The following is a 230,686-nucleotide window of genomic DNA, read 5'->3' on the forward strand; positions in this document are numbered from 1 at the left end:
TCTGAAACATCCATACCTTTAAGCAATATGGACATGGCCTTGAGATTTCCTTCGCACCCGCCTGTAAAACTCAAATGCACAAGCTTATGATCTTCAACGGCAAACCGAATCATCTTGGCGCAAACGCCTTCTGGAACGTAGGTATTTGCATCGCCGGGAGCATTGCTTGCGTGGATGGAATCGAGAGGAGCCAAGGGTGTCAGTTCGATGAAAGTATTTTCCATGAGTCGGTCCAAGAGTGAATGGTTAATAAACTTTGCGCTTGGCGATTGACCCGCCGACAACGCTGAATGTATTTTCGACCACAAAAATCGCATTGGGGTCGACATCAAAAACCCGCTGCTCCAAACCTCGAAGTCGCAGATTGTCAGTTATAGAAAAAACCATGTCCACCTGTTCACCCGAATAGCCGCCTGTACCGGGAAAAACAGTAGCATGATGCATGCCGCGACCAGTGATGGCCTTGACCAGATCAGCCGAATGACGAGTGACGATACGCACGGCCTTTCGTTGGTTGAACAAAGAAAGGACATATTCGGTCACTACGGAACTGATAAACAACATGACTAGGGAAGCAATGATCTTGTCTGGCGAATACCAGCTCAAAGCAAATCCCATGACCAACGTATTGATCATAAAATAAAACACACCGAAACGTATGCCATACTTCTGGTTGAGGATGACAGCGATAACGTCCAGCCCTCCCCCGCCGCCATACGAACGGAGGATAATGCCGCATCCAGCGCCCATAAGCGCACCCGACGCAATGGCTGCATAAATCTCATTCTGTATTCCAAAGTCCATATGAACAACGAATGTCAGCAATGAAACTACACCCATTGAAAACATATTGAGAAAGAAAAACCGTCTGCTCACGCCTTTCCACGCCACAAGGAACAAAGGAATGTTGAGCAAAAGATACCACCACGAAAGCGACAACCGTGGTTCCATCTTCTGCACCACCACGGCAAAGCCGTACAATGTGCCAGGAATGAAATCATGATGAATAGCGACTCCATTGTATCCAACAATGTAGAGAAAAGAGCCGATCACAAGCAAAAGCACGTTCCACGCAAGTGAATCCGTAAGCAATCTCAAACGGTTAAACATGATTTTTTCTTCTCCTGCCTCCGAATTTTCGGGGTCACCATATAGAGCAAACAGAAGACCTGCAAGAACAATTACAACACGGACTGGAAAGAAGACACACGATTAAATTATTGGTGTAAACAGAAAAGAACTAACCACACAAAATATTTCTCTTTCAAGAGGGAAATACAAAACTTCCACAAGGCAACAAAAACATAAAAAATGCGCTATTTTCGCCGTAAAACCGATACAATTTTTTCCTTTTAATACGCATTCATTTGTGCTTTTTCGCACAGTCTTGAAAAGTGCGTGGTCTTTCCAAGGAGCATTTGATATGAGGGAGAACTCTGCGACGGGCACAGGTTTATACTGTCGTAAAGACGTATGAATAAAGCACCGGATACACCATGGAAAAGACAGAACACTTCGGATTAAATTTCAAGACCTTCGCCAGACTCATCGACAATCTGCACGATGAGGTCATCATCTATGACAACAACTATCGTATGTTGTACGTCAACAAGGCGTGTGAACGACATTACGGATTCACACAGGAAGAGATGGTCGGTCTGCCTTTTTGGGAAGTCATCCGCAAACATGCGGCCTGGAACCGGCCCGCACTTCCGGCCGTGTATGAATACAAGCGCCCGATCAAGCAGGAGCAAAAAACGTATCTCGGCCTCGATGTTCTGACTATTGCCAACCCCATCATGAATGAGGAAGGCGAAATAGAATACGTGGTGCTCAACGTTCGAGACAGTGTGCATAAAGGACAAATCCCCAGTCTGGACGAACTGGAAAACAGTTTGGAGATAGAAGAGGAACCGCACCCGGAAGATCTTATATACCATAGTACAGCTATGGAAAATGTGGTGCAATCGGCACGCAAGGTGGCGAGCCTGACGGCTCCATGCCTCCTGCTCGGCGAATCAGGTTGTGGAAAAAGCCTGCTGGCAAAATTCATCCATGCCAACAGCACTCGGCAACACAAACCATTCGTGGTCGTCAACTGTGCAGCCATCCCGGAACAATTGTTCGAATCCGAACTCTTCGGCCATGTGAAAGGCGCATTTTCCGGTGCCACAAATGCCCGGGGAGGACTCTTTGCCAAGGCGTCCGGCGGCACACTCTTTCTTGATGAAATTTCAGAACTCCCATTCCCCATGCAGGCAAAGCTGCTCCATGCAGTTCAGGAAATGGAATACCGACCAGTTGGAAGCTCACAAACCGTCCAAGCAAATGTCCGTATTCTGGCTGCATCCAACCGCAATCTCGAACGCATGGCCGCTGCTGGTGCATTTCGCCAGGACCTCTTCTTTCGGCTCAACGTCTTTGATATCACGATCCCCCCGCTGCGAGACCGAAGGGATGATATTGTCCCGCTTCTTTTCTACTTCCTCAACCACTATGGGAAGAAGCATAACGCCTCAAAACGGCTCTCCCCGGAAGCCCAATCTCTCCTATGCCAACACTCTTGGCCGGGCAACATTCGAGAACTGGCTCATCTCATGGAACGACTCGTGGTCACCACTGAAGGTGATGCCATCACTATTGACCACCTGCCCACCACCCTCTATCAAACCTCGCCAGCGCTGCCAGAGGGCATAGGGCACAACACTCTCGACGCAGTACTGGAATCCATAGAAAGAAAAATGATCCTCGACGCCCACGTCATGCACGGAAGCACACGCAAAGTTGCTACCGCATTGGGCATCAGTCAAAGCCGAGCCTCTCGCCTCATCCGTAAGCACACAGAAAATACCGAGTCGTAATCGACTCAGCGAGTCTGTTGTGACTCACCCATGATTAAAACACTCGTGCTGTCATTTTTGACATATTTGTGAGTCGCTTTTGACTCACTCCCCTTACTTACACTAATTGGACAATCAATCAGTCTATTTTCTTAACCAGCTGAAAAAACAGTGTTTAAATTACTTTTTTACTGTTGAACAAGTTGGCATATCCATTGCTTCTATGCAGATTATTAATAATGCACACAATGCTCTATTGATCATATTCTGTAAGGAGGGTCATTCAAAACGGATTGAGGGAAGGATAGCAACACATTCACCGAGTCCCACATAGCATTCCAATCGTCACTGTTCCGGCATGGGGGCATATCGGACCGAAGTCCGACGGATCAATGACTCGGACATGAGTGAATGAACAAACTTCGAGGAGAAACAATGTTTAAGAATCAAGTAGTCATCGGATCACTTTACGCTTTGCTGGCCACCGTCCTGTGGGCCGGTGCTTTCATTATCGCCCGCTTGGCAGTTGGCGAAATCTCACCCATGACCTTGGGCGCAACCCGCTGGGGCATGGCTCTGATTATTCTCAGCACTTTCATGTTGCCAAAAGTGAAAAAAGAATGGCCTGTCGCCAAAACATTTCTGCCGCAGATCATCGCTGCCGCCGCATTCGGTGTGGCCGCATACTCTCCGCTCAGCTATTTCGCAGCGCAGACCACCTCGGCCATCAACCTCTCTCTCATTTCCGTAACAACTCCCATCTTCATCGTTATCATTGCAGCCGGCATGGGCCAAAAGCAATCCTTCAACACATGGGCTGGCTGTCTCGTCGCCCTGATCGGTTCTTTCTATCTCGTCTCCGGTGGCGACATTAACCAGATCCTCGGCATGCATTTCGCCGCAGGTGACATCCTGATGCTCGGCGCCGCAGTCGGTTTCGCCATCTACAGCCTGATCCTCAAGAAGACACCCGACGGCCTGTCCGGCGGCACCATCATGTACCTCATGTCCTTCTTCGCAGTGCTCATGCTCATCCCCTGCGTCATCTGGGAATCCACTCAGCCAAGCATGGTCTTCAACATGAACGGCGTGGTCCTTTTCTCCATCACTTTCTCCGCCATCTGTTCCTCCATCATCGCGTGGTGGACTTGGAACATCGGCCTTGAAAAGGCCGGTCCAGAACTGTGCGGCATGATCTACTACTCCCTCCCCCTCTGGGGCGGCTTCTTCGCCTTCGTTTTCCTTGGCGAACAAATGACATCAGTCCACTACGTCTCCGGCGCGCTGATCATTGGCGGTATCATCTGGGCCAGCCGTGGCGCCAAAAAACCCGTTGAAGACAAAGCTTAACAACACCTGAACTCCATTAATGGGGTAGGCCTTCGGGCCTGCCCCGACAAATTTCCTCCTGCAGCAGCGCTGTGGGAAACGGGACAAGCGCGCCCGTAAAAAAAGGCTGCTTATCAACAACTCCGGCCGGATACAGGCCGACCGACAACGTTCGACAAAGGGAAGCATCATGAACGAACAACGAAAAAAACTCATCACATTGACAGTAAACGATGAAGTTCTGTCGATCCCGGTGGAGTCGCACTGGACCCTTTCCAAAGTCCTCCGCAACGACTGTGGCCACACCGGAGCCAAGGAAGCGTGCGGCGAAGGTGCGTGCGGTGCATGTACCGTCCTCATCGACGGCGTAGCCGTTCCCTCCTGCATGGTTCTGGCCGTGGAGCAGGAAGGTAAAGTCATCGAAACGGTTGAAGGATTGTCCAAGGACGGCAAGCTGCATCCCATTCAGGAAGCATGGCTTGAAGAATACGGCGCACAATGCGGTTTCTGCTCTCCCGGAATGATCATGACCACCAAGTATCTGCTGAGCAAAAATTCTGATCCCACTGACGACGAAATCAAGGAAGCCCTCGGCGGCAACCTCTGTATCTGCAACAACTACGAGCACATCATCAACGCCGTACGCAGTGCGGCCAAGAAGATGGCAAAGGAGCAGGTCTAATGGCTGAACTGACATCCATCGGCAAATCTGTCCGCCAAAAGGACGGGCGCGCCCGCGTCACAGGCGAAGCCAAGTATTACGCCGACTTCATCCTGCCAGGCATGTTGCAAACCCGCATCCTGCGTAGCCCTTACCCGGCAGCCGACATCATTTCCATCGACACGACCGAGGCCGAAGCCGTTCATGGTGTCCGTCTCGTCATGACCCATGAGAACTACCCCAAGGCATTCCGCAACACCCTCTACTACGTCGGAGATCTCGTAGCCGCCGTGGTGGCGGACGATGAAACCATCGCCGAAGAAGCCATGGGACTCATCAAGGTTGAATACGAAAAGAAAAAGTTCGTCGTCAGCCTTGAAGAGGCGATGAAAAAAGACTCTCCGCAAGTTTTCGAAGGCGTTGATAACTGTCAGGACTGGGCCTTCCATGCCCTGCTCAGTGATCGCGACCCGGAAACCGGTCTGTTCAAGACCAAGACCCCGGCCGAATACAATGGCTTCGGCGACATTGAAAAGGGCTTTGAAGAAGCGGACTACATTATCGATCAAAAAGCGCTCAAATACGCTTACTGCAAGGGACCTGCAATGGAACCTCGCGGCTGTACCGCTGACTTTGATGGCACCAAACTCCACATGTACACCCACTCTCAGGGCATGCACGACGAAAAGCTGTGTCTGGCTCAGGCACTCGGCATTCCGTCCAGCATGGTGAACTACGTGGCACCCTTTACCGGCTCCAGCTTCGGTGGCAAAAACGCCTTCCCTCTGGACCGCAACATTGCCTCTCATTACCTCATGGTAGCAAGCCTTGCCTGTCTCGATTTGAAAAAGCCAGTCCATTGCCCATATTCTCGTGAAGAGGAAATGGTCAGCGGTTGGTCTCGCGGTAGTCAGACCGATGTCAAAATCGGCTTCAAAAAAGATGGAACCCTGACCACCATGGACTTGGAACACTGGCAGGAAACAGGTTCCGGCGGCGACAAGTACCCCGCTAAGAACGCTATGCTCGCCACTGGTTCTGTTCTATACTCTCACAACTGCCAGAACCAGCGCGGCAAGATTCACTACGTGAACACCAACCGTCAGCCCGCGGCAGGTTGGCAGGGGTATGGCGCTCCCGAAGGCACCTTTGCCGTGGAAACAACCATGGACATCGCCTCCTACGAACTGGGCATCGATCCCGTGGAACTTCGCAAGATGAACTGCATGCGTGCAGGCGACATTGATTCCGGTTGGGACCCGCTGGTTTACAAATCTGCCCTCATTTCTTCCTCCGGCATTCGTGACTGCCTCGACGCAGGTGCGGAAGCTCTGGATTGGAAAAACACATGGCAGCACCCGGACAAAAAGACGGGCCGTATCCGTCACGGCATGGGCGTGGCCATCTTCGCCATGGGCGCAGGTCGCCCCGGCCCGGGCAACTCGTCCGAAGCCATGGTTAAAATCTACCCCGACGGTTCTGCCGCTCTGGTCTGCGCCGTGGCCGACATCGGTCAGGGACAGCACACTGTCCAGTGTCAGATCGTAGCCGAAGTTCTCGGCCTGCCTTACAAGAAAATCGGTCTTGTCTGTCACGACACCGACTCCACACCCTTTGCCACATTGGTCGCCAACAGCTGCGGCACATGGATTCAGGGTTGGGCCACATACGAAGCAGCCATTGATGCCAAGCATCAGGTTCTCAAACTCGCAGCAGGCGTCATGGGCGTTTCCGAAACAGAACTGGATATCAACGAAGACGGTGTCTTCATGACCAATGACACAAGCAAGGGGATAACCTTTGCCGAGGCATTCGGTACACGCGGCCACTACGGCGGCATCCATGAAATCACCGGTTACTACGTGAACAACTCTCCCCATCCCAACGGTCTCAAGGATGGCAAGAAAGATCAGGTCTACATCCCCAAGGAGAAGGGCGCACAGTTCATCTCTCTGGATATCGACACCGAAACCGGCATGATCGAAAACGCCCGCGTGACCATGGCGCAAAATGTAGGCAAAGCCCTCAACCCGAAAATCGTTGAAGGCCAGCTCTGCACCTCCCGCCACGGCGTTGATAACGCGATGCTCGGCAACGATTGCATCATCGACAAGCGCAATGGCTGGCTCATGACTCCCAACTGGGTTGATTATCGTCACACCACCACCATGGATTGCGACGTTGATCCCATCGTCATCGAAAAACCCGGTGATCCAACCCATCCGTTCGGAGCCACGGCCTGTGGAGAAGGCGCAGCCTGTCCCACATTGGCCGCATTCTCCAACGCCATTTACAACGCTATCGGCGTTCGTTTGACCGAAACGCCATACACCCCTGAAAGCATCCTCATTGGCCTGGGCAAAATCAAGGCCAGAGGGAGGAAGAAATAATGAAACGTTTCAATCATTTTGACGCCACCTCTGTTGAAGAGGCGGTTTCTCTCTTAAACGGTAGTGAAGGCCCGGCCTACGTCATGGGCGGAGGCAGCGACCTCATGGGTTGCCTCAAGGACAACCTCTGGATGGAGGCCCCCGAACGGATCATCAACCTCAAGACCATCCCCGGTCTCAAGGAAATCCGCGTAGAAGATGACGGCCTGCACATCGGTGCACTCGTCACCCTAACTGAAGTCGCTGAATCCGACATGGTCAAGGAACAGTGGCCCGGACTGGCCGAAGCGGCTCGCCGCACAGCATCTCCGCTGTTGCGCAACATGGGCACTATCGCCGGTAACATCTGTCAGGAAAACCGCTGCTGGTACTACCGTTACCCCGACAAAATTGGCGGTCGCATCGACTGCGTACGCAAAGGCGGCAAACGTTGTCTGGCCGTACCCGGCGACCACCGTTTCCACTCCATCTTCGGTGCAGTCAACAAATGCATCGCGGTGAATCCCAGCGACACGGCCCCTGCCTTCATCGCTCTGAACGCTACAGTCAAGACAACCAAACACGAAATCGCCATTGACGACTTCTTCTCCGCCGAAATGGGAGCACAGTCCACAATTCTGGATCGGGATGAAATAATCACTGAAATCGTGGTTCCGTTGCCGGAAGCCGGTCCGACCAGTGCTTTCCGCAAAATTGCCTACCGCAAATCCATCGACTTCGCCCTGGTCAACTGCGCTGCATCTGTCAGCGTGGTCGACGGCAAAGTCACCAGTGCTCGCATCTGCCTCAACGGAGTGCATAACAACCCGCGCCGTTGTGAAGCTTCGGAAGAACTGCTCATCGGCAAGGAGCTGACTGAAGAACTGGCTCAGGAAGCCGGCAAGGCCGCTGTTGCCGAAGCCAAGCCCCTGCTCCAGAACGGATTCAAGGTACAAATGGCACAGACCATCGTGGGTGATACCCTGATGGACTGCCTCAAGTAACCATTAATACAAGGATGTTTGGCATGCCCCACCAACTCGCCAACGTCTCCGGTGTCATTCTTGCCGCCGGCCAAGCCTCCCGAATGGGTAGGGACAAATTGTCCCTGCCCTTCCGGGGACTCCCCATATTGCAACATGTGGTGAACGCCGCACGCAACTCCACCCTGCGCGACGTGACCGTGGTTCTGCCCAAGGGGTCTGAACTGCGACGCACAGTGGACCTCTCTGGTTGCAACGTCGTCACCAGTGTTCATCGTGACATGGGCCAGGCCGAGTCTCTCAAGACCGGTCTGCGCTCAGTCATAGACACTGCCGACGGGTGTATGGCCCTCTTAGGAGATCAACCACTTATTACAGCCTCGGCCATCGACATGCTTGTGGGTGCATTCACCCAACAACCCGAGTGTTGGGTCGCTCCAGTGCAAGAAGGTATGCGCGGCAACCCCATCACCATACCGTCTACATGGTTCCCCAAAGTCTTTGAACTGGAAGGCGACACAGGTGCTCGTCCGCTGCTCGGCTCTCCGGGACTGACTTTGCGCCTGGTTCGAATCCACGAGGTCGGACCTTTCATTGATGTGGATACCGAAGAACAATATCAACGACTTCTTACCAACTACGGCCAAAAGACCGCTTAGGAGCACATTATGAGTGCCATTCAAACCCCAACAATCACCATTCGCGGCGCAGGCGACCTTGCTACAGGCGTTGCCTTGCGACTCTATCAGGCCGGGCTGACCCGACTCCTGCTTTTGGAAACGGCCAACCCCCTCGCCGTACGCCGAACCGTGGCTTTTTCCGAAGCCATATACCACGGTGAAATGACCGTTGAGGGGATCAAAGCCGCACGAATTTCTTCTCCTGATCTCACTGAAAAAGCATGGAGCAACGGCACAATTCCCGTTCTCGTTGACCCGGAAGCCTCCTCTCTGGGTCAGGTAAAACCTGACGTACTGGTGGATGCCATCCTTGCCAAACGCAACATCGGGACAACTATGGATCAAGCTCCGCTGGTCATCGGTCTCGGACCGGGATTCACGGCCGGTCAAGACGTACACAGAGTCGTTGAGACCAAGCGCGGTCATCACCTAGGACGCGTCATCACCGAAGGGCCTGCGGCCGCGAACACAGGTGTCCCCGGTGTGATTGACGGCTTTTCCATAGAGCGCGTTTATTGGGCCGAACACGAAGGTACTTTCACAACCCCCTATGACATCGGCCAACTGGTCAAAAAAGGCGATATCATCGGTTCTGTCGACGACACCCCGGTTGTTGCAGCCTTATCCGGCGTTATTCGAGGTCTGCTCAGAAACAACACTCCGGTCGTCAAACGCACCAAACTTGGAGACGTGGACCCCAGAGGAACCATCTCCTACTGCGGTGAAACATCGGACAAGGCTTTGTCCATCGGCGGCGGCGTTCTCGAAACCATCTGCGCACAACTTTTCCTCTAAGGCACGCATGAACGGGACCGTAACCCTAAGCGCTAGTGCCGCACTCACCTCGCCGGAACACCGGCTTATCACCGTCATTGGAGCGGGAGGGAAGACCTCTCTCCTCCACTGGATAGCCAAAAGCAGAATTTCTGCAGGGCAACGGGTGGTCATAACAACGACCACCAAAATCTTCCCGCTCCATGACGTAGATACCATCCTGATGACAGATGGCCCGGATTTTTTGAATCGACTGCGGCAAGCATTGATAAAAAGCCCTTGCGTAATCGCAGCCAAAAGATTTGACAAAAAAACCGGAAAAATCATCGGGTTAGACCCTGAAAGCGTTGATGCTCTTCACTATTCGGAAATTGCAGACGCCATCCTCGTTGAAGCCGACGGCGCAGCCAGAAAACCACTCAAGGCACCGGCAGATCACGAACCAGTCATCCCGGTTGCATCTGATATCTGTGTCGGTATCATGGGACTCGATGCTGTGGACCAGCCCTTTTCCGAAGACATTGTTCATCGATCCGATATTTTTGCTAAAATCACCGGAATTTCTTTTGGAGAAGCAATCACTCCGACCCACATGATAAAAGCAGCGACGGCAGCTAACGGACTGTTTAAAGGCTGTCCTCAAAACTGTGAACGCATCGTACTACTCAACAAAATGGATATTCCCAGCGGAAAAGCACAGGTTGCAGAATTTACTGCCAAATTAAACGGAAGTGCCACAGCGTCGACTCTTTCATGGTTTGCAGGCAGTTGTCGTCAACATTGCTTGCACCACATCAATTATCAAAGCGTGATGTCCTGCGCTAAAAATAACCATCTTGAATTTTCATCTCAGTTCTGAAAGGTTGGAGGGAACCATGTCCAAACAAAAAAGTCCGCATACCCCGCTTCCAATGTGTCCGCCTGACAAAGGTGGCGTCTGCACCATATGTTTCTTTGGCGCACTCTCCATTATTCTGGCCGCGTGCATCCCTCTTCTGATGTACCCCGAAGCCGGAGAAAAAATCATCAACACCATGTTTCAGTTCGTCACCGTGAAAATGGGATGGCTCTACATGCTGTTCGGAGCCGGTACTTTTACCCTGCTCATGTGGTTCGCCTTTGGCCCTTTCAGTCATAAACGACTCGGTGACAAAATTGAATATTCCACTTTTTCCTGGATAGGCATGCTTTTCTGTGCGGGCGTAGGCGCCGGCATCATGTTCGGTGGGTCCATTGACTGGGCCTACTATGCAGCCTACCCAATGCACGGCGAACCTGCCGGTTCACTCGAAGCCTACGAATGGGGCAGTGCGTACGGCATGTTTCACTGGGGACCAATCTGCTGGTCCATCTACGCGGTGTTAGCCGTGCCCATTGGCTATAGTTACTACGTCAAACGAGTTCCCATCCTGAACATTTCCCAGGCCTGTACAGGACTGCTCGGCGACAAGGTCAACGGCTGGCAAGGCAAAATCATCGACATCCTTTTCATGACCGGACTTGTAGCCGGCTCAGCCACAGCCCTTGGACTGGGTATTCCCATCGTGGCCGCAGCTATTGCCTCCGTTGCCGGTATTGAACATTCCTTCTGGTTGGAATTCGGCACCTTGCTTCTCGTCACTTCCATCTTCTGTGTATCAGCCAGCCTCGGCCTGAAAAAAGGACTGAGTAAACTTTCAGATTTCAACGTCATGATAGCCATGGCGCTTCTTCTGTTCGTTTTCATCGTCGGGCCCACGGTCTTTTTGACCGACATGGCCATCACATCGCTGGGCCTCATGTATTCAAAGCTCATCACCATGGCCACGTCGATGGACCCTATGGATTCCGTAGGATTTACCAAGGACTGGACCGTTTTCTATTACGCTTGGTTCGTGGCATACGCCCCGTTCATGTCCCTGTTCATTGCCAAAATCTCTCGTGGTCGCACAGTCCGCGAAGTAGTGCTTGGTCCGGTCCTCATTGCTTCATTGGGATGTGGCTGTTTTTATCTCGTCTTCGGCAACTTCGGTCTGTACCTCCAGCTTACCGGCCAACTTGATGTGGTGAGTATGGTTAAGACCGTCAAAGGCGCGACAGCCATCATGGCCATCGCGGACTTTATTCCCATGGCTTCACTCTATAAAATTGTCTTCGCCGGGGTCACCGCCATCTCCATGGCTACCACCTTTGACGCAGTTTCATTCGCTCTGGCCGCCACGACCACGCTCAAACTCACTCCCGATGAAGAACCTGCACGCTGGAACCGCCTGTTCTGGGCCATGTCTCTAGGCTTGGTCCCCACAGGGATTATGCTCATCGACGGGCCATTGTCCGTCCTGCAAACAGCTTCAATTGTAGTGGGGCTGCCCGTACTTGGCGTCGTCACCATCGGAGTTGTCGCATTCCTCAAGGAATACCGGCAAACCGGCTGGGTGGAATACGACGACGCTGTATGCGCTCCGCGCGATATATAATCAATCATTCGCATCATATCGAGGTTATCATGAAAACCATGCACGTTGAAAAAGCCGTGGGTACCGTCTTGTGTCAAGATATCACCCGCATCATCCCCGGCGGAGAAAAAGGCCCTGCATTCCGTCGCGGTCATGTGGTTACCGAAGCCGACATCCCGACATTGTTGGATATCGGCAAAGAACATCTTTATGTCTTCGATCCTCAGGACGGATACGTCCATGAAGATGACGCAGCACGGCGCATAGCCGAGGCCGCGGCTGGTCCGGGCATCGAACTGAGCACTCCGGTGGAAGGCAAAATCACTTTGCGCGCCACCCATGACGGCTTGCTCGACATCAACACCGACACCCTGTTCAAACTAAACTCGGTCAAGGATGTCATATTCGGCACCATCCATACCAATCAATTGGTACAGACAGGCCGCGCCATGGCCGGTACCCGTGTCATTCCACTGGTCGTTCCCGAAGCAATCGTTGCCGAGGCCGAAGCAGTACTCCGCGATAACGCCCCGCTCATTCAAGTCCGTCCGCTCAAATCATGCCGCATCGGCATCGTCACCACGGGCAGCGAGGTCTACAATGGCCGCATTGAAGATAAATTTGGTCCGGTCATCCGCAAAAAATTCAAAGGATATGGTTCAACCACCATCGGACAGAAGCTCGTTTCCGATGACCCGGAAATGACCAAGGGAGCCATTCTGGACTTTATCGAAAACGGAGCCGATTTCGTCGTCGTCACTGGCGGTATGTCCGTGGACCCGGACGACCAGACACCCACTTCCATCCGCATGACCGGGGCCGAAGTCGTCACCTACGGTGCACCGACATTTCCCGGAGCCATGTTCATGCTCGCCCGCCTCGGAGACGTCCCTGTCGTCGGTCTTCCCGGTTGCGTCATGTACTATCGCGCCAGCATTTTCGACCTGATCATACCACGCATTCTGGCAGGTAAGGACGTAACACGCGAAGACATCATCAACCTCGGCCACGGTGGATTCTGTGAAGGGTGTGAGACCTGCCGCTACCCCGTGTGCAGCTTCGGTAAAGGGGCATAAAAATGCAGAACGTCTTTGCATCCATCATGGAGGCCTTGGAAAAAGGCCAATCCGTTGTCAGGGTTTCTGTCATGAAAAGCAACGGGTCCACTCCACGCTCTGCCGGGGCAGTTATGGCCGTCTTCGAAGACGGTTCCACCGCCGGCACCATTGGCGGCGGATCTGTTGAAAATGCGAGCCACATGGCCGCGAAAAAGATGCAGCCCGGCACATCAACTATCCGCGAATTCGATCTGACAAACGCAGACGCCGCCAACCTCGGCATGGTCTGCGGCGGCAACATGACCGTCCTGTTGGACTCGCTGTTGCCTGATGACGCGAATATTACGCTTATCAAAAAGATGCTCGCCCATTGGCAAGCAGGCGAACATCGTCTGCTCGTGACTTCGCTGTCCACATCCGGCACAGTGACGAATCGTGAAATCTTCCCCTTGGGCGGGACTTTTCCCGATACAGTTCGTACACCGATGACCACGGAAACACCTGACTCAATCCAGTTCGTGGAGCCGGTTCACATCCCGGAAACAGTCCATTTTATCGGAGCGGGCCATGTGGCCAATGCCACGGCCAAACTGGCTGCTTTTGTCGGTTTTCGCGTTGTAGTGGTGGATGACCGTGAAGAATTCGCCAATGCTGTTCGATATCCCGAGGCCAGTGAAATTCGAGTCGAAAAGTCCCTGACAAAGTGCCTGCCGGAATCATTAGACAAAAATGATTTTATCGTCATCATGACACGCGGTCATATGCATGATCGCGATGTTCTGGCTCAAGCCTTGAGAACAAAAGCGGGCTATATCGGCATGATTGGCAGCAAAAAGAAAAAAGCGGCAGTGTATAAATCACTTCTCGAAAGCGGATACACGCAAACCGCTCTCGACGCGGTTCACTGCCCTATCGGTTTAACCATCGACGCAGACACACCGGAAGAAATAGCCATCAGCATCATGGGCGAACTCATTCAAAGCAGAAAACAAAGCTAATCACACACCACGCTTCCCAACTCCTTTTCCACGAATATTCCCTGCCAAAAACCAATATGGAATTTGGCAGGGAAATCCAGTACGCTCACACAGGTTTTTGTGAACGCATGACGATAGAATATCCGTGGAAAAGGAGTAAACGTGACTTTCCGAAAAATCATTTGTATTGCAGCGGCCTTCATGCTGGCCGCAACCACCCTATTCGGCGCTTGCACCAATTACACTCGTGAACGCGGTGTAGAAAACACATGGCGCAGCATCGACCTGTCACAAATCGTTCCCGGCACGACTACACAGATGGAAATCGTCAAGCAACTCGGCCCACCATCACAGATCATCGACCTCAAGGCCGGTCCGGCGTTCTATTATCTTGCTGAACAGACACAGGGCGGCGGCGTAATTCTAATCCTCTTCAATCACATGGATGAAAAAATCACCTACGATCGGGCCGTTTTCTTCTTTGATACGCAGGGGGTACTTCTCGACTATTCCTTAAGCAAGGAATCCATCTCACATGAGAAGAAATAAAGCCTTCAAAACTCTTACCGCCGTATTGATGATCCTTGCCATCCTTTTCGGGTGTACCATCATACGTTCCGAACCAGCCCATATTGAGAAGTTTGACACGACCCGATATGACTCCAACACGCACTACAGCGAAGTGCTGCGCGACATGGGACCACCGACCAAGATGTCACAACTCGGTACTGGTATGGTGTGGCTCTATGAAGATGTTACGCTCAAAGAAAACCAAATCGGCTTTGGCCCTATCAACGGCCCCCTCTCAATTTTCAAATTGAACTTTGCCGCAGGTGACGGTAAATATCAGGGAACCGTCCTAACCTTTGATCTGGATGGCCGATTGACCAGCACAGGAACCATGAATGAGGAGCTTAACCTCGGTGAAGGCATGGCCTTTCAATTCGCCTTTGTGGTTTCAAGTCTGGTAGACATCGGAGATATCCGCCAAACGCCAAACCAACATACATGGGGGAAATCCTTATTGCAGGATGTCCCTGCCGGATTAAATAGCCAACAAAACCTCGATACAGGTGCTCACGGCGTAGAACTCATGACCACTCCGCAATTCACCGGCCAGCAATCACTGGCGAATCCATAAATAAAAAAAGTCACTCATGCTTGAACTCATTACCGTCACCATATTCATGCTCCTTGCCGCGATGGCACCGGGTGCCGACTTCGCATTGGTGGTCCGCAACTCGCTGCTTTATTCCCGCCGTTCTGCCTGCTTCACCGCTATTGGCGTCGGAGCCGGGCAGTCTATCCATACGACATACAGCGTTCTCGGACTGACTGTACTCATATCCAAATCCCTGATGCTCTTCACCATCGTCAAATATGTTGGAGCCGCCTATCTTTGTTATCTCGGAATCCGCAGTCTCATGGCCGGAGGCGGCCCACACGCGACAGAAATCAAACCAGCCGAAAAGGATATTTCCGCCTTTGCGGCCTTCAAACAGGGACTCATCTGCAACACTCTAAACCCCAAGGCTCCCCTCATTTATATCGCATTTTACAGCGCGGTTCTGCCACCGGACATTTCTCAACTTGGTAAAATTCTCTACGGCCTCGAATTCATACTTATCGTTGGAGGCTGGTTCGTCTTCCTCGCCTGCATCATCACCCACCCCACTGTAAAAAACGTCCTTGGACGTGTGCAGCGGATACTGACCAAAGCCCTTGGCGGCATGATGCTTTATTTTGGTATTCGACTGGCTTTCATTGAACAATAATCACAAAAAAAGGGTATCCGCAGACACGAATACCCTTACAAAAAACCTTGCTTCAAGCCGTTCAGGAAGGAATTTCCTTATTCTCGACGGCCTCATATTCCTTGATAACTTTAATGACATATTCACCAAGATGCTGGGCAGAACTGATAAAACCAAGCACCTGAAAGAGACGTTGTGCACCGAAACGACTGGTCACGCCCTGTCGACGCAATTCAATAAACCGTATTTCGATATTGCTCACGGCATCCTCCAAACGTTTCGTATCATGAGGAACCCCCATCCCGATGGCACGTAATGCGGTCGTCGTGGATCGCGTCAATTCTGTCAGTTCCGGGGCAAGGATGATATCAAAGCCCACGCCTTCCACCTGGTTCAACAAGGTGAGCATGGCCTGCAACCGTTCGAGCACAGAACGAAAAACACTGACCTGTGTCGAAAGCAGGTTGACGTCATCCCTGAAAAATCGCCGTTCCATGGAAAAAACCTTGTGGAACATCTCCTTATTCTTCTCGGTCGTGCCCGCAAAATCATCAAACAAATCAGGATCAGTCTTTTGTTGCAGAGAAAGAAAATTATTCATGAGCAACGTATACCGGACTGCCAATTGCCCGTATTGATGTTCCAAACGCTCACGCAATGCGGCGCCAGCCCTTCTGGGCCATAATATCACGGAAACAAGAAAGGCACAGGACACACCAACGCCGATCTCTGCCACTCTGGACAGGGTAAACAGTATACGATGCTCGTCGGTAAGACTGGTCAGATATACAATAGCCACCGTGATGGCCGCCATGCGAAAACGCACATTATACCGCGTCAGGTAAGCACACACCCCGGTACCGACAAATATACCCATCAAAGTATACATGGGCGTTGCCGGGAAAATGAGGATAAGCAAAATACCCATCCCCGCACCAATGGCGGTTCCGGTAAAGCGATACAGACACATGTGAATGGAGTCCGCCACATGGACCTGCATGACGATAACCGTGGTAATGACGGCCCAGTAAGCATATGGCACGCCCACAAAGCCGGATACGACATATGCGAGAACACTCGCCACCCCGACCTTGATACCGTGCCGGATGTGACTGCTTGCGATGATTCTTTTGATGTAGGACATTTTTCTAGTCGGATTCGGGAATTATGGGCAGCGAAAATCGCCAACCGTTATGAACAACCGACGCACGGCTCTCACACATTGCGGTCAGAGGGTCAACCATTAAAGATCTTGCAATATACATTCTCCGCACAATTGACACACATAACAAAAAGGGCTTTGGGCTATTTAAAGCTCCCGGCGTTCACATCAAGCCGCTTGAGAATTTTCTGCAAAGCGACTCTGGACAGCCCACTCTGACGAGCGGCTTTGGAAACATTACCGCGTGTACCGGAGAGTAATTCTTCGACATATGTACGGGTGAAGTCATCCACCACTTTTTCCTTGGCATCCTTATAGGGCGTCAAACCCTGCGATTCATCGCCAGGAAGCCCTTCAAGACCTTCCACGAGACGAAGGTGAACCAGTTCCAAAGACTCACTGGAAGAAAAAACGGCCAATCGACGGATGAAATTCTGCAATTCCCGAACATTTCCGGGCCAATTTTTTGTGGTCAGATACGCCACGGCGTCTGGTGCCATGGCCTTTGGGTTCACCTTCATTTCTTCGCAGGAAATAGTCAAGAAATGGCGGGCGAGTATAGCAATGTCATCATTACGGTCACGAAGTGCTGGCACATTCAGATTAAGAACATTAAGACGATAATAGAGGTCTTCACGGAAGCTGCCGTCCTTAATCTTCTCCTCAAGAGGCTGGTTGGTGGAGGCAAGAATACGCACGTCCACCGGAACGGTCTTGCTGGAACCAACTGGACGGATCTCTCCTTCCTGCAATGCTCGAAGTAACTTGGTCTGAATACCCGGAGAAATGTCACCGATTTCATCAAGAAGCAGAGTACCTCCGTCCGCTGAAACAAAAATGCCTTTGTGATCCCGGTCTGCGCCGGTGAACGCCCCCTTGACGTGACCAAACAATTCACTTTCCAGCAATTGATCGGGAATAGCCGGACAATTGACCGTCAACAACGGCTTTCTGCTCCGTCCGCTCAACTGATGAATGGTTCGGGCCACCAACTCTTTACCTGTCCCGGATTCTCCACGAATCAAAACGGTATATTCGGACTCGGCCACGGCTGCCACGCCATCTTTGAGCCGACGTATAGCAGAACTCTCACCCACGAATTCATTGGGACCGATCTGCTTGGCGAGCAATTCCTGAAGACGGGCGTTTTCCCCAAGAAGACGACTGCGTTCAAGTCCCCGTTCAACAACCTGAAACAGGTCTTTAGGCTCCACCGGTTTTGTCAGGAAATCGTAGGCCCCGATTTTTAACGCATCCACTGCGGTCTCCACAGTCCCATAAGCAGTCAACATGACCACACTCATGTCAGGATGCATTTCTCTAGCCCGACGAAGTAATTCGACACCATCCATGCTCGGCATGTTCAAATCAGTCAGCATCAAGCCAAAGACATCGTTTTCCAATGCAGCTATGGCCTCTGGCCCGGAAAGCACGGCCATGATATGTTCATCTGGATACTGTCTGCCCAGCAAACGAGCGAGTCCGGTGGCAAAATCCTTTTCATCATCAACGATGAGTATGCCTATGGCGTTTGTCATTGTTCGCTCCGAGTGGAATCGCTGTTGACCGGAAGATGCACTGTAAAGACAGCACCATTATCATTTTCCATCTCAATGCTGCCGCCGATGTCCTGGGCCAATCCATAAACCACGGCCAACCCCAGCCCTGTCCCTTTACCCACTTCCTTGGTGGAAAAAAACGGATCGAACAACTTCAGCATGTCCCCTTCCGGGATACCTGGACCGTTATCTGCCACCCGAACATCAATGGTATCTGAATCAGATTTATAGTGTGCTGAAACAATAATATGCCCGACCTTTTTCGTCACCGCATCCAATGCATTTTTGAGCAAATTGGTAAGAATTTGCTCCACAGCCTGTTCATTGGTAATGATAGAAGGCAAACCGTCTTCGACTTCCGGCACGACTTCCACGCCCTTCTTCTCTGCTTGCACACGGAAGATGTTGATGGCATCAGCGACAACCCTGCCCACATTCAAATCAACCGGCTCCGATTTCTTGGGACGCGCAAAATTGAGCAAATCCTGCAGAACAGTCTCGGCCTGCGAAGCATGCTTGATGATAATCTCGGCGTCAGAAGATATTTCCTGTCGAGACTCAGCTCCCCGCAGCAACTCGGCATAGCACTTAATAACACCTAACGGATTATTAATTTCATGGGCCAACCCTGCGGCCAATTGACCAACAGTTGCCAACTTTTCACTCTGCTGCATAGTAGCAAGCATCCGCTTTTCCTGTGTCACATCACGCACATAAACAACACCATGTGCTTCTTTGGCAGCACCTTCCGCCACAGGAAAAACACTGATCGAAAAGGACCTGCCATCTGCGGTTTGCACCTCTCGGGCCATGGCCTCTCCATGTTCCAGCGAAGACTTCAGTGGACAATTCTCAAACACGCCGCCCTGCCTAAACAAAGTGGAACAGGCGGTGTCAGCCACGGCTCCCCCAAAGGACACGCACAAGGAGCGAGCGGCTTCATTAGCCAAAACCACACCGCAAGCGCCGTCCATAAGTAAAAGAGGATCACTGATGCCTTCGACAATCGCCTGGAGCATGTCTTTTTGACGAAGAAGATTGTGCAAGGCCGCCAGATTTTCCATGGCGATGCCAAGCTGCTGACCCAACGCCCGCAAAACGTTCCGGTCCTGATTCGTTATTATGGTTCCCTCATCCCAGATTAAACACAAAATTCCCTCGGAAGACGCATCACTGGCCCAGACCGGAATGTATGCCTTGCCCGGCTCATAATACGGCTCAACTTCAGTAATAATTTCTTTCCAGTTATGAGGAAGATCGGGCTTGGGCGTCTCTTCGGGCCACGTATAATATGTCTGGGAGGCGAGCATGCAGATAAAGCCGCCAAGACTGGCTCTGAACCGCTGCACAATAAGTGGCAAAGAGTGTTGCCACATCTGCCGTCGAGTATGACTTTTATTCAACCCATCAAGAAGCTGCACAAACAAACCGACATCCGAACGCCGTTCCTCGGCCTCAAGTTTCAATTCACCGGTACGGACCTCGACCATCTGCTCAAGATTCTCCGAGTGCTGACGCAACTGATAGTTCATCTCATGGACATGATCGCCAAGCTCTTCAAGCCCCTGAACAACCTCTTCTATTTCGTCAACATTTTCCAACTTTTCCATAAATCCGAGTTCCTCGTCTTCCTGAAAAAGCTTCCGGAACTTGTCAGTCAACCTATGTAAGTTGGTCATGATAAGACGATTGAAAAAGATCTGAACCAAAGCAAAGAAAAGCAGCATGCCACCGCCATAGAGAGCGGCATAGCCGATGGTGGCTTCACGAATCTTCCCGACCGCTCCGTCAATAGGAACGCCGACAACGACCAAACCAGCAATATCACCCAACGTATGACCGAATCCTCGCTCCGTTCCATACCGTTCAAGCAGGACAGGGGGAGAATCCTCCGGCACGCCGTGACACGTCATGCACGATTTTTTAAACTCCACAGGACGTGCCTTGACGAAAAACTCCTTACTATCAATCTTGCGGTACCCTTCCCAATATTCCTTACCCGGATTTTTCCTGAAATATGCCAGGAGTTCACGCTCACTGTCCTTGATTTCAAAGAGCGGATTACGCGCATTATCCGCTACCCGACGATAATAATACTCCGAATGACGCAAATTGAGCCGATCCATAATGGCTCGAGAAATATACGATGAAGACATGGCCTCGATAACAAACTCCCCTTCCGGCAAAGTCTGATACATTTTCGGCCTGAGTATTTCCCGCACATACCCCTGCACGCTGGACACCTGATTCAGCACAAGATCAGCCTTATCCTTGACCTGAGTATCCAGAAGTGAACTGAGATGAAAATACAAACTCGAAGCGAAAAACAAGCCCAGCAAAAAAACGATGGTTCCCAATCCAAGAAGGAACTTGGCCTGAAGGTTTTTTGGTCCGAAATTACCCATATATTTCTCCGGGCGTTACGCCCATTTCATTCAAAATCCCACCGTCCGCAATGGTGGCACGCCCCTGAATCGTAGCGCACTTTTTACTTTTTTAACAACTTGCCTTCCCCGCACGCGAAAAGTGCAAACTCCACGTTAAAAATTGCTAACTCAAGTTAGCACATCAAACCGCATTGCAAAAAATAAATCAAGTAAAATCAGTAGTATCTCTTTTGGCACGCACCTTGCCTTAGGGAAAGCCAGACCACACACAAAAAACCAAAGGAGAGGTTTGGTATGGCTCAAGCAACTGTCGGACGTCCCGACAACACACCCGTATGGATCATCAGTGGTATTCTACTGGCATACGGCGTTCTCGTTTCCTCGGGAGCACTGACTGGTCTTCTGACCACATTCAAAGTCCATAAGGCAATGGACCTGATGCAGACCATGGCTTTCGTGGGCGGCGGACTTGGTGTCGCTACTGCGATGCTCAGGCAAGCACGTTGGAATAAACCCCTCAACAACTTTGACACCTTTGTACTGGAAACCATTCCGGGCATTCTGTTCATTGTGGCCTTGGCCATGGGCATCCGCTGGTTTGCAGAGCCGATGGTCAAACTCGCAAGTTCAGCCATGGTTCCAGCCCTTGGCTTCAAGCTCTACAAGGTACTGAACCTGAACTATGTTGTCCTCGGTATTCTCGTCGGTATCATCATCACCAACAGCTGGGGTATCCCAAAATTCGCAGCATCAGGCGTCAAAACCGCCCGCTTCGTGTTGAAGATGGGTGTTATCCTGCTGGGTGCCCGTTACTCCTTTGCAGAACTGGCAAAGCTGGGCATGGTTTCAGTCTGGATGATCGGCTTCTTTGTTCTGGGTACCGTATTCTTCGTCCTGTTCCTGGGTAAAGTTTTCAAACAACCTAAGACCATGACTGGCGTCCTGTCCGCAGGCATGGGTGTTTGCGGCGTATCCGCAACTGTTGCCTGCGCCCCGGTCGTCAAGGCCAAATGCTCCGAGATGGCCTACACCATCGGCACCATCCTCGGCTTTGGTATCCTGTGCATGTTCGTCTTCCCCACCGTTGGTAAAATCGCAGGCATGAACGCTACCCAGTTCGGCGCATGGGCCGGCACCGGCATCCTGAACTCTGCTCAGGTCGCTGCCGCCTGTCTCGCATTCAACGCTGTTGACATTAAAACCCTGAAAGTCGGTGAAATCTTCAACATCACCCGCGTTCTGTTCCTGCCCGTCATCGTTCTGGTGCTCGCCACATGGTACGGCAAGCAGTCCGGTCAAAAGTTGAGCTTCAAGGAAGTTGTCATCGACAAGTTCCCCATCTTCATCATCGGCTTCCTTATCCTGTTCTTCATGTCCTCCCTGGGTCTGTTCTCACCAGCAGATCACTACAAGGGCAAATACCTCGACTTCAGCTACAACGAACGCACCGAAGTCACTCCTGAAGAACTGACCATACTGAAAGCTGCGGCTGTCGCAGGCATTCAAGGGCTTAACGTGCAGGAAACCGCATCGTTGGATAACCTTGTCAAACAGCACCAGATCGCCGGTAACTTCGACGATCGTGGCGACAAAACCAAGTTCGACACTGTGGCCCGTGAACGTATGGCCGGTCTGGAATCCATGATCGCCCGTGCAAAGGGTGGCGAAGTGACGATTTCCACAGACGTCAAATCAGCACTCTCACACGCGATCAAGCAGGTTCACAAAAAATCCAAGACTATTGTTACCCTGACCAACGCCATGATCTGGTTCTTTGCTTATGGTCTCATCGGCCTTGGCATGCAGATCACAGGCAAGTCCCTTGCTCAGGCAGGCGGCTGGCCGCTGGTCATGGGTGGTATCTCCGGCGTTGCCAAGGCGACCCTGTCCTTCATCGTCGTCATGTACTTCGTCAAGGACGTCGTCCTTCACTAAAAGGAGAATTGAAAAATGGCTGAAGATATCAAATGCAATGTCAACACTGAGGATCAGGCGGAAAACGAAGAGCGCGCACTGTCCGTCTTCGCTTCCGAAAAAAGTGAAGATCTGACCGCCCTTGTGCTCGTCATGATCGTGACCTTCCTGGTCCTGCTGTTCACCAAGTGGATGGCCTAGTAATCGATACGTAAACCTCGCCGTATACGGAGGGGGACGCATGTTCCCCTCCCATACGGAGATCAAAAAAAACGAAGACTGTCATGAAGCATATACTTCTCGCAACACACGGCACCCCCGGCGCACGCAAAGCTGAAAAGCTGGCCCGCCAATGGGCAGACCAGTACGGCGCAAAAGTCACCGTCCTTTCAATCATCAATGAAGCATGGGGCGATATGACCTGCGACGACTGGTTGAATACCTCCACCACGCGTAATGTCTTCGGTTCCTATGTAGCGAGTGAAATCGCCAAGGAAATCGATACGGTCTGGGACCGTCTGCGCACGGATTTTGATGGGGTGGAACTCGATTTTCTCAGCAAAGGCGGCAAGCTCGACAACGTGCTGGCCGAAGCCGCTGTCAAAATCGAGGCCGATGTAGCAATCATGGGTGCCTGGCAGAAAGAACAGGCCCCCGGCTTCAGAGACCGCTTTGAAAACAAGCGTCTGCACCCGCAGATGCCATGCCCACTGGTGGTGGCACCATGACATACGCATCCGAAACCATAAACCGTCGAGACCGCGCTCACGCGGACGTTGAAGAACTCCCCAGACCCGGCGTCTGGATGGAGACCAACCTTCCTTGGAACACAGCCTTCTGGAGCGACCTCAAAGGGAAAACCCTGATGAGACTCAACCCTCACTGGCATGTTGAAAAAGACAAAACCAGCGAAGGCTTCCCCGTGGAAGACGTTCTGGTGGAAGCCGAGTTCCGGGCAACCCCTGAACTAACAGCCACAGCGGACACCTTTCAGGCATCCTTCCCGGAAATCGGCCTGACCCTATCTGCCCGCAAATGCGAAGACGGTGCCAACACGGCCCTTTCCTTCACCATGGACGAGGTAGAGAACTGCCCCTTCACAGCTGAAGATGCCGGACGCACCATGCAATACTGGCTGCCCAGCCTGCGTGAATACTACCGACTGCACGAGTCCAACTCACTCAAACATCGCGCATGGCGTTTCTTCATGAACAAAGTCATGCTGACCATGAACCCCACCCAGCGCAGAATCAGTGGCTTCATGTTCAAACTCACCGTCCTCGAATGCCTGTTCATCGTCATCCTTGGCGTGGGCTGGTTCTACTACGGAGCCTAGGAGAAAATCATGCTTAAAAATTTCTTTCACCACTTTATTGTTGGCCTCGGCGCACTTGGATACCTGCTGGCAGTCCCGGTGTTGTTGTATCAATACCTCGGCCTCATGAACAACTGGCCGCACCTGTTCCTCAGCATCGTATATGATTCTGCCGGAGACTGGTGGCTGGATGTTAACTGGCAGGCTCCCGCTCTATGGATTGCCGTAGGCTTTATCGTCTTGGCCGCCGCGACCCACGCCTTCTTCCGACGCAACGACACGCTCGGATACAGAGAAGCTGAAGTTCCAAGCGCACACGGATTCTAATTTTTATGATGTTCGGAAGATTGCCTCCTCCTTCTTTTCGAACACCCAAAAAACCTCATTGCCTCTCGAGGTTGGCACTCCGAGAAAGTTGCGGTATTCTTCACCCCAAAGCCGCAACTTCCCGGAGTCCCTCTCGTCCGACCCATTTGATCCAGACTCCGCCCAGCCCAAGGACATCACATGTGGAGCGCACTGGAAAACGCTGCTCTTCGAGAGAGCCTCCCTTCTCCGCTCAAACCGGCGCAGTCCATTCACGACATCCTTATAGCCGGACAATTGGACCGGGGCAGATACAACCTGCATCACCTCGGCAGACGCCGCTCCAAACCATATCTTCTCAAACAATTCTACAGCATCGACACAAACGCTTTTCTACGCTGGCAGAATGAAGCCCGATTCATTCCTCTACTCCCGACAGAAGGATACGCATGGCCCTGTGAAGAATGGCGTGGTGGACTGATCACCCCATTTCCAGAGGGACTTCCGATTGATGAATGGCTTGCTCAGGGTGGACATCCTATGCAGACACGGCTTGAAGTCGCGGCCATGCTGGCCGGACAATTAGCACGCCTCCATGCTTCCGGCATCGCACATAGATGCCTCTCACCCGCATGTGTTCGTATCGACAAGAAAGGAATTGTCATCACGGATTTCGGCTCCGCCCGATGTGAACAGTGGGATGATTTCTGGACGGATTCAAGCATGAGTCCGAACGACGCGACCTGTGCTTCCCCGGAATCACTCAAGGGCGAAGAATGCGGTTATGATGAAGACATCCACGCGTTTGGCGCTATCCTTTATCTCCTGCTCGCTGGCAAAACAGCATTCAATTCCATCAAACTCATGCTGCGCCCGCTCTTTCCGGGACAGATCCCGCCAGACAAACTCTCCACAACGGCCGACGTTCCTGATCCGATTCGGGCTCTTGCTGCAGCCTGTCTGTCTCTCGCTCCATCAGACAGACCAAGCATGGATGAAGTCGCCAGACAAATGGCGCACACTTGTCCTCATTCCACTTTGGATAATAAAACAATTTCCATCCCAAGCGGCAATGCTTCGACCAAAGACAAAAAAAAGATTTTAGTCTTCGTGAGTGATGACAACCGATCCGTACCAATTTTCGACACAGCCTTGAAATTGGCCGAGGCCAAGCCATCCGTCTTTCTCTTTGTCGGCCTGATCCCCTACAACCTGCCAAGCGGCCACACCGAACGTTTCACAGGAAATCTTTTCAAGAAGATGAGCCAAGGGTTACTCCGGTGCAGGGGAGCCTCTCTCGCCTGGAGCTTGCGCGTACTCACAAGCGCTGACCCAGAAAAAACAGCAGTGGATTTTGTCAGGCAATACAGGCCTGATCTGATCCTCCTCGGCGAAAATGGAAAAAGAAACAAACGGACCATACGACGCGGCTTTCATACACATCTTGCCGCAGAGAATGTACGCATCCACTCCGTTCGATAATACTCTATGCGCTTCAAAGAAATGTCACAGAAGAACAATTGACTTTACCGGCACAACCTATTTGAATGTCCAACAAAAAAGGGAACTGCCATGTTTATTATTTCGTTGACCTATATTTGTGACCTCACTGAAATCGACCGTTTTCTGGACGAACACGTTGCCTATCTAAAAGAAGAATACGCACGCGGTCATTTCATCGCGTCCGGCCGCAAGGACCCCAGAACCGGCGGTATAATTCTCGCCAAAGCCAAATCCCGTACCGAACTCGATACGATTCTCGCAAAAGATCCATTCCACCGAGAACATCTTGCCAAATATGACATTCAGGAATTTATTCCGACCATGACAGCTCTAGGATTGGAAGCCCTACTTGACCTGCAGGCTGAGTAAAGCTCACAGCAACCACACGGAAGACTGTTTCGCAAAAAAATACACCCTCAACAAGTCAACTATTTCTTTTAATTGCAAACATCATGACTGCACTCTATGTTTAGAACCATTAATACAAGCAAAGGAGTCCATACATGTTTCGTAAAATACACTTATTCGCACTTATAATCCTAACGCTTCTGCTTCAGGCAACCCCTGCCGTTTCCTGCACACGTTTCATATATACGGCTGACGACAACCAGGTGTTAACCGGCCGCTCCATGGACTGGCTGGAGGACCTGCACAGTGATCTATGGGCGTTCTCTCGCGGCATGGAACGCGACGGTGGCGCGGGTAAAGGGTCCATTAAATGGACAGCAAAATATGGCAGTGTCATTGCCTCCGGGTACGACGCGGCCTCAGCAGACGGCATGAATGAAAAAGGTCTGGTTGCCAACCTGCTCTATCTGGCTGAATCGGAATACGGCTCACTCAACAACAAGCCGGGGCTGTCCGTGGCTGCATGGGTACAATATGTACTTGATAATTACGCCACAGTGAATGAAGCCGTGGACTCCATACGCAAAGAACCATTTCGTATCGTGGCTGCCAAACTCCCCAACGGCTCTGCTCCGACTCTGCATCTGGCCATTTCCGACCCGACCGGCGATTCCGCCATTTTCGAATACATCAAAGGCAAACTGACCATTCATCATGGCAAGCAGTTCAAAGTCATGACCAACTCTCCAATATACGACAGGCAACTTGCACTGGATGATTATTGGCAGGAAATCGGTGGTCTGACCATGCTCCCCGGCACCAACAGAGCCAGTGACCGATACGTCCGCGCCAGCTTTTATGTAGATGCCCTGCCCAAGTTCAAAGACAATCGCATGGCCGTATCCGCCGCATTCAGTGTCATCCGCAATGTCTCTGTTCCTATCGGCATCACCACCCCGGATCATCCGAACATCTCCACCACTATCTGGCGCTCCGTCTCAGACCAGAAGAACCTCATTTATTATTACGAATCCGCTATCTCTCCCAATATTTTCTGGATCGATTTGAAAAAAATCGATTTCAGCTCGACCCAAAAACCTCAAAAAATCAGCCTGCAAGGGCATCCGATCTTCGCTGGTGATGTGTCTGAACATTTTGTTCCGACAAAACCTTTCAAGTGGATGGCTCCTGAGAAATAAACGATTCAATTCCAATTAGGAGGCCCGAAAGAACAGTGTTCTTTCGGGCTTTTTCTTTTATTCATGTTCAACTTGAACAATTCAATTTAATCCAAGGAAGGCATCTTGACCTTTCTTTGTTTCATCAATTTTTTTGCCTGCTCAATGGTCCTAAATCGAGAAATTGACAAGGGACCACCATAAGACTCACTCTGAACGGGTCGAGGAGGATATTTAATAAAGCTAGCCATCACTTTTTCAAGTTCACTGGTCATGATGGGTGCGGCCCACGTTGTCTCAGTCTGAGAATTCATGAAGATATCAACTCGTTCCTGAGGGTCCATCATCAAATCGTAGACCTGCGGTACTGTTGCCACATATTTTTCTGCACCGACCCATCCAAGTTGTGGAGCAGAATGTGGCGCGCCCGGCATTGCACCATTATCACCACGCATATTAAAGACAAACTTTAGCCGTCCAACCCGAATAGCCCCTGGAGACAATTCTCGTTCAGTAAAATAAAACCAAGAATCCCGTTCAGATTTTCCCGACCCAAACAAAATTGGGGACATATCATAACTATCAAAAACAATCGGCTTGCCCTCACGGTCCTTCGTGGGCAATGAAATATCAGCCAATTGGGCAAATGTAGCCATGAAATCCAAGCCTCCGACTATATCATGCGACTCGCTTCCAGCTTTGATTTTTTTAGGCCACCACGCTATTGCGGGGACTCTGCTTCCGGCTTCTCGATCCGTACCTTTTGTGCCACGGAAGGGAGTATAACCGGCATCAGGAAGTACATCCTGCCATGCGCCATTATCCACAGTATAAAAAACTATCGTATTTTCCTGAATACCCAAATCTTTAACTTTTTTCAGAATTTGACCAATATGGTGGTCCAGCTCCATCACACTATCAGCATAATCCCACTTGCCGGGAGATTTCCCCTGAAATTGTTTGGAAGGTAAATTAGGCTGATGATTCTTACCAAAATTCACACTCATAAAAAAAGGAGCATCGCCCTTTGCATATTTTTCCATCGACTTAAGGACGGTCTTGGTCATTTCAACATCAAGTTCGGCAATATTTTCATCAGTAATCTTAGCATACTCACGAGCAGGCTTACCGGCCTCGCCTTCAAGCAAACCAGTCGTGTTCTTCTTAAAAAACTCTCTCAACTTCGGGTCCATAGTTTTATGCCAACTGTCCATCGCATATGTATATGCATTGAGATGATACAAAAAAGTATTCCTCATCTCATCATATCCATGGGCGATAGGGAGAGCATAATCGGATTCACCAAGATGCCATTTCCCGGCAAAAAAAGTTTTATATCCAGCTTTTTTAAGCACCGAAGCCAAAGTCCATTCAGCTTTGGGGAGTCCTCCACCTTGTCCCTGAAACGCAACCGTTGTCATTCCACTCCTGTTGGGGTAACGGCCAGTCTGCATGGCGGCACGCCCGGGCGTACAGCTTGGTTGGCCGTAAAAAGACCAAAATTGCATACCCTCGTTAGCCATCGTATCAAGATTTGGTGTCGGCATTCCGCGCCCAACACCTCCACCGTAAACGCCAAAATCTCCCCACCCTGTATCATCAGATACGAGAAGAATTATATTTGGTTTTTGAGCGGCGTCAGCCATTGGACTGCCTCCGAAGAAGAAAAAAAAGGACGCAAATAAAAAAACAATAAGAGAACAGACTCTTTTCATGCCACAGACCTCCGGTTTATGATATTGACATCCCAAAAAACTCCATCTTAATCAGTCAAACGCATTAACAAAATCTCATTCCAAAAACTGCAGATTCAAGCCTAAAAATACCTGCCATTTTTCTTGATGGTCTCCACGCCTTGCGGCCGATATTTGAGGTTCCACAAAAAAATTGTAGACGACAGACCCTTTCTTAATAACCTGACCGATTCCTATGCCCACCGGAATATTATAATCCCCGCTTTGCAGGTTATAATCGAAGATAGGCGCAGCCCGTAAATATGTTCCACCTCCCAACTGATAAAAACCGAAAGGCTGAAAGGCAGCCACATTCACATCAGCTCGATCATCTTTACCCGCAAAACTATGCTGCCAGCTCAATAGATAGCCATACTGAACCGTATGTGACTCTGCATTAAACAAGACATTGACCAACCCGGCAGACCATTTCTCACTTCCGAGTTCACTTTTTGAAGCGGTCGGCAAAGTGATTTGAGGCCCAATACCAAAACTGATTGCAGGGTCGCCGGTATCCAAGAGATAGGCTGCAAACATATTCAAATCACCCAACCCGTTTTCATTACTAAGACTAGATGAAGTTGGCATGGAGTTAACAGGCAACGACGCTCTCAAAAGCCATGGAGTCTCCGCGACTGAAAAAGGCTTGGCATACCGCAACCAAAACTGATTGGCGGAATCATCTGAGTTGGAAATATCGCCTATGAAATAATTTTGAATATTAAAAGCAGTCATCTTAGCCAAAGGATTATTGGCCTGGGCGGTAGCAGCAGCTTTCTCTTTTGTATCGCTAACAACGGTTCCGGTAGGCTGTTGCTCGTTGGCATGGACAAAGGGAACAACCAAAATAGAAACATACAACACAAAGGACACCAAACCAACTGCTGATGCTTTGCATTGAGAAAACCGTAGGTTCACAATCATATTGCCTCCACAAAAAGAATATTGATAACAACTCTTACATAAAAAAAGATTTAGATATAGCCTCATTCATTTTTATAACCTCCCCCCCCAATATTAAAATCAAAAATCATCAGCTTTTTAAGTCCATTGGGCTAAAGTTTCGCTAAGGACAAAATATTTGCCGCCTATCCAAAGACTCGATACAAACGGCCAAGCATCAGGAGGTTTATCGTGTTGGTTATCCTCGTCACGGAGATTTGGGGACGCACTCCACATGTCGATTTGATGGCTGAAACACTTGGTCTCATCTCGAATATGGTCAAAGTCGTTGATCCTTATGATGAAACCGACCAACAATTCACAAACGAAGAGGAAGCATACTCCTCTTTCATCACACGATGTGGGCATGACGAATATACCCGGCGAGTATCACATGCAGTTTCAAGAGCCACGGAACCTGTGCACCTTGTTGGGTTCAGCGCCGGAGCCGGGGCTGTGTGGGCGACCGTCTGCGAAGGGATAAAGGACACAGTTCACGACGCCCTGTGTTTCTACGGGTCATCAATCCGTACCATGCTCGACGCGGTTCCAACCGTGCCTGTCGAATTAATTTTCCCCGAGCATGAACCCCATTTCAACGTACAAGACGTGGTTCATACTTTGCGCGAAAAACCAATGACACAGTGCCACACCGTTCCTTACGGCCATGGCTTCATGAACCCATTATCCGCCAACTACGATAGTGAAGGATATAAACTCTGGTCTCAATGGATTCAAAATCATTTAATTTCATTCCCTTAAGGGAATACCGCACAATAAAAACGGACCTTGTCGAAGAGGAACGGGCAGTGTACATGAGCAATTGAATACACAATTCCCTGTAACTCACAGCTCGGAGGTCTCCATGAGAACTACCTGCTCTCGTCTTCTTCTCGTCCTGCTCATCATTACAGCACTTCCATCAGCATCCTGTTCCGGGGGAAAACAAACACCCCTGCCCTATTCAACCACTCCCAATTTCTCAACTGATCCTTTTTTCCTGGGGCAGGAAGGCGGAGACTTCGGTACAGGGTTGGCCCTCGCCGACATCAATGGCGACGGATTCAAGGACATGGTAGTTTCCAGCGGCAATGACAAAGCCTTGCAACATGTTACGGTATATTTGAATCGTCAGGACGGAACCTTTCCCGAAAGTCCGGACTGGATATCAGACGACACCGACCACCACGGAACCCTTGCCGTGGGAGACATTGACGGTGATGGATTCAACGACGTCGCTGTCTCGGTATTTCTCGGAAAAGGACTGGAATATGAAAAAGGTGGAATAAAGGTCTATTACAACCAACGCGGGACCTTGAATCATCAGCCATCATTTACAGACACGGGCTACCCGTCCTTTGGCTGCGCGCTGGGTGACATTGACGGCGACGGCGACCTTGATCTGGCTGTTGCCTGCGGAGAACCTATTCCCGAAGTGGAAAGCTTCGCCACACAAGAATGCTCAAGAAACACAAAAACAAAACATACAAATACAAAAGAAAGCAGCCGCACAGACAACCCACAGCCCCCGTTCAAAGTACAGAATCGTATCTACATCAACCAGAATGGCCGTTACTCCTCACAGTCCAGCTCAATGTGGCTGACAAAAGACTCATTTGTGTCCATGGCCGTTACTTTTGGCGATGTGAACACGGATGGACTCATGGACGTTATTTTTGATTCTGCCCCGGTCCGCCTGTACCTTGGCCGACTCGGAACCACCCCGGCCACAACACCGGGATGGACATCTGAAGACCAGAACTACTACGGCAACGGTATTGATTATGCGCCGTCCATTCACAAAGAGCCGGCTCAGCCTGACACCGTACCCACCATCGCCTCTTCTTCCAACTGCTACATGGGAAAAGGACGCGGCGGCTTCTCGCTCTATCGATTCCTGTCCCCGTTCGTAATCCAATATGAACCGCGCACCAGTTGGCCCACATGGACTTCAAAATTTGGAGGATGGGGTTCTGCCATTCGCATGGCCGACCTTAATCAGGACGGCAATCTCGATCTCATCACACACCGCTGGAACCCGCCGGGACGTAACGAACTTGCAGGCACCCTGCTGGTCTATCTTGGTAACGGATCAACCTATCCCGACACCTGGGACTGGAGTTCGTCAGACCAATACACTTCAATCATTGAAGCTATCGATCTGGCTGACCTCGATAAAAAAGCCCTCGCACAAGGTGTCTATGAGGCCAATGTTGACGACAGCAAATGGGGGGAAGAACAGGACGGCCAATCCGTCTTTTATGTTGGTCCACAGATCATCGAAGAATTCACCATGGTAAAACGCTGGAGCCAAGCCAGCGGATGGGTACAGCTCCAGGCTGGCAATGATTACACCTTTGTTCCCGGACGAAGTTGGATTTCTTTCACGGATCCCCTGCGAAGAGGAAACAAGGTACAAATTGTCTTTATGGCCTCGCCTGATTTGGACATCGTTTATACCAATTGGAACTGTGACAAGGGCAACTTCATCTACAATTACCAACCAAACACTACACGCTAAAATAGTAAAGGGCTTGGAAGCATTCCTTCCAAGCCCTTTATTTATTGGGAAACTATAAAAATCAGCCCCTTTAAAACAAAAGGCAGGCCAACTTGCAATCTTTCAACAAAGCATAGTAGTCATTCTATCGTAAAGATGAATTCCACTTTTTGCTCAATAAAACACTCTTCAGGAGGAATCTGCATGAAAAAAACAACCAGGTTCAGACAACTCATAAATGCTCCTGATATTCTCATGTTGCCAGTGGTCCACGACGGACTTTCTGCCATGGCCGTTGCTCAAGCGGGATTCAAGGCCACCAGTATCGCAGGGTACGGATCCGCCGGTAGCCTCTTGGGGCTGCCAGACTTCGGTTTACTGAGTTCCACCGAAATGCTTACCCATTATGCACATCTGATTGCCCGGGTCGACCTGCCCATCATGGTTGACATCGACACCGGATTTGGCGATGTCAACAATGTCATCCGTACGGTGCGTCAAGTAGAACAAATGGGTGCAGCCGCACTCTTTATAGAGGATCAAACCTACCCCAAACGTTGTGGGCATATGAGTGGCAAATCAGTTGTCGATGTAGATGAATACCTGCCCAAACTACGCGCTGCATTGTGGGCTCGCAAAGACCCTGACTTCGTTATAATGGCCCGAACTGACGCCCTTGCTGTATATGGACGAGACGAGGCCATACGCCGAGCCAAACTCTATGAAGAAGCGGGAGCTGACATGGTATTCGTTGAAGCGGTCACCTCGACCGAAGATATGCGCGAAGTCAATTCAGCGGTTTCGATACCCAGTGCGGCCAACATGATTGAGGGAGGCAAAACGCCTTTCATGACAGCCGATGAACTTCAAGAATTGGGATACGCGGTAGCCTGCTATCCATGCGGTTCAGTGTTCACAGCCGCCCGCGCCCTGCAAAAATGGGCTGAATACCTCAAGAGCAACCGCACCACGGCAGGCTTTTCCACACAGGAGAACATGATGAGCTTCGAGGAGTATTTCCGTTTCATCGGCGCCGAGGACATTCGAAAACAAGAGAAACAATTTTTCAACAAATAGCTACAACCTGTCCCCAACGATTAAAGAGGTTATCCGATACTTTGGATAACCTCTTTAATCTCACTCTTTAAAAAAGAATTAAAACAAAGAACGCTAAATTTCTTTCATATCCCTGTTGGCGTATTCAAAGAACTCGCCATCCTTAATGTCGAATTCATGATCAAAAAAAGCCGATGAGATAAGGAACTCAGCAGACGAACGATTGTTGGCTGTTGGAATATTGTACAAAACAGCCAAACGAAGCAACGCCTTCACATCCACATCATGCGGTTGAGGCTCCATGGGGTCCCAAAAGAAAATGAGAATATCAACTTTTCCGTCAGCGATCAGGGCGCCCATCTGTTGATCTCCGCCCAATGGTCCGGACTTCAACCGGGTAACCTTCTTGAGGTCGTGACTCTCTCCATCCTTCGAAATTCTTTCCTTGAACAGGATCTCCACCATCTTACCGGTTGTTCCAGTCGCAATCAGATTGTGCTGCATCATCATGTTGCGATTGCAATCAATGAAATCCAGAAGCTCACCTTTGCAATTATCATGGGCCACAACCGCTATATTTTTCACTTTATTCATATCAACTCCAGAGCGTAGCTCAATGTAGTAGTATCAATTGTCACGCCAGAGCCTAATCTGCACCTTTCATTGAGGCACCTCAAGAACCATTTTAGTACATCCAAAAGAAATCGCTCGAGTGTGTGCAAGACATTAAGAACGTCTCGGGAAAATACACAGAAAAAGCGATGACGCCAGGCGGGGCACGCCTGGCGTCATTCTTTTCATGCCCACTTTCCGAGGTGATGGGGGCAGTTACGGAGTGTGAGGCTAAGGGGGTGTTTCTATATTAACGAGCGGTCGCTGCAACCGTACCCGATTTTTTGTGTGCGAACTTAATGGATGTTTCCGGTGCCCAGATGTGACAGACGATGCCACCGATAATCAGGGTAGCGATACAAGCACCAAGGGCAGCGTAGATACCAAAGTGTTCATTGACGATGGGCAGCAGGAATGCTCCACCACCGGCACCGATACGGCTGACTGCGATGGTCAGGCCAACGCCGGAAGCACGCAATTCCGTAGGGAACAGTTCGGGCGGGTAAGCGAACTCAAGGACAATGGAGATGGCAAGTACGGTTGAGAAGGCTGCGAGCATAATCAGAGACAACATGCCAGGCATATCAGTCCACAAAGTCATGATAGTCAGGACCGCGCCTGCACCGTAAAATGTGAATAACAGGAACGCCCTGCGGGAGATTCTGTCAATAAGCCATGTGCCGATCAGTACGCCGACAATGGTGAAGACGTTGTACATAACGCCGGAGGCATACGGATTCTCAATGTGCATGTTCGAAAGAACGAGCGGCAGGAAAATGCTGATAGCAAAGAAAGGCAGCACCTGACACAGGAAGAAAACACATGAAACAAGCGTGTTGTAACGAAGTTCGGGGCTGAACAGACGAAACCAAGAAGCAGAAGGAGCTTCTTTGTCGGCAGCAGGCAGACCGTAATTTTTACCAAGATACCTGTGGATATTTTCCAAAGCCTTTGCAGCATGACCGTTCTGAGCCAACCAGCTGGGAGATTCTGGCACACCAAACCGAAGCAGCATGGTAATGGCTGCGGGAATGGCGGAGGTACAAAGCACCCAACGCCAGCCGTCGTCCCCAAGGCCGTCCATGAAGAAGCCAACGATGTAGGCGATAACATAACCGACTGTCCAAGATACGAGCAACCAGGCAAGGAAACCCGAACGTTTCTTGGTGGGGGTCCATTCGCTCAACAGGGCAATACCGACTGTATAATCAGCACCGATACACATGCCGAGCACAAAGCGCAAAACAGCCAACAGCAGCGGGTCGGAAACAACGAACTGGGCAAGGGACAAAGCGAAAGAAGCAAACATGACTGTGGCGAAAAGAGGCTTTCTGCCAATTCGATCAGCCATGGGGCCAGCAACAAAACTTCCAAGCAAAATTCCAAACAGGGACGCGGCTCCAAGGACGCCGAGCCAAAAACTAGTCAGTCCCAAAGGTCCTGTCGCGTAGCTGAGAGCAATACCAACAATACCGAGAATATACCCATCGGTAATCTGGCCCATGAATGCACCAGCGGCGATTTTGCGATGAATCGGGAAAGATGGAGCATCTTCAAAACTTACACCTTGGTGCTTTTGCGTACCCTTCATAATTGTCACCTTTTGTAAAATTGTCCTGATTACAAATTATTTTTCAAATCCACCAAAGATTCTCTTAATGAAAACGACTTTTCTTCTTTGGTGGTCGGCATGCGCAGCATCATTCTTTCAACAACATTGAAGACACTGTTATGCATGCAACCGAATAGTCGTATTAAAATCAGTATTGCCCTCCCCCTTCGTCACTCAAGATAAAATACACTGTATGTTTTCATCCTTTGCCATCCTATGAACTGCAAAATACCTAACGATTGTCTCTCCACCGTGCGCAAAGCGAATTATCAATGCGCAGTTGATCAAGAAGACGACCGGAAAAATGCTGCAACATGTCATCAATGGTCGTTTTGGAATCGTAATATGCAGGGCAAAACGGGGCGATGACAGCACCGGCCTCTGTCAAAGTCTGCATATTGCGGAGATGAATCATTGTCAGGGGCGTCTCTCTGGGGACGACTATCAACCTCTTGCGCTCCTTCAGCGTCACATCAGCCGCACGATGAATGAGATTGACTCCGGCACCGCTAGCAATGGAGGCCAGGGAACTCATGGAACACGGGCAAATAATCATGCCGTCATGCTGCCACGACCCGCTGGACGGACCGGCCATCATATCCTTGATGTCGTAGACCTTATGGGCATGTTTTTTGAGCGACAGATCACTGCCGCGAAATTCTGATTGCATGACCACTTCCGCGCCCGCCGACACGATAAGATGAACTTCCAGACCCTTGATTCCTGCGTAATGACGCAGAAGCTTTTCAGCCAATGGCATACCACTTGCCCCAGTCACACCAACAACAATACGATGCATAAACACTCCCCGTCTCAATCTCGGCACCCTGCCCCGGACACCGTGAAAATTCGATAAACCTTGCCCTCGACACACAACCTTTCGCCGTGCGGAGCAAGGGGCCAACAATGTCAGCCCCTCACCAGCAGACGTGTTTCGGTTTTATTCAACCACGCAAATAGCATCCATTTCGATCAGGCAGCCGCCAGCAATATTACTGACTTCTACGCAGACACGGGCCGGACGATGATCGCCCATGAAATTGGCGTACACTTCATTAAACGCCTCGAAGTCATCCCAATTTTCGATAAAAACAGTGGTTTTCGCGATATCGGTGATCTTTAAGCCAGCCTCTTCGAGTACGGCATTCAGGTTGGCAAGCGTCTGTGCAGCCTGCTCGGCCATGTTTGATCCGACAATCGTTCCACCAACGGGATGAAATGGAACCTGACCGGAAAGGTAGTAAGTATTTCCAGCCTTTACGGCATGTGAATATGGACCTACTGAGGCACAGGCTTTAGAAGCATGAACAAATTCCATGACACTCTCTCCTTGAGGGGGGGCTTGTGGCTGCCGTTACGCAAACAGCCACAAGCATTGTATATTTTAGATTTCGTCTTTGGCGTTGAATTCTTCCCAGGCAAGACGGACGCGTGCACCGGCGGTACGGAAAGGATCCGGCGGCAACCAGCTGGGCTTGGCAATGCGGCGCAAGAAGTTAAGTTCTTCGCTCTGAACACCGCTGATCCACTCTGCAATGTAGTGACCCATCATGCAGGTTTTCGCCACGCCGGCACCTTCACCACAGGCGGAAGCGAACAGGTTGGATGATTTCTGCATCATCAACGGACGGTAGTTCATGGTCATGTTAATCATGCCGCCGTAGACAAATTCAAAGTTCACATGGCGAAGATTGGGGAACCGGTTTTCAAACGCCTTGCGCAACTTGGGAATGGACTGCTGAATGCGCTGATGTGATGTGGTGAGCTGCGAGTTGAAGGCAAAACCGTTACGCACGTAGATGCGCTGGTCAGCGGTATAACGCACTGTGGTTCCAGCAGGATGACCAGCAGTACACCCCCAAGGCTCGACGCCTTCAAAATCCCTCAGTTCATTGTCAGTCAATTTACGGGAAAATGCGCCGTAGGAAAGCACGGGGCAAAACACGTTCTTGACGATACCAAACTGTTCAATGAAAGGACCGCCGGTGACGATGACATGTCCACCGGTGATGGTTCTGCCATTCTTGAGGACAACAGACATTGTGCTGCCTTCGTCAATGCGCAGAACAGGAGTCTCTTCAAAAATTTCAACATTGTCAGGCAGGGTGGTGCAAAGGCCGCGAAGTACGTCGGCGGGGTTCACCAGAGTGGAGCCTGCGGTATACAAAGCCTTGGTATAGTACTTGGTACCGAGACGACGGTTCAACTCTTCGCCTTCGAAAATCTTGTAATTAACGCCCATCTTTTCAAGATCATGCACTTCCGTGTCGATCATCTTGTAGCTACGGGGATGGCAGCAGCAGACATATTTGCCGCTGTCACGCCAATCCACATCAATACCACTATTGTTGATGGTGTCACGCATTCTACCGATGATGGCGGTGTTCAGCTTGAAGTACATCTTGTTGTCTTCAAAAGAGGAACTACCGGTGTCACCAAAATCGTGAGGAACATCGATAATAAAACCGGCGTTCTTGCCACTGTCGTTGTTGCCGATCTTGATGGCCTCGATCAAGGCAATCGACTTGTCAGGGTTCAACTCAGCAAGACGGCTGGCTGCCCCGTACCCACCGTAACCACCGCCAACAATAATGAAATCGTACTTGTCACTCATGTCAGCAGGAGACTTGAAAGTGTGGTCTTTGTAAGAAGACATTTCAAGCCAGCTCTGCCCGGTAGTCGTTGGAAATAATTTTACTTCATGCATAATGATGCTTCCCTTATTTAAAGTAACGCTGTCAAAAGGCAGCTGACAAAAAACCTGTCAGAAAACAACCCGTTTTCGAAGCGTCTCTCCCTTTCCTCACAGCTCCGATCTGGGCGGTGGCGCGAAGGCAAGAGCTGCAGCTCCTACCTCGCAACCAATCGGGAGTTTGGGCTTACGGCTACTAAGGCCTTATCGCCCGTCCCTCCGGCTAATCGTTGGGATGCAACACAATCCGAGCATCCGCCACGGCCAGCCCTTTTTCCCATGCGAACACGGGATTCAGATCAACTTCAGCGATCTCTCGTAACTCATTCACCATGTGCGAGATCACACATACCGTTTCCGCCAAGGCCTCTTTATCGCAAGGAGCAGAGCCTCGGGCTCCTTCCAGCAACTTGTGACCCTTGATTTCTTCCACCATCTGGCGACATGAAGGCATGTTCACCGGTGCGACGCGGAAAGAGATGTCTTTAAGAATTTCCACGAAGATTCCACCCAAGCCGAACATTACTGTGGGGCCAAACGTTGTATCGTGGCTGGCGCCGATGATGCATTCCACGCCACCGGGCAGCATGGGAGTCAGCATCACACCAAAGATGTCAGCGTCAGATTTATAGTTCAAACCGTTTGCCACGAGTCGTGCATAGGCTTCGCGAGCGGCTTGGGCCGAATCGATGCTCAATGCAACGCCTCCGGCGTCGGTCTTATGCAGGATATCCGGGGATACGATCTTCATGACGACCTTGCCGCCAAGAGTCTCATATTTCTCAGCCGCTTCATCTTCGCTGCTGGCAAGCAGGCATTCCGCAAGCGGCAAGCCGTAGGCACTCAGCACTTCACGGGCCTCAGTCTCCACCAGATTGATACGACCGCTCTCGCGCACTGCACCAAAAATCGCGTCAACCTTTTCCTTACGATCAGCAGGCAGAGCCGGAAGTTCGGCTTGAGCCTCTTCCTGCAGGGCATTACGATTCTCGCTGTAATCAACCAGTGCACCCATGGTGCGCATGGCAGCTTTGACGGAATCGAATACCGGCACACCCATATCACTGATATAAGCGAGGCATTCGGGACGCTGCGGAGCATAGATGGAGTGCATGACAACTGGTTTGTCAGAAGACTGCACACGAGTGATCATACTCTTGGCAACATCCATTTCCAGTTCCCGGAATTCTTCAGACAGGTCGGCATATCCGCCGTAAAGTCCAACGATCACAACGCCGTCGATCTCTGGGTCTTTCAAAAGCACATCAAGACAGCGATCAAATACCCACATGTCAGCTTCGGGCGTACCCGCAAGGTCGACAGGGTTTTTGATGGGGCAGTGAGGCATCAGAATCTCAGCCAGCTTTCCTTGTGTGGCCTCCGAAAGAACCGGAGCTTCCAGCTTAAAGCTTTCCGCGGAGTCCGTAGCCATAACGCCGTGACCGCCACCGTCTGTCAGGATAGCGATACGCTTGCCTTGAGCCGGTTTACACTTGGAAAAAGCCTCGGCAACATCCAACAATTCATTGGGGCTGTCTACACGGATGATACCGGCCTGCTTCAAGGCTGCATCAAAGATCTTTTCACTTCCGGCCAAAGAACCGGTATGAGATGCAGCGGCTCGAGCGCCGGCAGCACTGCGACCAATTTTAATTGCGGCGATGGGCTTCTTGGCAGCAACTTTACGAGCAGCTTCAAGGAATTTACGGCCATCTTCCTCGGATTCGACACGCAGACCTTCCATGTAGAGGAGAATGACCTTGGAGATATCATCTTCTTCAAGGTATTCCACGAAATCATGAAAACGCAGATCCATCTGGTTGCCAATGGTGGCCCAGCAGCTGTAACCGAGGTTACGTGCCTTGGCATTGAAGTTCAGGTCAATGCCGAAGTTTCCACTTTGCAGCACCAGGCTCATGGGGCCGGGGGCGAGATCAATAATACTTGCGTTCATGCTCACGGCTGCGCTGTAAGTTCCCATGCAGTTGGGACCCTGAATACGCATGCCACCTTTGCGGGCAATCTCGAGCATCTGCCGTTCGATTTCCTTGCCTTCGGCACCGGTTTCACCAAATCCGGTGGAAACCACGATGGCACTTTTCACGCCTTTTTCCACACACTGCTCCACAACGGGAACAATATATTTCGGTGCAATGGCGATGATAGCGAGATCGACATCCCCTTCCACGGACATAATATCCGGGTAGGTCGGGTGTCCCAGAATTTCTCCGCCAGAGCGAGAAATCAGGTAAATATCGCCTTCGTATTTATTATCAAACAGGCTTTTTGCCGTCCAATAGCCATACTTTTTCGTGTCGCGCGAAGCACCAATCAGTGCGACGCTACGAGGGCGGAACAGGGTCTTCAAATCAGACATTGTTTTCCTCTTGGCTCTACGGGTTAGTCCAACTCGACGACGCCGATGGCGACATCAGGACAGACGATGCGACACAGGCCGCACAGGACACAATCTTCAGGACGGACCTGTTCAACAACGTTATATCCTTGACCATTCAAGGTCTGACCGATGGCAAGGGTATCCTTGGGGCAAGCTTCAACGCACAAACCGCAAGACTTGCAGCGTTCGGCGCAAATAACGTGCTTTTTATTCTTGGCTTTCATAGTATTACTCCGCAGCGCTGACGTAGAGGGCGCGACCCTTTTCCAGGGCTTTCAAGTTCATTTCCAGCAGGGCAGGCTTCTTGACGCCCATAAGCTCCCGCAACACTTCTTCCACGGTCTCAAACGTCAGGACTTTCGTTGCTTCCAGCACAGCTCCGAGCATGACGATATTCGCGCAGCGCACGGAACCGAGTTCCACAGCGACATCAGAAGCCGGAATCAAAACCTGCTTCACACCTTCGCGTTCACGAATTTCCGTAATCAAAGAACTGTTTGTCAGCACAAGGCCACCAATGGCCGATCCGTCTATGCAACCATCATAAATGGTCGGACTGAGAGCAACACTCACATCAGCGTCGTTCTCCACAAGCGGATTGCCAATGCGGGAATCGGATACGACAACATATCCAGTGGAGTCTCCACCACGCTGCTCAATGCCGTAGGTCTGGGTCATCACGACCTGCAACGCCTGCTTCATGGCACCCTTGCAAATCAGCTTGGCGAGCAGCGCTGATCCCTGACCGCCGGAACCAGAAAATGTACACTTAGTTCTCATCATTCTGCTCCATCTCGTTTTTGAAAACTTGTGGCTTGAAGTATTCCACCATTTTTTCCTTGTTCCACTTGTAGGAGTCCGGCACGGAAAGCTTGAGGCCCGTGGGACAGGGGACAATGAATTCAACAAAGGAAAAACCAAGACCCTTCATCTGACAATCCAAGGCCTTGCGCACGCTGCTGGCAGCCTTGCGGATACTCTTGGCATCACACACGGATTCGCGAGCAACATATTTGGCTCCACGCATATCAGCCATCATTTCAGGGACACGCAGGGGGTAACCATGCTGATGCACATCACGGCCCTTGGGAGTGGTCGAAGTGACCTGTCCTTCAAGTGTGGCTGGCGACATCTGGCCGCCGGTCATGCCGAACAGGTTGTTGTTGATCATGAAACAGGTGACGGGAAGGCCACGGTTGGCTGTGTGCAACAGCTCTGCCAAGCCGATGGCACTGCAATCACCATCGCCCTGGTAGGTGTAGACGATGTTATCCGGGTTCGCGACCTTGTACCCAACGGCGACTGCCGGGGCGCGACCGTGCATAGCCTCAATGGCATCAATGTCCATATAGTGATGAGAGAAACCGCCACAGCCGATACCGACAACGCTGACTGTACGCTTACGGATGCCCAACGCTTCAATAGCTTCCGCAACGAGGCGCGTTACAATGCCGTGACCGCAGCCGGGGCAGTAACTGAACTTCTTATCCAGCAACAGTGTTTCGCCGTATATTTTTGCGAGTTCTTGCATATCGTCTATCCTTACAGCAACGTGTTGATTTTATCGGTCATTTCAGCAAGGGTGCACAGCGGCATGTCGCCACCGGTTTTACCAAGGAAATGCACAGGGACACTGCCGTTCACTGCCAGACGTACGTCGTCAACCATCTGACCGTGGTTCATTTCCACCACCACCATGGACTTCACGGACTCAGGCAGATTTTCGAAGGGTTTATTCGGGAAAGGCCACAGGGAAATCGGACGAATCAGGCCGACTTTCTTGCCTTCAGCGCGCATGTTTTCCACCAAATCCTGACCCATACGGCCATGGATGCCAAAAGCAACCAATACGACTTCGGCGTCGTCCACCTGAATCTCTTCCCAACGCTGTTCATTTTCCTGAATATTCTCGTACTTAGCGAGCAAGTGCCGGTTCAGCTCTTCACCCTGAGCATGGGTGTAACTACCGGTCAACAGATAACGCTTGGAATGATCACCCGTGCCTGTGTAGGCCCAAGAAGAAGTGTCGAATTCGGCAGCGTAATCGTGTGCATCCGGGAAAATGGCAGATTCTGTCATGGTGCAGGTTACACCGTCGATCACGAACAGCACGGGGGTGCGGTAGGTGTAGGCCAGCTTCACGGCATCAGGCATAATGTCCACGATCTCCTGACCGCTAGCCGGGGCGAGCACGATGACACGGTAATCACCATGCCCACCGCCACGCGTGGCCTGAAAATAGTTGCTCTGTGCACCAACGATATCACCGTCACCGGGACCGACGCGCATGGCATCAAGCATGATGCAAGGCAGCTCGCCGCCAGCCATAAAAGAAATGGTCTCCTGCATGAGGGACATTCCGGGACCGGATGTGGACGTTGCGCCCAACTTGCCGGTACAGGCACATCCTGCCAAAGCATTGGCAACTGCCAACTCGCTCTCCATCTGCACCATCCGTCCACCGTACTGGGGAAGAATAACAGCTGTATGCTTCATCACTTCCGTCGCAGGCGTAATGGGGTATGCAAAATGATAACGCACCCCGCACCGCACCATTGCCTCAGCAAATGTCTGCGCATTTTTCAGGAACAAAGTCTCTGATTTCATGTAACCCTCACTTGCAATTGTTTTGAGGTTCGACCGTAATTTTCATCTACGATCGTTTCCGTACTGTATTGTGTTATGCCGTACCATTAATAAAGCTGAAAAAAATCAGCAAAACTCGGTAACTACGACTGTCGTACCACATTGTGTTTCGCCGTTCCAGAAAAATCTATTCCTCTCCGCCTTTTTCGTCAAGGAGTTTCAAGAAAAAATACGCTCCGTTTTTCATAAATATTTCCATGAAACAAGTTCAATTAAACTTATTCATTAAAATGATTGGAAAAAACCAAAATTGTCCCAACCTCAAAAACAAGAAAAAGCTTTCATGCGACAACTCAATCGCATGAAAGCCCACTGTTCACTTATAATTCGGTAAGCAGAATTTGTTGAGTTTCACCTGACGAAAAATCAATAAAAAAAAGTAGCGATCTTTAAAGATCGCTACTTTTATATTTCAATTCCATACCAACTCAATCAAAACCATACCGCCAATGACATGACGAAAACATGGTCAGATAAATCACACTGAATGTAAAAAAAAAATTTTATGCCTGTTTCTCCGGCGGGTAACTGCTGGCACCTAAGCGTATTGAAAGCTGCTCAGCGGCCTTGAATAACTCCCGGCTCGCCATTTCTCGCACACCAGGAGAAAATCGAACACTCGGCACGGAGGTTCCGATGGCCGCGACAAACTCATCATTGCAATCAAACACAGGCACGGCCACACAGCACACGCCCTGATATATTTCCTCATTGTCATACGCAATGACGTTTTCCCGTGCTGCTTCAATTTCTTTTATAAAATAAGCCATCTCGGCGGGACCAATCGCTCCATCCGATTCTTTTCGAATATTTTCCAACAATGAACCGGACTTCATGGGGTCTAAAAAGGCAAGGCAAACCTTCCCGGAAGCCGATTGATAGATAGGGAATGAACGCCCAACAATCGAATCCTGCCGCAACACCTGCTTTGTCACAAGCCTGTCGACAACAACCATTTCCGTGCCGGAATACACACTGAGATTGATTGTTTCCCCGACGGCCTCAAGCAATCTTCTTCCGTATGGTCTGGCCATTTCCTGAATACTTGCATGCTCAGTAACCAGACTTCCCATTTTAAAAAGCTTGAATGTCAATGCATACGCACTTTCTTCTTCGCCCTGTGAAACATAACCAAGATCCTGCAAAGTCAACAAAAACCGATGAACCGTTGTTTTGGGGATACCAACTGCCCGACTCAAGTCTGCAAGTTCCCATTTATGCTGTTTCGTCATCTGCTCCAGAACAGAGAACACTTTTACCACAGATCCAATTGTATAATATGCGTCTTTCGCCATATCTTCTCCATTCATATTTTCTTACCATTCTCATGATTACGGAGCCACGAAAAACACCTCTAATCATGTTTGGTGACAGCCATAGCTTATCACTGCGGTAATATTTCAATTCATACGTTCACGAAGCAAACTGTAATCAAGCAATCATCCAAAGATATAAAATCATTGGTATTACAAAAAACCAAAGGACCATGTCCTTTAGGAACCAGCCCCAAAAGGCGGAGGCAGGTGTCATTGTGCGCCCAAATTTTGTGATAAATATTGGTATGAATCCAGTCTTTGAAACAAAATCACTGGATCGCTCTGATGAGGTCAGATGTAATATTGAACAAAAATCTTGAAATCAACAGCCAACTGATTGCCTGCCATTCTACACTGCAATTCTATAATTATTCCCAACGGACACTTTTTTATTTCAACATGCCACGTGTTCAAGAAAGAACCGGCACTGAATATAGCTTGCAAAACTATGTAGCTATGGTATCCGTTTTCATATGTCAAGATGACGTAACACCTTCTGGTACAAAAGGAAAGTCTATTTTTACACAATACCAAGCAAAGCCTTGCCAATATACTCCTACAACACGCTAAATTTAAACGGCTTGGAAGAAACACCTTCCAAGCCGTTACTTTTTCATAGAGGACTGTGGATGGATTCTCTTGAAAGCCATGCAAACGATCATCCAACATTCCTACTGTTCCGTTGCACTCCCGGAAATATCCTGTATGCTCAAAGAGAATTGAACTCTTTTCAATTATTCGACCACCCGTAAAAATGGGCTTCCGAGGGAGAAGGAGAGGATATGAAACGTCTCGCTTTAATCATCTTCTGTCTCATAACGATATTTACCGTCGTTCTGGTCACCTATTTCATATCCATGAATCAACAGATCAACACCGCGTGGCATAATTCCAAAATCCAACTTGAAACATCACAAAGTCTTTTTCTTGATAAAATAAACAAATATAAACATTTACCATTTACAGTATCCAAAAACAGGACGATTCTGAGACTTTTCGAAAACCGTGCAGACTACATCAAAACGGGAATATTGATCAAGGCTATTCAAGTCCGCTCAGGCGCAGCCGTCGTCTACATCATGGACAAACAAGGCAACACAATCGCGTCGAGCAATTATGATGAACCGGATAGTTTCGTCGGCAAAAACTATGAATTTCGGCCCTATTTTCAACGGGCTATGGATGGTCGGGAAGGGTCCATGTATGCCATCGGCGCTACGAGCGGCATCCCCGGCTACTATCTCTCCCATCCCATCATGCTGAACTCCGAAATCGTCGGCGTGGCAGTGGTAAAATTCGAACTCTCGGAACTTCAAAATACATGGAAGGCCACGAACAACATCGTCATGGCAAAAGATCCCAACGGCGTCATTGTCCTTTCAAGTCGAGAAGACTGGATCAACAAAACTCTTGCCCCTTTGCCGAAACGACTCCTAAAAGCAGCCCGCAAGGGACGTTTATACAAGGGTGCTCCACTTGCCCCGCTTGCTGTTTCCACCGGAAAAAGCTTGGGTACTCAGTGGATCGAAATCGACCAGACACGATACCTACTCAATGAACAACGGGTCCTCGGCAAACAATGGGAATTGCTTGTCCTTGTTCCATGGTCTGACATGGTAGACAACAGCATGCGAAAAAGTCTCATTGCCTTTTTGGCAAGCCTCGCGGCCGCGGCCGGCATACTCCTCATCCAGGCACACTTTCTTAAAAAACGCATGGAACGAAGGATCGAAAGGGCCAGACGGACCCGACGAATTGACTCGGAAAGAGAGGAATCGCTCAGGCAACTTGCAGACTCCATCGCCCACCAGATTCGCAACCCGCTCATTGGCATAGGAGGCAATGCCAACCTGCTGAAACGGAAAATCCCGGAGGACGAGAACATGATTGAACACCTTGGAACAATCATGAACTGTTGCCACGATCTGGAGCAACTGGTTGTCTCTGTCAGGGATTATATTGACATCATGCCAACGGAAGCCATTCCCTTCGATTTGGAAACATTGGTCGAGAAAGCCCATTTTAAAGTCATGGCTGACGTAAATCCGCCACTCGAAGCTGTCCATTGGCGCATCAGCATAGCCCCGGTTTCATTGCCCATGGACGAAATCCTCATCGGTAAAGCTCTCCATGAAATCCTTACCAATGCGTTGGAGGCAAGAAACTCCGACACCATTTCAATCGAAATTATCGGCGAATGGAAGACAACAAAAGAATGCGCTAGCAAATTCGATCTTCCCAGCGAGAAGTGCTATGTGCTCACGATCTACGACTCAGGCAGTGGCATTGATGCAGACATTTTCAATCATGTCATGGAACCTTTTTTCTCGACCAAACCGCACGGCTCAGGTCTCGGCCTCGCCAAAGCAAAACGCGTCGTACAGCTATTCAACGGCGAGTTCGCCATTGCTTCACCTGTTCCCGGACACACGGAATGGAGTACCATGGTACAATTGACCATGCCATTTCTGGTCGATCTGAAAATCGAACAATGACAATCAATTTGGATAAACTATTTTGCAACCGTAGCGAACAAAGCACGGGTCAACGTCGCAAGATCATATGGAGAAAGTTCGATATCCACTCCCCTGCGCCCGCCACTCACAAAGATGGTTTCGTACCCTTCTGCCGAAGCATCGACGACTGTCTTGAGCGACTTTTTCTGACCAAGGGGACTCACGCCGCCAACAACGTAACCGGTCACCCGCTCAACCATTCCGATGTCTGCCATCCCCACTTTCTTCACCCCGATGGCCTTGGCCAGCAGCTTCATGTCCAACTGTTTTGAAACAGGCAGGACAGCCACTGTCAAATCTTTCGTACTGCTCCCGACAACAAGGGTCTTAAAAACTCTTTCAGGAGCAATTTTTAATTTTTGAGCCGCTTCCATGCCATACGATTCAGCAGTTGAATCATGCTCATATTCGTGAACAAAAAAAGTAATACCGGCCTTCTTCGCCTTATCAATAGCTGGGGTCATTGTCTTTTCCTGTGATATCTTGATCGAAAGGACTCCATCCCCGACCATGCGTTCAATGAGTTTCGCCTACCACCGAACCATCCCTGACCACAAGCCGATCCATCCCATAAAAAAGGACAATATGATCTTCATAAAAGCCCACTTCAAACAAACAAAATGATTGGCTCCATTGAGAATGGAATTATTCAGGACTAAATGGTATCGGACAAGTAATATATACACCCGAAATGATACAGACTGACGCCCTAAAAAATCCAGTAACCTTCACCAAGGAAGGATCACATGTCTCATTCGCGCTTTAACGTCACCCTACTTTTGCTCATCGCCTTGCTGCTCGCATGTCCACACGGGGCGCAGGCCTGCACCGGAATGCGCGTCATTGCCCAGGACGGTTCCGTTGCCTTTGCCCGTTCACTCGAATTCGGTTTTCCTTCAAAGTCCGACATCATGGTTGTCCCACGCGGCATGCAATGGACCGCCTCCGCGCCTGACGGCAAAGACGGATTGCAATGGACCAACACATACGCCTTCGTCGGCCCCAATGCCTTTGGATTGAATCGCCCCCTTGAGGGCATGAACGAAAAAAGTCTCTATGTAGCCGGGTTCTGGATGACAACCGGAGAAACCAATTTCCCCAAAGTCAACCCAGCGGATTACCCCAAAGCGATCTCTCAATTAGACATGTGCGCCTGGGTTCTCAGCAATTTCGCGACCGTTGCAGAAGTAAAAAAAGGTCTTTCCAAACAAAAACTGACCGGAGTGACCCTCGAAGCCATGCACACAACACCCCTTGCCCATTGGTATGTGATGGACAAGACCGGCAAGGCAATCGTCATCGAATCCATAGACGGAAAAATCCAATTCTCAGACAACCCTGTTGGTGTCGTCACTAATGCCCCGTACTTCGGATGGCATCTCGACAATTTACGCAATTACATCAATTTACGCCCCGCAAATGTTGAACAATTCAAACTCGGCGAGTATACGGTACGTCCTCTGGGCGAAGGAACCGGCCTTCTTGGGTTGCCGGGAGACATGACTCCTCCCTCACGCTTTGTCAGAGCCGCTTTTTTTGCAAACATCGCCATCCAGCCTACCGACGCAGACAGCGCCGTCACCTTGGGTATGAACCTGATCGCCAACTTTTCTATCCCCAGAGGGATCACGTCATCCGTTGATTCAGAGGGAAAACGCGGCTACGACTATACACAGTGGACGACCGTTTATGATTTAAGCAGAAAGGCCTTGTACTACCGAACTTACATCAACCAAGACTATAAGGTCATACACTTCGACAAACTCCCGCTGAATGGGAAAAAACAACACACCATTCCCCTATGGGGCGTCAAACCTACCTACGAAGACGTCAGCCAAAAGACGCAATAACAAGAACACCGAAAAAAGAAGGCTTGAAAGGTATTCTTTTCAAGCCTTCTTGCATATCTCCAACAATTGACACCTGTCATCAGATCAGGCAGGGGGATTCCATAAGACTAAATCAAGGAGTGTTGATGATCATTTGTTTTATTGATCTTGTGTCTGAAGTTGCCAAAGAGCAAGGCAATCAAAAGGCTTAAACGGTTTTCACCCACATGCTATTGTGGCGTATGGTCAAATCTCGCAGGCCAATTTGATGTGTGTTTCTTCCGAAACCACTCCTTTGTTTTGCCCTCCCTTTTTTGCAACACATTCATCATTGGTTATACTTCCAAAACCTTTGCCCTTGCGCCATAGGTTTTATGACTATGAATCGCGGCTGGATTTTCAAGCCGCCACAATAAAATGGTGATGACACATGACAAATCATATCGAATTACAATCAAAAAAATTCTTTGACCCAACACGACTCGGCGAATTGGGATGGAATACATACTTTGACCTCCAATTGGCGGACATAGATGTGGCAAACAGCCACATTGCCCGTATCATAAGCATACAGCGCGGCCAATTTCTGGTGACAGACGGACACAACGAACAATTGTGTTCTGCAGCAGGCAGACTTCTGCATACAAAAGACCGGGATTACCCCATCACAGGAGACTGGGTGTTAATTGAGGGCACCATAATTACGGGCGTCATTCCCCGCAAAAACATCCTTTCCCGAGGAGAAGCCGGTTCACGCAGCAATCGAACAAGGACCGCAAAACGCGAACAACCGATTGCCGCGAATCTTGATACCGTATTCATTGTTTGCGGGCTGGACCGTGATTTCAATATCAGACGACTGGAACGTTATCTGACGCTGGTCCACAATTATGGCCTTCCTCCGGTCGTGGTGCTCACCAAGGCAGACCTCCATGAAAACCCGGAGTCATTCCAACAGGACGTTGAAAGCATTGCTTTCGGCGTATCCGTCGTGTTGACCTCCATGGAAGATGGAAGAGGCAAAGCCGAACTGGAAAGCTACCTTGAATACGGACAAACCGTAGCCATGATTGGTTCGTCAGGTGCAGGAAAGTCCACCCTGGCAAACATGCTGCACGGCAGCGACATTCAGGCCACCGGAGCGGTCAGTGACAGCGTCGGCAAAGGACGCCATACCACGACAGTGCGAGAAATCATCCGCATGCCGCAAGGCGGATTGCTCATGGACAACCCCGGCATCCGCGAAATTGCATTCCATGAAGAAGGCAGTGGCATTGAAAACACTTTCGCCGACATAGAGGAATTGGCTACAATGTGCCGCTTTGCCAACTGCTCGCACCAACAAGAACCGGATTGTGCAGTCCTGCATGCCGTAAAAACCAGCAAGCTCCCGCACGAACGACTGGCAAGTTTTCGCAAGATGCAAAGTGAAATGGACTATCTTTCGACACGCCGCACCAAAAGCGCAGATCGTGTCGAAAAAGAACGCTGGCGAGGAGTCTCCCAACGTATTAAAAACATGAAAAAAGGCAAAAATTAACGAACGCCCAAATGCACCCAAAAGGCTGAGAAGAAAAGTCTTCTCAGCCTTATTCTTTTGGATATACCCCCGATCAAACATAAAATTAACAAAGGGTAAAAGGATAAATTAACTGACTTTCAAATCGTCATCCTCTAAACAAGTCGGCAGCAGTCTTCAATTCCTGACAAAGCGGAGAATCTTCTCCACAATTGGCAAGGACAAATTCGGCTGTCACAAGAACTTTTTTCCAACGGGGCTTCTTGGGCAAAGTTTCTTCATCAAGGTACTTGTCCAAAGTCTGCGTTCTAAAATACCCATCTCTCTCCATGTAAACATTCCATAGACCGGATTGTTCGGCCATATCAGCCTTTGTGGAACCGATTGATTCGACCCAACAGTCAACAGCCAAATTCATGACCGTTACGGCCAAAGACCGCTTTTCATCAACCGTGCCCAACGACATTCGCGAACTCATCTCTTCAAGCAACAGATCAAGAGATTTTAAATCGTCCAGCGCTACCTGCTGATTTTTTACATCACCGGACTCGAGAGAAAGAATGGTTTCCTCCAGACTCACAAGTCGTTGACGATTTGAATCTAGCGCCTCATACAACTGCGTGGAAATGGACACGGCGTGTCCCATGTCCATGGGACCAACCGGTCGAACAATCATTAGGCACAAAGACTCTTCTTCAATCTCCATCTGCGTCACCCAAAAGGAGACCTTGAGTTCACGACCTTCACTGGCAAAGACTACGACATCATCTACCTAACTCGGCAAATCGAACGCCGCTGATTGAAGATGGACGGAATCAAGCAAAGCCGCACACTGCTGCGCCTCGACATTAACCAGCAATGACGCAAGAGGGCGGCCAAGCATGGTATCGGCAACATTTCCGGTGAGCACTTCAAAAGGATGGTTGCAAAAGGCAATCTCGTTACTCAAATTCACGCCGACAATGGCATCATCCAAAGAATCCAAAATCTTTGCCAACTTCGCCTGCATGAACCGAAGTCCGCTTTCCGTTTTCCGTCGAAGTTCAACTTCCCGCTTCAATGCCACATTCTCTTCCAACGCAGCATAGGCCTCTTTTAACTTAAGTTGTGTCGCAACGCGCGCTCCCAACTCCTCTCGTGAAAACGGTTTTGTAAGATAGTCATTCGCACCAGCGGCAAAGCCTTTGATAACATCTTCAATACGATTCTTTACGGTCAACAAAACTATAGGTAAAACCGAGGCCGGATATTCCTTTCGCAATTCACGACACACCGCATACCCGTCCATAGCCGGCATCATGACATCCAACAGTACCATATCCGGCTCTTTGCCGTTTTTAATCATCTGCAATGCCATAGATCCACTCTCAGCCGTTCGAAAAGAGATTCCGGCAAGATTCAGAATGGATGCAACCACCTGCAGATTAACAGGCTCATCATCCACCACCAGAACCTTATATTTCCCGTCTGAAGACAAAGCGTGACTCTGTAAGGATTCAACCGTCACGAGAGCTGACGAATTCATCCCTTCCATGGGAGAATCAACAAGAGGAAAGACCTCTGGCGTGGTGGACAGCGAAACTGTTGAATCGCCGGAAGAAAAGGCGTCTGCCAAAGGCAGGGAAAAAGAAAAGGAACTCCCGACACCCTCTTCAGAAATAACCGCAAGTATTCCGCCATGCAGTTCCACAAGATGACGGGTAATGGAAAGCCCAAGTCCTGCCCCACCCGAACGGGAAGTACTCCCCTGAGCATATGCATCGAAGATCCGCTCCTGATCCTCGGCTGAAATGCCCATTCCAGTGTCTGTAACAATGATTTTTGCGATGCCTTCATGAGATTCAGCTGAAACAATGATCTGGCCGGCCTCAGTAAACTTGAGACTGTTTCCAACCAGATTAAACAATATTTGTTCAAGACGATCAGGATCAGCTTTCACTGCGGGAAAATCCATTGGAATGGCATTAATCAACAAAGTATTGCCATCACGTTTCAATGCTTCGCCCAACGCGAGAACTCGTCGCACAGCGGCATATGGCTGAACAGACTCGACCCGTAACACAACATCACGATGCTTCAATCGAGAAAGATCGAGCACATCATTAATAAGCTTTGAAAGCCGTTTACCGCTATGCACGACAACCTTCAACTGTCTGGCTGTCGTACTGGATAAATCCGCCCCCCCCCTGGCAAGCAGAGAGTCAGCGATACCGACCATCCCGGCCAGTGGCGTTTTCAATTCATGCGTTGTGTTGGCGAGGAACTCATCCTTCAATCGGTCCAACTGCACCAGGCGAACGTTGGTCATTTCCAATTCTTCAGAAAGAGCCTCCGTCTGGGCAAATGCATTGGAAAAACGGAATGCGAGATAAAAGGCGTAAGAAAAAATGAAAACAAAAACCCCAAGAGGACGAAGTGAGGCTGAATTAATGATGTGCAAGTCAAAAAACAGGTCAACCAATTCCGTGAACACCAGGGCGAGGTAGCCGACAACAAGTATTCCGACCCCTCTTTCTCTGCGAAACAAGTCAACGGCAAAACAGCAAAACATATAAACCAACACGAGACTACTAACCCAAAAGTATAAAAACAACACGACATCATACGCATTGGGAGGCGTTATGAGAATATATGCGACATAGAGCAGACCGATGCCCCAATACACACGCTCCATGAGCCAACCATATTTTTTGGGAAACAACCGATGATAAAACATCAACATCAATGGAACGGTCACCCCATACGGCAACACGGAACAATTGATATACCATTCCCACGAAAGGGACGGGATCAATATGGTCGCCAAAAAGCCGGATGAAGGACTAAAAAGAATGGCAACACACCAAAACAAACAAAACAGTCCGAAATAAAAATATTCTTTCCCGGACTGACGCATACAAAAAAGAGCAATATACAATAAACTCAGGCAAAAAACGGCGCTTGCCATACACGCACCGAGAAGCCGAGGTAGAGTGTAAAAATCAAGAATTTGCTGAGAAGTACCGAGAAATATATCGCTATTCAAACCGCCTTGCGCGTTGTGATAATTGGAAACGCGAAGCTCGATTTCCATAAGCCGCCCTGATGTCGGGCACTCAGCTATCACGTAATGCCGCATGGGATTTTCGGATCCAAAACTCTTACCGAGAGTTCCGCTCGACGCTCTCTTTATCCCGTTAATCCAAGCCTCACAGACCGACATGCCACCCGTGACAAGAATGGCCATCTGCTCTGGATAATTTGAGGGCATATTGAAACGAAGACGATAAATCCCGTTGCCCTTCGGGCTCAACACACGCCCCTGGGCAGTCTGCCCCTCCCACAGTCCAGGCACATGAAAACGATCACTTCCTTCGAAGCCATTCGCTTGTGTCGAAAGAAAACCCTCGTCCTGCCCCCTCCACTGAAATCCCCACTCTCCGAAAAGACGCACAGGCCCGTCGCTGTCAAAATCCCATGACGAAAAATCGATGGCGCCACCGAAAGCCCGCGGGGCCTGCTCTTGCGGAGTGCATCCGAAAAAAGCCAACAACACAACTGCGATCAAAAGGATAAAACGAACCGAAGCCAAATGTGTTCCATTTCTACGCAGCGTCATGAGGAATTCCCGGAAGCAGTATGTTCTATGTGGTATGAGTCTTCATCATGTGACCCGCCCTCATCATTATGTCTAGTCTTTTCAAATCAAAAGGTTAAAAAAAATAGCACACACCAATTGTATGCTCTGTAATAAGCAAACACAGGATTCGGGCAAATCAAATAAGATGAAAACGACGCTAAAAAAAATAAGAACTACGGCCAAAATAGGAATCTTGGCCGTAGTTAAATAAACGTATTATGCTGTGAGGGTAATCTCGCCAGCGGTGCTGTCGACTGTCGCCTCACCCGCCTGACTGAGGATTTCCATGCCTGCTTCATTAACACAGACAACGGGCATTTCCTTTTTGTAAAACTCACGCATAACCAACGGACCAGTCAAAAGGACCGTGTTGGTGCGAAGATTCACCAAAGCCTTTGGCGCTTTGCCAACCCGTGCCAGTTCGAGCAAGACCAATCCAGCCCCGCTGGACCCCTTGCCAAAAGGGAAGACAAGGATTTTATCGGCCATTGACTGCCCGTATTGGTCGCTCAACGGATCTTGGATAATGCCCGTTTCAGGATCAACACCACCAATAAAACTCAATGGCTTGCGAGAAAACAAAACTTTACCGGCCACTTTCCCTTTGACAACACCTTTGCACTCAATTGTGGTTAATGCCATGATTTCGCGCTCCTTTGCATTGTGCCGGCAACAGCAGTTTCAACACAATCTTCAAGACTTCCATACACCGGTTTAATTCCGCTATACGAAAAACAATATGTGCTAAATTTGCCGGAGTTACTCATAATCCCAGTAAAATTCCATCGGTCAAACGGCGAAGACATGGGGCAGCCATCGGTGTAAATTTTCACACCGCAACGCCGCAAAGCCTCGTACATCCCATTTTTTTCCATGTGCTGTTTATTACAACGGTTGGTAAAAGCCCAAAACTCCATCGATGAGTGAACCGTTCGCCCTGCAAACGCTGTCAACAAGCTCTCACACTCGGCATGAGAAAGATGAGGGCAGCCAACAGTAACCATATTGATTTCCTTGGGAGAGGAGTTGCTCATGCGTTCTTCTGATTCACGAAGACGTTCAGGAGTGACGATCACCACATCCTTGGGCTTTTTACCGTGAAAAGCCATTTCAAGAGTCTGCGCTTCTGGAGTCAGTCCGATAAGATGGAACAACCCCACACCGCCGGAAGAGGCGGAAGTCGCCGAGAATCGCTTCAAGCCATCAATTTTACTATGAAGAGGCAGCCCTTCCATTGCGCCAATCCGGTCGCCGACGATTTCACCATGTACATACCCAAGCATGTCATAAATGGCGTCATCTAAAAAATCATCCTCTTTAAATCCTTCAAGTTTAATAAGGACTTCCGCTCTACGATTTTCAGGACAATGCAAACCTTGATAAGGAACTCGCCCTGTCAAACCAGCACAAAGATCAAGTAAGCCGGCATACCGCTCAGTACGGGCACCGATGATAGAATTCACATAGTTCGTCGCGTTTGATTCTGCCCAGGCAACTTGTTCACCAAAACGAGGCACAAACCCCGCAAAATAGGGAGCGCAAGTCCATGAAGCAGAAGCGCCAAGGGAAGTGTGCGCTTTTTCGATACGTTTATGGATTATGTATAATTCAGGATCAAATCGTTGCTCTTGCCACTTTTCCAAATCCATCAAACACGAATTCAACGAGGTCGGTACACAAAATTTTCCTCCCAGGTCGACGAGATGTTCCGCGAACTCCAAAGCGGCAAGTCCGCTATACCAAGCGCTGTCATCATGGACCATGGAAATGGAAATCATCTTTTCCGCCCCCATGGTTTCACCAAGGTCGGTGAGAATACTCATCCCGATCCGTGCGGCCTCACCGAAGTCTCCATTCAACAAAGACTTGTCATAATCGGTTAAATACATTCCTTATTTCTCCTTACATTATATACCATGAAACATCTGTTGGTGTTTCTGGATATGGCAGGCAGCGTCCCACCCGATTTCCAAACAACCTTCACCAAATACGGCGCCTTTCACGACACTGTTTCAAACAGACTATATTTTTTGCTCAAACCATCGTACCGGATTAAGACACATCGTTCCATTTATTGAATATATTAACGTCCTTCCACTTTTGTCAACCAAAATCAAAAAGCCCTATCGCAAGCAATACTCATTTAAAATCATATAGTTAAACATATTGTGGCGGCCTGTTTCTAACTCTTACTGTGCACAGGAGCACCATGACAATTCTCGGTTGATTCTTAATTTATTTTCTCTCTCCACTGCTCATTTCTTTTAAAAAAAAGGCCAATAGGATATCACCTCATTCCCTGCAGCACGCAAACGTTCTTTCAAATATTCCATGTAAAAAAACTTAAAAGTAAAATCTTCTAAGCCTTTACTTTCTTGTGGTGGAGCTGAGGAAAATCAAGCCCTCATCATCTTGAATAGCATTTTACACTCCATTATTGAGACGTTCCATCCTTTTTTGGCAGCATACACAGCATCATAAAACCATTATGAATGTCTGTCTGCAGCGCTCTAATCGTGTGCTTTCGGTTTTTCAACGAGTTTGATGTACACATAAAAAAACAACTTAAAACATCAGTAGTGACTCAAGGAAACGGATCTCATTTTTAATCATCCTGAAGCGCGGTTTTCATTGGCTCGACAGCATGCTACTTAAAACTCATGGATGACTCGAAAACACAGACCATAACACTGACCGAGCCTAGCGATGTTGTCGCAGTCTTGAATGACATCTTTCTCTATACGGACAATCATGGATTAGTGGTTAAGTCTAATGGTGCCAATTTTACATACCTTCCCAACACAGAAAAATGTGGACTTTTTTTCTGGGAAGCATTGCCTTTGAACACAGATTCTCTGGAAAGCACGTTAAATAAATACCCCCCTCTCGAAGTTCGGGAAATTTTTTGTGACAACCACAATAGCTTTCTGCTTAGGATCCTCCCATTACCTTCAATAGACTCCTCGCAAAACGGTTTTGTCATCGCGGCCACAGACAATCGCCCAGTTGAAGCTCTCTGTGAAAACTATGAAGAACGGCTTGAAAAAAAGACAATAGCGTGGTCGGATTCAATTACATTGTTCAACGCTTTCTTTGACACAGCGCTGGATGCAACGTTTCTTCTTGATGAAAATGGAGAAATCGTTGCAGCAAACAAGGCAGCACAAAAACAACACGTTAAGTCAGAGCAAGCTTTAACCGGTGAAAATTTCAAACGATTGGTGGGCAGACGTTTTTACGCAACCCTTCGCAACTCCATGCACACGCTTGATGCACAAGCAACGTGGACGGGAAATATTGTTGCCATTGATGGAGATGGGGAAGGATTTCCCGTAGCGGCCACTCTGCGCAAAATTGTTTTTTCCAACTATTCTCTCTTTCAACTTATTCTTCATGATCTGACTGCCCATGTGGAACTCAAAGAACATCTGCAAGAAAAACAGGCCGAAGTGAAAGAAAAGGATATCGCACTTAAACAAGTTATTAACTCGGTGGAAAAAGACCGCCAGGAAATGCGCGAACAATTAACCAGCCAAGTCAAGAAACAGATGCTTCCAGCCCTGGAACGTCTCACCTCTTCAGACACCCCGGAAGTGCGAGAAGGATACAAGGCTGTGATTGAGGACCAATTGGTAGATATTGCAAATGACTCATCCGGTGAATTTGATTCAGAGTTATTACGTCTATCACCTCGTGAAATGGAAATTTGCCAACTTGTTCAGCTTGGTAGAAGTGGAAAAGATATAGCACAGCTTCTCACGATGTCGTTTGAAACAGTTCAAACTCATCGAAAGAACATACGAAAAAAGCTTGGGTTACGAGGATCAAAAGTACCATTATTTACCTATCTTCGCCAAAAGCCCTCACTCTCATAATTCAGGTATTCCTGATTAGCTCAACCCCATCACATCCACTTGTTGGTCGTGTGTAGAGTCGTTTTCATAAGTAGTAAAAACACCTCGCATCACACCGAAACGTCATTTCTGAAGAGCCACTAAAGGCCGTAACACTCGCCCCTATCGGGTATACCCGAATACCTGAAACATACCCTATACCCCCCCCTTGATAGAAACTGTTCTGGAATATAAGATTAATGAATTGAAAATGCACCTTATTGGTTTATTTTCATATTCCCCAATATCTTATGTATATACCAAACCCAACATAACACCCTCGACTCTAACGAACGACAAAGGCCCCAGCTGCCTAGCGAGAATGAGTCGAATGTGCTGCTCGGCAATTCAGATGAAAGTTGAACAACCTTCATCCTTGGCGGGCGTGCAATATTGAACTATGGAGAATTAATGGAAAAAATTCGCGTTGAAAATCTTTATAAGATATTTGGCAATAAGCCTCAAAAAGCTCTAGACATGCTTAATGATAATCATGACAAACAGTCTGTCTTTGATGAAACCGGCATGACTGTAGGTGTGAACAATGCCTCATTTGCTATAGAAGCAGGAGAGATATTCGTCATCATGGGACTATCCGGTTCGGGCAAATCCACCATTGTCCGCATGCTCAACAGACTCATCGAACCGACCGCAGGCCGTGTTATTGTTGACGGACAAGATGTAACAGCCATGAACAATGAGGAATTGGTCAAATTTCGACTCCACAACATGAGCATGGTTTTCCAGTCGTTTGCACTTATGCCCCACCAAACGGTTCTTGATAACGCCGCATTCGGGTTAGAATTGGCCGGAGTAGAAAAAGAAAAACGTTACCAACGGGCTCGTGAAGCTCTGGCGCAAGTCGGACTCACAGGTTGGGAAGACCAATACCCAGATCAACTCAGTGGTGGTATGCAGCAGCGCGTTGGACTGGCTCGCGGTTTGGCTGTTGACCCGGACATACTGCTGATGGATGAAGCTTTTTCCGCTTTAGATCCACTCATTCGAACCGAAATGCAAGACGAATTGCTCAAGCTGCAGGAAGAACAGGAGCGCACTATTGTTTTTATCTCTCACGATCTCGACGAAGCCCTTCGTATTGGCGACCGAATAGCCATCATGGAAGGTGGCAATGTCGTGCAGGTGGGCACTCCTGATGAAATTTTACAAAACCCGGCAAATGATTACGTTCGGGCATTTTTCCGAGGCGTGGACCCTACCAATGTGATCAGTGCCGGGGATATCGTAAGCGATACGCACCCAACCATTGTCATTACCAAAGAAGGCAGCCTCCGCACGGCCCATGAGATCCTCAGCAGAAGTGAACGTGAGCATGGCTATGTTCTCGACACAAAGCATCGTTTACTTGGCGTCATCTCATCAGAAGAGATTAGGGAAACTTTGGAAAAAGGGATGCCGGACCAACCAATCAGCCAAGCGTATATCGATGATGCTGAACCGGTAAATTTTGATGAATCAATGCAGGATATCCTTCCGATGATCGCATCCAGCCCTTGGCCTGTCCCAGTAATAGATGCCGACGGCGTCTTTAAAGGAGTGGTTTCCAAAAACCGATTTCTGCGAACGCTGCACTATGCGGAAGAAACTATCCATAAGTCGGGAGCATAATAATGTTTGAAGAAGCGATAATTCCTCTTGATCAATGGGTTACCACCCTTGTCGACTGGCTTGTGGACGACTATAGGGAGGTTTTCCAGCTCCTTAAATGGCCTATTGAGCAAATGCTCAACGGATTTGAACACGGACTTACAAGTCTGCATCCGCTCATTGTTATTCTTATTATTGCGCTTGTGGCATTAAAATTCTCCGGGAAACGGCTAGCGGTTTTTAGCTACTTGGCAATGCTCATAATAGGATTTCTGGGACTTTGGGAAGACGCCATGGTGACTTTGGCCATGGTCTTGTCATCAGTAATTGTCTGCACAGTATTGGGTGTCCCCCTCGGAATCATGGCTGGTCGAAGCGACCATTTTGAAGCAGCACTCAGACCAGTATTGGATGCCATGCAAACCACGCCAGCGTTTGTTTATCTAGTTCCCATTGTCATGCTCTTTTCCGTGGGTAACGTGGCTGGTGTTCTTGCGACCATTATCTTTGCATTGCCCCCTATAATAAGACTGACTGGATTGGGAATACGACAAGTTCACCCGGAATTGGTCGAAGCTGCTCAAGCCTTTGGAGCCAGCCGTTGGCAAGTCCTGATTAAAGTACAAATCCCCCTTGCTTTGCCGACCATTTTGGCTGGCCTGAACCAAACTATAATGATGGCGCTTTCCATGGTGGTCATTGCTGCACTCATTGGCGCTGGCGGCCTTGGCTCCCCGGTTATTCTCGGTCTGAACACCTTGGATATAGGCCGTGCTGTGGTCGGTGGCGTCGGTATTGTGCTCATGGCAATCGTGCTGGATCGCATCACCCAATCAATTGCTCAAAAAAAGTAATACAAATAGAATCTGAGGAGGTTCCATGAAACTGTTGAAGATGACCCTCGCCGCAATTTGTGCGGTTCTGATCGTGTCCTCTGCCATGGCAATGGAAATGAAACCGGGTAAAGGGGTCACTCTGACGCCAGCCCGTGCTACCTGGAATACTGGTTTTTTCCAGGAAGCTCTGGCTCGCAAGGGCCTGGAAGAGTTGGGCTATAAGGTCAAAAAGACTAAAGATCTTTCCAACCCCATTGCCTACAAGTCCATCTATCTGGGAGACATCGACTACTGGTGCAACGGCAACTTTCCACTGCACAACGAACAACTTCCCAAGAATTTCGAAAAGAAAGCTGTGATCCTTGATCCGATCATTAAAGCTGGTGGAATGCAGGGCTACCTCGTCTCAAAGAAAGAAGTTGAAAAATACAACATCAAATCTCTTGATGATTTCAAACGCCCTGAAGTGAAGAAAGCATTCGATTTAAACGATGACGGCAAAGCCGACCTCATTGCATGCCCTCCGGGCTGGGGTTGTGAAAAAGTCATCGCCCAGCACATGAAAGCGTTTGACTTGGACGATCATATCAACCCCGTCAAGGCCGCCTATGAAGCTGGTATGGCATCCGCATTGGGTGCTTACAAAGCTGGCAAGCCCGTTTTCTTTTATACTTGGACACCCAACTGGACTGTCTTCAAGTTTAAGCCTGGCAAGGACGTAATGTGGATCAATGTTCCGGCCGAGGGTAATACAGCCGGAGAAGTCTCTGGCGTCGAAGGAGCCGTCTCTGATCCCCTGAGAAATGGCTTCATGGTCTACGACATTACCGTTGTGGCGAATAAAAAATTCCTTGAAGAAAACCCTGCTGCGGCATCCTTCCTGAGCAGTTTCAAACTGACCATTGGTGACGTGAGCGCCCAGAATACCCGCATGAACGAAGGCGAAAAGTCCGATAGGGATATCGCAAAACACGTGGATGAATGGATCTCCAGCAATCAGGCCAAATGGGACAGCTGGCTCGACAGCGCCCGCAAGGCCGCTCAATAAAGAGATTCTCCAAACGTCAATGCAGAGCCCTCCTCTCATGAGGCTCTCTGCGTGAGTTTCCAGCTCTTTAAAAGCCCCCCATGCCGAGAATTATTCGGCATAGGGGGCTTATTTTGTTGTAAAACAGAAAAGGAAAACCCCACAACTCAATTTCAATTCTTCACTTCTCCAAATCTAAAAGCTGCACCAGATACCCTCTCAAACTATCTGGTACAGCTTTTTTTCAGCAGACCGTCACCCCATACATTCCGGTCTGTGCCCCAGCCCTTCTCGAATTTTCATACACCACTTCAATACCGAGTAAGATAGACTTACGATTCCATGTTTTCAATTCACTGGATAATCGATTCTAACAGAGCATGCTTTGTATTCGGCCGTATCCGAAATCGGATCTGCAGCTGAATTAGTAAGCCAATTCGAATTATTCTTATAGAAATGAAACGCCATCCAAACCATTCCCTTAGGGACCTCATCCGTTACACGAGCTCGGACTGTGATGGTGCCACGCCTTGAGGTGAGTTGAATCATTTCACCAGTTTCAAAGCCCAACTGTTTGGCGTCAACAGGCGCGATATCGACTATTTCTTCGCTGAGCAAATCATTAAGTCCAATCGCGTTGGCTGTTTGCGAACTGCAATTGTAATGATAGAGTCTTCTGCCTGTACTCAAGATTAAAGGGTACTCCTTGTCAGGCGTCTCCGCAGATGGTGTCCAATCAACAGCTTGAAAATGAGCCTTCCCCTGTTTGAATTTTACGTCACGGAACAAATGCGGCGTATCCTTGAACAGATGCGGTGTACCGGGATGCAAAGAATGCGGAACCGGCCATTGCAACGATTCATTTTCCAATCGGTCATAGGTAATTCCATTCAGCATAGAGCATTGCGGCGCCATCTCATTGTCCCAGATGTCCTGAGCACTGGAGGATTCCCAAGTGTCTCCCATGCGCTTTGCCAGCTCACGGAAAATCCACCAATTGGGCCGAGCCTCTCCAGGGGGAGGAGACACCTTACGAACGCGGTTGACTCGACGTTCCGTATTAATGAATGTCCCGTCATCTTCGCTCCAGGCAGCGGATGGAAGAACTACGTCCGCATATTCGGTCGTTTTCGTAGGAAAGATGTCGTTACACACCATAAACTCGGCAGACGAGAGGCAACCGTGGACATGGTGCATGTCAGGTTCGGTTGTAGCCGGATCTTCACCGAAAACATAGAATCCACGAACCTTTTTTGTTTTCAAACCTTCGAGCATGGCGGGAAGCCGCAACCCCTCATAGCCGAGGAGGTTGCCAACATTCCACGCTTTTTGGAACTTCTTACGAGCAGCCGGGTTATGCACTTTCTCATAGCCGGGGAAAGAATCCGGCAGAGCACCTGCATCACATGCGCCCTGAACATTGTTTTGACCTCGCAATGGGTTTACGCCCCCACCGGGTATACCAATGTTTCCAAGCAATAATTGCAAATTTGCGCAGCTGAACACGTTATGAACACCAGAAGTATGTTCCGTTATACCAAGAGTATATATAAGCATTGCGGGTTTTGATTCAGCCAACAGTCGTGCGAGATCAACGACTTGTTCAGCGGGAACTCCTGTGACCTTTTCGGCCTCTTCAGGAGTGTACCTGAGTACGGTTTCCTCAAGCTCATCAAAACCATCAACCCACTGCTCTACGTAATCCTTGTCATACAGATTTTCCGTGATCAAAACATTCATTATGGAGTTGATCAACGCGACATCAGAGCCGACTTTCAGCCGCAAGTGCATATTCGCCCACTCTGTAAGCTTGGTTGCCCGAGGATCAACGACAACCAGTTTTGCACCTTTCTGAACGGCATTATGAACAAACGTCGCAACCACTGGATGGGCTACGGTCATGTTCGAGCCGATAACGAGTATTGTGCTCGCCTTTTCGATATCTTCAAAGTTATTAGACATTGCACCGGAACCAAGCATTGTCGTCAGACCGACGACCGATGGAGCGTGTCAGGTTCGTGCGCAATGATCGATGTTGTTGGTGCCTATGGTCGCCCTAAAGAGCTTCTGCATGTTATATGAATCTTCGGTAATACTTCGGGCGCAACTCAAACCTGCAATTGCATCTGGACCGTATTCGTCACGAATCTCCATAAATTTGGAAGCAACAAGATCGAGAGCCTCATCCCATGACGCTTCCCTGAATTTCCCATTTTCCTTGATAAGAGGCGCTGTGAGGCGATTTTTGGAATAGATAAAATCGTATCCAAAGCGTCCCTTCACACACAATCGCCCCTTGTTTGGCGCAATATTTTCATCGGCTGTGACTTTGATGATCTTTTCGTCCTTAACGTGAAGGATCAACTGACAGCCAGTCCCGCAATATGGACATGTCGTCTGGACTTTTTTGACTTTTTTTTTAGTTATCCCAAGTGCTTTCTTGTCAAAAAGGGCTCCAACAGGACACGCCTCAATACATTGACCGCAATGGGTGCACTTTTCCATATCGACAGTTGGATGCCATGTTCCATTAAAAGAATGACGGGAAATAGCGCTCTGGCCAATGTCCTGGCAGGTTGCGATGCATTGGCCGCATTTGATGCAACGACTATAATCTCGAGCAATAAACGGAGAGCGATTGTCAACAACCGGCGTCTCAATTTCTAAGGGAACATCCCTAACAGGCACCTTGTGCTTCCCTGCCATTTTCTGAAGGACACACGCCCCTTTTGCCGGGCATTCGTGATCGTGCCACTCCATGTCCCTGGCTTCAAGATGGCCGGGTGCGCATTTCCCTTCCGGTAGCTTGGCTGTAAAACAGTTGTGCGCCCCGGTAGAAAAAATAGACGTCAATTTAGTTTTTCGAGCCTCAAAGACTTTGGGAGACTCGGTTGTGATGTTCAACCCTTCCACGGCAAGCGTGGTCGATGTTGAAATCAACTCTCCCGTATCTATATTTTCAGCGATGCTGAGTTCACAACTATTGTCACAATAACATGTCTCGCTCTGGCACAAAGTCGGGATGCTGATACCTGCCTGAGAGGCAACGTCCAGAAGTGTCTGATTCTCTCGGAATTCTATCTTCTTATCGTTTATAATGACGTGTCGCATTGGTTATCCTTTGTATTATATAAATAAAATATGTTATTCTGGAACTTTTATGCGTGGTTAAGACGCATCCTTTTTGAAAACGGAAAAAAACATTTCCATACAATGCTTTGAACAAAAATCGAAACTTTCATCGATTCCACCTCCTGCGGGGACCTTGGTGAAACTATGCGATTCATCTTCTACAGCGTTGAAACGCATTCCACACTGATCACAAATTTTTATGTTGCTTGTAATAAAGGCACTGACGCAATTTTCGGAACACAACGGAATATCTCCCTGCGTTTCTCCATAAATACGTCTGCCACAAACATGACAAAACACCGCTTCATCTGGTGACAAATTCAAAGCCCCTCCGCACAAAGGGCAAAAATTTGAAGGTCGGGATTCCACTGTATGGTGGCAATGCGGACAACTTGAACGCAGAGCCGTTTTGCAGTGGGGGCAGGCGGAAGGTGCAACCGAATTTTCTGTCTCAATTGAAAATACGTTGAAATACGATTCTGGCTCATGTTTCGTATTCAAATGAGGACAGTGAGGGTTGGGACAATACATATAAATCGAGTGGTCTTTTTTCATGGCATAACTAATTTTGCTAATGAGTTGATAAAAAAAGGCTGGAGATTAATGAGGCGATTGACCTCCAGCCTTTTATAAAAGCCGATCGATACCTTTAGATGCAGCTAGATGCTGTTCATCCCGAAACTATTTTCTCCAAAAACTAAGGGTGTTTCAGATTGCTTTCGGGCGTACCAAGCATCTCTGCCGGAACCGCGGCTATATGACCAAAACCTTTGCTTGCGAACATAAACATCCAGGTAACGATGACAAACGGCCACGTGAGTGACGGCATGCCGATGGGAGCAAGAAGTACGCTTATAGATGCCTGAGCTATGGAACCGATGATCATGCAGAAAGTCGCATAGAGAAATGTTTTCCAATTGAGATAATAAAAAAGCCCGCCCAATGCGATGGCACAAAGCACCGAGTTATAACCATACAATCCAAGACGAAGCGGGGCTTCTGGAGACTGCATGACCAAAGCGGTGAGCAGGCCAATCAGGGAGCCGAAAACCGCAAAGAATGCAGATATTCTGGAATTGACGAGGATGGCTATGACAAAGATAATTCCAGTGACAACGCTATCTTCGAACATGACTTCACCAACGCCTTTGGTCACGCCATCCAGGAAAGTCATTGCTGAAATTTTGCCAACGGAAATCGTGGTGTGCGGATCAGGAATCGAAGTTGCCAGCAATGACCCAGCCTCCAGAATGCCGAACTTGGAAGCACAGAACATGAGAATCCAGGTGGCCAGCACAAAGGGTGCCGTTAAAGCAGGCATGCCCCATTTGCCCAAAAAATTCATGAGTGCACTCATGATAATGGTACTGAGTGCAGCGTTGATAACCACGTAAAGCAACAACTCGGGGCTATAGACGAAATAAAAAGGCAGTGCGATACCCGCGAGTGTGCCGTTAAATCCGAACAACCCGGCCTTGATAAGACCTTTGTCCGCACCAAGGGCTATGGCAACAAAGGTTGACGCGGCAGTCCCAAGAACAGCACAGAATCCCAATTCCCAGGAATTATAGAATATCCCTATAAAAAAAATAAAGCCGGTCACAGGGTTATTCTGAAACATGACCTGTCCGCATCCACGTAGGCATGCGTCTACAAATTGAAATAGCGAATTGTTTTTTGGCGCTTCCATGATCGTTATATCTCCTTGAATGATGGTGTGCAGGTGTTGTCTATACCGTTTGAGCTTCCAGTTCCTTTTTGAGCTTGTCGCGCTCCTGAGACTTGTGCATGGCGCTCATCATGTTTTTCATCCAGTGATCAGCATGGCGGTAGGATGTGAGAGAAATGTATCTGTGCGTATCGGCGGAGCCACAATGAACACAGGGAATTGTCTCATCGCTTGAGTGAGCGAGTGTTTCAAAATCGGTGTCGCAGCCGTTACAATGCAGTTCGTAGATTGGCATAGTCTTCTCCGTGAAAAGGTTGTGACCTCTCTATTGCGACAACTGTACCAACTTCTAGAGAACTGATAAATGCATGGTTATTATGGATAAATTAAAATAATCACGAGAGGATTCAAAGAGAAGGGTTACAACGAAGATTGTTGTTTTAAGAACTGAAGAGAATGGAGTGCGAACTGAAAGGGCTGAGCCCTTACAATGAAATCGGTGGCTACAACTTTTCTTGTAAGAGTTGGTTTGATACAATCAAAAATTTGCAAAAGAAAAACCAAAAAAACTTTGGATGGCAGAATGCGTCAGAGCAATTTATCTCCATAAGAGACAAATTGCTCTGACGCACACATTTAATAATGGAACTCTTGGCTTTTTTTCTATGAGGATAAATGTTTAATTATTTATTTTCTTGAGCTTAAGACTCAATGACTGTTGCGAAATACCAAGTATTCGTGCGGCGGCACTCTGATTTCCACCAGACCGTTCCATGGCTGTATTTATGAGTGTTGTAGATATTTTTGTAACGACTTCTTTAAGCGGGGGAAGGCTTTCAGGCGAAAAATTCACCGTATCCCACGAACTGGTTTCTTCAACATGAGGTATCACTCCCCCAAGTGAATCTTCGCTGTGGATATGATTCTTGAAACTGGCTGAAGACAACATGCGTGAACAATGCTGACTCACGGCATCACTGGCCATAGCTTTCAACTCTCGCACATTCCCAGGAAACGAGTATGTCCGTAAAAAGTTTATGAGTTCAGGATGGTATGCTGGCTTCTTCTTATCTTGTTCAGTTGCCTCACATTCCAAAAAATAATCCAAAAGCAGGGAGACATCATCAAGCCTTTCGCGCAATGGGGGGAGCGTAACCTGATGGCCGACAAGTCTATAATAGAGATCTTCCCTGAACTTCCCTTCTTGTTTCAAGGTGGACAAATTCTTCAATGTTGACGTCACGACGCGGACATTGGCTTTTTTAGGAAGGTCAGAACCGACCGGGAAATATTCTTGTTCCTGCAACAATCGCAAGAGTTTTACCTGCGAACTCAGGCTCAGGTCTCCAATTTCATCAAGAAACAGAGTACCTCCATTGGCCTGCTCGACCAACCCTTTGCGCGCCTTATCAGCACCTGTAAATGCTCCACGCACATGACCAAATAAAGAATCCGCAAAAACCGGATCATCAAATGCAGCCACATTCACTGCCACAAATTCACCACAGCGCATGCTCAGATGATGAATGGCCTGAGCAATCAACTCCTTGCCAGTTCCGGTCTCCCCTGTAATCAAAATGGGATTCTGACTACCAGCCACCGCTTCACAATATTTGAAGATAGAAAGCATTTTGGGATTTTGCGTAAGAATTTTTGAGAACATTTCCGGGTGTTTCAGTTTGGTCTCAAGGATTTGTTCACGCAGTCTAGCATTTTCCTGTTCCATGTCCTTAAATTCGAGCGTGCTCCTCACCCTTTTCGCCAATTCGGTCTTGTCTACGGGTTTAAACAAGTAATCTCTGGCTCCGTCCCTCATACATTGTATAACTGATTTCCCATCACTAATTGCTGAAACAATAATGATGGGAATCCATGGATATTTTTCTTTGATCATCTTAAGTAAAGCAGGCCCACTAATATGAGGCATCACTAAATCGAGTAAAACAAGACTGAATTGTTTTTTCTTCATCAAAGACATAACCGTTCTACTGTCATCACAAGTGATTACATTTGAGTAACCAGATGCATACAAGGCTATTTCGAAACTTTGCAACGCAGATTTCTCATCGTCGACAACAAGAATCGGATGTGAAGGACACAAATGATTTTCCATAACTCACCTCATTTACAATCTATTGTAATCAATTGGAGCCTGTGAAAGACAGGGTTACGCATGTTCCTTGTCCCTCTTCTGAATCGATAAAGATATCACCGCCATGCTCCTTGATAATTCCCGCTGAAACAGACAAACCAAGCCCAGTGCCGCCCCACTCTCTTTTCGTCGTATAGAATGGGTCCCTAACGTGCTTGAGGTCTTTCTTTGAAATACCAATTCCCTGATCTGTTATTTTAAAATAGACCTTTTCTTCTATTGCGTAGGTCTCAATGAGAATAGAATTCTCTCGTGATTTCAACGCTTGACAAGAATTTTGGATCAAATTGACAAGGACTTGTTCGATCCGACGCAAATCGCCTTTGAACAAAGGCAGACAGTCATTAATACTTATGACAAAGTTATCCGTGCTGTTCTTTATGAGATTGGTAAGCAGCATGTGGGCAGACCTGAAGGCCTTGTTGATATCCACATCTCCACCCATTTTGACCGGAGATTGTCTGGAATAATCTTTCAAATTTCGCACAATAGTTGAAACACGATCAGACCCCTCGTTAATACCGAGAAGCAATTTGGGCATGCTTTTCTGAACATAGCTCAAGGGCAAGTTTCCGATCCAGACTTCTTCACCCTCTTCATTCTGCTGTCTGAGATATTCCATCATGCCTTGCCATATCTCATCCATTGTTTGAGAATTCAGGCTGATGAGATTCAAAGGATTGTTGATCTCATGTGCCATGCCAGACACAAGAATTCCAAGAGATGCCATCTTGTCTGCCTGATGCAAGGATTTGTAGCTCTGTTCCAATTCTTTGGTCCGCTTCTGGATTTTTCCTTCAAGACTTTCGTTCAATTCCTTCAGTCGCTGCCTGTTTTCCTTCAACGCTTTATCGGCTTTCTTTTGTCGATTGATATCATTCAAAAGCCAGATAACACCCTGACTGGGGTTACCGGAATCAATGGCGCTGATGGAAAGTTTGCGCCACTCACTCTCAGTCTGATTCATTTTCAAAGGTATTTCGCAATTAAAGTGCCTTCCTTGTCTCAAGAAATTCTCAGAATCTCTTTCGATTCTTGAATATAAAGTCTTATCGAGGAAGAGATCTTTTGTTGCGATTGGTCTTTTGGTGCCCCTTGGAACGAAACAAATGTCAAGGAATCTATTGTTACACCACTTCAATTTAGAGTTAACTATAAATGCAATACCTATAGTGGCATTCTCCAAGATCATTTTTTGTTGTTTGCTTGTCTTATTTAGTTTTTCACTGATCCTTTTACGGGCATGAACTTCTTGCTCTAATTCATCAATTTGAATAGCAAGCTCTTCCTCAACTTCAATCCGACGTTCCTGGATCAAGGTAAACCACCAGACCCAGACAGCGATAATAAGAAGTGTAAAAATGTATATTGTTATGACGTACCATTTAAAATTGTGCCATATTTGATAATTTGTGTGTTCAGAAAGAAATACACTTGAAGAAAACACAACACCAAGAACAACAGATATGATGAGATAGTGTTGAAGAAATCTTTTCGTTTTCTTCATGAAAGCTTCTTTTGGAGAGGCCACATGCTTTCTTTGTTTTTTTAAATCTATATCTTCGCATTTTCCACCACAGATACTATCCAGAACACAGCACAATGAACAAATATGATTACCACGCATAGGGCAGTATACCATTTCACTCTGTCCGTATTGTTTTTCACAAATTGGACAGGTCATTAAAGTGTCACTCTGCAAAATGGTATTTTCTCGACGTATATAATACTTACCCTTTGTCAAAATAGCGACCAATGGTGCAACGGTAAATGCAACAGAAAATGCAATCAGTGTTGAAAAAGATTTTCCGTATATACCAAAGAGACCAAAATATGCAGGAATGGCTGTAGCGAGTGACACTAAAAGAGAAATAATACCAACAGGGTTTATATTATAAAGATATGCACGTTTGTATTCGATAGTTCTCGGAGCAATCTTGAGGGGCTTAATAACTGTTAAGTCAGCGACAATCGTACCGATCCATGACAATGCAAATATGGCATAGATGAAAAGCATGGAATGCATTGTCTTGAATACACCCAGTTGCGCAAAAAGAATTGACATGAGGATATTGAACAAAAGCCAAACAGCCCTGCCCGGATGGCTTCCTGTTATTCTTGAAAAGAAATTCGACCATGCGAGTGACCCGGCATAAGCGTTCGTCGCATTTATTTTGACCTGACATATAACAATATACAATGTCACAAGAAGCAATGCATACTGAGGGTTATCAATTACTGTGTCATACACGTTGAGATAAAGTTGAACAGTGTCAATACTTTCACTGCTCACGACATTCCCCGCCTCAATGAACAACACAACGAGAAAAGCGCCGCAAAGAATTTTCAATGCACCAATGATGATCCAACCGGGCCCGGCCGTCAGTACTGCCAGCCACCATTTAAATTTGTTCTCATCCGTTTTGTCAGGAAGAAAACGCAGATAATCAACCTGCTCTCCGATTTGTGGAATTAATGAAAATAAAACAGAGAGAGCGGAACCAAACAGAAAGGGATCAAATGAGCCTGTGCCCACATGGTTTTCGTATGAAATCCATCGAGTAACGCTTTCGGGATCTTTGAAAATGATAATGGCTATGGGAACAATCCAGAGAAACAGCCAAAGAAATTGCGTATAATTATGCAGCTTATTGATGACCGTTATTCCATAAAATGAAAAAGGAATGATCACCAACGAACAGAGCAGGTATCCAATAGGTAATGGAATCCCAAAACAAAGAAATACCGCTTGCGCCATGATCGTTGTTTCAATGGCAAAAAATATTATCGTAAAGAATGCATATATAAGTGAAGTAATTGTGGAGCCAATATATCCGAAACCTGCTCCACGAGTCAGCAAGTCGATATCAATATTTTCTTTTGATGCATGATAGGCAATTGGAATACCCGTAAGAAAGATCACTACGCCCAAGGACAAAATTGCCCAAAGTGAATTGGCAAATCCGTAGTTTATAATAAGTAATGCACCAATCGCTTCCAGAGCAAGAAATGAAATACCCCCGAGAGCTGTACTGGCAATCTGCCATTCTGGCCACCGTCTGAACGCTTTGCTTACACGTCGCAAGGAGAAATCTTCAATGGCCGTGTTAGTGACCAACAGGTTGTATGTTCTTTGCTGCCTGGATGTGTTCACAATCTTACCTCGATCTCACTGACGGCCCGACGGCTCCACAGAAAGACTCAAACTTCTTCATTCAATCTCGTACAATCACGAATCCACGTCTTTCATCCGTAAAATATTTCGTCATTTTGAAAACCATTTCATATAAAGACGCCTCTTGCTTTTCAATCTGACGATGTATCCGCATATGCAAAAGCCAGCCCAATGATCCCCATGATAGATTTAACGTCATAATTCACACACAATTTCATGGCATCGTGTGATAAAATGTATATTAAATCATTCTTTCTATACCAGAAGCACCTTAAATCATTGATGAAAAAAGACTGCTATTCTTAATGTGAATTTTACTTCTTTTCAAGCTCTTCACATAAAAAATGACTTTCATTTAACGCAGTAATCCAGAACCCCCACAAGTATCGTTGTAGCTACAATTGTCCTTGTAGCCAGAATGATCCCTTTGCTACGGGGATTTTTTGGGATCGCGCCAATGTACGCACCACGATATTTGTAGGTTGGAAGTCCCAAACAGCGTCAGCTTATTTAATATAGTCGAATATTTTCAATTAGTTATGTCGTTTCACCGGCAATGGCACGATAATGGCTCTAAGGCAATGAGCGCTCAAGAGTTTCTGTATTAAAGATTGCCAATATTCGCGATCTTCATAGCAATTCACTAATTAATTGGAGGTTTTAAATGGGAAGCATCGGCAGCATGAATCGTCCGACTGAAGGTATGCTCATGGGTTTGGTCCAATACCCTGTGCCCATTGTTAACTCGCGCCGCGACATCGAAGCAAACATCGACAGAATCTGTGAAGCCACAGTAAACACCAAGGCCGGCTATCCTGGCATGGATCTGATCGTATGGCCGGAATATAGCTCGCAGGGGCTGAACACAAAGAAGTGGGTCAGCGATGAATTCCTGCTTGATGTCGAAGGCCCTTTGTTCCAGCGTTATGCTCAGACCTGTAAGGAAAACGACATCTGGGGCCTGTTCTCTCTCATGGAGCGCAACCCCAACAAAGATCAAATGCCTTACAACACGGCTGTTATCTTCAACAACAAGGGCGAACTTGCCCTGAAATATCGCAAACTGAATCCGTGGGTTCCCATCGAGCCTTGGATGCCCGGCGATCTCGGCCAGCCCGTATGTGACGGCCCCGGTGGCAGTAGACTTTCCGTTTGCATTTGTCATGACGGCATGTTCCCCGAGCAGGCTCGTGAAGCTGCTTACAATGGCTGCAACGTTTACATTCGCATTTCTGGCTACAGCACCCAGGTCAACGACCAGTGGATGCTGACCAACCGTTCCAACGCTTGGCAGAACCTGATGTACACCGCTTCAGTTAACCTCGCCGGTTACGATGGCGTCTTCTATTACTTTGGTGAAGGTCAAGTCTGCAACTTCGACGGCACCACCATTCAGCAGGGTCATCGTAATCCTTGGGAAATCGTCACCGCCGAAGTTTTCCCGAAGATGGCAGATCAGGCACGCAAGGACTGGGGCCTGGAAAACAACATCTACAACCTCGGTACCCGCGGTTACGTAGCCGTTCCCGGTGGAGTAAAGGAATGCCCCTACACTTGGGTCAAAGATTTCGCTAAGGGTGAATACAAGTTGCCCTGGGAAGACGACATCAAGATCAAAGACGGTTCCATTTACGGATACCCGACAACCGGTGGACGCTTCGGCCTCTAGACCACACTGAGTCTCGTTTGTGGAATAAGGATGGAGATGATTACATTTTCTCACATCCTGACTGACAACAAACGAATGATGAATACGGCATAGCTACCAGGTGCATGCAGCATGACTGCATCTTGCACAAACGCCCGCGAATTGGTCTTCGCGGGCGTTTTTTTATGATTAAAACAGGTCAGAGGGAATGACTATCCCCTTACTCATTTTCAGGCCGATACGGTTCTTCACGCACAATATGGCTTACGAGCAACTTCAGATAAAGCAAAGGTAAAAACCATTCTAAATGAACCGGAGCCGAGAAAACATACAGCGACAGCAGAACACCCACGGAATAAAGCATCAAAGCCATAGTTCGCTGTAAATAAAGCGGAGTGCAAAGGACCAACGCACAAGCCAAAACCAAATAGCAACCGGCAGCGGCGATCCAAATAAAATCAAAATCCATAAAGAAGATGTTGATCAAAAATATCTGACTGAAATGAAGCAACACAAAACTCATATGGGACTTAAACCCTTGTCCTTCCCTATGAAACCAACGCTTTGCCGATGAAGTTGAGTTGGTAATAATGCCACCGGCAATATCGAAGGTTATCAAAAAAGCGACCACTTGTTGCCCTACACTCCAGTTAAACTGAGAACTATAGCTTTTCAGAATGACAACTATCCCCGCCAGCAACGGGATATAAAGCTGCAATTTCTTTTCAGCGGAGGTAGCCCTTGGCCCAATAAATTTATCTAAAACCCCATAAAAACCACTTCTCAATTCAGGCAACTCCCAAGTAATTTTCATTACGAACTCCCTTACCTAATAATCTTTTTGCTTTTCATCCTTTTTGCAAACGCATTTTTATCGACCACACGGACGAAATAACAATCTTGATTTTCCTTGTCAATCTAATATAGTCCATTCGGTCTAAAAAGAGGAGTAGATGTAATGCCTAAAATTGTTGACCATGACAAATACAAAAAAACGTTGACTGACAAAACTACAAAAATATTTAGAAAACACGGATACTCCGGCCTCGGAATGCGTAAAATCGCACAAGAACTCGGTATTTCCAAGAGTGCTCTATATCACTATTTCCCGAGCAAAGAGGCACTGTTCTCAGCGTGCACGAAATCGGTGACATCTTTTGAGAATCAAGACTTCCATGATTTGCCCATAAAAAAAATGAACCAACAAAAACGAATTAGTGCTTTGATTTCTATATTCAAAAAGATCGAAACTGAATTCAAAGGGGAATTATCTCTTTTGATTGATTATTTACGACCACTCACACCATCCCAAATCTCAACCGACAAAAATATGCAATTTGCAAATCAACAATACTTAACCATGGTCTCTGCACTTGTTGGAAAGCCGAACGCCCAATTCGTGCTGTGTTTAATGTATGGAGTTTTGTTGCAACGGCTCTTTGATGGTGGGAAATCCAGCTTTCAAGACATCGAAGAAAAACTCATTTCTTTTACTGAAATGAGGCATGACTTCGAAACATAAAAATATCAATTAAACTGCTTTCCCTCAAACCCATATCCTTCTGAAAAAGTTTTGCAAAGTGAAGCCATTATGAACAAACAATCACAGGACCCGCGCTTCAAACAAGCCAACAAGGAAGCCCTGCTCGCATTGGGCGTATACGCCATGTATTTTGTCTGGTGGTATGTCTGCGCTTACGGCATGGGCAGCGGAAATCCAGACGATTATTCATATGTTCTGGGTATGCCGGAATGGTTTTTCTATAGTTGTATCGTTGGGTACCCTCTCGTCACCATTCTCCTCTGGATCGTTGTTCGCTTTAATTTCAAAGACATGCCCCTCGACGCTGACGAATCTCCCACTGACATCACACACTCGGCCACAAACGCCAACTCGAGGAAAAACCGCTAAATGCCTACAAACTTCTCAACCATTATCCCTGTTGTCGCGTATCTGGTTCTTTCTTTTGCCGTGGCATTCTGGGCACGAAAAAAGACAGAATCCTCTGTTTCCTCGCAAGGATTCATTGAGGACTATTTCATTGGAGGACGCTCCTTGGGTGGCTTCGTACTGGCCATGACCATTATCGCGAGCTACACAAGTGCCAGTAGCTTTGTGGGTGGTCCCGGCGTGGCATACCGCCTCGGCCTAAGTTGGGTACTTCTGGCAATGATACAGGTTCCCACCACCTTCCTGACGCTCGGCATTCTCGGCAAACGCTTCGCCATCATGGCTCGCAAAACACAATCTGTGACCATTACAGATTACCTCCGCGCCCGCTACGACAGCGACGCCGTGGTCATACTCTGCTCCATCGCCCTCATTGTCTTTTTCATGGCCGCCATGCTTGCACAATTTATCGGAGGCGCACGACTTTTTCAGACGGTGACAGGCTATCCCTACATTGTAGGACTCGTACTCTTTGGCGTCAGTGTTGTGTTGTATACAGCAATAGGAGGCTTTCGGGCCGTGGTCCTGACTGATGCCATCCAGGGCATCGTTATGATTGTGGCCGTCATCGTCGTGCTACTGGCCGTCATCAAAGCTGGCGGAGGCATGGAGCAATGCATCTCCTCGCTCAAAGCCATCGACCCAGGCCTTATCACCCCAACAGGCCCAAAAAACGCTATCCCCCAACCCTTCACCCTGTCATTTTGGGTGCTGGTCGGCATCGGCATCCTCGGCCTTCCCCAGACAACACAACGATGCATGGCCTACAAGGATTCAAAAGCCATGCACAACGCCATGGTCATCGGCACACTGCTGATAGGCTTCATGATCCTCTGCGCTCACCTTGCAGGAACATTGGGACGTGCCGTCATTCCCGATCTTCCGGCAGGAGACTTGGCCATGCCGAGCCTCATCATGGAATTACTTTCACCGGTGTGGGCGGGTGTCTTCATAGCCGGTCCGCTCGCAGCCATCATGTCCACCGTAGACTCAATGCTTCTCTTGGTATCCGCCGCTATCATCAAGGACTTATACATCCATTACAGGCTCAAGGGCGATGCGTCGCGCATGACAATTGTCAGCCTCAAAAAAGCGAGCCTCATAAGTACTACCGTCATCGGACTCATGGTCTTTGTCGCCGCCATTGAACCGCCGGATCTTCTCGTTTGGATCAATCTGTTCGCCTTTGGCGGACTTGAAGCGGTTTTCCTTTGCCCCATGGTTTTGGGCCTTTACTGGGAAAAGGCAAACGCCACAGGAGCTATCGCCTCCATCATATTCGGCGTGTCCACCTTCATTATCCTGACCATCATAAAACCAGCCATGGGCGGCGTCCATGCTATCGTACCAACCACGTTGGCCTCATTGGCAGCCTTCGTCATAGGTTCATACGCGGGTCATCCAGTCCGACTTCGAAAACAACAGAATTAACAAATCATCATAACAACAAAAAAACCCAAGCCCAAAAACTTCGCACTTGGGCTTGGGCTTTTCAGCTCCTTCTCAACAGGGGGGTCACATAAAGGACTTCAAGTATACACTTGAAATCCTTTTTTCTTGCGATGGAGTTGGAGGGAATCGAACCCAAAATCTCTTGAATGGCATTCAAAATGAAGTCCAAATTAAATCATAAAACAACTTCTCAATAATAGAAACCTTTTCGCCACCAAATACCGTCACCCAATCGAGCATAACCTCTGTGCCCTTTTAGTCTCGGCTAAATATCTTCTAAAAAAACTCTTTTTTATGCCAAATTTCTTGCCTCAAAAACAGGAAAACATGGTGTATGTTCCAGAGGTAACAATAAGAAGAAGCAGAATATTTCCATACGCCCTCTGCGAAAGGAAACGAGATATGAAAAGTCCTGCGGCACCACCTATTAAAGCTCCGGGGCAGCCTGCGGCATAGTAAGTTAGCGTCTGGATGTTATGAATGCCTGCCAGCACCTGCCCGGCTAGTATCGTCACACCAGTCATAATGAAACACGCTGCAAGAACACCTTTTGCTTCCTCTTGTGACCAACCCAATTTGAAAACATACATGGCGAGCGGCGGACCGTTAAAGCCGAAAAGTGCACCGAGTGTCGTGGAAGCAAACCCGGCTAATACGCCCCAACCAGGTCCGAGTCCCGTGTGAACTTTTTTGGGTGCCAGCAACCAATACCCAGCATAGGCGACCATGAATATTCCCATGCCTAATTTGAGCGTGTTATTATCTGTAGTCTGCATGAGCTGGAGGCCAAAGACAGTCCCTGCAACCCCACCGACAAACAGATATCGTAACCGCTTCCATTTGATGTAATGACGATAGTTCCATCCCATCTGAAGATTCAAAGTCAGTACGATGAGCGTTGATGTCGGAACCGCTATTTCAAGGGGAACCAAAGCCGCAATAAAAGGCATGGCAACCATGGCTGCCCCGAAACCAGTTATGTTGTTAACGAAGCCTCCGAGAAACCATGCGAAGAAAAAAATCAGGGTGTTATGCATGGGATTCGACCAAGCAATTACCTTGCCAAATATTTATCGAAGGGTCCGCTTGCCCCACTGAGGACTTTGTGACAAAGTGCACTATTCTGTTGCAGCACCGCAACAAGCTGTCCTTCAACACACAGGGCTCACCTCTTCAAAAGTATGTTATTATGATTAACAAATATTGTTCGCAAATCATTGAAACAATGGAAGAAGCTGTTTCCATCAGTGACCCGGACGGGGTTATTCTCTATTTGAATAAACGGCATGAATTGATTACCGGCATTCCGTCTTTTGAACTGCTTGGCAAATCGGTACATGAATTAGTGCGCCGAGGACTGTTCGACGTTGTTTTGAATCCTGACATTATGCGCAACAAGCAATCCGAAACACGGGTGCAAGAACTCGGCAATGGACGTAAAGTGGTGCTTGATGGACACCCGGTATTTGACGAAAATGAAGAGGTTGCACTTGTTGTCACTTATCTTCGTGATATTACAAAACTAGCTGAAATGCGTGAACAAATGTCTTCTCAACAGGAACTTCTGGAGGCTTATCAAAAACTCCAGAGCTTTGACAGCGCCCTTGAAAAGGTGCCGCCAGTTGTTCAAAGCAAACCTATGAAGCGATTATACGGCCAGTTGGGAATTATTGCAGAAACAGATGCCACGGTCTTGCTTCTGGGGGAAACTGGCGTCGGCAAAGATGTTTTTGCACGTAAGCTGCACAGGCTGAGTGACCGAGCTGACAAAGCGTTTGTAAAGGCTGATTGCGGCAGTATGCCGGAGAATCTTATTGAAACGGAACTGTTCGGCTATGCTCCGGGCACATTTTCCGGTGGAAATAAAAATGGTAAAATTGGTCTCATCGAAACGGCTTCCGGCGGCACACTCTTTCTTGATGAAATAGGGGAATTGCCGCTGCTCATGCAGACGAAACTGCTCAGGCTTCTACAGGACAGGGAAATCGTTCGCGTTGGAGCAACCACACCTCAAGATGTAAACGTCCGCATTGTTGCTGCAACCAATAAATCACTGGAAAAAGAAGTTGAAGCCGGCCGGTTCCGCAGTGACTTGTACTATCGTCTAAAAGTCGCGGTTATCGACATCCCACCCTTGAGAAAGCGTAAGGCCGATATTTTGCCGATGGCGCGTCTTTTCTTGAAATCTTTTTGTCAAAAATATCAGCGGGACATAACGTTCACCCAGGAAACGGAAGACTCATTGCTCAATCATACATGGCCTGGCAATGTCCGAGAATTAGAGAATCTGATTCTTGGTTGCGTGGTGACGTCCAAAAAGAATATTATAGAGGTGGCGGACTTGCCGTTTTCCCCGACCACTGAGATACGTGTTTCCACCGGAGACGGATTGGACGGTATGAAAATATCCGGAAAATCCATGAAGAGTATTCTCGATGAAGTGGAAAAAACCATTATATTGAACGGAATGGAGCGTGTGGGCAATATCGCCAAGCTCGCCAAGGAGCTGAACCTTGACCGCACCACTGTGTTTCGCAAACTCAAGAAATATGGAGCGCGATAAGCACTTTCACACACTTTTTTAAACGTCGACGCGCCCCCTGTCTTTTTAGACTGGGGGCGCGTCTTCTTTCAGGGGAGGAGGTTTGGACCTTGCAACAGGGTCCTGTTATGCATTTCGAAATCTGTCGTTGGCCTCTTTCTCCAGCGGACGCAGTTTTCCCATAATTTCTGTGTCGAGGGCCTTGCCTTCGTAAGGGAATTCCATGCCGAGGTATGCGTATTTGGGCTGGCCCATGCGATGATAGGGAAGCAACTCGTATGAGATGTTCGAACGTACCGGAATAAAATCGATGATACTCTGAATTTCCTCGATGGTATCGTTGAACTCAGGAATTATCGGCGTGCGGACCAGGATGGGCAAATTCGGAAAATCGTCCACCAGACACTTAATATTGTCGAGAATACGTCGGTTGCTGACACCGGTACCCTTCTTGTGTTTCTCATCGTCGTGGGCTTTTATATCAATAATCAGTTCATCAAGAAATTCACAGACGGCCTTAAGGTCTTCATAGGAAGCGTAACCGCAGGTTTCCATGGCGGTCTTGATACGGCGTTTCTTTGCTTCCTTGAGCAATGCCAGCGCAAATTCTGGCTGGGACAAAGCTTCACCGCCGCTCAGGGTCATCCCTCCGCCTGACCGGGCGTAAAAGGCCGCTTCTTTTTCCACTTCATCTATCACCGCGCCAACAGTCATGGTTTTGCCATAAACACACAAGGCATCGGAAGCGCAATTGTCCGCGCAAGTATGACATTGAACACACTTTTCAGGATCAATGGCTATCAGCTTATCTTCGGTAGCAGAAATAGCGCCTTCAGGACACATTCGTATACATCGAGTACATTTGTCGGTGGTCAAACATTTGCCCGGGTTGTATCCCATCTGCGGCTTCATTTTCTGCGACTCGGGGTTGCTACACCAAGCACAGCGAAGCGGGCATCCTTTCATGAACACAATGGTTCGAATGCCAGCTCCATCATGCACGGAAAAATTCTGGATATTGAAGACAATGCCTTCGTTTAGTTTACTCATGACTGTTTCCTTTCTTGAGTATGAAATTCTTTAAGGCCGGGAAAAAGCGTGCAATGCGTAGTGGCAGCCCCGAAAGTTCAATAAAATGCGGGGAGCAGGCAAAGCCCACTCCCCGCGATATAGTCTATCAGTTACATTTGTACGTGTTCGGTACGATTGATGATGTCGTTCTGCAAATCGCGGGAAAGATCGCAGAAATATGCGGAGTAACCGGCGATACGAACGAGCAGGCTGCGGTACTTGTCAGGATTGGCCTGAGCTTCGAGCAGAGTCTTTTTGTTGATGATGTTGAACTGGAGATGCCAGAGGTGCAGGTCGCACCAGGTACGGATCAGGTCAACGAGCTTCTGAGTACCGGCTTCACCTTCGACAACTTTCGGAGAAAGCTTGACGTTCAGCAAACGAGATGCCCGATTTTTCATGCCACGGTTCTTGGAATGGTAATTGGACATCAGAACTGCGGTGGGGCCTTTTTGGTCTGCACCGTGGGATGCGGAGGCACCGTCGGACAGAGCGGTCCATGCTTCACGACCATTGGGGGTTGCGGAAACAACCTTACCGAAAGGTACGTGAGAAGTGATGGGCACGTAACGAACGTCGAGGTTCACGCCGCGTTCTTCGGAGTACTTATGAGCGTATTCCTGGCAAACGCAGTCAATTTTCTTGGCAATTGCGTCAGCGTAGGAATCATTGTTTCCGTAGCAAGGAGCGGAACGAAGGATCTCGCGAGTTTCTTCGTGCCCTTCGAAGTTCACCTTCAGGGCGTCTACGACTTCCTGCATCGTCAGCTTCTTGTCTTCGAAGACCAGCTTTTTGATAGCGGAAAGAGAGTCGACCACGGTGCCGTAACCAAGGAATTCAAAGTAGGAATACTCAAGGCCGCCCGGAATGGTCTGACTCTGCAAGTCCATGCCTTCTTTCATGCACAGGTCGTGCAGGACGGAAGCCAGGGGAGAAGCAAAGTGTTCGGGACGCAGACTATCAACGATGTACTGCTGACGGAAAGCTTTCACGAGCAGATTGTTGTGCTGCTTCAGGTAAGCTTCATAGAATTCGTCCCAGCTCTTGAACTCACCAGCCTCACCTGTTTCGAGACCGACAACTTCTTCACCGTACTTAAGCATGCGACCATTATGCATGGTCATTTCCATGGCAGTGGCGAAGTTGATGTAAACACAACCGGAAGTGTAGGTCTCGCAGTTGGGCATACGGGCTTCGGTGCAACCGGACACGGAATAGTCCATGGCCTGATCTAACGGTGCGCCCTTGGCGGTGTACAGCGGAATGATTTCTTCGTCGTTGATGAGTTTCGGGAAACCGGAACCATCCTTGATGGTCTCAGCAATCTCAGCGAGGAAACGCTCGGGAGAGTTGGAATGAATACGAGTTGCGAGGTCAGGGTAATTCAACGGGAACTCACGCTTGGACTCAAGGAACAAGTAAGTAAGTTCGTTGGTTGCATCATCACCGTCCGGGGTCTGTCCACCGATAGTGACAGCTTCCCAATGAGCATAACCTTCATTGAATTCGTTGCCTGTAGGGTTGATGTACAGATCAATGAACTGAGCCATTTCGACCCACATATTTTCCAGAAGTTCCTTGGCCTGTTCGGGAGTCAAAATGCCGGCCTTAATATCCTGCTCGTAGAAAGGAAGCAGGTACTGATCCATGCGACCGTTGGAGATGATGGCGGAAGCCTTCTGCTCAATACGGGAGAACATCTGAACGAACCATTGGGACTGAATAGCATCGCGGAAGTCTTTTGCAGGTTCGGCAGGCATGCGTTCACAACGGTCTGCCATTGCAAGCAGTTCGGCCTTGCGGATCTTATCGGTCTCAGCTTCTGCCTGCTCGCGGGCGAGGTCGGCGTGACGACGTGCCCAGAGGACAATAGCATCGCAGATGATAACCATGGCTTCATAGAAAGGACGTTTTTCCCAAGTCTGAACAGGACTTTCAGCGTCCAGCTCAGCCATTTTTTCAAGAGCTTCGCGTTTGATGTCGTTGAAGCCGCGCTTCAGGACCTTGTCGTAGTCATGTACCCACTGGAGAGCGGAACGGTAAGAAGACGTCTCGGAAACAACAAATTTGGACTTCAAGCCATGGTCGTCGTCGTAGGTGACACCGCGCAGGTCGTCAGGCATGGCGCCGTTCAGGTGCTCATGGTAGGTCTTGCCTTCCCAGTAAGGAGCGATCTCGTTGACAACGATGTCTACTTCTTCAGGGGTAATCTTGAAGGGACTCTTTTCGCGCTTGTCCAGATCCTTGAGGATGGAGTAAAAATCACCATCGATTTCAGGGTACAGGATGCCGTAACGACCCAGCTTACCGGAACGACCGGCGATGAGGGATTTAGGGGTGATGTATACGGACATCTTCTCAGCGCAGTTTTTCAACGCCTTGGCCCAACGCAAAACGAGGGGCTGACCTTCGGTCTTCTTCATGGATTCGGTAAAAAAGCGGGCGCGTTCGATATCAATAAACGGGGTGGTCATATGAAAGGAATCAAGCATTTCGTATACGCGTTCACGGCCCTCTCGGGTATCAACGCTATTCGCGATACGCTCTTCCTGTGGGGAAAGACAGCAGTCATAGTTCGTCATGATGGTTCTCCTGGTGAATGAAATTGTGTTAAACTCAATATTTTTTTGCCAATGTTGTGTTAAATCCATGCGCTCAAAACGCTATTCACCATGAGCAACTACAGTGCCAAACGCGTAACGTGTTGATTTTTAAAGATTATCTTCTATACCCTCATTATCTCCCCCCCCTTGAGAAAAAAAGCACTTGTGTTGTACCCATACAACAATCTGCTCAAATCAAGATAAATATCAATAGTTTATTAACACTGTTGCACTGTTGCACAGCGTGATGAATTGCAACCAAATGCGAAGATAAGTATGCGACCGAAAGACCTGAGGGAATTTTAATGAACAAAAAAAACGTCTGGTGCATATATTTTATGTAATGGGCTGGTAAATCGGGACGTGAATATTGTCACAGAAAGATAAAAGAGAGTCTGAACAGACAAGAAAGCAGCCGTGCATGGCATCACGCTTGCTATTTACGGAACAATCTCATGCACACAAATATAAGGAGAATACACCGTGCAAATAATTGATTTCCGTTTCCGTCCCAACACGCAGGCAACCATTGACGGCTTTACCAACAGCACCATGTTTAAAGGCATGTTTGCCAAGATCGATTTGACACATCTGGTGGCACAGGAAGTCCCGGAAGTTGTCGAAATGATCAAAAAGCACAACGTTGTAAAGGCCGTCATCACCGGCCGTGACTGCTCCATGACCTACGATGCTGCTGCTAACAACGAAGGCGTCATCTCTTTTGTAAAAGACTTCCCGGAAATTTTTCTTGGCTTCATGGGTGTTGACCCTCACAAAGGAATGAACGGCATTTATGAATTGACGCGCCAAATTACTGAAGAAGGAATGCACGGTGCAGCCATCGACCCGTATCTGGCAAAAATTTTTGTCAATGACGCCAAGTACTACCCAATTTACAGCAAATGCTGCGAGTTGGATATTCCCATTGTTGTTGCCACAGGACCGGGAACATTGGTTCCTGGTGCCGTTATGGAGCATTCTGCTCCGCGTTACATCGACTATGTCGCCCGTGACTTCCCGCAATTGAAGATCATCATCAGCCATGGCGGGTATCCTTGGGTTGAAGAGGCAATAATGGTCACGGAACGCAATGAAAATGTGTACATGGAACTCTCCGAGTATGAACGTCACCCTGGTGGAAAATCTTACATCAAAGCTGCCATAAACCTGATCGGTGACAAGCTTCTTTTTGCCAGCGCTCACCCCGGGGCGGACTTCCGTGATGCTATCGCCATGTACAAGGATTTTGGCCTTTCCGAAGAGATCATGGAGCAAATCATGTATAAAAATGCGGAAAAGGTTCTCGGACTCTAACCAAACAACTTTGTATTCCAATGAAAAGGAGGAGTTTCGGCTCCTCCTTTTTTTTGTTGAGTAATCTGATCAAGAATATTATCAGGTGACTGTTGCGCCTGCGCAACCGTTGCACACATGCAACATTTTTGTATTTTTACTTTAATTTAATACACTTACGGCTAAAATAGAATACCCTCTCATCCTTATGTTGTCGGATTGCCACACTACTGTGAAACTTTTCACAGCATTGGATTCGCGCTTCAAACAAAAGAAATTGCCAGTTTATTGATTCTCTTTTCCCACAATAATAAAAAGTATTTTTACGACTTAAGATTTCAGATTCTTACACGCTGAAATAATTGTACTTATTTTCACAACACAGCCTCCTAGTAATCATTTTCACATGCAAGGCACACCATTTGCAAATCGTGAAAAAACGCACACTGGTTTTTTCGACGAGAAAATTCTTTTTTCTCCTTCCCAAATGGTTGCGGCACCTTGGTGCCAAAGCAAACTGGAAAATAAAAAGCTAGATGCCACACTGACCACTAGGCATTGGGCCACAGGTTTGAACATTGCTAATTTTTAATGGTTTGGGAAGAAAATCACAGTCAAGTTGGCCTCAATTTTATGCTGTCCGAGGAGGGCAAGGGTGACAATTGATAATGCCGCTGAACAACAAAGTAATTCTGTGACTGATTTTAAATTTCTCTCTCAAAATTCGATTGCTGAAATCATATTTTTAACCCGTCAAACTGGAGTGTAAAATGAAAAAAGTACTGATTCCGCTTATAGCCGCAGTTCTGTTGGTATGCTCTACTTCTGCTTTTGCAGAAGATTACCAGAGAACCATGATCATGGCAGCTACAGCCAACCCTTCTGGAAGCCTTCATGCTGTTGCATTGGAAAAATTCAAGGAAATTGTTGAGCAAGAATCCGCTGGCAATGTCCAGGTCAATCTTTTCTTGGGCGGCTCCATGGGCTCAGAGCAAGCGAACGTAAAACAACTTCGTGGCTCTGAAATTCATGTAGCAGTTTTGGCGGCTGGTAACTTAACTCCTTTTGCTCCGTCTGCTACTATTTCGATCCTGCCTTACCTTTTTCCGAAAATCGAAGATGCATACACACTCCTGAGCAATGAAGAATTTGTCAAAGGACTTGGCGACTCGGTTGCTGCAGAGAGCAAAACCCGTCCCCTAGGTTGGCTTATCGGTGGTTACCGTGTGCTGACCAACTCCCAACATAGCATCACCAAGCTGGCAGACCTTCAGGGCCTCAAAATTCGTGTGCCCAAAGTCCGTATTCAGCTTGATTCTTTCCGTTCCTGGGGCGTAGAGCCACATCCTTTGGCTTGGTCTGAGACCTTCAATGCTCTCCAACAAGGCGTCGCTGATGGTCAGGAAAACCCTCATTCTATCAATCAGGATCAAAAATTCTGGGAAGTACAGAAATACATCACAGACCTGCATTACATGCTGTGGGTCGGCCCGCTGCTCGTTTCCGAGAAATGGTTCCAACGTCTGCCTGAAAACACTCAGATTCTTGTTCAAAAAGCTGCCACCGAGGCCTGCAAATACGAATGGGAATGGGTTGCAGCACAGAATAAGGTCGCCTTGGACAATTGCATCAAGCACGGCATGGAGCTGAATGAACTTACCGATGAAGCTGAATGGATGACAAAGGCCCGCGCCTTATGGCCTGAGTACTACGAAGCCATTGGCGGAAAGGACAAAGTCGACAACGCCCTGAACATCATGGGTCAGAACTAGGCGAGTCTTAAAAGGGCGGGCTACGGCCCGCCCATAACCTCCTACTGCACAATCAAAATATGACTATTATAAAAAAATTCTTTGCAAACTTTGAAGAAAGTGCCTGTATGGCCTTGATGGCGACTATGGTGTTCGCCCTCACACTCCAGGTGTTCATGCGCTTTGTTCTGAGTTCCTCTCTGGCTTGGACTGAAGAGTTGTCCCGATACAGCTTCATATGGTCCGTCTACATGGGGGGCGTCCTGGCCGTGAAACATAGCCAGCATGTGCGTATTACGGCCCAGTTTCTGGTTTTTCCTCCAAAGATCAGAGTCGGTATGACCATCTTCACAGACCTACTCTGGATCGCGGCAAACTTTTTTATCGCTTATCAGTCGGGCTTGGCCCTGCAAAGCGCGTTTGAATTTCCCGAAGTTTCCCCAACATTAGGTATCGTCAAAGGGTATGTTGAAGCCATGCTGCCAGCATGCTTCCTGCTGATGAACCTAAGGTTGATCATGAAATATTGGGAGCTGATCAAAAATCATGATCTGATGAGCCTCGCAAAAATTGGTGGAGGGGAAGCGTAATGTCTACTCTTGCTATTACCATCGTATCCCTGATCATCTGTTTTTTCATTGGCATGCCCATTTTCATGTCCCTGATTATTTCAGCGGTCATCGCCATCACGACGTGTGGCTACCTTCCGATGTCCATCATTCACAACTCACTGTTCGATGGTGTGAACCTGTTCCCGCTCCTTGCAATTCCTTGTTTCGTCATTGCTGGAACTCTGATGGAATACGGTAACATTACTAAACAGATCATTGATGTAGTGAAGCAGCTCGTCGGCCGTTTGCCTGGCGGACTCGGCATCACCACGATTCTGGCGTGTACCTTCTTCGCCGCTATCTCCGGCTCAGGTCCGGGAACTGTTGCTGCAATCGGTACCCTGATGATCCCATCCATGGTGCGTAACGGGTACACTCCGTCTTACGCTGCGGCATCAGCTTCGTCCGGTGGTACCATCGGCATCCTACTGCCGCCAAGTAACCCCATGATCATCTTTGCCATCCTGGCCAACGTATCTGTTACTGCCATGTTCACAGCAGGCATTCTGCCCGGCCTGATGGTCGCAGTGTGTATGACTTCCATGGCTATGCTCAAGGCAAAGTTGGAAGGTGTTAAACCCGACGTTGAACAGCCGCCATTTAACCTGAAAGTATTTTTGAAAAGCCTTTCCAAAGGCGGCTTCGCCCTTGCGACGCCTTTCATTATTCTGGGCTCCATTTACACTGGTATGGCAACGCCTGTTGAGGCTTCCGTCATCGCCATTGTCTGGGCTCTGTTTGTCGGTATCGTAATCAATAAGGCCCTGAGGTGGAAACACATCAAGTTGTCCCTACTGGAAGGAGCTATGCTCTGCGGTACGGTCCTCTTTATTGTCGGTGCATCCACGCTTTTCGGCAAGATACTGACCTATGAACAGGCTCCGCTGCGTTTGGCAAATATGGTTTTCGGCGTGTCAAAAGATCCTGAGATCGTCCTTTTGATGATTGTTGGTATTCTTTACTTCCTGGGCATGTTCATGGAGACCCTCTCCACAATGATCATCCTGGCCCCGGTGCTCCTGCCTATGGTTGTCGGTCTTGGTATCGACCCAATTCACTTCGGTGTTATCATGGTTATCACCAACGAAGTTGCTATGTTGACCCCTCCTTTGGGCGTCAACCTCTTCGTGGCTTCCCGTATTGCAAACCTGTCTGTGGAAAAAATATCCCTCGCAGTTTTGCCATACCTATTCGTCCTTACAATGTGCATTCTCATTGTAATCTACTGCCCATTCCTCAGCACGTGGCTTCCCTCTGTGCTCGGCGCGGGACAGTAGCTCAACCACCAACAAACCACATCCGGCCCCGTCAGTTTCTGGCGGGGCCGTTTCCGTAGGGGGAATCATGAAATATCTGACACTGCACACTGACAGCAAAATGCCTGCCCTCGGCCTCGGAACATGGCAGGCAGCAAAAGGAGAGGTCGGTCAAGCCGTCTCCAAGGCCCTCAGCATAGGCTATCGCCATATTGACTGCGCCCATGTTTACGGCAATGAAACGGAAATCGGAGAAGCCCTGACATCTACGCGCGTTCCCCGGCAAGAACTGTGGGTTACGTCCAAACTTTGGAATAATTCCCAGCGGCCTCAAGATGTACGGGCGGCTTTGGTCAATTCTCTCAAGAGGCTTTGCCTAGACTATCTCGATCTTTATCTCATTCATTGGCCAGTACAAATTTCACATATGGTTATGTCCCCACAGTCCGCCACCGACCTTATTCCATGGACGACGGAACACGCTCTTGAAACGTGGGGCGCACTTGAAGAATGCGTAAAGGAAGGACTGGTGCGTCACATCGGGACATCCAATTTCAGCACCAAGAAAATTCAGATTCTACTCGACAATGGCACAATTCGGCCGGCGGTAAGCCAAGTGGAAATGCACCCTTATCTTCAACAGAACAGGATGCGTAAATTCTGTGCTGATAACGGTATTATTGTGACTGGCTTTGCTCCTCTTGGCTCCAAACATCGCCCCGCGCACCAAATCAAAGAAGGCGAACCAAGTCTTCTTGATCATCCAGACATCATTGCCATTGCGGAAAAGTATGAAACAACACTCGCCACAATCCTGCTTGGTTGGGCCATGACACGCAACACTTCTGTCATTCCCAAATCCACCAATCCCATGCGGTTGCAGCAGAATCTAGCCGCCGCCGACATTGTGCTCGACGAAAAAGACATGACGGTGATCAAAGGGCTTGATGCCGGCTACCGTTTTCTCGACGGCTCTCACTGGATGATGGAAGGCTCGTCGTATACGTCGAAAAATTTGTGGGACGGCGAATAACTTTTTAAAGTTGTGCACCGGATTTATTTCTTGATTTCAGCAAAATGAGGAAAAATATGACCATAAGCGCAAAAAACAAAATAGTTCTGAGTGTGTTTCTTTTTTTCACGATCATCATTTTAACTATGACAGTGTTTTCCTATAGAAGTTTCAGCAACTCATCTTATGATAATCATATGAAGGAACTGGACACTGCTTCCCTGGCAGTCGGTAAGGCTGTCAAAGAAAAGACAAACACTTACTTCAGTGAACTGGAACTAATATCCAATCTCTATAACGGCGGAACCGCTTCAGATGAACAGGAACAGCTTGCCTACCGAGTGAATCTGCTTGGTCAACTCGCAAAACAGGCTGGCGTCAAGGATACATATTACTGCCTTAGTGATGGAAGCACTTTTTCAATTGGTGCCAAAGGCAAGGTCCCAAATTTTAACGCCAAGAAAGTGGGTCGAGAGTGGTTTAGACGTGTTTTCAACGGTGAAAAACGTATTGTCACCACGCCGTATGTTTCTTCCATCGGACAGACCGTTATGGCCGTGGCCGTCCCCATCACTGTTTCCGGGCGGACTGAAGGCGTTCTCTGCCTCAATCTGCCATTAACAACAATTACTGAAATAACGCAGAACACGCTTAACTTTAAGAACATATTTCTTTCACGCCCGGATGGATACATCATGGCAAGCGCGGACAAAGAACAGATCGGCAAAAGTCTTTGGGAAGAGGTTCCATCTCTCGCGAATTTTAAAGACTCCAACTCAACCGACAGAATCCGTTTTGTAATGAACGGTGTGGACTATGAGGGCAGTGTCTATGTTATTGACTCTCTCGGCTGGAAGGTCTGGACATATGAAAAAATAGAAATAATACAGACTGATTCCATCGACAATCTGATTTTTAACATTATCACGGCGATCATCGCCTTAATCTTGTCTGCCTTGATTCTCACATTTCTTGTGAAGACCGTTATTTTTAAACCGCTTGAGACGGTCGACAAAGGACTTAGCCGGATTGAACAAGGTGATTTAACCTATGTTGAAGAGGGAAAAATCCAGAACGACGAAATCGGAAAGTTGATGCAGTCCCTTAAGAACATGGGACAACAGCTTTTGTCAGTTGTCAGCGAAGTCCGTTCTACAATTTTATCGGTCAGTGGAGGAGCGGAAGAACTGTCTTCTACAGCACAAGTTTTGGCGCAGGGAGCAACGGAACAGGCTGCCAGTATCGAAGAAGTCTCAGCGTCCATGGAAGAAATGGTTTCAAACATCAGTCAAAATGCCAAAAATTCACGTGAAACCGAACGCATATCCCGTCAGTCTGCCATAGAGGCGGAAAAAGGCGGCAAGGCTGTTGCAAAAACTGTCGAAGCCATGCGGGAAATCGCAGACAAAATATCCGTTATTGAGGAAATCGCTCGTCAAACCAATCTTCTCGCTTTGAATGCCGCCATCGAGGCTGCCCGCGCCGGCGAACATGGCAAAGGGTTTGCCGTGGTTGCAGCCGAAGTGCGAAAATTGGCTGAACGTTCCGGCATGGCCGCTGCCGAGATCAGCGATTTGTCGGCATCCAGTGTCGCCGTGGCTGAAGAAGCTGGTGAAATGCTGAGCAAAATGGTCCCTGACATTAAGCATACTTCCGAATTGATTCAGGAGATCGCAGCGGCAAGTGATGAACAGAATGCTGGAGCCGAGACAGTAAACAGAGCTATTCATCAGCTTGATCAGGTTATCCAGCAGGCTGCAGCGGCCTCGGAGGAAATGTCGTCGACTTCGGAACAATTGAGTTCACAAGCTGCGCATCTCAGCGAAACAGTGGCCTTCTTCAATATCCGCCACGAAAATGGCGGTATTCGTTCGCAAACGACGACTCTTCTCAGAAGAAACAATTCGCCTGCCCAACTCCCTACGGGACGACAGGCCATTGATCGCGATGTATATGAACGATTTTAACAATCAAAACACGTAAAAAAACAAATAAGGCCCAAAAGTTTTAACTTTTGAGCCTTATTTTCATGTTTATATCTGAAAAAACAAAGCGTAAGGAAGCCTACAACTCCAAAACCTATTGCGTTGAGAGATGGCCTCAGAGAACTGGACTACTTGTTTAGGTGGACATATAGTAGCCTAAACTTGCCCCCATCTCTGGACCACGGGGAGTGAGAAAATTTGGACTTTTCAGCCTCTGGGCAGGCTAGCCTGCCCAGAGGCTGAAGCGAACTCAATCGGGGTTTGCTGGTCGATTGAGCTGTGCGGACGAACCTCATTATATTCCTTCCGCCATCCTTCACATTTAGACTTTGCATCTTTTTCGCTCAAAAACCAAGATGCATTCAAACATTCCTCTCTAAGTTTGCCGTTGAAGCTTTCGATAAAAGCATTGTCCGTTGGCTTGCCAGAACGCGAGAATCCAAGCGTCACGCCGTTCATATAGCCCCAAAGGTCAAGGTTTTTGCTGATGAACTCCGGCCCGTTGTCTACACTAATTTCTTTGGGCATACCGTATATTTTAGTCACTCGTTCAAGTGTGTCGACAACATCGGCGCCTTTGTAACTGCATCGCACATCAACAACAGGGCTGATCTTGGTAAAAACATCCACGACGGTCAGAACCCGTATCCTACGTCCATTAAAGAGTTGGTCCAACATGAAGTCCATGGCCCACACCTCATTGGGCTGGGTAGCTGTAACAGGAGCTTCTCGACGTTTGGCCGAAACCTTACGTTTGGGAGTCTTGTTCCGCAGTTGTAGCCCCTCTTCCTTGTAGATTCGGTAAACTCGCTTAGCATTGACCTGCTATCCTTCACGCTGGAGCAGCACATGAATACGCCGGTAGCCGTAGCGAATACGAGTCTCCTCAATTTCACGAATTCATTTTCTTAGTATTGCCTGCGCATTGCGGTGAGGTTTGTAGTAGAAAGTCGATCGGGCAGCCATGATTGTACGGCATGCATGTCTAACACTAATCTGCCAAACGATCTGAAGATACTCTACAACCTGCTTGCGATGTGTAGGCCTCATAGCTTTCGGCGGATCACATCCTGAAGCATCTCTTTATCCAAAGACAAATCGCCCACAATAGTCTTGAGACGCTTATTCTCTTCTTCAAGTTGCTTGAGGCGTTTCATTTCGGACGGCATCAGCCCTCCATACTTCTTGCGCCACGGTAGTAAGTCTGAACGGAGATGCCTGCCTTGCGGCAGACCTCCTCAACGGAAGTGCCTTCTTCAGCCTGGCGAAGTATGAAAGCAATTTGACTGTCGGTAAATTTGATTTTTTTCATCGGAAAATCCTCCTGATCGGTTATGTAAACCTATACGAGAATTTTCTCACTTTGTGTGGTCTAGTTTTTGGGAAGCAGGTCAGCTATATACACAGCCGTTATTAAAAGGATCTTGAATCGACAAAGTTCTTAGACTTATATCTACCGACTTGCCGCCTTACTCTTTGTGCCCATTCAGGGCACAAATATACACAATCAAAAATACTTGTGATTATTCAATCTTAATCAAACGAGGACTGAAATAGGAATAATCTTTAAAAAAATAATTATACCAATACCAAAATCGGCCCTCTTGGTGATAGTTGTCAATTTTGTAGCGATATTTGGTAAAGGCATCTCCTGTAACTTCAAAAGCAAACATTTGTTTTTTTACTTTTTCTGAGTGATATATGTTTTTTAAGTCGTTCAAAGAATAGTTGTATCCACGTCGTTTCCAGAAACCATTGGGCATCCATTCCCCTTTCCCATATGCTCTATAGAAACACAAGGCTACTGAATAGATATGTACGTGTCGGGGAGCCTTGTACCCATCTTCCAAAAGAGAGACAAAGCCGGATTCGGGAGACTCTATCGCCTGAAGAGAAGAAACAAGCATCTCCTTGAACAGGAGGGCGGCAGCCTTATGGGAGTATCCTTGATATAACAGGATGATAAAAGCGGTTAAAATAAAAGCCGCAACTCCATGAAAAGTTTTGGTCGCATGTCGTTTGAGAAGCTCTTCCGCAGAGATGGCAAAAAGAATAGCGAAGGGGACACAGGTTAATATGGCGTGACGGCCGCCGAAACTGCCGAATTGGAAGAAACGAAGAGGTCGTCCCACATAAACGTAGGCAAATATGGAAAAGAAAAATAATGTTATGAACGAAAGCAGAAAACGAACGATACGATTTGCATCATCGGAGCTTGAGGTCTGTCTTTTCCAGATCATCCAGCCTCCCAAAATGACCACACTTGCGGCTATGTAGCCAATTCCGGCGACAATGACGGAGTGAACGTCGAGAAGATTATAGTCATGAGTCTCGCCGTGAACCTCCACAAAAGAAGTGATGAGGAGATAATATACGGTCAGTGCGATGCTGTAGAGGAATCCATTTCGTGTAAGCCTACCGACGTTCTGTCTGGTGACGGTCATAATATATTCGACAGCTAAAATACCTATGGCAAACGAAAATAATGAATAGTAATTCAGTGAAAAAACAAACAGAATAAACGAGATAAGAGGACGTTTGTACCGAAGGTTGACTGCCCACATAAAAGTCCAAATAAACATGACGCTGATGGACATGCAGCTCGCCATGGTGACGTGCCACAATGGGAATGTCAGCACAATAAGTGCACCAAACCATGCGGCTACTTTGGACAATTCAAACTGTTTTTGTAGGTAAACGAAGGTCTCGTGAGCTAGGCCAACGATTGAACACGCCGTGATGATTGAAAAAAAGACTCTGGGGAATATACCCGTGAGTTGAAAGACCTTGCCTAAGACAAAGTATAAAGCGTAGGCGGTATACCATCCATGAGTTAATATTTCTTTCAAATATACGGTGTCCTGCGTGTAAAAATACATGGCAACCGTATCATTGTCCCACATTGAATGCGTGACAAGTAGGATGGGAACAAGGACAAGAACCGCAATTAAAATGGTAATTTGTTTGTAAATTGTCTGCATGTACTTCTCTTAGCTACTTTTCATTTAGATTTTGTGAGCTACCGTCAACATGTTCCCAACGGGAAAAGAAAGTTGTACATTTTCACATCTGACGGCTTTGAGCACTGAGAGTATCATGTCTTTAATTGACCGCGGCAGGGGAAGCAGACGAAGCCAATACCGAATTGGGTATCGATTGACTATCGGCTGAATACTAATGTTGGTAAAGCCGCATCGATTCATGGCGTAGGCCATAGTTTTCGGGCAGAATATTTGAAGATGCTCGATGTCGATGATAGGCGATCTCAGGCCGAGTATCCTATTGAGGGCTCCCTGATAATTATGTGTGGTAACAGCAACCATTCCACCTGGCTGTAACAGGTCATAAGCCTCTTCCAATATTGTCAGAGGTGATGTTACATGCTCCAGCGTGGCAAACGAGCAAAACAGGGAGAGCGGTTGCTCCGGGAGCATTTCAGGCGAGAACATACCCTCGACCAAATTGTCGCGTATTTCCTCCGGCGCGGTTTTGATAGCTTCCTTAGAAGGTTCAACTCCCACAACGTGTTTAAAGCCCATTGATTTCAGATGTGGCAACAAAGCGCCGTTTCCTGCTCCGACATCAACGGCCATTTTTTTGTGTGGCAGTTCTTCAACAAAAGGTTTTAATTCTACGGCATAACTTTCGGCGGCGCAGTAAGCCTCCATGGTGCTATCGTAACCCGCTTCATTGTACGCTTGTTCCAAAAAACTTCTTTCTGGTGGGCTAGGAGCGTAAACACAATCACAACAATCGCATTTAACCATCTTGAGCCGCATAAATTCTGGTGACTTACGAGAAGAGTAACTGTATTTGTTAAGTTTATTTTCATCAATTTTCTGTGTGGCAAACACGGTGCTAATTCTGTTTCCACAGATTGGACATGCCCGATAGGAGAAGGATTGTGATGTGCTCATAGGAATATATATTTTGTTTGTCATTAAACATGTTTGACGTGATACCGCATACATTAGTGCCGCATATAGAAAAGCAAAAAAAAGTTTTTTGGAAAATTAAAGTGTTACGGCTTAGCAAATGAGAGTATAGAAACAGCAATCACTATAAGCACATAGGCAAACATCATTGGTTTTGTAATGGTTTCGTCAAACAACCAAACTCCGACCCCCCCTGAAATGGCCAAACTCAATGCATTCATAGGAATGAGTCGAGAAAATTCAATTTTGCTGGCTGCTACAATCCAACCAACAAAGGCGAGCATCAGAAGGAAACCACCCAAGTACAAACGACTATCTTTAAATATGGACACAGGGGTCTCCATAGAAATAGCCGCAAGTTTGAGAAAAGCTTGAGCCATTGAAGCAAGAAAAATGCTGCCGAAAGCAACAATGAGATATTTCAACTTGTTCTCCTATTGTTGCTTAAGCACATCAATAATTTTGGTCATACTGTCTTCTTCGGCATACAAATCACCTGCATATATAATACTTTCTCTGATATAATGAGGGCGCTGTTTGGATTCTTCGAGTATCTTCCCGATGTAATCGCCCAAGACACTCAAGGAAACGAGCTGGACTGATCCAAGTATCAATACCAGCATGATGACCGTCATGAACCCTTTGGATTCTGGTGGGTTCACCATATAGTTAATAAAATAGTATATGCCCAAGAAGATTGAGACGCAAAACATACCGACTCCCATAGCCTGGATGTAATGCAACGGTTTTTGGCTGAACGAGAAAATTGCTTTTTTGGCCCACCAGATATTCTTGAAAAAGCTGTTTGTTGTTTCGCCAAACATCCGTTCGGGACGAACATACGGGATACCAGTTTGTTTGAATCCAACCCATGCTCTTATGCCGCGCAGAAACAGATCCTTTTCACCCATACGAAGAATTTCTTTGACGACCTTTTTATCGATGAGGGAAAAATCACCCGCATCCACGGGAATGGAAATGTCGGCCAAGCTCTTAAAAATACGATAAAACGATTTGTACGCCAACTGCATGTATGGTGGAGCTTCTCGTTTAACCCGCTCTCCATATACCACGTCATACCCTTCAAGCCATTTATGATAGAATTGAGCAATCATCTCAGGAGGGTCTTGCAGGTCGCCGTCAAGCAAAACCACGGCATCCCCTGATGCGATCCCCATTCCACTGAGAAAAGCGGATTGCGAGCCAAAATTCCGAGAGTGACTGATCCCGATGACATGCGTATCCCGTGCGGAGATATCTGTAATCACGTCCTTATCATTTGCGGGACTGCAATCGTTGACGAATATAATTTCATAATCAACCCCCAGTTCAAGGAACATTTTCGACAGCCGCTTGTGCATAATCGGAATCGCCTGATTATCTTTGTAGCAGGCGATAATTGCGGATATCTTTTTGGCCTTTTGATATGGGGTTGCGAAATCCAACAAATCCATAGAGGCTCTTTCCCAACGGGCGGTTTCTGCTAGTCCATCTTCAAAGGACACACGGGAAGTCCACCCCATAACCTCCTGAGCTTTCCCAGGAGCGCCATACCAGTCGGGAAGGTCCCACTTTCGATTTTTGTGTTCACCAAAATGGCATTCTTCCTCAATGTCAAAAAGACGTTTTGAAGTTTCTGCGACATCTCTAATAGTCGTTTTGATTCCCGAGGCAATATTGAAAGACGCTCCAGGGGTCTCTATACACGCAGTGGATGCGGCCAAGACCATAGCGCGAGTGCAGTCATCGACGTAAACGAAATCCCGTGAGATATCTGGATTGACGAAAGGAGGCAGTTGCCCTTTCAGCCCTTTTGAAACCACTGCAGGAATCAGTCGATCCCTTTCTTCCCATGGTCCGAATATGGAATATAATCGAAGGTTACAACATGGAACACCACATGTACGTCCATAAAAATCAATAAGATAACTCGCGCCGGCCTTGGACACCGAATAATGACTGTTGGGAACCAATGGTGCGTCTTCCAGAGGGGCTGAGCAGTTTTCTCCATATTCAGAGGAACTACCGGAATGAACAAAGGCATCACATCCAGCATCCGCAAGGACTGACAGTAAGTGAAGCACCCCGAGATAGTTGGTGTTATGAATCTTTTCATAATCCTGTTGACGGGCGTATGCGCCGTAAGCCGACAGGTTGAAAACCGTGCGAGGCTTGAGTCTGTGGACTAATTGCTCCACGGAGTTTCTGTTCATGATGTCAAGAGAGAGTAATTTATCCCGTGATGCTTTTTGTAAACGCCAACTTCCCTGTGGCAGTCGAGAGCATCCGTAAACATCATCACGCAAAGCGGAAAGCTGATAAAACAGATTTGTGCCAATGAAACCGGAAACCCCGACGATAATAATCGGGCCTTTCAGTCCTTTTGCGGCGGCAATGTCTGTCTTGTCCCAGAACGAAAAGGGGGATTTTTGTTGTGGTGAAGTCATGTCTGTCAATGGAATTCCCTAATTGTTGCAAGCAGACAAGGTTTTCTTGACAATGTCTTTTGTGGTCATTTTATTGATATCTTTCAACATGGCATAGTCAGCACAGACCTTTTTGGGAGTACCCGTGCTGCCTGCCCGTATCAATTTGCATCCAAGTCTATTCTCAGCAATGCCTTCTGCCACAAGTGAACCAAGGCCCCCATTGATAGAATGGTCCTCAAGCACGACACATGTTTTGATGCCGTTGAGTGCTTCAACCAAGGCTTTCTCGGGGGAAGGGCTTAAACTGTATGCACCATACACCGCAGCGTTTATCCCCTGTTCACGAAGAGCGTCAGCCGCTTCAATGGCCTCATTGCAACAACGCCCCAAGCCGATAATGGCAACGTTTTCACCTTTTCGGACACAATGCAATTCACCAGGAATCACCGAAATTTCGTTTTCATTAGGGAGATCGATTTGATCCTTGCTGATTCGGTAGTAAATCGGGCCGTCTGTTTTCCATGTGTTGGCAAGGAGCTTTTGTGCGTGGTTATTACTAAGGGGACAATATATGGATACTCCCTGCAATGCGCGCATGAGGGCTATATCTTCCAACCCATGATGCGTCGGACCAGCGTGACCATAATCGAATCCACCGCCAACACCTATAATCCGGACAGGCAGTTGATGCAGAGCCGCGCCGTTTCGAATAAATTCAAATGAGCGCATGGTCACAAAAGTCGTCATGGAATAAACAAATGGAATAAGACCGGAGGCTGTCATCCCTGCCGCTATGCCGAGCATGTTTTGTTCGGCAGCACCTACATTAAAATATCTATCAGGGAACTTATCGGAAAACTTTTCAAGAACGGTATATCCCAAATCAGCGGTCAGCAAAACAATCCGTTCATCAAGCGCCGCCTGTTCCACCAAAGCGTCTATGAAATCATTTCTCATCGACATGTGGACACCTCATTTATGGCAATTTCATATTTTTCATCATCCATGGACCAATAATGCCATTTGACTTGTTTTTCCATGTAGGAAACGCCCTTCCCGCATTCGGTGTGACACACGATGACAGTAGGCTTTTCAGAAGTTCCTGCATCCTTGATGGCTTGACAAATGGTGACAACATCATGGCCGTCAACTTCAATGACGTTCCAATTGAAAGCGCACAATTTGTCGGCAAAAGGCTCAAGGGTTAAAATGTCATCTGTAAAACCAAATGCCTGTTGTTTATTGTAATCGATGAGCGCACAGAGGTTGCCTAACGAATGATGACCGGCGGCAAGCAGGGCTTCCCATGTTGATCCTTCGTTGCATTCAGCGTCACTGAGTAGTGCGTATGTACGCCGAGGGTTATTAACGACCCTGTCTCCCAAAGCCATGCCAACGGCAAAAGACAAACCCTGCCCCAAGGAGCCGGTAGAGAATGGTATCTCGTTTATCGCGTGACTCGGATGGACACCAAGGCAACTTCCGTTGACGCAGTAACCGTTCAAGTCCTCTTTGGTGAGGAGGCCTTGGGTGTGAAGTGTCGCATACAGGGCTAGGGCTGCGTGCCCCTTGGAAAGAACCAGACGATCAGCACCTGTTTCGGTTTTGAAATTACGGGTATCAAAAAGTGATGCCAGCATATCGACGATGGAAAGGGCTGACCCAATGTGTCCCACGCCAGCTTTTTTGGCGTGTTCCAAAACGAGTAGTCGTATACTTTGAGCTAGTTGAGCTGTCATTATGATATGTCACCCTACATTATATTGTGTAATGAATGTTTTTGACATGTGTAGTTTGATTTATGCCAAATAGCAATATGCCAATTATGATAAACCATATGGTTAAAATGAATACTGAATGGCTAAGATTGATAAAGCCGTGTTTAGCCTTTTTTGACAGCTGTGACACTATAGCCCAAGCAGTCATCCCGAGAACCAATCGGTTTACGAAAGCCGATTTGGCCAATTACCAAGCAAAGCCCTGCGATAGGAGCTAACAGGCACCCACAAAATTTTTCGGGCCATGATCCAAGCAAAAGACGGTAAAAAACGGATACGACTTTATATCCGGCAACGGTTATATCATCGCCGCGTTCTTTGATTTCTATATTTTCAAAGCCGGCTTCTTCTAAAAGAAGCCGGAGGCTTGTTGGCGTAAAGCGCCAGTAATCATAAGGGATGTAGTGATACCTGGCTTGAAAAGGGACAGAAAAAAAGAGGTTCCCTCCATCGACCAGAACTTTATGGCACTGTCGTAAGAATTCATGTGGATCTTGAATGTGTTCCAATACTTCGGTATGAAAAAGGCTTTCAAAATAATTGGGAGGGAAAGGAAACTTATTACCGTCATAATATGTGACTTCTTCGACTTCATATCCAAAGGCTTTGGACGCACCGCTCCAATCGAGTCCCTGATACTTGCATCCGTCAGGGAGATACTGGCGATATGGCGCACCCCCGCAACCGACTTCCAAAACGCTTCCCGCTCGGTTGGCAAGCCACGGAGTCAAGGTTTTCATCAATGAAGCCATTTGCAGGTCAAAGAGGGGCCGAAGTCTAAAACGCAATCTGCCCCAAAAAGAATTTCCCGGTGTGTTGGGAGGAGTTTTAAATGACTCGGCCATTGTTCTATCCACGTCTACTTATAGTTTATAAAATATCAAAATAAAATCAAACCAAAATGTTTGCACACAAGGCCAAAAATTTCAACCGGACCGAGCAGCCTAGCAATTTGAATGTGAAAAATAAATGAGATCACATCTTCATAAATTGTTTCGTATATTATATTAGCAGCTTATACAAAAATTAGTCCCCTTGGAATATGGAGACATCACCACAATAAGAATTTACCTTAAGTGTATTGTTATCAGAACAGGCAAAATCATATCGTGGCTGTAATTTGTAAACCCCTGATGCGCAGATGATAATGAGAGCTAGTGCAAAAAACATCTGTATAAGTTGCGTTTTAAAACGAGCAATGGAGATTGCGTAAGGGACAACACAGAAAAGAAGAGCTACTGGAGCATGTAGGTAAAAAATAAACCATAAACTCTTAATCCTGTATATCGGTGGATGACTTGCTATCATCGCGAGAGTTATAAGGATTGGAAAAAGAATCAAGGTAATTAAAATCGAACTGTCTTGAATTGTACATTTTTTTGAAGAAAAATATTTGATGATTGAAAAAACAAAAACAAGCACAAATATAAGACCCGAAAACCCAACAACAACGTAATTTGCAAACAATATTTCGATTGCGTGAAATAGGTTGTCAAAAGAAAGCCGAAAAGCGTGATACAGTTGATGAGGATGCGATTTTGTTTGCAACCCCCCCGGCGTAAAATGTTCAAAAAGAATCTTACCCCAAATAAAATAGTAACTGAAAAACAAAATGTTTGCTATCCCAAAAGTTCCGGCGGCCAGGTTGAATTTTTTTTCTTTTTTGCTAATAAAAAACGCAGTTGCACTTAAGAGAAAAACAATAGCGGTTACTTGCTCGTCGATGGTTGCCAAGATGAAAAGGACAATGGCAATAGCCGTAGATTTGATGAAGGTATCACGCGTTGTTGTCTGAGATATCATGCGCAAAAAAAGACTTAGGCAAACCAAACAAGATGCTGTTGCCAAGAATTTTCCACCTCGCAAAACCATGAAGGAAGTATTTATATATATATCGTAATATAATAAACTTGCTCCGCCTAAAAGGCCAATTCCCCATTGATTGTTGGGGTCAAGGCTTTTCCAAAACCACACATATGCTGCGACGGTAGCCCCAATTGAGAATGCATAGCTTGGCAGTTTTATCCCGATCAGGTTGGCCTCTTGGTACAGCCTGAATGCAAGGTTGGTATCAAGGTACTGAATAAAAAAAGAGAGAGCTCGAGGCCTATAAAAACCGCTTTCCCCTAAATTCTGATTAAAAACATATTGGATGCAATTTGAAAACAAATCTTCACCGGATTTCAGCAGATAAAGAAGTGATCGCTCGGGAAACTCTGTATGAACCCAGGCGGGATGGAAAACCCAAAAACAAAAAAAATAGACGACGAAAAAGATGCCGAGTGCAAAAAAAATGAGGTTGAGAATCGTAGAATTATTTTCAATCCACAAATCGATTGCCTTCAGTTGACGACAACCTACATTAATGAGGGGAAGCATTTGTCTACTCCAAATGTCATTTGATAATTTATATTAACGGATGATAAAATGTCAGAACAATGCACTCAAAAAACGAAACAAGCTCGACGAATGAATCACTAAGCATATTCTTATAGTAAAATATAAAAAAGTATGCCGACTGTTTCTCCATTTAATAATTATTATAAATGTACATTTATCTTTCCATGTCCCAAAAGTCCATTGTAAAGATGTAGATGTTTGGATAGGCAGAGGTGAGAGGTGGTTGAACTACGCCTTACCCTATTTTTAGACCACGGAGTACCAAATTTTAAGTGGAACCCACATTCCCGTTGTTCCGTCCTTTTGTGCAGCTGTCGTGGAGCGTAGCCCGTCCCTGAAAGGGCAGCCCATAGGGCTGAGGGCGAAGCGGAGCGATAGCTGCAAGCTGTGTTAATGTAGCATCTGACTAGCAAAGAATACTTCGGCTGGCGTCTTCTTGTCCAGCGACGAATGTCCACGCTCCTCATTGTAATACCTAAAAAGTACCGGTCAAGGTTCGTGTATAGCTCTGAACCATCGGCATGTGCCTTCGGATAAATCTCCTCATATTTCAATGTCCACCACAGCTTTTCGATGAACACGTTGTCCAAGGCACGGCCGCGACCACCCATATTAATTGCAACGTCTTTGGCGAGCAAAACATTTGTGAAATCATTGCTGATAAATTGCGATCCTTGATCAGTATTGAAGATCTCAGGCGTCCCACAATCCAAAGCCGAGACACAAAACCAGCAGTCCATTGAATTGGATAATTCCCAAGCCAACACATAGCGGCTGTGCCAGTCAATTACCGCGGCCAAGTACATGAATCCTTAGTTCATCGGGATATATGTAATGTCTGCATTCCAGACCTGATTGACCCGATCATTTTCGACACTTCGCAGCAAATACGGATAGATATTATGACTTTTTGCTGGCTTACTCGTGCGTGGCCCCGGAGTTATGGCCTGCAAACCCATTTGTCGCATGAGCCTGGCAACTCGCTTGTGATTTACTTCATACCCCAGTCCTCGCAACCAATCCGTCATGCGCGGCGAACCATATTCAAAAAATCGCATGTACTTTTCATCAATCAGGCGTGTTAACGTCAGGTTCTCTTCCGATTCCGGCTTCGCTTCGTAGTAATAGCCAGCTTTGGCGTAATATAGTGATATGGGACAAGCCGACAGCCCGCCCCAGCAAGGGAGAATTCAAGAAACAATGCGAGTTCGTCCTCGTCGGCAGCAAAGGCAAACTGGCCCCGGCAACCGACCGATGCCTCCCCGGCGTCTTTCGTCATTCCATTGTCGCCGGAGTTAAACGGGTACACCTCACCGAAAAGCCGGTCCCGCTCCTCCGCGACCTGCTCCAGATCACCCCGGAAGGCGGCACCATCCTCGACACCTTCGCAGGCTCCGCCACCACGGCCCAAGCCTGCCTAGAAACTGGCCGTCACTTCATAGGCATGGAACTCTCCAACACCTACTTCGAAATAGCCTGCACCCGCCTCCAAAACCTAGCAGGCTGGACCATCTAACCCTCAACCCCAAACCACACCCACAGCACCCACCGTGCCAAACAAAAAAATGGGCCACCCAAATTTCTCAACTTAAGTGGCCCATTTTCTCAACTTAGGTGTCAGCTTACATCGGAAGCGGCGGACACATAGCGAACACAAAACCACTTTTCAGCCCAAAACAAAGAAAAAAAGGATCCCAAGTATACACTTGAAATCCTTATTTTTCTTGTGGTGGAGCTGGAGGGAATCGAACCTACGACCTCTTGAATGCCATTCAAGAATTCTTGTGAAAAAACGACAACGTTAACTATTAAAGAACAAAGAGCTTTCGCCCATTTATTCCGATTTGTGCAGCATGTGCACGGTGTGCAGGTGGTGCCTGATTTAACGGAGTTATGCATGGTGTCGCTGTGGATTGGGACACAAAAAGGACATCAAAGGTTCAGTGCCTGGCACAAGTATTTCGTGATCAAACCCAATGAGGATTAACTCACTATGTTGATATTCCAACCAACACAGCCAGCAATACTTATACCTCAACAAGAAAAATATAGTCCCCACAACAGAGGCTACAGGAATCATATACCCCGAATTCGTCATCTTGTTACTGAAATGCAGCAAGGTCAAATCGACGTCACGACATCTGCGCAATCAAAAGCTTAAAACTACAATTGCCTATCACACAAGTCTCGAGACCTAGCGTTGTTATGTCTATAAACGGACTTCGACTCTTTATGAAGAAGACATATGATTGAGTATCTTTGTTAACAGTTCTTTCAAATGTTCTTCCTCTGAGCCAGACAACGCTCCAAAAACGCGGTCATTGCTCTTATCCGCCTCTTCTCTTAAAAGAGGAAACAAATTCTGACCTTCCTCTGTCAACCCGAGTCGGTTGACTCTTCTGTCTGTGGCATCAGGCATACGCTTGACGAGACCTTTGTCCTCCAGCCTGTCGATCAACCGTGTCACGGCGGTCGCATCCAAACCCAACATTTTTGCTACGTCCGCCGCAGTCTCAACGTCTTTCCCATTCATTGCGGCCATAACGTTCCATTGGGATCGAGTAACGCCAAAAACTTTCAAACCACGATCAAAACCAAGCTGCATTGATGCTGTAACCCGTGACAGCAAGTACCCTGTACGTTGTGAAAGTTTTTTACTTTTACCTGTGCTGCTCATCAAAAACTCCTTTCAGGCTCTACTTTTGGACACCGCCAAGAACAATTCACACCGAGACAGCCTAGACAATGATCGTCACGCCACTAATGTCAAGAAAGAATTTTCTCCAAATTAAAATTTGTAGCCAAAATTTAAACGCTCATCTCATCATTTGCCGAACCAACATTTGGGATACGTGCAAACATGGCATGACATGCATATTCCTCCATCACCAAATGCTGCAAGGTCTGACCTAGTCACACTGAGTCCAGCCAGCATTCTGGGCAAAAGAATATCCATGCTTGTGCGACCGTGGAAAAGGGCACAAGCCGGGACACCAAGCGTTTGAACGCCATTTAATTCACCTACCAAAGTCATTGCACCCGGCAGGATGGGAGCGCCATACAGGACATTGTCCAAACCCGCATCCATCAATCCAAGGCGTGTTACATCATCGGGATCGACAGACAGTCCAGCAGTGGTAATGACAAGATCACATCCTTCTTTCACCAACTCACAAGCTGAAGCGGCTATCGTGTTCCTATCGTCCGGGCTGACGACGACCTTCTTCACCGTACTACCCAACGCGGTAAGTTTGGCGGTAATAATACCCTCAAACAGGTCTTGAATCAGCCCGTTAAAAACTTCATTACCCGTAATGAGCACTCCGACTTTGGCTTTACGCAGTGGATGCACATTGACGACAGGTTTTTCCAACAATCCTTGCGCCCTTTCGAAATCTGCACGGGGCAAATACAATGGAATAGCTCGTGTGCCAGCAACAGCCGTATCTTTTTTGACAAGGGACTGACCTTTCCGAGTAGCAGCCATCACGCCGGGTATATGGTTGAAAGCATCCAGACAATCCTTATCGATGGTCAACAAACCTGCGCAGGAAGAATACAGCTCCAATTTACCTTCCCTCGGTTCTCCCTTAACCACAACATTCTTACCGCAAAGAGCATGAGCAAAACCGTAGGCACAATCGTTTTCATGCACCCATTCGTCACTCACCTCGCCCTCTGTGACATATACATTATTCTTACCTATACGCTGGAGGACGCACAAATCGCCAACATTAAAGGTGTGTCCCTTGAGAAAAACAGGACCTTTGCTTTTCCCTGGCTCGATCTGCGTCATATCGTGGAGGGCGGTTTTGCCAACTGCGCCCTCTATAGCCTTGGTTTTAATGTTTTCAGGTAAAACAGGTGTAGCAGCTTTTATGACACCCACGTAGGGACTGTCCCCCTGACACCCTCTGCAAATCGAACCATGATCCACCGGGTAAGGTTCACCACAAACACGGCAATCACCAATGATTCCTTTGCTGCGCTTGTGCAGAATCCTGCCCTCCACAGAAACCTCTTCGACTTTACAGACGGAAGCTCCTGCATGCGCAATCTGTGCCTGCAACAACGGCGTGTCCTGTTCCTGTTTGGGCTTGAGCTTGTACAGCCATGTACGAAATTCACCATAGGGTTCAATAAGCTGCGGGCTGATGCTGACACGGACACCTTCACCGGAATACTTGCCGTAAAGTGTCACTGCGTAACGACCGAGATTGACTACCTTGAGCCACCCGTTACCAATGGTGCACGGGGTCAACATCTGTGCAGCGTCCGGTAGACACCAAGGCGTTTCAACCAGAACCTCATATAAAGAGCCCTCTGGCATATATTCTTTGGCGCACTCAACCATGTATCCGCCAAACATAAGGCCGGGTGCCGGATAATTATGGAACAAGATGGCCATGTCCTTGAATTCCTCATACGTATATTTACCAATAGGCTTTTTGATGCCCATCAAAAAATCCTTTGTCGTATTAAAGCTCATCAAAAAATTCCTGAAATCAATATGTTATAAACCAGCCCGGTTGCGAAAAGATGAGATCCCCCGCAGCAAGCCGCGAGGGATCTCTGTCAGCCGGAGACAGTCATGTCAGACCTTTCTGGACATTGTTAATATTACTTTTATTATTTACGATTCTTTTTCGAGAACCAAAATCTTTTCTGCAAAGAAGTAAAATGTAAAAAATACGCCACACCCCAAAAGCATAATCAGCCACTCTCCAGAGGCAGGCACATAGGCTTGAAAATCGGCCATACGATTAATCCCGGAACCGATAAAATCATCCCCACCAACGGGCACCTGACCCGCTATGATAAAATCATATTTGGTGAAAAAGAATCCTACAATATAAATAAAACCTGCAAGACCAAGCATCTTCATGCTTTGCGCTTTGGTTATTAAGACGAGGAAAAGAGGCAGGACAATGGCAAGAAGGATTTCTCCACCCCAGAAGTTCGTGCTCAGTGAGCCGGACAGTAACTCCCTGATTGCAGCATATCCACCGTCGGCAGCCGGAGTATAAACCGTTGCCAGAATTTTCCAAAGATAGAGAAAAATCATCACGCCGATACCGGTCGCCATGAGTTTCCCGAGTGAAGACATTGTCTTTGAAAGAGACGAGGGGACTCGACCCCAATAGACCAGATTATGAACAAACAGAAGCATTGCCGCACCAGCCGTGATGCCTGAAACGACGAAGAAGGTAGAAAAATAACTCCCATGAAAGAAAGGACGTGCGGTATTTGATCCAAAGACAAATCCCAAAGTTGCGGCAGCTAACACGCCAAAAATCATAGCGCAAAAGCCGACGACCGCACTGTTACGATGATCTTTTTCCGTCGGATTGGGTTTCAGGACCAGATACAATTCAAAAGCAAGAATCAATAGTTCTATAGAGTACAGAACTCCCATCCACGTAATCGGTGCAGAAAAATTGGGAGAAACAAGCATGTACCAAGCCAATCTGAGCGGATGCCCGAGTTCCATGCCGATCTGTGTAAATCCAGCGAGCAGGACAGCAAATGCCATCACCACAATTCTTCTGTTGATCTTAAGATACGCACTATTCCCAAAGGCATGTCCTATCCCACCGATAAAAGCCAAACCACTCGCCGTAAGGACAAAAAACGCATATGAGGCGATCAGAAGGCCCCAGGGAACCTCCGGGCTCAAATTAAACATGGTGTCATGTCCATTTATCAATGTCATAATCGCCGCAACAGCGCCGACAATAAGTGCCACCACCCCAAACAGGGCATAGGGCATGACTTTCACATCTTTGTTCCAAGTTATGACTGATGATAAAGATCGATCACTGCTATCATTGCTCATATCAAAAAAACTCCTCTATTTTACAATCGCATACCGTAAATAGATAGCGAATCTCAGTGTATTTCTGCTTTCACGGAAAATTACGAAAATTTTCCGGCATTCTCCCCTCTCCCCTCACTCATTTGTCAAAAGTGAGGGGAAAGGTTCGAACCTCTCCCGCTTTAAGCGGAAGGGAGAAGGTTTTTTCTCCTACCTCGCCAAGTAATATACAGAAGGCTTTGTTCCCTTATGGGAAAGCAACGTTCTGCCGCTCTTTTTGACAAGGATTTTGCTCACCTCACTTCCGGGATCGTCCAGGTCTCCGAAAATACGCGCTTGGGCGGGACATGTTCCCACACAAGCCGGAAGCAGATCTTCCTTCAGACGATCAGCACAGAAGTCACACTTCGAGACCACTCCTCTTGAAAACTCAGTATGTTGTACTTCTTCAAGTTCTGTGACCTCTTTGCCGGGGAAATAGGACTTTGGCTCCCCTCCCATGAATTTTCTTGCATCATACGCACAGGCTACCATGCATGACTTACAGCCGATGCACTTATCCTGATTGACATGAACAATCCCATTTTCATCTTTATAGGATGCGCCAGTCGGACACGCTTTCACACACGGCGCATCCTCACAATGCATACACAAAATCGGCGTGGGCACGACTCGGGCATTGGGGTATTCACCTTTTTCTTCCACGAGAACCTGGCTCCAGAATATATCTTTAGGCGTTCCATTGTGACTCTTGCAGGCGACTGTGCATGCGTTGCAGCCTATGCAGCGTGCAAGATCGATTATCATTCCATATCGCATTTATCTTACTCCTTCCTATGCCTTGGTTATCCTAATCAACGGACTGATTTCTATGGCACCGGTCACTGGATCAATTGTTTTCCAATTAATCGGGATCAACCTGTTCCATGACAACGGGGACGTATGATTCACGGGGTTCATTGAAAACGCCTTTCGGGAATGGCCACCCTCAACACCTGCAGCTTCGGGATGAATGATCTCCGAAGTCTTCACAGGAACGGGGCCGACTTTCACGCCGTACTGGTTTTCCACATACACCATGTCTCCATCATTGAAGCCCTTGCGACGAGCGGTTCTGGGATTCAAGACCAACTTCCCGTAAAACGGGCTTTTGCAAGCGACCTCCTGAAGAAGGGGATTTCCTGTGCTGTTATTAACATCATGAAGGAATTGCGGATTTCTCCACCCGACCAGATTCATATCAAAACCGTCCTTCCCGTGCGGGAATTCCGGTCCTTCGACCCAATGAGGAATCGGCTGATATATATTACGGATGGTCTCATTCCCAACAGGGTGTTCAGTACCAGCCTTTTTGCACATCTCAATCATCTCTTCTCCGGTTTTTTTCAGGAAGATATGATAGATAGGAAGACGGACCTGATTATCCGGTGCGTAGTAATACTGGTAGATTTTTTCTTTCGGAATGGGGGGAAGAGCAATCTGACCAACTTCGGCAGCCTTATCAAAGTTCCATTCAGCCCCATACTTGCCACTGATCCAGGCATCCCAGACATCTTTAAGATTGGTTGTCGTCGGGGATACTCCCTTTATCTTGTTCATTTTCGACATGATAATATTGGTCTTGGGGAGAATATTAAGCCGCTTTGCAAGCTGAATCAGGATGTCATCCGCTGCACGACCATCATACAAAGGCTTGACCAACGCCTTACGGGCACCCATGGGGCCTTGCTTATATTGCTGCTTGGAAGGACGTTCAAATACCCTTTCATAACAGAAATCCGTCTCAAAATGGTTCGCCTCAGGGAAAACGATATCCGCGAAATGGGTATGCTCGTCCATATTGATCGCTATGGCCGCGGCGAATTCAAACGATGCCAACCCCTCGGATATCTCTTCTTCGCTACCACCTTTGCTGAACAGGTTGCCGCCATAAAAGAAACCGACTTTCGGCTTATAATCCAACCAATGGCCTTCCAGATCTCTTGCAGAGTTTGTGAACATATAGCCCACATCATGCTGCATGGGGATGAGGTCTTTCATATCCAGCGTCTTGGGCGGGAATTTTACGTGGTGAGGAGGTCCCAGGTGAAAATGCACCGGATGCCCGTCCTCGTCCTTTTTGTAATGGTAATTGTTGAACCCCAGATTGCCGCCGGGGACATCAAAAGCACCCAGCAGGATATTGACAGTCATGACCGCATAGTATGCCAGATGTCCCGTCTGATGATTGGTAAGTCCTTTGTAAATACTCACACACACCGGTCTGTAGGGCATTGTGACCCCATTGACATCGATGGTGCTTCCGATGCGAGCCTCTTTGACCAACGTGGCTGCAAGTTCACGAACCTTGGCCGCAGGAATGGTTGTAATCTTTTCCTGCCATTCAGGCGTATAAGCCTTTGCCTTCTCCTTAATGAGCGCAAAGGATGGACGAGCAGTCATACCGTTTACCGTGTAGGAACCATCCAACGCGTAGTCTCCAATGGAGGCGTCATCAAATTCCTTGGCAGTTTGTGCGTCTGTATCCCAAACAAGAGGCTTGTTGCTTTGAGCATGACGCACGTAATCGCCGTAATCCCCAATAAGATACGTGGCATTAGTACGATTCTTGACAAACCACTCATCAAACACCTTGATTTCATGAAGAATGACGTGTTCAAGTGACAAAGCGAAAGCCAAACCACCCTGAGGACTGATAGGCACCCATTCACTGTTGCTGAACAAAGTGGAATTTCGAGCATCAACCTTGACTGTTCGCATTCCCTTATCAATGGAACACCTTACATCGGCCTGAACTTCTCCATCGGCACTCCCGACATTGGCGCCTCCTCTTCCAATCTCGATCCTGAATTTGCAATAATTCAGATCAGCCCCTTCCACAAAGGAACCATGCAGTATTTCAGAAGCTGAATGAACCGAGCAGAAACATCCCGGAGAATACATGACGTTTGGCGTTCCCACAGCTGCACTGAAAGGGCGCATATATAATGATGGATAGGCTCCGAAGCCTGACAGCATGACAAACTCACGGGGATCTTTTTCCATAACCGCCCCAATTTTCTTGGCAGTCGTAGTCAGGGCTTCTTCCCATGAGATCTCAACCCAGCCTGGATCTTCGTTAAGCCCCTTCTTCGGATTAGTCCGCTTCAAAGGCGTCTTGGCTCTCCAGGGGTCATAGAGGGTCATCACCTGCGCTTGCCCACGCCCACACATGTTCCCCTCATTGTAGAGACCGTCAGGATGCCCTTCAGAACTCATGAGAACACCATTTTTCACGGTATACTTGGACATGCATTTCTTATAGAGACAGCCATCACAAAACCCATTGATACTTTCAGTCTCTGCAGACTTACCCGCAGCAAGCACAGGGGACTGGAGCGGCAAGCCGCCGCCGAGAGCGGCAAGAGCCATAAGTCCTGCGGACCTCTTCAAAAAGCCCCTCCGGGACACGCCTTCTCTTTGATTTGCGTCTTTCTTACACATAATATTTACTACCCACTTTACTTTAATGAACACAGGTCGAGGACATGTCCTCTTCACCACGTGCCAGCATAGAAACGAAACCGGCCAGAGAAATCAGCAATCCCTGATAAAAACCCGAGTCCGAATATTTCTCCGCCTCTTTGCAAAAAAGCGGAAACCAGTTCTCCAAATGATTTGCAGCAAATCGACGACAAGACTCTCTGCATTCCTGTGCCTTGGTGAAATCTTTCTCTTTCAAGAAAGCGGCCTCCTGTTTCAGAAAAGAGTGCACAAAAGCCATCTCAACACCGACATAATCAGGCCGGTGCACACACATTGCATCCACCACCAAACCACTTGTCGAATATTCCTTTGTCAGTTCAAGAAATATCTTCAACTGTACTTCCTGATTGCCATCAGCAACATAAAAAGCTTCACAGGGAGGCAAGGGGCTATACCCGGGAGCAATCCCTCTAAAAATCCGGGTCCAACTAACAGCCAACTCTCTGGAAACTTCCAATACTGTTTTATCTTTTGTCGCTTCGACGTATTGAAACATCTGACAAATCCCTTCATCCAAAGGTCCCTTGCCGTTTGGCACTTCATGACGAGCTCGAAATTCGGCACCGTTTTTTCTCAACTGCTCGACAAATGCCTCTGTAGGTTTTTCGTTAAGAAGAACCGATAGGAACTCGCAGGTCTTTGCAGTCATATCGATATCTTCACTTCCAAAAGACCGATTCATGAATTCAAACCTCCACTTTTTTTCAAATTTCATGTGAGAGCTTTCTGCCTTGCCAATGTTCTCTATCGCCCTCTTCAAATGACACTTCGAGACAGGCTCAAATGGTGGCCCATTCTATTGTTGTCATAACGATGATAGTCACGACCATTATTGTCAAGCAAAAGGCCACTCCCAAATAGACTTTCCTATCTTAAAAAATAAACAACAAGCCGAAATTTATGTTTATCTTATACAAGGACAAGTCCGAAAAGCTGCACCCCACGTCCATACTTCAACATGTATTTCCCTTTCAAAGGGAGTGGATCGGCGAAACTCGATCCACTCCCAAGGAGGAGGGGTATGGCCTTTGGATTTGATTAATCCAATAATTCGTTCAAATCGAACGCGAATTTGTAGGTAAGCTGGAAACGAAGATCGTTCCTATCGTAGCCAGCACCGCCTGTGCTGTTGTCACCATCGACAATGGCGTAGCGAGCAGTTGCTCTCCACCCTTTCAGGGCTTCACTGAATTTATACCGCAACATGAAATCCCACTCTTTAATGTCGAAAGAAGCATTGGGGCCGGATTCGGTAGAATCGTAGTAGCCATAAGAGGTATTTCCCGTCAGTCCAGTAAGCCCCAGATAACCAAAATCATATTGCAATATTCCGGCATATACATTGTCCTCTGCGCGCTTACTGAAGGCTACCTGCTGAAGAAGCATCAACCGTCCACCACCAGGATTCTCGATATCATCATCACCTATATTCGCGTACACGAATTGCAGGTCCGCGCCATACGCCTTGATACCAACGCCGGCACCAAGCATATAGGAGTCTTCCTTGTTCAACAGGTTTTTACCTACAGTATTTTGGGCCAAATATCTCAGATCGACGTAGCCGGTGAACGTATCATTGAATGGATGATCATACTTCATGCGACCGTACATGTCGTTGTACATGTCCCAGAATTGATAATCATATGCTTCAAGCTGCAGGTTTTTGAGAGGCTTCCACACAGCACCCACCAGAGAAACACCCCGATCTTCGGTCACTGTACCCGTGCGATCAGTAAAATGTGAAAGGGATTGGAAATCGGTATCTGCCCAGCCCATAATATCCGTAAAATGCATGGCATGCAGGAGCAGATTGTCGAAGTATTTGCTCTCGACAGAGACACCTCGATACGTTTTCGGCATCAAACGAATATCGTGCCCATTCAAAAACGGGGTATTCACCTGCTGGGCACCAATCTTGATGGCGGTATCGGCCCACTCCCCCTTAATCCAGTATTCCTGTAACGCACCGTAACTAAAACGTTCGTTCTCGTCGTTCGTCGGCAACAACATATATGTAGAGTCTGTCTTGGAATTTCCCAGATCAAATCCAGTCCTGGCGGCAACACCTACGCTGATATTCTTCAACGGGTCGGTTTGATAATAGAAAAGTCCACCTAACGCCGTATCTTTACTGTTGCTCTTATTTTCCTGATCAAAATCAGAATCAAAAGAATAAAGACGCAATTCTCCACGAAAATGTCCCTGCATAACAGCCTCTGACACAGAGTCAGCGGCTCTTGCAGGCGTCCAAACAATACAAACCGCCAGTAACGCCCATAACAATTTCCTTAAACTCATCACTCATCCTCGAAGTTAGTTGTATTAAAATTCCAAGAGAGGATCTCCTTTTCCGGACTGTTGATCGCCCTTCCGCCATGCAACTCAACACCCCTATAAAGTCATCCGACACCATCCCGACCAAAACTTTTGCGCGGTGATAAAACCGAACATCCACAGCCTTGGCTAATATGGCGTTGACAATGATCGTCATGACTATTATTGTCAAGCAGAAATCACGGACGAACAAAAAGTCGAAGTGAACAAAAGCGGTAATCCGCAGATAATCTTTGTTTTCGCAAAATATCAAAAAAGGGCAGGCACAAAACACCCTGAAAAGCACTGTAAAACTGCCTCAAATCAGACTGTTAGCTCAATCTTTTTTGATTTCTTGTGATGCACCCCAATAGTCAAATCGTTGACTGTATAAACAGTAACTACTTCGGAGAACCAATGACACGAAGAATCAAATACAACTTAGAAAATTCAACGGGATCTTTGCTGAATCGAGCATCCCAACTATTGCGGTTGGGTTTGAATCGCAAAATTTCTGACGCGAGATGCTGTGCTACGGCGGAACAATGGAAAATTCTCACAAATCTCAGCCAAACTAATGGAATGACACAACAGGAACTCGCTGAGAAATCTTTCAAGAGCAAGGCTTCCATGACAAAAATGATTGACAGGTTGGAGTCTCGCAAACTCGTGACCCGTCAACCGGCTCCAGAGGATCGTCGATACAACAGAATACATTTGTCTTCAAAAGGGAGCATTGAATTAAAAGCCCTCATGCCTCTGGCTCAACTGAACCTGACACAGGCAGAACAAGGGCTTTCAAAAAAAGAACTCAACACATTCAAAATTGTATTGAAAAAAATCATTGTGAATATGGAGAACAACTATGGATACAAATAAAGAACGCGAAATAACGGTTGCCATACTGTCCGTTTCGCTCATCACTGTTATGGCAGGGGCAATCGTCGCTCCAGCCATGTCGAGTCTCTCTCACTTCTTTTCGGAACAGTCTCCCTCTGTAATCAAATTGATAGTGACACTTCCCGCACTACTCGTCATCCCCACCGCTATGGTCACGGGGAGGCTGGCCGATCGGTTCGGCCGACGCAATCTTCTGCTTCTCGGGCTGATTCTTTATCTTGTGGGAGGACTTGGAGGAGCTTTTTCCGCCAACTTCTATATATTGCTAGGCTTCCGAGCAATACTAGGATTGTCAGTCGGACTGGTCATGCCTATCTCGACAGGACTTGTTTCAGAATTCTTCCATGGAGAGAAAGCCCGACAAATGATGGGGTGGGTCAGTGCTGCCAACCACTTTGGTGGAATGGCTGCCCAAATTGTATCCGGGGCCTTGGCTATCATGTCTTGGCGATGCTCATTTGGCGTTTACGGCATTGCGTTAATCTCTCTTATAGTTGTCGCATTCTGGCTACCAGAACCGACTTCTCATGCTCAAAAAGGCCAGACAACCCCTTTACCACGAAAAACATACTTCAACTCAGTGTTCATGCTGCTGTTGATGGTAATTTTTTATACTGTTCCGCTCAATATCTCACTGTTTGTCGAAGGAACCGGCATGGGAAGCTCTACGACTTCCGGGATTGCTTGCGCACTGGTCACGGGTGCCCCATTCCTCGTAGGTATTTTTTTCCAAAAAATAACAACTCTTCTCGGAAAATCTGCCGTATTCGTCGCGATATGCACCATGGGATTAGGTATGTTCACCATTGGTGAAGCAAACAATATTACGACAGTGTTCGCCGGAGCACTCCTTACCGGGACTGGGGAAGGATTCCTTTTCCCCTATGTTATGAATGCAGTCAGAGCTACCGTGGCTCCCAAAGATAGTGTACGAGCGCTGGCTGTCATGAGCAGCATGCTCTATTTTGGTCAATTCATATCTCCCATAGTAATTGACGCCTTAAGTGGACTTTTCACCACGCCATCGAGCAACCAGCCTTTCATGATTGCCTGTGCGCTGTGCCTTGCTGGTGCAACAATTTCACTTGGATTCACCGTAAAGCAAAGGATCAATAAAAAATGCGAAAAAACTGCATGAAAACAAGAAGCAAAAATCGGCATAGCCACAAGCAGTGTCACAATAAGGAGCGACAATCCCATCAACTGACCAATCGGCTTCAAGGGGCTGCCATCTCTCCATCGCCAATTTCAAAAACAGAGTCGAGCGACACTCTTTCACAAATAACTATCGATACTGAGAGATGTATGATGTGCAAAAAATGTAAACGAGAATGCCCCTCAGGAGCCATCACCGTTACCGACGTCGCCCGCGTTGACAACACACGGTGCATCAGATGTGGATCATGCATCCAAGTATGTCCCAATCAGGCAATATCATTTCAATAAATTCATTCTAAATCCCATAGTTTGCCCGGGGAGAGTTCTCGTCAATTACCCCCCCCGTAATCTTCCCGTAATCTCCGGGCAAACAACTTTCGTCATCTTCAGATCACTCAAATCAACTGAAATGGAGGTTGTAACCATGAACAATCAAATCCCCCTCGTGGTCTTATCTTCTTTATACGTACATCATTCTATTTCATTACCACCCCCACTCCCCACGCTCCCCTTGCATTCCACAACCAACGCAAAAAAAGCATTTATCTTTTTTAAACACGACACGAACAGCACACTGAAAGAGCACCATGGAAAAAGCATCTCTTATCATAGCAATATTGCTCATCACACTGAGCATTCTTCTGAGCTACACGATGGCATCTTCCAAAAATCATCCCAAAAACAACATCATACAGTCCCCCAATTCAACAACTTCGCAGGCTGGAGTACCCTTTTCACACAACGAACATGTGGAAGAAGGGATCAGTTGTTTCACATGTCATCACACAGCTCAAAGCGAACAAGAAATCGAAGCCTGCCAATCCTGTCATGTTGACATCCGCCAAGAAGCCAAAAACACACCTGGCGGGTTCTACCAAGCTTGGCATGACAACACATCAAAACAAGCCTGTGTAGGCTGTCATCAAACCGTGAAAAAAAGGAAGGCCCCGACACTCTGCAAAGGCTGCCATTCCGACCGAGAGCATTCCAAAAAGCGAGTGAGACATGGCAAGCACAGGAATTGATATGTAAAGGATCCTATTTAATCAGGCAGTAACGCAATCAACAGCACTCTTGTATATTCCGACATTGGAACGCACTGAAAAGCTACAGGCCTGTCCTTCTGCTAGGGACGGCTTTATTAAAAAATACATAATTAAAATGGAGTCAATCATGAAAAGTCTCATCGCATCACATTTGAAACCCGAGTTTCATCCCGTTGCCCTGCTTCGCTCGGACAAACGACCGGAAAAGGCGCTTCAGCCCCGTCCCGGCAAATACTGCTGCATCATGTCCATGTTCGCTCAGGTAACGGCCAAGGGCAAAACAGCTGTTTTTGACCGGGAGACTTTCGGATGCCCCGGTGCCGTCGCCGGGTTGGGGATGGGGTTGGCCTACCCTTATGCCATGGGTGGTTCCGATACATTCGAAGCCTTTTTCTCGAAAGGCAAAGAGTCAGCCAAAAACCCCGTCGCCTATCAGGAAATCATCGACAACGCACCGGGACACATGCGCAACAAGCTGACCATTGGCGAACGTTTTCATTGTACACCTGAAAAAGCCCGCAAATGGTTCAGCGAAGACCTGCCGATTCACGACTTCAAGGAAAAATACCGTATCATGAAGCCGCTTTCCGAAGTGACAGAGCAGGAAACCCCTGAATCCATTGCCTTCGTCGTCAACCCTCTTCAACTGTCCGGTCTCATCACACTGGCTGGATCCATCCGTGAAGGCCTGCTGGATATCATGGCTCCCCAAGGCGGAGCCTGCCAGATGATCGGAACTTACGTATTCGCTCAGGCAAAGGCGGACAATCCGCGTCCGGTCCTCGGCTTCACTGATCTCGCCGCTCGCAAACACACCCGCATGACAATCCCGGATGGGCACCTGACTTTTGCCGTACCGTGGAAACTATTCCTACAACTGGAAAAAGAAGCTGAAGACGGCATTTTTGTTTCTCCGCTTTGGCAAGACCTTCAGTAGCAAAGAGGAAACGTAACGTACAGGAATCGCAAACAGCCCCTGCCGCCGATGATTAACTTCACACTCAAATCTGACCTAAACAGTTTTATCATCAAGATGCAAAATTGTTTTTTTTGAAGCATCTCGGCGACAGGGCAATTTATTACACCCCTGTAATAAACAGGTAAATTACAAGAAAGAATCCTTCAGCATACTTACCCCTATTCACAGTCAACCGAACTGGAGGCAAACGATGCGCACCAAAGGCTTTCGGATGAGAGCACTCATCTCAGTATTTACTTTTATTTCTTTCGTTATTCTGCTGCTCACGGGAGCAGAACTTTATGTGGCCCCACATGATCATGCCATCGACTGGCTGTGGTGGACCTTTTTGGGAATGGATCAGGACGTTTTCACGGAACTTCATATCATTTTCGGACTGCTGTTCCTTGTGACCTCGCTAATCCACATTGGCTACAACTTTAAGCCGTTATTGAACTATTTCAAAAAACCAGGAAGCGGCATGAACTTCTTCACTGAGGCTGTGGTCGCATCCATCCTTTCTTTCCTGATTGTGATAGGTACGCTGGCAGGACTCCCGGGACCAGCCAATATCCTTGAACTGGGTGAAAGAGTTCAGGAGTCATGGACCGTCAGCTATCCCGAAGCCCCCATCCCGAATACGGAAAGCCTGACCATCAGGCAGCTGGCTCTGTTTCTCGAAGTGGATGCCGCCACACTCATCGCCCGCTTGCATGAGCTTAATATCAACGACGCAAATGAACAGAGTATCATTAAAGTCATCGCTGAGGAGTACGACATCGCACCATATAAAATTTACATGGCCATTAAGTAGGTCATAGCTATGAAGATATTTAAAAAAGACACCCCACTGACCCTTTCTCGGGATGCTATTCGATTGTTTTTCGCCCTCAACTTCTATCTCTTCGTGAAAACACTTGGTATGGATTTCGAGCTTGAGACAGAATACGTTGTTATGGCATCAATTGTAATATTCGGACCGTTGTTTTGCGGATGGACGTGTCCGTTCGGAGCCGCCTCGTACTTCATGACCCGCATCGGGAATAAACTCTTTCCGAAACTCCAATTCAACATACCTCAACCTTACGACAAATGGCTCAGGCTTATCCGATATGTACTCTTGGCTTGCTTCCTCTATCTTTTCATCGCCAAAGGTGTGAGCTACTTCGGCGACCACATCGTCATGTACAAATCTACTATTTTTTCATGGAACTTCATCAAAATAAAGCACTGGGCCGTGTTGTTCATCCCTCTCTTTATCCCCCAGTTCTTCTGCAAATACATGTGCTTTCAAAAAGCTGGGTACAACATTATCAACAGGGCTCTCAAAATCACTCAAATTAAACGGGATACCGATGTCTGCATTAGTTGCAAAAAGTGCGATCGTCTTTGTCCAATGCAAGTTAACCCGTCCACAAAAAATGCCATCTCCGGGGAAGACTGCCTCAGTTGTTTTAACTGTCTGGACACGGACGCCTGTCCGAGCAAGGCTCAGGCGCTTTCACTCACCGTTCTCGGGTACAAGGTCAACCACGTCTACTTCGCGGTAGGGGCAATGAGCCTTTACATGATCTCGACGTACCTGATCCTCTTTGTCTTCAAATGGTAACATCAAGGCGTGCGGTCTCCATTGACCTCACGCCCTATCAACACCTTGCGCTCCCCCTTGCCCTCGCATAGATTGAATTGAAGGAGAAATGAATGCGCATACTGCTTGTAGAAGACGACCAGACCATTGCCGATTACATCGCCAAAGGCCTTCGTGAATCAGGCTTCACCGTGGATCATGCCGCCACAGGGAGCGACGGCAAGGATTTCGCTCTAAACGGCGAATATGACGCAGCCGTATTAGACCGCATGCTGCCCGGAATCGATGGCCTGACCATCATCGCGGAAATGCGGGGAAGAGGCATCGACACCCCTGTTCTTATCCTCAGTGCACGGCAGAGCGTGGATGACAAGGTCGCAGGCTTACAAGCTGGCGGTGATGACTACCTGACAAAACCCTTTTCCTTTGCCGAACTCCAAGCGCGGTTGCAGGCCCTTATCCGACGCGCCTCCAAAACGCCAACCAGTTCTACCCTCAAAGTCAACGGACTGAAACTTGATCGCTTCACGCGGGAGGTTTCCCACTCCGGACACCCCGTCTTCCTTCATGCCCGGGAGTACGCCCTGCTGGAGTACATGATGTCCAACGCGAAACGTATCATCACCAAGACCATGATCCTCGAACACATCTGGGACTACAGTTTCGACCCCCAAACCAACGTGGTCGAGGTGCTTGTTCACCGCCTCAGGGCAAAAGTGGATAAGCCCTTTGGCACAAACTTGATTCAAACCATTCGAGGGGTGGGCTATGTCCTCGGTGATACGCAAAGCTAAAAGCCACCTGCTCTCATTTCGCCTTGTGGCTGGATATTTTCTGCTGTTCTTTCTCAGTACCACTACGCTGTTTGGGCTGAGCGTCTTTCTGCTTGACCGATATGTTACCGACATGGAACGGCAACGCGTGATGGAAAAAGTAAACTTTTACCAATCCCTCCAAAGCGACAACGGTTTTGCCAAACTGGTTACCGAACTACGTAGACAGCATAAGACCAACAGGCTGGGCAATGTATACATCCACCTCACAGACCGCGATGGCAAAACCATCTGGCAAACCATTCCCGAACAACTTGACGAACTTCCTTCTTCCCTCTTTTCACTCCCTCTCACAATCAAGTCCGGCCAGTGGAAAAATGTAGACCTGCCGATATTCAACGACCTGGATATATACGCCTACACCTTGCCGGGAGGACAAATCCTGAACATAGGGAGAACTACTGAACGCCAGGAATTCCTCGTTGAAAGCATGCGCGACATGTTTGCCATTGTGCTGCTCGGAATCGTGCTATTCGGTATGGCAGGGGGCGCTTTTATGGCTCACCAGGTGCTCCGCCCCGTCCGGCAACTGACCAAAACCGTAAAAAAAGTTTCTTCCGGGGACATGACCAGCCGGGTTCCGATCCATAAACCAAAGGGGGAATTCGATGAACTGGCAGAACTCGTCAACGCCATGCTCCAACGGATCGAGACGCTCATGGTCGCCATGCGGGACGCCCTCGATAATGTCGGCCACGACCTGCGGACACCCCTTGCAAGGATGAAGGCGAGAATTGAACAGGCCGTCATTGAAGACACTTCACCCCAAAGACAACGAGAGACTCTTCTAGATTGCGCCGAGGAAATCGAACGCATCGACAAACTCATTTCCATGCTCATGGATATTGCCGAAGCCGAGACCGGTCAGATGCGGCTCAATGTGGAATCATTTCCGGTCGCCGATCTGCTCCATGACATAGCTGGGCTTTATGACCTGATCGCCGAAGAACGAGGGATAGAACTAATCGTTGAAAGCGAAGAGGTCATGCTTTCGGCTGACCGGCAGAGGATGGCACAGGCTATCGGTAATCTGACGGACAACGCGCTCAAATATACCCCTGAAGGAGGGGTGGTGACATTGAAAGCTTCAACATCCTCAGACACAATCGTACTGACCGTTCAGGACACGGGACCTGGAATTCCAGAAAAAGAGCGGAAACGTATCTTCGACAAACTCTATCGACTGGATAAAAGCCGATCCACAAAGGGGCTGGGGCTGGGACTGAGTCTCGTGCGGGCCGTAATCATTGCCCATGACGGCAAAATTGTTGTCACCGAAGCCCCTGAAGGCGGCAGCATCTTCAAGGTAAAACTTCCCTCCTTGTAATCAGCTTACACCTTTCACCCATGTAATTTTTCTGTAAGCCAAGCGTAAGCAACTACCCTCATGATGTCCTCAACAAACACGGAGGACACTATGAAAATCTTATCTACCCACAACCGTATAGGCGCTGGAATACTCGCTGTAGCGATAGCCCTTTCGCCAGTTACATTGATGGCAGAAGGCCATGGCAATCATGATGATAGTTACCGGGATGCAGCAGTTGTCACTCGCAGCCTGGAACAGCATCAGATAGCCCTACCCCAATTAATCCAAAAAGCTGAAGAAGTCGGAAAAGGCATCGCAATCGGCGTAGAGGTCGAAGATGACATTGCCTTACAGGGCATAGAGGTGATTTTGCTTCGCGACAGTGAAATCATTCGCGTCAACACGTCCCCCGTGACAGGAGATGTCCTCAAGATCGGCTCCCCCGAAATTATCCACAGTGCCATAGCTCGAATCAGCAAGCGATACGATTCACTGAAATACGCCAAAACCAGCCTTCGCGAAGCCGTGACCATTGCGGAAAAAACGGAAAATGGCATCGCCTATCAGGCTCATGTCGAAGATATTGATGACTGGGCCTGTTATGAAATCAACATCATGTCCAACGGAACTCAGATTCGAGTCATTGTTGATCCAGAAACCGGCCGCATCGTGGGTCGGGACACCCGATCTGACAAGCATCACGACGATCACTAATAGACTATTGCCATAAGCATGGGGGGAGACATTTCTCCCCTCCATGCGGCTGGAGATACATTGTGTCGATAAATCAACGAATTCTTATTCTGGTTGCAGCGGCAGTCATTTTGGTCGCCTATCCCTTGTGGATCATTTCCGAAGAAATGTATCAGGCGCAAATAACTAAAATTGTGGACAACTCAGCCAAAAACGCGATCAACCAAACGCTTTTGCTTATGAAACAGGCTCCGGAATCCGACAATTTCCTGACTTCAACCTCTATCCCAGGTAGACAAGCTTTCATCTTCGATTCCAAAGGAAACACTCTTGAAAGTGATGGATCGAACGACCTTTCCGCTGTGATTGCCCTTTTATTGAATCAACTGTCGAAACAACCAACAAAATCATCGATAATTTCTACCGAGATTACGCAAGAAGGTCCCAACCCCAAAGGGTGGGATTGTGTTGTTGGTTTTTCGAAAGAAAAAGATATCTTTGTCGCTGTTTGTTATGACAGAGACTACACATATGACGCCAGTACCAGTGTACAACTCACAGCTGGAATTCTTGCTTTGGCTGTATTCGTACTAGGGCTTCTCGGAGCAAAACTGATTTCGGCAAGAATCACCCTCCCCCTCAAACAACTTGCGAATTATGCACGACAGCTCCCTTCGCGAGAGATTGCTGATGCCGAAACTCAAAACACGCTTACCAAATTCAAATCAATAAAGGATAAAAACATTGTCGAATTAGTCCGCGCCTTGGCCCACATGGAACAGGAACTCACCCATTATATTCAAAATGAAAAGAATACCGCAGCCGAACGAGCGCGGATCAAAAGTGAACTTCATATCGCTGCCGAAATTCAGCAAGGCGCCTTGCCTGAAAAGCTGAACCTCCCCGGTCAAACAGCATCAATCAAGGCACACATGCTTCCTGCCCAAGAAATCGGTGGAGATCTTTACGACTACTTCATGGTGAACGAACACACACTGCTATTCTCTTTAGGTGATGTGTCCGGAAAAGGTGTGCCAGCAGCCCTGTTCATGTTCGCAACGCAACACATGCTCCGCTCACTGGCCATGCAGGGCATGCCCCTGAACGCCATCATGAAAAAGCTCAACAACACACTTGCGACGAACAACACTTCAGCCATGTACGTCACCATGGTCGTAGGCCGCTACGATCTTCGAACCGGAGACTTGGAATATATTTTGGCAGGCCACCAGCCACCGCTATTAAAACACGCAGACGGAACTCTCACGAATCTGGAAGGCGCAGCCAACTTTCCAGTAGGCAATATCAATAACATTAAATTTGAAAGCCAAATGGCAAAACTGAAAAGCGGAGACAGACTGGTCGTCTTCACCGATGGAGCGACTGAAGCATACGACGGTCAAAACAACCTTTACGGAATGAAACGCTTGGTGTCGCTGATACGTAAAGACAAAGGAAGCTGTTGTGAAGAATTGTTAGAGACCGTCTTCTCTTCGGTTACAAAATTCTCCGAAGACAAAAACATGCATGACGATATCACGGTGCTCTGTCTCCATCGTAAAGAGTAAAACACCAATAAATAAAGAACTATAGATTTCTTAACTCCTTCAAAAAATAATTAGCAGTCCATCATTCGTATAGCCCACGAAAAAAGGCTTAGAAGGTTTTCCTTCTAAGCCTTAACTTTCTTGTGGTGGAGCTGGAGGGAATCGAACCCACAACCTTTTGAATGCCATTCAAGAATTCCAACGAACACAACACCAACTTAACCAATTATAAAAACAGAGCTTTCGCCCGTTTATTCCGATTTGTGCAGCATGTTCACGGCGTGCGGGTGGTGCCTGATTTGGCGGGGTTACGCATGGTATCGCTGTGGATTGGGACACAAAAAGGACACAAAGCATATTTTAAGGGTTCATCCGGTTAAAGCGTACTTTGACTCATGAATGCCCATGATTCTGAGCTTGAAAAACTCCTTGTCCCGGTAGCCGTACGCCTGTCGTTTTAGCGTTTTGATCTTGTTGTTGGTTCCTTCAATTGGGCCTGACGAGATTGGAGGCTAGGGATGGTATTCGAGAAGATCGAGCTGCACCGCCCAGCAGGCCAAGTCAGAGGGGGAGATTAATTGCTAACGGCTAGGCGCACCAAGGGTTTCATGCATTTTACACTATCGGAAAACGATTAGTCAACAAGTGATGCTCTTGGGATGTGAAATTTTGCGAAAAACGCAGGAGATGTGAATATTTTTCTAAGAAAACTAAAAAAACTGTTAAAGACTTCTGAAAAACCGTTTTAATAGTAGTCTACTAAATTAAAAATACTAGCAGGGCCATACTCTCAACTGTTGCGCCAATCGCGTATGGATTCGGTTTCACAGAGCATAAAACGTGGTATGTGGGATGGCATATATATTTGCTAGGTTTGATTATGTGAATTTTGAAAATGAATTTGATTCACTCAAAACAGCAGAGAAATCAAGACGCCCTCTGGGGAGTAACTCCTTCGTTGAAAAGCTGAAGATGCTGCTTGGACGGAGCCTCAAGCCCAAAAAAGGCGGACGGAAGAAAAGGGAGTAAACTGCACGATGCCTATTAATTACAGAGTGTTAATTAGTAAGGTGCCCCCTTTTGGGAAAATCAGTGAGGGGCTCGGTTTTGATCGCACAATTTCCTGATAACGATTCAGCGAAGAAGTACCTTATTTTGAAAGAACAAATCACAGATTTTGTAAAAAGGCATCCTGTGTTTTTCATTTCATTGCCCATCTGAGTATTGATTTGGATGTTTTTCATTGCCCCCCTTCCTACGGCGGCTTTCTATGTAGTACTCCCAATGGGTGCCCTCATCATGGTTTTTTCATTATTCTTTTTGGATCAAACACATTCAGGCCCGTTGCCGTCTTCGTCTGGACTGGCCCAGTGGCTCTAGTGCTCATTGGCACTGTTGCAAGTGTACTAGGCGTGACCTTTGCTGCTACTGACACCTACTACATAGGAGTGGATGTAAACACTCCCTCTGGCCTTAAAAACTATAAAAGCATGATACAACTTAATGACACAAGCTTCGATATTTGGCCGTCTAATCCACACTCTCGTCAACCAAACGTCAAAGGAGAGGCCATCTACTGCGACCTGGGAGACGACAAAAACCTCGTGGTTCTTCTTGGTTTCCGTGGAGATCATTATGGATTAAATACACTTCGTATTTTACCATGGCGTACTGCGGGGCACCGAGTGAAGCATACTAAAAAGCATCAACCATTCATTTCAGGACGCTACGATCTAACTGGCGACCCCACTCCCCTATTAGTAACCTTTGCTAACAACGATGATCGAACCTCAATGGCGAAGGTCTCCCGAGATTTAATGGCACCCCTATACGGGGAAGGATTCTCAATTAATCGCATTTGGGTAGAGATGACGAACTCGCCATATAAGGACGGCGAGATACAGGATCGCCTTCCTTGGCTCCAGGACGGATTTGGTGGGGTGGAAGCTTATGACCCCTTCAAGGCTGTCGGACTTCACAACGTTGGAAATCCTTTCGTGAAAAATTTTTAATTGTAGTTATTGCCGACACATAGACAGGAAAGCAAAATGGCATATATCATTGACGTATTGAAAGCCATATTAAAAATGGGTTCACTTTATCGGACCACATTTCAAACCCACCAAGTCAAAAAAGATTGGTAAGAGGAAAAGGGCCTCAAGCTAATTCCCTTGAATATCAAGACTTGCGGCTGCGGGTATGATTGGTTAAAATTATTATAATTATATCAACTATTTAAAAGGGTTAATTGCCTACGAAACGTGTAATCTCAAAAAGGGTTGACTAGATAGTTAACCAAGTTTACTATGTTCGCATGGTTAGTCAGGAAAAAACACGAATGAACGTATATAGCCAATTGCGTCGGATCATTGAAAAACACACGCACATAGACGAGCAACCATTTACGCTGAACGAATCCATAGCTCTATCTCCGCGTGAGGTACGCACTATCGAGTTTTTAGGTCAGAGCGGAAATGTCAATGTGACCAATGTGGCCACTCATTTTAATTTTACCAAAAGTGCAGCCTCGCAGTTGGTTAACAGGTTGGTTAAACGAGGCTTTATCAGCAAGAATATTTCAAAGCACAGCGACAAAGAATTTCAACTGTCCTTGTCTCCTGAAGGTGAAAAAGCGTCTCAACTCATTAAGTCTATGACCAAACAGCGCTTGGAAATGTTCCTGAAGATGACTGAGCGCTTTTCTGCGCAGCAGATAGCCACTACCTCCGAGGTGCTTGAACAAGTTGAGAGCATGGTGGACGAACGACTCAAACGATTCAAATAATTTTTTTACAACAATAGTTAAGCAGATTAACCTTTGCAGAAACAACTTCTTCGACTCACGACATCGGACGCGAAACAGACAGAAATAATTTTTGATCAACCGGAAACCCTACGGCAAAAACACGCAGCGTTTTTTGGACCTCGGCCTGAAAAGACTCCGCTCACCACATAATGCTGACACCCTGAAGTTCACTGAAAAACATTCCACGGCACTGAGCATAAAAAATCGAAATGACTCTCATACGCATATGCATTGATAACGAATTTCATTTTCATAAAAGAACAATCATTAACACTTTGACCACACGGCAGAATTGCTGCCACCGAGGTGATCACCATGTATAGTCTTGGCATTGATATTGGATACGCATCAATCAAAGCAGCGGTACTGGATGCCAAAGGGACAATCGTTCATACGGAATACATGCTCCATAGGGGCCATGTAACCCAAGAACTCAAGCAACTGCTCCAGCGCCTTGTTCAATTACCGGAAGCAAAACACATAACCTATGGTGCCGTTACTGGCAGCGGCAGCGCAATCCTCACAAACTCTGGGGGGATGCTGGAAGTCAACGAGGTCGCCACTCTGGTTGAAGGGGCGTTGCGTTTGGATAACACCTGCACCTCCATTATCGAAATGGGGGGACAGACTGCCAAGTTCATTACCGGGTTCACCCCCGAGGACAAAACCGGGGTCAAAGTCTCCATGACCTCCAATTGTTCGTCGGGCACGGGATCATTTCTGGAAGAACAGGTTTCCCGTCTTGGACTGAGCATAGAAGAGTATTCTGCCTTAGCAGCCAAAGCCACCTTCGTACCCCGCATAGCCGGACGGTGCAGCGTATTCGCCAAAACAGACATCATCCACCACCAGCAGGAAGGAGTCGCGGCTACAGACATCCTGGCGGGATTGGCCCATGCAGTGGTCAAAAACTACCGTAATGCCGTCATGCGAGGACTCCCAAGACTCCCCCCCCTGCTGTTTGTGGGCGGCGTTTCTTTGAACAAAGCCATTAATGACGCAATATGTTCGGTACTCGGCCTGACTGCGGAAGCACTCCATGTCCACGAGCACTCAAGTGTGGCCGGAGCTATTGGAGCAGCCGTTCTTGCAGCCACGGAAAAACTCCCTGTGAATTTATTGTCCATAGCGGACTCCATACATCAGGCCGAGCCTTTCAATACATACATGCAGGAGGCCATGCACCTTGAACCGCTGTCCAAGTTCGGCGAGAACGACGCCTTTGACAAGCATCAGTGCCAAAGCCTGACGGACAACGATCAGACACCATGCTGGCTCGGTATAGACGTAGGGTCCACCAGCACCAACCTGGTCCTCACTGACGTTAAAAACAAAATCGTGGCATACCGCTACTTGAGAACAGCAGGCGATCCCATTCACGCTGTACGAACAGGCCTAACCGAGCTGGAAAAGGAAGTAGGCGATGCGATCCAAATCGCAGGTGTAGCCACCACCGGGTCAGGCCGTTACATGGCAGGCCGTCTGGTGGGAGCCGATGTCGTCCGCGATGAAATCACGGCTCAGGCCAGAGCAGCCACTGCTCTTGATCCGAGTGTGGACACCATTTTCGAAATCGGAGGACAGGATTCCAAATTTATCACTTTAAAAGACGGAGCTGTCACCAACTTCCAAATGAACAAGATATGCGCTGCCGGCACAGGTTCATTCATCGAAGAACAGGCCAAAAAATTGGGGATTCCCTTACATGAAATCGGCTCCAGCGCCCTTGCTTCCGAGTCTCCCATCAGCTTGGGAGAACGTTGCACAGTTTTCATGGAAAGCAGTATTGCCGCCCATCTGGCCCATGGTGCGAACACCGAGGATCTCTCGGCCGGACTTTGCTACTCCATCATCAAAAACTACATGAACCGTGTCGTATCACAAAAAAAAGTAGGAAAGAGAATATTCCTTCAAGGCGGAGTGGCCCACAATCAGGGCGTGGTGAACGCTTTCCGTGCCGTGACAGGCAAAGAAATCATCGTGCCACCGTTCTTCAGTGTCACAGGTGCATACGGAGCCGCTATCCTGGCCCGAGAAGAAATGGCTGCGGCAGAAAATTCAGAGACCAAATTCAAAGGATTCTCTCCTGATTCGAAACTGACGGAAACTTCTGCTTCTTCCAAGATCCAGACCGAGGCTTCCCGGTTTAACCGCCGGGTACAGGAATTCATTTTTGAAGGATATGAGACCACACTGGACCCGACAAAAAAGACTGTGGGGATTCCCCGCGCCTTGTTCACTTACGGCATGTTTCCACTGTTCTACCCCTTTTTCCGCGCTTTGGGTTGCAACGTATTGTTATCCGAACCCACCTCGGGAAAAACCATCCGTCTAGCGCAGGAATACTCTCTGGACGAAACATGCTATCCAGTTAAACTGATCAATGGACATGCCGCTGAATTAGTGGGAAAAGACATAGATTTCCTTTTCTTCCCGGACCTCTACACCGTTTCTCATCCCGGATCACAAGCCAGACAGAACTACGGTTGCGTGTACATGCAACTGGCCTTCAAAGTTATCAACAAGGCTATGGATTTGGAAAACAAAAATATTAAATTGCTGGCACCGACCATCGCCTTCAATCAGGGAAAAGACTTCATGAACAAGGTTTTCATGGACCTAGGGTGGGAAGTCGGTGCCAATCAGGAACAGGCTCAACAAGCCCTGCAAACGGCCATGCAATCCTTCAAGGCCTTTGAAGCCAAGGTTGATGCGCAGGGAAAAGCCCTCGCAGACCTTCCTTCGGATCGAAAGACTTTTGTGCTCATATCCAAAATATATGGCGTGGCCGACCCCGCCCTGAACCTGGGCATTGCGGACACGCTTGCACAAATGGGCCACCAGACTCTGCCCTTTTACGACCTGCCAGAAGTGGATATTTTCCACCAACATCCAAATATGTACTGGCCCTTTGGACAGCACATTCTTGCGGCAGCAGGATTGATAGCCAAACAGAAGAATCTTCACGCCATCTTCCTGACGCACCACGGTTGCGGACCAGACACGGTACTCGCCCACTACTTTAAGGAAATCATGGGGGATAAACCCTATCTGACCATCGAAGTGGATGAGCACTCCTCCGCCGTAGGCGTCATCACCCGAGTGGAGGCATTTGTAAATAGCCTGGGCAAAGGGGACAATCTACGGACCTCTCCCAAGAAAGAGCACCTGAAAGACCTCGAAAAACGCGTAGCCATCACGTCGGAATCCTCTCTCCCGGTGGCGGGTAAGATATTGTTACCCAACCTGTACCCCTATTCCCAGCTCATGTGCGAAACCATGCGCAAAGGCGGATATGATGCGACGCTGATCAAAGAAACCTGCGCTGCGTCCATTGATCTCGGACGGCAACACACGACGACCAATGAATACTTCTCCATGTCCACCTTACTGGGCGATCTGCTGTACACCTTAAACGATCCTGATATTGCAACAACAGATCAGCTCTCCGTCATGCTCCCACAGAATGAAGGTGCCGAAGTTGATGGCCAGTATGCTCGATTCATGCGCACGAAACTTGATGAAAGTGGGTTTGACAAAATCAATATTCTGGCACCGTTCATGGAAAACCTGTTGGATATGGAAGAAAATCAAGCACAAGCCCTGTTCCTGTGCCTCCTTGCGGGAGATCTGGTCCGACTCGCCCCAAGCGAGCACAGAGAATACCTCATCGAGACTCTTCAAGACATGGAACGCAAAGGAGAACTCAATCAACAATCCCTTGTCTCCATCGCCCACCATGTCCAAATCTGGCTTGAAAAACTCAAATACCGAAAACGCATTTTTGCTTTGGGTGAACCGTTGATCCTCTTCAATGATACCTTGAACGACAACACTTTCAAAAGGCTGGAATCCGACGGGCACCATGTCGTGTTTGCGCCGTTCAGTGAATACCTATGGAGCTTCTTGCGTGACACCCTGAAACACAGCCCCTACCCCAGAGCAGAACAGAGACGAAGCCTTCTGCGCGAATTCCAAAGACTCATCCGGATCATCAGCGAAGCGCTCGGCAAACAAAGTCACTTCGAATCCGACCTGGAAGCTCTAATGGTCAGGGCAAACCACAACCTCGGATACTATGCCGGCGCCTTTGGCCGCTATCGAAGCATGAAAGCCTTGGGCAATCTCCCACAAGTGGACGGAGTCATATCCGCTGCTTCCATGTACGAAAACACGGGAATCTCTCTCGACATTCTTCAGGATCACACCAATGGGGGGAAAAAAATGCCTTTATTGAACCTGACCTTTGACGGAAACCGAAACGAAAACGATCGAATCAAAACAGACTCGTTTATCTACTATTTATAAGGCATCAATCGTCCTCTCCAATACAGGCGGTTGTTGCCCGCACAAATAAATTTGGGCAATAACCGCCGCCTCAGGAGAACCCTCATCAACGGTGTAACCCAAGGAATAATTATGCCCCATGTACTCAACCTGTATTCTTCGCTCAACGGCCAGACCGAAAAGGTAAGCCGTGAAATCGAGCGAGCCTGCACAGACAAAGGATGCTCCGTGGACTCGGTCAATATTCGCAATAATGAAAGCATCCTCCCCCTGCTGGAGCCGGACATCACATTCATAGGATCAGGTGTTTACACATGGCTACCGAGCAAGAAGATGCTCAAATGGATCGAACGGCAATTGGACCACGCACGAACAGAAGGACTCATCCTCCCTGGCTCGCCACGTCTGTCAGACAAATTTGCCTGCGTTTACTGCACGTATGCCGGACCACACACAGGGGACGCAGAGGCTGTTCCTGCCCTGAAATACATGGGCCAGTTGTTCGATCATCTGGGGATCTCCGTCGCCGCCGAATGGAGCATCCCCGGCGCTTTCATTCCTGAAAAGATGCAGGGGATGAATGAATCCGGACGACTCGGCAACATAAATGGCCGCCCCAATGAGAACGATTTAAAGACAGTTTACGAAGGAACTGCAGGGCTGATCAACTCCCTTTTCCCGTTAACAACCTAGACAAACACTCCGGCTTTCCGGAGATTATACTTTGAGGAGAAAAACACGTTATGCCTGAAACACACGGGACACATTGTCGCGGAGAACGAACTAAAGCCAAGGGATATGGCCCGACCAGCCTATGGCTCCATGAACCGGAAGCATTGATCGACCAACTCAACCTTTCTCAGGGGATGGTCCTTCTGGATGCCGGATGCGGAGCTGGGGAATATTCTTTGCTGGCAGCGCCGCAAGTGGGGGACAAGGGGCAAATCATTGCCTTGGACACCATATCGCTTTCCATAGAAGAACTTGCCACGACTTCCAAAAAAGAAGGTTTGACCAACATCAGAGGCCATGTCTGCGATATCACCGGGCACCTCCCTTTAACCTCCCGGAGTGTGGACCTGATATTGCTGAGTACAGTGCTTCACATCCGTGCCGTGCGTGATCGAGCTTCGGACATGTTCCACGAATTTCGACGCGTGCTGCGCCCCGAGGGGAAAGTGGCCGTTATTGAATGCAAGAAAGAGGAAGCGGACTTTGGTCCTCCCTTGCACTCGCGGCTTGCTCCGAATGAAGTCGAAGCCATAGCGGCTTCAAGCGGTCTAAAAAAGACCTCCCTGGTATTCTTCGAACATACCTATATGCTCAATCTGGCATAGATTCGATCAACTCGAAATCGCAGACCTGCTTTCGATTCAATCGAACAAACAAACTTACGGTAACCACGAGATAATAAAAGAGGAAGACGGGGGGAGTCCTTTGCGACACTGACACCCCACTCGTCTTCCTCTTCTGCATCCAGAAACAAAATCAGGTACCGCCGTCTACCTCCTTGGGACCTTCTCCAAAGGACCCTCAACAACAACTTTTGCAAGAGCCTCCCGTTGCCCCCCTCTACGCGACAACCAAAGGGCTGTCTCCGCGATAATAAAGCCAGTAACCATTAGACCGGTGAGCAAGGTGTAGAGAAAGGGGAACCCGCTGACATCTCCCAATTTCCCCATCAACGGGGCAGCGACGAGAGGGACCAGAATGAACAGACTACTCAGCACAGCGAACCCCGTACCCGAGTTCCGTCCGACGCTGATACGCATCATCAGGGTGAAGCCCCATACATTGATGCCACCCATAAGGATATTATCAGCAGACAGGATGACACCAGCTTCCCAAAGGGTAACACCCCCGCCATGGGACAGATGCACAGCATAGATCGCAAGCAGGATGGTACCGACACAAAACAAACGAAGAAAGGAGCGGGGGCCGAAGCGGTTAAGAAACCATGCGGTGGCAACAGTTCCGACCACTCCCAAAGGAACAGCGTAGTGCATCATGAGTCTACCCAGAGTGGAAGAATCCAACCCAAGGTCTACAAACAACGGAGCACGCATCTGGATGCTGCTAAAGGCAAAGGCCGTCGGGGCAATAAGTACGGGTAACAGCCAGAGGACGTCCCGCCTGCGCAAAAAAGCCAGGACTCCGGCAGGCTGTTCCTTTCGATTCGCGTACTTGCGATAAACCGGCGGGATCTCCCTGTGGAACAGCACGGGAAGGCTGAGCAGGAAGACCACGGCAGACAGGACAATGCACAAGGCTTTCCAACCAAAAGAATGATGTAAGGTGAGCATCAATCCACCACCGAGAAACAATCCAACATACCTTGCTCCGGCCTGAATGGTATTGCCACACGAACGCTCGTGTTCTTCCAGTATGTCCAAGGCATAGCCGTCAACGGCGATATCATTCGTAGCCATCACTATATTCAACATCATCAACACCAGAAACATGGCGTTATAGGCCGTATCCGGAGGGGTCTGTGCCGCTACCAACAAGAGGACTGCGGCGACCCATTGCAAAGGGAATATCCACGACCGACGACGCCCCAGAAAGGGGATATAATGATGGTCCACCCAAGAAGCGTAAAGGAACTTGAAAGCCCATGGGAGATGCAGAATGAAAAGCCCGCCGATACGGACCAGAGACACGTTGTTTTCACGCATGATCACCGGCAGACTGCCAAAGATATACCCCAGGGGGATAGCTTGGCAGAAATACATGACAGCCAACAGAATCATCTTGTGGGCCGAATCAAACTTCGGCCCACGAAACAACTTACTCATATTGATTATATCCCGGTCAACGCCCGTTAAAAGGTATAATCCACCGAGACTCCAAAAGTCCGAGGCTTACCATCTTCTGCCAAGCCTGCCGTGGTATTTTCAAACGCCACATACTGACGATCAAGCAGGTTCTTGGCCCATAGGCTGCATTCCAATTGTTTCCACCGGGCACCCAAGCGCATATTCACCAGTTCATACGCTTCCTGTTTGACGGTATTGGCGTTGTCAAAATACTGAGGTCCGACGCCACTCACTCCGACACGTCCAAACAAATCCCAATCCACAGTGACCTGATCTCGATAATCCAACGCCAATTCGTAGGAGTATTCCGGGACACAAAAAACCTGTTTACCCGCATAATCCACGCCAAGAACCTCATCCTCGTACTCATCAAAACGCGCATCAATCCATGAAGCATTTCCGCTCAATGTCAACGATGAGGCCAGTTTGAAACGACTCTCCAATTCAAGCCCAGCCCGATGGGACTTACCAGCGTTCGCCAGATATCCCTGTTTGACCGAAACCTCAAATAATGGAAGTTGCTCGCTGTCGATGGTCGTATAAAATGCCGAAAGGTTGACCATCAAACGCTTATCAAGCGCAAATGACTTCACACCGACTTCATACAGCCAACTTTCTTCTTCGCCATACGCTTCGTCTCCAGCCGGAGCAGACGCATCGTTGAACCCGCCATTCTTGTGCGCCTTAGCCACAGCAGCATATGTCATGACATCTTCGGAGAAATGCCAGGCAAGAGACAACTTGGGGAGCAAAGCGGTATAATCTTCCTCCCGGTCAAAACCAGAAACCACCGTTGACGTTCCATCCGCCTGAACATTCGTCCGCGTAGAATCGCCTTCGGCATGCTCATATTCACCACGCAATCCTAAAGTCAGATCCAATTTGGAAAACAACGTATATGTCCCTTCTCCAAACAACGCGCATCCGGTATTCTGGCGATCCGTATCAAATTGCACCATCATTCCGGGACTTGGCGCGTCAGCGCCAAAGATATTGTCCACTCTAGTTTCGGAATCCAGATGGAAAAGATACAATCCGGCAATCCATTTCAATGGCCCGTTCCCGTCCGGTGACATCATGCGAAATTCTTGGGAAAAATCCTTGTCCACCTGACGGTAGCTCTTTCGCATGAAATCCAGTGGAGAAAAATCAGCATCAATCCATTCGGAACTGTCGTAGCCTCTGTATCCAGTGATTGACTGAACCGTGCCAAGGGCCGTTGTCCACTTCGAATCCAAGCCGGCACCCCAAAAATCGACATCCTGACTGCCTTCAAAATCGTGAGAATAGTGATATTCGTCATCAGCAGGGAAAATATTACCTTGGACATAGGCGTTGCGTTCGGTCCGTCGGCAAGGAAAAGCTCCGTCGTCACGATGCTGGGCATCTAAAGATAACGTCATGTCCCAATCCTCGGAGGCCAGATAACGTAATTTCACACGACCAGCCTTGCCTTCTTTGCTGCGGCCATCATCTCCGCCGGTATCGACATCATTTTCCATGAAGCCTTCTTCGACGTCACCCAACCCATAAAGTCCCAGAAAGAGCTTGTCTTCAATCAGAGGGCCGCTGACGTTGGCTCGCAACTCCTTGGCTCCAAAATTGCCAAACGTGGTTCCTATAGTGGACGTAAATTCATTGCCTGGCTGGGCTGTATAAATATTGATAACGCCACCGGTTGTATTTCGCCCGTACAAGGTCCCTTGCGCCCCTCTGAGCACCTCGATACGATCCACATCAAAAAGAGGAAAACCAAACATGTACGACTTCGAATAACTGACGCCATCTACATTGAATCCAGTGCCGGGGCCTTCTCCAGGCAGGCTCTTGATACCGCGCAAGAAAAGTAGTCCATGCCTGCTGCTCCCGAAATCATGAAATTCTAAATTGGGTACATGCTCGGCGAGATCACTCATATCGGCGATGCCCATTTCCCGAATATCATTCTGCTCCAAAACAGTAATACTGGCAGGCACATTCTGAGCTTCTTCGGACCGTTTTTCCGCTTTGACTACAACCGGCTCCAAAATCAGATCATTACTGACAGTTTTTTCATCTCCAGAAGCGGCCCACGCTTCTGGGCAAATCCCCATTATAAAAACAGAAAATACAAAACTCCATATAACTACACGCATTTCATCCACTCTCTTCTTTCAAAATCCACAGGCCGCTTCATAACGGCAGAACTCTTTAGCCACGTTGGGATAGCGACTAAGATTGTAGGAAAGCAGAGCTATGAATTTCTACTCGAAGAACAAGTTTTATTGCCCCAACAACAAAATAGATCCAACCAATGCGTAAAGACTTTAAACGAAGGACGGAATTCCCTGCTGCTAAAAAGTATGGAGATGTTCACGAAGAGATTTAAGATAGGCTTTCGGCAATACGCCAAAACGCTTTTTATACGCGGCGGAAAAATGACTCAAATTGGTGTATCCGATATCCCAAGCCACCTGACTGACATTCATATTTCCTTCGGCAAAAAACAACTTGGCTCTTTGCAGACGATACTCTTTGACAAAGGCAAAGACGGACATACCGAAAAGGGTCTTGAACCCAGCTTGTACGGTTGCAATGGGCATATGATATTGCGCTGAAATCTCGGAAAGAGTCGGTGGTGATGCGTAATTTTTCTCCAGCTCTTCGCGAACGGCATGCAAGACATCCCGCAACCGGGGACACACAGACGGCACCGCGCTCATGCCTGGTGAATCTGTAAGAGCAAGCGCCAGCAGTTCGAGGACCTTTCCCTCTATATACATCTTGATATCGGAACGTTTTTTAATGCTATAAAACAACTCATTGGCTACCGCTTGCACAAGAGCTGTCTGTCGACGGTGATGCACAAAAGCACTGTTTCTTTTATTTTCCAAGACCTTAAGCAAACAGGGTGAGACTCGCTCCAAATCCCATCCAAGCATCTCTCCAAGAGTGGAAGGCAACACATGCAAATGCATGACACGTGTTTTCCTCCGGGCAGGCAAATGAAACGAGCCATTCATTTCCGATACGTACCCTACGCCGTACTCCCCTGCTCGATTCTCGAATTCAACGGGACCTCGAGCCAACGAATTCACTGTGTTGACAAATGTTCCTTCCAAAAAAAAACCAAAATCAATCAAGGCATTGTCTTTGCCAAACTCCAATGAAAAATCATGAGACAACGATGCGTCAAAGACACTGACAAATAAACCTTCGCTCAATTGTTCTTCCTGCCACAAACGACCAAACCATGCCTTTTTATCTTCAATATTCAAGGTCGGAAAATTCCGCACCAACGTGGACGACGCAACGCTGGTTGAAGAACACGAACTGCTGGAAACCTGGTCAGCATTTGAAAACAAAAGAAAGGCTCCCGTTGTAAAGATTTTGATTTTCATTATCAATTAAGAGGTAAATAAAAAAACAGTCATTTTCTGTCAACCAGAAAGAGCTGTTCCCCTGTATGAACGCGTCCTCCTGATACAAGAAGGACGCGCTTGCCATTAAAAACTATAGCGAAATGAAGTGAATATATTGGTATTTTTTTCAAACTGACCAAAAAACGTGCTCTGAGACTCTCCCATAAATATATTCGCGCCCAAGCCTACCACAATTGCATCCGAGACCTTGTAACTCATGTTTGGTCGCAAATATGCGTCCTTATCGCTCGGCGAATAATAGGTGTCCAATGAAAGAGTAAAATTTTGATTCATCAGGAGCTGCGTCAATTGCAACGTCACTACATGCCGGAATTCATCCCGTGGATCACCAGAAGTCAGTTGTTCACGATACTCATCGTAATCGAGCATATGCTCTACATAATATTGAGCATTCGCATTGAAATCCTGCCACACTTCCTGTGCATACCCTACAAGATAGCGCATTTCTGAATTACGAACGGAAGCGTTCTTCCCTCCTCTGCTTTCCGGCGAATGGTAATAGACAAATTCCACATTACCGATCCCCGGTCCTACTGCACCTCGAATGCTCCCGCCATACGCGTTCAACTCCGGGAATATTGATTTACCATTGGAACTGACCCCATTGGGGCTTTTCCAGAACCCTCTATAGAGATAGAGAGCCAATTCATAGTTATCGATATTACGATAGATTCGCGCGGCAAATTCATCATCTTGAAACCACCGGTCCGGCGTGTCAGTCTTGAGTACATGATCGTTACCCACCAGAGCTTGGCGTGAAGCATCCCAGTACGATATGTACTCACCATTAATGTATCTGTCCGACTCAAATTTTGGAGTGTACACAAGATCAACATTGGCAATATCGCTAAACAATCCAACCTTCACAGAGGAAGTCGGAGCTTTGAGATATTCCGCATCCCTCCCAATAAAAAACGACTGCCAATCCTTGGGGAACAAATCATTGAGAAAAACCAACCCGCCCGTACCCCAAGTTAATATTTGCCTGCCGGCCTTAACATCCAAAAAATCATACGGTCTGGCAAAGGCCCATGCTTCCCTCGTCTCATAGGCCACACACTCCGCAACCAAGTCTCCCCGAATATCCCCCCTGTACTTGAAATCCATGTTTTCCGTGCTGGTAAACGCTTCCAGCTGTAGTCTGGTTTCACCAATGGAGATATCTTTCTCTTCCGGGTCATTTTGTGTGCGCGCGCCCATACGGGTTTCCCAAAACCCATACAATTCCAGTTGCTCCAACATCTCCCCCAAGGGAGAAAGTTCCTCTTCCGCCTGCACTGAGGCCGGTATGGCCAGGGCTGCAAACAGCCCCAGCCATACGGCTACCCAAAATCCTTTCATCGCATCACCTCTCTGGGCGGTCTCCTGAGGTAACGTTCTCCGAAGATATTTTCCTTGAGAGGGATATCATAACGAATATTGGTAAACGTCATGATTGTTGAACTTCCGGTTTCAAGATTTTTAAATCGAGATTCCGTGACGGTGGGGAACTCTTTTTCTCCGTCACCTGAAGGAATTTTTTCTACCTTGAGGACGTCCATCACGCGATATAACATGTCGCCCTTGAAGTACTCCAACTTCATGGGGATAAACGTTTCACGATCAATATACGCCATGTAATGGGAGAACTCGACACTCGATGGGACCTTGGGCGTATTCTTGATCACCAGATATCCATCCACATCATTCTGCCGTTCATGGATATCCTCGCTCATGTTGCGTCCGGAAATGTCCTCATAGAGAAAATCCGATCCGGCAAAACTGGTCCGTTTGTCACCGGCAGCGATTCTTTTCACCAGATCCAGTCCCGGCATATACAGCCAACGGGCATCGTCCTGCCCCGGTTCCACTGTTTTGTGCACAAGAAACGACATTTTGCGGACATCCGCCGGAGACCTGAAATAGGTCATATACCTCTGAGCCTGATCGCCTCCTGGCATATCCTTTCTCAAGATATTCAACTCTCTTTTGCGAACACGATCCTGACTATCAGTAATTGTCAGAGTAACCCTCCCTTTGCAGGTCTCTCCCAAATAAAGAGCCGCATGGTTGGCCTTCCTGACAATGGTGTCGGCATCCAGAGTATTCGTCGCAAAGGCAGCACTTGCCATCAAAAGCAGTGTCATGATCACCGCCACTCCAAATAAGACTTTTTTCATTTCCAATCTCTCTTTTTTATAAGGTATATTCATTGTTTCATGACTGTTGCCGTGCCGGCTCGTCAGGGAAAAACCATCGTGTTGCAATCGTTATTATGGCGGGCATGGCGACAAGGGTGAGTACGCCTGAAAGCAGCATGATGGCAGACAGAAGCATGCTTGTTGTTTGATAGGGAACAAGAGACGAAATCAACAAAGGCAGGAATCCAATGGCAATGACCAGTACATTTCGACTGATGGCTCTTGCCGGTGCGCCGAACATGCGGGGTAGTGTTTTCTCCCACGATCCAGTGCTTGAATGAATGGACCGGCATCTCTCCACGAAGTGAATTGCGAAATCCACGGACATGCCAAGTGTGAGTACACCAAGGACAGCCACGGGCATGTCATAATCCTTGCCGATTATACCGATGAATCCATAGATCAGAGAAATGGTCATGGTCAGCGGAATCATGCATAGCAGGCCCCATTTCACCGAACGGAACAGGAAGATGGTCATGAGCAGAACTATACCGAAGCTACCCACAAATGAACGCAACATGCCTTCCACCATTTGGTTCTGCCAGGCTACATTGATGTAGGTCAGCCCAGCCCATCGGTGAGACAATTCGACTGGCGGAGGATTGGCCTTGAAGTACTCGTCAACAAACGTCTCCACGGCCTCCATCACCTTATTGTCTCCACTTGCAAGCTGAAACATGGTGCAAGCACTGGAATAGTCAGGGGTCACGAAATGCCACAGATCATGGGGACGATGGCTCTGCTGATACTGCATGTAGCATTCGCCGACGCCCTGCAACTTCTCCGGGATACGATAATTGTTATTCTTGCCATCAATCATTTCCTGATTGATCTTGCTGACCACGTCCGCTGAAGAGACGCTTTTTCCAACCAGCCCCTGGCTCTGAAGTTGATCCTGCAGACGAACAATATAGTCGAGCACCTCCGGCTGCTTGAAAGGTTTTCTCTTTTCCTTCTCAAGGCTGAAGAAATTACGATATTCCTCAAAGGTGAAGTAATCGTTGTCAGACTCCGCGGTTTCTGCACGCTTTTCAGCAAGCGCTATGGCCGAATCCAAAAACGACTCGTCCTGTGCGTAAGACGTTTTCGCGTGCAGCAGTTTCAGCAACTGATCCGCCAACCGACCTGATTGACCGTCGCCCTCTACATTTCGAGAAAAAGTCGTAAACCGACGACTGATTTCATATTGTTCTTCATCGGTGACAGTCTGATTTTTTTCACCCTCCAATATGAGATAGGCGGGATAAGTCCCCTTGAAATGTTTATTCAAGGAGGTATCCGCCTTACGAATGGGGTGACTCTCAGCAAACCATTTTACAGGGTTGTCGTTTATCCTGATCTTGGTAATACCCCACACCGAAATTACCAGAAGAACTCCAAACAAAACGATAAGGGGCTTTGCCTGTCTGAAAGAAAACCGCCCAATACGAACGAGAAGCCGGGAAAGCGGAGAGGCCTTTTGTTCCTGTTTCACGACGAAACCGAAATTGGCAAAGGCTCTTTTGGGAAGAACCATGATAAATGCCGGCACGAACATTATGGTCAACAGCCACGCGACCATGATCCCCGCCCCCACAAACACACCGAAAACCTGTACGGGGGGGATAGGCGTCAGAGCCAGGGACATGAAACCAGCGGCCGAAGTCAGCGACGTGTAAAGCATGGGCATGAAAAGCGTTCCCAAAACCTCACGTATCGTTTTGTTGCGCCCCTTTTCAGCTGTGTAGGAATCGAAGAATTCCGAAAGGATATGGATGGAATCCACAACGGCGATTGACATGAGGAATACCGGTATCATGGAACTCATAATGTGAATCTTGAAACCGAGTCCGATCATAAAACCCATGGTTATGACCACCGAAAATGTGGCAATAATCATGGGCAGAACGGTCAACGATAGCTTTCTGAAAAAGAAATACAGAAGAAGGAAAATGGTAGCCATGGCCAGGGGGGAAGACACCATCATTTCAGTAAACATTTCAACGCCTATGGCGTCCTGAGCCACAGGTAAACCTGTGATGTGCACCTCATCTTCCATGCCCATTGTCGCAACTTTTTCATTCAGCGCGTTGTAGACTTTGTAACTCAGACGTTTGTCCGTCAGAGGCAAATACAGACAAAGGGCCTCCCCGTCTGCGGAAGCCAACCGCCCCGCAAGCATCGGGTTGGACATTATCCGATCACGTACGCGTAAAGCCTCATCCCTATTCCCGGGAGGATTTGGCATGAGCCAATCAAAAGAGACAGTACCAGGCCCGGACTGGCTTATGTGCTCCACCAAAGACGGGGCGATCATGTCAACACTGATGACACCTCCGCTTTTCCCCAAAGCCTCTTCAGACTTCCACCGTAGCGTCTTTGCATATCGAGCAAGCTCATGAATATGGCTCAGGGTCTTCGGATTAAAGACTCCGTCGGGGTTGTCTTCATTGACAATTCCGAGAACAACTATTTCGGAAAGATTAAAGGTTTCCTTGGCCTGGTTGTGAAACATTCTGGATGGTTCGTTTTCCGGAAGCATGTGCTCCGGGTCCGTGTCAATTTGAACTTGGGGGAAAAACGATCCCGCAATAATCGTCACCAGAAACGTCAACAAAATTGTTGCTTTGTAATGGCTGACCGCGAAGGCCACCATTGAATTCTTGATTCGTTTCATTTCTTTCCTCAACGAGGTTTAATAGATAGCCCGACTTGGCTTGACTGTCGGGACTGGCTGCAATGTAAAATAGTAAAGTGACTTAACCTTTGTCTGAAAAAAAATCTGGCATCGGGCTCCTCTGGCCAGCATTGATTTTCATTATCAACGTCAGCTACAGGTGAGGTATACGGATGCGTTTACCCGAAGTCAAGAAAAAAATCTTGCCCTTCCCCATGCATCAACGCCACCGTTTTACCTGTATAAACAGATTATTCGATCAGAAGCCCCCCCTATTGGAAGAAGAATTATCGTCGCATCGTGTATGGACGAATATCACACAGACCATTATAGAGGAGACATATGAAAACAATGAGCAAAAAACAGTTGGATATCATTCTAGCGGCAACCAGCGAATTTGAGATGCGTGGTTTTTCCGGAACAAGCATGGAAAAGATTGCAGCCGCAGCCGGAGTGTCCAAAAGGACACTGTACAAATATTACGGAAGCAAAGAGGTCGTTTTTTCGGCCATTATAAAACACCTTCAGCAAAGCACCAGCCTTGAACAATGTCCACAATACCTGTCAGAAAAGCCCCTCAGGGAGCAACTTGTGGAGGTTATTCACGCCATGCTTATGCACTTGAACGAAGAAGAACACATCAGACTTGCCCGAATTGTCATTTCGGAAGTGGTCAGAAAACCGGAATTAAGTGACATTCTTTCTGACACTGTCGATTTTACAAGCAATGCACCTTTTCAATGGATATGCTCGGCCATTAATGACGGCAGCCTGCGTCAGGTCGAACCGACAAAAGCGCTGACCCACCTGACCGGACTGGTAAAATCAATTGGCTTATGGTCAAGGCTCATCTTTTGCGCCCCTGCCCTGAACGAAGAAGAGATGCGCACATTCTCAGAAGAGTACGCTGACTTCTTTTTAAGTTACTATCAAATTTGACGCACTCAGAGCCTTTGCAAAGTTCCCCTTTCTAGGGCCACTTACGAGTAGAAATTCCCGGTCGTTTTTTTGAGGTTGCCCATAGGGCAGGGGGTCCCGGCCCTATGGGCAGCAAATTCAATTGGTATATGTTGCTATGCCAGCCTTGTATTCCTCGTTGGCCGATTGGCTCTACAGCTTGTGCTGGCTTATTCTCACTCAAGAGCTTTTGGGTGCATCCGATGTAAGGCATAACTGATCTCATCTAGTTGGATGGTAAAGGATGCCTTAATCAGATAGCCACAATCCAACTCAGATGAATTTCCTAGAATGATGAGGTGCGGTTAATCATTCAAATAGCTATGGTGTCACCTGAATTACGCTTAACCCCATACCGATCAAGCGCCAACAGCTTCAATCACATCCTCTTTGTTTAGCCCATACACAAAATGCCAAGCATTACCAGATAGCATTTTGTTATACTGCAAAACGTCATCGTTATCTGCTTGTATATTTTCTATATTCAAATATTTCGCTTTCTTCGTCAGCAACATAGCAAGCTTGGGATTTAGAGGGTAGTAAAGTTCTAACTCATCGTGATTTAGCGGCCTCTCCATGTTGTCACTAATATATGTATTAATCACTGGCTGATCTGATGTTACAAAACTCTTTTCACTCATATTGTTAACAAATACAATATCATACTCATCTTGAATCAATGATGCTCCAACTTTAAATGCGGCCCCATGAATAAAAAAAGAATAAAAAGATTCAGAATTGAATCTTTCGAAGAACTTCTCAAACAGCCCTCCCCCATGAGCAGACATCATCTTGTCGTTTACAGAAAGGATCCGATCTTTTTTTTTGTTCTAAACATTTGCGCGAGCAAAAAAGTCAAAAAATAACTTATAGAAAGAAAGCATTCATTACAAAATGAAAAATTATTTCTCATATACTTTTCCATATCACTACGTGACGTGGATAATCATTTTCTATATTTGATAATCTGGTTTTCTGAGAGTGAACACTTGGCAATCTCAAATATCAATTCACCAAACTTCGAAAGCAAAAAATTGGAAAGCTTTAGACTTCTAGCAGCATCATATCCCAACATCATATTATCTTTATACACATACAAGTCATTGAAAAAAGCGCTATTCTTAGCCAACAACAATTTATATATTTCAGAAAAATTACTTTCATAATACGTGAATAATTCTTCTTGATTTCGTGACAACATCACCTCATCAAGCTCGCTACCGATATGTTGCAAAAATGCATCTCTCACTGTCGATTCAATCCGAAGGAAATGGGATGGATCATTATTTAAAAAACCTACAATCTCATCAGCACCTTGTCGCCTTCTTCAGAAAACAGATTGCAATTCCCGAACATTGCCTTAAAAAGTCGAATGTCGTCACCAGAAATTCTCTGTTTTAATCTATAAATGTCATTTTTCTTTCCGGCATTGACAATCGGTATGGGGACTATTTTTGATTCATGAAAATTGTAACCAAATGTCATTTCTTTGGAATTTGAAAACGGCTCCAAATATTTACGCCAAACAAAGTGTGCCCCCCCCCTAGTTCCTTGAAAATGCACCAAATCTTTGCACCGCATCCAAGACCATAGCCGCCATGTTCCATGTTCCGCAGCCAGAAGATGTGGGAAGAATAACCATTACACAATGGGCCCAAGCATTGCATCAAGATTGGCAGCAAGCAGTTGAATTCATCACTTTTTTTCACATCTGGAAGTACAGGTAAACCTAAACCGGCAACCCATAGTTTCACTTCACATACACAGGAAGTAAAAGCTCTAGCCCGATTATTTCGAAGCAATAAACGTATTGTAAGCTTTGTCCCACGACACCATATTTATGGATTTCTCTTCTCCATTTTACTCCCAAAAGCCTTAGGAGTTGAAGTCAGGTGGGAGGCTCCATTGCCCACGCCAGGACTCATCAAACCTTTGAAAGATGACGACCTCATAATTGCTTTTCCGCTTCTGTGGAGAAAAATTGCCGAAATGAAAGTTCCATTCATAAAGGACATTAACGGGGTGACTTCCACTGGCCCTTGCCCTGCAGAAATTATTGACGAACTAAAAAGCAACGGCCTCAAGCTCATGTATGAAATTTACGGTTCATCGGAAACCGGAGATGTTGGTTTTCGTAATGATCACAAAAACGGTTATACCTTACTTCGCCACTGGGAAAAAACCGACCAAAATTCCCAACTGAAACGAAAAAACGCAACAGGTGAGCATATGGAATACTCCCTTCAAGATATCATTGATTGGCACGACGAAACTACATTTACACCCAAACGTAGGACGGACAATGCAATCCAGATTGCAGGTGTCAACGTTTATCCTTCGCGCGTAATGAAGATTCTTGCTACCCACCCAGATATTGTGGATTGTGCCGTCAGGATCATGCAACCGAATGAAGGAACCAGACTGAAAGCATTCATCGTTCCTGCCACAGGAAGAAAAAAAACATCCCAACTAGAATCTTCCATACGAAAATGGGCTAAAGAACGCCTCTCTCCAAACGAAATGCCAACATCTTGGACATTCGGTCACAAGGTCCCCGTCAATGAATTAGGCAAGCAAGCTGACTGGCGGGCATAAGGCCTACAAAACCTGTCTACTGAATAATTTAAAATTTCCCCCAAAGGGTAAATTTTAAATTTTCTCAACTTGTCCCCTCTTTGGACCACGGGCAGTGAGGAAACTTGAATTTTTTTGAGAGGCTCCCCGTTTTAAGGCCAAGGCGTTATGCGAGTTTCCGGCCTTTTTTGGGGTTCATCCATGCCGGGCAATTGCCCGGCATGGATGGCAAATTCAAACGACGTCAAATTGCCCAGAGACGTGTGAGGACGGCGTATATTATAGTCTTCACGCCACGTCTCAACCTTACCCCGTGCATCAGCCTGAGATAAGAGCCCGTTTATATTCAGGCATTCGTCTCTCAATCGACCATTAAAAGACTCAATATATCCGTTGTCTGTGGATTTCACAGACCTTGAAAACCTAAGATAACGTTGTGTTCATGGGCCCATTTGTCCAAGGCCTTTGACATAAATTCCAGACTGTTGTCACATTTGATTCGGCTTGGAAAGAATCAACTCTTTGCAATCTTGCTCAAGGTACCAGCAACCTCATCCCCGGTGAGAGCTGGGTGCAATTTTTTGGACAGGTTGTTAAGGTGGAGTTCTCCAACGAGAAGGATTTCAAACCATGTTTTAGAGAAGACGTTTTTCAGCAAAGTTCAAAGCCCGAGTTGCGCTTGATGCGCTTTCAGTGCGAATTGACGCTTTCGGAACTGCCCAGCAAGTACAAAATCAATCCCATCTCCCGGCTCGAACACATAATTTTTGATGACCAAAAACTTGAGGATGAGGCTCCCCGCTCTTACCGCTGGAGACTCTACATTTCATAAACCCGCGACCTCTCCCAAACTTCAGCCTAAACACGCTACTCCCCCCGTTACTGTATGTCTGACTCAGACATACAGTAACGTTTTTTGAGGGCATACAGTAACGCTTTTGAGTATTGACATGTAGAGCAAAAATCTTTTAAAATTTTTTGTAGCATCAATACCAATGGAGACATCATGGAAACGACTCAAGCTTTCAGAGAAAAGGACCTGCGAAAGATTCAAGTTCTGACTGGTGGCTCGTCTGCGAAAACCCAAAAGCAACCCACTCAACCTCGACTCTATGAATTTGACGAAGGAGACACACTCTCCTTTGACGAGGGGACACATGGCGTACTGGTTATTGGAGGAGTAGGCAGAGGCAAGACGGCGTCATTTATGTTGCCCATGGCATCTTCACTGATCGAGAACGGACTGCCTGGGCTCATCATCGACATCAAAAACAATTTCACGGATCAAATACGCAAGCTAGCCAAAGCCGCCGGACGTGAAGATGACATCATTGAAATCGGCACGCATCCTTCAGCCACTCCCATAAATATTCTGGCAGGGCTCAGTTTGGATGAAATGCACCAACTGTTTGAATCGCTTATCATCAGCGGCATGAAGAACAGCCGAAACATAGACTGGCTCCATAAAGGTACCCGGATACTCAGCGATGTCGCTATGTTGCTACATTACGTATCACAAAATAATTTACTATTTGTACCCAACTTCGTATTACTCGATAAATGCATTAATGATTATGAATTCGCACGCACTGTTTTTAAAATGTACTTAGACAGTGCATACGATGCCGAAGATTACTGCCAACGCGCTTTTGTCACGAGGGTCCAAACTTCAGCCTTCCATATCTTCACTCCGCAAGACCAAACGACATCGTCCAAGTATGAAGAACAGCTCGCCTTCCAGCTTTACACACCACGACTGGTCCTAGGAGCCATCACTTCAGATGATTCTCTGTGCGCCAACCTGTCGGGCATGGATTGCTCGCTCACTCTGGATTACCGAGAACTTCTGAAAAACAATAAGATCGTCCTGCTCCGCTTTAAACATACGCAGGGACATGCAGCCAAACTGCTGGCACGACTGCTCAAAGAAAAATACTACGCGGACATCTATCGTACTTTGGACCAGGATTACGAACGCCCTAAGCATTGCTTTTTCATGGCCGACGAATACCAAGACGTCATCAACGTCTCACCGGACAACACTTTCGATGACTTCTCTTGGTTTTCTAAGGCACGTGAATTTGGCTGCATCAACGTGGTGGCTTCACAGGCACTCTCAAGCCTGTATGCAAACAGTTCTCAGCGAGATCAAGTCAATGCTCTGGTCGCGAATTGCTCTACCAAGATCGTCCTGCAAAACGATGATCCGGCAGCCGATGCTTATTTCCGGCACTTCTGCGGCTTGGACAAAACACTCGCTCAACTGGGAGCAGCCGAAGCACTTGTCTCTCGCTTCGATTTGAAGAAACGCGAGCAAACAGTCAAAATGTTGCATTGCAGCCAGACCTTCAAACAAATACAGGCGCAATTAGTTCAGCTTAATGAGGTTACTCCTCCCACAAACATCTGCAAATCCCACATCAATTTACTACGAAATATTGATACCGTACTGCAACTTCACAAGCTACCACGGGCAATCAAAATACGACCTGACTATTTAGAACTGACCACAACCTTCAAAGACCTATTCGAGGACTTGGACGAAGTAAAAATCAGGTACAGAGAAGGACTCCATAGTGAAGTCATGGACGCATTGAAAACCCTGCACACAAACTACAGCGGTAAGTTTACTGTCAACGGAATCATTGAAGTCAACTATGGCATCATCTACCTCGACATTAATTCAGATTTCGATGTTGAAGATGAAATAGATGACTTCGTACGCGAACTAGTGGAGAAAGGACATGAAGAACAGAAAAACAGATAACTACTTTCAACGCGAACAGATGTTTAACCGCTATCTGATCAAAGCTGGCCATAATTTATTAACAGAAAAAGCAAACTACAGAGTTCCTGTAGGTTGGATCAATATCGTCGTAGAACTTTTTAAACGAGTCAGGCAATATCACCCAAACCTCAAAATTGAGAGCATGATTATCGTTGAACCCTCACACAGTTACGGCAGTAAATTCTTTTTTGCATACATAGCGCCCGACAAACAACGGTACGATGACCTCTTGCACAAACCTCGCTCCCTGCGCTGGATCGAACTACAGGCCCGCCGACAAGTCTATGCAACATGTTCCAGGTGCGGACGACCACTCAAAGGACCAAGCAAAAAGAACCGTTGTCTGGTATGTGCTCGTAAAGACGGCTTCAAGAGTTTCAACTAGTCAGCCATTGCCGCGCGTAACGTTGATTGCTACATAAGAAAAATGGAAAACGAAAAGGACGATCTCGACCTCATAGCAGACTTGGACTTGGGCCTGGATCTCAAAAAACATATCAGCGATAAGCCTCGCTTGATAGGCTATACCCGCTACGGCCCAACCGAAAAGAATAAAGCCAACTTCGAAGACGACATGGGGTATTTAATATCGGACGTGTCATTCCTAGACCAAGCCGGAAGCAAAACCACAGAGTATCGCCCCCAACTCGAAAAATGCATCAATCAACTCAGACAAGGCGATCGTCTTAATATTCCATCAATAGATCGACTAGCTAGAAACACCAAAGAATTGGTTGAGCTAATAAAACGAATCGCCGACAAAGGGGTCAGCATTGAATTTGAACGCGAAGGCATTAAGCTCGATCCTGTATTGCCAGACTTTGAAGAAAAATTGAATCTGATTGAAGGCATTTACAAAGCAGAGCAAGCTGTTGCTCTTGAGCGACGCAAAGAAGGACTCATCAAGGCAAAAAAGAAAGGCGTTCGTTTAGGCCGCCCCACGAAAGTGTCAGATGAAAAGCGTTCACAAATTCGCAGACGGCTGACTGACGGCGAAAAAGCTCCTTCGCTCGCCAAGGAATATGGAATTTCAGAAAGCCTCGTTTACACAATAGGCCGGGAAGACAAACGTTAGTTCTTCATCTCATGGCACACACCACAACGGCGACCACCTTTAAAATCAATCCCGAAACCAACCGGTAGTCGTACGGTATTTCCCAATCCACAACATGTGAAGGTACATCAGTACAACAAAGACTATCATCCCAACAATGACGTAGTCGGTCATCAGCCACGCACTGATGGAGTAGAGTATTGTCATTGACAGGATAATAATGGTTGAGAAGCTTCCAGCTGTCACTTGCTGCCCATGCACAGCCTGACAATTACCACAGACAGAAGCTCCCTTGGACACGAATTCTCCACAAAAAGGACATGCACCTTCTTCTGTTGTCGCCTGGTAATAAAAGCTATTATCCATTGCATTCTCCGATAGTTATACTAATATTTGCCCGCATTGTGATACTTATAGTCTGTAGACTTATAGAAGTCAAACTTCCATGCGAATATTTGGAGGAATATGCGCATGTCTGGAAATTACACGAAGCAGGAAAGAACATTTTTGAAGAGGCTTGGAAAGGCCATTAAAGAACGACGGACAAAGAAAGGCTTGTCGCAAGAAAGACTCGCAGAATTGACTGGACTACACAGAACTTATGTAGGCTCGGCTGAACGCGGAGAACGCAATATTAGCGCGCTAAACACCAAAGTACTAGCTGACGCTTTAGATTGTCGGGCTAGCGATCTATTTCGAAGTGCCGAATAAAAGGGTACGCAGCAAATTGCCGAATCAGCCCCTGACCAAATGAAGCCGTTTGATCCCCAAATGTATAAAAAGGTCAAAATACCCTTCTCCGGCTACTCCCCCCGTTACTGTATGCCAAGATCGACATACAGTAACGCTTTTTGCCACCCCAAAGTAACGCTTTGATGTATAAAGACCTACTGCCTGCCTAAACGTTTTTGTAGCCCCCCCCCCCTCCTCCATCCTTTCTTAAGACCTCAATCGACCTACATTATGTAGAGTTGAACAAAATAAATAATTGCAAACAGATACACCTTCAGCATGTTCTTGCATGAACAGCCAAGAGTTGGATCTGACACCATTCACTTACATATCATTCCTCATTGACTCATGCCTTACTTGTGACTATTATACTTGTTGTAATTAATTTTTATGGCAATTAAAATAGGCATAATAATGAAAAAGAAACTCCCAATATCTGTCCGTAGCGGATTAAAAAAACTCGGTGACTCCTTAAAGAAAGCCAGACTCCGGAGACGATTAAAAATGGTAACCATCGCTGATCGAGCTGGGATCAGTCGTGAGACTTTGGCCAAGATTCAAAAAGGTGATTCAGGTGTGAGCATAGGAAATTATGCAGCCGTCATTTTCGCTCTTGGCCTGGGTGTTGAGTGGATGGGCTTGGCTGACATCTCGGAAGACAAGGTAGGACAGGCCTTAGATGAAGAGCGCATTCCTCGTCGCGCCAGAGATATTAAGGCATAGGAATTCACCATGGCCAAAAAAATATATGTTTATGTTGATCTCCAAGAAGGGATTCATCCCGTAGGAACATTGTGGGTACATGCCAACAATGCAGGGGAAAGTGCGTCTTTTGAATATGCACCGGAGTGGAGGAACTCTCCGTCTAAATTTTCTCTTGAGCCAGCACTGGAAGTTGGTGAAGGAGCTTTTCACACAGATGCAGGCAAATCCTTGTTCGGCTCTATTGGAGACTCTGCGCCTGACAGGTGGGGGCGAGTGCTCATGAAACGCCGTGAAGCTCATGCCGCAAAAGTGGAGAAGCGTAATCCTCGACTTCTTCATGACTCTGACTACTTGCTAATGGTCAACGACTTCTCCAGACAAGGAGCTTTGCGCTTTGCCGAAACGAAAAACGGCCCTTTCATGGCTGCAGACACAAACGACAGCATTCCCCCAGTCGTTGACCTTAGACGACTTCTAAACGCGTCTGAAAGAATTCAGGCTCGCCAGGAACTGGATCAGGACATCAAAGACCTTGTTGATCCGGGTGCCTCCTTGGGCGGGGCACGACCAAAGGCCTCCGTCATTGATACAAATGGCGACCTGCTTATTGCGAAATTTCCTAGCCGAAATGATGATTGGGATGTTGAGCTATGGGAGTATCTCTCTTTCAAGATGGCAGAGCGTGCGGGCATTCCAACGCCTGCCACTCGATTAGAAAAGATTAACGATAAAAATGTGCTTCTTCTCAAGCGCTTTGGCCGCAGAAAAAAAGGAATTCGAATTCCTTTCCTGTCTGCCATGAGTATGCTGAGCTATTCTGATGGAACCCACGGTAGCTATATTGAATTAGCCGAAATTCTGGCCCGATATGGATCTGAAACGACATTGGACCAAAAGGACTTATGGCGTAGGATGGTGTTCAACATCATGATCTCGAATGTTGATGATCATCTTCGAAACCACGGTTTTCTCTACGACGGTTCCGCAGGATGGCGGCTTTCGCCACTCTACGATCTCGAACCAACGCCGACACACGACAAGCCGAGAGTGTTGCACACTTATATAGACATGTACAATGGTACAGCTTCTTTAGATCTTGCTTACAGTGTGGCAGACGAATTTGACCTCAATTTGAATGAAGCACGCAAAATCGCTAAAGAGGTGGCAGAAGCAACAAGAAATTGGGCCTATGAAGCTGGTCGCCTTGGAGCGGACAAAAATGATATTGAAACCATGAGTTCTGCATTTAACCATGACGACCTAAAGCTGGGGCTCAAGGCCAAGGTTGTTATCGGAAACTCCCGTGCCTGACGCAGAAACAGGGGGGGCATTCACCCCCAAGAATTTGAATTCAATGGGGATGGCCAACGCTTTACAAAACCATATAAGTGACTAATTTTAAAATACAGAATGAAGGATTGGGTAATTTATTGCCAAATCGAATCAGCCTCTATTTTCTTCTGAAGCCAATCCTCCACAATTTGCATAGGCCAACCGAGCCTTCTACCCAAATGGATAGGGCGAGGGATTGCATCAAAGTTACGCCGTTGCCAATGACTACGGATGGCTGCGCTAGTTGTTCCTAGCAATTCCGCAAACTCGTAGATATTCAAAACTTTTTGATTACTCATGATTTCTTCTCCTCTTCGAAATTCATCATGAGTTATCAATAAACTGACAATACAAAATGCGACTATCTACGATTTTCTTTTCACACAGCTGATTTTTTTTGGAAGCAAACGTATGTACCAAAGACAACAAGAACTAATGCTCATAGAGAGATACAAAGGACGTACTCCGGCTGACGTGACAAACTTGATCAGAAAAGACATCTCGCAACTCTTTCCTAAAAGCGTCCTCGCCAAATCATTGATTATCCTTCACAAATGCAACTCGTGGTCAAAATTGGGCAAAAAAATAAAATGGCTTTCTAGCGCTACCGAATACGGAGAACAAGAAGATTTTATTAACGACCTATACTCCGCATTCCTAATTATAAAAGCCAACTGGGATAAAAGATTTGCCCTAAAAAAAAGAACAAACAAATTTCTTGGGCACTTCACTACTTGTCCCCATTGTTGGCGCTTTGTTTTCAAGCGTTACAACAAAATCAAAAAAGCCCCTTATTGCTGCTTCCACGAATCCGGTTGTGCCGAATACCAAAGTCACCGACGGGCCCTTTTACGCCTCGCAAAAATCGGAAAAACATCGAGGCTACAGGAGCTTCGGAGCCTCTACCTAAAACATACTCAAAATGTACTTCACATTTGCCCCCCTAACTACATCAATTTAAAATCTAAAGGAATCCTTGCGCCTGAGGAATACGAGCCTGTCGAGCATGACCTCACAGAGATATGGCCCCATCTTCCTCTTACCAAAGAATTTATTTGCAAAACAGGAGGCGACATTCGCAATATCGAATCCGTAATATCGGCGCTTGATCCTGTCGATAGGATTGACCCTAATGATATGTGGGACAAAAACGATACCGAAGGTGCTGCATTTGTCCGCGAAAAACGACTCCTGCTCCACCAAATCATTATTCGTGACGCTAGTTTATACAAATGGGAATTTAGCCAAGCTGAAGCCTGGCTCAAACTCCAGCAGGAAGTACGTTCATCAAAAGGAGGCCCAAAACCAAACGCAGGAGGGCAACGTATAGGGGCTGGCAGACCGAAAAAACAATGACCATTTTCTTCTACATATTTGACGATGGGCCCCCTTCAACTTACCAATGAACATATGATTCTCTGTTTAAAACCAGATATTTATCCCAAAATCAAGACACACAGAACACAGAATTATTGTATCTACACAACCAACCGTATTCATCACGATGCATCACGATCAATCACAATGGTTGTAGTCGCTGAGCAACAACAGACTCCAACAAATGCTGTATGTCTTCGACCACAAATCGGACCTAGGGGACCTCATTCACTCTGAACTTCCCTGATTCATCACAATTCATCAAAAACAATCAAACCGTTGAATTTAAAGAATAACTTGAAGAAACTTACCAGCCTGTTATTATCCCTCCACCTTCCAGAATGAACAAGCGATACTGGCAGAAGCAGAAGCCTCAGAACTCAATGTGTCCTGGCGTACCATTGAGTATAATTAATGACCTTCTGCCCCCTATGGGCGGAACGCCACCTGACCGCATTACATAGGCAGGATGACCGCCACATCCTGCTGGTTGGTTCTTCATATTGAACCTCGGTTATGAGATGAACAGGAAAGCGAAACCGAACCGCGAACCGAAGAGTCATCCGGCCCAGAAACCGCCCTCTCACCAGGGTCTATATTCCTAACCAGCATTCGAACTGGGCGCTGTTCGGCAACCTTCATCATGGAGGCTGCTATGCAGTATCAAAATAACCAAGCACTCTTACCTAACCTCTTTACAATTCAAGACGCCGCAACCTTTCTGCGCGTCCACCGTTCCACCATTTCTCGCATCATTTCCACTGGCGATTTACCCTGCATCAGAGTAAGATCACGTAAGCTGATCCGAGAGCAGGATTTGCTAGCGTTCATTGACAGCCAAATCGGAATTGAAACGGGCGGAAGCTCGCAGGAGTACTAGCCCATGGCTACAGTAACCATTGCGAAATGCCCCAGAAAAAAGACCAAAGATGTATACCGTGTAGACTTCTACTGCCCGGAAACACAAATGAAAAAATATTACGGCACGTTCAAGAGAAAAAGCGATGCGAAAGCGGCAAAAGCCAAACTTGAAGTTACAATAGATGGCGGAGAATTAATTGAGATGCCAAGGGCCAACAGGTCCTTACGAAACAAGACCGTCAATCACTTCTGTGATCTCAAAAAAAAGAGTGGAAAAGACGCAAACAAGAAGGGAGTCTCAGCCCTGTCACAGCTTCAGGATATATAGGCCGTCTGAAACGAATCCGAAAAACGTTTGGAAGAAAGCTGATCGGGACGATTACCGAAGAACTCCTTCTCGACTTCCGAGCCAAAGAAGCTCATCGCAACTCCCCAGCCTCGGCGAATCGGTATCTGTTCGTTGTTCAACAAGTAATAAAGCTGGCATCGAAAGAAAAGGCGATCACTACTGATCCGTCTGCCTCAATCCCGAAATTAAGCGAAAAACAACATGAACGGAAAGTATTCCTCACCCCTAACGAGGTTGAGATATTACTCGAACAAGCTAGAAAACAAAAAACACGACACTACATGGTGCTGGCGATTCTGCTTGCCGTAGAGCATGGATGTGCTCGCCAAGAGATACTTGACCTCAAATGGTCCCAAATTGACCTGGGCTTTCAAGACACAGGAGTAATCAACTTCTACCGCACCAAAAATAAGAACGACAGGCTTCACTCAATTATGCCGAGAACGAGAGAAGCCTTGCTTGAGCGAAAGGCCCACCTTGAGAAGATGAGAAAACAGCGTGGAATCGAAGTGAAAAACGAGCATGTTGTCGGGAAACTCAATGGCTGTAGGTCCACCAACTTCAACAAGGCTTGGCGGACCATCCGTGACGCATGCGGCTTCAACAAGAAGCTCAACTTCCATGACCACCGCCACACTTATTGTACCAACATCGTGCTGGCGGGCGGGTCAACAAAACACGCAGCATCCATGATCGGCCATAATGATCCGCGTATGACCGAACGTTATACCAACCTCGAGAACCTCCTCCACAACCCGGTACAGGACAAGTTGGCCGCACACTACCAAAACACATAAAAATTCCATTTGGGACATATATGGGACACAGAACCGTTTTTCGGCCCCAAACCAAAGAAAAAAGACTTCGAGCAAATGCTTGAAGTCCTTAACTTTCTTGTGGTGGAGCTGGAGGGAATCGAACCCACGACCTCTTGAATGCCATTCAAGCGCTCTCCCAACTGAGCTACAGCCCCACGCTGTTGGGTGAAGGGGGAAATAGCCAAGGCGGGAAGCAATGTCAACTGAAAATCTCATTGTAGGGGGAGAGAGTTGTCCATTGATTCATGGCTCGTCTTGCAGTAAGAATAACGGACGGTTGGAATTATATGGAGAATAGATGGCACACGTTCTGAAACGGATACTTATCAAACTGCTGTGGGTGGGCGTGGTGTTTCTCGGCATCACGGTTATCAGCTTCTGGGTTATTCATCTGGCCCCCGGCTCGCCCACAGATCTTCAGACCACGTTGAACCCCGACGCCGGAATTGAAGCACGTCTCCAGCTCGAAAAGCTCTACGGTTTAGATAAGCCTCTGCATATTCAATACGCCAGCTGGCTGAAAAGATTGGTACAACTCGACTTTGGTCAATCCATGTCCGGCGACCATCGCCCGGTCTGGGACAAGATCAAGGAACGCCTACCTTTAACCTTTGGTATGAATGTGGCTTCCATGGTGCTGACTCTGCTCATCGCGGTTCCCATAGGGGTAACTGCGGCATGGTGGCGTGGTGGCGTTTTTGATAAACTGTCAACCGTGGTCGTATTCATAGGCTTTGCCATGCCCGGATTCTGGCTGGCCCTGCTGCTCATGCTCTGGCTCGGCATTTCCTGGCCCATCCTTCCCATCTCCGGCCTGACATCCATGGGATTCGACTCCATGTCGCCTATGGGTAAACTGTGGGATGTGACCAAGCACCTCATCCTGCCAATCTTCATCTATACCTCCGGCTCATGGGCAGGCATGTCCCGATTCATGCGTTCCTCCATGCTTGAAGTCCTGCGGCAGGACTACATCATGACTGCGCGCGCCAAGGGGTTGTCCAGTCGTGTCGTTCTGTTCAAACACGCCCTACGAAACGCACTCATGCCGGTTATCACCATCCTCGGCCTGTCGGTTCCAGCTCTGATCGGCGGCTCTGTCATCATTGAATCAATCTTCGCCCTGCCCGGCCTTGGGCAACTTTTCTATCAAGCGGTCATGTCACGAGATTACCCTCTCATCATGGGATCGTTAGTACTAGGTGCCATATTGACACTTATCGGGAATCTGCTGGCTGACATTGGCTACGGCCTTGCTGATCCACGTATCCGCGTGGGACAAGGGGGCAAATAATGAAACGCAAACCACTGAAACGAGTCTCCCCATGGGCACGGCACGCCCTGCTCATTCTGGGCGGTCTCATTGTAGGACTGATGTCTCTGGCCGCAGTCTTTGCTCCACTCCTTGCGCCATTCGATCCCAGTCTCATCAACGTGGATACGTTACTCTTGCCTCCGTCAACAACCCACCTCATGGGCACCGACGCTCTGGGCCGCGATGTCTTTTCACGCATTCTGTTTGGTGGCCGCGTCTCACTCTGGGTCGGTTTTGTTGCCGTGGGTATCGCCACTTCCATCGGGCTGGCCCTCGGCCTGACCGCTGGCTATTTTGGCCGTATTGTGGATGAAATCATCATGCGCGGCGTGGATGTCATGCTCTGCTTCCCTTCCTTTTTCCTCATTCTGGCGGTCATCGCATTTCTGGAACCAAGCCTGACAAATATCATGATTGTCATCGGTCTGACCGGCTGGATGGGGGTGGCTCGACTGGTCCGCGCCGAGACCCTGACAATCCGCGAGCGAGATTACGTACTGGCTGCACGAGCTGCCGGTGCTGGGCCCATCCGCATCATTTCCCGACACATCATGCCCAATGCCATCGGCCCGGTACTCGTTTCCGCCACCCTTGGCGTAGCTGGTGCCATCCTGACTGAATCTTCGCTGTCATTTCTGGGCCTCGGCGTACAGCCGCCAGATGCTTCCTGGGGCAATATGCTCATGGAAGGTAAAGAAGTCTTGGGAATCGCGTGGTGGTTATCTGTCTTTCCCGGCCTCGCCATTCTATTTACGGTGCTTGGGTACAACCTGCTCGGCGAATCCTTACGCGACCTACTCGACCCAAGGCTGAAGCAATGACCGGGTTCATTACCCGCCATCTATTTCTGTCACTTTTGGCCATCCTATTGGTCACTCCGGCTCTCGCAGGCACCAACCTGCCCGACACCATCGTACTCTCGCCAACCATTTTGTATCAAACAAAACGCCAAATTCTACAGCGAGATCCGGCCATTCGTCCGGCATATGAAAATTTCATCAACGAAGCCAAACAGGCCTTGGATGCTTCCATCGAATCCGTCACCTTGAAAAAAAAGGCTGGCCCAAGCAACGATCGCCATGATTACTGGTCGTTGTCGCCTGACTGGTGGCCGAACCCCGCGATCAAAAACGGCTTGCCCTATGTGCAACACCCCGGGGAAGCCAACCCCGAAGCTTCATCTGACATTTATGACCGCTCTCGACTGTCACGCATGGCAAGGCAGGCAACAACACTGGCTCTTGCATGGTATTTCACAGGCGACGAGCTATACGCCAGCAAAAGCACCGCGTTGATCATGGCGTGGTGTAGCGATTCCTCAACCCGAGTCAATCCGAACATGCTCTATGCCCACTCACGGCTAGGTGTCGCAGAAGGTCATCATACCGGCATCATTGAGACACGCGACCTCATCCGCGTGGTGGATGCGGCCCTCATACTTGAACCTTCCCACGCATGGTCCAAATCGACCAGTCGAAAAATCAAAAAGTGGTTCTCCGCATACGTTCAATGGCTGATGCACAGTGAATTCGGTCGCCGCGAAGCAGAATCCCGCGACGAGCACGGCACATGGTTTGACGCACAGGTTGCCGTATATGCCCTGTACGCAGAAGATATAGACCTAGCCCGAACCATCATACGTACGGCCGAACGACGGCGTATAGTACGCCAAATAATGCCTGACGGGTCCATGCCCTACGCGCTGAAACAGCCCCGATCACGCAACGCCACCTTTTCTACGCTTGAAGCATACGCAATTCTCTCCAGTGTGGGCGAACGCCTGGGGCTTGATCTCTGGAATTGGGCAGACCCCGTAGGGCCATCCATCCGGCAAGCCCTCGACTTTGCGGCCCCATATCTCAATCCCAAAAAAAAATGGCCGCATGGGACAACAGGGGTGTTCAATCCGTACCGCTACGTTCCTCTTTTCCGCAGGGCCGCACTGGTGTATAAGGACAATCGTTACCTTGATTATTTAAACGAGTTACCCAAGGCCCATGGCGCACGGGACAACTCGATACTTTTTTACTAGGCTGGAGCTTCATGCTTGAACTGTTACGGATCAAGAACCTTGCCCTCATAGAAGACGTTGAGCTGGAATTCTCTCCGGGGCTAAACACGCTCACAGGTGAAACTGGTGCGGGCAAATCCTTTATCATGCGAGCCGTGGATTTCCTCATGGGCGAACGCATGGACAAGAAACTGGTCCGCCCCGGCAGCAATAAGGCATCGGTGGAAGCATTATTTGTGCTGCCTGAAGGCGAAACAGTCATTCGCCGTGAACTTTCCGCCGAGACAGGCCGCAGTCGTGTCTACATCAACGACACGCTGTCATCTCAGCCGACAATTCGCGACATGCGCACGCGACTGATCATCCACACCAGCCAACATGGACAGCAAAAGCTGCTTTCTCCGGCCTTTCAGTCGGAAATCCTCGACTCCTTCATTCCTGACCAATCCATTCTGATTCAACGCAACGACAAACTCGCAGTGCTCAAGGATGTGCTGGAACGCAAACGTCATCTCAACGAAAAGTACGACGACATAGAAAAACAGCGCGATTTCTTTGAGTATCAAAAAAAGGAAATTGACGCTGTTGATCCGCAGCCGGATGAAGAAAACGAGCTTGAGGAACGCAAAAAAATTCTCAAGGACCGGGAACGTGCCGGAGAATGTCTACAAAATGCACTGGACATTCTGCACGGCGAAATCAGCATGCTCGACAACATGACATTGCTCACCCGCGAAATGGAAATTGTCGCTCGACTCTTTCCCGGATTCGACGAGGACCGCGAAGCCATAGAGGAATTACGCATTCGGTTGCATGATCTCGACTCACGACTCAGACGTGGACCGGGAAACCTGGAAGATGACGACCCCATGTCTCTTGACGATATCGAATCACGTCTTTTCGAATTGGCCAAGCTCAAACGAAAGCTTCGACGCAATCTGGATGACATCGTCACCATGAAAGTGGAAATAGATGAAAACCTTTCCTTCCTCGACGCCTGTGCTCTGGACATGAAGAACCTGTCCCGCGAAGAGTCCGCAGCCGCGTCAAATCTTCAGATAACACTCGGCGAAGTCAACAAGGCCCGGAAAAAAGCGGCAAAGGAACTTTCTATCCGCATCGTGGATGAATTGTTCGATCTCGGCTTTTCCGAACACATCAAAGTACATTTCGAATTTGAAGCACGCGAGTTGTATCCCGGTTGTGACGACATGCGTGGGCGCCTCATGTGGGTGCCCAACCCCGGCCAGCCAGCCCAGCCGCTCGACAAAATAGCCTCGGGCGGAGAGCTGTCACGATTCCTGCTCGCATTGGTCACCATGCGCGGTGACAACGCCAAGGAACACGATGCCCTGCCATCACTTATTTTTGATGAAGTAGACGCCGGAATTGGAGGCTTGACACTCAACTCGGTTGGCGGCAAACTCCGCGCCCTTGCAGACCGCCAGCAAATGTTGCTCATTACCCATTGGCCACAACTGGCAGGCAAGGCCGACCGTCATTTCTTCATCAAGAAAGAAGTTGTGGACGGGGAGACCTACACCCGCTGTAACCGGCTGGAAACCGATGCCATCATGGATGAATTATCCCGCATGGCAGGCGGCGGAGAACAAGGTCGAGCATTGGCTGAAAAACTCGTTAAGTAGAGATGTGACCGGTAAGCCTACCGGCGGTCTCTCCGAGGGCTCAAGAACCTTCTAAAAAAGGGGCTTGAGAATCTCCCAAACTTTTTGTGTGCGCTTCGCGCAGGGATGACCATCGTGACCAACCTCTTCATCTCCCTTTATATCAAATTATTTTTCCTGCTGACGCCATTTTTCGTTTTGTCAGTATTCCTGTCATTCATCGAAGACATGGACGTAATTGAACAACGAAAACTGGCAATTCGGGTAACCATTTCCGTCTTGGTTATTGTGCTGACACTCTACTTTGCCGGGAACCCTATCTTTTCGACGTTAGGCATTACGTTGGATGGATTCCGCGTTGGCGCAGGAAGCCTGCTGTTCCTGTCTGCCGTATCATTAGTATCCGGCAAACGCACCCGACCGGAACCAGAAGACGATACGGATGTGGCGGTGGTTCCATTGGCTATCCCCATCACTGTGGGCCCAGCCACCATCGGTACGTTGCTCATTCTTGGTGCAGAACTTGGTGGTGCGACAGAACGACTCATTGGCGCAGCGTCTCTGATTGCAGCCTGCCTGACCGTAGGATTGATGCTTTTTGTCGCTCCAGCTCTGAAACGGGTCATCGGCTCCATGGGGCTCGCAGTTCTGACCAAAATAACCGGCCTGATCCTGTCAGCCATGGCCGCTCAAATCGTGTTTACAGGCGTGGCCAACTTCCTGTCATAATCAATATCCATCCAAAAGACTCCACACGTCATACGATACAAAATTTCATCAAAGGGCTCTGTACGAGGTAACATTTTTCCGGTATTTTACCTTATATGAAATTTTTCGTATCATTATTGCTCACCATATTCATAGCTTGTCCTGCATTTGCTGGACAAGCACTGGTCTTGGCGATGGGAGAGGATGATACAACTGCTGCCACGGGCATATTGGCCATCCTCAAAACCGCCTATTCCAGAATTGGCATAGAAGTAAAAGGCAAGGTTCTTCCAGCAAACCGTGCCTTGGTCGACTCGAATACAGGCTACATCGACGGAGAACTCTGCCGAATCGCCGACATTGAATCAGAGCACCCAAATCTCATTCGTATTCCCGTAACAATCATGACTGTTGATATCATGGCCTACACCATTAAAAACAGCTTCCCCATCAAAGGCTGGAAAAGCCTCGAAGAACGACGAATCGGCATCAAGGCAGGCCTCAGATACGCGGAAATACGGACGCAGGGGATGCCAAACGTTCTCCGTACAACAAACCATGACACACTGTTCAAACTTCTCGCCGCAAACCGTCTTGATGTCGTTATTGCCACGCGAAGCATCCACCCTGCCCAAAGTGAAAAAGCATACGTCAAAAAATTCTATGCCCATGAGCCTCCACTTGCAAAATTGGAACTCTACCACTATCTCCATATAAAACATGCAGAATTGGTCCCGCTCATTACAGAGGTCCTTTCCCGCATGCACGAAAGCGGAGAAATGGACAAAATAAGAAACAGTGCCATGCAGACAAAAGAATAGAGCCCATGACATCACCCAATGACCTCACTCTTGAGCACCTGTACAACATACGCTCTTACGAACCCCGCACGGATGGTCATATATCAATCTCGTCCGTGTGTAATTATCTACAGGACATAGCCTCTCGCCATGCCGACTCACTCGGATTCGGGTTGCGCGATCTCCGCCAAAATGGTCATTTCTGGGTATTGGCTCGACTCCATGTCATGATGGATCGGATGCCTGAATTTGGAGAACAGGTCAGCGTAAGAACATGGCCCTCAGAAAACGAACGACTGGTAGCCCTTCGAGACTTCCTCATTCACGATACAGACACTCTCATAGGACGAGCCACCTCTTCCTGGGCCACCATTAATGTCGAGACACACCGCCCGGACAAACCTGACTCCGTGCTCAACAAACGATTCATCCCGAAACGTGACCACTCCATTGTCTTTCCATCCAAAGCCGTCACCCGCCTCAAACAAGGTGAGCATACCGTGGAAATCATGGCCCGCAAGGCCGATACAGACATCAATGGTCATGTGAACAACGTAAAATATATTGAATATTGTATGGAAGCCGTGCCACTAGAATGGGACAATGCGCACAGGTGCATGGGGCTGGACATTCAATTCAGAACCGAGTCCTTTGCTGGTGAAACGTATCAGGCGAGCTGCACTCTGGGTAAACCCGACAACAATATGGACACCTTCACGCATTCCCTGACACGCCTTTCAGACAACCGAGAAACAGTCCGCATGAAAACATGGTGGAAACCGGCATGAGCGATGATATAAAACTACGATTTGACACGACCGGCGTGGACTGGGCTGTGGCCGCCAATGTTTTGAAACGAGCACCTCTTAGCATTCGTGAACCGGACAAAATACAAGCAACTTTTGAAAACAGCAACCTCGTGTGCTTCGCATGGTTCAACAACGAACTCGTGGGGATGGCCCGTGCCCTGTCAGACGGAGTATACCAATCAGTTATCTATGACCTATGCATTTTACCGGAGCATCAGGGCAAACATTTGGGAAGTCGCATAATGAAAGCACTGACCAAACGTCTAAACACCCCCAGCGTGGTTTTATGGAGCGTCCCGGGCAAGGAAAAATTCTACGCACGGCTTGGCTTCAACCCCATGCTTACCGCCATGGCTCTTGTTAAAGATCCTGATTATGAGGGTCTCCCCGTTTTAGGGCTGGGCATTATGCGATTTTTTGGCTTTTTTCAGGTTCAGCCATGCCGGGCAATTGCCCGGCATGGCTAGCAAATTCGAACGGCGTCAAGTTGCCCAGAGATGTGTGAGGACGACTCACATTATAGTCTTCACGCCACGCCCCGATCTTACGCTGTGCATCGTCCAGAGACAAGAACCAGTTTACATTCAGGCATTCGTCTCTCAAACGTCCATTAAAAGACTCAATATATCCGTTGTCTGTAGGTTTTCCAGGTCTTGAAAAATCCAAAACAACGTTGTGTTCATAGGCCCATTTGTCCAAGGCCTTTGATGTAAACTCCGGTCCATTGTCGCATTTGATCCGGCTAGGAAATGATCGACCGACTGCAATGTATCCCAGAGTATCAGCGACTTGATCCCCAGTGATGCCTTGCCCCGTTTTGATGGCAAGGCATTCACGGGTGTAATTGTCTACCACAGTCAGCAATTTTAGCCGCCGACCATCAAACAGGGCGTCACTCATGAAATCAATTGACCAAACTTCATTAGGATTTTCAGCATTCTCAACATGCTGCCTATGAGCCGCGCTTACAATTCTTTTAGGACGTTTGCTGCGAAGGGTAAGCCCTTCCTCCCGATAGAGTCGGTAAACGCGTTTGTGATTGATTTGCCATCCTTCACGAAGCAATAAGATATGAATACGCTTGTAGCCATAACGAACTCGCGCAGCGGCTATTTCATGAATGCGCATGCGTAATTCTGCCTGATCATCGGTTTTGGGCTGGTAACCGTACAAAGATCGTGAAATCAATGCCACTCTGCAAGCATGACGGATGCTTACATCGTAATTGATTCTGAATTCATCGACCAGTTTGCGCCGACGAGCAGGCTTTAAAGCTTTTTTGACAGCACATCCTGCAACATGACTTTATCGAGGCTTAGATCTGCGACAAGCCTCTTTAATTTGCGGTTCTCTTCTTCAAGCATTTTCATCTTGCGGAGTTCACTGGTGCCCATTCCGCCATATAGCTTTTTCCAACGATAGAAGGTCTGTTCGCAAATGCCCATTTTACGAATGACTTCTTTGATGGGAGTGCCGTGTTCGGCCTGGCGTAGGGCAAAGGCAATTTGTTCTTCAGTGTACCTAGATTTTCTCATGGCGAAATCCTCCTGATTTGTAATAATCGATTTCGCCAAAAACTCACATTATCTTTGGGCCTATTTCACGGGAGAACGTCAAGCAGTTTGCAAAAAACGGATATATTCAACTTTAGGACCAGCATCCCGTGATTCGCCGCCCACACTTTCATTCACCCAGTATGCTTAATTTATCGATAGGCGTGCTCTTCCTGCTTCTGGCCGTGCCGACTCCTTCTGCTGCAAAACAAAAATTGATCGTAACACACGACTCAAACTACGAACCTTTGGTCTACATAAACGCACAGGGCCTTCCACAAGGATATTTAATCGATTTCTGGAAACACTTCGGCGAAGTCAACAACATTGATATCCGCTTCAAATTAGGTGACTGGCAAGAAACTCTGGACTGGGTGCGTACAGGTCAAGCAGATGTCCACGGAGGACTCTTCTATACCAAAAAAAGAAATGAATATCTTGACTTCGGAGAGCCGATCACCAATCTCTCGGCAGCCATCTATATTGCCAAAGGGTTGAATTGGGATGATATCAAACTATTCCCAGTGGGTATCGTGGCAGGTGGATACACTGAACATTTCATGCAGCATTCATGGCCAAACCACCCCATACGCCCGTTCCCGCAAGCCAGAGACATGATCAAGGCCGCCGTCGATGGAGACATCAAGGCCTTTGTCGCCGACCAACCCATCGCAGTCTTCTACTTACGAAAATTCAAAGCCCAAGGCCGATTCCTGAAAGAGAAAGACGCATATAGAAACACCCTAAGGGTAGCCGTAGCCGATGGGCGGAATGACCTGCGCACCTTAGTGCAAAATGGATGGAAACGGCTGGATGCGAAAAGACTCAACTACATTCGCAGCAAATGGTTTCTGGACGTGACACACGACAGGGGATGGGCTTTGACCGGCATACTCATGGTTGCAGTGGTTATGTTCATAGGCTTACTTTGTCGCATTCTTGGCCGACGATATACTCCACCCGAAGAATAATCTTTTTCGCCTATACCGACGCCTTAGCACCATTCATCCAGCCTCCTTCAGCCAAAGCTTCACCGAGAAGCTTAATCAAGGTCGGTTCGTACTTTCTCTTGTCCTTGATCAGGGCAATGGCTGCTTCGGCCACATCTTTGGACGATCGATAAGGACGAACGCCTATCATGGCGGAAAAGGAATCCGCCACAGCACAAAGTTTTCCGGCCATAGAAATATCCTTGCCAAAACGCCGGTCGGGATAGCCGGAGCCGTCATTGCGTTCATGATGTTGGCGCATACACTCCAACACAACGGGATCGGCAATCTTGAGGCGCTGCAACATCTTCAGCCCCGCGTCGATATGATTTTCAATGGATTCACGATCTCGCCGCACCAAGAAATGCTGTTTATCCCTGATGAAACGGGGCACCTGAGTCATGCCAAGATCATGCAGAAGTAATCCGAGAGCGACACGAGCCAAACCGTCCTTCTCTACAGCCCGTCCTGCGGCATGGACATGCAAGGTCAACCCGATAAACATCGAGTTGGTTGAGTGAACAGCCAGACTGTATTCCTTATCCAGAGTCTGAGTTAAAAACTCAACCCGGCTAGGATCTATCCAAAGGTATTCAGCCAATACGGAAATATCCTTAACCAACAATTCAAGCATACCTTTTTGCGGTTGCTCAAAAAACTGTTCCATACGATCTCGAAAGGCGAGAAAAAAGATTTCTGCCACTTCCACGGGACTAAAACCTTCCTCTACCAACAACATGCCAAGCCGCTTGCTCAAATGGCTGGCATAGATTCTGTAATCATCCCTGAGCAAAAACAGCCGACCTTCGGTGGCGATCATTGCGACTTCGGCCTGTCCGTCCGTGTCCAGACGAGCTTCGGCCTTATGAAATTTCTTTACCTGCCCCACAGCGGAATCAAATACATACAGATCCACAGGTGGACGAAATTTAGGAAAACTTTCCAAAATAGTTGCGCTGATTTGCAGATAGATCTCTTCAAAAAAATCCGTCATAAAAAACACGCACCTTCATTAATTCATCGATACCTGCAAAATAACCTGATTCAACAACAATTTTCAAGGCCAAGGTCCCCATACAAAAAATGGGACTCGTCACACAGACAAGTCCCATTCGGAATTTAGATATATTGAGTATAACAACAGCTACTTTTTGCCACCGCCATTACCGCCGCCATTACCACCACCGTTGCCGCCTCCGTTGCCGTTGTTACCGGAGTTACCCTTTCCGTTACTTCCAGAATTACCATTCCCGTTACTCCCGGAATTACCTCGCCCTCCCGAGGATGAAGAACTCTTGGAGGACTTGGAATCCTTGGCACCGGACTTGGCCTTGCTGGATGCCCGACTCAGACCGACAGCCTTGGACCCTTTGCCACCGGAAACACCAGGCGTCTTGGCAACGCCGGACTTAACGTTACGATTGGTCTTGTTGACCGTCTTGCCATACGCAGCGGCCACATGGACATTTGACGCAACCCCAACATTCTTTGTCTTTTGCTGATGCTGCTTTTTGTGCCCCAGTCCCAACGTGCTGGGATGTACACCCAGTTCATGGGCAATCTCACCCCATCCCATACCGGCAGTCCGCATGGACGCGATACTATCAACATCAATGGAGGCAGCACTGGCAATAGCCTTATCTGCAGCAACCTGCTTTTCAGTCAAAGCAGCCGTTGCAGCCTCTAACGCAGCCATGGCCTCTGCTTCTTCCGAAGAATCTTCTTCCGCAGCATCGACGGCTGCCTGAGCTTGAGCCACAGCAGCTTCAGCTTCGCTGACAGACTGCTCGGCATCGGCTACAGCCTGTGCTCCAACTTCAGCAACAGCTTCGGCCAAAGATTCGGCCTTGGCAGCTTGAGCCGGATTAGCAAAGGTTGATGTTTCATCGGCTGATTCATCGGCATCACCAGTATCACCGGTCTCTCCGGTATCTCCGGTATCCGTAGCGACATCCGTATCGCCGGTGCCTCCATCATCCGTTTGAGCAAATGCAACAGGGGCAGCCAACAACGCCATCAAAATAAAAACGACACACAACATATATATTTTATTCATCATTTTAAACATGATGTATCCTCCAACAGTTATTGAACTTCAGTAACAAATTTCACCGAGCGTTCAAGCGTAAAGGTTTTTTTACCGTAATCAATCGACTCGATGGTCCCAAACCAACTCAAAAGCAGCCTTGAAGGATCAATATCTGAATGTCCTCGTAAAATGGCATCTCGAACGGCCTTGGCATTAACCTTGGCCCGTTCCGCATCACCTTGTTGAAAGGAGACGATGTGCAATGACAGCTGTTCATTGGCAAGCATCATCGCGCTCAACACGTTCAGCGAAGCCCGACTATCGACATCCAAAGAAGTTGTTCCCGGTTTGAACGTCATGCTCTTAAGCGTAACATTACGTTTTCCAATGATAAAATTACGATAGAGAAAGTTTCCTTGCAGATTGAGTTGCACCGTAGCCTCCATGGCCAGGCTCCCATCAGGGTAATACTCAAGAAACTTCTTCCAAGCCGCAATTTCCTCCGAGGTCCGTCCCAATCCGCCCAGAGCAACAGCCCGATTATACAGGGCCTCGGGATTATATTTATCCAGTGCAACAACCTTGTCGTACTGGGCCAGAGCCTTAGTCCACTCTCCCCGATCAACATATCCGTGACCAAGGTAGAGATTCGCCGAAATATGTTCCGGGTTAAGGCGCAGAGTCTGTTTGTACGCGGCCTCTTCCCGTTCAAAATCAAGTGTTGCCCAGTAGCCTACACCGGTCCAAAAAACGTAGTCAGCGTTGTCCGGCTCCAAAGACACGGCCTTTTCTAAATAAGGAAGACCTTGCTCAGGCTTATCTAATGCCAAATAATATCGCCCGACATAGTAGGCTGAAGATGCGTCATCTGGATTTTCTTGAAGATGCTCTCCAAGAATTTCAATCCCATCTGCATATTTTTCCTGTTCAAGATAATACGGGCCGACGACTTTGGCACACCCCGCCATGCCCAACACAATCAAAACCAATATTAAAGCTATAGAACCTTTCACTCAAAAAACTCCCATGGAATTATCGCGATTAAAACCATTCCTACTAACAATATACCCAGACCCACTGGCTCAGGTCACAAAATACCGCAAAACTTCTGAAATTATTTCTTCCCAGTCATGCTGCGACTGGTAAAACCAAGACGAGCCGACACATCATTCACTGTCCCCATCTCGGATAGCACGCCAGACGAAACCTCACCGATGACGTTATCCGAAATACCGCGCTGCCTAGCTATAAGAACGACTCGCACAAGATACCGCCACTGCGGAGTCAAACCGCCAGAGGCAAAACCGGCTTTAAGCATGGAACGAGTCTGTTCTGGATCAAAGTCAATCTGACCAAGCAAAGAAATCATCTCTGCTCCGGTCAAAAAAATTTCTGGAGGTTGTCCATAGAATTTAGCCAGATACGCTTCGAAGTCATGTTCAGAAACACCTCTGGAAAGCCCCTCCCCCACAATAATCAGAACATCAGAAGCAACAGGTTCCAAATGTCGATTCAAGAGGCGACGAGCATTCTCATACGCGTTTAATTTCACCTGCAAAGCTAGACCGATACGTAAAGGCGCAACTTGCTTCGCCAAGCCTTCAGCCAATTTATCCTGTAATGGCGCAATTGGCAGTTTTTTTTCACATGCCGCAAACAATGGGGTAACAAGAGCTGTCCCTTCATCATCGGAAAAAGTCCCGGCTTTCACCAGTTCTCCGACCTCATTGAGGACTTCTGACGAAACTCCACACTCCACGGCGCGCTCTTTCATGCCAGCAAATGAATCGCTTTCGGCTCGGCTTGGTTGCACACCGAAAACAACCAATACGAAAAGCACACTCGCTAAAATTACTTTACAAAGCTTGTTCATTATTCTGCACCACAAACATAATGGAATTTCTGTTTCCAAAGCCATCATCACGCGTCAACGGCGCCAACGGATCTGGCACAAGATTCTTTCCATTCACCAAAAAAAGATATTCATGATCGCCAGGCGGCAACTCCGCCTCCAGCACCCATGCTCCAGCTTCAACGCTATACCACATAACAGAACGGTCTGATTTCCATCCATTGAAGGACCCTACTACCGAAACATTCTGAGCGGACATTCCCCCGTCATACATGACAAATTTAACTGTCGACAGTTGAAGACCGTCCGTACCCGGTGCCGGATTCATCTGAATAAAAGAAAAGGCCAACAGTGCAACGGCCAATGTGACCACAGGAATCACCTGAAACGGACGAATCGTCATGACCTGCGGTCGGACCAGCCATAAATATATTCGAGTCCAAACAGAAGGGGTCTTCGGGGAAAGCCCTTCCATGACACGCTCTGAAAATCCTTCAGGCACAGCCGTTTCCGGTGCACGCCGAATACTTTCAATGATAGCATCTTCCATCAGTATTTTCTTTTGTTCATCAGTCATTTGAACCCTCGTTGAATTGGTGTCGGACCATGTCCAACCCTCTGCTGAGACGCATTTTCGCCCCACTGACCGAAATCTCCAACGTTTCTGCTATTTCACGTACGGAAAAATCATATTTATATCTGAGAATCAAAGCTTCACGATATTTCACATCGAGCTTCTGCACGAGAATGAAGGCTTTGGCCCCATCCAATCGGGCGTGTATAGCCTGTTGTTCGTCAATCAAATCTTCATTTCTGACCATAACGGCGGCATCATCGACAAAGACATGCATGTCACGACCTCTTTTCCGAAGCCAATCCCGAGCCACGTTCAAAGAAACTGAATACAACCAAGGGAAAAAACGTTTCCTCACATTAAAGGTTCCGAGTTTTTCATAGGCACGAGTGAAGGCTTCCTGGGCAAGATCAGCTGCCATATCGGTATCGCCCAACATGCGCAGCATGAGATTATACACAGGCCCTTGGTACTCTCGCACCAGAAGTCCAAATGCCTGGGTATCCCCCAAAAGCACTTCACGTACTATTTCCGCTTCGCGTATATCTTTCATTCAAATCCTGATGGACCAAACATGAACTTCAACTCATCTGCACTTAATTATACGCCGCCCAAACCTCATTGGTCACAAAACTTGCCCGTCTCTCCGTCCTAAGCTAAATACATACACTCACCATGAAGGAGAACACAATTATGAACATACATGAGAATCCGATCCTTGATGCCATATTTTCTCGCCGGTCCATCCGTAAATACACGGAAGAGCCTGTTTCACGGCAAGACATCACGACTATCCTCGAAGCCGGTCAGTGGGCTCCCAGCGGACTGAATAATCAGCCTTGGCGTTTCTTGATCATCACCCGCGATGATCCACGTCATTCCAAACTGGCCAAATGCACCAAATACGCGCATATAGTCCGCGCTTCTGCAGCATGTATCTGCGTCGTGCTTGAAAAAGAAGCCATGTATAGTGAAATGAAAGATCATCAAGCGGTCGGAGCGTGCATTCAGAACATGATGTTGGCCGCTCATGCGCTCGGTATAGGCTCGGTCTGGCTCGGTCAAATCGTGAACGATCAGGCAACCTCTCTCGGTGCTCTTGAAATCAATCCCGAAACATACGAACTTCAGGCGGTCATCGCCCTCGGGCATCCCGATCAAAAGGGAAGCTCTAAGCGCAAAGACTTGTCTGAACTCATGCTGGAGGCATTTTAATGACCATAAAGACATTCAATCTTGGCCCACTTCAGACCAATTGCTACGTCCTGTCAGGCGAAAAAGAAGCTGTGGTCATCGATCCAGGCGGCAACCCCGCCGAGGTCGTGGAATATCTCAAGGCCAACAACCTCACCGTGACCCACATCCTAAACACCCATCTGCATTTTGACCACACCGCAGGCAACAGGGAACTTTCAGAAATTACGGGCGCCCCGATACTGTGCAGTGAAAAAGATGCCGACCTATTGGACACCTGGCTTGGGCGAGGCGGAGAAAACGGATTGCCACTTCTGGACTCTTACGAGTGGCAAAACATCGAGCCGGGAAAAACTCAATTTGCCGGCTTCGACTGCACCATCTTCCACACACCAGGTCACTCCACAGGCAGCCTGACCTTCTATTTCCCCGAAGCAGGAGCCGCCTTTGTAGGCGATTTGATTTTCTACCGCTCCATCGGACGCACTGACTTCCCCGGCGGAGATCTGGATGTGCTCAAACGGTCCGTGACCGAGCATATATTCACCCTGCCGCCTGCCACGAAATTGCTGTCCGGCCACGGCCCGGAAACCACTGTTTCCGACGAACAAAGCCATAACTCGTTCTTTTCGGAGTTTTAAATGAGTGAACCAATTCTCATAGATATCCGCGACAAATGTTGAGGCGTGGGCATGGAGATAGGTTGGTATCTCCGTTTCGCCAAGGCCGATGCCATCGAAGCCAAGGTTTCCCTCAAGGGAGCGGCTCAAGTGCGTCATGACGAAAACATCTTTCCGGACTGGAGCTTTGCATTTGAGGAGCATGAAGACCATGTGGTCGCACGATTAACCCGCAAAAACCCCCTTTTCAACAAAGAGGACACATGACCAAAAGCGTGATCTATGCATGCAGCCACCGACGGGGCGGCAACTCGGACCGGACGGCCACCCTGCTCGCTCAGGGCGTGGCCGAAGCCGGAGGAGAAGCAAACGTTCTCTACATTCGCAACCACTCTGTCATGGCCTGCCTTGCCTGTGACTATTGTGCAAAAGCAAAATTCAAACAGGGAATGGCGCGCTGTGTCCTCGGACAGCAGGATGACGCATATGAACTATTCGAACCAATGCTCACGGCCCGGACCGTATTCTTCACCTCACCTATCTATTTTTACCATCTCCCGTCCCTGTTCAAAACGTGGATCGATCGAAGTCAACAATTCTGGGCAGCCAAACAACTTGGAGAACCATGGGTTGCAGACCTTCCAAAACGTACGGCTCATGTGGTGCTTCATGCTGGTCGCCCTGCCGGTGACAAACTTTTTGAAGGAGCACAAGTCACTCTCAAATACTTCTTAAACAACTTCAATTTCACATTGGCTGAACCGCTGATATTCAGAGGTATCGACGAGCAAAATGATATGGAGGCGCACCCGGATTTCGAACAGCAGATTATCGAACTCGGTCGCACGGCGTGGGCTTCTGCCCAATGATACCTATGCCCGAATGGTTTCGCTGGTTCGCTCGCAAAACCCAATTGACAAGCAAACGCTGCCCGGTCTGCGGAGTGGTCATGCACGGTACAGATCTGATGTGTACATCTTGTAAAGAAGCAATTCCGATTCGTGTTGGCGGCTACTGCCCCACATGCGGTGCCATGTCCGGGCGTCCAGATGCACCGCCAAGCCAATGCCCTGAATGTCGACGCAACCCACCGCCATGGGACACCCTGTACTTTCATGGCCGATATGCCGACTTGCTGCGAGAGCTCATTATTTCGTATAAATTTTCTAACAACTTCGGAAGAAGCCATGTCCTCTCTGCGCTCGCTTGCACCACATTCAGAGCCAGAAAAATACGAATGCCAGACATCATTATTCCAGTGCCTCTACACAGCCGCAGACTGCTCTGGCGCGGCTTCAATCAAAGCTTGGAATTAGCAAAAGCATTGGGCAAAACATTTGAAAGACCAATTTTAAAGGAGGGGCTTGTTCGCACTCGCAACACTCCACCCCAGACGCAATTCGGACACAAAGAACGACAAAAAAATATCAAGAATGCATTCGCAGCAGATAAAAAAGGTATCGCAGGACAAACCGTACTGCTCGTCGATGATGTGTATACTACAGGCGCAACTTTGCGTGAATGTGCCCAAACAGTGAAGCGAGCCGGAGCCTTAGGCGTTGACATATTGGTTCTGGCCCGCACACAGCAGGGACCATGCAGACGCAGCTATATTGTATGAATTGGCCCAATCGATAAAAATCGACAAAAAAAACGCAAAAAAAACACATGAGGGCTTGACTTCCACCAAGGGTTGCGGATAGGTTGCCTCCTCTTACGAACTGGAGGTTTTTATTATGTTTGCTATCATCGAGACCGGCGGAAAACAGTACCGCGTTGAAGAAGGTCTTGAATTTAATGTAGATTTACTCAAGGCTGATGCCGGCAATAGCCTGAGCATCGATTCCGTTCTCCTGTTTGACAAGGACGGCGACACAAAGATTGGCGAACCCTACGTGAAGGGCGCGAAAGTCGAGTGCGAAGTCTTGGGCCATATCCGCGGTGAAAAAATCGTAGTCTTTCATAAGCTGTCCAAAAAGGACGCTCGCAAGACTCAGGGACACCGTCAGGATTACACTCAACTGAAAGTCAAATCCATCAACGCCTAGCGGCTTGAGGGGAGGATACAATGGCTCATAAAAAAGCTGGTGGTAGTTCCAGAAACGGTCGCGACAGCGCCGGACAAAGACGTGGCGTAAAGCGTTTCGGTGGTCAGGAAGTTCTGGCTGGCAACATTCTTGTTCGTCAGCTCGGCACCAAATTTCACCCTGGCGAAGGCGTTGGCATGGGCAGGGATTACACCCTGTTCGCTCTGGTCGACGGTCTCGTCAAGTTTGAGAAGTACACACGCAAAAAGGTCGTCAAGACCCGCGTGCACGTACTGCCCGCCGAGGCCTAGTTCTCGTTTAAAAAATGCATTTCTCGGGCAGGTGGCGTTGCAGAACGCTTCCTGCCCGTTTTGCTGTTTTCCCGCCGTCCATATGCGGCAGAGGTAATGTCTCATGCGATTTGTAGATGAAGCGACCATCAAGGTCACGTCCGGCAATGGCGGCAACGGTTGTGCCAGTTTACGGCGCGAAGCCAACATGCCCAAGGGCGGCCCTGACGGCGGAGACGGCGGCAAGGGCGGAGATCTTATTTTCCGTGGGTCTTCCCGCCTCATGACTCTGTACGATTTCCGTTTGAAACGCATGTATGGCGCAAAAAACGGTCAACAGGGCATGGGTCGAGACCGCTATGGTCGCGCTGCCGAGGACCTGATCGTTGATCTGCCTGTGGGCACTCTCATCTACGAACTCATTGAAAACGAGGACGGAACGATTGAAGAAAAGCTCATAGCCGATCTAGTAGAGGATCAAACTGAAGTGATCATCTGCAAAGGCGGTAAAGGGGGGCGGGGCAACCTGCATTTCAAAACGTCCACGAACCGCACACCTCGTTATGCCGAACCCGGCTTTTCAGGTGAGGAAAAGAAGATCCGCCTGGAACTGAAAATCCTGGCCGACGTCGGTTTGCTTGGTCTTCCCAGCGCAGGCAAGTCCACATTCATTTCCAAAATTTCCGCTGCCCGTCCAAAAATCGCGGCATACCCGTTCACCACGCTGGTCCCCAATCTCGGAGTCATCGAAGACGACGACTTCAACCGCATGGTCATCGCCGACATTCCAGGCCTCATTGAAGGGGCTTCCGAAGGACGAGGTCTTGGCATTACCTTCCTCAAACATGTTGAACGAAACCGCTTCCTCGTGCACATCCTCGCTGCCGAAGATGTCAACCGGGAAAACCCGATTGACGGTTACGACATGCTCAATCAGGAATTGTGTGAGTACAATGCCGAACTGGGCGACAAACCACAGATCAAAGTCATCAACAAAATCGACACGCTCACTGATGAAGAATTGGTCGACATAAAGACCAAGATCGAAGCCACTAGTGAAGAAGTCTTTTTCATCTCTGCACTCACTGGTGATGGTGTCGACAAACTTCTCGACAGAATGTGGAAACAACTCGCAGAACTCAGCGAATAATTTTTTCCAGTCCTTTTTTTTACTCCCGTATCCGAGGAGTCTTCAAGTCCGCCTTTGGCGGACTTTTTTTTAGACCGGACACAAAAACACATTTCACAATAAATAATTATTCCGTAGTCACTTCAACATGTGAGCACATATCATTCTCTTGTGTTTTTCTCCCGGCCAGGTAGTATTCAGATTCATACATCCAACAATTGACCCACGGAGGGACCACATGGGTAAGCTTATCAAAGAAAAAGGCGAAAAAGGCAGACTGCACATTGACACTCCCCTACTGGGTGAATCTCTGGTTGGCAAAGCTCTGCTCAGAAGCACTGAATCTGAAGAATACTTCCGTATGCAGCCGGAGGTAAATGTACTCAAGATCGGCGGCCAGTCCATCATGGATCGTGGTGCCAAAGCACTGTTCCCCATTCTTGAAGAATTGGTAAAAGCCAAAGAAAAACACAAAATTCTGCTCATGTGCGGCGGCGGTACCCGCGCAAGACATGTTTATAATATTGGCATTGACCTGGGAATGCCCACGGGTGTGCTGTCCAAACTAGGCGACAAGGTCTCTGCCCAGAATGCTGAAATGCTTTCTGTTCTCTTGGCAAAACATGGCGGGGCCATGATCGGTCATGGAGCCCACCTTGAACAGTTGCACATGTATTGCCAGCAAGGATACCTGCCCATCACCACTGGTATTCCGCCTTATGGATTCTTTGAACATCCAGCAGAAATCGGCTCAATCCCGCCCCACCGCACCGACTCGGGAGCCTGCCTGCTCGCCGAGAACATTGGCGCCAAGTCCCTCATCTACCTGAAGGACGAGAAAGGTATGTACGAGAACGATCCCAAAAAGGGCAATCGTGATACCATGAAGTTCTTCGACAAAATCCACGTGGATGAACTCATTGAAATGGACCTTGAAGATCTTATCGTGGAACGCCCGGTTCTGACCTTCCTCAAAAATGCCAAAACATTGAAGTCCTTTCAGATCATCGACGTCCTGCGCCATCCCGAGCACCTACACGCCGCATTGGAAGGCGAACACGTCGGCACTATTATTTACAAGGATTAAAAGCCCCTTTCTCCAACAAAAAAAGGCCGAAAGCTTATGCTTCCGGCCTTTTTCACGTCAGACGAACTATTTTTTTTCGCCTTCCGCCCCTTTGCCGTCACGGGTGAGATACACAACCTCAGCTCCAACGTGTTCAGCAATCTCGGTCAGTTCCACCTTGCGAATACGCTTGGCGTAAATTTTCAAATCCCCACCCTGAACTCCGACAACGCGGAAACGAGGCTTCTTTTCACCTTTGTCTGACCTGCGACGCTCTCTGACAAATATTTTCATAGCTTACTCCTTGGCATTGTGCCTTTGTGGATAATTGACTATACTAGATATATATCCTTAAAGCACATAGAGTCAAGAAGGACCTTGCAAAAATGTCAAAAAAAGTTGGTGGCGCCAAGCCACAAAGATACGTTCAGCCCTCCCTGCTCATGGCTTTGAGCAGCGGCCAGTCATACGGATATCAATTAATCCAATCTATTGGAGAATATGGTTTTCTACGCGGAGACGCCCCTCCGGGCATGATATACCGTCATTTGCGTCAGATGGATGAAGAAGGACTCGTCACTTCAGAATGGGACGCAGAAGGAGATGGCCCTGCCAAGCGGGTCTACGCCATCACGCCTGAAGGATTGGAAATCCTGGACGCATGGATTCATCACATGGAAAAACAGAGAGATCGACTCGACAGCTTTATTGCGCGGTACCGGCAAAAGTAGCAGGTATTTCCTTTTTCATGCCCGGCCCATGCTTTTTCTTACGTTTGCCATGAGCAGTTTCCCAAACACCGTGCTGCACGTTGCGTAATTGAAGCATGGGTTGTCCTGCCCAAAGCGAAGGACGAATCCAGTTGGCATCGATCACTACGTCTTCAGGTTGCGGGACCAATGGGTCTCGGTCGACCGACACGACACTGATTCCGGCGTCTGTCAGGTCGTGAACACGAAGGCGTGCAGGCAGATCGCGAAGCACTCCGTATTCGATGAATCGCCCACACCAGCCGTATTTGGTCAGCCCTACGGCAGCCAATGCGCCAATGATGCCATCGTTCGTGCCGCCCAATCCGTAGAGTTCAATATCTCCAGCCGTCCGCATGGCGTCCTTCTGGGTCACTTTCCGACTCGTGACCAGTTGGCTGTATGCAACAACGTCCGAAGTGACATCTGATTCTTGGACGAGGCACAGCCCCGGATCACTACCGGGTGCACAATGGATTTCAAGGTGTTCTATCGCCAAACGACGCAAAGTATCGAGCAAACCAGCATCAGCCATATCAACGATAGCGCAGGCTGAACTGTTATTAGATGTAAACGGGATATTCTCGAGACGTGGAAGTTGATGCCGAACGATGCCTCGCAAAGAGAAACCATCGGGAAGCTTATAGCCGAATTCCCGCACCAGACGCCCTGTTCCCATAGGCGCATCGTGATCATCCGTATCGTCGAAACCAAGATATATCCGCACAATCAGCCTCCATTTATGCTGTTGCGGGCACAATTCCACAACTCATAAGGGGAGGCAAGCGGTGTTTTCCTGCGTCGGAAATGACACTGATAAAAGATGTATCAGGCGAGAACTAAACGGTACAGAGCGCGTTCGTAACATCGCGTCACTCTTGATGCAGCACCATGTGCCACACCCAGTGTGCGCAATCTGCAATAGACATGCAGTGGATTGAAGGCATGTTGTAGCCGGGAACGTAATCCTGTCATGCTTTTCTTATCGACATATGCACAAAAATGATTAGGGGGAGGCTGTTATGCCTTAATATTTTTCACACCCAACAAAGCCAGCAGCAGAATAGCAAATGCGCACACCACTCCTCCGTAAAAAACAGCATCCATACCGAACAAGGCATAGATCATACCCATGAAAATCGGAGCGATAGTTTGTGCCAGCCGCAAAAGTAATCCATTGGCCGCCATGAACGCACCCCGCTGTTCCATGGGAGCGATGGAAGTCAACATTGTCATGATGGTCGGAATGTTCAGCCCTTGCGCCAAACCAAAAAAAATCACAGGCACAATGACATGCCACATACCGGGCGCATGAGGCATAAGCACCATGGACAGACCGTAAAAGACAGAAGCGGCAGCCAAAAGAGCGCGTTGTCCAAAACGTTCCGCAAGCTTTCCAAGCTGAAAGGAAGCTATGCCACTAAAGCCGGAAGCAACCAAAAAGATCATACCGATGGAGGCGGGAGAAGCCCCGTACCGAGTATCCAGCAACAAGGGAAGGTATGTCACAATAGGGCCGTAAAGAATGATGAACGTCAACAAGGTTGTCGCAAACAGCGAGAGGACCTGCCGCGTCTTCATCTGACGCAGTGCGTCAGCCATATAATCCTTGAGGCTGCCTGTACTTTTCGGTTCAGGAGCATCCATATTAAAAATAATAGCGACACCTAGGGGAATAGCCAACAAAGGAAGCAGAAATGGATAATTCCAGCCGAGCAAAGCCAAAACTCCACCCAAAGCAGGAAAGCCCGCCGTTCCCATGGCAAGAACGGACGCGTTGTACCCCATGGCCTGACCGCGCTCGCGTCCCTGATACATATCTCCGATCATGGTCCCGTAAATAACGCCTAGCGGCGCGGCTCCCATGCCCTGCAAAAACCGCAGAACGAGCAGTTGCTCAATATTCTGCGCAAAAAAACAGGCGCAGCCAAAACCGCCGAAGACAAAAAGAGAAGGGATCAAGATGGCCTTCCGCCCCACTCGATCCGCCATGATGCCGACCACTGGCGCAAAAAGTACGCCGGGTAAAGTAAAAACCGAAATAACCAGCCCGATCTTGGCCGGAGTGAACTGCAAACCAGTGATGAGATCCGGCAAAGCAGGGATAATACTTGAGACACCGAGTACCGCCATCAGCGTGACGCCGAAAACGAACTGCAAATTCTTGTCGAGATATATTTTTCGCATGAAATCCGGCTAAATAGCTGCGTCGAGCAACATGTTGTCCCGATGGACTGCCTCGTCAAAGGCAAGAGGACCGAGGATGGAGGCGAGTTCGTCCGTATGTTTTCCCTTGATGCGAATGAGTTCGTCAGCCGAGAAATTGGACTGTCCTACGCCAAGTTCCTCGCCTTCAAGCGTCTTGATGAAGACCAATGCTCCACGTTCAAAACACCCGTCCACCGCACTTATGCCGATGGGCAGCAGGGATTTCCCCTTGGTCAAAAGCGCGTTGGCAGCACCTCTATCAACCAGTATGGAACCAGCCGGATCATCATGATAGGCGAGCCAAAATTTCTTGCTGGAAACAACATGTTCACGAGGTAGAACAAGCGTTCCCTTGTTCTCGCTTTCAAGAGCTGCCACAATATCAAACTCGCCTTTGCCAGAGACAATGAAGGTAGGCACACCCAATTGGGCGGCACGGCGTGCGGCACGGAGCTTGGAGTACATGCCACCGGTTCCAACCAAAGTCTTGCCGTCACACATGGATTCCAAATCAAGAGCACAAATATTTTCGATGGTCGGCATGGACTGTGCGTCCGGATTATTTTCGGGGTTTTTGTCAAACACCCCGTCAGCCGATGTCAAATTGATAAACAGATCGGCACCGACCAATCCCAGACACATAGCGCCCAGGGTATCATTATCTCCAAACTCCAACTCACGGATGGACACAGTGTCATTTTCATTAACGATGGGAATCACGCCCCACTCAAGCAATCGCTCCATGGTGTTCCGTGCATTGAGAAACCGACGACGAAATTTGAGACCACTTCGTGTCAGCAGCATCTGCGCTGTAACTTTTCCATGAGCGGCAAAGGCTTCGTCATAGTCGTGCATCAGTCGCCCTTGACCAATGGCCGAAGCGGCCTGACGCGTTGCCATATCCTTATAATCCTTGCCATGTTTGCAAGCATTATCCGCGATACGCTGTCGACCGGCTGCGACTGCGCCGGACGTGACAAGCACCACGTCCATACCGCTGTCGCTCAATTCGGAAAGCTGCCTTGCAAGTCGTTCAATAGCATCAGGATTCAAGCCGTGTCCTGTCGTGACCACGGCAGAACCGACCTTGACCACCACACGCCGGGCTTTGCCAAGCAGGGAATGTCTGTTTACATCATTCTTCGTCATGGGGGGCACGGTACAGCAACATCATGGGTTTGAAAAGTGTTCGCTTTGAGTAGTAGCGGGCTTGAAGGATGAGGAAGAAAGTCTATTTTGGTGGGCGTTGCGTGCTTCGCAGTGAAAATGCAAACGGCATTGTTTCAAAGGTTTCGCCTTTACGGCGACCTGCTTTTTTTGAGGCGAAAAAAAGGAGGCAAAAAACGCCTTCTTCGGTGTGAGCCTGATAGCGGACCTAAGAGCCTGTACGCGGCTTTACTGCCCGACAGGATTGTCTGTGGTACAGACACTCGGTCGGGCCACGCTTCGCCGCGCGGGACAGGCTCTAAGGCCCGCTATCAATTGTTCGTCGATGTAAGGGGCTTCTCGTTGTAGGTGCTCATCTTTGATTCTAGGTTCTTCGATAACCATACTTAATTTTTGAATCTTACTTCATCCCCTTTTTTGACTCAGACTCTTCGACAACCATGAACAATTAACATTTCAATGCTATCTTTCCCTCAAAGGTTCTTTTTCCCAATCAAACACAAACTTAATCAGCTCTTCGCTCACCATAGAGGGCCTTGGGGTGCTCCAGCACCCCAACACCGCTCTCCCTCCGAAGACAATTTCTTCCTCCCAACCAGACGAAGACCGATCCCAGCCCTTGATCGACGGCTTAGAAGCTGACCAATCGAAGAAGGCGGCTCTTGTTAGGAGATCTGTTAATTTGTCTTAAACTGAAGGATAATGGGAGAGGCAGAGCTTATACTTTTAATAGGGTGGAGCCGACTCGATTGGATCAGATTCTTACCGCCGATCATGGGGGCGGCCAAGCTAGCGAGCCGAGTTTTTTGGTTCTTTTTGGGGCGGCTCAGCCAAAAAGATCCGCCGCCCGCGCAGGGCATGGAAAGCCTTGGGTGCTTCAGCACCCAACAATGACTCTCGCCAAAGGCGCATCTTTCAAATAAAAAGGCCGCTTCCAAAGCGGCCTTTTTATTTCCCATCGGGGTTTAAACCCCGACAACTTCAGACTCGCTGCTCGAAGCGACTCAATCATTACTCATTGACACTCACCAACAAATCTCTACAATCCGCGAACCAAACTCAAACCGAGGGAAGCAATATGTCTCAAAAATGCCCATGCGGCTCCGGCAAAGAAACCGCCCAATGCTGCACCCCCTATATTTCCGGTAAGGCCGACGCGCCCACAGCCGAAGCGCTCATGCGCGCAAGGTATTCCGCATACGTGCTCAACGAACTGGACTACCTGAAGGTAAGTCTCGCACCCGAGACCCTGAAAGGTCACGACGAAGAATCCGTTCGCGAATGGTCTGAAAAGGCTGAATGGCTTGGCCTGACCGTCCATGACACTTGGGCTGGCCTTGAAGATGATACCGACGGTATCGTGGAATTCTCTGCCAACTACGCCATCGATGGAGAGGAACTTTCTCACCGCGAACGCAGTCACTTCCGCAAGGATGACGGCAAATGGTATTATGTAGATGGCGATATGGTTTCCGGTCCGCCTGTCCGCAAAGAACCCAAGGTAGGCCGCAATGAGCCATGCCCATGCGGTTCCGGAAAAAAATTCAAGAAGTGCTGCGGCCGTTAACCTAAACGACCAAAGTCATTAGGCTGAACTAAAGGCCTTTTCCGACACCGGAACGGGCCAATCAGCTACTCTTGTCTATGATACCAACGCACATTTGCGCTGGCGAAATGGACGTTGAAACAATCCTCTGCCAACGAATTGCACCAGTCAGGATTATTCACATAAAGAACGCATAGCCCGCTTTATACCAGCTTTGTCGATGCCCAACATGGATCGCAATTCTTTTTGCGTACCGTGTTCAACAAACTCATCCGGTATACCAAGTTGACGGACCATCTTGTCTCGCAAAGCATCATGTCCGGCTAACAATTCAAGAACGGCAGAACCAAAACCTCCGGCCTCAGCATTTTCTTCCACCAATAAGATACGCTCAAACCGTTCCACCAACTCCAGCAGTTGTTTTTCAGGCAAAGGCTTGACGAACCGACTGTTGAAAACCGCCACATCCAATCCATCTTTTGCCAGCTCCATGGCCGCTTCCACGGCAGGATAAACCCGCGAACCGATGGTAATGATAATTGCATCCTTTCCATCGTGCATGAGCTCCCCTTTACCTATGGCAATTTTTCTGGGAGTCTTTGACACCTTGGCTCCGACACCGGTACCACGCGGGTATCGCATGGCGCACGGGCCGTCATACGCAAAAGCCGTAGCCATCATCTGGGCAAGCTCCGCTTCATCCTTGGGAGCCATAACCACAAGATTCGGGACCTGTCGCAAAAAGCTCATGTCGAACGCACCATGATGTGTGGCACCGTCTTCGCCAACAAGACCGCCACGATCAAGAAAGAAATTCACATTCAAATTCTGCAAACAAACATCGTGAATGATTTGATCATAGGCCCGTTGCAGGAAAGTGGAATAGATAGCTACTGCGGGCTTGAAGCCCTGTGTAGCCAATCCGGCTGCAAACGTGACCGCATGCTGTTCACAGATTCCAACGTCCACGAAACGCTCCGGGAACTGCTCATAAAAACATTCGGTACCAGTGCCTTCGGGCATGGCGGCGGTGATGGCCATGATGGACTCATCCTTCTCTGCCAAAGCGCACAGTGTGGACCCGAAAATGGACGTATAGGATGGCAGCCCGGAACCTGAAAATTTACGAGCCAAACCGGTTTCGGGAATAAATTTACCGACCCCGTGATAGTGGGAGGGATCAGACTCCGCCGGTTCATACCCCTTACCCTTCTTGGTCATGACGTGCACGAGCACAGGCTTGTCGAGCTTCTTGATCTCTTCAAAAACCTTAACCATCTTGGCCGTATCGTGCCCGTCAATAGGACCGACATAGGTAAAATGGAATGCCTCGAATAAAATACCGGGGGTAAAAAAAGATTTCACAGAATCGCCATAGCGCTTGGCGTATCCAGCCAGATCATCACCAATCTTGGGAATAGTTGCGAGCAGTCCTTCCACATCGCTCTTCAACCGCTGCAAAAATGGCGTGGTCATCTTGCGACTCAAAAACTGAGATAATGCACCCACGTTTTTGGAAATGGACATCTCGTTATCATTGAGAACCACAACCATCTTGCGACCAAGATCACCCGCCTGATTCAACCCCTCAAAAGCCAATCCGGCTGTGAGAGAACCATCCCCGATAACCGCGATAACTTCGTTATCATCACCCTTGAGGTCGCGCGCCATAGCCATGCCAAGCGCAGCGGAAATGGATGTGGAGGAATGGCCCACGCCAAAATGATCATACTTGGACTCGGCCATACGAGGAAACCCGCTGAGCCCACCCTTTTGACGCAGCGTCGAAAATTCCTTGAGCCGTCCAGTGAGTAATTTATGGGCGTATGCCTGATGCCCAACGTCCCAGACCAGTTTGTCCTTATCAAGGTCGTATGACTTGAACAAAGCAAGAGTCAGTTCAACAACACCAAGACAAGGCGCAAGGTGCCCACCGTGGTCGGACACCTGACTGATGATAATGTCACGCAATTCCTGGGCGAGAACATCAAGTTCGTCACCTTCCAGACCGTGAACATCATTAGGCTTATTTATTTTAGACAGGATTTCTGTCTTCATGGGGTCTTTTATCATAAGGGATAAACTTTATTCCAATCAGTAAACCCTGTCCACTATGTAGCGGGCGAGGTGTTCAAGAAATTCTTTTTCAGGTCCAGTACAATTCGAAAGGTGTTTCAAGGCAGCACCGATATGCTGTGATGCCAACTGCTTACTCTTCTCAAGGCCTATGAGTGACGGGTACGTCGACTTACCCATTTCCTCATCACTGCCGGCAGGTTTACCCAGTGTTTCCGTGTCGCTGACAACATCGAGTACGTCATCCACAATTTGGAACGCAACCCCAATGGACTTGCCGAATTCGCGGGCATTGTCGATATCCGATTCATCGGCACCGGACAGGATAGCCCCACACTCACAGGCCGCAGTGATAAGCGCACCGGTCTTCATGGCATGCATCTCGCGCAATTCTTCAAGCGGCACGTCATCCCGGCCCGTAAATTCCATATCGACAACCTGGCCACCGACCATACCGCCGGAACCAGCCGCAATGGCCAGCACATAAATGGCACGCAAAACCCGGTCGGCAGGCAATCCCTTGACGATAGAGGCCGCGCTCATCAACCCGAAGGCTTCGGTAAGCAGGCCGTCACCAGCCAAAATAGCTGTAGCTTCATCAAACTGTTTGTGATTGGAAGGCTTACCTCGACGCAGGTCATCATCATCCATGGCAGGTAAATCGTCGTGAATAAGCGAATAGGTATGGATACACTCAAGGGAAGCCGCAAACGGCATAACCTTGTCACCCATGTCCGCCTCATCTGGGGCCAACATTGTAGCCCATGACAGGACCAACACTGGCCGCAATCGCTTGCCACCAGCCAGCAGAGAGTATTCCATGGACTTGAGCAGACGAGGCGGAATGCCACGGTCCTTCATGCACCCGGAAAGAAACGACTCAACGGTTTCAGCACGCTGTGCCAACTGTTCCTTGACGGTCACGACGCTTCCTCCGCATCATCACCGAGTTCACTCAATGCGTCGAATTCCTTGATCAGCCCTTCGGACACGATCCTGACTTCGTTGCGAGCGTTCTCCAACTGGGAACCGCATCCTTTGACCAGTTCAAGACCTTCCTTGTACAAGGCCACACCTTCTTCCAAAGGCTGATCGCCACGTTCCAGCTTCTCGACGACAGTTTTGAGCCGTTCCAATTTCTTTTCAAACGTATCTTTTGCCATATTCAACTCCGTTCAGGTCACATGACACGCTGCCAATATCGCCGGGGATACCAGTAGCTCAAAGCGATCAAACCGGCCACGACCGGCCAGCCAAGGACAAGCCTTGCCGCCAAATAAATTTCTACGGACATGGAATTCATGATACCCCACGCCACCACGCCCTTAAGCACATACGCGCCGCCCCAAAAAAAACTCAGACGGAGCCAAAGCGAACGATAATATTTGCTCGTCCTGATCTCCTCGGGAAAAGCATCGATGCCAGCCATTTGTTCAGCCAATATCTGAATAAGCGGTTTACGCGCGCCCATGGACGCGAGAAAAACCCCACCCAACACCCAATCCGACACGATGGGAGACATCAAATACCAGTCCGGGTCACGCATGACCAGCACTCCGGCCAATTCCGAAAGCGCATAGGCTGCACCAATCCCGGAAAACCCGTCGGCCTCACCTGTCTTGACCCAAAACCAACCCAATACGCCTAAACCCCAAAGAGACGCAGCCACGGCTCCAACCAACGCCATATCGAATTTACGCCCGACATAATAAATGGCTATCGGGGCGACTGCGCCGAGCAGTATTCTATTGAGCGGTGTGTATGCCATCAATCCATCCCATCTGCGGCATTGTATCAACATTTATAGAAAACAATGGTTCAGGATCAACAACCTGCCCTTGAACAAAAGTTCCCAAATGGAGATGTGCCCCATTCACTCTGCCGGTGGCACCGGACAGGCCTATTTTCTGACCGGATGTCAACATGTCACCTTCATTGACCAACACTTTGGACATATGAGCGTACATGGAAACAAAACCATTTCCATGGTCTACATAAATACAATTACCAGCATAGTAAAAGTTCCCTTTCAAGACAACTCTTCCAGCAGCCATGGCATACAGTGGAGTGCCTTCCCAAGCACGAAAATCCAACCCTGTGTGACGACTCGCCGTGTCACCGTTGAAAATTCTGTATAGCCCGAAACGGCTGAGCATCTTGCCCTTGGCTGGTCTGGAAAATGGCAACTTCCAATACCGCTCGGGGGAAACCGTATTGAGCACGGCCTTAATACGTTCTCGTTCCTTCGCAATCCGTACCAACGCTTCCTTGGGTGGTTTGACCATCTTCGGCGGAACAGACAAAGTCTCCTTGCCCCACGCTGACTCGACCACGGTGATGTCTTTGGCAAACGTATATGTGTGGCCCCAAAAAGATGCCGTTACATTGATAGGATACACGCCAAGCTCTCCACGCAGACGAATTCCAAGATACACCAGCGCGTGATATTTCCCACCGCCTTGAGTGATGGTCGGTCGAACGTCACGCCCAGCCCAATGAACCACTACGTCATCAAGTGGATACCAGGAGGTCACGTTGACCAACAAAGGTTTACCTACACCTATCGTGTCCGGGGAATCGATCTCGACCATTCCGGCAGCACCTGCAAGGACAGGCAACAACAAGCACACAACAACAATCGGCAGGCAAAGCCCGCGCAACAAGACGGATATATTTTTCATGGAGTCTGGGACCTAATTCAACAATTTATCAGCGCTGTTATCAAAAAGCGGTTGGGGATCAACCAATTCACCAAGAACCGACAAAGAAAAATGCAGATGTGGGCCTGTGGCGCGCCCGGACATACCAGACAATCCGATTGCCTGACCTCGCTGAACCTTGTCGCCCTCTTTAACAATGGGCTTGGACAAATGGAAATACATGCTTACAACGCCGTTGCCGTGGTCGATATACACAGAATTGCCTGCGTAATAATGGTCTCCCACCAATACAATCACACCGTCAGCCACGGACTTCACAGGGTTACCCATAGGCGAACGCATGTCCTGACCCCGATGCGGATTTTTCGATTTGCCATTAAGGATACGACGCAAGCCATAGGTGCTGGAAATCTCTCCATCCACCGGACGCAGCAAAGGCAAACGCCAGAGCCGTTTCGGAGTAAGTGTATTTTTGGCTGCTGTTGTCTGTTTGCGCTCCTCGGAAATACGATCATAGACATCCTGAGGTGGCGTGACCATGGCCGGCGGCAGGGTCAATTCCTGCTTGGGGTATTCCTTGCTCGTGACCTGAACAGTACGGCGCAGAGTGTTCTCCTTGCCGTCCACCGATGCGATAACAGACAAGTCCTGCTTGCCTGCTTTTGTGTCCAACACATCGGAGCCAAGCATAACCAACGCCACATGTCGGTTGTTCCAGACAGAAATGGACGGCTCGACCTCCTTGCCCAACCAATACACGGACACGGAGTCCAACGGTTGATCAGAAGTCAGACGCACCAAAAAAGGTTGCCCAACGCCCACACGGGCAGGGGCGGCCAGCACCAAAGCAGACCCGTTATTCACCGGTGCCACTTGCTCGGCAGCGCCAGCATCTTTCGGCAGGACAAACACACCGTCGCCTTCTTCAAGCCCAAAATCCTGAGCTGTCACGGAAACAGGGGAAAAAGGAAGTGTCATGGCAATAACCAGGAACAGGAGAAGGAAAATCCGTTTCATAAATATACCTATTAGTCTGATGAAGTCTCGTCGGTTACAACGGCGGCCACTGAGCCGCCTTTCACTCTGATATCAAGCCCGTCGCCCTTCGTCACCCCTTTCGGGTCACGTAAAAACTCTCCAGTCCGATTAATGCGCACCAATGCGTATCCCCGCTCAAGCGGTCCTTCGGGATCAAAGCCATGCAAAGCAGTCTGTAACAGCTCAAAGTCCTGTGCCTTGCCTTCACTGAACCGTTGCGCCCCTTGAGTCAAACGATGCGCCAATCCTGCCACTTCAGAGGCCAGCCCATCAACCTGCACCGTGCCAAAGGCCCGGTTTAACCGGTCTGTTGTCCGCACAGCGTCATCAACATGATCATAAAAAGTATCCAATCCCGCGCCCTGAAGCCGAGCTGATAACGACGTAAACTGATCTTCCATGCGCTCCAGCCGCCGTTCGGGCGACAGCCACACAAGAGCCTTGCGCAAATGTTCAAAATCCTTGCCCTTCCCAAGCAGCCAATTCGCATACGCTCGACCCAGCCCCATATCGAGCACGTCCAATTTCTGCACCAATGTTTCACGTTGGGGCCACAATTCCTGCACCGCATGGCTCGGGGTGGCCACCCGTTTATCCGCTACAAAATCGGCTATGGACACATCTGGTTCATGCCCCACACCGGACACCACCGGCAGCCTGGCGCGATAGATGGCATCCGCCACCGGCTCGGTATTAAAAGCCCACAAATCTTCCAACGATCCACCGCCGCGAATAAGCACAACGACCTCGGCCCAATCATCCGCATCCGCTGCATCCAGTGCCGCCGCGATTTGTTCCGGGGCCTGATCGCCCTGCACCAGTGAAGGATAAATTCGTATTTCCGCACCCGTTCCACGCGTATCGGCAATGCGTAGGAAATCCCGAATAGCCGCGCCTGATGGCGACGTAATAACCGCCACCCGCCGGGGATTCTTCGGCACTGCGATTTTGCGATCCTCATCAAAGTATCCCTTATCGGCAAGTTTCCGTTTCAACGCCTCAAAGGCCACGGCCAGATCACCCACACCCTGATCCTGCACCAATTCAGCCACCAATTGATACTGACCACGCGGTTCATATACATTGAGTCGACCTGCACACAGCACTTCCATGCCGTCCTCCAGTCCACTCCCGGTCAAAGCTGTCGCGCCCTGCTCTTCTTCGATCTCACCCGTGAGCGGATTGACCCGTTCCTCACCACGATTCACCGGCTCGGCAGACCGTTGCGAGGATTTGAACCAGACCACAGACAAGGCCGCGTCGCCATCGGTCAACGTAAAATACACATGCCCACTGGCCGGACGCGCCAAGTTCGTCACCTGACCACGCACCCAGACAAACGGAAATTCCGCCTCAAGAAGCGCCTTGACGGATTTTGTAAGTTCACTGACTGAAAGAATATTGGACAATGGATGCCTCCGGCGGCCCCTTCGGGGGGACCAGAGAACCCTTTGAAAAAAGGTTCTCTGGACTCTCCTAAACTTTTTATGTGCGCTTCGCGCAGGGTGTTACGATGCGTTGTGTGCATCAGCTATTTTTTTTATTCAGCAGCAATAACCGCGCCTGCGCCTATCATGATGAAGCCAGCGGTGCGGTTGGCTATTTTCCAAACACGGGTTGAGCGTATTGCGGTACGACCTCGACCGGCCAGCCATGCGTAGGTGGCAAGGACCGTAAATACTGTGGGGATAATAATAGAAACGACCATGATGATATCCACGGTGGTCAATTCAGACATGTGGACAAATCCGGGCAGAAAGCCGCAATAAAAAGCGATAACCTTAGGGTTACCAAGAGAAACGCACAGGCCTGCCAAGAAGCTGCGTCTACCGCGAACCGAGACACAGGCCGAGTCCTGTTCTGTTGGCGGTTTGGCCATCCATGCCCTAACGCCCATATAAACAAGATAGGCCGCGCCTATCCATTTAAGGACTGCAAACCATGGCCCTATCTGTGACGAAATCCATCCAAGGCCGAACAAAGCCGTCAACAAATACGTCAGATCACCGCACGCCAAACCAGCGGCGTATCCGACTCCGGTCTTGAAACCACGAGACAAGGATTGGGCCACAAGAGCAGAAACTCCCGGTCCCGGGATACTCGCAAAAACAAAGGTGGCGAATGCCAAGGCAATTCCACTTTCAATCGTCATTTTCTCTCTCCATTTCCATATATCCGGCCATACAGTGCATATCACCCCACGGACCAGACAGCCAATAAAAAAGGAACACGTCACCCGAAGGGAACAAGATGCCTTCGGGTGACCAGAGGGGGAACCTCTTGAAAGAGGTTCCCCCTCTGGACTCCCCCTCCAGAACTTTTTATCGCGCCTTCGGCGAGGCTCTCCAAAACCAATAAATTTTTTCCCCTCCCTTGCGCGAAGCGCACACAAAAAGTTTAGGAAGGGAGATAGGGATGGGGGTCTGGGGGAAGGGGAAGAGGGACAACCCTTTCCAAAGGGTTTCCTTCTTCCCCTTCCCCCAGCCGCCGGAGGCACCCCAAAAAGAAAGCCCAGCGCAGAAATTCCGCGCCGGGCTTGTAGCCATATATACGATCAGAACCTATTTCACTTCAAGGCCCCAATTATTCCAAATTTCCTTACGCCATGCGGTAAAAGCTTCGACAAAACCGTCGAGCGGCAATTCGATCTTCTCGCCGGTTTTGCGATCCTTGGCTTCCACGATACCGTTCTTGAGGCCTTTGCCACCGAGAACAAGTTGCATGGGATAACCAATGAGATCGGCCTCGGCAAACTTGACACCCGGACGTTCTTTGCGGTCGTCGTAGGCAGCGTCCACGCCAAGTCCCTTAATCGAGGAATACAGTTCCTCGGCCTTATCAGTCACAGCTTGGTCCTTGCCGCCGAGAGCAATCAAGCAGACCTCAAACGGTGCAATGGACGGCGGAAAACAACAGCCGTTTTCGTCATTGTTCTGCTCAATGGCGGAGGCCATAATACGAGATACGCCGATGCCATAACACCCCATAATCAAGGGCTTGGGCTTACCATTCTCGTCGAGGAAAGTGGCTTCCATCTTCTCGGAGTATTTCACACCGAGTTTAAAGACATGGCCCACTTCGATACCCTTGGTGAACTCGATCTTGCCACCGCACTCGGGGCATGGATCAGTCGGCTCAATCACACGCAAATCAGCGAACTTCTCGATAGTACAGTCACGACCAAGAGACAGATGCTTCACGTGCGTATCACCCTTGTTGGCTCCGGCCACCCAATCTGTGGCCGCACACAATTCATGGTCAGCGTAAATAGGCACGTCCTTATCCAAACCGGAAGGACCGGCAAAACCGACAGGTGCGTTGGTCAGTTTCTTAACCAATTCCTCATCTGCCAACTCAATCTCGTTACCGCCAACAAGGTTGCGCAACTTGATATCGTTAAGTTCACGATCACCACGCACCAATGCGGCGACAGGCTCGTCGTCCACAACGAACAGCAGCGTCTTGACCAACTTGCTCGGGTCCACACCGAGATATTTGCAAACTTCTTCCACGGTATGCTGACCGGGAGTATCCACTTCTTCGATGGCCGGACAATCGGCGTTGGTCATGTCCTCGCCAGCAGGCGCGGCAACCTTGGCTTTTTCCAGATTTGCACCGAATTCACACGACAAACAAGATGCAATGGTGTCCTCACCGGTATCGGCAAGAACCATAAATTCATGTGAGAAGTCACCGCCAATAGCCCCGGAATCGGCCTGAACCGGTTTGAACCGCAGACCGATGCGAGAAAAGGCTTTTTTGTAAGCTTCGAACATCTCAAAATAGGATTTCTCTGCGCCTTCCTCATCTTTATCGAAGGAATAAGCGTCCTTCATGATGAACTCACGACCTCGCATGAGACCAAAACGAGGACGAATTTCATCGCGGAACTTGGTTTGAATCTGATACAGATTGACCGGCAACTGCTTGTAGGAATTAATTTCACCGCGCACCAAATCGGTAATGACTTCTTCGTGCGTGGGTCCAAGACAGTAGTCACGGCCGTTGCGGTCATTCAAACGCAACAGCTCCTTGCCGTAGTAATCCCAACGACCGGTCTCGACCCACAGGTCGGCAGGCTGAACCATGGGCATGAGCACTTCCATTGCTCCGGCGCGGTCCATTTCCTCGCGCACGATAGTGGCGACCTTGTTGATGGAGCGCAGGCCAAGCGGAAGGTAGTTATAAATACCGCTGGTGAGTTTGCGGATCATGCCCGCACGCATCAAAAGCTTGTGGGAGACAACCTCAGCGTCTGCCGGGTCCTCCTTGAGAGTCGGGATGTAGTAACGGGAAAGACGCATATTTCTATTTTCTCCTTTCTTCCAGGAACATATTAATTTCTTTCATGAATTCCGGTAGTAAATTTTCATTGCCCTTGACCTTGCGCACCACTTCTCCCTTACGGAAAATGATGCCCAAATCACGGCCTCCGGCTATGCCAATGTCAGCTTCCCGGGCCTCGCCGGGACCATTGACCACGCACCCCATGACCGCCACGGTAAAGACTTCCTCCACTCCACGCAGGGCCTCTTCCACCTTTTCGGCCAACTCGATCAGTTTAATCTCGGTACGCCCACAGGTCGGACAGGATATAATCTCCGGGCCGCGTTCACGCAAGCCCAAGCTACGCAGGATTTCGTAGGCCACGCCAATCTCGGCGACAGGGTCATGGGTGAGCGACACACGCATGGTGTCGCCGATCCCCTCGGATAACAAAAGTCCCAGTCCGACAGCGGACTTGACCGCCCCTCGGACCAATGTTCCGGCCTCAGTGATACCGATATGTAACGGATAGTCCACCTTCTCGCTCATAAGTCGGTAAGCGGCAACGGTATTCAAAACCGATGAGGTCTTGAGTGAAATTTTGGTATCGTAAAAGCCACGCTTTTCCAGCATGGCAACATGACGCAGGCCAGATTCAACCATGGCTTCGGGGGTAGGGCCACCAAACTGCCGAAGCAAATCTTTTTCCAGCGACCCGCCATTGACACCGATACGAATGGGAACGTTGTTGGCCATAGCCGCACGAACCACGATGTCCACTTTTTGCTCGTCACCGATATTGCCTGGGTTGATACGCAACCCTTCAAACCCGGCTTCCACGGCATCCAGAGCCAATCGATAATCGAAATGTATGTCCGCTATAAGGGGTACCGGAGATTGCTCGCGGATATCCTTGAGTACAGCGGCGGCCTTGTCATCGGGTACGGCCAGACGCACAATCTCGCACCCTGCCTCGGCCAGTTGATTGATCTGTGTCACCGTGGCGATAACATCGCGGGTATCGGTGTTGCACATGGATTGGACGCGGACAGGGTTATCCCCGCCAATGCCCACCGCACCTATATTCAGGACTCGTGTCTGCTTTCGTTGCATAAGGATTGGCACGTTACGCAATTTCCCCCGGCAAGCCAAGTGCGGTACGGTGTGAATTAAAATCAAAAACTGTAGCTATATTTTAAAAAGTCGCATCCACCGGCAACATTACTTCAACGCATCCTTTTCTTACGTCGCAAGATATGTCAGACACGCCCCGACTATAATAAGCAAAACACCGAGAACCCGTGGTAAGGATAAGGATTCACGCAATACCAGCCAGCCCAGCCCGACTCCGACCACAAGGCTAAGTTGCCGCAATGCCCCGACATAGGTGACCTTACCCATGTTCAAAGCCATCAGCATGAGAACAAATGAAAGTGTATTCAGTACAGAAACAGTAAGGATGCTCCATTTATTCCGGCTCCATTCCTCCTTAACAACAAGACGATCAAGCCGTCGCAAGGAAGGCAAAAAATACGCACACGAAGCCAGCGTGTAGCAATACATGTAAATGAATGGGTGCATATGCCGAACAGCCTCTTTGCCCCACAAGGTATACAATGCCACGGTAAAAGCCGCAAAAAGGGCAAACAACAAACCTGAATTGCTGCCCTGACGATTCCATGAGATGGAAGAAAATCGTAAATCCTTCAATTGAACGACAAGGACACCAACTGTGACAAAAAAGACTGAACACCAGCCTATGGCGTCAATGCTTTCCTGAAAAATAAGGTATGCCAGAAACGGAAGAAACAGAGTGCTGGAACGCGACACGGGATATGCAATGGAAAGATCAAGTCGTTTGTAACTGTTGGCGAGACAGAAATAGTTCACCACAGAAAGCAACGTTCCCACCCCCGCATACCAAAGAGATGCCGGATCAAGCCCCCAGACACTTACCGCTATGGCAAATGGTATTGCATATATGACTGGTTCAGCCATTTTGCTCAAGCCGAGAAAGGCATCTTTATTCTGTGCGCGTTTCAGAAGAAAATTCCAATATCCATGTGCGATGGAGGAAAGGATAACGAGGAGAAATGGGAGTTCCTGCATGATTCTTGAGCGATAAGTCCTGTTTCAATTAAATGGACGACTAATTTCATCCACTTCTTCAAAGAAGATAAAGAGACTCCACCCATTAAGCAATACCATAACCCATTGTACCCCTTTTTGAAGACCTCAGCCTTCACAAAAAAAGCCCCGGCTCAAGAACCGGGGCTTTTTTTAATTGTCGCTGACGAAGACTATTTCTTGTCGGCCTTGTTGGCGTCAGGCTTCGTCTCAGCCTTTTCGGCCTTGGGAGCAGCTTCCTTCTCAGGAGCAGTTTCCGCAGCAGGAGCGGCTTTCTTTTTTTTCGGTTTGGGCGGTGTGCCCTGTTCGACCCAGGTGGTCTTCTCGGTCATGGGCTTGCGGTGCGTGTCCTTCATGGTCAGGCATTTGGTAGGGCATGCATCGACGCAATAACCGCAAGTAATGCATTCATGAGGATCGCAGGACCAAGTACCCGTAGTTTTATCAACCGTAATGCACTGACAGGGGCATTTGCGTGAGCACATGCCGCAGAAAATGCACTTATCGATGTCAATAACAAGCTCACCGCGATATTTAGGAAACGGATCGCGCACCACGAACGGATAGTTACGGGTGGCGGGTTTCTTCAACAGGTTCTTGACGACTGTAGGTGTAAACAGCATGTCAACTCTCCTAGCGTTCGGTGCAGCTGATGCACGGGTCAATAGCCAAGACGATGACTGGCACGTCGGCCAGTTCACAACCCGGCAACATGTGCAGGAGCGGCGGAATATTGGCAAATGTAGGGGTGCGGATACGCAACCGATCCAGATGCTTGGTGCCATTGCCCTTAATATAGTAGACGCACTCACCGCGCGGCTGTTCCACGCGCATGTAGACTTCGCCTTCCGGCGGGTTGCCCTTGACCTTGGCGGCAATATCGCCCTCAGGCAACTTGCTGACGGCCTGACGAACCAAATCAATGGACTGAATTACTTCATGGAAACGGACCGTGGAACGAGCCCAACAGTCACCGGAAGTCTCAACAACCGGTTCAAAATCCAGCTCGGAGTATGCGCCGTAACCGATCATGCGCATGTCGGATGCGACACCGGAACCACGCAAGGTCGGACCAGCAGCGCCGAGAACGTAAGCGTCCTCTTTGGACATGTAGCCAATACCAACGGTACGGGACTTGACCGAGTAGTCGTTCATGATGGTGTCCTGCATGGCCTTGACCTCTTTCTCCACGATTTCCAGCTCGGAGAGAATCCAGCGAATCTGGTCGGGGGAAAGGTCGGCACGGACGCCGCCGATGATGTTGACGGACACGATAACGCGGCTACCAGCAGTGGCCTCGTTGATGTCCATAATGCGCTCGCGCACTTTCCAGAACTGCATGAACAGGGATTCAAAGCCGAAAGCATCGGCGAACAAGCCCAGCCAAAGCAGGTGAGAATGCATACGGTGAAGTTCACTCCAGATAACACGCAGCATTTCTGCACGAGCCGGAACTTCAATGTCCATAAGTTCTTCGATGCACTGCGAATAGCAGGTGCCGTGAATCATGGAGCAGATGCCACACACGCGTTCGCACACGGTGATCATCTGATGGAAGTCGCGAATATCTGCCAGCTTTTCCAAACCACGATGAACGTAGCCCAGTGCCGGGATAGCTTCTTTAACGATTTCGTCCTCAACCTTGAGCGTCAAATGAATCGGCTCGGGGAGAACGGGATGCTGCGGGCCGAAGGGAATTACGGTAGTAGCCATTTCAGCCCCCTATTTTTTCGGCTCAATCTTGACGTTGGACACCAGGGGAACCTGGGTGACCTCGGGATCAAGAAAGAGTGTGCGGTTAAAGTCAAGAACCATGCCGTCGAACTTGACGTCCCACTGGTCACGGATTTCATTTTCTACCAGCATGGCGCCAAAGAAGACACCGGAAACGCTGGGAATAGGCTTCTTCATGTCGACAGTCATCCGCAGATGAGTATCCTCATATTCCTTATCGAAATGATAAAGAATACCAAGCTTGCCCTCGCCTTCCTGATATGTGGAAAGCGTGACGAACCGTTGTCCGTCGTTCTTCATATTCATGACCTCTCCGACAACATTGTCGATGGTCACGTCAATAATAGTACCTTTCATATTATACCTCTGTGGACACGCCTATTCGGCTTCTTCCACTTTTTGCGCAAACTTGGCCAACCCTGCGACAACACCGTCGATGATAGCTTCGGGTTTTGCAGGACAACCGGGAACATACACGTCCACCGGGATGATTTTATCCACGCCGCCAACAACGTTGTAGGCTTCGCGGAACACACCGCCGGTATTGCCGCATGCGCCGATGGCGATGACAGCCTTGGGCTCAGGCATCTGATCATACAGATTCTTGAGCACCTTTTTATTCCGATGGTTGACAGTACCAGTAACCAGCAACACGTCAGCGTGCTTAGGATTACCGACGTTGATGATGCCGAACCGCTCCACATCGTACAGCGGTGTCAGGCAAGCCAGAACCTCGATGTCGCAGCCGTTACAGCTACCGCAATCAAAATGCATGATCCACGGAGACTTGGCGCGAGATTTCTTGATGAATGATCCAAACATGATTTACCTCGCGTACAGCCAGATGAGATTGACAATGGACAGGCCCATACCGAGCAGCCAGACACGCTTGAGCATCCAGCGCCAAGTCATGCGAGCCATAGTGTTGTCCACCAGGATTTCAAGCATGTAAGTGATCACCAGCAGCACGGCCATCCAAACAACATTGGTGTGCCAGAAGATGGCGCACAAACCGAGAACCAAAATGGTCTCGTACCAGTGGGCAATTTCAATCAGAGCCAGATAGGGACCGGAATATTCGGTGAGTACACCTTTAACCAGTTCCTGATGACCGTGATGGGACGTGGAGAAGTCAAACGGGGACTTTCTCAATTTAATGGTTAAGGCATAACCCAGAGCCAGATAAAGCAGCGGCATCTTAGTGATGAGCGGCATATCCTGGGACCAGACAGCGTCCAGAGAGAAGGAGCCTGTAACCATATAGAAGCCAACAAAAACCAGAATCAAAACTGGCTCGTAAGCAAGAATCTGTATCAATTCGCGCTGTGCGCCCACCTGAGAGTACGGGGACTTGGTGGCCATGGCACCCATGACCAAAAAGACCGCACCAACAGCCTGCACAAAGAAAATGAGCAGAAGGTCGCTCTGAGCGAAGAACAGTGCCAAAGAGGTAGCAGCAGCGATCATATATACCCAGGCGCAGAGGATCTGCCACTGGTTGACCACCATTTTTTCCTTTCCGAACAGTTTGGCCACATCATAGAAAGCCTGCATGATCGGGGGACCCTGACGAGACTGGAACCACGCGGTGACGCGCCTGTCCAGACCAGCGATGAGACCACCCAAAAGTGGTCCGGCAATGAGTCCGATGATAACGAGAATAAGAGTATCCATTAGATCGCCCCTCCCAACATAAGCACAATCAAAGCGATCGCGAGTGCGTTGAAGATAGGCGTCAGCTTACCTTCAGCGAACAGCTCGCCCAGGTACATGTTACCAGCTGCAAACGGTACATCACCATTCATGGGACCGATGTAAGTACCGTCTGTTGATGAATTCGCGCCACCTAAATATGGCGGCATAATCTTGACCCTGCGGAAACCGGCAGCGGCTTTGGCGGCGAAAAGCACGCCCAGACCCAAAACCACGAACAGCGGGACCACGGCAAAGGAGCCGGTGGCGGAGTTCAGTGAACCAAAGCTCAGAGTAAACGGAGCCGTACCGAGCCAGGGAGCAAGCATTGAATTATAAATCCAGGGAGAAGCCAACGACAGAACAATGGCGCCCCCGCACAGCAACATCAGCGGCAGGCTGGTGAGCATGGGCTGGGATTCAGTCCGAGTGTCCTGTTCGCGAGAACACATCAAGGAACCACCCCAACGTGCCCAGTATACAACCGTCAACGCGGAACCCAATGCGAGCATGGTAATCACGAAGATGTTGGTATCAGCACCGGCTTCGATAGCCATCCACTTGCACATAAGCACACCGAACGGCGGCAGGAGCATAGTCAGGATACCGATCACGGTGATCAGGGCAGTACGGGGAAGCTTGGCATACAAGCCGCGCATGTCTTCGATGTCACGAGAACCGATGGCCTGCTCAATCGTGCCGACACAGAGGAACAGCAAAGACTTGGAAACGGCATGGAACACGATCAGCATAACAGCAGCGGTCAAAGCCAACGGAGTGTTGATACCCGCGCAGCAAATGATCAAGCCGAGATTGGAGATAGTGGAATACGCCAGAATTTTCTTACCATTGGACTGACCGATGGCCAGAGCTGCGCAGGTCACAAAAGTGAATGCGCCACAAATGGCAACACCGGTGGACAGGAAAGTGTCAACATACGCGGGAGCGAAACGCAGAACCACGAAAACACCGGCCTTGACCATGGTGGAAGAATGCAGGAGCGCGGAAACCGGAGTCGGAGCGACCATGGCACCAAGCAACCAGCTCTGGAATGGAACCTGAGCGGCCTTAGTGAAACCAGCGAGGCACAAAAAGCCAACGCCAGTAATCATGAGCGCGCCCTGAGGTCCGGCAGCCAGGATTGCAGAGATGTCCAGAGTGCCGGCCTTCATGTAGACCAGCATCATGCCGATAACGAAAGCCAGACCGCCGAGAGCGTTCATCCACAATGCGCGGACAGCGTTCTTGGTAGCGATCTCGGTGACATCGTGACCGATCAGCATGAAGGAACACAGAGTGGTGACTTCAAAGAAGAAGTACATCCACAGAATATTATTGGACAGCACCAAGCCGTTCATGGCGCCAAGGAACAACACCAAGTAAAAGAAGAATCGCGGCTGGCGAGACTTCTTCAGGTGCAGATGCTCCTCATGTTCCTTCATATAAGGAATGGCAAACACGCAGATCAAAGAGCCGATGATGGAAATCACCAGGACCATGATCAAAGCGAGCTGGTCACCCACAAGAGCGGGAACAGCGTCATGCTCAAGCATAACAATTTCAAACCAAACGAGCAGTGCAGCCTGAGCTAGGGTAAAACCCTGAATCAGTAAGCTCTTGTGTTTGAGACCGAGATAAAAAATGACACCCAACAATGCGAAATCCAGAACCGTAATCAGGAAATCGCTGCTGATGCCGAGGAATGAACCGACTGCAATCGGCTCAAAAGTCCCCTGCATGAGCAGTCCCACAGACGCAAGCGTCAGGACCACAGCAGTACCGAGCACGGTCAGCTTTCGAACGGCGGAAGACCGAACGAAATAGCAGACCAATGCTGAGGCCACTGGCAGGAGAATGAGAAGCAGTAGCAAATTCGACATGAAGACCTCGTTTCAAAAGAATGGAGAACGAGTACAACAGACACGTGAAAATCCGGTTCACCTCCAACCGAATTTCAGTGCGAATGCACTTTACCCTTAGCCTAATAACCATGTGGTCTTATGGGAAGAACACTGTTTGGTCAAGACCCAAACATCAAAAAAAGACACACAAAAACACACTAATAATCGTCTGATATATTGGAATAAAAGGCTCACGGTACAGAGGCCCATATAAATAGATATAAAAAAGAGAAGAATCTTGTGAAAAAAATCTCAAATAAAAACGGCTAATACCAGCCAAAGGAACAAATCAGGACTTTTTCATGTGAAAATTAGAAGTAACCAAGACTCGTCAAAGTCGGCAAGACAGCTTCTTTGGAAGCAGCACGCCCAGACCGTTCGCATCCACCGTTATCAGGCCGTTGCGTACAAGGTTTGCACCCCAAAGATCTATACCCTTGATCATACAGTTCACAATGCGGAAGATTGAAACGGGCATGAAACGCCCAGATATCTGTTTCGGTCCAATCAAGAATAGGGTTGATCATGTAATGCGGGGGATCATTTCGCTGTTCTTCTGTTCGCCGCCCTACCCGATCGGGATGTTCGTCAAAACGAATACCACTTAAAACATGTGTGGCACCGGTCTCAACAACAGCCCGCTTGAGCGGTTCAACCTTTAATTCTCGACAACAAGAAAGCGGATCTTGAGCCAACGGGTAGCCATCCAGTGAAACTTCCGGGCGAGCGATATGCAAATCAATACCCCACTCTACCGTCAGGGCGTCACGAAATGCCATGACTTCTGTAAATTTGCAGCCAGTATCAAGATTGATTGCATGGACAGGCCCTTTCCCTACATTATCGAGCACAGCCTTCCATATAAAGAGAACAACGGTGGAGTCCTTACCGCCGGTCCACGCCACGCGCACTCCGTCAGGATCAACATTTTCAACCAATGTCTGCATGAGGGACTCAGTCCCGGCTATCTTTTCATCAAGAGTAAGCATGCTTCCGTATCCCTTTTCATTATATAATGGCCCCGCATTGAAGAGTGCTGTAGTGTCTCGCTTATGAGCAAGCAAAAAATAAGATTCATCGAAGACATGGTCAAGGCCAAGGATATCTGTGTGCTGGCAACTTCCGATGGCAACACGCCTCACACGTCTCTGATGAACTATTTCGCGGACCATGCGGTCATGAAGTTTTATTTTCTGTCACCTAAAACATCAAAAAAAAACAAAAACCTCAAAAAAAATCCACATGTGAGTATACTCATCGATCGACGGGATGAAAATATCGCCCTATCCATCAACGGGGTGTACTCTCCCATCAAAAAGCAACAAACAGTGGACGCCATCATCAAGCTCTTCCTTCTGAAAAGCCCGCATATGAAGGAATTCGCAGAACACCCGGACACGGAACTGATACGCATAGAAGGGAAATCAGCCGAACTCGTGCAGGGTTTTACTGACGTTTTTTCAACTAAATTAATAAATTTCTAAAAAAGTGCTTGACGTATAACGCCCCCTAAGCATAAACAGTCTTTCCACGACGCGCCCGTGGCTCAGCTGGATAGAGCATTCGGCTACGAACCGAAAGGTCGCACGTTCGAATCGTGCCGGGCGCACCAGAGAATATAGCCTCTGACAACATATGTTGTCAGAGGCTTTTTCCGTTTCCCCAACCTCCTGATAATCCTCACTCTCACGCCGAGAAAACCGCGACACGCTCTTGCAAAAGCCAAGTACATCCAGTAGCGTTCCCGATGGCCGAACTTGCAACCGCAGGAACGGCTAAACCCGACCCTACTATGGCACTGACCGCAATTCGCTTATATTCGGATTAGATCAGACTTTTTATTGAACATTATAGGAGGAATAATGAAACGTCTTTCCATTTGCCTGGCACTCATGCTGTCCATGATGTTGGCCGTGGCTTCTACCGCATCTGCAGATGCACTGGCTGAGATCGTCAAGCGCGGAGAACTTCGCGTTGCCGTTCAGACCCAATGTCCCCCATTCAGTTTTCTGGACAAAAACGGCGACCGCACCGGTTCTTCCGTTGAATTCTGTCGCCTGATGGCCAAAGAAATGGGCGTCAAAATCAAATTTCTGGATTACGATTGGGACGGTCTGATTCCTGCCCTGTTGTCCGGTAAAGCTGACATGCTGGCCGCAGACATGACCGCCAACCTTCAGCGTGCACTCAAGGTGTCCTTCACCGATGCATTCTATTACACTGGTTCCGTGGCCGTGGCCAAAGCCGATTCCAAAATCACAAGCTGGGACCAAATCAACAAGGAAGGCATGAAAGTAGCCGTCCTGCTCGGCGGTACTGGCGAAGCTGATGCCAAACGTCTCTTCCCCAAGGCTGAAATCAAGTCCTACAAAGGCGGCGGCCCCATGCTCCTGAATGCCATTATGGCAGGCAAGGCTGACGTGGCCGTCAACGACAAGACTTCCATCTCCGGCAGTCTGGCTTCCTTCCCCCCGAACTCTACGCATTTCGTGGGCGAAATCATGTCCAAGCAGCCTCTGGCTTTCGCCGTCCGTCATGAAGACGAAACACTGCGCCAGTGGGTCAACCTATTCTTCGGTTGGGTCAAGTCCGATGGCCGCTACGACGAAAACATCAAGTACTGGGTCGATTCCAAGGCCTGGGAAAAAGATCACTAGACCGTAATTGCTGCGCCATGTCTCTTCACGAGGCATGGCGCATCTTCATACGGATTCGTCGCACATGCTCGAATATTTCAACTTCCGCATCATCTGGGAGTACATGCCCCTGTTCATGGAAGGGCTGTACCATACTGCCTGGATTTCGCTGGTCGGCATCATAGGCTCACTCATTGTGGGCATGGTCGCCTGTGCCTGTAGAATTTCAGGAATCAAACTGCTTGCAGCCCCGGCCGTGGTCTTCATTGAGGTCATCCGGTCCACACCCCTGCTGGCTCAACTCTATTTTCTTTACTTCGGACTTCCTTCCCTCGGCATTCAGGTCAATGAGCTGACAACCGGCATCGTGGCTCTTTCCTTCAACTCCGGGGCGTATGTGGCTGAGATCCTGCGTGCCGGCATTAAAGGTATTCCCGCCGGCCAAGTCGAAGCCGCTATGGGACAAGGGTTCAACGTCTATCAGCGGTTTTTCTATGTCATTCTGCCCCAAGCTCTTGCCAACACATTGCCGCCGATGCTCGGGCAGGCCATCGTGTTGGTCAAAGACTCCGCAGTGCTGTCCCTCATCTCAGTGATGGAACTGACTCGCGCCGGACAGATGCTCAACTCCGAACGATTCATGCCGTCCGAAGCCTTCCTGACTGTGGCCGTCCTCTACCTGCTCGTCTACTACGTGCTCAAGGGGCTGACCAAATTCTATCAAATGCGCATGACGCGCTTCAGGAGCGCATAAGCCATGTGGGGATTTTACTTCGACCAACTCATGAATAGCATGCCCATGTTCTACAAAGGCATGGGCGTGACAGTGGCGATTTCCGCGCTTAGTCTTGTCGGCGGCACCATCATCGGTGTCATTACCGGCATTCTGCGCTCCAACAAAGGCACATTCATGTCGCGCATCCTTTCAATCTATGTTGACTTCATGCGCGGCACACCATTCCTCATCCAACTGTTCATTATCTTCTTCATCCTGCCGGAATTTGGTTTACAGATGGAAGCACTCACTGCAGCGGTGGTCAGCCTGACCCTCTACGCAGGGTCCTACATTTGTGAAATCGTTTCTGCGTCCATTCAGGCTGTCCCCTCAGGTCAGGAAGAGGCTTGCCGCTCTTTAGGGCACACACGTAACCAGGCGATGATTCTGGTGGTGTTACCGCAGGCATTGCGCATGGCTTTGCCAGCTCTTGTCGGGCAATATGTACTGCTCATCAAGGATTCATCCATTGTCTCGGTTATCGGATTGACAGATATCACTCGTGCCGGATGGCTCACTGTCCAACGCGTGCCGGAAGGAATTATGGTATTTGGGCTTGTTGGGATATTATACTTTGTAGTGTGTTATCCGTTGATTCAGCTCTCCAACATATTGGAAAAGAAATTCTCCACCGGAGAAATGAAGCTGTAGAATTTGTACCTGAAAAATTAAAAAAGCCTCCTGCCTCTGCAGGGGGCTTTTTTTTGAGAAACTACCCGCCCAAAAAAACGGTGGTTCATAACGCTCAAAATCCTGAACATAGAACCCTCTTCCCCCATAATTTGTGTTCTATCATTTCAGAAATTTATCTTGCTTTTAGTTCCTTCAAACGAGCACAATCAAATTAAATATCAAAACACATATGGGATAAATCCACTTGTTTGCGGTATGATTATATTCAAAAAACGACATTCTCAAAATTAAAGGAACGAGTAATGATATTGTATTTAGCCATCGCAGTAGCTGTTTTTATCTACTATATAAACAGCCGTAACATCTCGGTTGGTAGTAGTGTTGGATTGGCACTTTTTTGGCCTGTAATTTTTCTCATGTACTTATTTAAAATGTTGACTGGTCGGTCTGTCCGTTCTCCGTTTACAGGCATAAATATGAGACAAAGTGGTCAGGGAAGGGGAAAGGGTCGAAGGAGACGAAACAAATAACGACATAGAACAGCCAAACACTCGGTAATTAAGTTGGTTAAAATGAGCTTTGCTTCATGAATACCAATGAGTTATTATTCTAAAGGATTTTGTATTCTGACAGGCATAAGCTTCCGTTTTGACGGGTTAGTTTGTACCTTCCATTTTGTAAAAAGATGCGCCTTCGGCGAGAGTCATTGTTGGGTGCTGAAGCACCCAACGTTTTCCATGCCCTGCCGGGCGGGCCTTCTTTTTTGGCAGCGCCCAAAAAAGAAGCAAAAAAGGTCGCTTGCGCTAGCTTGGCCGCCCCCATAATTGGCGACAAGAATCTGATCCAATCGAGTCGGCTCCACCCGATTAAAAGCATAAGCCACTCCTCTCCCGCCACCCCTCAGTTTAAGAAAAACAACCTGACTCCCTTAGAAGAGCCGCTTCCTTCGATTGGTCAGCTTCTAAGCCGCCGACCAAGGGCTGGGTCCCGTCTTCGTCTGTTTGGACGGAGGAAAAATCGTCTTCGAAAGGAGAGCGGTGTTGGGGTGCTGAAGCACCCCAAGGCCCTTTATGGATAACGAAGAGCCTAAATCAAAGATAATCACCTACACCGAGCTCCCCCCCTTACAACGACGAACAATTGATAGCGGACCTTAGAGCCTGTCCCGCGCGGCGAAACGTAGCCCGACCGAGTTTGTATCACAGACAATCCTGTCAGGCAGTGAAGCCGCGTACAGGCTCTTGGGTCCGTTATCAGGCTCACAACGAAGAAGGCGTTTTTTGCCTGCCGTAAAGGCGAAACCTTTGTAATAATTCCGTTTACACCCTCACTGCGGATGCACGCAATGCCTACAACAAAAAAATCCGCCAAAAGGCGGATTTCAAAAAAACATTATAAATAATAAAATTAATTCGTTGCAGAAGAAAGCCCGACAAAACTCCCTGCAGTAAAGGTCATAGTCCCAAGATCACCAAAAGTTGTCGCCTGTCGCACCGTCAACGGCAACGGCTTGCCAATCTTCACGGAAAAAGCTTCACCCCTATCAAGCGGCATATTCTTGGTGGTCGTAATTAACTTGTCATTTGCACCATTACTCCATGCAGCTTCCAGCACATATCGGCCCTCGGGCAACCGATAATTCAAACCGGCCATCCACGGTACAAGCAATGTCTGTCCACGCTCATCAGACAATTTAAGCGCATGCACAGTACGCGGTGCAATATCCACATAAAATCCCGCTTTGGGAGCACCGGGAGTTTCTCGAATAACCCTGAACCGGGTCACATCGGAATTACCAGATTTCACAGCATACCGACCAATAAAATTATCGGGATCAAGAATAATTTCCCACCCAAGATCCTGCCCATTGTTGGCCCATGGGATAGCAACAAACCCCTTAAGATTGATGATCTCCTTCAGGTCACTGCCCCACATGCCTTCCATGATAAGCTGATCACCCAGCACGGCATGCAAGACTTCACCGTCACGAACAAACACTGGATTGCCATTGAGCCAACAGACAAACATAGGCTTATCTTCGCCCGGAGACTGCGGCATCTTACCGGTCCATTTAATATGAGCCTTGGCAATACGCTTTCCATCAGAACGTAATTCCAACTCGGAAAATGGTTCCAAAACCATCCGTCGAGCATTAATCAAATTCACGCCGGGACGATCTGATGCAAACAGCGCCAGTTCGGGTGCAAATTCACTCGGCCCACTATCAAGCGGCTCCACTGCCAGCGTTGAACCAGGAACGAGATTAATCACCCCTCCAGAACGAAGTGGACGACCATTAACACTGATACTGACACCCTTGCGGGCATAGGCTCGCACATCCTGATCAGTGAACTCGGGAGGAATGACGCTGATACCGAAACGTCGCAGCAACATAATAGTTGCAGACAACTGTTGCCGCACCTTCCAACCTATCTGACGAATGGATTTACTGACCTCCACAGCCATAGCCGGAATACCATGCTCAGCCAGAGCATAACAAGTCAGAGATTTACGCATCTCGGGATACGCCGTCCCTTTGTCGAACGTCTTGGTATTGAAAAGTTTGAATTGATAATCGCGGGTACGAATACTTCCATTCAACTCGTCCAGCACAGAATTCACAGTATGCGCCAAGTCTATCTTGTCGAAAACAAGCGTATCCACAATGATGGACTGACCATACCGTTTGGGATTGCGCAGATTATCCACATAGGTCGGATTATAGAACCCGCTCCCTTCATGCAGATGAATAAAGGCATCACTTTGGGCGAGAAGGAATCGGATGACACGGGCCACCCTGTCTTCATAAAATCGATTGTAATTTTGATCAAAGCGCCGGTTCATGTCCACGTTGATCTGCCGTTTATGCAGATTGATGGACGGCACATTGGCACGTGGCAAGATAATGACATTACCCCGTGTGACTTTGGCCTGAGTTAATAATTGAGCGGTGACGAACCCAGAAGTCTCATCCCCCTGAATACCACCCTGCACCATGATTGTCGGCCCTTCCTCCTCACCTTGGAGAAAAACCACCTTCAACGGATATTGTGTACCCGCAAAAAAGGAGTGCTCCCACGACCCTGCATGGGCGTGGGACACAAAAAGCATCACAATCAGGCTAAGCGAGAATGTGGTAGAGAGGATACGTCTCAGCAAAAATGACATCTCCACCCTTCCCTTTAATTTCCAAACGCAGACCAAAAAGATCATCCTTATCCACTCCATCGGGGAGCAGGAAGGTTGTCTGGATACGCTTGAATCGTTGAATCTGGAATCCAAGGTCATTCTTGTTGGTCTTGGCTGCTACGGATGTTCCGTCTCGTTTAATGAAAACGAAATCAGCCTGTCCCGCCATGGGTTTGGATGCCTGAAGATTGTTGAGTTCGAAAGTAATGGAAAGTTTCCGTTTGGAAAGCTTTGCCTGAAGATTTTCCACACCAACCTGTTGTGTATCAGCGCGAACAAAAATATCATTGAGATTGATCTCTACCTGTTGCACAGGTTCTTCGACCTCAGGAGACGTCGCTGCGGAAAGCAGGGACTGCAACTCGGTGGGGTCATAAGATTCAAGAATCTTTTCCATGTTTCCGAGTCGTTCCAAACGAACTTCGGCATCTACCAGACGTTGCTCAAGGTCTTTCTTTTCGGAATGAAGGTCAGCGTTGATCTTGAACCCACGCACGCCCATATAAATTCCGCCCGCTGCGAAAAGAAACAAAAATATTTGACTGAAGATAAACATCCTGAGCCAAAACGGGCTGACACGATACCGAGTCACATCCCGGTCGTCGCGCATGAATAGGACGCTGTATTTCGAATCGATCATCTCCCCCGTCTCCATTGCTCGCTGTCAATTTTCCATGTGTTCCCGTTCGGGGTCAGAACCATGGTCTTCCGTCCGACGTCGCTATACCCGTCCGCGCTCTCAAACATTTGATTGAACGTCACTGCAAGTCCTTTGGGATGTTGAATAACGGTCAAACCATCAATTTCAACCTTAACAGGAGCTTTGGTAGCCCACAACGTCTTTTTGTAGTCGGCAATGGACATGAGCCCCTTTCGACTGCCCTGTACGGCTCGAGAGGTATAAAATCCCACGTAAGCATCCAGATCTGTAGCCAACCAGGCAGTACGCCAAGCCTTCACCAGATCCTGCACTTCGCCGTTTTTCGAAGCAAGATACTTGGCTTCAAGATTTTCTGAAGCTGGGACATACTCACGACCAACGATACGCCACTGTCCGATATCGTCTTTCTGCCAATAAAATCGCTTGCCGGTGGTCGAAGCCATACCGGGTGCACGATAATATTGATCGAACCATGTTACCCAATAATCAGGACCGGGGATGGCACGAACATTATCGACCATAACCTGAATCCACGGCTGGCGAGAAAAAATACTCTGCTTGTGCGTAACGAACCGGGAAAAATCAATCCCGTCACTCACGGTCATAAGCTCGGCGTTATAGTGATCGAAGAACCCCTCATCCCGACGCTGCCAATCATTGGCCCAAGCATCAAGCTCACGGCCCAAAGTCAATGCTGTAACGTCATTTTCACCCGATTCCGCCGTCCACTCAAGATCACTCGCGATGACCACAGGAGTCCCATAATCTGACTCCAGAGCCACATTCTTCATGTCAGGAACCTTGAGAGCCACGCAACCGAGGGTGTCACGAGGGACAAAAGTCTTGCCCCGGCCATGCAACCAGATGCCGCCGCCGGTCTTACCGTTGATACGATCAATAGGATTGGGATAATTCAAGGAATAAGCGATGTCGCCATAAAGGTCCCAATCGAGCTTGCGATTGATACGGTACCCGACAAAATACACGCCTTCCGGGGTACGCAGATCACCTTCCACCGACTTGTCACCCGTGGATTGCCCCGTTGTACAAGGAAACCGGAACACCTCATGCAACGGACTCTTGTGTTCCAGCATGATCAATTCCTGCGAAGCCTTGTCCACGGCAATAATACGCTCGGGACCGTACGAGTGCGATGAAAGGGTGGGGGTCCACCCTTCGGCAAACGCCATGCTTACAGACATGACCAATGTCAGAACAACAACAGCTACACGCATATAAGTATACCCAATCCTCCCACGGTTTCCCCAAACCATACACTTCCCCGACGGGTCAAATTATTTGCCTGCGGCCAACAACTCCTGACGAGTGAAGATAGCGCTCAATTCAAGCCCTGCTTCCTTGAGCCTTTCCCGTCCGCCTTCTTCTCTGTCCAAAACTGCAAGTACACCGACAATTTCCAATCCGGCATCACGTACACGTTCGGCGGCTGTTGCCAGCGTACCACCCGTGGTGCAGACATCTTCCAGCAAGACGACTTTGTCGCCTTCGCTAAAATTAGCCAGACCTTCAAGGTACTGATTGGTGCCATGCCCCTTGGACTTCTTGCGAATAATAAATCCCGGCAAAGGCCGTCCTTCTAGATGGGATACCACAGTTACGCTAGAAATCAGAGGGTCGGCACCGAGAGTCATACCACCTACGCCGTGGACATCAAAGTCCTTAAGCATCTCAAAGAACAGTCGTCCAATGAGATACCCGCCCTCAGCGTGGAGTGCTGTCTGCTTGCAGTCGAAATAATATTCACTTTTCTTGCCTGAAGTCAGCGTGAAGTCGCCCTCTTTGTAGGAGAGCTCCAACAACAACTTGGCAAGCTTGGATTTCAATTCATTCATATTATTTTCCCCCAAAGACGCGGCTGAAGACCACATCCTCATATCGTTTGTAATACGAAGGGTCGAAGGCTTCGTCAAGGTCGTTAGCCGCAAGATGCTTATTTACTTCCGCATCCACACGGATCTCGTCTTCAAACTGGATACGATTCTCCCAGCAGCGCAGGGCTACCTTCTGAACCATCTCATAGGCTTCCTGCCGTTTCAGGCCGGTAGCAATAAGTTTGTTGAGAATACGCTGAGAGTAGAAAAGACCAAACGACCCCATAAGATTTCGTTGAATACTCTCTTCCTTGACCACCAATCGTTCCAACACGCCGGACATGCGATGCAGCATGTAATCCATGAGTGCGGTGGTGTCGGGCATGATCATGCGTTCCACCGAGGAATGAGAAATGTCACGTTCGTGCCAGAGAGCCTGATTTTCCATGGCTGCCATGGAATTGGAACGAATGAGCCGTGCCAGACCGCACAGATTTTCTGCAGAAATGGGATTCTTTTTATGCGGCATGGCCGAGGAACCCTTCTGGCCCTTGGAGAACCCTTCTTCCACTTCCGAGACTTCGGTACGCTGCAAATGTCTAAGTTCCAGACCAAGACGCTCGATACCGCCTGCCATCATGGCCAATGCGGTGAAAAACTGCGCATACCGATCACGCTGGACGATCTGTGTAGAATGTGGATCAACCTCAAGACCGAGAATGGCACAAGCGCGTTCTTCCAATTCAGGACTGAGGTGAGCGAATGTTCCCACTGCGCCGGACAGCTTGCCGACACGAATATTTTCACGGGCCGCATCGAAACGTTCCTTGTGGCGCATGAATTCGGCATAGAAGCCGGTAAATTTTAGGCCGTAGGTAGTCGGCTCTGCGTGAATCCCGTGAGTCCGGCCCATGCAAAGCAAACCTTTGTGCTTGTGGGCAAGCTCATCAAGAACTTTCAGGACACGATCCACACCTTCCGCGAGGATATTTCCAGCCCGAAGCAACAACACGCCGTTAGCCGTGTCAACTATATCCGAGGAAGTGCAGCCCAAATGGATATACCGGGAACTGGGACCGACCTTCTCTTCCACGGCAGACAAAAAGGCAATGACGTCATGCTTGGTGGTTTCTTCGATCTCAAGGATACGCTTCAGATCAAAGTCTGCCTTTTCATGAATTTCGTCGCAGGCGTCCTGAGGGACCTTACCGAGTTCGGTCCAGCCCTTGGTCACAGCCAGCTCTACTTCGAGCCAGACCTTGAACTTGTTTTCAAGGGTCCATAACTCTCTCATCCCGGGTCGGGAATACCGTTCAAGCATGATATTTCTCGCTTCGTTGAATGTGCGTAATTGTGCATCAGCATACTATGGCAATGCGGCACCAAATTTCAAGGCCGGAAAAACCATGAAAAAAGGCAGCCGTAGCTGCCTTGTGCATACATCAGGATGCGGAACCTGCAGAAGACGTGTCCGCGGCAGGACACTTCGAAGCCGGGGCCGATTCGGCCTTGGTCGAAGGCTCACTGTCGCCACCACTAGAGGGTTCTTGCGCTTCACCGGGCTTGCACCCGGACTTCGTGGCACCATATCCATCGGCATACCAGCCAGACCCTTTCAAGTGGAATGAACTGTGAGAGATAAGTCGTTTGGAGACTCCCCCACACTCGGGACATGGAAATTCCTTATCCTCGAAACCGGATTGCCATTCCTCAAAAACGGACTGACAAGACTGACATTGATATTCATAAATAGGCATGGTGCAAATTCTTGAAAAATTGTGAATGAAGTAAAAAGACTCTGCAGGTAGGTTGCCAGACGTGAGTCGACACCCGTAAAGGCACCATAAGCGAAGCGAGGCAACGCCGATGGAACTTCACGGTGTCAACACGACAGTTGGTACCGTCAAAAAAACAATCGAGCTAGGCTTTAGCGGCCTTGGCTTCCTTGACTGCTGCCTTGAGGGCTTTCTTGCGACGCTGACGTTTACGATCCAATTCTTTCATACGTTCGTGCTTCTTGTGGCGTGCCATTGTGGTCTCCTTGATATTTCAGCCGATAAGGGCTTTTCTTTATTGCGAGCCGCACTTCATATACCAATCATCAACACTTTGTCTACCCCCGCGAACCTCGATTTTCCCTTGACTCGGCTCACAAGGATGTCCATATTCCCCATCCAAGACATTAACCCAATGAAGGATTATAGTAATGATTCGAAGCGTGAGTGTGAAAAATGCGGTCAAGGACGCCCTTGAGGTTTTCCAGTTCGACCAATGGCTCAGGTTCTACTTCGTGGTGGAGAAAGGCGAAGAACTCCGGATTGAGATGCCTGACGAAGAGTTGGACAAGATCAAAGAGAACCGCCCCGAACTGCATCGTTTCGCCGATATGGTAAACAATGCGGTCACCGACTACAAGCGATCCCAGGAAAATGTCTGTTCCTACGTGGCTTCCCGTCTGGACGGCCAGAAGTACGAGGCCACAGTCCTTCCGCAGGTGTTCGATAATGCCACATTCAAAGTGGAAATGTACATCTTCAACGTCTGGCTCAAAATGCATGAGCAACATCTGGACGAAGAATACATGGATTTCGACGGTTGGTTGGAAATGTACAGTGAATGGAATGCCCTGGACGAAGTCACGGAATACCGTACAAAGCTTCTGAAAAGCGGCACTGATCCACAATTCCCGGCTTGCGACACCACTCAGTAGTCCCAACACATACGACGACAAAGCCCCCGCAACCATATAGTTGCGGGGGCTTTGTCGTATTCAATGATCCATTATTTCTTTTCTTTGGGTTTCTTGCCGGTACCTTGTTCCACGCCGGTCACTTTACCGCCCTTCCCTTTGATAATGATCTTCCGGGGTGGCTGCGGGGCTGGTCGCTGTGGCTGATTGGAGGCCACGAGCCAAGAGTCCGTCTGAGAGTGGACATCCACTGCCAAAGCTGGGGAAAACATCAGTAGAGAGAGGACTGTTCCCAATATAATTTTCTTCACTCGGGCCTCCAGTAACTCTTGAGCAAGGAGTATGCCCAAGACAACTCCCCTTCTTTATTCAACTAAAAATAAAAACAATACGTCGACTCTGCAAATAATGCGCAGTACGAACCATGATTGCCCTTGATAAAAGAATATCCCCCCTGACGAAACACTGTCAACAATGCTCAATAACGAATGGCGTCATCCAGATAGAGAGACAGCATAGCCGTATCAATGGCTTTCTGCGTTTGGTCGTCGGTCGGATCAATGTATACGACAAACGTCAACATGCCCTTACGGGTATAAATTATATACGTCAGACCGCGCATTGCCTGATCGCCTTGCCCCATTTCCGTCACAAGCCGCAGGACTTTTTTGTCCTTGTAGTAGGTAGCGGTTTTCAGGGTCACACATCCGGGATTCTCCACTTCATGCAATGGAGATTTTTTCAATGACCGAACAATGAAATTGTTAAAATTAGAAATGTCTGCCGGACGCATTTTTCGACCAGGCTTGGCCTCCACCAAAAGTTGGCATTCACGCCCGCTTTCAGAATTGATATAACCGGCCTCCCAGTTAGGCATCAATCCCTGCACAGGCAGCGGCTTGCACGCCCCTTCAGCAATCTCCAGATCACTGTTCGAGGCCACGGTCCAATGCTTCGGCAGCCATATGGTATAGCCGATGTCGGAATTATAATGAGGCAAAGAGGCCGCAGCTGGCAAGGCGCACAAAAAGAACGCACACAGAGCGGCAAAAATACATATTTTTCGCATGGAAATCCTCTGCTTCACGATTGAGAAGCGGTCAGAGCAGGGAGTGACTCTATCGTTGTACTCAACAAATGACAACCCCAGACCTTGGCAAATTCTACGCCTCCCTCTTTTCATACTCTGTAAAATCACGTACGTTAGAAGTGTAAATAAATCCCTATTCGGAGGTTCACCATGAAAAGTTACAAATGTATCGTTGAAGGGGAAGTGGCTGGAGGGCCTTTCCAGTCCTGGGTTCGCAAGACTGCGGAACAGTTGGAATTAACAGGGTGGGTTCGCAACATCGCAGACAAAAAAGCGGAAATTCTGGTTCAGGGTGAAGCAGGAAAATACGCCCTATTCCGGGAGCGGCTCATGACCGAATCACCGGCCGTCGGCAAAAAGAACGTATCCTGTTCCGCTCTTGATTACGACAAAGAATACAAGACCTTTGAAACCCGTGGTTAACTGGTTGAACATTTTGACGACTCATCGTCACACACAAAACCAGGCCATCGTAAACAATCGCGATGGCCTTTTTTCGCAAACAAAAAACAAATGATCAGTCGAAGCTTTATTGCTCTGCCTCCACGAATACTCTAAAGAGAAAGCTATGCCTAAGGTTCGCCATCTTTCCATTGCCGCCAAGCTCCTCATCTGGGCGAGTGCGCTAATTATCATCTTTTTCACCACCACAGCCTTTCTGTTCTGGCAGGTCCGGCAAGACGCTGAAGTGTCAAGCCAAATCGTGACCGAGAATCATGATTTGGACTCTGCAATTCAACGTATGTTGGAACGCCTGTATAGCGTGCAGGACAACATTCGACGCTACCGTCTGCTGGGTGGAGACGAAGCCGCTGTGGGATTCATTGTGGAAGACCTGACCCGATTCGGTGAGATTTTAGATGAAACGCTGAAAAAGCACCCGAACCACACCGAAGAATGGGAAGAGTTGACCAAAGAGTATGAAATCACGCTCGACCCAGGTGAAACCACGGATGACAACCTGACGCCTAATGTCACAGTCCGAGAGTGGACCGATATTCTGGAACAAAGCCTGTTCGACAATGTGGCCGACATGGAAACCCGGTTGAACATGCTTCATGATGCAGGACAAAGAGCTGCCGACATCGGCCTCTATGGATTACTGGCCTGTCTCGCTCTCGGCGTCGGGGGCGGATTAATACTGGCGTGGTTTCTGAATCGATCGTTGACCGAAGTACGACGAGGCATCCGCGATCTTGGCACCGGGGCTACCCCACGCGATGTCCGCATTCTTTCCGGTGATGAACTGGGAGAACTTGCACTGGCTTTCAATGCCATGGCCGCACGCCTTCGACGGGAGGAACAAATGCGTTCGGATTTCATCGCCATGCTTTCTCACGAAATCAGGACGCCCATGACATCGGTCCGCGAGGCTGTTGACCTTGTTGAATCCGGCGCGTTTGGCGAGGTGAACGAAAAACAACGGAAATTTCTGCGCATCGCCGAAAAGGAATCGGCACGTCTTTCCGACCTGCTGACTAAACTGCTCTCAGTTTCCCGCATGGAATCCGAGACACTCGATCTTCACAAGCAGGAAACCGATGGGGAATGGCTTGTGTCCTCCACCCTAGAAAGGTTAACCCTCGCTGCAGAGGCCAATGGCATCACGCTTATTTCAAAAGCTACACCCATGACCTTTACAGCCGACCCCGAACACATCAGACAAGTCCTCATGAATCTGGTGGGCAACGGCATCAAGTTTACCCCGCAAGGAGGCACTGTGACCATCACCGGCACAACCTCGCCCGACAAAGTAACCTTCTGCGTGCAGGACACTGGCCCAGGTATCTCGGAAGAGGAACAGGATCGGGTTTTCCAAAAATATTATCGAGAACCGGAAGTCCGCGACAGCGTGGATGGGACGGGTCTCGGACTGGCTATATCCAAACGCATCATTTTGGCGCACGAAGGCCACATCTGGCTGACCAGCAACCCCGGACACGGCTCGACATTCTGTTTCTCCCTACCCGCCAAGACATGAATAAGGACACATAATGAATACGACCATCGACATACCGACCATCCTCGTGGTGGATGACGACGAAAATATCCTGCAAGTACTGGAAGCGCGTCTACTGTCTTCCGGCCTGACACCTTTACTCGCAGACCGGGCCGAAACGGCCCTTGAAATGCTGGCGAATGAACAGGTAGACCTAATCGTTTCCGATGTAAAAATGCCGGGAATGGGAGGACATGGCCTGCTCAAGGAAGTCCTTGAAAACTGGCCACATATCCCCATCATCATGCTCACGGCCCACGGGACAATTCCGGGAGCAGTGGATGCCATACAGACTGGAGCAGCAGACTACCTGACCAAACCGTTCGACGGTAAAGAACTGGTACGACTTATCAGATCAAAATTGGAAACCGGCATCCCTCCCGTTCAGATACGGAAGCCTTCAACCACACACTTCTCTCATGAGGGATTACTGGGCGGCACAGCCCCGACAATGGCCCGTTTTCTGGAGTTGCTCGAACGGGTCGCCCGATCCACTGCCACGGTCCTGCTGTTTGGCGAATCCGGCACGGGTAAGGAAAAGGCGGCACGGATACTCCACGACACCAGTCCACGCGCCAAAGGCCCCTTCGTGGTGGTGGACTGCGGTTCCACCCAGCCCACACTGCTTGAAAGCGAACTCTTCGGGCACGTCAAAGGATCTTTCACTCATGCTATGAAAGATAAAAAAGGCCTCATCGAAGAAGCCAATGGCGGCACCCTCTTTTTGGATGAAATAGGGAACATTTCCCCTGACATGCAAACCCGCCTTCTCCGTTTTCTCCAGGAAGGCACAATCCGCAGGGTTGGCGACAACACCGAACGGAACGTCTCCTGTCGAGTCATAGCCGCCACCAATTCCAACCTCCCCCGAATGGTGGCAGACGGAGATTTTCGCGAAGACCTGTACTATCGATTAAAAGTCGTCACCCTGACCATCCCTCCACTACGTGAACGCAAGGAAGACATTCCGCTCCTCGTCACAGGATTTCTCGACGAGTTATGTGCTGCTCAAAGTCGCCCTCTATTGTCCATTAAAAAGGACGCCATGGACCGGATAAACGGCCACGTATGGCCGGGCAATGTGCGCGAACTGAAAAACACCATCGAAGCCGCACTCGTCTTCTGTGGCGAGGACACCATTACAAGTCAGGATTTACAAATTGAAGAACTGCCGACAGATTCTCCAATTCTTCAGGGATCGAGCCTGTCACTTGAAGACAATGAACGGGAAACCATTGTCCGAGCCTTGAAAGCGACCCGCGGAGTCAAAAAAAATGCTGCCGACAGGCTGGGCATCAGCCGGCGGGCCATCCACTACAAAATCAAAAAATACGGCATCGAAGAATAGCCTATTTTTTTTAGGATTGCCCCTTTGCCGAGCTTGCGTCCTGCGAACCCCTTAGTATATGTAAAGGGTTCGAATTTGCCAAACCTTGGAGACTCTGGAGAGACCTCGCATGAGTGAGACCAATATCCTGCTCGAATCAGGCACCAATGAACTTGAAATTGTTGAGTTCTTTCTCGACGACGAGCGACCGAACAGCACCTATCGCGGCTTCTACGGAATTAACGTTGCCAAGGTTCTGGAAATTATTCAAATGCCTGAATTAACGGAAATGCCCGATGTGGCCCATGAATCTGTGATGGGAGCCTTCAACCTGCGAAATGAAATCATTCCGCTCATCGACTTGGCAAACTGGCTCGGCAAAACTCGAGCCCCATCCGAGGCTCCCAAAGTCATCGTTACAGAATTCAACCGCACCAAAAGCGCTTTTCTCGTTTCCGGCGTGACCCGCATTCACAGAATCAACTGGAAAGAAGTCGAAGCTCCCACCAACTATGTGTCTTCGCTGACCGCACACTCCATAACAGGTGTCGTCAAATTTACTGATCGCATCATTTTCATTCTCGACATGGAAAAAATATGCATGGAACTGAATCCCGGCGCCACCCCGGCTAATGAAGTCACCGAGGCCGTCAAAGAACAAATTTCCAATGAGGAACACCGCGTTCTGTTGGTCGACGATTCCAGCATGGCCCGAAAAATGATCGCTAATATCCTTTCCGAATCAGGGTTCAAGGTACACGCCGAGGAAAACGGCGACCACGCATGGCAATACCTGCAATCAATCAAAGCCAAAGCAGAAAATGAGAGACAACCGCTGACAAACTATGTAAACGCCGTGATCTCGGATATTGAAATGCCCGCTATGGACGGCCACAGCCTGACACGAGCCATCAAGGATGATACTCTTCTCAAAGACCTGCCCGTTATCCTGTGCTCTTCCATCATTACGGAGACCCTGCACCACAAAGGTATAGCTGTCGGTGCTGACGATCAGGTTTCCAAGGCTGAACTGGGAGAACTTGCTCCCAGAGTATACAAACTGCTCAAAACGGACATTGAAGGTTAATCCTACCAAACCGTGCATGAGCGCACATTCATGAAAATCAAACTCGCAAAAAAATATTTCGCATACCTCGCTAAACACTTCCCTGTTATGTGTGCATCAGGAGCTTTTCCCTTGCTGCCGCCTGCAACAGAATCCTCAAAATGGCTCGACCAACTGGACGACCTGTCTCGCAAGGGCATCGCAAAACACAGCGTTGCACTTAAGCGATTCAGGGATGACTTTCTGGCCGCAGCATCCAAAGCGGACACACCCGATTCGGCAGCACAGGCACAAGCCTTTGCCTTGAGTGCCAGTGGAGTTATCACGGAACTGGACAGTATCCGTACCTGGGAAAAAGCCCCGGAACTGTACCTGCAAATCGCCTTCACAGGTCTAGAACAGACCGTGACAATGCCCGCAAAGAACGAACGAACTCGGCAAAAAAGATTCATCAAAAGGCTCAGAGGCATCCCTAGTCTGCTGGCACACGCACCTATTAACGTCGAAGCGATCAGCGCATCCAGCCGTGGAGACTCTCAGACGATGGTCAGAGACTGCGCACGGTATCTAACCGATTTGGGCAGTAGCGAACTCGGCCAGACAGGCAAAGCACCTAAATTTCTTGGAGAAGCCCTGTCCAGCCTCAAGGATTTCGACCGATTCGTTACATCCAGACCGGAAATCCCGGATGATCTCGGACCATCGTTTTCCATCATGACGGAAAACGTACTCGGCTCAAAACGGAACCCTGACGAAATATTTGCCATAGCAAAAGAAGAATACAACAAACGTTTGGAATCTCTGCACTGGTTTGAATCGGAGATTGGCAATGGCAAAAACTGGCGAGAACTTTACGACGAATACCAAGGACCTCCCACGGAGAACCTTGAAGCCGTGGACCTTGTTGTCCGGGAAATCCACCGTCTCCGTGCATTTATGCAGGAATCTCCACTGGCAAAAGTTTTTGCCGATATGGGATTGCGCATTGCTCCCCAACCGTTGCATCTGGCTTCTTCTCTGCGCCCCATACATCTCGATCCGGCCCTCGGCGCATGGGAAAACGACCCCTCGCACTGCTATGTCAGTTCTCATCTTTTCACTGGCAGAGGATTCCGTGATGACCCGGTTCGTTTGGCCCGCGCCCGCAAAGAATTTCCTTTCATGACAGCCATGCAAACCTATCCAGGCCGCCATTTGCTCAATTCTCAAAGACGCTCCTTGGGAAAATCTCCGATGGCACAAATAACCAACCCGCTCTTCATGGCGGGATGGCTTGCCTTTGCCGAAAATCTCATGGATGAACTGGGATATCTTGAAACACCACTCGACCGCCTGACGCACCATAAACGAGGTCTGTGTCGTGCAGCCTTGGCAATGATCGACGCCGGACTGGCTGTGGGATCAATGGATCAAAGCCACTGCTTGTCCATTCTGAAAGAAGCCGGATTTTCACACGAAGAAGGGTTGAACCACATCCGGGATATTCGCTTGACCCCATCTCGCAGAGCCATGCCCATTCTGGGACTCTATGAAATAACCCGACTCAGAAAAAAATCACGGCTGAAACTCGGCCCATTCTGTACGGCCCTGTTCGCAGGAGGACAGCTTTCCTTCGCGCACATCGAACAACATATGTGCAGCTGATCTTTAAAATCACTTTGGGAGAATGGCCGGGAATCGGCTAGAGCGTAGAAAAATTTCCAATTTCCGAAAGATGACTGACACGAGTAATTTTGACCCGTTCGGACAAAGCTTCGATCCGTTCAAGATTTTCAAGGAAGCATGCAGTCAATTCGTGATCCAATCGCCCCGCTTCCGCATCCTTTTTCAAAATCTTCACGGCTTCACTCCGTGTATACGCAGGCTTGTAATGTCGCTCCTGAGTCACGGCATCATAGATATCCACAATAGCCATCATACGACTCTGGATGATGATTTCATCCGCTTTCAAACCATCTGGATACCCGGAACCATCAAGACGTTCGTGATGCTGACGAATAATGGCCAACATGTTGTTATAATTGCCATGCATGGGGATATGCTGAAGGATTCGCTCACTTTCAGCCGGATGCCGCTGAATTTCTTTGCGCTCATCCATGGTCAAATTTCCGTACTTCAACAGGAGATGCTCCAATTCATCGTCGTACAGATACGACAGACGCGCTCCGCCTTCATGCAGAACTTTCTCACCCAACTCCTTGACAAATTTCAGGTCACCCTCTTCTGGAGTCATTGCCTTGTTCACAGAACTCACCGTCTCAAAAGCTGACGACCAATCAAAATCACTGAATTGTCCAAGAAGCTGAAAACGGGCTTTAACAACATCCATATGACGTGAACTCAGTCGAGTACGTTTTGTAAGCACGTCTTCCTTGATACCGATCTTGCCTACATCATGCAAAATGCCTGCATAATATATTTCCTTGAGGTCTTCATCCGAGAAAGTCATCTCGGCGCAGTCCCCTTTTTCATTCAAGACATGAGCAAATGCGACCGCCAAATGCGCGACACGTTCAGAATGTCCAGCGGTAAAGGGGTCCCTGGAATCAATGGCTTCGGCCAACGCCTGCAAAATGGCGTTCATTAACTTCTGCACACCTTCGAAGTTGAAGGAGTTACTTACGGAAATTTCAGCCACAGAAGCCAGTGTCGACAGACTGCGTCTATGCGCGGCCTCAAACAGCCCTTTATTTTCCGAAGCCAGAATAAGCAGTCCCTCACACCTATTGGGCGAGGCGATTGGAATAATGATCATGGCTCCAAGGCCGGGCAATTCTCCTGCCCATCGAGTATCCTTATCCAGATCATTGATGATTTCACCATGGCCGGCTTCGGCAACCTCAATGAAGAGATCACTATCGGCCATAGGCTGCAGGTTGGACCCAAAGGGAAAACCATACTGCACTGCTAATCGATACTGCTTGGAGCCGGGTTCCAAAAGAAAGATCATCCCCAGTTCGCCGGGGTAATTCTCACGCCGACACTCATCAATAAGAGCACGGACGACATCACGCATGACCAAAGAAGTATTAATATTCGGGACCGACCGGTGCAACAGAGCCAATTCCCGATATTTGGACAGGGCCTCCTCTGCTATGGACCGTCGAGCCTGCTCCATATCGATGAGTTCCTGAATGGAATATCCTATAAAATCAAGAAGGCGTTCCCCTTCTTCCGGCGAACAGCCATCGTTAAGCTGAATAACGACGCTTCCACCATGGATGATATCGAACTGAATAGGCACGGAAAGAACATTGGGAAGAGCCTCACTGAAACCGTCGTAGGAGTCCGTCCCTTCCACAATAACCACTTCACCTTCATAAGTGATGGCCAAAGGACTTTTACCTCCGGCCAATTCATGAGCCCTACGGAGTATGTTCCGCAGCACTCCAGGGCGTATATATTTTTTAAGTGGTGTCATGAAACGATAAAATACTGATTAAAAAGACTATAATTCCAAAGCTTCTTTGGACACCCTTAGAATCTCATCAGGGTCAAAGGGCTTAGTCATATACATAAGGGCACCAAGCTCCATACCTTGCTTACGGTCGACTTCCTGCCCCTTGGCCGTAAGCAGAATAATTTTGACGCCTTGGAGACTGCCGTCCTCCTTAACGATGCTACAGACTTCATATCCGTTCATCTTAGGCATCATAATATCCAAAAAGACCAAGTCTGGACGTTTTTTTTGAATGAATTCAAGCCCTTCCTCACCATCAGAAGCCGTAAACAGCTCAACTTCAAACTCATCTTCAAGCTCTTCGAGAGTCTGCTCAAGCAGCATTTTGATGTGGACCTCGTCATCGACAATGAGGATCTTCTTGGCCATTATTCACTCCTTACGAATCCGTTGGAAAAAATCCCGCCCATAAAAGGCGCGTAACACTCTTTACATGCCATAAAAACTACTACTCTCGCAATTGTAATAATAGACTTATGTAATTTTACTCACAACCATAATCTGGAAGGATGACGATGGATACGCCCAATAACTTCGTCAATCTTTCCAGATCAATATTCCGATATTCTTCAGCCGGGATAAAGACTGTGCCACGAAACTCGGTTCCCCTGCATTCCCAAAACTCCTTCTCGGTCATGAAAGCGATATCACCCGTGCACAAAAGCGACAGGCTCTCCAGATCGCACCCTTCTCTCTCGCCCAGAACCAAGCATGACTTACATGCGTCCCTCTTCCCAAGCAGCACCCTGGCCGCTTCCAGCAACCTCATTTCGTCAACAGGTTTGGTCAATGCCATATCTCCACCGTCACCCTGCTCTCCACTCAACGCGGTAATAACAAGTACAGGGATATTCCTCGTGGCAGGCAAACTCCGTAAACACCGTATGGCTTCTCGACCATCCATGAACGGCATCATGATATCCATAGTAATAAGATCGGGATTCAACTCCTGAGCCAACCGAAACGCATCTTCACCATTGGTTGCGGAGCAAACTCTAAAGCCATTGTCTTCAAATACTTCCTCCAAAAAACGAATCAATGCAGAATCGTCATCCACAACCAAAATCAATGGTGCGACCTCAGGCTTTGGCGGGATCAAAACTTCGGGCGGCACCTTCGGAGCAAAGACTCTGCCAAGGCATTGTTTCGTCTCAGGAGGCAAGCAAACACCAGACCGCCCGGAAAGGAGAACAAAGTGGAAAGTGCTCCCATGCTCGGGATCACTCTCTGCCCAAATTCGACCGTCATGTCGTTCCACAATTTGACGACAAATCGACAGACCAAGCCCCGTGCCTTCCGGTTTGCTTGTGAGGGTATCCCCTACCTGTTTAAATTTGGCAAAAACCAATTCCAAATCATCAGGAGCGATACCTGCACCATTATCTTTGACAAAGACTTCCTGAAATTCTCCATCTTTTTTTACACCGCAAACAATAGGACTTTTTTCAGTGAATTTAATGGCATTTGAAATAAGGTTGACCACGACCTGCACAAGCCGCCCCGAATCTCCATGCACAAAGGGTAGTCCTTCTTCGATGTCCAACTCAACTTCCAGCCCCTTGGCCTTCCAAAAGCCCTTGGTGGAATTTCGGGATTGCCTGAGGACCTCGGCCAAGGATACCTCACTGTCACGCCACTTGATTTCCCCGGCTTCCATCCGTGCGATATCAAGCACATCATTAATCAATTCGGTCAATCTTTCGGCTTCGGTAACAATTATATCCATGTTGCCGCGAACCTGCTCTATAGGCTTACTCACACTATCCTTGTGTGTCAGCAGAGGGAAAATAACCTGTTCCAACTTTTTCCGAATAATCTTTGAGAACCCGAGAACCGAAGTCATGGGCGTGCGTAATTCATGGGAAACGGTAGAAATAAAATCAGTCTTGAGCTGATCCAGTTCCTTCTCCTTGGTGATATCACGCACCAAAATGACACCACCCAGGCATTGCGAACACGGCTCGGATATACTGACGGAAGAACTTATGGCTTTACCAATCCGCCCACTTGAAAGTGGCAACTCGGCAGACAATATTTCCGAAGAACAATTGCGAACGCCAGAAACCATATCCAACACTTCACACGGGAAGATATCTTCAACCATTTCATCGCGATAATCCTTGTCAGACAAATTAAAAAGTTTTCGCATGGCCGGGTTGATAACCGTAATCTTGCCGGTCACATCCACCACCAACAGACCATCTGCCAAGTTATCAAGAATCGCCGAAAGGTACGCCATATGATCTCGGAGCTCACCGGTAGCCTTGTCCACTTCGCTATTCATTTCCATAAACAGCAACGCTAACTCCTGCCCCATGGACTGCATGGCCCGTCCAAGAAGATTCAGTTCATCCTTGGTCCGAATGTCAATCGTCGCAGAAAAATCATGGGCGGCCAGCCTTCGGGCGTATTCAGTCAGTTGATCGAGAGGACGGGAAATACGCCGAGTAACCAGATACAAAACACCAACACAAGCCCAAAAAGTGAAAAACAGTAAGACCTGCATGTCGAAAATCGCTTTCCAAAAATAACTCACGACCAACTCTTTATCCATCCCGACATGGACATAACCGGCCACACCCGCCAAAACCGGAGCACAGATATCAATCACTCTTCCGAGTGACTCAACCTTCAATTCGGTAACGATCTGCATGTGCTTGGACTTGGGCAAAGGCTTCAAGACATCAGGAACTTCAGGAACAAAGGTATGTGAAACGATAACACCATCAGAATCTACGACAAAAACATATGCCACGCCCTCGATCGCAAGATATTGATCAATCATGGCCTGAGTCGTGGCTGCATTGCGTCCCAACAAGACTTCCTGGCTGGCGCTGGCAATAGCTGTGGCAATGGCCGCCCCCTTGCTGACGTATTCGCTGGTCAAACGATCGTGCAGGGTATAGGCCGCCAACGCAGAGGTCAGAATGGAAATACAGCCGAACAGACAAAAGGCGAGCAGCCCCGTCTTCAAGAAAATGGACATTCCCTTTATTTGCGCCATGACTGCCATAGTCCCTCATCAAGGGGCACAAACTTACCATCCCTGACCGTTGTAAAATACACTTTATCCAGCCCTTGGTGATTGCCGGGGCTAAAATTAACGGGAGCATTTATTCCGAGGTCGGCATTTCGGATAAACTCGGCGGCCCACCGGATCCCTGATGTCGGGACTTCTTCATATGAAGCAAGGATACGGGCCATGGCCTTGGCATTGAGAAACCCTTCAAAACTCGTAAAACTGTACTTGAGCGGCAGGTATGATTCAACCGTCAAAGGTGGCGGAGAAGGAGCATAACGATCCATATATTCCCGGTATTCCCTGACAGCGGGCAGACTCAAATCTTCATAACTGGGAACAATCTGCGTATTCACAAGATTTTTGGTGTAGTCACGCCCAGACTTGGCCCCTACTTTTTCCAACAAAACAAGAAGATTTTCGCTGCCCACAAATGAAACATTGGCTATCGGGACATCAAGTCCCATGTCGCGGGCATCGCGAATAAAGGCTGCACACGCAGCATAGGAACCAATGGACAGCACGACATCCGGCTTGGATCGCAGGAGGATATCCACCTGCCGTTTCATGGAGTCCTCAAAACGCGCACCCCTTCTATACGTTGCCTCGCCAGCCAAAAACCGATTCCGGGCAGCCAAAGCCTTACGGGTTCCATCCCAACCACTCCGACCATAAGCATCAGCTTGATAAAAAACAGCAATCCGAGTTCTTCCACTGTCCAAAAATCTGTTTACCAAACCGTCAAGCTCGTCCACATAGGAAGCTCGAAGGTTGAAGACATAACTTCTGTATGGCTGTTGCCGCTGCGGTTCCGCACCCGTAAACGGAAAAAACAAGAGTTTCTGATGCCCCTTATATCCCTTTAGCAGAGGTAAAATACGCGTCACCGTCGGCGTTCCCACGTAATTGAAAAGGCACAGGATATCATCATCCTCAAGAAATTTTATCGTGTTCTCAATGGCGGGATCAGGTTGATACCCATCATCGAGAGGGACGATATTCACATGATGGCCATTGATTCCGCCGGATTCATTGAGAAAAGCAAAATAAGCCATGGAGCCTCGATACAGCTCCACACCCAACCCTTTACTCGGACCGTTAAAGGCAGCGGACATGCCCAACAAAAAGTTTTCGCCCGCCCATGCCATCGGCTTTCCGGCCTGAAAAAGAATCAGTCCCGAAATAAAAAGAAGGAAGAACAGTGCACCGCGTATTCTTTTTTCAATCATACAACTATCGATTATTAGTACTATTTATATCAAAAGACTCTAAAATAGGCGCAGACCATAGCAGCATGTTAGAGTGTTGAAAAGTTGGTTATAATCTTAAAAATAAACACTCTTTTTGCCTTCAGTGCAAAACACCGACAAGACAAGGCTCTCCAAACTTGCCAAGCCCTGCCATGTGCAGTAATTCAACTACCGCGCACCCGGTTTCACCAACCTTATGCAAAGGTCCGGCACGGAAAAGCGCCTCACGACGACAACCATCCATCAGGAGAATAGACCGCCATGTGTGGTATCGCCAGTTTTCTCAGCAACAGACAATGGCTCAACACGCCGGACACCGGCTGGCTCACCGAACTTGAAACCGCTTTCACTGAAGCGAGCACAAGTACCGACCTTATGCAGGCAGCAGCCCCATTGGGCGTACTGGCCGATCATTTTTACGACCTCATGGCCTTTGGCCTACACATGCAACTGGTGGGCAACCAACAAATTCACACCAGCTTGAGTTCCATCCGAGACATTATACGGAACATGCGCAACGCCGCAGCAGTCAAGCTGGAACAAGGACCACGCACCGACGCCCTTGAAGGACTGCACGAAACCCTGGACGACTACCTTTGGCAGATCGACCGGGAAGTCCTCGGTAACATGCAAGACACACTGGCAATCATGCCTGAAAATATCGCTGAAAAAACCAACGCTCGCGACCGTCACTTCTTGGCCTGGGGCACCGAACAGGTATTGCAGTCCATCGACAAGCTCGAAGTACGAGGACGCGATTCTGCAGGTGTGGCCGTAGCCTTTATCCTCCCCAAAGGGATAAACCCGGAACAAGCGCTAAGTACGACGCAAAAAGACGAACTCCAAAAGCGTTGCTCCATCAATAACGCCGACACACGCCAAGTGTTGGTCCGCACACTCCCTGACGGACGCACGGCATGTCGCTTCCTGTACAAAGTGGCTCAGCTTGTTGGTCAGCTCGGCGACAATGGCGCTGCCCTGCGCGAATTCATCACCAACGATGATCTACTTTGGAACATGGCTGAAGGGCTGGAAACCCTAAATATCATCGCCCACACCCGCTGGGCTTCCAACGGCATCATTTCAGTCCCCAACTGCCACCCTGTCGATGGTCTCGTTGAAGGAGATGTCTCCACCGGTCTGGAAAAGACCATGTTCGTGCTGAACGGAGATGTGGACAACTACCGGACTCTGGTTGAAGAAACCGTAACCAGCAAAGGCGCATTCATTCCGCCTGTTATCTCCACAGACGCCAAAATTCTCCCTGTTCTTTTTCATCTCGGCGCGACTGAAGACGGCGATGCCGAAACACGGTTCCGTAGCGTACTCAAACAATGCGAAGGATCGCTTGCCGTAGTCATGCAAAACCTGAGTGACTTCGACTCCCAATTCCTGGCCCAGAAAGGGTCCGGTCAGTCGTTTTACGTCGGCAACACTCAGGACGGCTGGCTGGTTGCATCCGAAGCGTACGGAATGGCAGCCCGAGCACGAAGTTCTTATCCCATAGCCGTCCATCAGCAGGGCGGTGTCTCTGTTATTCTTCGCGACTCCGATGCGGTTGGCAGCATCCCCGTTGCCCGTTATCTCGACTCCGGCGACTCTGTTGAATTAGCCGAAGAAAAAATTGAGATCTTCTCCAGAGATATTTTCCGGGGGGAATACACCCACTATATCGAGAAGGAAATCCACGAGGCTTCAGATTCCGTCCGCAATACCTTGCACGGCAAATACCTGCGTAAGAACAACGCCATCGAATTCCTGCCCGAAGGTTTCGGTAACGGTCCAGACTTGGTCAAACGGTTCAAGGACACAACGACACCTATCAAGCGCATAATTTGCGTTGGTCAGGGAACAGCAGCCGTGGCAGCCATGGCCGTGGCCCAACTTCTGCGCCGCACATTGGCCGGAACTGGCCTGTCCGTGGAATCCTATACAGGATCAGAACTGATCGGTTTTATGGGCAAAGACCGTATGAACGATGTATTCCTGATCCCCGTTTCCCAGAGTGGAACAACCACGGATACCAACCGCGTTGTGGACCTTTGTCGCGATCAGGGCGCGTGGGTCAACTGCATTGTCAACCGACGCAACTCACCTCTGGTCCAAAAATCAGACTCTTATATCTACACATCAAATGGGCGTGACGTGGAAATGGCAGTGGCCTCCACCAAGGCGTTCTATTCACAAATTGCGGCTGGAAAATTGCTCTCCCTGTGGCTGGCAGACGTACTCGATTCCATGGACGCCGGGGCTATCCTCACCGAAATTGAAGCGCTTGAAGACCTACCCGACAAAATCGATCAGGTACTCGCCAACAAAGATGCCATAGGTGAAGTGGCGAAGAAATTCGCCCCGGTCCACCGATATTGGGCATTGGTAGGCAACGGTGCCAACTGCGTTGCGGCTCAGGAAGTGCGCATCAAGCTCTCTGAACTATGCTACAAGTCCATCCCCTGCGATGTGACCGAAGACAAAAAGCATATCGATCTGTCCACCGAGCCACTGACCCTAGTCATGGCTTCCGACCTGCCTGAAATGGTCGCCATGGACACAGTCAAGGAAACCACCATATTCAAAGCACACAACGGGTCACCCATTGTATTCTGTGCCGAAGACGAGACCCGATTTGACGGCATTGCCGAAGCCACCATCAAGGTGCCACGTGTCGGCGGCGGTCTGGACTTCGTGCTGGAAACCGTGGCTGGACACTGGTGGGGTGTCATGGCGGCCAAAGCAATCGATGCCCATGCCGAACCGTTCCGTAAAGCACGGATTGTTCTCGGCGAAATGATCGCAGATCCCAATAAATGGGACCGCAAAACCCTGCTCGTCCAGCTCAACAAATGCATTGACCGTATCGCATCCGGTGCCACGGATTCGGCTCTGCCTGCCCGTGTGACCGCAGGACTCGCCAACTATATGCTCTGGCTCGTCAATCAGTCCGCCGACATCCTCGTGTCAGAAGCACGACTGACAGACATCCTGACCGTGCTGAACAAAGCCATCGAAGAAATGACCCGCCCCATCGACACCATCCGTCACCAGGCCAAAACTGTCACGGTTGGTATCAGCAGGCCTCAAGGATAGCACCTGTATAGATGAGTAATAAAATTGTTAAGTAAGGCCGCTTCTGGTGATCACGTTAAGTGCTCTCACCAAAAGCGGCTTTTCTTATTACCGATCAGAAAAACAAATAGAGTCACATTCGTGTAGCTGTAATGATGGGCCGCACTTTATCAATCTGAAAAGATAGAACATCTACGAAATCTTAGATCCTTATTACAATAGCACTTGCATTTGATAATGAAAGTCGATATCAATTGCTTGTCGCGAGTCATTAAGCCCTCAAAGAAGGGAGTAGAAAATGGCAAAAGCGGTATTTAACGATAAAAAAAATGGAGTTACCATGACATTCAGAACCAGTATCAACAGCAATGGCAATCCGAAAGATTTCCTAAAGCGTGGACTCAAGTCAATGTTCCCTAATTACGAAGAAGAAAAAAAAAATCCGCCCGTAGAGACTGACGAAACCAAAAGAATTAAAGAATCGTCCTAAGGAATACACGGAACGGGAATAAGCATGAAGGGATTCCCACAGCTAAGAGGTGAGCATTAATAATCAAGACAAAAAGCTCGCTTGCATCGCTGAACACCATGTAGAGCAGGCATTTTTGAGGACAAAGGATTCGGGTACACTTTCTGAACCAAATACGATAAAACTGAGCCATACTAACGACACAGGGTTCAGCCATTGTGCCCACCAAGTAAACGTCCTTTGACTATTCGCGCCACGCGCTCTCTCTGGGAGAACTTTCATGCAAATATCCGTGACCACGCCGGCTCTACTTTTCCCGGCCATATCGCTTTTCATGCTCGCTTTTACCAACCGCTTCCTGTCATTAGGAAGCCGTATCCGCAACCTGCATGATCAATATAGGGATTCAAAAGATGACTCCATTCGTGAACAGATCGAGAACCTGCGGGTACGAGTTCACATGATCCGCCACATGCAGGGCTTCGGAGTCATGTCCATGCTTGCCTGCATATTTTCCATGGTTTCCATTTTTCAAGACTGGATGCTCGCAGGACAATTCCTTTTTGGTACCAGTCTACTTTTTCTCATCATTTCACTTATCATCTCTTTTCTGGAAATCCGCATTTCCATAGAAGCCCTAAATATTTTGCTCAAAGATATGGAGCAGAAATAGCGCAAAAAAAAGCCCCGGAAACAACTCCGGGGCCTTTGAAATTTCTAAAAACTGACGCTAAATATACAACGTCTTAAAATTCTGTTCTACATCAGGGAACTTTTTGAAATCCTTGTATTCACGCGCAGCCTTCGCCATATAAGAAACCATCTGCTTCACAAGCCTGTCACGCTTGACCTTTCGATTCCATGACCGGACCTCACAGTTACCGTTGGTTTCCAATGCCAATGACCAAGCCATTTCGGTATTCTTCTTGATTACCTCTGTTCCACCCTTGACATCCAACGTCAATATGACTTGAACAAATGTGTCGCGGTGCAAATCCACGGCCTTGTTGATAGTGGAAATTTCGGCCTTGGTAAGCCGCAAATTTTCCAACCCGACTGATCCCCTGACAGAAACCAAACCGGATAATCCACTGCCGGGTACCTGCATCCGGGTAAGAAGCCCCACCTTAAAAACAACTACTCCGATAAGTAGCACGAAAAAGACCGTGATCGAACCAACAACAAAAGGCCTTCGTGCCTGAGAACTCTTGGAAGCCATCACAATACCGCCTAAAAAACCAATATTCCCGGATAGAAAGAATGTGGAAAACATATTCCAACAGAAATTATTTAAATCATTTTGATATACTTTGCAAATGATATCTCTGCCCCCCTTCAGTGACAGCGTATCAACCTCGTTCATGAACTATACACATAAGAGGGAAACGTATGCCAACGCTTGAAGATGTATGCAGATGGTCATTTATCTACGCCAAAGTGAAAGCTATTGTATGTTATTGACTGATGCGGTAAAATCACCCGCATAATGGTGAACAAAAACAATACAGAATACAGAATCCCCGTAAGCCAACTCAGGCCAGGGGTTTTCATCAGACTGGAAAAAACAAACTGGTTTGATCATCCTTTTTTGTTCAGCAACTTCAAAATCAAAGACCAAAAACAAGTCGCGCTCATCCGAAAACTGGGAATCTCCCATGTGATCTGCATCCCGGAAAAGAGCGACGTTCTGCCCCTCAAACCGACTGAGAAGACTCCTCCGCAACCTGATATTGATAAAGAACTCTCTCAGGAAGTCATCGACCACCTGTGGGAAATTAAAAATGAACGGACAGTCCGTCTTCGACAAAAAAAAGAACACATCGCGCTGTGTGAAAAACGCTTCGCTGTCTGCATCAAGGCTTTCAACTCCATCCTCAAGGGCGTTCTCGGCGGCAACATCCAATCCCTGCAAGAATCTATTGGATTTGTGGACAGGTTAACCGATTATTTCCTGAACGATCGAGAATCCACGCTGCACTTGATGCACGTCATGAGTAAGGAAGAGGCTACTTACTCCCACCCCATGAATGTCGCTGTACTCGCCATGATCGTGGGCAAAGAAGCCGGGGTGACCGAAGGCGAAATGACCGCTCTCGGCCTGGGCGCACTCTTCCACGATATCGGCAAGGACCGCATCCCAAAAAAAATCTTGAAAAAGCGTGGAGAACTGACCCGGCCCGAACAGGAAATAATGGAGCAGCATCCCGCATTCGGGGCAGGATTACTGGCTGATATTGATCTTTTCCCACAAGGTGTTGTGACTATAGTGGCCCAGCATCACGAATGTATGGACGGTTCAGGATACCCTGAGGGACTTCACGGGAATGACATTGACAGACTCGCCCGTATCGTGGCTATCGCAGACGCTTACGATAACCATTGCAACCATGCCAACCCCATGAACTCCATGACTCCGTACCTTGCCCTGTCCTACATGTTTGGTCACCAAAAACACATTTATGATGTGGAGCACCTGGCCCTGTTCATCCGCTGTCTGGGCGTATACCCACCGGGCACAGTCGTCGAGTTGTCAAACGGCGACATCGGCATGGTCATGGCTGTGAATCCGAAGAACCAGCTCAACCCAAGCGTTATGTTATATGATCCCGACGTTCCCAAAAAAGAAGCCCTCATCGTTGA

General features: G+C 48.5%; 209 protein-coding genes, 2 tRNA genes and 3 pseudogenes (2 of these 214 running past the window's edge). 108 read left to right on the forward strand and 106 right to left on the reverse strand.

All coding sequences use genetic code 11. The features are described from left to right. Together SYK_RS07690 and SYK_RS07695 are read right to left on the reverse strand one after the other, a co-directional pair. Positions 1 to 224, reverse strand: partial view of a TIGR03905 family TSCPD domain-containing protein gene (locus SYK_RS07690; RefSeq protein ID WP_281763003.1) — the 5' portion only. 103 nt of this gene lie to the left of the window's left edge; only the first 224 of its 327 coding nucleotides appear in the window; its start codon is at positions 222 to 224; its stop codon lies off the left edge, out of view. Between the two features lie 22 nt (positions 225 to 246). After that, positions 247 to 1,110 (reverse strand): YitT family protein, encoded by an 864-nt coding sequence (locus tag SYK_RS07695; protein WP_281763004.1) that lies wholly within the window; start codon positions 1,108 to 1,110, stop codon positions 247 to 249. A gap of 386 nt (positions 1,111 to 1,496) precedes the next feature. Between SYK_RS07695 and SYK_RS07700 the strand changes: the two genes are divergently transcribed. From SYK_RS07700 to SYK_RS07765, 14 genes are all read left to right on the forward strand, one after another. Next, on the forward strand, positions 1,497 to 2,861 hold the full coding sequence (locus SYK_RS07700) for a sigma-54 interaction domain-containing protein (RefSeq protein ID WP_281763005.1): 1,365 nt from the start codon (positions 1,497 to 1,499) through the stop codon (positions 2,859 to 2,861). A 414-nt stretch (positions 2,862 to 3,275) separates the two neighbouring features. Next, positions 3,276 to 4,190, forward strand: coding sequence for a DMT family transporter (locus tag SYK_RS07705; RefSeq protein ID WP_281763006.1), 915 nt, complete (start codon positions 3,276 to 3,278; stop codon positions 4,188 to 4,190). A gap of 169 nt (positions 4,191 to 4,359) precedes the next feature. Further along, entirely contained in the window at positions 4,360 to 4,851 is a 492-nt protein-coding gene (locus tag SYK_RS07710) for a (2Fe-2S)-binding protein (protein ID WP_281763007.1), read from the forward strand. After that, a complete protein-coding gene (locus SYK_RS07715) occupies positions 4,851 to 7,220 on the forward strand; it encodes a xanthine dehydrogenase family protein molybdopterin-binding subunit (protein WP_281763008.1) in 2,370 nt (789 codons plus the stop codon). The genes SYK_RS07710 and SYK_RS07715 overlap by 1 nt, the downstream gene beginning before the upstream one ends. Further along, positions 7,220 to 8,203, forward strand: coding sequence for an FAD binding domain-containing protein (locus tag SYK_RS07720; protein ID WP_281763009.1), 984 nt, complete (start codon positions 7,220 to 7,222; stop codon positions 8,201 to 8,203). The genes SYK_RS07715 and SYK_RS07720 overlap by 1 nt, the downstream gene beginning before the upstream one ends. Before the next feature lie 23 nt (positions 8,204 to 8,226). Next, positions 8,227 to 8,841: a nucleotidyltransferase family protein gene (locus SYK_RS07725; RefSeq protein WP_281763010.1), complete on the forward strand. Its 615-nt coding sequence runs from the start codon at positions 8,227 to 8,229 to the stop codon at positions 8,839 to 8,841. Between the two features lie 9 nt (positions 8,842 to 8,850). Beyond that, the gene (yqeB, locus tag SYK_RS07730) at positions 8,851 to 9,657 is read left to right on the forward strand and encodes a selenium-dependent molybdenum cofactor biosynthesis protein YqeB (protein WP_281763011.1); all 807 of its coding nucleotides are present in this window, start codon (positions 8,851 to 8,853) and stop codon (positions 9,655 to 9,657) included. A gap of 7 nt (positions 9,658 to 9,664) precedes the next feature. Further along, positions 9,665 to 10,495 (forward strand): selenium cofactor biosynthesis protein YqeC, encoded by an 831-nt coding sequence (gene yqeC / locus SYK_RS07735; RefSeq protein WP_281763012.1) that lies wholly within the window; start codon positions 9,665 to 9,667, stop codon positions 10,493 to 10,495. A 16-nt stretch (positions 10,496 to 10,511) separates the two neighbouring features. Continuing rightward, the gene (locus tag SYK_RS07740) at positions 10,512 to 12,092 is read left to right on the forward strand and encodes a BCCT family transporter (RefSeq protein ID WP_281763013.1); all 1,581 of its coding nucleotides are present in this window, start codon (positions 10,512 to 10,514) and stop codon (positions 12,090 to 12,092) included. Positions 12,093 to 12,121: 29 nt separating this feature from the next. Next, positions 12,122 to 13,147, forward strand: coding sequence for a molybdopterin-binding protein (locus tag SYK_RS07745; RefSeq protein ID WP_281763014.1), 1,026 nt, complete (start codon positions 12,122 to 12,124; stop codon positions 13,145 to 13,147). 2 nt (positions 13,148 to 13,149) lie between these two features. Continuing rightward, the gene (locus SYK_RS07750) at positions 13,150 to 14,127 is read left to right on the forward strand and encodes an XdhC family aldehyde oxidoreductase maturation factor (RefSeq protein WP_281763015.1); all 978 of its coding nucleotides are present in this window, start codon (positions 13,150 to 13,152) and stop codon (positions 14,125 to 14,127) included. A gap of 141 nt (positions 14,128 to 14,268) precedes the next feature. Beyond that, positions 14,269 to 14,655 (forward strand): hypothetical protein, encoded by a 387-nt coding sequence (locus SYK_RS07755; protein ID WP_281763016.1) that lies wholly within the window; start codon positions 14,269 to 14,271, stop codon positions 14,653 to 14,655. Next, the gene (locus SYK_RS07760; RefSeq protein ID WP_281763017.1) at positions 14,642 to 15,247 is read left to right on the forward strand and encodes a hypothetical protein; all 606 of its coding nucleotides are present in this window, start codon (positions 14,642 to 14,644) and stop codon (positions 15,245 to 15,247) included. Before SYK_RS07755 ends, SYK_RS07760 begins: the two co-directional genes overlap by 14 nt. Positions 15,248 to 15,263: 16 nt before the next feature. Further along, positions 15,264 to 15,881, forward strand: a complete 618-nt coding sequence (locus SYK_RS07765) for a LysE family translocator (protein WP_281763018.1) — start codon at positions 15,264 to 15,266, stop codon at positions 15,879 to 15,881. 61 nt (positions 15,882 to 15,942) lie between these two features. Here SYK_RS07765 and SYK_RS07770 read toward each other — a convergent pair whose 3' ends face one another. The 3 genes from SYK_RS07770 to SYK_RS07780 all read right to left on the reverse strand — a co-directional run bounded on the left by SYK_RS07770 (position 15,943) and on the right by SYK_RS07780 (position 20,986). Continuing rightward, positions 15,943 to 17,004, reverse strand: coding sequence for an FUSC family protein (locus SYK_RS07770; protein ID WP_281763019.1), 1,062 nt, complete (start codon positions 17,002 to 17,004; stop codon positions 15,943 to 15,945). Positions 17,005 to 17,165: 161 nt separating this feature from the next. Continuing rightward, positions 17,166 to 18,560 (reverse strand): sigma-54-dependent transcriptional regulator, encoded by a 1,395-nt coding sequence (locus SYK_RS07775; protein ID WP_281763020.1) that lies wholly within the window; start codon positions 18,558 to 18,560, stop codon positions 17,166 to 17,168. Next, complete coding sequence (locus SYK_RS07780; RefSeq protein WP_281763021.1) at positions 18,557 to 20,986, reverse strand: c-type heme family protein; 2,430 nt, start codon at positions 20,984 to 20,986, stop codon at positions 18,557 to 18,559. The genes SYK_RS07775 and SYK_RS07780 overlap by 4 nt, the downstream gene beginning before the upstream one ends. 276 nt (positions 20,987 to 21,262) lie before the next feature. Here SYK_RS07780 and SYK_RS07785 point away from each other — a divergent pair, with 276 nt between their 5' ends. From SYK_RS07785 to SYK_RS07820, 8 genes are all read left to right on the forward strand, one after another. Beyond that, complete coding sequence (locus SYK_RS07785) at positions 21,263 to 22,903, forward strand: YeiH family protein (RefSeq protein WP_281763022.1); 1,641 nt, start codon at positions 21,263 to 21,265, stop codon at positions 22,901 to 22,903. 15 nt (positions 22,904 to 22,918) lie between these two features. After that, positions 22,919 to 23,083, forward strand: a complete 165-nt coding sequence (locus tag SYK_RS07790) for a hypothetical protein (protein WP_281763023.1) — start codon at positions 22,919 to 22,921, stop codon at positions 23,081 to 23,083. Between the two features lie 83 nt (positions 23,084 to 23,166). Then, positions 23,167 to 23,610 (forward strand): universal stress protein, encoded by a 444-nt coding sequence (locus SYK_RS07795; RefSeq protein WP_281763024.1) that lies wholly within the window; start codon positions 23,167 to 23,169, stop codon positions 23,608 to 23,610. Beyond that, complete coding sequence (locus SYK_RS07800) at positions 23,586 to 24,218, forward strand: hypothetical protein (protein WP_281763025.1); 633 nt, start codon at positions 23,586 to 23,588, stop codon at positions 24,216 to 24,218. Before SYK_RS07795 ends, SYK_RS07800 begins: the two co-directional genes overlap by 25 nt. 9 nt (positions 24,219 to 24,227) lie before the next feature. Continuing rightward, the gene (locus SYK_RS07805) at positions 24,228 to 24,524 is read left to right on the forward strand and encodes a hypothetical protein (protein WP_281763026.1); all 297 of its coding nucleotides are present in this window, start codon (positions 24,228 to 24,230) and stop codon (positions 24,522 to 24,524) included. Positions 24,525 to 24,704: 180 nt separating this feature from the next. Next, positions 24,705 to 25,985, forward strand: a complete 1,281-nt coding sequence (locus SYK_RS07810; RefSeq protein WP_281763027.1) for a protein kinase domain-containing protein — start codon at positions 24,705 to 24,707, stop codon at positions 25,983 to 25,985. Positions 25,986 to 26,075: 90 nt separating this feature from the next. Then, positions 26,076 to 26,375 carry a YciI family protein gene (locus SYK_RS07815; RefSeq protein ID WP_281763028.1) on the forward strand — a complete coding sequence of 100 codons (300 nt, stop codon included), beginning with the start codon at positions 26,076 to 26,078 and terminating at the stop codon, positions 26,373 to 26,375. Between the two features lie 134 nt (positions 26,376 to 26,509). Continuing rightward, a complete protein-coding gene (locus tag SYK_RS07820) occupies positions 26,510 to 27,553 on the forward strand; it encodes a linear amide C-N hydrolase (RefSeq protein ID WP_281763029.1) in 1,044 nt (347 codons plus the stop codon). An 86-nt stretch (positions 27,554 to 27,639) separates the two neighbouring features. On the opposite strand, the gene SYK_RS07825 is transcribed toward SYK_RS07820, so the two are convergent. Beyond that, the gene (locus tag SYK_RS07825; protein ID WP_281763030.1) at positions 27,640 to 29,178 is read right to left on the reverse strand and encodes an arylsulfatase; all 1,539 of its coding nucleotides are present in this window, start codon (positions 29,176 to 29,178) and stop codon (positions 27,640 to 27,642) included. A gap of 144 nt (positions 29,179 to 29,322) precedes the next feature. Beyond that, the gene (locus SYK_RS07830; protein ID WP_281763031.1) at positions 29,323 to 30,189 is read right to left on the reverse strand and encodes a hypothetical protein; all 867 of its coding nucleotides are present in this window, start codon (positions 30,187 to 30,189) and stop codon (positions 29,323 to 29,325) included. 210 nt (positions 30,190 to 30,399) lie between these two features. On the opposite strand from SYK_RS07830, the gene SYK_RS07835 reads away from it, so the two are divergent. The 3 genes from SYK_RS07835 (at position 30,400) to SYK_RS07845 (ending at position 33,784) form a co-directional block, all read left to right on the forward strand. Further along, the gene (locus tag SYK_RS07835) at positions 30,400 to 30,969 is read left to right on the forward strand and encodes a dienelactone hydrolase family protein (RefSeq protein WP_281763032.1); all 570 of its coding nucleotides are present in this window, start codon (positions 30,400 to 30,402) and stop codon (positions 30,967 to 30,969) included. 103 nt (positions 30,970 to 31,072) lie between these two features. Next, positions 31,073 to 32,728 carry an FG-GAP repeat domain-containing protein gene (locus SYK_RS07840; RefSeq protein ID WP_281763033.1) on the forward strand — a complete coding sequence of 552 codons (1,656 nt, stop codon included), beginning with the start codon at positions 31,073 to 31,075 and terminating at the stop codon, positions 32,726 to 32,728. 183 nt (positions 32,729 to 32,911) lie between these two features. Next, the gene (locus SYK_RS07845; RefSeq protein ID WP_281763034.1) at positions 32,912 to 33,784 is read left to right on the forward strand and encodes an isocitrate lyase/PEP mutase family protein; all 873 of its coding nucleotides are present in this window, start codon (positions 32,912 to 32,914) and stop codon (positions 33,782 to 33,784) included. Between the two features lie 93 nt (positions 33,785 to 33,877). On the opposite strand, the gene SYK_RS07850 is transcribed toward SYK_RS07845, so the two are convergent. The 11 genes from SYK_RS07850 to SYK_RS07900 all read right to left on the reverse strand — a co-directional run bounded on the left by SYK_RS07850 (position 33,878) and on the right by SYK_RS07900 (position 45,018). Further along, entirely contained in the window at positions 33,878 to 34,357 is a 480-nt protein-coding gene (locus tag SYK_RS07850) for a methylglyoxal synthase (protein ID WP_281763035.1), read from the reverse strand. A gap of 268 nt (positions 34,358 to 34,625) precedes the next feature. Continuing rightward, positions 34,626 to 35,966: an MFS transporter gene (locus SYK_RS07855; RefSeq protein ID WP_281763036.1), complete on the reverse strand. Its 1,341-nt coding sequence runs from the start codon at positions 35,964 to 35,966 to the stop codon at positions 34,626 to 34,628. 253 nt (positions 35,967 to 36,219) lie between these two features. Continuing rightward, positions 36,220 to 36,786 carry a UbiX family flavin prenyltransferase gene (locus tag SYK_RS07860; protein ID WP_281763037.1) on the reverse strand — a complete coding sequence of 189 codons (567 nt, stop codon included), beginning with the start codon at positions 36,784 to 36,786 and terminating at the stop codon, positions 36,220 to 36,222. A gap of 141 nt (positions 36,787 to 36,927) precedes the next feature. Then, positions 36,928 to 37,305: a Rid family detoxifying hydrolase gene (locus SYK_RS07865; protein ID WP_281763038.1), complete on the reverse strand. Its 378-nt coding sequence runs from the start codon at positions 37,303 to 37,305 to the stop codon at positions 36,928 to 36,930. A 66-nt stretch (positions 37,306 to 37,371) separates the two neighbouring features. Further along, positions 37,372 to 38,694, reverse strand: a complete 1,323-nt coding sequence (locus SYK_RS07870) for an NAD(P)/FAD-dependent oxidoreductase (protein WP_281763039.1) — start codon at positions 38,692 to 38,694, stop codon at positions 37,372 to 37,374. A 208-nt stretch (positions 38,695 to 38,902) separates the two neighbouring features. Continuing rightward, positions 38,903 to 41,056, reverse strand: coding sequence for an acetate--CoA ligase family protein (locus SYK_RS07875; RefSeq protein WP_281763040.1), 2,154 nt, complete (start codon positions 41,054 to 41,056; stop codon positions 38,903 to 38,905). Positions 41,057 to 41,079: 23 nt separating this feature from the next. Next, a complete protein-coding gene (locus SYK_RS07880; RefSeq protein ID WP_281763041.1) occupies positions 41,080 to 41,301 on the reverse strand; it encodes a 4Fe-4S dicluster domain-containing protein in 222 nt (73 codons plus the stop codon). 4 nt (positions 41,302 to 41,305) lie between these two features. After that, complete coding sequence (locus SYK_RS07885; protein ID WP_281763042.1) at positions 41,306 to 41,860, reverse strand: 2-oxoacid:ferredoxin oxidoreductase subunit gamma family protein; 555 nt, start codon at positions 41,858 to 41,860, stop codon at positions 41,306 to 41,308. Further along, complete coding sequence (locus SYK_RS07890) at positions 41,847 to 42,608, reverse strand: thiamine pyrophosphate-dependent enzyme (RefSeq protein ID WP_281763043.1); 762 nt, start codon at positions 42,606 to 42,608, stop codon at positions 41,847 to 41,849. The genes SYK_RS07885 and SYK_RS07890 overlap by 14 nt, the downstream gene beginning before the upstream one ends. An 11-nt stretch (positions 42,609 to 42,619) precedes the next feature. Continuing rightward, on the reverse strand, positions 42,620 to 43,684 hold the full coding sequence (gene vorB, locus SYK_RS07895) for a 3-methyl-2-oxobutanoate dehydrogenase subunit VorB (protein ID WP_281763044.1): 1,065 nt from the start codon (positions 43,682 to 43,684) through the stop codon (positions 42,620 to 42,622). A gap of 542 nt (positions 43,685 to 44,226) precedes the next feature. After that, a complete protein-coding gene (locus SYK_RS07900) occupies positions 44,227 to 45,018 on the reverse strand; it encodes an IclR family transcriptional regulator (protein WP_281763045.1) in 792 nt (263 codons plus the stop codon). An 803-nt stretch (positions 45,019 to 45,821) separates the two neighbouring features. Between SYK_RS07900 and SYK_RS07905 the strand changes: the two genes are divergently transcribed. After that, positions 45,822 to 47,534, forward strand: a complete 1,713-nt coding sequence (locus SYK_RS07905; RefSeq protein WP_281763046.1) for an ATP-binding protein — start codon at positions 45,822 to 45,824, stop codon at positions 47,532 to 47,534. A gap of 17 nt (positions 47,535 to 47,551) precedes the next feature. Here SYK_RS07905 and ybaK read toward each other — a convergent pair whose 3' ends face one another. Then, positions 47,552 to 48,019, reverse strand: coding sequence for a Cys-tRNA(Pro) deacylase (gene ybaK / locus SYK_RS07910; protein ID WP_281763047.1), 468 nt, complete (start codon positions 48,017 to 48,019; stop codon positions 47,552 to 47,554). Between the two features lie 282 nt (positions 48,020 to 48,301). Here ybaK and SYK_RS07915 point away from each other — a divergent pair, with 282 nt between their 5' ends. Together SYK_RS07915 and rsgA are read left to right on the forward strand one after the other, a co-directional pair. Further along, positions 48,302 to 49,405 (forward strand): linear amide C-N hydrolase, encoded by a 1,104-nt coding sequence (locus tag SYK_RS07915; RefSeq protein ID WP_281763048.1) that lies wholly within the window; start codon positions 48,302 to 48,304, stop codon positions 49,403 to 49,405. A gap of 409 nt (positions 49,406 to 49,814) precedes the next feature. After that, entirely contained in the window at positions 49,815 to 50,924 is a 1,110-nt protein-coding gene (gene rsgA / locus SYK_RS07920) for a ribosome small subunit-dependent GTPase A (RefSeq protein ID WP_281763049.1), read from the forward strand. Between the two features lie 127 nt (positions 50,925 to 51,051). On the opposite strand, the gene SYK_RS07925 is transcribed toward rsgA, so the two are convergent. The 4 genes from SYK_RS07925 to SYK_RS07940 all read right to left on the reverse strand — a co-directional run bounded on the left by SYK_RS07925 (position 51,052) and on the right by SYK_RS07940 (position 56,411). Next, on the reverse strand, positions 51,052 to 51,609 hold the full coding sequence (locus tag SYK_RS07925; RefSeq protein ID WP_281763050.1) for a hypothetical protein: 558 nt from the start codon (positions 51,607 to 51,609) through the stop codon (positions 51,052 to 51,054). Positions 51,610 to 51,675: 66 nt separating this feature from the next. After that, positions 51,676 to 54,501, reverse strand: coding sequence for a response regulator (locus SYK_RS07930; RefSeq protein ID WP_281763051.1), 2,826 nt, complete (start codon positions 54,499 to 54,501; stop codon positions 51,676 to 51,678). Between the two features lie 237 nt (positions 54,502 to 54,738). Next, positions 54,739 to 55,164, reverse strand: a complete 426-nt coding sequence (locus SYK_RS07935; RefSeq protein WP_281763052.1) for an aconitase X swivel domain-containing protein — start codon at positions 55,162 to 55,164, stop codon at positions 54,739 to 54,741. Continuing rightward, positions 55,155 to 56,411, reverse strand: a complete 1,257-nt coding sequence (locus SYK_RS07940; RefSeq protein ID WP_281763053.1) for an aconitase X — start codon at positions 56,409 to 56,411, stop codon at positions 55,155 to 55,157. The genes SYK_RS07935 and SYK_RS07940 overlap by 10 nt, the downstream gene beginning before the upstream one ends. Positions 56,412 to 57,182: 771 nt before the next feature. Between SYK_RS07940 and SYK_RS07945 the strand changes: the two genes are divergently transcribed. From SYK_RS07945 to proX, 4 genes are all read left to right on the forward strand, one after another. Further along, positions 57,183 to 58,397: a PAS and helix-turn-helix domain-containing protein gene (locus tag SYK_RS07945; RefSeq protein ID WP_281763054.1), complete on the forward strand. Its 1,215-nt coding sequence runs from the start codon at positions 57,183 to 57,185 to the stop codon at positions 58,395 to 58,397. A gap of 429 nt (positions 58,398 to 58,826) precedes the next feature. After that, on the forward strand, positions 58,827 to 60,044 hold the full coding sequence (gene proV, locus SYK_RS07950) for a glycine betaine/L-proline ABC transporter ATP-binding protein ProV (protein WP_281763055.1): 1,218 nt from the start codon (positions 58,827 to 58,829) through the stop codon (positions 60,042 to 60,044). A gap of 2 nt (positions 60,045 to 60,046) precedes the next feature. Further along, positions 60,047 to 60,877 carry an ABC transporter permease gene (locus SYK_RS07955; protein WP_281763056.1) on the forward strand — a complete coding sequence of 277 codons (831 nt, stop codon included), beginning with the start codon at positions 60,047 to 60,049 and terminating at the stop codon, positions 60,875 to 60,877. 25 nt (positions 60,878 to 60,902) lie between these two features. Next, a complete protein-coding gene (proX, locus tag SYK_RS07960; RefSeq protein ID WP_281763057.1) occupies positions 60,903 to 61,907 on the forward strand; it encodes a glycine betaine/L-proline ABC transporter substrate-binding protein ProX in 1,005 nt (334 codons plus the stop codon). A gap of 327 nt (positions 61,908 to 62,234) precedes the next feature. Here proX and fdhF read toward each other — a convergent pair whose 3' ends face one another. The 6 genes from fdhF to SYK_RS07990 form a co-directional block, all read right to left on the reverse strand. Continuing rightward, positions 62,235 to 64,997 (reverse strand): formate dehydrogenase subunit alpha, encoded by a 2,763-nt coding sequence (gene fdhF / locus SYK_RS07965; protein WP_353618295.1) that lies wholly within the window; start codon positions 64,995 to 64,997, stop codon positions 62,235 to 62,237. Positions 64,998 to 65,054: 57 nt separating this feature from the next. Further along, a complete protein-coding gene (locus SYK_RS07970) occupies positions 65,055 to 65,573 on the reverse strand; it encodes a hypothetical protein (protein ID WP_281763058.1) in 519 nt (172 codons plus the stop codon). A gap of 142 nt (positions 65,574 to 65,715) precedes the next feature. Further along, positions 65,716 to 66,708, reverse strand: coding sequence for an urea transporter (gene yut, locus SYK_RS07975; RefSeq protein WP_281763059.1), 993 nt, complete (start codon positions 66,706 to 66,708; stop codon positions 65,716 to 65,718). Positions 66,709 to 66,748: 40 nt separating this feature from the next. Then, positions 66,749 to 66,982 (reverse strand): FmdB family zinc ribbon protein, encoded by a 234-nt coding sequence (locus SYK_RS07980; RefSeq protein WP_281763060.1) that lies wholly within the window; start codon positions 66,980 to 66,982, stop codon positions 66,749 to 66,751. Positions 66,983 to 67,366: 384 nt separating this feature from the next. Beyond that, complete coding sequence (locus tag SYK_RS07985; RefSeq protein ID WP_281763061.1) at positions 67,367 to 68,800, reverse strand: sigma-54-dependent transcriptional regulator; 1,434 nt, start codon at positions 68,798 to 68,800, stop codon at positions 67,367 to 67,369. A gap of 28 nt (positions 68,801 to 68,828) precedes the next feature. Next, complete coding sequence (locus SYK_RS07990) at positions 68,829 to 71,993, reverse strand: ATP-binding protein (RefSeq protein ID WP_281763062.1); 3,165 nt, start codon at positions 71,991 to 71,993, stop codon at positions 68,829 to 68,831. Positions 71,994 to 72,678: 685 nt separating this feature from the next. Here SYK_RS07990 and SYK_RS07995 point away from each other — a divergent pair. Further along, positions 72,679 to 73,683 carry a formamidase gene (locus SYK_RS07995; protein ID WP_281763063.1) on the forward strand — a complete coding sequence of 335 codons (1,005 nt, stop codon included), beginning with the start codon at positions 72,679 to 72,681 and terminating at the stop codon, positions 73,681 to 73,683. A 199-nt stretch (positions 73,684 to 73,882) separates the two neighbouring features. Here the strand turns inward: SYK_RS07995 and SYK_RS08000 are convergent, their stop codons facing one another. Further along, on the reverse strand, positions 73,883 to 74,476 hold the full coding sequence (locus tag SYK_RS08000) for a hypothetical protein (RefSeq protein ID WP_281763064.1): 594 nt from the start codon (positions 74,474 to 74,476) through the stop codon (positions 73,883 to 73,885). Between the two features lie 144 nt (positions 74,477 to 74,620). Here SYK_RS08000 and SYK_RS08005 point away from each other — a divergent pair, with 144 nt between their 5' ends. The 3 genes from SYK_RS08005 (at position 74,621) to panF (ending at position 77,044) form a co-directional block, all read left to right on the forward strand. Beyond that, positions 74,621 to 75,184 (forward strand): TetR/AcrR family transcriptional regulator, encoded by a 564-nt coding sequence (locus tag SYK_RS08005; protein WP_281763065.1) that lies wholly within the window; start codon positions 74,621 to 74,623, stop codon positions 75,182 to 75,184. Between the two features lie 69 nt (positions 75,185 to 75,253). Beyond that, entirely contained in the window at positions 75,254 to 75,574 is a 321-nt protein-coding gene (locus SYK_RS08010) for a YhdT family protein (protein ID WP_281763066.1), read from the forward strand. Then, entirely contained in the window at positions 75,575 to 77,044 is a 1,470-nt protein-coding gene (gene panF, locus SYK_RS08015) for a sodium/pantothenate symporter (protein WP_281763067.1), read from the forward strand. It begins immediately after the preceding gene. 332 nt (positions 77,045 to 77,376) lie between these two features. Here panF and SYK_RS08020 read toward each other — a convergent pair whose 3' ends face one another. Next, positions 77,377 to 78,102, reverse strand: coding sequence for a sulfite exporter TauE/SafE family protein (locus tag SYK_RS08020; RefSeq protein WP_281763068.1), 726 nt, complete (start codon positions 78,100 to 78,102; stop codon positions 77,377 to 77,379). A 152-nt stretch (positions 78,103 to 78,254) separates the two neighbouring features. Here SYK_RS08020 and SYK_RS08025 point away from each other — a divergent pair, with 152 nt between their 5' ends. After that, the gene (locus SYK_RS08025; protein WP_281763069.1) at positions 78,255 to 79,628 is read left to right on the forward strand and encodes a sigma-54 interaction domain-containing protein; all 1,374 of its coding nucleotides are present in this window, start codon (positions 78,255 to 78,257) and stop codon (positions 79,626 to 79,628) included. 105 nt (positions 79,629 to 79,733) lie between these two features. On the opposite strand, the gene hpsH is transcribed toward SYK_RS08025, so the two are convergent. Together hpsH and hpsG are read right to left on the reverse strand one after the other, a co-directional pair. After that, positions 79,734 to 80,657, reverse strand: coding sequence for a (2S)-3-sulfopropanediol dehydratase activating enzyme (gene hpsH / locus SYK_RS08030; protein WP_281763070.1), 924 nt, complete (start codon positions 80,655 to 80,657; stop codon positions 79,734 to 79,736). A 131-nt stretch (positions 80,658 to 80,788) separates the two neighbouring features. Further along, entirely contained in the window at positions 80,789 to 83,260 is a 2,472-nt protein-coding gene (gene hpsG / locus SYK_RS08035) for a (2S)-3-sulfopropanediol dehydratase (protein ID WP_281763071.1), read from the reverse strand. A gap of 504 nt (positions 83,261 to 83,764) precedes the next feature. Between hpsG and SYK_RS08040 the strand changes: the two genes are divergently transcribed. From SYK_RS08040 to SYK_RS08070, 7 genes are all read left to right on the forward strand, one after another. Beyond that, positions 83,765 to 84,595 (forward strand): amidohydrolase family protein, encoded by an 831-nt coding sequence (locus SYK_RS08040; protein ID WP_281763072.1) that lies wholly within the window; start codon positions 83,765 to 83,767, stop codon positions 84,593 to 84,595. A gap of 385 nt (positions 84,596 to 84,980) precedes the next feature. Then, entirely contained in the window at positions 84,981 to 85,166 is a 186-nt protein-coding gene (locus tag SYK_RS08045; RefSeq protein ID WP_281763073.1) for a hypothetical protein, read from the forward strand. A 178-nt stretch (positions 85,167 to 85,344) separates the two neighbouring features. After that, the gene (locus tag SYK_RS08050) at positions 85,345 to 86,346 is read left to right on the forward strand and encodes a TRAP transporter substrate-binding protein (protein WP_281763074.1); all 1,002 of its coding nucleotides are present in this window, start codon (positions 85,345 to 85,347) and stop codon (positions 86,344 to 86,346) included. 59 nt (positions 86,347 to 86,405) lie between these two features. Then, positions 86,406 to 86,915 (forward strand): TRAP transporter small permease, encoded by a 510-nt coding sequence (locus SYK_RS08055; protein WP_281763075.1) that lies wholly within the window; start codon positions 86,406 to 86,408, stop codon positions 86,913 to 86,915. Beyond that, positions 86,915 to 88,213: a TRAP transporter large permease gene (locus SYK_RS08060; RefSeq protein ID WP_281763076.1), complete on the forward strand. Its 1,299-nt coding sequence runs from the start codon at positions 86,915 to 86,917 to the stop codon at positions 88,211 to 88,213. Before SYK_RS08055 ends, SYK_RS08060 begins: the two co-directional genes overlap by 1 nt. Positions 88,214 to 88,280: 67 nt before the next feature. Beyond that, on the forward strand, positions 88,281 to 89,225 hold the full coding sequence (locus tag SYK_RS08065) for an aldo/keto reductase (protein ID WP_281763077.1): 945 nt from the start codon (positions 88,281 to 88,283) through the stop codon (positions 89,223 to 89,225). Positions 89,226 to 89,401: 176 nt separating this feature from the next. Then, complete coding sequence (locus SYK_RS08070) at positions 89,402 to 91,171, forward strand: methyl-accepting chemotaxis protein (protein WP_281763078.1); 1,770 nt, start codon at positions 89,402 to 89,404, stop codon at positions 91,169 to 91,171. Positions 91,172 to 91,396: 225 nt separating this feature from the next. Here SYK_RS08070 and SYK_RS08075 read toward each other — a convergent pair. From SYK_RS08075 to SYK_RS08120, 11 genes and pseudogenes are all read right to left on the reverse strand, one after another. Beyond that, positions 91,397 to 92,501 (reverse strand): annotated as a pseudogene (locus SYK_RS08075) (IS3 family transposase). A 211-nt stretch (positions 92,502 to 92,712) separates the two neighbouring features. Further along, a complete protein-coding gene (locus tag SYK_RS08080) occupies positions 92,713 to 94,170 on the reverse strand; it encodes a hypothetical protein (RefSeq protein WP_281763079.1) in 1,458 nt (485 codons plus the stop codon). A gap of 24 nt (positions 94,171 to 94,194) precedes the next feature. Continuing rightward, positions 94,195 to 95,106, reverse strand: a complete 912-nt coding sequence (locus SYK_RS08085; RefSeq protein WP_281763080.1) for a class I SAM-dependent methyltransferase — start codon at positions 95,104 to 95,106, stop codon at positions 94,195 to 94,197. 104 nt (positions 95,107 to 95,210) lie between these two features. Then, positions 95,211 to 95,549: a hypothetical protein gene (locus tag SYK_RS08090; protein ID WP_281763081.1), complete on the reverse strand. Its 339-nt coding sequence runs from the start codon at positions 95,547 to 95,549 to the stop codon at positions 95,211 to 95,213. A gap of 9 nt (positions 95,550 to 95,558) precedes the next feature. Next, a complete protein-coding gene (locus SYK_RS08095) occupies positions 95,559 to 97,571 on the reverse strand; it encodes an NAD-dependent epimerase/dehydratase family protein (RefSeq protein WP_281763082.1) in 2,013 nt (670 codons plus the stop codon). A gap of 18 nt (positions 97,572 to 97,589) precedes the next feature. Beyond that, positions 97,590 to 98,516, reverse strand: a complete 927-nt coding sequence (locus SYK_RS08100) for a transketolase family protein (protein ID WP_281763083.1) — start codon at positions 98,514 to 98,516, stop codon at positions 97,590 to 97,592. Further along, positions 98,507 to 99,292, reverse strand: coding sequence for a transketolase (locus tag SYK_RS08105; RefSeq protein WP_281763084.1), 786 nt, complete (start codon positions 99,290 to 99,292; stop codon positions 98,507 to 98,509). Before SYK_RS08105 ends, SYK_RS08100 begins: the two co-directional genes overlap by 10 nt. Positions 99,293 to 99,435: 143 nt before the next feature. Continuing rightward, entirely contained in the window at positions 99,436 to 100,176 is a 741-nt protein-coding gene (locus tag SYK_RS08110; RefSeq protein ID WP_353618296.1) for a class I SAM-dependent methyltransferase, read from the reverse strand. Positions 100,177 to 100,357: 181 nt separating this feature from the next. Further along, positions 100,358 to 101,710: a hypothetical protein gene (locus SYK_RS08115; RefSeq protein ID WP_281763085.1), complete on the reverse strand. Its 1,353-nt coding sequence runs from the start codon at positions 101,708 to 101,710 to the stop codon at positions 100,358 to 100,360. Positions 101,711 to 101,871: 161 nt separating this feature from the next. After that, positions 101,872 to 102,537 carry a DDE-type integrase/transposase/recombinase gene (locus SYK_RS17700; protein WP_353618297.1) on the reverse strand — a complete coding sequence of 222 codons (666 nt, stop codon included), beginning with the start codon at positions 102,535 to 102,537 and terminating at the stop codon, positions 101,872 to 101,874. A gap of 6 nt (positions 102,538 to 102,543) precedes the next feature. After that, positions 102,544 to 102,789 (reverse strand): IS3 family transposase, encoded by a 246-nt coding sequence (locus SYK_RS08120; protein WP_281763086.1) that lies wholly within the window; start codon positions 102,787 to 102,789, stop codon positions 102,544 to 102,546. A gap of 20 nt (positions 102,790 to 102,809) precedes the next feature. On the opposite strand from SYK_RS08120, the gene SYK_RS08125 reads away from it, so the two are divergent. After that, positions 102,810 to 103,247 carry a DNA-methyltransferase gene (locus tag SYK_RS08125; RefSeq protein WP_281763087.1) on the forward strand — a complete coding sequence of 146 codons (438 nt, stop codon included), beginning with the start codon at positions 102,810 to 102,812 and terminating at the stop codon, positions 103,245 to 103,247. A 714-nt stretch (positions 103,248 to 103,961) separates the two neighbouring features. Here SYK_RS08125 and SYK_RS08130 read toward each other — a convergent pair. The 7 genes from SYK_RS08130 to SYK_RS08160 form a co-directional block, all read right to left on the reverse strand. Beyond that, entirely contained in the window at positions 103,962 to 104,408 is a 447-nt protein-coding gene (locus SYK_RS08130) for a MarR family winged helix-turn-helix transcriptional regulator (protein WP_281763088.1), read from the reverse strand. A 147-nt stretch (positions 104,409 to 104,555) separates the two neighbouring features. Continuing rightward, positions 104,556 to 106,190, reverse strand: a complete 1,635-nt coding sequence (locus SYK_RS08135) for an FmdE family protein (protein WP_281763089.1) — start codon at positions 106,188 to 106,190, stop codon at positions 104,556 to 104,558. A 174-nt stretch (positions 106,191 to 106,364) separates the two neighbouring features. Continuing rightward, on the reverse strand, positions 106,365 to 107,567 hold the full coding sequence (nrfD, locus tag SYK_RS08140) for an NrfD/PsrC family molybdoenzyme membrane anchor subunit (protein ID WP_281763090.1): 1,203 nt from the start codon (positions 107,565 to 107,567) through the stop codon (positions 106,365 to 106,367). Between the two features lie 189 nt (positions 107,568 to 107,756). Next, the gene (locus SYK_RS08145; RefSeq protein WP_281763091.1) at positions 107,757 to 108,365 is read right to left on the reverse strand and encodes a 4Fe-4S dicluster domain-containing protein; all 609 of its coding nucleotides are present in this window, start codon (positions 108,363 to 108,365) and stop codon (positions 107,757 to 107,759) included. A 15-nt stretch (positions 108,366 to 108,380) separates the two neighbouring features. After that, on the reverse strand, positions 108,381 to 111,029 hold the full coding sequence (locus tag SYK_RS08150) for a molybdopterin-dependent oxidoreductase (RefSeq protein ID WP_281763092.1): 2,649 nt from the start codon (positions 111,027 to 111,029) through the stop codon (positions 108,381 to 108,383). 22 nt (positions 111,030 to 111,051) lie between these two features. After that, entirely contained in the window at positions 111,052 to 111,753 is a 702-nt protein-coding gene (locus SYK_RS08155; protein WP_281763093.1) for a TorD/DmsD family molecular chaperone, read from the reverse strand. 356 nt (positions 111,754 to 112,109) lie between these two features. Beyond that, positions 112,110 to 113,369 (reverse strand): OprD family outer membrane porin, encoded by a 1,260-nt coding sequence (locus tag SYK_RS08160; protein WP_281763094.1) that lies wholly within the window; start codon positions 113,367 to 113,369, stop codon positions 112,110 to 112,112. Positions 113,370 to 113,801: 432 nt separating this feature from the next. On the opposite strand from SYK_RS08160, the gene SYK_RS08165 reads away from it, so the two are divergent. The 11 genes from SYK_RS08165 to SYK_RS08210 all read left to right on the forward strand — a co-directional run bounded on the left by SYK_RS08165 (position 113,802) and on the right by SYK_RS08210 (position 123,437). After that, the gene (locus tag SYK_RS08165; protein WP_281763095.1) at positions 113,802 to 114,263 is read left to right on the forward strand and encodes a MarR family winged helix-turn-helix transcriptional regulator; all 462 of its coding nucleotides are present in this window, start codon (positions 113,802 to 113,804) and stop codon (positions 114,261 to 114,263) included. After that, a complete protein-coding gene (locus SYK_RS08170) occupies positions 114,250 to 115,422 on the forward strand; it encodes an MFS transporter (protein ID WP_281763096.1) in 1,173 nt (390 codons plus the stop codon). Before SYK_RS08165 ends, SYK_RS08170 begins: the two co-directional genes overlap by 14 nt. Beyond that, positions 115,419 to 115,730, forward strand: coding sequence for a 4Fe-4S binding protein (locus SYK_RS17705; RefSeq protein ID WP_353618298.1), 312 nt, complete (start codon positions 115,419 to 115,421; stop codon positions 115,728 to 115,730). The genes SYK_RS08170 and SYK_RS17705 overlap by 4 nt, the downstream gene beginning before the upstream one ends. 365 nt (positions 115,731 to 116,095) lie before the next feature. Continuing rightward, complete coding sequence (locus SYK_RS17710; RefSeq protein WP_353618303.1) at positions 116,096 to 116,467, forward strand: cytochrome c3 family protein; 372 nt, start codon at positions 116,096 to 116,098, stop codon at positions 116,465 to 116,467. Positions 116,468 to 116,615: 148 nt separating this feature from the next. Further along, positions 116,616 to 117,425: a DUF169 domain-containing protein gene (locus tag SYK_RS08180; protein ID WP_281763098.1), complete on the forward strand. Its 810-nt coding sequence runs from the start codon at positions 116,616 to 116,618 to the stop codon at positions 117,423 to 117,425. A gap of 232 nt (positions 117,426 to 117,657) precedes the next feature. Continuing rightward, positions 117,658 to 118,260 carry a DUF4405 domain-containing protein gene (locus SYK_RS08185; protein WP_281763099.1) on the forward strand — a complete coding sequence of 201 codons (603 nt, stop codon included), beginning with the start codon at positions 117,658 to 117,660 and terminating at the stop codon, positions 118,258 to 118,260. A gap of 9 nt (positions 118,261 to 118,269) precedes the next feature. After that, positions 118,270 to 119,055: a 4Fe-4S binding protein gene (locus SYK_RS08190; RefSeq protein ID WP_281763100.1), complete on the forward strand. Its 786-nt coding sequence runs from the start codon at positions 118,270 to 118,272 to the stop codon at positions 119,053 to 119,055. 92 nt (positions 119,056 to 119,147) lie between these two features. Continuing rightward, positions 119,148 to 119,828 carry a response regulator transcription factor gene (locus tag SYK_RS08195; protein ID WP_281763101.1) on the forward strand — a complete coding sequence of 227 codons (681 nt, stop codon included), beginning with the start codon at positions 119,148 to 119,150 and terminating at the stop codon, positions 119,826 to 119,828. Next, positions 119,803 to 121,194, forward strand: a complete 1,392-nt coding sequence (locus SYK_RS08200) for a sensor histidine kinase (RefSeq protein ID WP_281763102.1) — start codon at positions 119,803 to 119,805, stop codon at positions 121,192 to 121,194. Before SYK_RS08195 ends, SYK_RS08200 begins: the two co-directional genes overlap by 26 nt. 90 nt (positions 121,195 to 121,284) lie before the next feature. After that, positions 121,285 to 121,890 (forward strand): PepSY domain-containing protein, encoded by a 606-nt coding sequence (locus SYK_RS08205; RefSeq protein ID WP_281763103.1) that lies wholly within the window; start codon positions 121,285 to 121,287, stop codon positions 121,888 to 121,890. A 62-nt stretch (positions 121,891 to 121,952) separates the two neighbouring features. After that, positions 121,953 to 123,437 carry a PP2C family protein-serine/threonine phosphatase gene (locus SYK_RS08210; protein WP_281763104.1) on the forward strand — a complete coding sequence of 495 codons (1,485 nt, stop codon included), beginning with the start codon at positions 121,953 to 121,955 and terminating at the stop codon, positions 123,435 to 123,437. 347 nt (positions 123,438 to 123,784) lie between these two features. On the opposite strand, the pseudogene SYK_RS08215 reads toward SYK_RS08210, so the two are convergent. Continuing rightward, positions 123,785 to 123,925 (reverse strand): annotated as a pseudogene (locus SYK_RS08215) (transposase); the annotation flags it as partial. A gap of 870 nt (positions 123,926 to 124,795) precedes the next feature. Here SYK_RS08215 and SYK_RS08220 point away from each other — a divergent pair. From SYK_RS08220 to SYK_RS08240, 5 genes are all read left to right on the forward strand, one after another. Beyond that, on the forward strand, positions 124,796 to 125,428 hold the full coding sequence (locus SYK_RS08220) for a hypothetical protein (protein ID WP_281763105.1): 633 nt from the start codon (positions 124,796 to 124,798) through the stop codon (positions 125,426 to 125,428). Positions 125,429 to 125,730: 302 nt separating this feature from the next. Beyond that, positions 125,731 to 126,201, forward strand: a complete 471-nt coding sequence (locus SYK_RS08225) for a MarR family winged helix-turn-helix transcriptional regulator (protein WP_281763106.1) — start codon at positions 125,731 to 125,733, stop codon at positions 126,199 to 126,201. A 336-nt stretch (positions 126,202 to 126,537) separates the two neighbouring features. Further along, positions 126,538 to 130,530: an acyl-CoA dehydratase activase gene (locus SYK_RS08230; RefSeq protein ID WP_281763107.1), complete on the forward strand. Its 3,993-nt coding sequence runs from the start codon at positions 126,538 to 126,540 to the stop codon at positions 130,528 to 130,530. A gap of 111 nt (positions 130,531 to 130,641) precedes the next feature. Further along, positions 130,642 to 131,202, forward strand: a complete 561-nt coding sequence (locus SYK_RS08235) for a flavodoxin domain-containing protein (RefSeq protein WP_281763108.1) — start codon at positions 130,642 to 130,644, stop codon at positions 131,200 to 131,202. Positions 131,203 to 131,252: 50 nt separating this feature from the next. Next, entirely contained in the window at positions 131,253 to 131,846 is a 594-nt protein-coding gene (locus tag SYK_RS08240; RefSeq protein ID WP_281763109.1) for a class I SAM-dependent methyltransferase, read from the forward strand. Positions 131,847 to 132,011: 165 nt separating this feature from the next. Here the strand turns inward: SYK_RS08240 and SYK_RS08245 are convergent, their stop codons facing one another. The 6 genes from SYK_RS08245 to SYK_RS08270 form a co-directional block, all read right to left on the reverse strand. Further along, a complete protein-coding gene (locus tag SYK_RS08245; RefSeq protein ID WP_281763110.1) occupies positions 132,012 to 133,304 on the reverse strand; it encodes an MFS transporter in 1,293 nt (430 codons plus the stop codon). Positions 133,305 to 133,330: 26 nt separating this feature from the next. After that, positions 133,331 to 135,460, reverse strand: coding sequence for a TonB-dependent receptor (locus SYK_RS08250; protein ID WP_281763111.1), 2,130 nt, complete (start codon positions 135,458 to 135,460; stop codon positions 133,331 to 133,333). A gap of 198 nt (positions 135,461 to 135,658) precedes the next feature. After that, positions 135,659 to 136,705 carry a helix-turn-helix domain-containing protein gene (locus tag SYK_RS08255; protein WP_281763112.1) on the reverse strand — a complete coding sequence of 349 codons (1,047 nt, stop codon included), beginning with the start codon at positions 136,703 to 136,705 and terminating at the stop codon, positions 135,659 to 135,661. A gap of 105 nt (positions 136,706 to 136,810) precedes the next feature. Beyond that, positions 136,811 to 138,088, reverse strand: a complete 1,278-nt coding sequence (locus SYK_RS08260) for a hypothetical protein (protein WP_281763113.1) — start codon at positions 138,086 to 138,088, stop codon at positions 136,811 to 136,813. Next, a complete protein-coding gene (locus SYK_RS08265; RefSeq protein ID WP_281763114.1) occupies positions 138,085 to 138,906 on the reverse strand; it encodes an outer membrane lipoprotein-sorting protein in 822 nt (273 codons plus the stop codon). Before SYK_RS08265 ends, SYK_RS08260 begins: the two co-directional genes overlap by 4 nt. A gap of 37 nt (positions 138,907 to 138,943) precedes the next feature. Continuing rightward, positions 138,944 to 141,583, reverse strand: coding sequence for an efflux RND transporter permease subunit (locus tag SYK_RS08270; RefSeq protein ID WP_281763115.1), 2,640 nt, complete (start codon positions 141,581 to 141,583; stop codon positions 138,944 to 138,946). A gap of 351 nt (positions 141,584 to 141,934) precedes the next feature. Here SYK_RS08270 and SYK_RS08275 point away from each other — a divergent pair, with 351 nt between their 5' ends. Continuing rightward, the gene (locus SYK_RS08275; RefSeq protein WP_281763116.1) at positions 141,935 to 142,522 is read left to right on the forward strand and encodes a TetR/AcrR family transcriptional regulator; all 588 of its coding nucleotides are present in this window, start codon (positions 141,935 to 141,937) and stop codon (positions 142,520 to 142,522) included. A 377-nt stretch (positions 142,523 to 142,899) separates the two neighbouring features. On the opposite strand, the gene SYK_RS08280 is transcribed toward SYK_RS08275, so the two are convergent. Next, positions 142,900 to 143,328 (reverse strand): DUF4238 domain-containing protein, encoded by a 429-nt coding sequence (locus SYK_RS08280; protein WP_281763117.1) that lies wholly within the window; start codon positions 143,326 to 143,328, stop codon positions 142,900 to 142,902. 158 nt (positions 143,329 to 143,486) lie between these two features. Continuing rightward, entirely contained in the window at positions 143,487 to 143,789 is a 303-nt protein-coding gene (locus SYK_RS08285; RefSeq protein WP_281763118.1) for a hypothetical protein, read from the reverse strand. A gap of 437 nt (positions 143,790 to 144,226) precedes the next feature. Here SYK_RS08285 and SYK_RS08290 point away from each other — a divergent pair, with 437 nt between their 5' ends. Further along, positions 144,227 to 145,135: an AMP-binding protein gene (locus SYK_RS08290; protein ID WP_281763119.1), complete on the forward strand. Its 909-nt coding sequence runs from the start codon at positions 144,227 to 144,229 to the stop codon at positions 145,133 to 145,135. A 131-nt stretch (positions 145,136 to 145,266) separates the two neighbouring features. Here SYK_RS08290 and SYK_RS08295 read toward each other — a convergent pair. Continuing rightward, positions 145,267 to 145,622: pseudogene (locus SYK_RS08295) on the reverse strand (integrase core domain-containing protein); the annotation flags it as partial. 498 nt (positions 145,623 to 146,120) lie between these two features. On the opposite strand from SYK_RS08295, the gene SYK_RS08300 reads away from it, so the two are divergent. The 3 genes from SYK_RS08300 to SYK_RS08310 are packed head-to-tail and all read left to right on the forward strand — an operon-like array spanning position 146,121 to position 148,977. Further along, positions 146,121 to 147,881, forward strand: a complete 1,761-nt coding sequence (locus tag SYK_RS08300; RefSeq protein WP_281763120.1) for a type IV secretory system conjugative DNA transfer family protein — start codon at positions 146,121 to 146,123, stop codon at positions 147,879 to 147,881. Beyond that, positions 147,859 to 148,287 carry a hypothetical protein gene (locus tag SYK_RS08305; RefSeq protein WP_281763121.1) on the forward strand — a complete coding sequence of 143 codons (429 nt, stop codon included), beginning with the start codon at positions 147,859 to 147,861 and terminating at the stop codon, positions 148,285 to 148,287. The genes SYK_RS08300 and SYK_RS08305 overlap by 23 nt, the downstream gene beginning before the upstream one ends. Before the next feature lie 42 nt (positions 148,288 to 148,329). Further along, positions 148,330 to 148,977: a recombinase family protein gene (locus tag SYK_RS08310; protein WP_281763122.1), complete on the forward strand. Its 648-nt coding sequence runs from the start codon at positions 148,330 to 148,332 to the stop codon at positions 148,975 to 148,977. 45 nt (positions 148,978 to 149,022) lie between these two features. On the opposite strand, the gene SYK_RS08315 is transcribed toward SYK_RS08310, so the two are convergent. Continuing rightward, the gene (locus SYK_RS08315; RefSeq protein WP_281763123.1) at positions 149,023 to 149,322 is read right to left on the reverse strand and encodes a zinc ribbon domain-containing protein; all 300 of its coding nucleotides are present in this window, start codon (positions 149,320 to 149,322) and stop codon (positions 149,023 to 149,025) included. A 105-nt stretch (positions 149,323 to 149,427) separates the two neighbouring features. Here SYK_RS08315 and SYK_RS08320 point away from each other — a divergent pair, with 105 nt between their 5' ends. The 3 genes from SYK_RS08320 to SYK_RS08330 all read left to right on the forward strand — a co-directional run bounded on the left by SYK_RS08320 (position 149,428) and on the right by SYK_RS08330 (position 151,704). Beyond that, a complete protein-coding gene (locus tag SYK_RS08320) occupies positions 149,428 to 149,667 on the forward strand; it encodes a helix-turn-helix domain-containing protein (protein ID WP_281763124.1) in 240 nt (79 codons plus the stop codon). A gap of 435 nt (positions 149,668 to 150,102) precedes the next feature. Continuing rightward, positions 150,103 to 150,411 carry a helix-turn-helix domain-containing protein gene (locus tag SYK_RS08325; protein ID WP_281763125.1) on the forward strand — a complete coding sequence of 103 codons (309 nt, stop codon included), beginning with the start codon at positions 150,103 to 150,105 and terminating at the stop codon, positions 150,409 to 150,411. A gap of 9 nt (positions 150,412 to 150,420) precedes the next feature. Then, positions 150,421 to 151,704 (forward strand): type II toxin-antitoxin system HipA family toxin, encoded by a 1,284-nt coding sequence (locus SYK_RS08330; RefSeq protein ID WP_281763126.1) that lies wholly within the window; start codon positions 150,421 to 150,423, stop codon positions 151,702 to 151,704. Between the two features lie 116 nt (positions 151,705 to 151,820). On the opposite strand, the gene SYK_RS08335 is transcribed toward SYK_RS08330, so the two are convergent. Then, positions 151,821 to 152,024, reverse strand: coding sequence for a helix-turn-helix transcriptional regulator (locus tag SYK_RS08335; protein ID WP_281763127.1), 204 nt, complete (start codon positions 152,022 to 152,024; stop codon positions 151,821 to 151,823). Between the two features lie 112 nt (positions 152,025 to 152,136). On the opposite strand from SYK_RS08335, the gene SYK_RS08340 reads away from it, so the two are divergent. From SYK_RS08340 to SYK_RS08350, 4 genes are all read left to right on the forward strand, one after another. Then, complete coding sequence (locus SYK_RS08340) at positions 152,137 to 153,081, forward strand: hypothetical protein (protein ID WP_281763128.1); 945 nt, start codon at positions 152,137 to 152,139, stop codon at positions 153,079 to 153,081. Positions 153,082 to 153,757: 676 nt separating this feature from the next. Beyond that, entirely contained in the window at positions 153,758 to 153,982 is a 225-nt protein-coding gene (locus SYK_RS17715) for a helix-turn-helix domain-containing protein (RefSeq protein ID WP_353618293.1), read from the forward strand. A 3-nt stretch (positions 153,983 to 153,985) separates the two neighbouring features. Next, positions 153,986 to 154,291, forward strand: a complete 306-nt coding sequence (locus SYK_RS08345) for a hypothetical protein (RefSeq protein ID WP_281763129.1) — start codon at positions 153,986 to 153,988, stop codon at positions 154,289 to 154,291. Next, positions 154,288 to 155,109: a tyrosine-type recombinase/integrase gene (locus tag SYK_RS08350; protein WP_431194130.1), complete on the forward strand. Its 822-nt coding sequence runs from the start codon at positions 154,288 to 154,290 to the stop codon at positions 155,107 to 155,109. The genes SYK_RS08345 and SYK_RS08350 overlap by 4 nt, the downstream gene beginning before the upstream one ends. Before the next feature lie 100 nt (positions 155,110 to 155,209). Here the strand turns inward: SYK_RS08350 and SYK_RS08355 are convergent. Further along, positions 155,210 to 155,285 (reverse strand) — tRNA-Ala (locus tag SYK_RS08355). Positions 155,286 to 155,428: 143 nt separating this feature from the next. Between SYK_RS08355 and SYK_RS08360 the strand changes: the two genes are divergently transcribed. From SYK_RS08360 to SYK_RS08395, 8 genes are all read left to right on the forward strand, one after another. Continuing rightward, a complete protein-coding gene (locus SYK_RS08360) occupies positions 155,429 to 156,424 on the forward strand; it encodes an ABC transporter permease (protein WP_281763130.1) in 996 nt (331 codons plus the stop codon). Beyond that, positions 156,424 to 157,266 (forward strand): ABC transporter permease, encoded by an 843-nt coding sequence (locus tag SYK_RS08365; protein ID WP_281763131.1) that lies wholly within the window; start codon positions 156,424 to 156,426, stop codon positions 157,264 to 157,266. The genes SYK_RS08360 and SYK_RS08365 overlap by 1 nt, the downstream gene beginning before the upstream one ends. After that, complete coding sequence (locus tag SYK_RS08370; RefSeq protein WP_281763132.1) at positions 157,263 to 158,477, forward strand: alginate lyase family protein; 1,215 nt, start codon at positions 157,263 to 157,265, stop codon at positions 158,475 to 158,477. The genes SYK_RS08365 and SYK_RS08370 overlap by 4 nt, the downstream gene beginning before the upstream one ends. Before the next feature lie 11 nt (positions 158,478 to 158,488). Next, positions 158,489 to 160,102, forward strand: a complete 1,614-nt coding sequence (locus SYK_RS08375; protein WP_281763133.1) for a DNA repair protein RecN — start codon at positions 158,489 to 158,491, stop codon at positions 160,100 to 160,102. A gap of 114 nt (positions 160,103 to 160,216) precedes the next feature. Next, entirely contained in the window at positions 160,217 to 160,810 is a 594-nt protein-coding gene (locus tag SYK_RS08380; RefSeq protein WP_281763134.1) for a MarC family protein, read from the forward strand. 95 nt (positions 160,811 to 160,905) lie between these two features. Further along, a complete protein-coding gene (locus SYK_RS08385; protein WP_281763135.1) occupies positions 160,906 to 161,610 on the forward strand; it encodes a substrate-binding periplasmic protein in 705 nt (234 codons plus the stop codon). 5 nt (positions 161,611 to 161,615) lie between these two features. Further along, a complete protein-coding gene (locus tag SYK_RS08390; RefSeq protein ID WP_281763136.1) occupies positions 161,616 to 162,377 on the forward strand; it encodes an acyl-[acyl-carrier-protein] thioesterase in 762 nt (253 codons plus the stop codon). Further along, positions 162,374 to 162,865, forward strand: a complete 492-nt coding sequence (locus SYK_RS08395) for a GNAT family N-acetyltransferase (RefSeq protein WP_281763137.1) — start codon at positions 162,374 to 162,376, stop codon at positions 162,863 to 162,865. Before SYK_RS08390 ends, SYK_RS08395 begins: the two co-directional genes overlap by 4 nt. On the opposite strand, the gene SYK_RS08400 is transcribed toward SYK_RS08395, so the two are convergent. After that, positions 162,804 to 163,933 (reverse strand): IS3 family transposase gene (locus tag SYK_RS08400; RefSeq protein WP_281762720.1). Its coding sequence is split into 2 segments (ribosomal slippage): positions 162,804 to 163,681 and positions 163,681 to 163,933, totalling 1,131 coding nucleotides; the frame shifts between segments, so codons are not numbered across the junction. The two genes, SYK_RS08395 and SYK_RS08400, sit on opposite strands and share 62 nt — an antisense overlap. A gap of 161 nt (positions 163,934 to 164,094) precedes the next feature. Between SYK_RS08400 and SYK_RS08405 the strand changes: the two genes are divergently transcribed. Beyond that, positions 164,095 to 164,922, forward strand: coding sequence for a transporter substrate-binding domain-containing protein (locus SYK_RS08405; protein ID WP_281763138.1), 828 nt, complete (start codon positions 164,095 to 164,097; stop codon positions 164,920 to 164,922). Between the two features lie 10 nt (positions 164,923 to 164,932). Here the strand turns inward: SYK_RS08405 and SYK_RS08410 are convergent, their stop codons facing one another. The 6 genes from SYK_RS08410 to SYK_RS08435 form a co-directional block, all read right to left on the reverse strand. Beyond that, on the reverse strand, positions 164,933 to 165,934 hold the full coding sequence (locus SYK_RS08410) for an HD-GYP domain-containing protein (protein WP_281763139.1): 1,002 nt from the start codon (positions 165,932 to 165,934) through the stop codon (positions 164,933 to 164,935). Positions 165,935 to 166,084: 150 nt separating this feature from the next. Next, positions 166,085 to 167,008, reverse strand: a complete 924-nt coding sequence (locus tag SYK_RS08415) for a hypothetical protein (RefSeq protein ID WP_281763140.1) — start codon at positions 167,006 to 167,008, stop codon at positions 166,085 to 166,087. A gap of 17 nt (positions 167,009 to 167,025) precedes the next feature. After that, complete coding sequence (locus tag SYK_RS08420) at positions 167,026 to 167,982, reverse strand: tetratricopeptide repeat protein (protein WP_281763141.1); 957 nt, start codon at positions 167,980 to 167,982, stop codon at positions 167,026 to 167,028. Positions 167,983 to 168,083: 101 nt separating this feature from the next. Next, a complete protein-coding gene (locus SYK_RS08425) occupies positions 168,084 to 168,809 on the reverse strand; it encodes a hypothetical protein (protein ID WP_281763142.1) in 726 nt (241 codons plus the stop codon). Between the two features lie 16 nt (positions 168,810 to 168,825). Next, positions 168,826 to 169,398, reverse strand: coding sequence for a glycogen-binding domain-containing protein (locus SYK_RS08430; RefSeq protein WP_281763143.1), 573 nt, complete (start codon positions 169,396 to 169,398; stop codon positions 168,826 to 168,828). After that, positions 169,391 to 169,948 (reverse strand): RNA polymerase sigma factor, encoded by a 558-nt coding sequence (locus SYK_RS08435; protein ID WP_281763144.1) that lies wholly within the window; start codon positions 169,946 to 169,948, stop codon positions 169,391 to 169,393. The genes SYK_RS08430 and SYK_RS08435 overlap by 8 nt, the downstream gene beginning before the upstream one ends. 140 nt (positions 169,949 to 170,088) lie before the next feature. Here SYK_RS08435 and SYK_RS08440 point away from each other — a divergent pair, with 140 nt between their 5' ends. The 9 genes from SYK_RS08440 (at position 170,089) to SYK_RS08480 (ending at position 175,742) form a co-directional block, all read left to right on the forward strand. Next, a complete protein-coding gene (locus tag SYK_RS08440) occupies positions 170,089 to 170,610 on the forward strand; it encodes a nitroreductase family protein (protein WP_281763145.1) in 522 nt (173 codons plus the stop codon). Then, entirely contained in the window at positions 170,610 to 171,230 is a 621-nt protein-coding gene (locus SYK_RS08445; protein WP_281763146.1) for an MBL fold metallo-hydrolase, read from the forward strand. The genes SYK_RS08440 and SYK_RS08445 overlap by 1 nt, the downstream gene beginning before the upstream one ends. A 51-nt stretch (positions 171,231 to 171,281) precedes the next feature. Beyond that, positions 171,282 to 171,476 (forward strand): hypothetical protein, encoded by a 195-nt coding sequence (locus SYK_RS08450; protein WP_281763147.1) that lies wholly within the window; start codon positions 171,282 to 171,284, stop codon positions 171,474 to 171,476. Next, positions 171,473 to 172,078 carry a flavodoxin family protein gene (locus SYK_RS08455; protein WP_281763148.1) on the forward strand — a complete coding sequence of 202 codons (606 nt, stop codon included), beginning with the start codon at positions 171,473 to 171,475 and terminating at the stop codon, positions 172,076 to 172,078. The genes SYK_RS08450 and SYK_RS08455 overlap by 4 nt, the downstream gene beginning before the upstream one ends. 80 nt (positions 172,079 to 172,158) lie before the next feature. Beyond that, positions 172,159 to 172,830 carry a ComF family protein gene (locus SYK_RS08460; protein WP_281763149.1) on the forward strand — a complete coding sequence of 224 codons (672 nt, stop codon included), beginning with the start codon at positions 172,159 to 172,161 and terminating at the stop codon, positions 172,828 to 172,830. A 115-nt stretch (positions 172,831 to 172,945) separates the two neighbouring features. Further along, a complete protein-coding gene (gene rplU / locus SYK_RS08465; protein ID WP_281763150.1) occupies positions 172,946 to 173,257 on the forward strand; it encodes a 50S ribosomal protein L21 in 312 nt (103 codons plus the stop codon). A gap of 20 nt (positions 173,258 to 173,277) precedes the next feature. After that, the gene (rpmA, locus tag SYK_RS08470; protein ID WP_281763151.1) at positions 173,278 to 173,547 is read left to right on the forward strand and encodes a 50S ribosomal protein L27; all 270 of its coding nucleotides are present in this window, start codon (positions 173,278 to 173,280) and stop codon (positions 173,545 to 173,547) included. A gap of 103 nt (positions 173,548 to 173,650) precedes the next feature. Next, positions 173,651 to 174,676 (forward strand): GTPase ObgE, encoded by a 1,026-nt coding sequence (gene obgE / locus SYK_RS08475; RefSeq protein ID WP_281763152.1) that lies wholly within the window; start codon positions 173,651 to 173,653, stop codon positions 174,674 to 174,676. Positions 174,677 to 174,893: 217 nt separating this feature from the next. Then, on the forward strand, positions 174,894 to 175,742 hold the full coding sequence (locus SYK_RS08480) for an amino acid kinase family protein (RefSeq protein ID WP_281763153.1): 849 nt from the start codon (positions 174,894 to 174,896) through the stop codon (positions 175,740 to 175,742). A gap of 66 nt (positions 175,743 to 175,808) precedes the next feature. Here SYK_RS08480 and SYK_RS08485 read toward each other — a convergent pair whose 3' ends face one another. Then, a complete protein-coding gene (locus tag SYK_RS08485) occupies positions 175,809 to 176,015 on the reverse strand; it encodes a hypothetical protein (RefSeq protein ID WP_281763154.1) in 207 nt (68 codons plus the stop codon). Positions 176,016 to 176,107: 92 nt separating this feature from the next. On the opposite strand from SYK_RS08485, the gene SYK_RS08490 reads away from it, so the two are divergent. Next, on the forward strand, positions 176,108 to 176,452 hold the full coding sequence (locus SYK_RS08490; protein WP_281763155.1) for a helix-turn-helix transcriptional regulator: 345 nt from the start codon (positions 176,108 to 176,110) through the stop codon (positions 176,450 to 176,452). Here SYK_RS08490 and SYK_RS08495 read toward each other — a convergent pair. The 3 genes from SYK_RS08495 to proB form a co-directional block, all read right to left on the reverse strand. Beyond that, entirely contained in the window at positions 176,427 to 177,197 is a 771-nt protein-coding gene (locus tag SYK_RS08495) for a hypothetical protein (protein ID WP_281763156.1), read from the reverse strand. The two genes, SYK_RS08490 and SYK_RS08495, sit on opposite strands and share 26 nt — an antisense overlap. Before the next feature lie 293 nt (positions 177,198 to 177,490). Next, positions 177,491 to 178,657 carry an MFS transporter gene (locus SYK_RS08500; RefSeq protein ID WP_281763157.1) on the reverse strand — a complete coding sequence of 389 codons (1,167 nt, stop codon included), beginning with the start codon at positions 178,655 to 178,657 and terminating at the stop codon, positions 177,491 to 177,493. A gap of 9 nt (positions 178,658 to 178,666) precedes the next feature. Then, a complete protein-coding gene (gene proB / locus SYK_RS08505) occupies positions 178,667 to 179,827 on the reverse strand; it encodes a glutamate 5-kinase (RefSeq protein WP_281763158.1) in 1,161 nt (386 codons plus the stop codon). A gap of 1,096 nt (positions 179,828 to 180,923) precedes the next feature. On the opposite strand from proB, the gene SYK_RS08510 reads away from it, so the two are divergent. Further along, positions 180,924 to 181,412 (forward strand): YchJ family protein, encoded by a 489-nt coding sequence (locus SYK_RS08510; protein ID WP_281763159.1) that lies wholly within the window; start codon positions 180,924 to 180,926, stop codon positions 181,410 to 181,412. A gap of 153 nt (positions 181,413 to 181,565) precedes the next feature. On the opposite strand, the gene dxs is transcribed toward SYK_RS08510, so the two are convergent. The 18 genes from dxs to SYK_RS08600 all read right to left on the reverse strand — a co-directional run bounded on the left by dxs (position 181,566) and on the right by SYK_RS08600 (position 199,874). Continuing rightward, positions 181,566 to 183,449 carry a 1-deoxy-D-xylulose-5-phosphate synthase gene (gene dxs, locus SYK_RS08515; protein ID WP_281763160.1) on the reverse strand — a complete coding sequence of 628 codons (1,884 nt, stop codon included), beginning with the start codon at positions 183,447 to 183,449 and terminating at the stop codon, positions 181,566 to 181,568. A 36-nt stretch (positions 183,450 to 183,485) separates the two neighbouring features. Further along, positions 183,486 to 184,391 (reverse strand): polyprenyl synthetase family protein, encoded by a 906-nt coding sequence (locus SYK_RS08520; RefSeq protein ID WP_281763161.1) that lies wholly within the window; start codon positions 184,389 to 184,391, stop codon positions 183,486 to 183,488. After that, on the reverse strand, positions 184,388 to 184,630 hold the full coding sequence (gene xseB, locus SYK_RS08525; RefSeq protein ID WP_281763162.1) for an exodeoxyribonuclease VII small subunit: 243 nt from the start codon (positions 184,628 to 184,630) through the stop codon (positions 184,388 to 184,390). Before xseB ends, SYK_RS08520 begins: the two co-directional genes overlap by 4 nt. 17 nt (positions 184,631 to 184,647) lie before the next feature. Then, complete coding sequence (locus SYK_RS08530; protein ID WP_281763163.1) at positions 184,648 to 185,235, reverse strand: VC0807 family protein; 588 nt, start codon at positions 185,233 to 185,235, stop codon at positions 184,648 to 184,650. Continuing rightward, positions 185,213 to 186,148 carry a M23 family metallopeptidase gene (locus SYK_RS08535; protein WP_281763164.1) on the reverse strand — a complete coding sequence of 312 codons (936 nt, stop codon included), beginning with the start codon at positions 186,146 to 186,148 and terminating at the stop codon, positions 185,213 to 185,215. Before SYK_RS08535 ends, SYK_RS08530 begins: the two co-directional genes overlap by 23 nt. A gap of 12 nt (positions 186,149 to 186,160) precedes the next feature. Then, positions 186,161 to 187,144: a M23 family metallopeptidase gene (locus SYK_RS08540; protein ID WP_281763165.1), complete on the reverse strand. Its 984-nt coding sequence runs from the start codon at positions 187,142 to 187,144 to the stop codon at positions 186,161 to 186,163. An 11-nt stretch (positions 187,145 to 187,155) separates the two neighbouring features. Then, on the reverse strand, positions 187,156 to 188,574 hold the full coding sequence (gene xseA, locus SYK_RS08545; RefSeq protein ID WP_281763166.1) for an exodeoxyribonuclease VII large subunit: 1,419 nt from the start codon (positions 188,572 to 188,574) through the stop codon (positions 187,156 to 187,158). Between the two features lie 131 nt (positions 188,575 to 188,705). Then, positions 188,706 to 189,317 carry a LysE family translocator gene (locus tag SYK_RS08550; protein ID WP_281763167.1) on the reverse strand — a complete coding sequence of 204 codons (612 nt, stop codon included), beginning with the start codon at positions 189,315 to 189,317 and terminating at the stop codon, positions 188,706 to 188,708. Between the two features lie 409 nt (positions 189,318 to 189,726). Further along, positions 189,727 to 191,469 (reverse strand): proline--tRNA ligase, encoded by a 1,743-nt coding sequence (locus SYK_RS08555; RefSeq protein WP_281763168.1) that lies wholly within the window; start codon positions 191,467 to 191,469, stop codon positions 189,727 to 189,729. 4 nt (positions 191,470 to 191,473) lie between these two features. Continuing rightward, entirely contained in the window at positions 191,474 to 192,544 is a 1,071-nt protein-coding gene (gene ispG, locus SYK_RS08560; RefSeq protein WP_281763254.1) for a flavodoxin-dependent (E)-4-hydroxy-3-methylbut-2-enyl-diphosphate synthase, read from the reverse strand. A gap of 129 nt (positions 192,545 to 192,673) precedes the next feature. Then, a complete protein-coding gene (locus SYK_RS08565; protein ID WP_281763169.1) occupies positions 192,674 to 193,540 on the reverse strand; it encodes an EamA family transporter in 867 nt (288 codons plus the stop codon). A 191-nt stretch (positions 193,541 to 193,731) separates the two neighbouring features. Further along, on the reverse strand, positions 193,732 to 194,181 hold the full coding sequence (locus SYK_RS08570; protein WP_281763170.1) for a 4Fe-4S dicluster domain-containing protein: 450 nt from the start codon (positions 194,179 to 194,181) through the stop codon (positions 193,732 to 193,734). A 10-nt stretch (positions 194,182 to 194,191) separates the two neighbouring features. After that, positions 194,192 to 195,271 (reverse strand): hydrogenase large subunit, encoded by a 1,080-nt coding sequence (locus SYK_RS08575; protein WP_281763171.1) that lies wholly within the window; start codon positions 195,269 to 195,271, stop codon positions 194,192 to 194,194. 9 nt (positions 195,272 to 195,280) lie between these two features. Beyond that, positions 195,281 to 195,649 carry an NADH-quinone oxidoreductase subunit C gene (locus SYK_RS08580; protein WP_281763172.1) on the reverse strand — a complete coding sequence of 123 codons (369 nt, stop codon included), beginning with the start codon at positions 195,647 to 195,649 and terminating at the stop codon, positions 195,281 to 195,283. Between the two features lie 21 nt (positions 195,650 to 195,670). Then, positions 195,671 to 196,114, reverse strand: a complete 444-nt coding sequence (locus SYK_RS08585; protein ID WP_281763173.1) for an NADH-quinone oxidoreductase subunit B family protein — start codon at positions 196,112 to 196,114, stop codon at positions 195,671 to 195,673. A gap of 3 nt (positions 196,115 to 196,117) precedes the next feature. Continuing rightward, positions 196,118 to 196,966, reverse strand: a complete 849-nt coding sequence (locus SYK_RS08590; RefSeq protein WP_281763174.1) for a respiratory chain complex I subunit 1 family protein — start codon at positions 196,964 to 196,966, stop codon at positions 196,118 to 196,120. Then, the gene (locus tag SYK_RS08595) at positions 196,966 to 198,864 is read right to left on the reverse strand and encodes an NADH-quinone oxidoreductase subunit 5 family protein (protein ID WP_281763175.1); all 1,899 of its coding nucleotides are present in this window, start codon (positions 198,862 to 198,864) and stop codon (positions 196,966 to 196,968) included. Before SYK_RS08595 ends, SYK_RS08590 begins: the two co-directional genes overlap by 1 nt. A gap of 332 nt (positions 198,865 to 199,196) precedes the next feature. After that, positions 199,197 to 199,874: a phosphoadenosine phosphosulfate reductase family protein gene (locus SYK_RS08600; RefSeq protein ID WP_281763176.1), complete on the reverse strand. Its 678-nt coding sequence runs from the start codon at positions 199,872 to 199,874 to the stop codon at positions 199,197 to 199,199. Positions 199,875 to 199,937: 63 nt separating this feature from the next. Here SYK_RS08600 and SYK_RS08605 point away from each other — a divergent pair, with 63 nt between their 5' ends. The 5 genes from SYK_RS08605 (at position 199,938) to SYK_RS08625 (ending at position 202,947) form a co-directional block, all read left to right on the forward strand. Continuing rightward, positions 199,938 to 200,369 (forward strand): pyridoxamine 5'-phosphate oxidase family protein, encoded by a 432-nt coding sequence (locus tag SYK_RS08605; RefSeq protein ID WP_281763177.1) that lies wholly within the window; start codon positions 199,938 to 199,940, stop codon positions 200,367 to 200,369. A gap of 51 nt (positions 200,370 to 200,420) precedes the next feature. Then, positions 200,421 to 200,497, forward strand: a tRNA-Arg gene (locus SYK_RS08610). A gap of 250 nt (positions 200,498 to 200,747) precedes the next feature. Continuing rightward, positions 200,748 to 201,542: an ABC transporter substrate-binding protein gene (locus SYK_RS08615; protein WP_281763178.1), complete on the forward strand. Its 795-nt coding sequence runs from the start codon at positions 200,748 to 200,750 to the stop codon at positions 201,540 to 201,542. A gap of 7 nt (positions 201,543 to 201,549) precedes the next feature. After that, positions 201,550 to 202,275, forward strand: coding sequence for an amino acid ABC transporter permease (locus SYK_RS08620; RefSeq protein WP_281763179.1), 726 nt, complete (start codon positions 201,550 to 201,552; stop codon positions 202,273 to 202,275). Between the two features lie 3 nt (positions 202,276 to 202,278). After that, positions 202,279 to 202,947 carry an amino acid ABC transporter permease gene (locus SYK_RS08625; RefSeq protein ID WP_281763180.1) on the forward strand — a complete coding sequence of 223 codons (669 nt, stop codon included), beginning with the start codon at positions 202,279 to 202,281 and terminating at the stop codon, positions 202,945 to 202,947. A gap of 1,389 nt (positions 202,948 to 204,336) precedes the next feature. Here the strand turns inward: SYK_RS08625 and SYK_RS08630 are convergent. From SYK_RS08630 to SYK_RS08655, 6 genes are all read right to left on the reverse strand, one after another. After that, positions 204,337 to 206,097, reverse strand: coding sequence for a M14/M99 family metallopeptidase (locus tag SYK_RS08630; RefSeq protein WP_281763181.1), 1,761 nt, complete (start codon positions 206,095 to 206,097; stop codon positions 204,337 to 204,339). Continuing rightward, on the reverse strand, positions 206,051 to 206,758 hold the full coding sequence (locus tag SYK_RS08635) for a hypothetical protein (RefSeq protein ID WP_281763182.1): 708 nt from the start codon (positions 206,756 to 206,758) through the stop codon (positions 206,051 to 206,053). Before SYK_RS08635 ends, SYK_RS08630 begins: the two co-directional genes overlap by 47 nt. Continuing rightward, positions 206,755 to 208,014 (reverse strand): L,D-transpeptidase family protein, encoded by a 1,260-nt coding sequence (locus SYK_RS08640; protein ID WP_281763183.1) that lies wholly within the window; start codon positions 208,012 to 208,014, stop codon positions 206,755 to 206,757. The genes SYK_RS08635 and SYK_RS08640 overlap by 4 nt, the downstream gene beginning before the upstream one ends. 60 nt (positions 208,015 to 208,074) lie before the next feature. Further along, on the reverse strand, positions 208,075 to 208,632 hold the full coding sequence (gene pyrE, locus SYK_RS08645) for an orotate phosphoribosyltransferase (protein ID WP_281763184.1): 558 nt from the start codon (positions 208,630 to 208,632) through the stop codon (positions 208,075 to 208,077). Between the two features lies 1 nt (position 208,633). Next, positions 208,634 to 209,932: an adenylosuccinate lyase gene (gene purB / locus SYK_RS08650; RefSeq protein WP_281763185.1), complete on the reverse strand. Its 1,299-nt coding sequence runs from the start codon at positions 209,930 to 209,932 to the stop codon at positions 208,634 to 208,636. 121 nt (positions 209,933 to 210,053) lie between these two features. Further along, positions 210,054 to 210,368: an FmdB family zinc ribbon protein gene (locus SYK_RS08655; protein ID WP_281763186.1), complete on the reverse strand. Its 315-nt coding sequence runs from the start codon at positions 210,366 to 210,368 to the stop codon at positions 210,054 to 210,056. Positions 210,369 to 210,817: 449 nt separating this feature from the next. On the opposite strand from SYK_RS08655, the gene SYK_RS08660 reads away from it, so the two are divergent. Continuing rightward, complete coding sequence (locus SYK_RS08660) at positions 210,818 to 211,321, forward strand: hypothetical protein (protein ID WP_281763187.1); 504 nt, start codon at positions 210,818 to 210,820, stop codon at positions 211,319 to 211,321. Between the two features lie 71 nt (positions 211,322 to 211,392). Here the strand turns inward: SYK_RS08660 and SYK_RS08665 are convergent, their stop codons facing one another. Both SYK_RS08665 and SYK_RS08670 read right to left on the reverse strand, forming a co-directional pair. Further along, positions 211,393 to 211,611, reverse strand: a complete 219-nt coding sequence (locus SYK_RS08665) for a hypothetical protein (protein WP_281763188.1) — start codon at positions 211,609 to 211,611, stop codon at positions 211,393 to 211,395. A gap of 167 nt (positions 211,612 to 211,778) precedes the next feature. Next, on the reverse strand, positions 211,779 to 212,369 hold the full coding sequence (locus SYK_RS08670; protein ID WP_281763189.1) for a hypothetical protein: 591 nt from the start codon (positions 212,367 to 212,369) through the stop codon (positions 211,779 to 211,781). A gap of 171 nt (positions 212,370 to 212,540) precedes the next feature. On the opposite strand from SYK_RS08670, the gene SYK_RS08675 reads away from it, so the two are divergent. From SYK_RS08675 to SYK_RS08695, 5 genes are all read left to right on the forward strand, one after another. After that, positions 212,541 to 212,813 (forward strand): acylphosphatase, encoded by a 273-nt coding sequence (locus tag SYK_RS08675; RefSeq protein ID WP_281763190.1) that lies wholly within the window; start codon positions 212,541 to 212,543, stop codon positions 212,811 to 212,813. 145 nt (positions 212,814 to 212,958) lie between these two features. Next, positions 212,959 to 214,371, forward strand: a complete 1,413-nt coding sequence (locus SYK_RS08680) for a sensor histidine kinase (RefSeq protein ID WP_281763191.1) — start codon at positions 212,959 to 212,961, stop codon at positions 214,369 to 214,371. Between the two features lie 13 nt (positions 214,372 to 214,384). Beyond that, positions 214,385 to 215,737, forward strand: a complete 1,353-nt coding sequence (locus tag SYK_RS08685) for a sigma-54-dependent transcriptional regulator (protein ID WP_281763192.1) — start codon at positions 214,385 to 214,387, stop codon at positions 215,735 to 215,737. A gap of 109 nt (positions 215,738 to 215,846) precedes the next feature. Beyond that, the gene (locus tag SYK_RS08690) at positions 215,847 to 216,803 is read left to right on the forward strand and encodes a chemotaxis protein (RefSeq protein ID WP_281763193.1); all 957 of its coding nucleotides are present in this window, start codon (positions 215,847 to 215,849) and stop codon (positions 216,801 to 216,803) included. A gap of 30 nt (positions 216,804 to 216,833) precedes the next feature. Then, the gene (locus SYK_RS08695) at positions 216,834 to 218,426 is read left to right on the forward strand and encodes a DUF885 family protein (RefSeq protein WP_281763194.1); all 1,593 of its coding nucleotides are present in this window, start codon (positions 216,834 to 216,836) and stop codon (positions 218,424 to 218,426) included. Between the two features lie 37 nt (positions 218,427 to 218,463). On the opposite strand, the gene SYK_RS08700 is transcribed toward SYK_RS08695, so the two are convergent. From SYK_RS08700 to SYK_RS08715, 4 genes are all read right to left on the reverse strand, one after another. Then, positions 218,464 to 220,170 (reverse strand): HD-GYP domain-containing protein, encoded by a 1,707-nt coding sequence (locus SYK_RS08700; RefSeq protein ID WP_281763195.1) that lies wholly within the window; start codon positions 220,168 to 220,170, stop codon positions 218,464 to 218,466. Positions 220,171 to 220,230: 60 nt separating this feature from the next. Next, positions 220,231 to 220,611 carry a response regulator transcription factor gene (locus SYK_RS08705; protein WP_281763196.1) on the reverse strand — a complete coding sequence of 127 codons (381 nt, stop codon included), beginning with the start codon at positions 220,609 to 220,611 and terminating at the stop codon, positions 220,231 to 220,233. Positions 220,612 to 220,726: 115 nt separating this feature from the next. Beyond that, complete coding sequence (locus SYK_RS08710) at positions 220,727 to 223,228, reverse strand: ATP-binding protein (protein WP_281763197.1); 2,502 nt, start codon at positions 223,226 to 223,228, stop codon at positions 220,727 to 220,729. 5 nt (positions 223,229 to 223,233) lie between these two features. After that, complete coding sequence (locus SYK_RS08715; RefSeq protein WP_281763198.1) at positions 223,234 to 224,490, reverse strand: ABC transporter substrate-binding protein; 1,257 nt, start codon at positions 224,488 to 224,490, stop codon at positions 223,234 to 223,236. Between the two features lie 282 nt (positions 224,491 to 224,772). On the opposite strand from SYK_RS08715, the gene SYK_RS08720 reads away from it, so the two are divergent. The 3 genes from SYK_RS08720 to SYK_RS08730 all read left to right on the forward strand — a co-directional run bounded on the left by SYK_RS08720 (position 224,773) and on the right by SYK_RS08730 (position 228,719). Continuing rightward, positions 224,773 to 227,598: an SIS domain-containing protein gene (locus SYK_RS08720; protein ID WP_281763199.1), complete on the forward strand. Its 2,826-nt coding sequence runs from the start codon at positions 224,773 to 224,775 to the stop codon at positions 227,596 to 227,598. Between the two features lie 277 nt (positions 227,599 to 227,875). Further along, positions 227,876 to 228,067: a hypothetical protein gene (locus tag SYK_RS08725; RefSeq protein ID WP_281763200.1), complete on the forward strand. Its 192-nt coding sequence runs from the start codon at positions 227,876 to 227,878 to the stop codon at positions 228,065 to 228,067. A 259-nt stretch (positions 228,068 to 228,326) separates the two neighbouring features. Next, complete coding sequence (locus SYK_RS08730; protein WP_281763201.1) at positions 228,327 to 228,719, forward strand: DUF2721 domain-containing protein; 393 nt, start codon at positions 228,327 to 228,329, stop codon at positions 228,717 to 228,719. Between the two features lie 57 nt (positions 228,720 to 228,776). Here SYK_RS08730 and SYK_RS08735 read toward each other — a convergent pair whose 3' ends face one another. Further along, positions 228,777 to 229,319, reverse strand: coding sequence for a hypothetical protein (locus tag SYK_RS08735; RefSeq protein WP_281763202.1), 543 nt, complete (start codon positions 229,317 to 229,319; stop codon positions 228,777 to 228,779). Positions 229,320 to 229,532: 213 nt separating this feature from the next. Here SYK_RS08735 and SYK_RS08740 point away from each other — a divergent pair, with 213 nt between their 5' ends. Further along, positions 229,533 to 230,686, forward strand: partial view of a cyclic di-GMP phosphodiesterase gene (locus tag SYK_RS08740; protein ID WP_281763203.1) — the 5' portion only. Its footprint extends 124 nt past the window's final position; only the first 1,154 of its 1,278 coding nucleotides appear in the window; its start codon is at positions 229,533 to 229,535; its stop codon lies off the right edge, out of view.

Source organism: Pseudodesulfovibrio nedwellii, assembly GCF_027923765.1.
Lineage (GTDB): Bacteria > Desulfobacterota > Desulfovibrionia > Desulfovibrionales > Desulfovibrionaceae > Pseudodesulfovibrio > Pseudodesulfovibrio nedwellii.

Excerpts from the sequence above, each read along its gene's own strand:
- SYK_RS07695 (WP_281763004.1), bottom strand. The coding sequence starts at position 1,110 with ATGTTTAACCGTTTGAGATTGCTTACGGATTCACTTGCGTGGAACGTG.
- SYK_RS07700 (WP_281763005.1), top strand. The coding sequence starts at position 1,497 with ATGGAAAAGACAGAACACTTCGGATTAAATTTCAAGACCTTCGCCAGA.
- SYK_RS07705 (WP_281763006.1), top strand. The coding sequence starts at position 3,276 with ATGTTTAAGAATCAAGTAGTCATCGGATCACTTTACGCTTTGCTGGCC.
- SYK_RS07710 (WP_281763007.1), top strand. The coding sequence starts at position 4,360 with ATGAACGAACAACGAAAAAAACTCATCACATTGACAGTAAACGATGAA.
- SYK_RS07715 (WP_281763008.1), top strand. The coding sequence starts at position 4,851 with ATGGCTGAACTGACATCCATCGGCAAATCTGTCCGCCAAAAGGACGGG.
- SYK_RS07720 (WP_281763009.1), top strand. The coding sequence starts at position 7,220 with ATGAAACGTTTCAATCATTTTGACGCCACCTCTGTTGAAGAGGCGGTT.
- SYK_RS07725 (WP_281763010.1), top strand. The coding sequence starts at position 8,227 with ATGCCCCACCAACTCGCCAACGTCTCCGGTGTCATTCTTGCCGCCGGC.
- yqeB (WP_281763011.1), top strand. The coding sequence starts at position 8,851 with ATGAGTGCCATTCAAACCCCAACAATCACCATTCGCGGCGCAGGCGAC.
- yqeC (WP_281763012.1), top strand. The coding sequence starts at position 9,665 with ATGAACGGGACCGTAACCCTAAGCGCTAGTGCCGCACTCACCTCGCCG.
- SYK_RS07740 (WP_281763013.1), top strand. The coding sequence starts at position 10,512 with ATGTCCAAACAAAAAAGTCCGCATACCCCGCTTCCAATGTGTCCGCCT.
- SYK_RS07745 (WP_281763014.1), top strand. The coding sequence starts at position 12,122 with ATGAAAACCATGCACGTTGAAAAAGCCGTGGGTACCGTCTTGTGTCAA.
- SYK_RS07750 (WP_281763015.1), top strand. The coding sequence starts at position 13,150 with ATGCAGAACGTCTTTGCATCCATCATGGAGGCCTTGGAAAAAGGCCAA.
- SYK_RS07760 (WP_281763017.1), top strand. The coding sequence starts at position 14,642 with ATGAGAAGAAATAAAGCCTTCAAAACTCTTACCGCCGTATTGATGATC.
- SYK_RS07765 (WP_281763018.1), top strand. The coding sequence starts at position 15,264 with ATGCTTGAACTCATTACCGTCACCATATTCATGCTCCTTGCCGCGATG.
- SYK_RS07770 (WP_281763019.1), bottom strand. The coding sequence starts at position 17,004 with ATGTCCTACATCAAAAGAATCATCGCAAGCAGTCACATCCGGCACGGT.
- SYK_RS07775 (WP_281763020.1), bottom strand. The coding sequence starts at position 18,560 with ATGACAAACGCCATAGGCATACTCATCGTTGATGATGAAAAGGATTTT.
- SYK_RS07780 (WP_281763021.1), bottom strand. The coding sequence starts at position 20,986 with ATGGGTAATTTCGGACCAAAAAACCTTCAGGCCAAGTTCCTTCTTGGA.
- SYK_RS07785 (WP_281763022.1), top strand. The coding sequence starts at position 21,263 with ATGGCTCAAGCAACTGTCGGACGTCCCGACAACACACCCGTATGGATC.
- SYK_RS07790 (WP_281763023.1), top strand. The coding sequence starts at position 22,919 with ATGGCTGAAGATATCAAATGCAATGTCAACACTGAGGATCAGGCGGAA.
- SYK_RS07795 (WP_281763024.1), top strand. The coding sequence starts at position 23,167 with ATGAAGCATATACTTCTCGCAACACACGGCACCCCCGGCGCACGCAAA.
- SYK_RS07800 (WP_281763025.1), top strand. The coding sequence starts at position 23,586 with ATGCCCACTGGTGGTGGCACCATGACATACGCATCCGAAACCATAAAC.
- SYK_RS07805 (WP_281763026.1), top strand. The coding sequence starts at position 24,228 with ATGCTTAAAAATTTCTTTCACCACTTTATTGTTGGCCTCGGCGCACTT.
- SYK_RS07810 (WP_281763027.1), top strand. The coding sequence starts at position 24,705 with ATGTGGAGCGCACTGGAAAACGCTGCTCTTCGAGAGAGCCTCCCTTCT.
- SYK_RS07815 (WP_281763028.1), top strand. The coding sequence starts at position 26,076 with ATGTTTATTATTTCGTTGACCTATATTTGTGACCTCACTGAAATCGAC.
- SYK_RS07820 (WP_281763029.1), top strand. The coding sequence starts at position 26,510 with ATGTTTCGTAAAATACACTTATTCGCACTTATAATCCTAACGCTTCTG.
- SYK_RS07825 (WP_281763030.1), bottom strand. The coding sequence starts at position 29,178 with ATGGCTGACGCCGCTCAAAAACCAAATATAATTCTTCTCGTATCTGAT.
- SYK_RS07830 (WP_281763031.1), bottom strand. The coding sequence starts at position 30,189 with ATGATTGTGAACCTACGGTTTTCTCAATGCAAAGCATCAGCAGTTGGT.
- SYK_RS07840 (WP_281763033.1), top strand. The coding sequence starts at position 31,073 with ATGAGAACTACCTGCTCTCGTCTTCTTCTCGTCCTGCTCATCATTACA.
- SYK_RS07845 (WP_281763034.1), top strand. The coding sequence starts at position 32,912 with ATGAAAAAAACAACCAGGTTCAGACAACTCATAAATGCTCCTGATATT.
- SYK_RS07850 (WP_281763035.1), bottom strand. The coding sequence starts at position 34,357 with ATGAATAAAGTGAAAAATATAGCGGTTGTGGCCCATGATAATTGCAAA.
- SYK_RS07855 (WP_281763036.1), bottom strand. The coding sequence starts at position 35,966 with ATGAAGGGTACGCAAAAGCACCAAGGTGTAAGTTTTGAAGATGCTCCA.
- SYK_RS07860 (WP_281763037.1), bottom strand. The coding sequence starts at position 36,786 with ATGCATCGTATTGTTGTTGGTGTGACTGGGGCAAGTGGTATGCCATTG.
- SYK_RS07865 (WP_281763038.1), bottom strand. The coding sequence starts at position 37,305 with ATGGAATTTGTTCATGCTTCTAAAGCCTGTGCCTCAGTAGGTCCATAT.
- SYK_RS07870 (WP_281763039.1), bottom strand. The coding sequence starts at position 38,694 with ATGCATGAAGTAAAATTATTTCCAACGACTACCGGGCAGAGCTGGCTT.
- SYK_RS07875 (WP_281763040.1), bottom strand. The coding sequence starts at position 41,056 with ATGTCTGATTTGAAGACCCTGTTCCGCCCTCGTAGCGTCGCACTGATT.
- SYK_RS07880 (WP_281763041.1), bottom strand. The coding sequence starts at position 41,301 with ATGAAAGCCAAGAATAAAAAGCACGTTATTTGCGCCGAACGCTGCAAG.
- SYK_RS07885 (WP_281763042.1), bottom strand. The coding sequence starts at position 41,860 with ATGATGAGAACTAAGTGTACATTTTCTGGTTCCGGCGGTCAGGGATCA.
- SYK_RS07890 (WP_281763043.1), bottom strand. The coding sequence starts at position 42,608 with ATGCAAGAACTCGCAAAAATATACGGCGAAACACTGTTGCTGGATAAG.
- vorB (WP_281763044.1), bottom strand. The coding sequence starts at position 43,684 with ATGAAATCAGAGACTTTGTTCCTGAAAAATGCGCAGACATTTGCTGAG.
- SYK_RS07900 (WP_281763045.1), bottom strand. The coding sequence starts at position 45,018 with ATGGCGAAAGACGCATATTATACAATTGGATCTGTGGTAAAAGTGTTC.
- SYK_RS07905 (WP_281763046.1), top strand. The coding sequence starts at position 45,822 with ATGAAACGTCTCGCTTTAATCATCTTCTGTCTCATAACGATATTTACC.
- ybaK (WP_281763047.1), bottom strand. The coding sequence starts at position 48,019 with ATGACCCCAGCTATTGATAAGGCGAAGAAGGCCGGTATTACTTTTTTT.
- SYK_RS07915 (WP_281763048.1), top strand. The coding sequence starts at position 48,302 with ATGTCTCATTCGCGCTTTAACGTCACCCTACTTTTGCTCATCGCCTTG.
- rsgA (WP_281763049.1), top strand. The coding sequence starts at position 49,815 with ATGACAAATCATATCGAATTACAATCAAAAAAATTCTTTGACCCAACA.
- SYK_RS07925 (WP_281763050.1), bottom strand. The coding sequence starts at position 51,609 with ATGGAGATTGAAGAAGAGTCTTTGTGCCTAATGATTGTTCGACCGGTT.
- SYK_RS07930 (WP_281763051.1), bottom strand. The coding sequence starts at position 54,501 with ATGACGCTGCGTAGAAATGGAACACATTTGGCTTCGGTTCGTTTTATC.
- SYK_RS07935 (WP_281763052.1), bottom strand. The coding sequence starts at position 55,164 with ATGGCATTAACCACAATTGAGTGCAAAGGTGTTGTCAAAGGGAAAGTG.
- SYK_RS07940 (WP_281763053.1), bottom strand. The coding sequence starts at position 56,411 with ATGTATTTAACCGATTATGACAAGTCTTTGTTGAATGGAGACTTCGGT.
- SYK_RS07945 (WP_281763054.1), top strand. The coding sequence starts at position 57,183 with ATGGATGACTCGAAAACACAGACCATAACACTGACCGAGCCTAGCGAT.
- proV (WP_281763055.1), top strand. The coding sequence starts at position 58,827 with ATGGAAAAAATTCGCGTTGAAAATCTTTATAAGATATTTGGCAATAAG.
- SYK_RS07955 (WP_281763056.1), top strand. The coding sequence starts at position 60,047 with ATGTTTGAAGAAGCGATAATTCCTCTTGATCAATGGGTTACCACCCTT.
- proX (WP_281763057.1), top strand. The coding sequence starts at position 60,903 with ATGAAACTGTTGAAGATGACCCTCGCCGCAATTTGTGCGGTTCTGATC.
- SYK_RS07970 (WP_281763058.1), bottom strand. The coding sequence starts at position 65,573 with ATGAAAAAAGACCACTCGATTTATATGTATTGTCCCAACCCTCACTGT.
- yut (WP_281763059.1), bottom strand. The coding sequence starts at position 66,708 with ATGGAAGCGCCAAAAAACAATTCGCTATTTCAATTTGTAGACGCATGC.
- SYK_RS07980 (WP_281763060.1), bottom strand. The coding sequence starts at position 66,982 with ATGCCAATCTACGAACTGCATTGTAACGGCTGCGACACCGATTTTGAA.
- SYK_RS07985 (WP_281763061.1), bottom strand. The coding sequence starts at position 68,800 with ATGGAAAATCATTTGTGTCCTTCACATCCGATTCTTGTTGTCGACGAT.
- SYK_RS07995 (WP_281763063.1), top strand. The coding sequence starts at position 72,679 with ATGGGAAGCATCGGCAGCATGAATCGTCCGACTGAAGGTATGCTCATG.
- SYK_RS08000 (WP_281763064.1), bottom strand. The coding sequence starts at position 74,476 with ATGAAAATTACTTGGGAGTTGCCTGAATTGAGAAGTGGTTTTTATGGG.
- SYK_RS08005 (WP_281763065.1), top strand. The coding sequence starts at position 74,621 with ATGCCTAAAATTGTTGACCATGACAAATACAAAAAAACGTTGACTGAC.
- SYK_RS08010 (WP_281763066.1), top strand. The coding sequence starts at position 75,254 with ATGAACAAACAATCACAGGACCCGCGCTTCAAACAAGCCAACAAGGAA.
- panF (WP_281763067.1), top strand. The coding sequence starts at position 75,575 with ATGCCTACAAACTTCTCAACCATTATCCCTGTTGTCGCGTATCTGGTT.
- SYK_RS08020 (WP_281763068.1), bottom strand. The coding sequence starts at position 78,102 with ATGCATAACACCCTGATTTTTTTCTTCGCATGGTTTCTCGGAGGCTTC.
- SYK_RS08025 (WP_281763069.1), top strand. The coding sequence starts at position 78,255 with ATGATTAACAAATATTGTTCGCAAATCATTGAAACAATGGAAGAAGCT.
- hpsH (WP_281763070.1), bottom strand. The coding sequence starts at position 80,657 with ATGAGTAAACTAAACGAAGGCATTGTCTTCAATATCCAGAATTTTTCC.
- hpsG (WP_281763071.1), bottom strand. The coding sequence starts at position 83,260 with ATGACGAACTATGACTGCTGTCTTTCCCCACAGGAAGAGCGTATCGCG.
- SYK_RS08045 (WP_281763073.1), top strand. The coding sequence starts at position 84,981 with ATGCAAGGCACACCATTTGCAAATCGTGAAAAAACGCACACTGGTTTT.
- SYK_RS08050 (WP_281763074.1), top strand. The coding sequence starts at position 85,345 with ATGAAAAAAGTACTGATTCCGCTTATAGCCGCAGTTCTGTTGGTATGC.
- SYK_RS08055 (WP_281763075.1), top strand. The coding sequence starts at position 86,406 with ATGACTATTATAAAAAAATTCTTTGCAAACTTTGAAGAAAGTGCCTGT.
- SYK_RS08060 (WP_281763076.1), top strand. The coding sequence starts at position 86,915 with ATGTCTACTCTTGCTATTACCATCGTATCCCTGATCATCTGTTTTTTC.
- SYK_RS08065 (WP_281763077.1), top strand. The coding sequence starts at position 88,281 with ATGAAATATCTGACACTGCACACTGACAGCAAAATGCCTGCCCTCGGC.
- SYK_RS08070 (WP_281763078.1), top strand. The coding sequence starts at position 89,402 with ATGAAGGAACTGGACACTGCTTCCCTGGCAGTCGGTAAGGCTGTCAAA.
- SYK_RS08080 (WP_281763079.1), bottom strand. The coding sequence starts at position 94,170 with ATGCAGACAATTTACAAACAAATTACCATTTTAATTGCGGTTCTTGTC.
- SYK_RS08085 (WP_281763080.1), bottom strand. The coding sequence starts at position 95,106 with ATGAGCACATCACAATCCTTCTCCTATCGGGCATGTCCAATCTGTGGA.
- SYK_RS08095 (WP_281763082.1), bottom strand. The coding sequence starts at position 97,571 with ATGACTTCACCACAACAAAAATCCCCCTTTTCGTTCTGGGACAAGACA.
- SYK_RS08100 (WP_281763083.1), bottom strand. The coding sequence starts at position 98,516 with ATGTCGATGAGAAATGATTTCATAGACGCTTTGGTGGAACAGGCGGCG.
- SYK_RS08105 (WP_281763084.1), bottom strand. The coding sequence starts at position 99,292 with ATGACAGCTCAACTAGCTCAAAGTATACGACTACTCGTTTTGGAACAC.
- SYK_RS08110 (WP_353618296.1), bottom strand. The coding sequence starts at position 100,176 with ATGGCCGAGTCATTTAAAACTCCTCCCAACACACCGGGAAATTCTTTT.
- SYK_RS08115 (WP_281763085.1), bottom strand. The coding sequence starts at position 101,710 with ATGCTTCCCCTCATTAATGTAGGTTGTCGTCAACTGAAGGCAATCGAT.
- SYK_RS17700 (WP_353618297.1), bottom strand. The coding sequence starts at position 102,537 with ATGTACTTGGCCGCGGTAATTGACTGGCACAGCCGCTATGTGTTGGCT.
- SYK_RS08120 (WP_281763086.1), bottom strand. The coding sequence starts at position 102,789 with ATGCGATTTTTTGAATATGGTTCGCCGCGCATGACGGATTGGTTGCGA.
- SYK_RS08130 (WP_281763088.1), bottom strand. The coding sequence starts at position 104,408 with ATGAGCAGCACAGGTAAAAGTAAAAAACTTTCACAACGTACAGGGTAC.
- SYK_RS08135 (WP_281763089.1), bottom strand. The coding sequence starts at position 106,190 with ATGGGCATCAAAAAGCCTATTGGTAAATATACGTATGAGGAATTCAAG.
- nrfD (WP_281763090.1), bottom strand. The coding sequence starts at position 107,567 with ATGAGCAATGATAGCAGTGATCGATCTTTATCATCAGTCATAACTTGG.
- SYK_RS08145 (WP_281763091.1), bottom strand. The coding sequence starts at position 108,365 with ATGCGATATGGAATGATAATCGATCTTGCACGCTGCATAGGCTGCAAC.
- SYK_RS08150 (WP_281763092.1), bottom strand. The coding sequence starts at position 111,029 with ATGTGTAAGAAAGACGCAAATCAAAGAGAAGGCGTGTCCCGGAGGGGC.
- SYK_RS08155 (WP_281763093.1), bottom strand. The coding sequence starts at position 111,753 with ATGAATCGGTCTTTTGGAAGTGAAGATATCGATATGACTGCAAAGACC.
- SYK_RS08160 (WP_281763094.1), bottom strand. The coding sequence starts at position 113,369 with ATGAGTTTAAGGAAATTGTTATGGGCGTTACTGGCGGTTTGTATTGTT.
- SYK_RS08165 (WP_281763095.1), top strand. The coding sequence starts at position 113,802 with ATGACACGAAGAATCAAATACAACTTAGAAAATTCAACGGGATCTTTG.
- SYK_RS08170 (WP_281763096.1), top strand. The coding sequence starts at position 114,250 with ATGGATACAAATAAAGAACGCGAAATAACGGTTGCCATACTGTCCGTT.
- SYK_RS17705 (WP_353618298.1), top strand. The coding sequence starts at position 115,419 with ATGAAAACAAGAAGCAAAAATCGGCATAGCCACAAGCAGTGTCACAAT.
- SYK_RS17710 (WP_353618303.1), top strand. The coding sequence starts at position 116,096 with ATGGCATCTTCCAAAAATCATCCCAAAAACAACATCATACAGTCCCCC.
- SYK_RS08180 (WP_281763098.1), top strand. The coding sequence starts at position 116,616 with ATGAAAAGTCTCATCGCATCACATTTGAAACCCGAGTTTCATCCCGTT.
- SYK_RS08185 (WP_281763099.1), top strand. The coding sequence starts at position 117,658 with ATGCGCACCAAAGGCTTTCGGATGAGAGCACTCATCTCAGTATTTACT.
- SYK_RS08190 (WP_281763100.1), top strand. The coding sequence starts at position 118,270 with ATGAAGATATTTAAAAAAGACACCCCACTGACCCTTTCTCGGGATGCT.
- SYK_RS08195 (WP_281763101.1), top strand. The coding sequence starts at position 119,148 with ATGCGCATACTGCTTGTAGAAGACGACCAGACCATTGCCGATTACATC.
- SYK_RS08200 (WP_281763102.1), top strand. The coding sequence starts at position 119,803 with ATGTCCTCGGTGATACGCAAAGCTAAAAGCCACCTGCTCTCATTTCGC.
- SYK_RS08205 (WP_281763103.1), top strand. The coding sequence starts at position 121,285 with ATGAAAATCTTATCTACCCACAACCGTATAGGCGCTGGAATACTCGCT.
- SYK_RS08225 (WP_281763106.1), top strand. The coding sequence starts at position 125,731 with ATGGTTAGTCAGGAAAAAACACGAATGAACGTATATAGCCAATTGCGT.
- SYK_RS08230 (WP_281763107.1), top strand. The coding sequence starts at position 126,538 with ATGTATAGTCTTGGCATTGATATTGGATACGCATCAATCAAAGCAGCG.
- SYK_RS08235 (WP_281763108.1), top strand. The coding sequence starts at position 130,642 with ATGCCCCATGTACTCAACCTGTATTCTTCGCTCAACGGCCAGACCGAA.
- SYK_RS08240 (WP_281763109.1), top strand. The coding sequence starts at position 131,253 with ATGCCTGAAACACACGGGACACATTGTCGCGGAGAACGAACTAAAGCC.
- SYK_RS08245 (WP_281763110.1), bottom strand. The coding sequence starts at position 133,304 with ATGAGTAAGTTGTTTCGTGGGCCGAAGTTTGATTCGGCCCACAAGATG.
- SYK_RS08250 (WP_281763111.1), bottom strand. The coding sequence starts at position 135,460 with ATGCGTGTAGTTATATGGAGTTTTGTATTTTCTGTTTTTATAATGGGG.
- SYK_RS08255 (WP_281763112.1), bottom strand. The coding sequence starts at position 136,705 with ATGAAAATCAAAATCTTTACAACGGGAGCCTTTCTTTTGTTTTCAAAT.
- SYK_RS08260 (WP_281763113.1), bottom strand. The coding sequence starts at position 138,088 with ATGAAAGGATTTTGGGTAGCCGTATGGCTGGGGCTGTTTGCAGCCCTG.
- SYK_RS08265 (WP_281763114.1), bottom strand. The coding sequence starts at position 138,906 with ATGAAAAAAGTCTTATTTGGAGTGGCGGTGATCATGACACTGCTTTTG.
- SYK_RS08270 (WP_281763115.1), bottom strand. The coding sequence starts at position 141,583 with ATGAAACGAATCAAGAATTCAATGGTGGCCTTCGCGGTCAGCCATTAC.
- SYK_RS08275 (WP_281763116.1), top strand. The coding sequence starts at position 141,935 with ATGAGCAAAAAACAGTTGGATATCATTCTAGCGGCAACCAGCGAATTT.
- SYK_RS08280 (WP_281763117.1), bottom strand. The coding sequence starts at position 143,328 with ATGTCTGCTCATGGGGGAGGGCTGTTTGAGAAGTTCTTCGAAAGATTC.
- SYK_RS08300 (WP_281763120.1), top strand. The coding sequence starts at position 146,121 with ATGGAAACGACTCAAGCTTTCAGAGAAAAGGACCTGCGAAAGATTCAA.
- SYK_RS08305 (WP_281763121.1), top strand. The coding sequence starts at position 147,859 with ATGAAGAACAGAAAAACAGATAACTACTTTCAACGCGAACAGATGTTT.
- SYK_RS08310 (WP_281763122.1), top strand. The coding sequence starts at position 148,330 with ATGGAAAACGAAAAGGACGATCTCGACCTCATAGCAGACTTGGACTTG.
- SYK_RS08315 (WP_281763123.1), bottom strand. The coding sequence starts at position 149,322 with ATGGATAATAGCTTTTATTACCAGGCGACAACAGAAGAAGGTGCATGT.
- SYK_RS08320 (WP_281763124.1), top strand. The coding sequence starts at position 149,428 with ATGTCTGGAAATTACACGAAGCAGGAAAGAACATTTTTGAAGAGGCTT.
- SYK_RS08325 (WP_281763125.1), top strand. The coding sequence starts at position 150,103 with ATGAAAAAGAAACTCCCAATATCTGTCCGTAGCGGATTAAAAAAACTC.
- SYK_RS08330 (WP_281763126.1), top strand. The coding sequence starts at position 150,421 with ATGGCCAAAAAAATATATGTTTATGTTGATCTCCAAGAAGGGATTCAT.
- SYK_RS08335 (WP_281763127.1), bottom strand. The coding sequence starts at position 152,024 with ATGAGTAATCAAAAAGTTTTGAATATCTACGAGTTTGCGGAATTGCTA.
- SYK_RS08340 (WP_281763128.1), top strand. The coding sequence starts at position 152,137 with ATGTACCAAAGACAACAAGAACTAATGCTCATAGAGAGATACAAAGGA.
- SYK_RS17715 (WP_353618293.1), top strand. The coding sequence starts at position 153,758 with ATGCAGTATCAAAATAACCAAGCACTCTTACCTAACCTCTTTACAATT.
- SYK_RS08345 (WP_281763129.1), top strand. The coding sequence starts at position 153,986 with ATGGCTACAGTAACCATTGCGAAATGCCCCAGAAAAAAGACCAAAGAT.
- SYK_RS08360 (WP_281763130.1), top strand. The coding sequence starts at position 155,429 with ATGGCACACGTTCTGAAACGGATACTTATCAAACTGCTGTGGGTGGGC.
- SYK_RS08365 (WP_281763131.1), top strand. The coding sequence starts at position 156,424 with ATGAAACGCAAACCACTGAAACGAGTCTCCCCATGGGCACGGCACGCC.
- SYK_RS08370 (WP_281763132.1), top strand. The coding sequence starts at position 157,263 with ATGACCGGGTTCATTACCCGCCATCTATTTCTGTCACTTTTGGCCATC.
- SYK_RS08375 (WP_281763133.1), top strand. The coding sequence starts at position 158,489 with ATGCTTGAACTGTTACGGATCAAGAACCTTGCCCTCATAGAAGACGTT.
- SYK_RS08385 (WP_281763135.1), top strand. The coding sequence starts at position 160,906 with ATGAAATTTTTCGTATCATTATTGCTCACCATATTCATAGCTTGTCCT.
- SYK_RS08390 (WP_281763136.1), top strand. The coding sequence starts at position 161,616 with ATGACATCACCCAATGACCTCACTCTTGAGCACCTGTACAACATACGC.
- SYK_RS08395 (WP_281763137.1), top strand. The coding sequence starts at position 162,374 with ATGAGCGATGATATAAAACTACGATTTGACACGACCGGCGTGGACTGG.
- SYK_RS08405 (WP_281763138.1), top strand. The coding sequence starts at position 164,095 with ATGCTTAATTTATCGATAGGCGTGCTCTTCCTGCTTCTGGCCGTGCCG.
- SYK_RS08410 (WP_281763139.1), bottom strand. The coding sequence starts at position 165,934 with ATGACGGATTTTTTTGAAGAGATCTATCTGCAAATCAGCGCAACTATT.
- SYK_RS08415 (WP_281763140.1), bottom strand. The coding sequence starts at position 167,008 with ATGTTTAAAATGATGAATAAAATATATATGTTGTGTGTCGTTTTTATT.
- SYK_RS08430 (WP_281763143.1), bottom strand. The coding sequence starts at position 169,398 with ATGACTGATGAACAAAAGAAAATACTGATGGAAGATGCTATCATTGAA.
- SYK_RS08435 (WP_281763144.1), bottom strand. The coding sequence starts at position 169,948 with ATGAAAGATATACGCGAAGCGGAAATAGTACGTGAAGTGCTTTTGGGG.
- SYK_RS08440 (WP_281763145.1), top strand. The coding sequence starts at position 170,089 with ATGAACATACATGAGAATCCGATCCTTGATGCCATATTTTCTCGCCGG.
- SYK_RS08445 (WP_281763146.1), top strand. The coding sequence starts at position 170,610 with ATGACCATAAAGACATTCAATCTTGGCCCACTTCAGACCAATTGCTAC.
- SYK_RS08450 (WP_281763147.1), top strand. The coding sequence starts at position 171,282 with ATGGAGATAGGTTGGTATCTCCGTTTCGCCAAGGCCGATGCCATCGAA.
- SYK_RS08455 (WP_281763148.1), top strand. The coding sequence starts at position 171,473 with ATGACCAAAAGCGTGATCTATGCATGCAGCCACCGACGGGGCGGCAAC.
- SYK_RS08460 (WP_281763149.1), top strand. The coding sequence starts at position 172,159 with ATGCACGGTACAGATCTGATGTGTACATCTTGTAAAGAAGCAATTCCG.
- rplU (WP_281763150.1), top strand. The coding sequence starts at position 172,946 with ATGTTTGCTATCATCGAGACCGGCGGAAAACAGTACCGCGTTGAAGAA.
- rpmA (WP_281763151.1), top strand. The coding sequence starts at position 173,278 with ATGGCTCATAAAAAAGCTGGTGGTAGTTCCAGAAACGGTCGCGACAGC.
- obgE (WP_281763152.1), top strand. The coding sequence starts at position 173,651 with ATGCGATTTGTAGATGAAGCGACCATCAAGGTCACGTCCGGCAATGGC.
- SYK_RS08480 (WP_281763153.1), top strand. The coding sequence starts at position 174,894 with ATGGGTAAGCTTATCAAAGAAAAAGGCGAAAAAGGCAGACTGCACATT.
- SYK_RS08485 (WP_281763154.1), bottom strand. The coding sequence starts at position 176,015 with ATGAAAATATTTGTCAGAGAGCGTCGCAGGTCAGACAAAGGTGAAAAG.
- SYK_RS08490 (WP_281763155.1), top strand. The coding sequence starts at position 176,108 with ATGTCAAAAAAAGTTGGTGGCGCCAAGCCACAAAGATACGTTCAGCCC.
- SYK_RS08500 (WP_281763157.1), bottom strand. The coding sequence starts at position 178,657 with ATGCGAAAAATATATCTCGACAAGAATTTGCAGTTCGTTTTCGGCGTC.
- proB (WP_281763158.1), bottom strand. The coding sequence starts at position 179,827 with ATGACGAAGAATGATGTAAACAGACATTCCCTGCTTGGCAAAGCCCGG.
- SYK_RS08510 (WP_281763159.1), top strand. The coding sequence starts at position 180,924 with ATGTCTCAAAAATGCCCATGCGGCTCCGGCAAAGAAACCGCCCAATGC.
- dxs (WP_281763160.1), bottom strand. The coding sequence starts at position 183,449 with ATGAAGACAGAAATCCTGTCTAAAATAAATAAGCCTAATGATGTTCAC.
- xseB (WP_281763162.1), bottom strand. The coding sequence starts at position 184,630 with ATGGCAAAAGATACGTTTGAAAAGAAATTGGAACGGCTCAAAACTGTC.
- SYK_RS08530 (WP_281763163.1), bottom strand. The coding sequence starts at position 185,235 with ATGGCATACACACCGCTCAATAGAATACTGCTCGGCGCAGTCGCCCCG.
- SYK_RS08535 (WP_281763164.1), bottom strand. The coding sequence starts at position 186,148 with ATGAAAAATATATCCGTCTTGTTGCGCGGGCTTTGCCTGCCGATTGTT.
- SYK_RS08540 (WP_281763165.1), bottom strand. The coding sequence starts at position 187,144 with ATGAAACGGATTTTCCTTCTCCTGTTCCTGGTTATTGCCATGACACTT.
- SYK_RS08550 (WP_281763167.1), bottom strand. The coding sequence starts at position 189,317 with ATGACGATTGAAAGTGGAATTGCCTTGGCATTCGCCACCTTTGTTTTT.
- SYK_RS08555 (WP_281763168.1), bottom strand. The coding sequence starts at position 191,469 with ATGCGTCTTTCCCGTTACTACATCCCGACTCTCAAGGAGGACCCGGCA.
- ispG (WP_281763254.1), bottom strand. The coding sequence starts at position 192,544 with ATGCAACGAAAGCAGACACGAGTCCTGAATATAGGTGCGGTGGGCATT.
- SYK_RS08565 (WP_281763169.1), bottom strand. The coding sequence starts at position 193,540 with ATGCAGGAACTCCCATTTCTCCTCGTTATCCTTTCCTCCATCGCACAT.
- SYK_RS08570 (WP_281763170.1), bottom strand. The coding sequence starts at position 194,181 with ATGCTGTTTACACCTACAGTCGTCAAGAACCTGTTGAAGAAACCCGCC.
- SYK_RS08575 (WP_281763171.1), bottom strand. The coding sequence starts at position 195,271 with ATGGCTACTACCGTAATTCCCTTCGGCCCGCAGCATCCCGTTCTCCCC.
- SYK_RS08580 (WP_281763172.1), bottom strand. The coding sequence starts at position 195,649 with ATGAAAGGTACTATTATTGACGTGACCATCGACAATGTTGTCGGAGAG.
- SYK_RS08585 (WP_281763173.1), bottom strand. The coding sequence starts at position 196,114 with ATGTTTGGATCATTCATCAAGAAATCTCGCGCCAAGTCTCCGTGGATC.
- SYK_RS08590 (WP_281763174.1), bottom strand. The coding sequence starts at position 196,966 with ATGGATACTCTTATTCTCGTTATCATCGGACTCATTGCCGGACCACTT.
- SYK_RS08595 (WP_281763175.1), bottom strand. The coding sequence starts at position 198,864 with ATGTCGAATTTGCTACTGCTTCTCATTCTCCTGCCAGTGGCCTCAGCA.
- SYK_RS08600 (WP_281763176.1), bottom strand. The coding sequence starts at position 199,874 with ATGCTTACTCTTGATGAAAAGATAGCCGGGACTGAGTCCCTCATGCAG.
- SYK_RS08605 (WP_281763177.1), top strand. The coding sequence starts at position 199,938 with ATGAGCAAGCAAAAAATAAGATTCATCGAAGACATGGTCAAGGCCAAG.
- SYK_RS08615 (WP_281763178.1), top strand. The coding sequence starts at position 200,748 with ATGAAACGTCTTTCCATTTGCCTGGCACTCATGCTGTCCATGATGTTG.
- SYK_RS08625 (WP_281763180.1), top strand. The coding sequence starts at position 202,279 with ATGTGGGGATTTTACTTCGACCAACTCATGAATAGCATGCCCATGTTC.
- SYK_RS08630 (WP_281763181.1), bottom strand. The coding sequence starts at position 206,097 with ATGTCATTTTTGCTGAGACGTATCCTCTCTACCACATTCTCGCTTAGC.
- SYK_RS08635 (WP_281763182.1), bottom strand. The coding sequence starts at position 206,758 with ATGATCGATTCGAAATACAGCGTCCTATTCATGCGCGACGACCGGGAT.
- SYK_RS08640 (WP_281763183.1), bottom strand. The coding sequence starts at position 208,014 with ATGCGTGTAGCTGTTGTTGTTCTGACATTGGTCATGTCTGTAAGCATG.
- pyrE (WP_281763184.1), bottom strand. The coding sequence starts at position 208,632 with ATGAATGAATTGAAATCCAAGCTTGCCAAGTTGTTGTTGGAGCTCTCC.
- purB (WP_281763185.1), bottom strand. The coding sequence starts at position 209,932 with ATGCTTGAACGGTATTCCCGACCCGGGATGAGAGAGTTATGGACCCTT.
- SYK_RS08655 (WP_281763186.1), bottom strand. The coding sequence starts at position 210,368 with ATGCCTATTTATGAATATCAATGTCAGTCTTGTCAGTCCGTTTTTGAG.
- SYK_RS08660 (WP_281763187.1), top strand. The coding sequence starts at position 210,818 with ATGATTCGAAGCGTGAGTGTGAAAAATGCGGTCAAGGACGCCCTTGAG.
- SYK_RS08670 (WP_281763189.1), bottom strand. The coding sequence starts at position 212,369 with ATGCGAAAAATATGTATTTTTGCCGCTCTGTGTGCGTTCTTTTTGTGC.
- SYK_RS08675 (WP_281763190.1), top strand. The coding sequence starts at position 212,541 with ATGAAAAGTTACAAATGTATCGTTGAAGGGGAAGTGGCTGGAGGGCCT.
- SYK_RS08680 (WP_281763191.1), top strand. The coding sequence starts at position 212,959 with ATGCCTAAGGTTCGCCATCTTTCCATTGCCGCCAAGCTCCTCATCTGG.
- SYK_RS08685 (WP_281763192.1), top strand. The coding sequence starts at position 214,385 with ATGAATACGACCATCGACATACCGACCATCCTCGTGGTGGATGACGAC.
- SYK_RS08690 (WP_281763193.1), top strand. The coding sequence starts at position 215,847 with ATGAGTGAGACCAATATCCTGCTCGAATCAGGCACCAATGAACTTGAA.
- SYK_RS08695 (WP_281763194.1), top strand. The coding sequence starts at position 216,834 with ATGAAAATCAAACTCGCAAAAAAATATTTCGCATACCTCGCTAAACAC.
- SYK_RS08705 (WP_281763196.1), bottom strand. The coding sequence starts at position 220,611 with ATGGCCAAGAAGATCCTCATTGTCGATGACGAGGTCCACATCAAAATG.
- SYK_RS08710 (WP_281763197.1), bottom strand. The coding sequence starts at position 223,228 with ATGTCCATTTTCTTGAAGACGGGGCTGCTCGCCTTTTGTCTGTTCGGC.
- SYK_RS08715 (WP_281763198.1), bottom strand. The coding sequence starts at position 224,490 with ATGATTGAAAAAAGAATACGCGGTGCACTGTTCTTCCTTCTTTTTATT.
- SYK_RS08720 (WP_281763199.1), top strand. The coding sequence starts at position 224,773 with ATGTGTGGTATCGCCAGTTTTCTCAGCAACAGACAATGGCTCAACACG.
- SYK_RS08725 (WP_281763200.1), top strand. The coding sequence starts at position 227,876 with ATGGCAAAAGCGGTATTTAACGATAAAAAAAATGGAGTTACCATGACA.
- SYK_RS08730 (WP_281763201.1), top strand. The coding sequence starts at position 228,327 with ATGCAAATATCCGTGACCACGCCGGCTCTACTTTTCCCGGCCATATCG.
- SYK_RS08735 (WP_281763202.1), bottom strand. The coding sequence starts at position 229,319 with ATGTTTTCCACATTCTTTCTATCCGGGAATATTGGTTTTTTAGGCGGT.